The sequence below is a fragment of the Streptomyces johnsoniae genome (assembly GCF_031845565.1).
Lineage (GTDB): Bacteria > Actinomycetota > Actinomycetes > Streptomycetales > Streptomycetaceae > Streptomyces > Streptomyces johnsoniae.
In genome coordinates this window covers 1-230,686 of sequence record NZ_JAVREV010000013.1, presented here as the reverse complement: position 1 = coordinate 230,686, position 230,686 = coordinate 1, and the positions used below count along the sequence as shown (strand labels likewise).

189 protein-coding genes, 3 tRNA genes, 1 other RNA gene and 7 pseudogenes (1 of these 200 cut by a window edge) are annotated in these 230,686 nt (G+C 71.8%); 91 read left to right on the top strand and 109 right to left on the bottom strand.

The features are described from left to right. Both RM779_RS22970 and RM779_RS22965 read right to left on the bottom strand, forming a co-directional pair. A protein-coding gene (locus RM779_RS22970; protein WP_311619640.1) for a hypothetical protein crosses the window boundary here: on the bottom strand, window positions 1–628 show its 5' portion. It extends 1,148 nt beyond the left edge of the window; only the first 628 of its 1,776 coding nucleotides appear in the window; it begins with the start codon at window positions 626–628; its stop codon lies beyond the left edge, outside the window. Then, the gene (locus tag RM779_RS22965; protein ID WP_311619639.1) at window positions 621–992 is read right to left on the bottom strand and encodes a hypothetical protein; all 372 of its coding nucleotides are present in this window, start codon (window positions 990–992) and stop codon (window positions 621–623) included. The genes RM779_RS22970 and RM779_RS22965 overlap by 8 nt, the downstream gene beginning before the upstream one ends. Before the next feature lie 352 nt (window positions 993–1,344). On the opposite strand from RM779_RS22965, the gene RM779_RS22960 reads away from it, so the two are divergent. Further along, window positions 1,345–3,282: a caspase family protein gene (locus RM779_RS22960; RefSeq protein ID WP_311619638.1), complete on the top strand. Its 1,938-nt coding sequence runs from the start codon at window positions 1,345–1,347 to the stop codon at window positions 3,280–3,282. Here RM779_RS22960 and RM779_RS22955 read toward each other — a convergent pair whose 3' ends face one another. Genes RM779_RS22955 through RM779_RS22940 form a run of 4 tightly spaced genes read right to left on the bottom strand, consistent with a single transcriptional unit; the run spans window position 3,283 to window position 9,644 of the window. Further along, entirely contained in the window at window positions 3,283–7,287 is a 4,005-nt protein-coding gene (locus RM779_RS22955; RefSeq protein WP_311619637.1) for a CHAT domain-containing protein, read from the bottom strand. Continuing rightward, window positions 7,284–7,952 (bottom strand): RES family NAD+ phosphorylase, encoded by a 669-nt coding sequence (locus RM779_RS22950; RefSeq protein ID WP_311619636.1) that lies wholly within the window; start codon window positions 7,950–7,952, stop codon window positions 7,284–7,286. The genes RM779_RS22955 and RM779_RS22950 overlap by 4 nt, the downstream gene beginning before the upstream one ends. A gap of 4 nt (window positions 7,953–7,956) precedes the next feature. Beyond that, window positions 7,957–8,604 (bottom strand): hypothetical protein, encoded by a 648-nt coding sequence (locus RM779_RS22945; RefSeq protein ID WP_311619635.1) that lies wholly within the window; start codon window positions 8,602–8,604, stop codon window positions 7,957–7,959. Continuing rightward, the gene (locus RM779_RS22940) at window positions 8,601–9,644 is read right to left on the bottom strand and encodes a macro domain-containing protein (RefSeq protein ID WP_311619634.1); all 1,044 of its coding nucleotides are present in this window, start codon (window positions 9,642–9,644) and stop codon (window positions 8,601–8,603) included. Before RM779_RS22940 ends, RM779_RS22945 begins: the two co-directional genes overlap by 4 nt. A gap of 388 nt (window positions 9,645–10,032) precedes the next feature. Here RM779_RS22940 and RM779_RS22935 point away from each other — a divergent pair, with 388 nt between their 5' ends. The 3 genes from RM779_RS22935 to RM779_RS22925 all read left to right on the top strand — a co-directional run bounded on the left by RM779_RS22935 (window position 10,033) and on the right by RM779_RS22925 (window position 13,057). Next, on the top strand, window positions 10,033–10,548 hold the full coding sequence (locus RM779_RS22935; RefSeq protein WP_311619633.1) for a lytic polysaccharide monooxygenase auxiliary activity family 9 protein: 516 nt from the start codon (window positions 10,033–10,035) through the stop codon (window positions 10,546–10,548). Between the two features lie 941 nt (window positions 10,549–11,489). Further along, window positions 11,490–12,101 (top strand): RNA polymerase sigma factor, encoded by a 612-nt coding sequence (locus tag RM779_RS22930; protein ID WP_311619632.1) that lies wholly within the window; start codon window positions 11,490–11,492, stop codon window positions 12,099–12,101. After that, on the top strand, window positions 12,098–13,057 hold the full coding sequence (locus tag RM779_RS22925; protein WP_311619631.1) for a CU044_5270 family protein: 960 nt from the start codon (window positions 12,098–12,100) through the stop codon (window positions 13,055–13,057). The genes RM779_RS22930 and RM779_RS22925 overlap by 4 nt, the downstream gene beginning before the upstream one ends. 152 nt (window positions 13,058–13,209) lie before the next feature. On the opposite strand, the gene RM779_RS22920 is transcribed toward RM779_RS22925, so the two are convergent. The 3 genes from RM779_RS22920 to RM779_RS22910 form a co-directional block, all read right to left on the bottom strand. Next, window positions 13,210–14,661: a class I SAM-dependent methyltransferase gene (locus RM779_RS22920; RefSeq protein ID WP_311619630.1), complete on the bottom strand. Its 1,452-nt coding sequence runs from the start codon at window positions 14,659–14,661 to the stop codon at window positions 13,210–13,212. A gap of 320 nt (window positions 14,662–14,981) precedes the next feature. Continuing rightward, a complete protein-coding gene (locus RM779_RS22915) occupies window positions 14,982–16,259 on the bottom strand; it encodes an MFS transporter (protein ID WP_311619629.1) in 1,278 nt (425 codons plus the stop codon). A 65-nt stretch (window positions 16,260–16,324) separates the two neighbouring features. Then, window positions 16,325–17,359: a GNAT family N-acetyltransferase gene (locus tag RM779_RS22910; RefSeq protein WP_311619628.1), complete on the bottom strand. Its 1,035-nt coding sequence runs from the start codon at window positions 17,357–17,359 to the stop codon at window positions 16,325–16,327. Window positions 17,360–18,128: 769 nt separating this feature from the next. Here RM779_RS22910 and RM779_RS22905 point away from each other — a divergent pair. The 14 genes from RM779_RS22905 to RM779_RS22840 are packed head-to-tail and all read left to right on the top strand — an operon-like array spanning window position 18,129 to window position 33,948. Continuing rightward, window positions 18,129–18,368, top strand: a complete 240-nt coding sequence (locus RM779_RS22905; protein ID WP_311619627.1) for a phosphopantetheine-binding protein — start codon at window positions 18,129–18,131, stop codon at window positions 18,366–18,368. A 53-nt stretch (window positions 18,369–18,421) separates the two neighbouring features. Further along, the gene (locus RM779_RS22900) at window positions 18,422–19,768 is read left to right on the top strand and encodes an ATP-grasp domain-containing protein (protein WP_311619626.1); all 1,347 of its coding nucleotides are present in this window, start codon (window positions 18,422–18,424) and stop codon (window positions 19,766–19,768) included. Beyond that, window positions 19,695–22,046: a condensation domain-containing protein gene (locus RM779_RS22895; RefSeq protein WP_311619625.1), complete on the top strand. Its 2,352-nt coding sequence runs from the start codon at window positions 19,695–19,697 to the stop codon at window positions 22,044–22,046. The genes RM779_RS22900 and RM779_RS22895 overlap by 74 nt, the downstream gene beginning before the upstream one ends. Next, window positions 22,043–23,689 carry a GH3 auxin-responsive promoter family protein gene (locus RM779_RS22890; RefSeq protein WP_311619624.1) on the top strand — a complete coding sequence of 549 codons (1,647 nt, stop codon included), beginning with the start codon at window positions 22,043–22,045 and terminating at the stop codon, window positions 23,687–23,689. The genes RM779_RS22895 and RM779_RS22890 overlap by 4 nt, the downstream gene beginning before the upstream one ends. A 26-nt stretch (window positions 23,690–23,715) precedes the next feature. Next, window positions 23,716–24,762, top strand: coding sequence for a phytanoyl-CoA dioxygenase family protein (locus RM779_RS22885; RefSeq protein WP_311619623.1), 1,047 nt, complete (start codon window positions 23,716–23,718; stop codon window positions 24,760–24,762). Beyond that, window positions 24,755–25,609 carry an alpha/beta hydrolase gene (locus RM779_RS22880; RefSeq protein WP_311619622.1) on the top strand — a complete coding sequence of 285 codons (855 nt, stop codon included), beginning with the start codon at window positions 24,755–24,757 and terminating at the stop codon, window positions 25,607–25,609. Before RM779_RS22885 ends, RM779_RS22880 begins: the two co-directional genes overlap by 8 nt. Before the next feature lie 34 nt (window positions 25,610–25,643). Continuing rightward, window positions 25,644–26,819 (top strand): enolase C-terminal domain-like protein, encoded by a 1,176-nt coding sequence (locus tag RM779_RS22875; RefSeq protein WP_311619621.1) that lies wholly within the window; start codon window positions 25,644–25,646, stop codon window positions 26,817–26,819. Next, window positions 26,816–27,580, top strand: a complete 765-nt coding sequence (locus RM779_RS22870) for an SDR family NAD(P)-dependent oxidoreductase (RefSeq protein WP_311619620.1) — start codon at window positions 26,816–26,818, stop codon at window positions 27,578–27,580. The genes RM779_RS22875 and RM779_RS22870 overlap by 4 nt, the downstream gene beginning before the upstream one ends. Further along, window positions 27,577–28,386 (top strand): SDR family NAD(P)-dependent oxidoreductase, encoded by an 810-nt coding sequence (locus RM779_RS22865; RefSeq protein ID WP_311619619.1) that lies wholly within the window; start codon window positions 27,577–27,579, stop codon window positions 28,384–28,386. The genes RM779_RS22870 and RM779_RS22865 overlap by 4 nt, the downstream gene beginning before the upstream one ends. Window positions 28,387–28,424: 38 nt before the next feature. Beyond that, a complete protein-coding gene (gene leuC, locus RM779_RS22860; protein WP_311619618.1) occupies window positions 28,425–29,858 on the top strand; it encodes a 3-isopropylmalate dehydratase large subunit in 1,434 nt (477 codons plus the stop codon). Between the two features lie 11 nt (window positions 29,859–29,869). After that, window positions 29,870–30,484, top strand: coding sequence for a 3-isopropylmalate dehydratase small subunit (locus RM779_RS22855; RefSeq protein WP_311619617.1), 615 nt, complete (start codon window positions 29,870–29,872; stop codon window positions 30,482–30,484). 43 nt (window positions 30,485–30,527) lie between these two features. Continuing rightward, complete coding sequence (locus RM779_RS22850; protein WP_311619616.1) at window positions 30,528–31,499, top strand: NAD(P)-dependent oxidoreductase; 972 nt, start codon at window positions 30,528–30,530, stop codon at window positions 31,497–31,499. Continuing rightward, entirely contained in the window at window positions 31,496–33,073 is a 1,578-nt protein-coding gene (locus tag RM779_RS22845) for an amino acid adenylation domain-containing protein (RefSeq protein WP_311619615.1), read from the top strand. Before RM779_RS22850 ends, RM779_RS22845 begins: the two co-directional genes overlap by 4 nt. Continuing rightward, window positions 33,070–33,948, top strand: coding sequence for an FAH family protein (locus RM779_RS22840; RefSeq protein WP_311619614.1), 879 nt, complete (start codon window positions 33,070–33,072; stop codon window positions 33,946–33,948). The genes RM779_RS22845 and RM779_RS22840 overlap by 4 nt, the downstream gene beginning before the upstream one ends. Before the next feature lie 302 nt (window positions 33,949–34,250). Here RM779_RS22840 and RM779_RS22835 read toward each other — a convergent pair. From RM779_RS22835 to RM779_RS22780, 12 genes are all read right to left on the bottom strand, one after another. Then, a tRNA-Thr gene (locus RM779_RS22835) sits at window positions 34,251–34,324 on the bottom strand. 266 nt (window positions 34,325–34,590) lie between these two features. Next, window positions 34,591–36,177 carry an alpha/beta hydrolase gene (locus RM779_RS22830; RefSeq protein ID WP_311619613.1) on the bottom strand — a complete coding sequence of 529 codons (1,587 nt, stop codon included), beginning with the start codon at window positions 36,175–36,177 and terminating at the stop codon, window positions 34,591–34,593. A 50-nt stretch (window positions 36,178–36,227) separates the two neighbouring features. Continuing rightward, complete coding sequence (locus RM779_RS22825) at window positions 36,228–37,430, bottom strand: DNA polymerase III subunit delta' (RefSeq protein ID WP_311619612.1); 1,203 nt, start codon at window positions 37,428–37,430, stop codon at window positions 36,228–36,230. 160 nt (window positions 37,431–37,590) lie between these two features. Continuing rightward, window positions 37,591–40,470: a dTMP kinase gene (gene tmk / locus RM779_RS22820; RefSeq protein WP_311619611.1), complete on the bottom strand. Its 2,880-nt coding sequence runs from the start codon at window positions 40,468–40,470 to the stop codon at window positions 37,591–37,593. 84 nt (window positions 40,471–40,554) lie between these two features. Beyond that, a complete protein-coding gene (topA, locus tag RM779_RS22815; protein WP_311619610.1) occupies window positions 40,555–43,464 on the bottom strand; it encodes a type I DNA topoisomerase in 2,910 nt (969 codons plus the stop codon). A gap of 208 nt (window positions 43,465–43,672) precedes the next feature. Then, window positions 43,673–45,235 (bottom strand): DUF7059 domain-containing protein, encoded by a 1,563-nt coding sequence (locus tag RM779_RS22810; RefSeq protein WP_311619609.1) that lies wholly within the window; start codon window positions 45,233–45,235, stop codon window positions 43,673–43,675. Between the two features lie 13 nt (window positions 45,236–45,248). Beyond that, the gene (locus tag RM779_RS22805) at window positions 45,249–45,953 is read right to left on the bottom strand and encodes a small secreted protein (protein WP_311619608.1); all 705 of its coding nucleotides are present in this window, start codon (window positions 45,951–45,953) and stop codon (window positions 45,249–45,251) included. Between the two features lie 69 nt (window positions 45,954–46,022). Then, the gene (locus tag RM779_RS22800) at window positions 46,023–46,748 is read right to left on the bottom strand and encodes an HAD family hydrolase (protein ID WP_311619607.1); all 726 of its coding nucleotides are present in this window, start codon (window positions 46,746–46,748) and stop codon (window positions 46,023–46,025) included. Window positions 46,749–46,775: 27 nt separating this feature from the next. Beyond that, the gene (locus tag RM779_RS22795; RefSeq protein ID WP_311619606.1) at window positions 46,776–47,702 is read right to left on the bottom strand and encodes a phosphorothioated DNA-binding restriction endonuclease; all 927 of its coding nucleotides are present in this window, start codon (window positions 47,700–47,702) and stop codon (window positions 46,776–46,778) included. A gap of 47 nt (window positions 47,703–47,749) precedes the next feature. Next, the gene (locus tag RM779_RS22790; RefSeq protein WP_311619605.1) at window positions 47,750–50,161 is read right to left on the bottom strand and encodes a sodium-translocating pyrophosphatase; all 2,412 of its coding nucleotides are present in this window, start codon (window positions 50,159–50,161) and stop codon (window positions 47,750–47,752) included. Window positions 50,162–50,457: 296 nt separating this feature from the next. After that, window positions 50,458–50,877: an ATP-binding protein gene (locus RM779_RS22785; RefSeq protein WP_311619662.1), complete on the bottom strand. Its 420-nt coding sequence runs from the start codon at window positions 50,875–50,877 to the stop codon at window positions 50,458–50,460. 134 nt (window positions 50,878–51,011) lie between these two features. After that, complete coding sequence (locus tag RM779_RS22780) at window positions 51,012–51,353, bottom strand: STAS domain-containing protein (protein ID WP_049577173.1); 342 nt, start codon at window positions 51,351–51,353, stop codon at window positions 51,012–51,014. Window positions 51,354–51,489: 136 nt separating this feature from the next. On the opposite strand from RM779_RS22780, the gene RM779_RS22775 reads away from it, so the two are divergent. Beyond that, window positions 51,490–53,880, top strand: coding sequence for a DEAD/DEAH box helicase (locus RM779_RS22775; RefSeq protein WP_311619604.1), 2,391 nt, complete (start codon window positions 51,490–51,492; stop codon window positions 53,878–53,880). Here the strand turns inward: RM779_RS22775 and RM779_RS22770 are convergent. The 7 genes from RM779_RS22770 to ssd form a co-directional block, all read right to left on the bottom strand. Continuing rightward, window positions 53,840–54,214 carry an Rv3654c family TadE-like protein gene (locus RM779_RS22770; protein ID WP_311619603.1) on the bottom strand — a complete coding sequence of 125 codons (375 nt, stop codon included), beginning with the start codon at window positions 54,212–54,214 and terminating at the stop codon, window positions 53,840–53,842. The genes RM779_RS22775 and RM779_RS22770 overlap by 41 nt on opposite strands. Beyond that, window positions 54,198–54,581 carry a TadE family type IV pilus minor pilin gene (locus tag RM779_RS22765; protein ID WP_311619602.1) on the bottom strand — a complete coding sequence of 128 codons (384 nt, stop codon included), beginning with the start codon at window positions 54,579–54,581 and terminating at the stop codon, window positions 54,198–54,200. The genes RM779_RS22770 and RM779_RS22765 overlap by 17 nt, the downstream gene beginning before the upstream one ends. Then, complete coding sequence (locus RM779_RS22760) at window positions 54,535–54,672, bottom strand: DUF4244 domain-containing protein (RefSeq protein ID WP_311619601.1); 138 nt, start codon at window positions 54,670–54,672, stop codon at window positions 54,535–54,537. The genes RM779_RS22765 and RM779_RS22760 overlap by 47 nt, the downstream gene beginning before the upstream one ends. 187 nt (window positions 54,673–54,859) lie before the next feature. After that, a complete protein-coding gene (locus RM779_RS22755; RefSeq protein ID WP_311619600.1) occupies window positions 54,860–55,483 on the bottom strand; it encodes a type II secretion system F family protein in 624 nt (207 codons plus the stop codon). Then, complete coding sequence (locus RM779_RS22750) at window positions 55,480–56,337, bottom strand: type II secretion system F family protein (protein ID WP_311619599.1); 858 nt, start codon at window positions 56,335–56,337, stop codon at window positions 55,480–55,482. The genes RM779_RS22755 and RM779_RS22750 overlap by 4 nt, the downstream gene beginning before the upstream one ends. Continuing rightward, window positions 56,334–57,515, bottom strand: a complete 1,182-nt coding sequence (locus RM779_RS22745) for a TadA family conjugal transfer-associated ATPase (RefSeq protein ID WP_311619661.1) — start codon at window positions 57,513–57,515, stop codon at window positions 56,334–56,336. Before RM779_RS22745 ends, RM779_RS22750 begins: the two co-directional genes overlap by 4 nt. A 137-nt stretch (window positions 57,516–57,652) precedes the next feature. Then, a complete protein-coding gene (gene ssd, locus RM779_RS22740) occupies window positions 57,653–58,732 on the bottom strand; it encodes a septum site-determining protein Ssd (protein WP_311619598.1) in 1,080 nt (359 codons plus the stop codon). Between the two features lie 469 nt (window positions 58,733–59,201). On the opposite strand from ssd, the gene RM779_RS22735 reads away from it, so the two are divergent. Next, entirely contained in the window at window positions 59,202–60,044 is an 843-nt protein-coding gene (locus RM779_RS22735) for an HAD family hydrolase (RefSeq protein ID WP_311619597.1), read from the top strand. Window positions 60,045–60,319: 275 nt separating this feature from the next. Here RM779_RS22735 and RM779_RS22730 read toward each other — a convergent pair whose 3' ends face one another. Beyond that, window positions 60,320–61,156: a Fic family protein gene (locus tag RM779_RS22730; RefSeq protein WP_311619596.1), complete on the bottom strand. Its 837-nt coding sequence runs from the start codon at window positions 61,154–61,156 to the stop codon at window positions 60,320–60,322. A gap of 146 nt (window positions 61,157–61,302) precedes the next feature. On the opposite strand from RM779_RS22730, the gene RM779_RS22725 reads away from it, so the two are divergent. Next, entirely contained in the window at window positions 61,303–62,307 is a 1,005-nt protein-coding gene (locus RM779_RS22725; protein ID WP_311619595.1) for an ATP-binding protein, read from the top strand. A gap of 44 nt (window positions 62,308–62,351) precedes the next feature. Here the strand turns inward: RM779_RS22725 and RM779_RS22720 are convergent, their stop codons facing one another. Beyond that, window positions 62,352–63,563, bottom strand: coding sequence for a polysaccharide deacetylase family protein (locus RM779_RS22720; RefSeq protein ID WP_311619594.1), 1,212 nt, complete (start codon window positions 63,561–63,563; stop codon window positions 62,352–62,354). Window positions 63,564–63,798: 235 nt separating this feature from the next. Here RM779_RS22720 and RM779_RS22715 point away from each other — a divergent pair, with 235 nt between their 5' ends. The 4 genes from RM779_RS22715 (at window position 63,799) to RM779_RS22700 (ending at window position 69,764) form a co-directional block, all read left to right on the top strand. Continuing rightward, entirely contained in the window at window positions 63,799–66,072 is a 2,274-nt protein-coding gene (locus RM779_RS22715; RefSeq protein WP_311619593.1) for a SulP family inorganic anion transporter, read from the top strand. Between the two features lie 179 nt (window positions 66,073–66,251). Further along, the gene (gene acs, locus RM779_RS22710; protein WP_311619592.1) at window positions 66,252–68,213 is read left to right on the top strand and encodes an acetate--CoA ligase; all 1,962 of its coding nucleotides are present in this window, start codon (window positions 66,252–66,254) and stop codon (window positions 68,211–68,213) included. A 181-nt stretch (window positions 68,214–68,394) separates the two neighbouring features. After that, window positions 68,395–68,832: a phage holin family protein gene (locus RM779_RS22705; protein ID WP_311619591.1), complete on the top strand. Its 438-nt coding sequence runs from the start codon at window positions 68,395–68,397 to the stop codon at window positions 68,830–68,832. Then, window positions 68,829–69,764: an alpha/beta fold hydrolase gene (locus tag RM779_RS22700; RefSeq protein ID WP_311619590.1), complete on the top strand. Its 936-nt coding sequence runs from the start codon at window positions 68,829–68,831 to the stop codon at window positions 69,762–69,764. The genes RM779_RS22705 and RM779_RS22700 overlap by 4 nt, the downstream gene beginning before the upstream one ends. Here the strand turns inward: RM779_RS22700 and RM779_RS22695 are convergent. Continuing rightward, window positions 69,727–72,945, bottom strand: coding sequence for a BTAD domain-containing putative transcriptional regulator (locus RM779_RS22695; protein WP_311619589.1), 3,219 nt, complete (start codon window positions 72,943–72,945; stop codon window positions 69,727–69,729). The genes RM779_RS22700 and RM779_RS22695 overlap by 38 nt on opposite strands. 328 nt (window positions 72,946–73,273) lie before the next feature. On the opposite strand from RM779_RS22695, the gene RM779_RS22690 reads away from it, so the two are divergent. Then, the gene (locus RM779_RS22690) at window positions 73,274–74,827 is read left to right on the top strand and encodes an MFS transporter (protein WP_311619588.1); all 1,554 of its coding nucleotides are present in this window, start codon (window positions 73,274–73,276) and stop codon (window positions 74,825–74,827) included. A 304-nt stretch (window positions 74,828–75,131) separates the two neighbouring features. Here the strand turns inward: RM779_RS22690 and RM779_RS22680 are convergent, their stop codons facing one another. Genes RM779_RS22680 through nth form a run of 3 tightly spaced genes read right to left on the bottom strand, consistent with a single transcriptional unit; the run spans window position 75,132 to window position 77,948 of the window. Next, entirely contained in the window at window positions 75,132–76,331 is a 1,200-nt protein-coding gene (locus tag RM779_RS22680; RefSeq protein ID WP_311619587.1) for a MarP family serine protease, read from the bottom strand. Between the two features lie 13 nt (window positions 76,332–76,344). Then, entirely contained in the window at window positions 76,345–77,034 is a 690-nt protein-coding gene (locus tag RM779_RS22675; RefSeq protein WP_311619586.1) for an NUDIX hydrolase, read from the bottom strand. Then, complete coding sequence (gene nth / locus RM779_RS22670; RefSeq protein WP_311619585.1) at window positions 77,031–77,948, bottom strand: endonuclease III; 918 nt, start codon at window positions 77,946–77,948, stop codon at window positions 77,031–77,033. Before nth ends, RM779_RS22675 begins: the two co-directional genes overlap by 4 nt. 298 nt (window positions 77,949–78,246) lie before the next feature. Here nth and RM779_RS22665 point away from each other — a divergent pair, with 298 nt between their 5' ends. Further along, window positions 78,247–78,921 carry a Crp/Fnr family transcriptional regulator gene (locus tag RM779_RS22665; protein WP_077060348.1) on the top strand — a complete coding sequence of 225 codons (675 nt, stop codon included), beginning with the start codon at window positions 78,247–78,249 and terminating at the stop codon, window positions 78,919–78,921. A 53-nt stretch (window positions 78,922–78,974) separates the two neighbouring features. On the opposite strand, the gene RM779_RS22660 is transcribed toward RM779_RS22665, so the two are convergent. The 6 genes and pseudogenes from RM779_RS22660 to RM779_RS22635 form a co-directional block, all read right to left on the bottom strand. Beyond that, entirely contained in the window at window positions 78,975–79,835 is an 861-nt protein-coding gene (locus tag RM779_RS22660) for an MBL fold metallo-hydrolase (protein ID WP_394813362.1), read from the bottom strand. Next, on the bottom strand, window positions 79,832–80,731 hold the full coding sequence (locus RM779_RS22655) for an NUDIX hydrolase (RefSeq protein WP_311619584.1): 900 nt from the start codon (window positions 80,729–80,731) through the stop codon (window positions 79,832–79,834). Before RM779_RS22655 ends, RM779_RS22660 begins: the two co-directional genes overlap by 4 nt. 96 nt (window positions 80,732–80,827) lie before the next feature. Continuing rightward, window positions 80,828–84,103 (bottom strand): FAD-binding and (Fe-S)-binding domain-containing protein, encoded by a 3,276-nt coding sequence (locus tag RM779_RS22650; protein ID WP_311619583.1) that lies wholly within the window; start codon window positions 84,101–84,103, stop codon window positions 80,828–80,830. Window positions 84,104–84,116: 13 nt separating this feature from the next. Continuing rightward, the gene (locus RM779_RS22645) at window positions 84,117–85,052 is read right to left on the bottom strand and encodes an NADPH-dependent F420 reductase (protein WP_311619582.1); all 936 of its coding nucleotides are present in this window, start codon (window positions 85,050–85,052) and stop codon (window positions 84,117–84,119) included. Beyond that, window positions 84,968–86,572: pseudogene (locus tag RM779_RS22640) on the bottom strand (thiamine pyrophosphate-binding protein); the annotation flags it as partial. The pseudogene RM779_RS22640 and the gene RM779_RS22645, both read right to left, overlap by 85 nt. A 151-nt stretch (window positions 86,573–86,723) precedes the next feature. After that, window positions 86,724–87,155: a PPOX class F420-dependent oxidoreductase gene (locus RM779_RS22635; RefSeq protein WP_311619581.1), complete on the bottom strand. Its 432-nt coding sequence runs from the start codon at window positions 87,153–87,155 to the stop codon at window positions 86,724–86,726. A gap of 92 nt (window positions 87,156–87,247) precedes the next feature. Between RM779_RS22635 and RM779_RS22630 the strand changes: the two genes are divergently transcribed. Beyond that, entirely contained in the window at window positions 87,248–87,706 is a 459-nt protein-coding gene (locus RM779_RS22630) for a MerR family transcriptional regulator (RefSeq protein WP_311619580.1), read from the top strand. Window positions 87,707–87,715: 9 nt separating this feature from the next. Here the strand turns inward: RM779_RS22630 and RM779_RS22625 are convergent, their stop codons facing one another. After that, complete coding sequence (locus RM779_RS22625) at window positions 87,716–88,825, bottom strand: serine hydrolase domain-containing protein (RefSeq protein ID WP_311619579.1); 1,110 nt, start codon at window positions 88,823–88,825, stop codon at window positions 87,716–87,718. Window positions 88,826–89,043: 218 nt separating this feature from the next. Further along, window positions 89,044–89,160 (bottom strand): annotated as a pseudogene (locus RM779_RS33890) (IS630 family transposase); the annotation flags it as partial. Window positions 89,161–89,427: 267 nt separating this feature from the next. Here RM779_RS33890 and RM779_RS22620 point away from each other — a divergent pair. Continuing rightward, window positions 89,428–90,840 (top strand): hypothetical protein, encoded by a 1,413-nt coding sequence (locus tag RM779_RS22620; protein ID WP_311619578.1) that lies wholly within the window; start codon window positions 89,428–89,430, stop codon window positions 90,838–90,840. Between the two features lie 369 nt (window positions 90,841–91,209). Here the strand turns inward: RM779_RS22620 and RM779_RS22615 are convergent. Both RM779_RS22615 and RM779_RS22610 read right to left on the bottom strand, forming a co-directional pair. Continuing rightward, window positions 91,210–91,283, bottom strand: a tRNA-Pro gene (locus tag RM779_RS22615). Between the two features lie 44 nt (window positions 91,284–91,327). Then, window positions 91,328–92,269 carry a metallophosphoesterase gene (locus RM779_RS22610; RefSeq protein ID WP_311619577.1) on the bottom strand — a complete coding sequence of 314 codons (942 nt, stop codon included), beginning with the start codon at window positions 92,267–92,269 and terminating at the stop codon, window positions 91,328–91,330. 42 nt (window positions 92,270–92,311) lie between these two features. Between RM779_RS22610 and RM779_RS22605 the strand changes: the two genes are divergently transcribed. Further along, the gene (locus tag RM779_RS22605) at window positions 92,312–92,776 is read left to right on the top strand and encodes a GatB/YqeY domain-containing protein (RefSeq protein WP_077063423.1); all 465 of its coding nucleotides are present in this window, start codon (window positions 92,312–92,314) and stop codon (window positions 92,774–92,776) included. Between the two features lie 27 nt (window positions 92,777–92,803). On the opposite strand, the gene RM779_RS22600 is transcribed toward RM779_RS22605, so the two are convergent. After that, a complete protein-coding gene (locus RM779_RS22600; protein ID WP_311619576.1) occupies window positions 92,804–95,119 on the bottom strand; it encodes a transglycosylase domain-containing protein in 2,316 nt (771 codons plus the stop codon). Window positions 95,120–95,458: 339 nt separating this feature from the next. Here RM779_RS22600 and RM779_RS22595 point away from each other — a divergent pair, with 339 nt between their 5' ends. Then, window positions 95,459–95,818 carry a WhiB family transcriptional regulator gene (locus RM779_RS22595; RefSeq protein WP_311619575.1) on the top strand — a complete coding sequence of 120 codons (360 nt, stop codon included), beginning with the start codon at window positions 95,459–95,461 and terminating at the stop codon, window positions 95,816–95,818. Between the two features lie 29 nt (window positions 95,819–95,847). On the opposite strand, the gene RM779_RS22590 is transcribed toward RM779_RS22595, so the two are convergent. Next, window positions 95,848–97,194 carry an ArsA family ATPase gene (locus RM779_RS22590; RefSeq protein ID WP_311619574.1) on the bottom strand — a complete coding sequence of 449 codons (1,347 nt, stop codon included), beginning with the start codon at window positions 97,192–97,194 and terminating at the stop codon, window positions 95,848–95,850. 208 nt (window positions 97,195–97,402) lie between these two features. After that, entirely contained in the window at window positions 97,403–98,476 is a 1,074-nt protein-coding gene (locus tag RM779_RS22585; protein ID WP_311619573.1) for an ArsA family ATPase, read from the bottom strand. A gap of 70 nt (window positions 98,477–98,546) precedes the next feature. Between RM779_RS22585 and RM779_RS22580 the strand changes: the two genes are divergently transcribed. The 3 genes from RM779_RS22580 to RM779_RS22570 all read left to right on the top strand — a co-directional run bounded on the left by RM779_RS22580 (window position 98,547) and on the right by RM779_RS22570 (window position 101,024). Next, on the top strand, window positions 98,547–98,705 hold the full coding sequence (locus RM779_RS22580; RefSeq protein WP_143659512.1) for a DUF4177 domain-containing protein: 159 nt from the start codon (window positions 98,547–98,549) through the stop codon (window positions 98,703–98,705). Then, window positions 98,702–99,178 carry a RidA family protein gene (locus tag RM779_RS22575; RefSeq protein WP_311619571.1) on the top strand — a complete coding sequence of 159 codons (477 nt, stop codon included), beginning with the start codon at window positions 98,702–98,704 and terminating at the stop codon, window positions 99,176–99,178. The genes RM779_RS22580 and RM779_RS22575 overlap by 4 nt, the downstream gene beginning before the upstream one ends. Window positions 99,179–99,245: 67 nt before the next feature. Next, window positions 99,246–101,024, top strand: a complete 1,779-nt coding sequence (locus RM779_RS22570) for a S9 family peptidase (protein WP_311619659.1) — start codon at window positions 99,246–99,248, stop codon at window positions 101,022–101,024. Here RM779_RS22570 and RM779_RS22565 read toward each other — a convergent pair. The 4 genes from RM779_RS22565 to RM779_RS22550 form a co-directional block, all read right to left on the bottom strand. Continuing rightward, window positions 100,963–101,871 carry an SURF1 family protein gene (locus RM779_RS22565; protein ID WP_311619570.1) on the bottom strand — a complete coding sequence of 303 codons (909 nt, stop codon included), beginning with the start codon at window positions 101,869–101,871 and terminating at the stop codon, window positions 100,963–100,965. The two genes, RM779_RS22570 and RM779_RS22565, sit on opposite strands and share 62 nt — an antisense overlap. A gap of 90 nt (window positions 101,872–101,961) precedes the next feature. Then, window positions 101,962–103,500, bottom strand: a complete 1,539-nt coding sequence (locus tag RM779_RS22560; RefSeq protein WP_311619569.1) for a DUF4232 domain-containing protein — start codon at window positions 103,498–103,500, stop codon at window positions 101,962–101,964. After that, on the bottom strand, window positions 103,497–104,099 hold the full coding sequence (locus tag RM779_RS22555) for a SigE family RNA polymerase sigma factor (RefSeq protein ID WP_311619658.1): 603 nt from the start codon (window positions 104,097–104,099) through the stop codon (window positions 103,497–103,499). Before RM779_RS22555 ends, RM779_RS22560 begins: the two co-directional genes overlap by 4 nt. A 406-nt stretch (window positions 104,100–104,505) precedes the next feature. Continuing rightward, window positions 104,506–105,777, bottom strand: a complete 1,272-nt coding sequence (locus tag RM779_RS22550) for an aspartate kinase (protein ID WP_077060332.1) — start codon at window positions 105,775–105,777, stop codon at window positions 104,506–104,508. A 267-nt stretch (window positions 105,778–106,044) separates the two neighbouring features. On the opposite strand from RM779_RS22550, the gene RM779_RS22545 reads away from it, so the two are divergent. After that, window positions 106,045–108,159, top strand: a complete 2,115-nt coding sequence (locus RM779_RS22545; RefSeq protein ID WP_311619568.1) for a SpoIIE family protein phosphatase — start codon at window positions 106,045–106,047, stop codon at window positions 108,157–108,159. A gap of 150 nt (window positions 108,160–108,309) precedes the next feature. Here RM779_RS22545 and RM779_RS22540 read toward each other — a convergent pair whose 3' ends face one another. The 6 genes from RM779_RS22540 to ffs form a co-directional block, all read right to left on the bottom strand. Beyond that, complete coding sequence (locus tag RM779_RS22540) at window positions 108,310–108,573, bottom strand: DUF4190 domain-containing protein (protein WP_311619567.1); 264 nt, start codon at window positions 108,571–108,573, stop codon at window positions 108,310–108,312. Between the two features lie 181 nt (window positions 108,574–108,754). After that, window positions 108,755–109,456 carry a DUF5063 domain-containing protein gene (locus RM779_RS22535; protein WP_311619566.1) on the bottom strand — a complete coding sequence of 234 codons (702 nt, stop codon included), beginning with the start codon at window positions 109,454–109,456 and terminating at the stop codon, window positions 108,755–108,757. A 51-nt stretch (window positions 109,457–109,507) separates the two neighbouring features. Continuing rightward, window positions 109,508–110,107 carry a recombination mediator RecR gene (gene recR, locus RM779_RS22530; protein WP_077060329.1) on the bottom strand — a complete coding sequence of 200 codons (600 nt, stop codon included), beginning with the start codon at window positions 110,105–110,107 and terminating at the stop codon, window positions 109,508–109,510. Continuing rightward, window positions 110,107–110,448: a YbaB/EbfC family nucleoid-associated protein gene (locus RM779_RS22525; protein WP_077060328.1), complete on the bottom strand. Its 342-nt coding sequence runs from the start codon at window positions 110,446–110,448 to the stop codon at window positions 110,107–110,109. Before RM779_RS22525 ends, recR begins: the two co-directional genes overlap by 1 nt. A 68-nt stretch (window positions 110,449–110,516) precedes the next feature. Further along, window positions 110,517–112,526 (bottom strand): DNA polymerase III subunit gamma and tau, encoded by a 2,010-nt coding sequence (locus RM779_RS22520; RefSeq protein WP_311619564.1) that lies wholly within the window; start codon window positions 112,524–112,526, stop codon window positions 110,517–110,519. Window positions 112,527–112,556: 30 nt separating this feature from the next. After that, window positions 112,557–112,653: signal recognition particle sRNA small type (ffs, locus tag RM779_RS22515), an RNA gene on the bottom strand. 84 nt (window positions 112,654–112,737) lie between these two features. Here ffs and RM779_RS22510 point away from each other — a divergent pair. Then, window positions 112,738–112,825: transfer RNA gene (locus RM779_RS22510), tRNA-Ser, on the top strand. Window positions 112,826–112,887: 62 nt separating this feature from the next. Here the strand turns inward: RM779_RS22510 and RM779_RS22505 are convergent. From RM779_RS22505 to RM779_RS33885, 3 genes and pseudogenes are all read right to left on the bottom strand, one after another. Then, complete coding sequence (locus RM779_RS22505; protein WP_311619563.1) at window positions 112,888–113,055, bottom strand: hypothetical protein; 168 nt, start codon at window positions 113,053–113,055, stop codon at window positions 112,888–112,890. Window positions 113,056–113,100: 45 nt separating this feature from the next. After that, window positions 113,101–114,528, bottom strand: coding sequence for a hypothetical protein (locus RM779_RS22500; protein ID WP_311619562.1), 1,428 nt, complete (start codon window positions 114,526–114,528; stop codon window positions 113,101–113,103). Window positions 114,529–114,624: 96 nt separating this feature from the next. After that, window positions 114,625–114,848, bottom strand: a pseudogene (locus RM779_RS33885) (YxiG-like protein); the annotation flags it as partial. Between the two features lie 343 nt (window positions 114,849–115,191). Here RM779_RS33885 and RM779_RS22495 point away from each other — a divergent pair. Next, window positions 115,192–117,233, top strand: a pseudogene (locus RM779_RS22495) (TerD family protein). Beyond that, complete coding sequence (locus RM779_RS22490; protein ID WP_311619561.1) at window positions 117,230–118,126, top strand: nuclease-related domain-containing protein; 897 nt, start codon at window positions 117,230–117,232, stop codon at window positions 118,124–118,126. The pseudogene RM779_RS22495 and the gene RM779_RS22490 overlap by 4 nt, the downstream one beginning before the upstream one ends. A gap of 909 nt (window positions 118,127–119,035) precedes the next feature. Here the strand turns inward: RM779_RS22490 and RM779_RS22485 are convergent. Next, entirely contained in the window at window positions 119,036–119,443 is a 408-nt protein-coding gene (locus tag RM779_RS22485; RefSeq protein ID WP_311619657.1) for a MarR family transcriptional regulator, read from the bottom strand. A gap of 157 nt (window positions 119,444–119,600) precedes the next feature. On the opposite strand from RM779_RS22485, the gene RM779_RS22480 reads away from it, so the two are divergent. From RM779_RS22480 to RM779_RS22470, 3 genes are all read left to right on the top strand, one after another. Then, a complete protein-coding gene (locus RM779_RS22480) occupies window positions 119,601–119,990 on the top strand; it encodes a tautomerase family protein (RefSeq protein WP_311619560.1) in 390 nt (129 codons plus the stop codon). 561 nt (window positions 119,991–120,551) lie between these two features. Next, window positions 120,552–121,574, top strand: coding sequence for a winged helix-turn-helix domain-containing protein (locus RM779_RS22475; RefSeq protein WP_311619559.1), 1,023 nt, complete (start codon window positions 120,552–120,554; stop codon window positions 121,572–121,574). Between the two features lie 263 nt (window positions 121,575–121,837). Continuing rightward, window positions 121,838–122,830: an alpha/beta hydrolase gene (locus tag RM779_RS22470; RefSeq protein ID WP_311619558.1), complete on the top strand. Its 993-nt coding sequence runs from the start codon at window positions 121,838–121,840 to the stop codon at window positions 122,828–122,830. Between the two features lie 452 nt (window positions 122,831–123,282). Here the strand turns inward: RM779_RS22470 and RM779_RS22465 are convergent. Further along, window positions 123,283–123,602: pseudogene (locus RM779_RS22465) on the bottom strand (ABC transporter permease); the annotation flags it as partial. Window positions 123,603–123,765: 163 nt separating this feature from the next. Between RM779_RS22465 and RM779_RS22460 the strand changes: the two are divergent. The 3 genes from RM779_RS22460 (at window position 123,766) to RM779_RS22450 (ending at window position 127,691) form a co-directional block, all read left to right on the top strand. Beyond that, on the top strand, window positions 123,766–125,151 hold the full coding sequence (locus RM779_RS22460; protein WP_311619557.1) for a sensor histidine kinase: 1,386 nt from the start codon (window positions 123,766–123,768) through the stop codon (window positions 125,149–125,151). Further along, the gene (locus RM779_RS22455; RefSeq protein WP_311619556.1) at window positions 125,148–125,813 is read left to right on the top strand and encodes a response regulator transcription factor; all 666 of its coding nucleotides are present in this window, start codon (window positions 125,148–125,150) and stop codon (window positions 125,811–125,813) included. Before RM779_RS22460 ends, RM779_RS22455 begins: the two co-directional genes overlap by 4 nt. A gap of 279 nt (window positions 125,814–126,092) precedes the next feature. After that, window positions 126,093–127,691, top strand: a complete 1,599-nt coding sequence (locus RM779_RS22450; protein ID WP_311619555.1) for an alpha/beta fold hydrolase — start codon at window positions 126,093–126,095, stop codon at window positions 127,689–127,691. A gap of 134 nt (window positions 127,692–127,825) precedes the next feature. Here the strand turns inward: RM779_RS22450 and RM779_RS22445 are convergent, their stop codons facing one another. Then, on the bottom strand, window positions 127,826–128,998 hold the full coding sequence (locus RM779_RS22445) for an FAD-dependent oxidoreductase (protein WP_311619554.1): 1,173 nt from the start codon (window positions 128,996–128,998) through the stop codon (window positions 127,826–127,828). Next, window positions 128,917–130,176, bottom strand: a complete 1,260-nt coding sequence (locus RM779_RS22440) for an erythromycin esterase family protein (RefSeq protein ID WP_311619553.1) — start codon at window positions 130,174–130,176, stop codon at window positions 128,917–128,919. Before RM779_RS22440 ends, RM779_RS22445 begins: the two co-directional genes overlap by 82 nt. Before the next feature lie 159 nt (window positions 130,177–130,335). Here RM779_RS22440 and RM779_RS22435 point away from each other — a divergent pair, with 159 nt between their 5' ends. Beyond that, window positions 130,336–131,232 carry an AraC family transcriptional regulator gene (locus tag RM779_RS22435; RefSeq protein WP_311619552.1) on the top strand — a complete coding sequence of 299 codons (897 nt, stop codon included), beginning with the start codon at window positions 130,336–130,338 and terminating at the stop codon, window positions 131,230–131,232. Between the two features lie 135 nt (window positions 131,233–131,367). Beyond that, the gene (locus RM779_RS22430; RefSeq protein WP_311619551.1) at window positions 131,368–131,901 is read left to right on the top strand and encodes a hypothetical protein; all 534 of its coding nucleotides are present in this window, start codon (window positions 131,368–131,370) and stop codon (window positions 131,899–131,901) included. A 300-nt stretch (window positions 131,902–132,201) separates the two neighbouring features. Here the strand turns inward: RM779_RS22430 and RM779_RS22425 are convergent, their stop codons facing one another. Continuing rightward, a complete protein-coding gene (locus RM779_RS22425) occupies window positions 132,202–132,882 on the bottom strand; it encodes a TetR/AcrR family transcriptional regulator (protein ID WP_311619550.1) in 681 nt (226 codons plus the stop codon). Between the two features lie 107 nt (window positions 132,883–132,989). On the opposite strand from RM779_RS22425, the gene RM779_RS22420 reads away from it, so the two are divergent. From RM779_RS22420 to RM779_RS22410, 3 genes are all read left to right on the top strand, one after another. Then, the gene (locus RM779_RS22420) at window positions 132,990–133,952 is read left to right on the top strand and encodes an ATP-binding cassette domain-containing protein (RefSeq protein WP_311619549.1); all 963 of its coding nucleotides are present in this window, start codon (window positions 132,990–132,992) and stop codon (window positions 133,950–133,952) included. Next, window positions 133,949–134,827: an ABC transporter permease gene (locus RM779_RS22415; RefSeq protein ID WP_311619548.1), complete on the top strand. Its 879-nt coding sequence runs from the start codon at window positions 133,949–133,951 to the stop codon at window positions 134,825–134,827. Before RM779_RS22420 ends, RM779_RS22415 begins: the two co-directional genes overlap by 4 nt. Window positions 134,828–134,981: 154 nt before the next feature. Next, window positions 134,982–135,347, top strand: coding sequence for an antibiotic biosynthesis monooxygenase family protein (locus RM779_RS22410; RefSeq protein WP_311619547.1), 366 nt, complete (start codon window positions 134,982–134,984; stop codon window positions 135,345–135,347). Window positions 135,348–135,546: 199 nt separating this feature from the next. On the opposite strand, the gene RM779_RS22405 is transcribed toward RM779_RS22410, so the two are convergent. The 9 genes from RM779_RS22405 to RM779_RS22365 all read right to left on the bottom strand — a co-directional run bounded on the left by RM779_RS22405 (window position 135,547) and on the right by RM779_RS22365 (window position 143,109). Then, window positions 135,547–136,257 carry a hypothetical protein gene (locus RM779_RS22405; RefSeq protein ID WP_311619546.1) on the bottom strand — a complete coding sequence of 237 codons (711 nt, stop codon included), beginning with the start codon at window positions 136,255–136,257 and terminating at the stop codon, window positions 135,547–135,549. Then, window positions 136,223–136,792: a SigE family RNA polymerase sigma factor gene (locus RM779_RS22400; protein WP_311619545.1), complete on the bottom strand. Its 570-nt coding sequence runs from the start codon at window positions 136,790–136,792 to the stop codon at window positions 136,223–136,225. Before RM779_RS22400 ends, RM779_RS22405 begins: the two co-directional genes overlap by 35 nt. A 38-nt stretch (window positions 136,793–136,830) precedes the next feature. Further along, window positions 136,831–137,376 (bottom strand): hypothetical protein, encoded by a 546-nt coding sequence (locus RM779_RS22395; protein ID WP_311619544.1) that lies wholly within the window; start codon window positions 137,374–137,376, stop codon window positions 136,831–136,833. Between the two features lie 75 nt (window positions 137,377–137,451). Beyond that, window positions 137,452–138,264, bottom strand: coding sequence for an ABC transporter ATP-binding protein (locus tag RM779_RS22390; protein WP_311619543.1), 813 nt, complete (start codon window positions 138,262–138,264; stop codon window positions 137,452–137,454). Beyond that, a complete protein-coding gene (locus RM779_RS22385) occupies window positions 138,261–139,322 on the bottom strand; it encodes a FecCD family ABC transporter permease (RefSeq protein WP_311619542.1) in 1,062 nt (353 codons plus the stop codon). The genes RM779_RS22390 and RM779_RS22385 overlap by 4 nt, the downstream gene beginning before the upstream one ends. After that, window positions 139,319–140,362, bottom strand: coding sequence for a FecCD family ABC transporter permease (locus RM779_RS22380; RefSeq protein ID WP_311619541.1), 1,044 nt, complete (start codon window positions 140,360–140,362; stop codon window positions 139,319–139,321). The genes RM779_RS22385 and RM779_RS22380 overlap by 4 nt, the downstream gene beginning before the upstream one ends. Next, complete coding sequence (locus RM779_RS22375; protein WP_311619656.1) at window positions 140,359–141,408, bottom strand: iron-siderophore ABC transporter substrate-binding protein; 1,050 nt, start codon at window positions 141,406–141,408, stop codon at window positions 140,359–140,361. The genes RM779_RS22380 and RM779_RS22375 overlap by 4 nt, the downstream gene beginning before the upstream one ends. Window positions 141,409–141,634: 226 nt before the next feature. Next, window positions 141,635–142,441, bottom strand: a complete 807-nt coding sequence (locus RM779_RS22370; protein WP_311619540.1) for a helix-turn-helix transcriptional regulator — start codon at window positions 142,439–142,441, stop codon at window positions 141,635–141,637. Window positions 142,442–142,656: 215 nt separating this feature from the next. After that, the gene (locus RM779_RS22365) at window positions 142,657–143,109 is read right to left on the bottom strand and encodes a hypothetical protein (protein WP_311619539.1); all 453 of its coding nucleotides are present in this window, start codon (window positions 143,107–143,109) and stop codon (window positions 142,657–142,659) included. 172 nt (window positions 143,110–143,281) lie between these two features. Between RM779_RS22365 and RM779_RS22360 the strand changes: the two genes are divergently transcribed. Then, window positions 143,282–144,835, top strand: a complete 1,554-nt coding sequence (locus RM779_RS22360) for an MFS transporter (protein ID WP_311619538.1) — start codon at window positions 143,282–143,284, stop codon at window positions 144,833–144,835. A 47-nt stretch (window positions 144,836–144,882) separates the two neighbouring features. Beyond that, on the top strand, window positions 144,883–145,461 hold the full coding sequence (locus tag RM779_RS22355) for a TetR/AcrR family transcriptional regulator (RefSeq protein ID WP_311619537.1): 579 nt from the start codon (window positions 144,883–144,885) through the stop codon (window positions 145,459–145,461). Window positions 145,462–145,465: 4 nt separating this feature from the next. Here the strand turns inward: RM779_RS22355 and RM779_RS22350 are convergent, their stop codons facing one another. Further along, window positions 145,466–145,903 carry a DUF5997 family protein gene (locus tag RM779_RS22350; protein WP_311619536.1) on the bottom strand — a complete coding sequence of 146 codons (438 nt, stop codon included), beginning with the start codon at window positions 145,901–145,903 and terminating at the stop codon, window positions 145,466–145,468. Window positions 145,904–145,962: 59 nt separating this feature from the next. Here RM779_RS22350 and RM779_RS22345 point away from each other — a divergent pair, with 59 nt between their 5' ends. The 3 genes from RM779_RS22345 to RM779_RS22335 all read left to right on the top strand — a co-directional run bounded on the left by RM779_RS22345 (window position 145,963) and on the right by RM779_RS22335 (window position 149,306). Further along, window positions 145,963–146,709, top strand: coding sequence for a LysR substrate-binding domain-containing protein (locus tag RM779_RS22345; RefSeq protein WP_311619535.1), 747 nt, complete (start codon window positions 145,963–145,965; stop codon window positions 146,707–146,709). Window positions 146,710–147,390: 681 nt separating this feature from the next. Continuing rightward, window positions 147,391–148,845: a protein kinase domain-containing protein gene (locus tag RM779_RS22340; protein WP_311619534.1), complete on the top strand. Its 1,455-nt coding sequence runs from the start codon at window positions 147,391–147,393 to the stop codon at window positions 148,843–148,845. 95 nt (window positions 148,846–148,940) lie between these two features. Further along, a complete protein-coding gene (locus RM779_RS22335) occupies window positions 148,941–149,306 on the top strand; it encodes a PH domain-containing protein (protein WP_311619533.1) in 366 nt (121 codons plus the stop codon). A gap of 6 nt (window positions 149,307–149,312) precedes the next feature. Here RM779_RS22335 and RM779_RS22330 read toward each other — a convergent pair whose 3' ends face one another. Continuing rightward, window positions 149,313–150,392: a glutathione S-transferase family protein gene (locus RM779_RS22330; RefSeq protein WP_311619532.1), complete on the bottom strand. Its 1,080-nt coding sequence runs from the start codon at window positions 150,390–150,392 to the stop codon at window positions 149,313–149,315. Window positions 150,393–150,710: 318 nt separating this feature from the next. On the opposite strand from RM779_RS22330, the pseudogene RM779_RS22325 reads away from it, so the two are divergent. The 6 genes and pseudogenes from RM779_RS22325 to RM779_RS22300 form a co-directional block, all read left to right on the top strand. Then, a pseudogene (locus RM779_RS22325) lies at window positions 150,711–151,430 on the top strand (lytic polysaccharide monooxygenase auxiliary activity family 9 protein); the annotation flags it as partial. Between the two features lie 277 nt (window positions 151,431–151,707). Then, the gene (locus RM779_RS22320) at window positions 151,708–152,235 is read left to right on the top strand and encodes a hypothetical protein (protein ID WP_311619531.1); all 528 of its coding nucleotides are present in this window, start codon (window positions 151,708–151,710) and stop codon (window positions 152,233–152,235) included. A gap of 123 nt (window positions 152,236–152,358) precedes the next feature. Next, window positions 152,359–153,444, top strand: a complete 1,086-nt coding sequence (locus tag RM779_RS22315; RefSeq protein ID WP_311619530.1) for an S-(hydroxymethyl)mycothiol dehydrogenase — start codon at window positions 152,359–152,361, stop codon at window positions 153,442–153,444. Next, window positions 153,444–154,076 carry an MBL fold metallo-hydrolase gene (locus RM779_RS22310; protein ID WP_311619529.1) on the top strand — a complete coding sequence of 211 codons (633 nt, stop codon included), beginning with the start codon at window positions 153,444–153,446 and terminating at the stop codon, window positions 154,074–154,076. Before RM779_RS22315 ends, RM779_RS22310 begins: the two co-directional genes overlap by 1 nt. A 234-nt stretch (window positions 154,077–154,310) precedes the next feature. After that, window positions 154,311–155,276 carry a glycosyltransferase family 2 protein gene (locus RM779_RS22305; RefSeq protein WP_077060285.1) on the top strand — a complete coding sequence of 322 codons (966 nt, stop codon included), beginning with the start codon at window positions 154,311–154,313 and terminating at the stop codon, window positions 155,274–155,276. Between the two features lie 3 nt (window positions 155,277–155,279). Beyond that, window positions 155,280–156,731, top strand: a complete 1,452-nt coding sequence (locus RM779_RS22300) for a polysialyltransferase family glycosyltransferase (protein ID WP_311619528.1) — start codon at window positions 155,280–155,282, stop codon at window positions 156,729–156,731. 61 nt (window positions 156,732–156,792) lie between these two features. Here the strand turns inward: RM779_RS22300 and RM779_RS22295 are convergent, their stop codons facing one another. Further along, window positions 156,793–157,908, bottom strand: a complete 1,116-nt coding sequence (locus tag RM779_RS22295) for an acyltransferase (protein ID WP_311619527.1) — start codon at window positions 157,906–157,908, stop codon at window positions 156,793–156,795. Window positions 157,909–158,095: 187 nt separating this feature from the next. Then, entirely contained in the window at window positions 158,096–158,800 is a 705-nt protein-coding gene (locus RM779_RS22290) for a SanA/YdcF family protein (RefSeq protein ID WP_311619526.1), read from the bottom strand. A 241-nt stretch (window positions 158,801–159,041) separates the two neighbouring features. On the opposite strand from RM779_RS22290, the gene RM779_RS22285 reads away from it, so the two are divergent. The 3 genes from RM779_RS22285 (at window position 159,042) to RM779_RS22275 (ending at window position 161,986) form a co-directional block, all read left to right on the top strand. Then, on the top strand, window positions 159,042–159,785 hold the full coding sequence (locus RM779_RS22285) for a sulfite exporter TauE/SafE family protein (RefSeq protein WP_311619655.1): 744 nt from the start codon (window positions 159,042–159,044) through the stop codon (window positions 159,783–159,785). 139 nt (window positions 159,786–159,924) lie between these two features. Next, entirely contained in the window at window positions 159,925–161,010 is a 1,086-nt protein-coding gene (locus RM779_RS22280) for a L,D-transpeptidase family protein (protein WP_311619525.1), read from the top strand. Window position 161,011: 1 nt separating this feature from the next. Continuing rightward, window positions 161,012–161,986 carry a ketopantoate reductase family protein gene (locus tag RM779_RS22275; RefSeq protein ID WP_311619524.1) on the top strand — a complete coding sequence of 325 codons (975 nt, stop codon included), beginning with the start codon at window positions 161,012–161,014 and terminating at the stop codon, window positions 161,984–161,986. Between the two features lie 4 nt (window positions 161,987–161,990). Here RM779_RS22275 and RM779_RS22270 read toward each other — a convergent pair whose 3' ends face one another. Both RM779_RS22270 and RM779_RS22265 read right to left on the bottom strand, forming a co-directional pair. Then, a complete protein-coding gene (locus RM779_RS22270; RefSeq protein WP_311619523.1) occupies window positions 161,991–162,431 on the bottom strand; it encodes a DNA-binding protein in 441 nt (146 codons plus the stop codon). A 58-nt stretch (window positions 162,432–162,489) separates the two neighbouring features. Further along, window positions 162,490–163,329, bottom strand: a complete 840-nt coding sequence (locus RM779_RS22265; RefSeq protein ID WP_311619522.1) for an NAD(P)H-binding protein — start codon at window positions 163,327–163,329, stop codon at window positions 162,490–162,492. A 131-nt stretch (window positions 163,330–163,460) separates the two neighbouring features. Here RM779_RS22265 and RM779_RS22260 point away from each other — a divergent pair, with 131 nt between their 5' ends. Further along, window positions 163,461–164,003, top strand: coding sequence for a TetR/AcrR family transcriptional regulator (locus tag RM779_RS22260; protein ID WP_311619521.1), 543 nt, complete (start codon window positions 163,461–163,463; stop codon window positions 164,001–164,003). A gap of 66 nt (window positions 164,004–164,069) precedes the next feature. Beyond that, window positions 164,070–165,419 carry an FAD-binding oxidoreductase gene (locus RM779_RS22255; protein WP_311619520.1) on the top strand — a complete coding sequence of 450 codons (1,350 nt, stop codon included), beginning with the start codon at window positions 164,070–164,072 and terminating at the stop codon, window positions 165,417–165,419. On the opposite strand, the gene RM779_RS22250 is transcribed toward RM779_RS22255, so the two are convergent. The 3 genes from RM779_RS22250 to RM779_RS22240 all read right to left on the bottom strand — a co-directional run bounded on the left by RM779_RS22250 (window position 165,409) and on the right by RM779_RS22240 (window position 170,513). Beyond that, window positions 165,409–166,188, bottom strand: a complete 780-nt coding sequence (locus RM779_RS22250) for an alpha/beta fold hydrolase (RefSeq protein ID WP_311619519.1) — start codon at window positions 166,186–166,188, stop codon at window positions 165,409–165,411. The genes RM779_RS22255 and RM779_RS22250 overlap by 11 nt on opposite strands. An 81-nt stretch (window positions 166,189–166,269) precedes the next feature. Continuing rightward, complete coding sequence (locus RM779_RS22245) at window positions 166,270–169,521, bottom strand: substrate-binding domain-containing protein (protein ID WP_311619518.1); 3,252 nt, start codon at window positions 169,519–169,521, stop codon at window positions 166,270–166,272. A gap of 125 nt (window positions 169,522–169,646) precedes the next feature. Beyond that, window positions 169,647–170,513 carry a pectate lyase family protein gene (locus tag RM779_RS22240; RefSeq protein ID WP_311619517.1) on the bottom strand — a complete coding sequence of 289 codons (867 nt, stop codon included), beginning with the start codon at window positions 170,511–170,513 and terminating at the stop codon, window positions 169,647–169,649. A gap of 199 nt (window positions 170,514–170,712) precedes the next feature. Here RM779_RS22240 and RM779_RS22235 point away from each other — a divergent pair, with 199 nt between their 5' ends. Then, the gene (locus RM779_RS22235) at window positions 170,713–170,931 is read left to right on the top strand and encodes a DUF2277 domain-containing protein (protein WP_077060273.1); all 219 of its coding nucleotides are present in this window, start codon (window positions 170,713–170,715) and stop codon (window positions 170,929–170,931) included. Window positions 170,932–171,021: 90 nt separating this feature from the next. Then, window positions 171,022–174,180, top strand: coding sequence for an ATP-binding protein (locus RM779_RS22230; RefSeq protein WP_311619516.1), 3,159 nt, complete (start codon window positions 171,022–171,024; stop codon window positions 174,178–174,180). Between the two features lie 80 nt (window positions 174,181–174,260). Here the strand turns inward: RM779_RS22230 and RM779_RS22225 are convergent, their stop codons facing one another. Together RM779_RS22225 and RM779_RS22220 are read right to left on the bottom strand one after the other, a co-directional pair. Beyond that, window positions 174,261–174,734, bottom strand: coding sequence for a MarR family winged helix-turn-helix transcriptional regulator (locus tag RM779_RS22225; protein ID WP_311619515.1), 474 nt, complete (start codon window positions 174,732–174,734; stop codon window positions 174,261–174,263). A gap of 113 nt (window positions 174,735–174,847) precedes the next feature. Continuing rightward, on the bottom strand, window positions 174,848–175,315 hold the full coding sequence (locus RM779_RS22220; RefSeq protein WP_311619514.1) for a cupin domain-containing protein: 468 nt from the start codon (window positions 175,313–175,315) through the stop codon (window positions 174,848–174,850). Between the two features lie 343 nt (window positions 175,316–175,658). On the opposite strand from RM779_RS22220, the gene RM779_RS22215 reads away from it, so the two are divergent. Then, window positions 175,659–176,915, top strand: coding sequence for a serine hydrolase domain-containing protein (locus RM779_RS22215; RefSeq protein WP_311619513.1), 1,257 nt, complete (start codon window positions 175,659–175,661; stop codon window positions 176,913–176,915). Between the two features lie 8 nt (window positions 176,916–176,923). Here RM779_RS22215 and RM779_RS22210 read toward each other — a convergent pair. The 4 genes and pseudogenes from RM779_RS22210 to RM779_RS22195 form a co-directional block, all read right to left on the bottom strand. Next, a pseudogene (locus RM779_RS22210) lies at window positions 176,924–177,113 on the bottom strand (helix-turn-helix domain-containing protein); the annotation flags it as partial. Window positions 177,114–177,183: 70 nt separating this feature from the next. Continuing rightward, complete coding sequence (locus RM779_RS22205; protein ID WP_311619512.1) at window positions 177,184–178,518, bottom strand: S28 family serine protease; 1,335 nt, start codon at window positions 178,516–178,518, stop codon at window positions 177,184–177,186. Window positions 178,519–178,589: 71 nt separating this feature from the next. Beyond that, on the bottom strand, window positions 178,590–179,132 hold the full coding sequence (locus RM779_RS22200; protein WP_311619511.1) for a hypothetical protein: 543 nt from the start codon (window positions 179,130–179,132) through the stop codon (window positions 178,590–178,592). A 119-nt stretch (window positions 179,133–179,251) separates the two neighbouring features. Continuing rightward, window positions 179,252–179,476, bottom strand: a complete 225-nt coding sequence (locus tag RM779_RS22195) for a hypothetical protein (RefSeq protein WP_311619510.1) — start codon at window positions 179,474–179,476, stop codon at window positions 179,252–179,254. Window positions 179,477–179,681: 205 nt separating this feature from the next. On the opposite strand from RM779_RS22195, the gene RM779_RS22190 reads away from it, so the two are divergent. Continuing rightward, the gene (locus tag RM779_RS22190) at window positions 179,682–180,557 is read left to right on the top strand and encodes a helix-turn-helix domain-containing protein (RefSeq protein ID WP_311619509.1); all 876 of its coding nucleotides are present in this window, start codon (window positions 179,682–179,684) and stop codon (window positions 180,555–180,557) included. Then, on the top strand, window positions 180,554–180,778 hold the full coding sequence (locus RM779_RS22185) for a DUF397 domain-containing protein (RefSeq protein WP_311619508.1): 225 nt from the start codon (window positions 180,554–180,556) through the stop codon (window positions 180,776–180,778). The genes RM779_RS22190 and RM779_RS22185 overlap by 4 nt, the downstream gene beginning before the upstream one ends. Before the next feature lie 235 nt (window positions 180,779–181,013). On the opposite strand, the gene RM779_RS22180 is transcribed toward RM779_RS22185, so the two are convergent. Together RM779_RS22180 and RM779_RS22175 are read right to left on the bottom strand one after the other, a co-directional pair. Further along, complete coding sequence (locus RM779_RS22180) at window positions 181,014–182,120, bottom strand: hypothetical protein (protein ID WP_311619507.1); 1,107 nt, start codon at window positions 182,118–182,120, stop codon at window positions 181,014–181,016. A 645-nt stretch (window positions 182,121–182,765) separates the two neighbouring features. Beyond that, window positions 182,766–183,155 (bottom strand): VOC family protein, encoded by a 390-nt coding sequence (locus tag RM779_RS22175; protein ID WP_311619506.1) that lies wholly within the window; start codon window positions 183,153–183,155, stop codon window positions 182,766–182,768. Window positions 183,156–183,313: 158 nt separating this feature from the next. Between RM779_RS22175 and RM779_RS22170 the strand changes: the two genes are divergently transcribed. From RM779_RS22170 to RM779_RS22155, 4 genes are all read left to right on the top strand, one after another. Next, window positions 183,314–184,336: an NAD(P)/FAD-dependent oxidoreductase gene (locus RM779_RS22170; protein WP_311619505.1), complete on the top strand. Its 1,023-nt coding sequence runs from the start codon at window positions 183,314–183,316 to the stop codon at window positions 184,334–184,336. Window positions 184,337–184,380: 44 nt separating this feature from the next. Then, complete coding sequence (locus RM779_RS22165) at window positions 184,381–184,932, top strand: META domain-containing protein (RefSeq protein ID WP_311619504.1); 552 nt, start codon at window positions 184,381–184,383, stop codon at window positions 184,930–184,932. A 390-nt stretch (window positions 184,933–185,322) separates the two neighbouring features. Further along, on the top strand, window positions 185,323–186,999 hold the full coding sequence (locus RM779_RS22160; protein ID WP_311619503.1) for an Eco57I restriction-modification methylase domain-containing protein: 1,677 nt from the start codon (window positions 185,323–185,325) through the stop codon (window positions 186,997–186,999). Window positions 187,000–187,011: 12 nt separating this feature from the next. Further along, the gene (locus RM779_RS22155) at window positions 187,012–187,737 is read left to right on the top strand and encodes a PaeR7I family type II restriction endonuclease (protein ID WP_311619502.1); all 726 of its coding nucleotides are present in this window, start codon (window positions 187,012–187,014) and stop codon (window positions 187,735–187,737) included. Window positions 187,738–187,936: 199 nt separating this feature from the next. On the opposite strand, the gene RM779_RS33775 is transcribed toward RM779_RS22155, so the two are convergent. Next, entirely contained in the window at window positions 187,937–188,212 is a 276-nt protein-coding gene (locus RM779_RS33775) for an LmrA/YxaF family transcription factor (protein WP_394813364.1), read from the bottom strand. 319 nt (window positions 188,213–188,531) lie between these two features. On the opposite strand from RM779_RS33775, the gene RM779_RS33880 reads away from it, so the two are divergent. Further along, entirely contained in the window at window positions 188,532–188,762 is a 231-nt protein-coding gene (locus RM779_RS33880; protein ID WP_449657303.1) for a hypothetical protein, read from the top strand. 78 nt (window positions 188,763–188,840) lie between these two features. Here RM779_RS33880 and RM779_RS22140 read toward each other — a convergent pair whose 3' ends face one another. The 7 genes from RM779_RS22140 to RM779_RS22110 form a co-directional block, all read right to left on the bottom strand. After that, window positions 188,841–189,119, bottom strand: a complete 279-nt coding sequence (locus tag RM779_RS22140; RefSeq protein ID WP_311619500.1) for a hypothetical protein — start codon at window positions 189,117–189,119, stop codon at window positions 188,841–188,843. Between the two features lie 124 nt (window positions 189,120–189,243). After that, window positions 189,244–190,527, bottom strand: a complete 1,284-nt coding sequence (locus RM779_RS22135) for a sensor histidine kinase (RefSeq protein WP_311619499.1) — start codon at window positions 190,525–190,527, stop codon at window positions 189,244–189,246. Next, window positions 190,524–191,186 carry a response regulator transcription factor gene (locus RM779_RS22130; protein WP_311619498.1) on the bottom strand — a complete coding sequence of 221 codons (663 nt, stop codon included), beginning with the start codon at window positions 191,184–191,186 and terminating at the stop codon, window positions 190,524–190,526. Before RM779_RS22130 ends, RM779_RS22135 begins: the two co-directional genes overlap by 4 nt. 120 nt (window positions 191,187–191,306) lie before the next feature. Continuing rightward, entirely contained in the window at window positions 191,307–192,185 is an 879-nt protein-coding gene (locus RM779_RS22125) for an ABC transporter permease (protein ID WP_311619497.1), read from the bottom strand. Beyond that, on the bottom strand, window positions 192,182–193,201 hold the full coding sequence (locus RM779_RS22120) for an ATP-binding cassette domain-containing protein (RefSeq protein ID WP_311619496.1): 1,020 nt from the start codon (window positions 193,199–193,201) through the stop codon (window positions 192,182–192,184). Before RM779_RS22120 ends, RM779_RS22125 begins: the two co-directional genes overlap by 4 nt. A 111-nt stretch (window positions 193,202–193,312) precedes the next feature. Beyond that, on the bottom strand, window positions 193,313–193,885 hold the full coding sequence (locus RM779_RS22115) for an NADPH-dependent FMN reductase (RefSeq protein ID WP_311619495.1): 573 nt from the start codon (window positions 193,883–193,885) through the stop codon (window positions 193,313–193,315). A gap of 154 nt (window positions 193,886–194,039) precedes the next feature. Next, window positions 194,040–194,819, bottom strand: a complete 780-nt coding sequence (locus tag RM779_RS22110) for a class I SAM-dependent methyltransferase (protein WP_311619494.1) — start codon at window positions 194,817–194,819, stop codon at window positions 194,040–194,042. A gap of 176 nt (window positions 194,820–194,995) precedes the next feature. On the opposite strand from RM779_RS22110, the gene RM779_RS22105 reads away from it, so the two are divergent. From RM779_RS22105 to RM779_RS22095, 3 genes are all read left to right on the top strand, one after another. Then, a complete protein-coding gene (locus RM779_RS22105) occupies window positions 194,996–197,245 on the top strand; it encodes a heavy metal translocating P-type ATPase (protein ID WP_311619493.1) in 2,250 nt (749 codons plus the stop codon). 83 nt (window positions 197,246–197,328) lie between these two features. Further along, a complete protein-coding gene (locus RM779_RS22100; protein ID WP_311619492.1) occupies window positions 197,329–197,847 on the top strand; it encodes a tellurite resistance TerB family protein in 519 nt (172 codons plus the stop codon). A 151-nt stretch (window positions 197,848–197,998) separates the two neighbouring features. After that, on the top strand, window positions 197,999–198,526 hold the full coding sequence (locus tag RM779_RS22095) for an SgcJ/EcaC family oxidoreductase (RefSeq protein ID WP_311619491.1): 528 nt from the start codon (window positions 197,999–198,001) through the stop codon (window positions 198,524–198,526). A 28-nt stretch (window positions 198,527–198,554) separates the two neighbouring features. Here RM779_RS22095 and aspS read toward each other — a convergent pair whose 3' ends face one another. Continuing rightward, window positions 198,555–200,324 (bottom strand): aspartate--tRNA ligase, encoded by a 1,770-nt coding sequence (gene aspS, locus RM779_RS22090; RefSeq protein ID WP_311619490.1) that lies wholly within the window; start codon window positions 200,322–200,324, stop codon window positions 198,555–198,557. A 150-nt stretch (window positions 200,325–200,474) separates the two neighbouring features. Between aspS and RM779_RS22085 the strand changes: the two genes are divergently transcribed. Further along, complete coding sequence (locus RM779_RS22085) at window positions 200,475–202,577, top strand: SpoIIE family protein phosphatase (protein ID WP_311619489.1); 2,103 nt, start codon at window positions 200,475–200,477, stop codon at window positions 202,575–202,577. An 18-nt stretch (window positions 202,578–202,595) separates the two neighbouring features. On the opposite strand, the gene RM779_RS22080 is transcribed toward RM779_RS22085, so the two are convergent. Beyond that, window positions 202,596–203,555 (bottom strand): pirin family protein, encoded by a 960-nt coding sequence (locus RM779_RS22080; RefSeq protein WP_311619488.1) that lies wholly within the window; start codon window positions 203,553–203,555, stop codon window positions 202,596–202,598. A 77-nt stretch (window positions 203,556–203,632) separates the two neighbouring features. Next, entirely contained in the window at window positions 203,633–204,142 is a 510-nt protein-coding gene (locus tag RM779_RS22075) for an SseB family protein (RefSeq protein ID WP_311619487.1), read from the bottom strand. 110 nt (window positions 204,143–204,252) lie between these two features. Between RM779_RS22075 and RM779_RS22070 the strand changes: the two genes are divergently transcribed. The 7 genes from RM779_RS22070 (at window position 204,253) to RM779_RS22040 (ending at window position 215,576) form a co-directional block, all read left to right on the top strand. Continuing rightward, complete coding sequence (locus RM779_RS22070; protein WP_311619486.1) at window positions 204,253–206,082, top strand: acyl-CoA dehydrogenase; 1,830 nt, start codon at window positions 204,253–204,255, stop codon at window positions 206,080–206,082. A 174-nt stretch (window positions 206,083–206,256) separates the two neighbouring features. Further along, window positions 206,257–206,658 carry a CU044_2847 family protein gene (locus RM779_RS22065; protein WP_311619485.1) on the top strand — a complete coding sequence of 134 codons (402 nt, stop codon included), beginning with the start codon at window positions 206,257–206,259 and terminating at the stop codon, window positions 206,656–206,658. Beyond that, window positions 206,655–208,808, top strand: coding sequence for a VMAP-C domain-containing protein (locus RM779_RS22060; RefSeq protein ID WP_311619484.1), 2,154 nt, complete (start codon window positions 206,655–206,657; stop codon window positions 208,806–208,808). The genes RM779_RS22065 and RM779_RS22060 overlap by 4 nt, the downstream gene beginning before the upstream one ends. Next, window positions 208,805–209,752: an AAA family ATPase gene (locus RM779_RS22055; protein ID WP_311619483.1), complete on the top strand. Its 948-nt coding sequence runs from the start codon at window positions 208,805–208,807 to the stop codon at window positions 209,750–209,752. Before RM779_RS22060 ends, RM779_RS22055 begins: the two co-directional genes overlap by 4 nt. A gap of 3 nt (window positions 209,753–209,755) precedes the next feature. Further along, window positions 209,756–213,181, top strand: a complete 3,426-nt coding sequence (locus RM779_RS22050) for an SAV_2336 N-terminal domain-related protein (RefSeq protein WP_311619482.1) — start codon at window positions 209,756–209,758, stop codon at window positions 213,179–213,181. 5 nt (window positions 213,182–213,186) lie between these two features. After that, entirely contained in the window at window positions 213,187–214,470 is a 1,284-nt protein-coding gene (locus RM779_RS22045) for a M18 family aminopeptidase (RefSeq protein WP_311619481.1), read from the top strand. 281 nt (window positions 214,471–214,751) lie between these two features. Beyond that, on the top strand, window positions 214,752–215,576 hold the full coding sequence (locus RM779_RS22040; RefSeq protein WP_311619480.1) for a maleylpyruvate isomerase family mycothiol-dependent enzyme: 825 nt from the start codon (window positions 214,752–214,754) through the stop codon (window positions 215,574–215,576). A 57-nt stretch (window positions 215,577–215,633) separates the two neighbouring features. Here the strand turns inward: RM779_RS22040 and RM779_RS22035 are convergent, their stop codons facing one another. After that, window positions 215,634–217,304 carry a Stk1 family PASTA domain-containing Ser/Thr kinase gene (locus tag RM779_RS22035; protein ID WP_311619479.1) on the bottom strand — a complete coding sequence of 557 codons (1,671 nt, stop codon included), beginning with the start codon at window positions 217,302–217,304 and terminating at the stop codon, window positions 215,634–215,636. 240 nt (window positions 217,305–217,544) lie between these two features. Here RM779_RS22035 and RM779_RS22030 point away from each other — a divergent pair, with 240 nt between their 5' ends. Together RM779_RS22030 and RM779_RS22025 are read left to right on the top strand one after the other, a co-directional pair. Further along, window positions 217,545–219,188, top strand: coding sequence for a protein kinase domain-containing protein (locus tag RM779_RS22030; RefSeq protein ID WP_311619478.1), 1,644 nt, complete (start codon window positions 217,545–217,547; stop codon window positions 219,186–219,188). Continuing rightward, complete coding sequence (locus tag RM779_RS22025; protein WP_311619477.1) at window positions 219,172–220,218, top strand: phosphotransferase; 1,047 nt, start codon at window positions 219,172–219,174, stop codon at window positions 220,216–220,218. The genes RM779_RS22030 and RM779_RS22025 overlap by 17 nt, the downstream gene beginning before the upstream one ends. 26 nt (window positions 220,219–220,244) lie before the next feature. On the opposite strand, the gene RM779_RS22020 is transcribed toward RM779_RS22025, so the two are convergent. Then, on the bottom strand, window positions 220,245–220,910 hold the full coding sequence (locus tag RM779_RS22020) for a response regulator transcription factor (RefSeq protein ID WP_311619476.1): 666 nt from the start codon (window positions 220,908–220,910) through the stop codon (window positions 220,245–220,247). A gap of 358 nt (window positions 220,911–221,268) precedes the next feature. Between RM779_RS22020 and pdhA the strand changes: the two genes are divergently transcribed. Genes pdhA through RM779_RS22005 form a run of 3 tightly spaced genes read left to right on the top strand, consistent with a single transcriptional unit; the run spans window position 221,269 to window position 224,871 of the window. Beyond that, window positions 221,269–222,435: a pyruvate dehydrogenase (acetyl-transferring) E1 component subunit alpha gene (gene pdhA, locus RM779_RS22015; protein ID WP_311619475.1), complete on the top strand. Its 1,167-nt coding sequence runs from the start codon at window positions 221,269–221,271 to the stop codon at window positions 222,433–222,435. A gap of 1 nt (window position 222,436) precedes the next feature. Beyond that, complete coding sequence (locus RM779_RS22010; RefSeq protein ID WP_311619474.1) at window positions 222,437–223,420, top strand: alpha-ketoacid dehydrogenase subunit beta; 984 nt, start codon at window positions 222,437–222,439, stop codon at window positions 223,418–223,420. 26 nt (window positions 223,421–223,446) lie between these two features. Continuing rightward, on the top strand, window positions 223,447–224,871 hold the full coding sequence (locus tag RM779_RS22005) for a dihydrolipoamide acetyltransferase family protein (protein ID WP_311619473.1): 1,425 nt from the start codon (window positions 223,447–223,449) through the stop codon (window positions 224,869–224,871). 64 nt (window positions 224,872–224,935) lie between these two features. Here RM779_RS22005 and RM779_RS22000 read toward each other — a convergent pair whose 3' ends face one another. From RM779_RS22000 to RM779_RS21980, 5 genes are all read right to left on the bottom strand, one after another. Then, window positions 224,936–225,502 (bottom strand): bacterial proteasome activator family protein, encoded by a 567-nt coding sequence (locus RM779_RS22000; RefSeq protein ID WP_311619472.1) that lies wholly within the window; start codon window positions 225,500–225,502, stop codon window positions 224,936–224,938. 21 nt (window positions 225,503–225,523) lie between these two features. Further along, the gene (locus tag RM779_RS21995; protein ID WP_394813363.1) at window positions 225,524–228,238 is read right to left on the bottom strand and encodes an ABC transporter permease; all 2,715 of its coding nucleotides are present in this window, start codon (window positions 228,236–228,238) and stop codon (window positions 225,524–225,526) included. Between the two features lie 86 nt (window positions 228,239–228,324). Beyond that, the gene (locus RM779_RS21990) at window positions 228,325–229,068 is read right to left on the bottom strand and encodes an ABC transporter ATP-binding protein (RefSeq protein ID WP_311619470.1); all 744 of its coding nucleotides are present in this window, start codon (window positions 229,066–229,068) and stop codon (window positions 228,325–228,327) included. After that, the gene (locus RM779_RS21985; protein ID WP_311619469.1) at window positions 229,065–229,700 is read right to left on the bottom strand and encodes a PadR family transcriptional regulator; all 636 of its coding nucleotides are present in this window, start codon (window positions 229,698–229,700) and stop codon (window positions 229,065–229,067) included. The genes RM779_RS21990 and RM779_RS21985 overlap by 4 nt, the downstream gene beginning before the upstream one ends. A 197-nt stretch (window positions 229,701–229,897) precedes the next feature. Beyond that, window positions 229,898–230,221, bottom strand: coding sequence for a hypothetical protein (locus tag RM779_RS21980; RefSeq protein ID WP_311619468.1), 324 nt, complete (start codon window positions 230,219–230,221; stop codon window positions 229,898–229,900). Between the last annotated feature and the right edge of the window lie 465 nt (window positions 230,222–230,686).

The following is a 230,686-nucleotide window of genomic DNA, read 5'->3' as shown; positions in this document are numbered from 1 at the left end:
ACGCCCCCTGAGCGGCGGATTCCAGGATGACGGCGAACTCACGGCCGAGACGGTTCGGGTCCTGAACGTTCAGGAAGTGCCGCAACCACCGGACCGCGACATCCGTCCGTCCCTGGCGGCGCAGCACCAGCGCGAAGAACAGCGAGGTGCGCCCCGGCGACCGCCGGAACGCCTCGCCCACCGCGCGCCCGCACAGGTCCTCCTCGTCGGACGCCCAGGAGGCCAGCGCGACCAGCACCGGCGCCAGCCAGTAGCGCGGGGTTCGGAGCATCAGGTCCTCGCTGATCGCGCGGACGGTCTGCTCCGAGACGAGGCCGATGTCGAACGCCTGGAGAATACCGACCGCGGTTCGGCGCACGGTCTTGTGATGCCCGAACTCGTGCTCCAGCTCATCCTTGATGACGCCGATCCGGGTTTCGGCCCGCTGCACGTTGTTCGCGCGCTGCGTCTCCTGCACGAAGGTGAGGAAGTCCTCGCGCAGTCGCCGAAGTGCGTCCTGGGTCTGGGCCTGCCTGGCGTCCACCGCGGACACCTGCCCCGAAACGACGGTGACGTGCTCGCCCAGGCGCAGCACCAAGTCGTTGATGTGGCGCACCTGGGCGCGCAGGACATGGTCCACGTCAGTCATCGATCCCCCATGCGCGTGTGATCCCGCTCGGCCCTGCGGAGCCGCGTCGCATCTCGACCACCTCGCCGTCCGCGTGCACCGGCAGCAGGTGCCCGTCGTCGAATACCTCGACCCACGCATAGGCGCCGGTGCGCACGAGCATCCGGGCCCGTGCGAAGGGTTCGGGCATCGGCTCGGCCGGTGCGTAGTGATGGACGATGCTCCGCGACAGGTCGAGGATGTGGTCCACGTGGGGCGGCCCCAGCCGGCAGACGGCGACGGAGCCGAGCGGCGCGCCACCGTGCGACGTGGCGTACTCGGCGCGCAGCCAGTCGATGAGCTCCGTCCGTGCCGCCTCGTCCAGGCCGGCGTCCAGGCGTTCCACGGCCCGGCGGATGCCGCCCCCGCGCGGGCGGCCGGCCTCGGCCGCCCGCGTGGGAGAGCCCCACCGCCTCCCCGTCGTCGGCGCCTCCGGCGTGGCCGGCCCCCCCGTGCCGGTCGGCCGCACGACCCGGCGTGGTCCTTCCGTGTGCGCCATGAATCCCCCACCGCCCCCGGACGGTTCACCGACGACGCTTCCTGATGAAGCGTCAGCTCCTCATCGCGCCCAGCATAGGCAGCGGCGGCCACCTCCGGGAGCCATCGGTCGAAGATGCCCCGAGGGCACCCGGAATCCGCCCGCCGACCGACCGGCACCGGCCCGGACCCTGCCCTGCCGGACTGTCAGACTTGCGGCCATGAGCACGGTGTATGCCCTCCTCGTCGGCATAGACGACTACTCGGCGCACGGCGAACAGTCGCTGCGCGGCTGCCTCAACGACGTCGCGGCCGTCGAGGGCTGGCTGAGGCGGCGGACCGGCGACCGCTTGCGGCTGAGGGTGCTGCGCGACGGCGAGGCCACGGTGGCGGCGGTCACCGACGGAATCACGCGCCACCTGGGCCGATGCCGGACGGGCGACAGCGCCTTGTTCTGGTTCTCCGGGCACGGCACCCGGTTTCCCGTGGAGTTGCCCGAAGACGTGCGAAAGGAGGCCACCGGCTGGTACCAGGCGCTTGCCTGCGCCGACCGGCCCCTAGTCGATCGGCAACTCGGCGCGCTGCTGAACGAGGTGGCCGCCGCCGGCGGGCACACCGTCGCCGTCCTCGACTGCTGCTATGCGGGCGGTGGGACGCGCGGGGGCCGGCTCGCTGCGCGCTTCCTGCCGCCGCCACCCGGCTGGGCGGTGCGGCGCGACGCCCCTGCGGACGGCCCGCACCCGGCCCCTGGTCAGCCGCGCCACGTGCTGCTCGCGGCAAGCCGCCTCGACCAACTCGCCCGCGAGGACCTGGTGGGCGGCAGGACCCACGGCCTGTTCACGCATGCTCTGCTCGGAGTGCTCGGTTCCGACGCCCATCGAACGGCCACCTGTCGCGAGGTGCTGGCCGCCGCGCACGCCCGGGTGCAGATCGCGACCGACGCGCAGCACCCGGTGCTCTACCCCCACCACCCGGGCGGCCCCGCCGATCGGCCGTTTCTGGGTGCCGCCGCGGCCGGCCCCCCGGCTCCGCACCTGCTGCGGTTCGGGCGGGAGGGCTGGGAGGTGGATTGCGGGGGCGTGCACGGACTGCGGCCGGGCGCCCGGCCAGGTTCGCCGGCCGGCACGGAGTTCACCGTGACCGGCCGTTCCCCGGCCGAGGTCCCCCGGACCGTACGAGCGGCCTCGGTCCGGCAGGACCGCACCCTGGTACGAGCGACCGGCTGGGTGCCTGACCCGGAGCGCACGTACCCGGTCACGCTGTCAGCCCTCGAACTGCCGCCGGCCGCGGTCACCGTGGAGGCGGAAGGGCCAGGCCCCGCCGGGCTGCTCGATGATGCGCTGCGCACGGCGGGCCCCGACGGCGGCCCGTCTCCTCTGCTGCGCCGGGCGACGCCGGCGGACCCGGCGGCCGGGCTGCTGCTGATCCGTCTCAGGGCAGCCGCCGGGCGCGTCGGGATTCTGCGCCGCGACGGCAGTGCGTTCGTGGCACCTCTGCCCCTCGGCGGGCCGGCGGATGCCCGCCGGGTCGCCGCGTGCCTGGTCCACTTGGCGCGCTGGCATCAGATCCGCGACCTGGAGAACCCGGCCGCCGTGCTCGGTTCACCGGTCCGCGTCGAGGTCCTCCCGCCGGACGGCGGCGAGGAGTCGTTGTATCCCGGTGACGGCTCGCGCGAGCTGGTGTGTGCCTACACCAGAACGGCGACCGGCTGGCGGGCTCCGCGCCTCTCGGTACAACTGCACAACCGGTCGCACCGCACCCTCTGGTGCGCGCTGTTCAACCTCACCGACAGCTACCGCAGTCACTCGGTGCTCTTCCCCGGCGACTTCATCGGACCGGGACGCACAGGTTACGCGCTCGACGGAGACCCGGTGCAGCTGTCCCTGCCGCCCGGACGCGCGCCGCGGCCGGGAGCCGCCGTCCGCGACTGGTTGAAGCTCGTCACGGCGGAAGGTGAGCTGAACACCGTTCCCTTCCATCTCGACGCCCTGGACCCGGATGCCGAGACCCACCGGGCGGCGGCAGGCACCGGCGCGGACGGGCTGCTCCGGCTCACGTCCCCCGACCGCGACGACCGCGACCTCGGGCCGGCTCCCGACAGGCGTGGCCCCGGCGAGTGGACGACGTACACCCTGTCGCTCCGCACAGTCGTGCCCTGATCACCAGCCGAGGTGGGTGAAGCCGGCCCACGCCGTGAGGTCGTGCGTGTCGCCGGCGCGGGCCCGCGCGGCGAGCGCGGCGGGCATGGTCTGCGGGATCTCCCGGGCCGGGTCCAGCATCCACAGCTGCGCCCGGCGCAGCGCTCGGCCCGGGGGCTCACCCTCCCGGCGCAGGAACCAATGGGTCATGAACATCAGCACCGAGGTGGCGTCGTCCGGTACCGGCCACAGGGAGCCCACCACCGAACGGGCCCCCGCGACCAGGAACGCGGTCGACAGGCTGTACGCCTCGTTGTGGCCACGCCCGGATACGTGGCTGCGGCAGGCGGCGAGGACGACCAGACCGACGCCGGCGGGACCGGCACCGTGCGCCTCGGTCAGCTCTTCGGCGGCCAGCTCACCGCCGTCGAGCGACAGGTGGGCGCTGCGACGGGCGCGTTCCGTCACCGTTCCGTGGCAGGCGAGGTGGAGCACGGCGCCCGCGCTTCCGGCGCCGCGCAGCCAGGCCAGCACCTCGGCGGGGGTGCCGGGCCCGGCCGAGGCGCCGCCGGCCCTTCGGCCGAGAAAACGTCCCGCCGGATAGAGCACGCGCTGTACCGCGTCCGCTTCCTCGCCCGCGTGCCGCAGGTCACCGGTCGGGTTGCCGACGATCAGCGCGGCGTCGCCCGGCGGCGCCGGGGCCCGGGCCGCCACCTCGCACAGCAGCCGGGCCGACGCCGCGTAGGAGATCTCGGCCGCTTCGACCGCGTAACGACGACCGCCTTCGCCCGCCGGACCCCACGCCGCGTGCCAGGGCACGACGCTCAACGCGCCCATCGGTACCAGCACGAGCTTCGGCGGACGGCCGCCCGCCACCTCCGGCGCGAGTGCGTCGAGCAGGGGGTCCATGGCCGCGTACCAAGCCCAGGAGCACAGGCGATCGAGCTGCCGCCGCAGCGTAGGTCCTGGCGGCGCTGCGGTCAGCGGCCCCAAGTCGCGGGCGCCCCCACCCGCGGGCCCGTAGGCGCGCAGCGGCGCGGCCTGTTCGCTCAGCCGCGGCAGCGGCATCGAACCGACCCGGGCGTGCGCGGTGACGATGACGGCGGCGCCCCCGCCGTCGGCCGTGGCAGGCATCAGGTAGACGAGCGCGTCGGCTCCGGTGGCCCTGAGGGCACGGGCGATCTCCTCGGGCTCCGGCGGGTCGAGCAGCGCCTGCCGCGTGGACGGCTCCCCGCCGTCTCCGGTGAGCACTTCGAACACCCGGCGCCGGAGATCGCTGCCGGGTCCCGCGGTGCTCGCACCGGCGTCGCGCCACTCGCGGACCAGGTCGGTGCGGCCCGCGGCCTCCAGCGACTCGGGCACGGAGGCCGAGGTCAGCGCCGAGTGGAGGACCAGACCGCGGCAGGCGTCGAGCGCCCGGACGGCTTCCGCGGGCACACCGTCGGCCAGGCACCAGGCCGCCACTTGGAGAGCGCCCGCGGTGGCCTCGCGGGCGACGTCTGCCGCATGCTCGGTGCCCGCCTGGAGCAGGGTCGACCAGGTCAGGCCGCGCAGCCCGCCCAGCCCCGCGCGACGCCCCCTGGACCGGTCGCCGTCGGCATCCCGGGCGCGGTAGGCGCTGCCGAGTGCCGCACTGGCGCTCGCCCACGCGGGATGGGCCGGGCCCGCGGCCGCCCGGGCCGCTTCTTCCAACAAGGCGATGGCCCGGGTCAGCCGCTCGGCGCGGCGGGACGACGACGGCTCAAGATCGGCCAGCGCGCAGTAGTTCACGCCGAGGGCGCCCGTGTAGCGGAGCCAGGCGTCGGCGTTGTCACCGGCAAGTTCGATGGCCTCTTCCAGCAGCCCGCACGCATCGGTCAACCCGTCCGCGTCCTCGCGCGCCAGCGCGCGAGCCGAGCGGACGATGCCGGTGGCGCCGAGCACCCAGCTGCGGTGGCCACGGGGGAACATGGCGGCCCCCCGCCGCACCTCGGCCTCGCTCCTGCGGTCCGCAGGCGATGGCTCGGACGGCTCACCGAGCGCTCGGGCCAGGCCCTCGCGTTCCAGGGCCAGGTTCTCCAGCGCCACCCACAGGTCCACGCGCGAGGGATCGTCCTCGGCCAGCTCCGCGACCACCTCGGCCAGACGGCCGACAGCCCGGTCCACCGCGGGCAGGTCGCCGCGCCGGACCGCGGCACCGCCCGCCATCACCGCGGCCTCGGCGGTCACCAAGCGGTTCAGATAGGGGTTGAGCTCCCCGGCGGCGAACAGTTCGTCAGCCGCCCTGAGCCCCGCTTCGAGGTCGTCGCGGCCGCCGAACAGCCGGCCGCGCTGCGTCGCCTCCTGCATTTCGAGGAGAAGGAGGTCCGGCCCCGACGCGCCCAGTTCGCGAGCACGGTCGAGGTGGTGACGTACCTCGTCGAGCGGATAGGCGCCACCCGTGATCCCCTCGCTGAACCTCGCGGCTCCCGCCGCGAGGTGCGCCCGTGCCCGCCAGGCGTCGTCCTTGCCCGTGGCTCCCACGGCGGCGCCGATCAACGCCCGCCGCCGCTCCTCGGAGACGTGTCCGCCCTTGGAGTCGAAGCGGAAGAGAACGCCGAGTAGGTAGACCGCCGAGTCGGCGTAGCCCTCCTCGCCCTCGTGTGCGGCCCAGTGCGCGTACATCCGGTCGAACATCGCGGCCGTGCGCCCGCCGTCGTACGCCAGATCGGTGCCCGTGGCGCCGTGCTCGTCCTGCTCGCTGAAGTCGAAGAACGCCCGCCCTTCGGAGAACATGTCCATGAACGCGCGCATCGTCGCCATCGCCTCGCCCTGCGCGGCGGCCTCGAAGGCGTCCTTGGAGATCAGGCCGAGCCCGACCTGTTCCTGCCGCGCCCACAGCAGAGCCGCCCGGCAGGTGTTCGACATGTCCGGGTCCAGATCCGTGCAGGTCATCGCCCGTTCGGCGCCGGCCACCACGTCGTCGAGCCTCGCCGGGTCCCGGTCGCCCAGGTACCGCTGCTGCTGGAGGGCGGTGAGCAGGGCCGCGGGCTTCCAGACGGTGGTGCCGTCCCGCGAGACGTCCCAGCTGTCCACCACGTGCCGCAGCAGGCGGAGCGCCCGCTCGCGCCCGGCCTCGTCATCGTCGGCCGCGGCGCGTTCGTACAGCAGGTGAGCGAACAGCTCCAGATAGACGGCGGGGATGTCCAGCAACGCGTTGTCCTCGGCCAGCAGTTGCTCGACCTCGGTCACGGCGAGCGCCAGCTGCCGCGCGTCCCGATGCCGCAGCCCCTGGCCCGCCCGCAGGTAGGCACGCCGAACCCTGGCATCCGGGACCCACCACGGCTCCTCGCCCTCGGCGGCCGCGTCCTCCAGCACCAGGTCGAACTCATGCCGTGCCGCCGCCAGGTGCTCCCCCTCCGTGGTGACGAGGGCGTGCAGCATCAACGACCGCGCGAGCAGATACCGCTGTGTCGGCGCGTCGGCCCCCGGCAGCCGGGCGTCGAGCAGCGCGCGGAAGTGCCCGGCCGCGTCGAGGAGGTCGGCCGAGTCCCCGGTGCGGCAGCCTCGCTCGTAGCACAGGTCGGCGAGATGAGCGTGGAGTTGGGCAACGACGGCCGCGCCCTCCGGGTCGTCCCGATCCCGCTGGTCGGCCAATGCCCGCTCCAGGGAAGGCAGCGCCGCCTCGGTCAGTGCGGCCCGGCGGTCCTCGTCCTCCTCGGCCGACTGGCGGTGGGCGGCGACGAACGCCAGTCGCAGCCGACCGGAACGGGCCTGCTCCGCGAAGCCGTCGAGACCTTCCAACTCGCGCAGCCCGGCCACCAGCGTCTCGTGCGCACGCCGAAGATGCTCGGGGTCCTGGCCCACGTCGTAGCGATGGGCGAGGGCCCGGCCGAGCAGGATCATCGCGTCGCCACGTTCCCCCGCTGTCCCCGCCGAGGCCACGGCGCGGGCCAGTGCGTCCTCGGCCCGGCGCAGATCCGGCTCGGCACCGTGGCGTTCGTACCGGTCCAGGTGCCCCCCGCCGAGCGAGGTCCAGGCGGGTCCGGCGGGCCCGGTGCCGTTCACCCGGCGTCGCCCCCCGGGGCCACGGCGGCCAGGTAGCCCTCCAGGACGGTGTTCAGCCAGGCGACGCCGTCCCGCCGGTCCAGGTCCACCGGCGGTACGTCGGCGTCCTGGAGCGTGCCGTCCGGGCAGCGGTCGGCGAACAGGATCAGCGCCCGGTCGGCCGGCTCACGCTTCGACGGCCAGAGGAAGCCCTGGACGTCGGCCCCGGCGCCGGCCCTGATCCAGTGCCCCCAGTCCCTGGTGTAGGGGTAGTCGGCGGCCTCCGCCTGCACCAGCCAGGAGTCCTGGCCCACCGCGGCCAGGTCGCGCCCGGACACCAGCGGCACCAGCCGTACCTCCCGGGCAAGGCGGAGCACTGAGACCCGCCGTCCGCGCACGGCAGCGTGCGGCAGGAGCCGCGGGCCACCGGACGCGTCGAACGGCATGGACCGCAGCAGCGTCTCGCAGATCGCGGCCTCGACCGTGAGCCCGGCGTACAGGTATCCGTACGCGTCGCAGCGCGTCGCGTCGAACCGGCCCCCGCCGTAGAGGCAATGGGCCGGCACGGGATTGAACGCGGCAGCGGCGCGCGCCGCCGAGTGAACCCGGAAGAGACGTGTGCCGGCCGCGAGTACATGCCGGCGCGGCACGCCCGGCAGGACTGACGGCGGCGGGAACCTCCCCATGCGATCAGTCTCCCTCCCCCAGGTAGCGGGCGGTGGCCGGCAGCAGACCCGGAGATCCCGTACCGACCACGTGAGCCGGGACCGCGCCCGCCAGCCAGGCGTTCGGCGAGAACCACCAGTCCGCCACGCCCCAGGGGTCACGGACCGCGTCCAGCACCTCGTTCACCTCGACGACCTCGGGCCAAGGGGTGCCGTCCGCCGCGAACTGAAAGGCAGGCCACCGGGGTTCGCCGCCGGGGCCCGGCAGTCTCAGCAGCCCCGGGGCAGCCGGGTCGCCACCTCGGCGCCGTAGCTCGTCGGCGGTCACCGCGGCGGCGGCGAGCAGCCGGTCGCGAACCGGGCCGAGTACCGGACCGGCCATCCCGTGGCCGTCGAGTAACAGGGCTGCCAGATCGGTCGCGGTGAAGCCCAGGACCGAGACTTCGGTGGTCGGACCGGTCCAGCGGCCGGCGGCGGCCTCGGCGAACCGCTCGGGCAGCAGGCGTGCCAGCGCACCTGCCGCCGACTCGGCGGCCAGGACTCGGCGGTCGGAGCCTGGCGGTGCGACCCGCATCTCGTCGAGCAGGAGCCGGAGTTCACCATCCTCGGCAACGCGGGCCCGAATGCCGTCCCAGTCGGCGGCGGCCGCGGCGAGAACACCGAACGGGTTCACGCGGCCAGCAGCCGTTCGATCAGATCCCCACGCGACGGGTCGCGCACCACCCAATGGACGTCCCAGTCGGCGCCACGTGCGATCTCGGCCTCCACCGCGGCCCACACAGCCGTGAAGCTCACCTCGTACGACAGGCCGCCGCGACCGGAGCCCAGCAGCGGCAGGCAGATGGAGCGCAGGGGCGGGTCGAACTCCCCGGACTCGCCGCGGAGCACCGCGAAGGAACGGCTGACCGCTCGTGTCACATCCGCCGGCAGCACGTCGTAGTCGTTGGTCCCGGCCCGCGGCACCGCGACCGCGGCGTGGTAGATGCGGCGCACCCCCTGCGCCGCCAGGGCACCCGAACCGGTGGGGACCACGGTGCCGGGCAGGGCCGGCCGGCCCTGGAGCCGATGCCTGGTCAGCCAGCCCTGCAACTCGTCGTGAATCCGGTCCTCGACCATCCCGCCACCGACATCGCGCGCTGCGCCGGCCCGCCGCAACGACGCCGAGATCGACGACTTGTAGGGCTCGGGCAGCGCGAAGAAGACATTGGCCGGGGCCACCACCACGTCGACGTCACGCAGGAGGTCCACCGGGTGGGCATGCACGACGACCGGCAGGGCTCGCCGACCCACCGCGACGCGAAGCGTCCGGTGCGGCACGGCACGAACGGGCGCCGCGTCACCGAGCGAGACGGCTTCCGGTTCGCCCGCGATCCGGACCGCCTCCTCGGCGACCTGGCCGAGGATCAGCACCTCCTGGTGCTTACGGAACCGCTCGACGCTCACCCCGTACAACTCGGCCGCCCGCCTCCGCCGGTCGGCGGCCGGCCAGTCCCGGGTGCCCATCGCGAGGCCAAGGCTGTACTCGGCCGCCTCGCGCAGCGTTCCGGGATCGAGACGCGCCACACAGGCGCGGAGCAGTCGTTCGACATCGCGGTGACCGGCCGCCGCGGCAAGCGACGGCACCGCGAGCTGTCGCAGCCGCGGCAAGCCGAACCTGCGGATCGCCCTCACCTCGCCGAGAATTGACTCGTAGTCGGGCAGTGCGGCGGACATGCTGATCAGCATGTCACCGTGCGTTCCGGCACGACAAGCATCGTGCCGTTCTCCCCTGCCATGACAGCACATGCGGTGGGCGAACTCCGGGCGTCATCTGGCCGGACCCTGGTCGGCCCCTGGCCGGCGCCCGCACCGGAGCGCGGTGGGCCGCATCCCGCTCGGCTCGCTCGGCGCGGCAAAAATCTTGAGCCGACTTATTGCCGTATAAGGGCCCCGGCTGGCATGGTCTAGACCTAGCGGAGAGTGAAGGCCGTTGACAGCCTCCGCGTTGATGGACTGCGCGGCCCACCACCTCCGCAACCCCCCCGATCCCCCCTCTCGCCGCCGCGGATCGCGCCGGACCTCCAGCTCGGCGCCATCCACACGGGCGGCACCAGGAGTTGTCATGCACAGGAAAACACGACTGGCCGCCGTGCTCGGCGCCGCCATCGCCCCACTCATCGCAGTGAGCCTCCCCGCCTCCACGGCGAGCGCCCACGGTTACATCAACTCACCGGCGAGCCGGCAGGCCCAGTGTGCCGCCCGCGTCGTCCCCTGCGGCGACATCCAGTGGGAGCCGCAGAGCGTGGAGGGCCCGAAGGGCCAGCGCAACTGCCACGGTGGCGTGGCCCGCTTCGCCGAACTGAACGACGACAGCAAGGGCTGGCAGCGCCACAGCGTCGGCGCCTCCACCACCTTCAGCTGGACGCTGTCGGTGCAGCACCGAACCAGCACCTGGCAGTACTTCGTCGGCGACACCCTGGTCGCCGAGTTCGATGACGGAGGCGCCGTCCCGGGCACGACCGTGACCCACAACGTCGACTTCGGCAACATCCGCGGCGACCAGAAGGTCCTCGCCATCTGGAACATCGCGGATACCGCCAACGCCTTCTACGCCTGCATCGACGTCAACATCCGCTGACACACTCCGGCGAGCCGCACTGCGGCCAGGGGTTCGTCCACGCACGAGGCTGACGTTCCGGAGCCGGAGTTCGGGCAATGCGGCGACACGGCACTCCCGTGCCGGTGGTACGGGAGTGCCCTGGAGGCGTTCCGCGGCCTGGCGGGTGGCCGGCCGTCCGCCAGGACAGTGGCAGCGGGGCCTCCCCGAGAACACGAGAACCTCCGGCGGCATCGGCACTGATCTCATCCTCCGCACCGATGCCGCCGAAGGCTCCCCCTCCCGCCCGCCGCGGCAGTCCGCGGCCGACCGACGGGGAACGCCTTCGCCCAGGCCCGGGTCGCATCGATCCGCAAGAAGCGGCGGTGGGCGTAGGCGGCGAAGCGTACGGGCAGGTGGCGAAGGCGCAAGCGAATGGCGTCCGGTATCGGCCTCGGCCGGATCGTCGTTGCCGTGCGGGGACAGGAGCCATAGCCACACGTCGAGGGCGGCAGCGAGGTTCGCGGCGAGCGTCAGCCGCGATCGGCCTTCCGGGAGGCGGAGGGCGAGTTGCGCAGACCTGTCGCGCCCTGGCTGCGCGTATCCGGCCTTCCACCACGGCGTACGGGTGCTGCCCCACATGCGGCGGGGGCCGGCGGCGGGGACCTGCGGCGGGGCGGACCGTCCGCGCGACCGCGGCACTGGCTTCTCCGCGAGCTGCGAAGCATCCGAAAGCCGGAAGCCACCCGCGTCGGCGCGGACGCGGCTCCCGCCTCGGCGGAACGCCATGGCCGTCCGCGGGTCACCGTCGCCGCCCTCCGCCAGGAGCAGCCGCTCGCCGACCCATTCCGCTTCCGGATGATTCTGATCCCGCTCAAGGGCGGGATACTGCCCGAGCAGTGACGCACACTCGCCACGAGGGAACGCCTCATGTGATGTGAGTCATGGGAACCGGCCCCGGCGGCCCGGACAGGGCTCGGAGTATGGAGACGACACTTCGGGCGCGCATACGCGACGGCGACGGGGACGCCTTCGGGCAGCTGTTCGACGCGTACGCACGCTCCGTTTACAACCACGCGTTCCGCCTGACGGGGGACTGGTCGACCGCCGAGGACATCGTCTCGCTGACGTTCCTCGAAGCCTGGCGGCTGCGCGGGCGCGTCGACGCCGAGGGCGGATCGCTGCGCCCCTGGTTGCTCGGGATCGCCACGAACACGGTCCGCAACACCCGCCGCGCCACCCGACGTCACGCCGCGGCGCTGACACGGCTGCCGCCCGCCGAGGCCGTGCGGGACTTCGCGGACGAGGTGGCGGGCCGGATCGACGACGCCGAGCTGCTGGCCGTCGTCCGGCTCGCCCTCGACAGTCTGCGGCGCAACGAACGGGAAGTCCTCGCGCTCTGCGTGTGGGCCGAATTGGACTACGCGGCAGCCGCCCAGGCGCTCGGCATCCCCGTCGGCACCGTCCGTTCCCGGCTGTCCCGCGCCCGGAAGAAGCTCGCGGCCGCGACACGAGATCTGGAACCGCGCCGCCGCTCAGGACAGGTGAGAGACAGCCGCGTACCAGCGGTCAGGCCCGCCCAGGAGGGAAAATGATGAACGCACTTCCGTCTCTCCCCGAGAGGGAGCTCCCGCCGGGCCGTCACCGACAGCTCAAGGAGCACCTGATGCAGGAAATCGAGCAGGACCCCGTGCGGGAGGAAGCCTCGTCCCGCCGCCGGTGGCGGCTGCGCCCTGCGATCGCCGTCCCGGTCGCCGCGGGCGCGCTGGCGATCGCCGTGACCGCGGGGATCACGTCGTGGAGTTCGGACGATTCCGAACGGCCGGTCGGCAGGGACGGCGAGGCGACGTACTTCTTCGCCCCCAACGTGAACGCGGACACCGAGGGCAGCGCCGCCGAGCTGCTGACCCAGGTGGCGGCGGCGGCGGCCGAGACCCCGGCTGCCGAGGACATCCGCGAGGACCAGTACGTGTACATCCGCAGCCTGGTGGCCACCGCGCCGGTGGGCGACGACATCGAAACCGAGCTCCCGGAGCCGGTCGAGAGCGAGGAGTGGCTGACCGTCGGCGGCACGGACATCCCCGCCGGCCAGACGGGGTACGAGCGGAACACCGGCTACGACCACCTCCAGACGCTGCCCACGGACCCCGACGCGATGCTGGAGTGGCTGCGCTCCCACCAGGACGTGGAGACCGAGGGACGGAACTACGACCAGGACGCCTTCGTGCTCGCCGGTGACCTCCTCCGCGCACCACTGATGCCGTCCGACGTCGGCGCCGCGCTTTTCGGCGCCCTCTCGCGGATTCCGGATGTGCTGGTGGTCCCGCACGCAGTGGACGCGGCCGGCCGGGATGCCATCGCCGTCGCCCGCTACGACTCCTACAACCCGGGGGTGCGCGACGAGCTGATGTTCGACAAGGACACGCTGGAGTTCATCGGCTCCCGCAGCGTCGCGACCCAGGCCACCGACACCATTGAGGCCGGCCAGGTCCTGCACACCATGGCCGTTCTGGAACGCGTCGTGGTGGACGAGGACGGCGAACGTCCGTAGCACTTGGCGGCTCGGCGGCGGGGGCCGGCGGATCATCAAGGGCACGGTCTACGCCACGGCCCGTAGAAAACGGCCCCCGCTCGCCTCCGCCGCTCCGTCGCACATGACGAGCGGAAACCTCGAAATCCCCAGCCGATGAACCGGGGCTGCCCTCACAGCAACGACGCCGCATCCCAATCACCGCTTCCGCGCCAGAAGGCGGCATTCACGTACCCCGGTTGCCGATCAGGAGCCACTGCCACGCCATACCCCAATCGGTGTCCCACTTCCCACGCCATTTCAGGGTCCATTCCCATTACCGAGGCTATGCCACTCCGAGCATGCGCCAATGTGGCATCGGCCGGCACAGCCTCCAATGACCTCGAAAGCTCCACCGCAGCGTAACTCCGCGCATCCGGCACGGACCGAATGATCATACGCCCACCATGGGCATGCAGCATGGACGACAGAACATCCTCCGCACTGTCGAACGGATGAGATCGGGGCCATGTCACTGTCGAAGGAGGGTCCCCGAGCGCTGCTCTGCACAGCCGTGCCTGTGAGAGCACAGCATCATAGCGAAAACGATTCATCTCAGTGGGTTCACAACCGCGGCGCACAAGAGCATGACAGTCCCAGTCAGGAGAAATCTGACCGACAGTTCGAAGAAGTTCACCTGGACTGACGAGAAGTGGCGTGTCACCGGCGAGCGACTGACCCACGGCCTTGAGTATCTGACTTACTGGCGCGGTACCAGGGAACTGTTCCGCGACGTGCGTCACGTGCATCGCATGATGCAGGTCCCGGTTCAATATGTCGCCAATAAATATGGAACCACTCGACTCCACGCCCTTCATCAATCCGGCCAACACCTCACTGAGGTATTCCATGTCCGGAAAATATTGGATCACCGAATTCAAGAGAACCAAGTCATAGCCTCTATCCATTCGATTGACCGCACCCCTTGCATCTGCCCTGAAAACATCTATTCGATCCGATTGAGGATTCGAGGCCAAGGATTCCCTGAGGCGCCTCACGGCCTCTCCCGAGAGGTCCGATCCAACGTACCTCTCGCAATGCTCCAGCATCTGGGACATGATCAGGCCCACGCCGCAGCCGATTTCGAATATTCTTCTCGGGTTCAACGAGAGCAAGCGCGCCACGGTGGATTGCACCCATTCGCGCATGTGTGATTCAGGCATTGCCCGCAACGCCCGCTTGTCGTACCAGCCAGCCGTATTGAAGCCACCCACCTGCTGAAACCCGGAAAATCGGTATGTGCTGTCCCAGAAGGTCTCCCAGTACCCGCTGGCACGGCGATCCTCATCTCCGCTTTTCCGCTGAGTAAAGGTGCCGCCAACTGGCGGGTGCACGCCTTGTTCATGCAGAGCCCGGGCCAGCCGAGCAGGCGTCCTACTCAGGAAGAATTGCCGCAGAGTGAGTTGCGCACCGAGCCATTGATTGGTCAGCGTGACGATACGCAATGCCCGCTGCGCACCGATACGGAGATCGGTAAAATTGTCATTGGCGCCGATCTCGGACTTCTGTAGCACATCGGAGCATATTTCGACGATCGCGGTGATCAACTCGCTTACCGCGTCATTCCCCGCGTTGCCGTCTTCCATGAATTCACCTTTCCCGCGCGAACGAGGCGAGTCGACAGGTAGCGATCTTGATGTCGTGAGGACTCACATGGATGGGCGCATAGCCTTTTCGGTGACGCGGATAGCAACGTTCAGCATGAGGCCGAGGATGCCTCCGTGGACGCCGAGAGAGGTATCGATCCCCTCGGTCGTCATCCGGCCGGCCAGCGACGCACCAGCTGCGCACGGCCCGAACCCGCCGGACCTGCTGACCCTAACCGGCTGTATCCCGAGTCCGCGAGGTTGGTTTGCGCCGAAGGTGCCGGCGTTCGTCAAGTCTGCTGCCTGGCATCGGAAAGGGATCAACTTTGGGCAGCAGCAGCCGGATCAGGAGCGCGGACGTCGTCCGGGGCCTTTTTCTTCCGGGCCGGGTTGCCGATCCTGCGCACTCCGGGTGCGAACACGACCAGCGCGCGGACGACGAAGTTGGCCACGGCGGCGGTGACCAGAATGGTGGCGGGCCCCACGACCGTGACGAGCAAGCCGGTGACCGCCATGCCGAGAGGATTGAGCGCGAGCGAGCCAATCCACTCGTAGGAACTGACCCGGGACAGTGCGTCGGAGGGGATCTCACGCTGCAGAGTGCTGAGCCAGAGAGCGTCGGCCGTGGTCACTCCGGCGGCACCGAACACGGCGAGGAGGGCGAGCGGTCCGAATCCAAAGGTCAGGGCGAGCCCGAGGAGGAAGAGGGAGTCCAGGCCGACGAGGAGATTGGAGGCGAGGAGCGGACGGGAGGGGCGCCACCAGAACAGGAGCAGGCTACCGAGCAGCGAACCCACACCCTGCGCGGCGATGACCAGCCCCCAGGCAGAGGCCCCCATGCCGTCCTCACCGGCGGCAAGTACAGGGCCGACGACGAAGATGGCAGGGCGGACGACGCCTTGGTAGAAGCCGAAGCTGCTCACCATGGACCAGACCCAGCTACGCCCGGCGAACTCTCGCCAGCCCGTGATGAGGGACTGACGCAGGTTCTCCTCCGGTGCGGCGACTGGCCGCTTGAGCGGAAGACGAGCGAGCAGGGCGGCACTGACCAGGAAGAACAGGGCGTCGCCGAGCACGATGAATCCCGGGTTCCAGACCACGATCAGGCCGCCGGCGACCGCGGGCCCGCAGATGAAGGCGATGCTGCGGCTCAGGGTGACCAGAGCGGTCGCGTCCTGGATGCGTTCGGCGGGCACGAGGTCCGGTACGACAGCGGTGTTGGCTGGAGTGAAGAAGGCGCGCGCTATGCCCCAGATCGCCTGCAGGATCATCAGCAGGACCAGATCGGCGTCACCGAGAACCAGCAGGCAGGCCGTGGCCGCCTGGCTTAAGGCCATGACGAGGTTCGTCGCGACCATGATGGTCTTGCGCGAGGCGCGGTCTCCGATCGCGCCTCCTACCAGCAGGAACACTACCTGCGGAGCGGTTTGCGCGGCGAGCACAAGGCCCAGGGAGGAAGCCGAGGCGGTGGTGTGCAGCACGGCGAAGGCCAGTGCCACCGGCGCCATGGTGGCACCGAACATGGTCAGGGCCCTGGAGAGCAGATAGGACGGGAATCCGGGGAGGTCGAGCATTGCCTTGCGGCGCAGTTCGTGCATGCGGTCCGTCCTGTTCTGTGGGTGCGCGTCTCTGCGCGCCGCGTCGCGATTGGGTGTGAGGGCGTTCAGGCAGGGCTGATCGCCCATGCCGTGCCGATGGCAGCGCCCCTGCGCTCCTTTACGGTGGGGGAGTCCAGGCCGAGGTCCACGCTGCGGCAGCCGTGCTTGAGTGCGTATTGGACCGGCCCGTGGATCATGGCCTGGAGATAGCTGTACTCCCGACCTGGCATCTCGTCGACGAGGCCGATCTCGTAGCTCTCCAGGACCGTGTCCTGTATGGCGAAGAAGGACACGGCGAGCAGTTCGCCGTCCGTATCGCGGACGATTGACGCCCGGCAGGTGTTGGGGCCCAGCGCCCGGGCCCACTGCCGCAACCGGTACTCGCACAGACGGGGATGGTCCGCGGCGCCGTATTTGCGCTTGACGGCGCACACCAGCGGGGCCGCCTCGGTAATGACGTCTTCGGCGGGGACGCAGTCTGCGAGGTGACCCAGCTCGGCGAACTTCCGGCGGTCGCGCCGGCACCTGGCGCGTTGGCTGGAGGGGAGCGCGGCGGTGTGTTCCTCCTCGTCGCTGCCGGTGAGGTGCAGTTCGGCGGTGGTGGCGAGTGATCGTACGGTTGCCCGGCCGGCGAGGCCGGCGGCGAAGGAGTCCACCTCGCGGTCACGTACGAACAGAGCAACCGGGTAGTTCCCTGCGTCCTCCGCCTGCCCGAAAGCCTCTGCCACCAGGGCGGCGCTCAGCTCGGCCGCCTCGCCCGGGGGCAGTTCGGCCGATATGAGGGCCCCTGCCGCGAGTTCGCCGCTGCTGCCGACGAACACCCAGCGTCTCGGGTCGTCGGGGACGACACCGCCGAGCAGGTCGGCATGTCCGCCGAGGTCGTATGCGTTGTTGATGAAGCGTTCGCTGCGAGGGGTGCGACTGGTCACGGCGCCGAGGATGCGGTCGTGTGACCTTGCCACCGACCACCTGGTGAGCCAACGGGTGTCGTCCGCGGCGGAGATCATTCGGCCCGGCGCGAGGGCCGGCGCGCTGAACCGCCAGGCGCCGCTGCGTAAGCCGTCGGGCTCCCCTTCGACGGTCTCGATGATCATATTCATGACATGGAAGCTACCAAGCGCCTCTCTCCACGGAAACGCACGTTTCGTACGCCAAGATGATCGGTCGGTACGCTCGTGACGTGAGGCGGCCTCACGCCCATGCCCCAGTACCGCGAACCGGTATCGCTTGTAGAAGCAGTCCGCTTCCCGGAACTCCGCTTCCGTCAGCCATTCAAGGTACGTGGCGACTGGCACCGGACGGTCATACGCCATACGTATCCGGGCCTCTGCTAGTTCGTCCGTACCTACGCCCCGGGCCTTCACATCGCGTAGCCACATCTCGCCGTAGAGGGCGTCCCATCGAGTGGTGGGTCCTGCGACCTGCTCGGCGGGAATGAAGGCACCGCCCGGCGCCAGGGCCTTGTGGATACGCGCGTACCGGGCGCGCTGATCCGCATGCGGCCCGCGGTGCCCGCACCCAAGTCGGGAACGCGCACGGCCGGACCGGTGGCAGCGCGGACGGCAAGGTCGACGGCTGCTTCGTAGCGGGAAGTCAGATCCGGCACGAGCCGTGGCCTGGCTTGGTCGTACCTCTCGGCGCTGTCGTCGAACAGGTGGGACGCGTCTCGCACGGCAGGGTCACCCGTCGGTCGGGGGAAGGAACCGCACATCCCGCTGAGAGCCGATTGGGCCGCCGTTGCGGTCGTCAGCCTGCGTAATTTCGTTACGCAGAAAGGCTGTTGCGGGCCGCGACCAGCGTTCGTAAGCTGACGGTCAATCAGATCTCTCGCATACAGGCAAGTTGGGCGAACTCTCGCTTGGAGTTTTCATGACGTCTGCGCTGTCTTTCGAGTCGATCGTCCGAGCCCACTGGTGTGAAGTACTCGGAGTGGAGGAGGCCCTGCCCGAGGACTGGTTCTTCGAGTTGGGAGGGCATTCGCTGCTGGCGATCGAGCTGCTCGAGCGGATCGAATCGGATCTGGGCGTTGAGATCCCGGTCGACGTTCTGTTCATCGAAGGAACGCTGTCAGCTGTCCTCGATGCGGCCGGGAAGGCGACGGCGCGTTGAGGCCCCGGGTAGGGGTGCTGTTCTCGCCCCGAGGCGCCGCCTCGGCCCGCGACGTGCTGGTGGCGGCGGGCGAGGACATCGAGATCGTGCCGCTGCTGCGTACTGGCTCCGGGGAGCGGTGGCCCGCCCTCGCCCCGCTGATCGGGCGATTATTCGGCAAGCCGCGGGAGATCGACGAGGACGCTCTGGAAGGCGTCGGCCGGTCACTGGCGGGTGTGGTGACCTTCGCCGACGCCGAGCTCGAACTGGCCGCCGCGATCGGCGCGCACCTGAACGTGCCGCACCGTAACGCGTCCACCGCGGACAAGTACCGCCAGCGCACGGCCCTCTTCGAGGCCGGCCTGACCCATATCGCCGCCCACCCCCTGGACGACGCGGAGGACTTGGAGAAGGCCGCCGCCCACCTCGGTTATCCGCTCGTGGTCAAGCCACGGCGCGGCGTGGGCGGCACTGACGTCACCGTGGTCCGGGACGCGGCGCGGGCCGCCGCCCTGAAGGGGTCCTGGCGCTGGGGCAGTGGCACGCTCTATGCCGAGCAGTTCATTCCCACAGCCGACCCCGCCTCGGGGGCCTGGCGTGCCGACTACGTCTCGGTGGAGGTGCAGAGCGCAGACGGCACGCACGACGTCATCACCGTTTTCGACAAGTTCCCCGTCTACGCCCGGAGTCCCGAGAGTCAGGGGGCCGGCCAGATGGCCACCACGGGCGACATCCTGCCGTGCGGCCTGCCATCCGGCCTGCGTCGCGAAGTCGAGGAGCTGGTTCTCGGCGCGCACGAGGCGCTGGACATGGACGACGGCATCACGCACACGGAGGTCAAGCTCGGCGCCCATGGCCCGGAGATCATCGAGGTCAACTGCCGCGTAGGCGGCCATCTGAACCGGGTACTCAAGCGCCGCTCCGGCTTCGACCTCGTGCGCCAGGCCCTGCTCATCGCCGCCGGACTGCCGCTGCAGCCGCTGCCCGACAACACCGGACAGCGCCACGTTGCCGGGTTGTTCGTGCCGTTCGCAGACACGGAAGGCCCAGTGCGCTCGCGGGTCTCGCCGGCCGATCTGCGCGTACCGGGCGTGGCGACCATCGACGAGGTCGCCCGGGCGGGCGCGCCCAGGACCTATACCGACGCGATCGCCTGCAACGTCGTCCTCGACTGCCGGGACGAAGAGGTACTGCGCCACACCGCCGCCCAGTTCCTGGCCCGGGTGAGGGGCCTGTTCGCCGAGGACGGCGTCGGTCACCACGACTGGACCTCGGACATGACCGCACGGCTCGGCGAGAAGGCGCCCGCGGCCCCCGCGACGAGCCCCACCTCTCTGGCAGGAGCATATGAACGCCGAGGACGCACAGGAGTCCATGGAGGTCGTGCTGATCGAAGCCCTGATCCGCAGGGACGGCGGTGACCCGGCGAGCATCAGCACCGCGCGCTCCTGGGCGCAGAACGGCGGTAGTTCCCTGGACGCCTACGCCGCGATCATGCGCATCGAGGAAGAACTGGGTCTTGTTGTGCCGGTGGCGCGCCTGCTCGGCCCGAGCCCGCTGAGTGAATTCATCCGGCAGGCCACTGCCGCACCCGCGTCCGCCCCTCCGGAGACGACAGCAGCCGCCGGCGCGGTGGCCGCGACAGCGTCGCAGCGGCGCCACTGGCGGCACGCCCAGGGCGAGGGATCGGCCGCCTTCCTGCACATCGGCCGCGCCCTGCGATGCACCCGCGGCTTCGACGCGGACCGCGCCGAGGCCGCATTCCGCGCCCTTGTCGCCCGCCACGAGTCCCTTCGCAACCGCTACGTCTCCACCCCCGACGGCCTCTTCCTGGACGAGGTCGCCGACTGGCCGGAGCGGGCCGCGTTCGTCCGCCATCCCGAGGCGCCGGACGCCGAGGCCGCCACCGCACCGATCCGCGAGGAAGTGGGCCGCGCCTTCCCACTCGCAACGGAACCGCCGGTGCGTGGCGGTTGCGTCCCGCTGGTGGATGGCACCGCCGTGGTGTACTTCGTCGTCCACCACATCACGGCCGACGGCTGGACCGTCGACCTGCTCGCGGACGACTTCCTCGCTCTCTACACGAAGGCGGGCGACCCTGAACTCGACGAACTCGACGAACTCGACAAACTCGGTGAACTCGACGAACTCGGTGAACTCGCCCCGGCGGCCCCGTTCAGCCGGTACGCGGCAGCCCTGGACACAACGGCCCGTGCCGGTGCCTATGCCGACGACATCGCGTACTGGCAGAAGAAGTTCGCCCGTGTCTCACCCGACTTCACCATCGCCCGGCGGCACGGTGCCGCGAGCGGCCAGCGCGCCGGTACCTCCCGCCTGGTCTGGGACGGGCCCGGCGAGGCGAACGCCGTCCGCGACCGGGCCCGAGAGCTCGGCGTCACCACCTACAGCCTGCTGCTCTCCGGACTCCTGGCCGCCGCCCACGTGCTGTCCGGCAAGGACGATGTCGTGGTGATGAGCGGTGTCGCCAACCGCAACCGCGCCGAGTATCGCCACACCGCTGGACTCTTCACCAACCAGATCTTCTTCGTTGGTGACTTCCGGGCTACGGGCACCACCGACAGCTATGTGCGCCAAGTCCATGATGACGTCATCGAGAGCCTCGCCCGCTCCCAGCTCCCCATCGAGGTCGTTCTGGACGAGATGGGTGCTTATGACATGGCCCGGACCCTCGCCCCGTACGCCAACATCCTCTTCCAGGCTGCCGAGGCGCCCATCGCCCCGCCCCCGATACGCGACGGCACCTGGCAGCCCCACCCGCTGGGCACTGGCAGCATCAAGCGGCACTGCAACATTCACCTTGAGGACGATGGCGCCGAGGGCCTCGCCCTGGAACTGGACTACAGTCTCGCCCTGGTGGGCGAACACGACGCGGCCCGGCTGCTGCGTGCCCTGAGGGCCGCCGCCGACCACATCGTCCAAGGCGGCGACGGATCAGTGAGTGAGCTGCTGGCCGTGGTCCGGGAAGCGGCCGGAGACCCAGCGCCTACGTTGACCATCTTCTCCGTGGACTACCCCGGCGCCCGAGCCGAACCGAGCCTGGCCGCCATCGTGCGCGACAGCCTCCCCGGCGCCAAGATCGTCGAACTCCCGGTGCCGCTGAGCCTGGACGCCGAGGAGATCGAGGAGTGCCTGCGCCGGGGGCACGCCCTGATGGGGCGTGATTCCTCGGGCCCGGCAGCCGTTCTCGGCTACTGCTCGGCCGCGGCCTGGGCCCGGCACCTCGTCGCCACTCTGCCCGGGCCGGACGCCGCCCCTGCCCTGCTGAGTGTGAACGACAATGCTCTCACCGAGACCGACTGGTACGAGGAGTTCACCGATCTCATCGGAAGGTTGACGCCGGGTGCCGACCTGGCCGAGGTGGCGCCCGCCCGTATCGCCCTGCCGCGCGACGGCGACCTGAGCAGCCGATGCGCGGCTGCGCGGGACGCCCTCGCGGTCATGCGCCGAATCCTGGAAGGGGCGCTGGAGGAACGTTTCGGCACTCCGCTCGGCCGGGTCGCCCGCGAAACCCTGGCAGTTCAGCTCAAGTGGCTCTCCTATCTGGGCAGTTGTGTCGTCGTGGGTGCCGAGCCCGGCCCCGTCGACGAGCGCGGATTACCCGGCGTCCGACTGGACCAGGGCCCTCGGATCTTCGCGTGGATACGCGCCGAACTCGATCCCGAGGGAACCCTTTCGTGACCGAGGACGCCTTCGTCCAGCGCACCCTGGCGGCCCACCGCGTCCAGCGTCAGTGGTGCCGCGAGCCGCATCGGGTGAGCCGCCAGGTGTTCGCCGACCTTATGGGGCAGGCCCGGGACACTGCCTTCGGGCGTGACCACCGGCTCGGCCGGGTGCGTACGCCGGACGACTTCAAGGCCGCTGTGCCGGTGGGCGGTTACGAGTCTTTCCGGGGCTACGTGGAACGCATCAGGGAAGGCGAGCTGAAGGTGCTCACGGAGAGCCGCCCGTACGCGCTGCACACCACGTCAGGCACCACCGGCAAACCGAAGTACATTCCGACCACCCGGCATTGGCGGAACCACTACCGGGGGCCTGCTCTGTATGCGCAGTGGGGCCTGTACTTCCAGCGTCTCGGCCTTGAGCACTACCGTCCTGGCGATGTCCTGGACATGTCGTGGGAGAGGTGCGTCATCGAGCACCTGCCGGGGCCGGACGACACTGTGCCCGTTTACAGCATCACCAAGCGGCCGTCCACGGTCGGGCCCCGCGACTGGACGCCTCCCTGGTACGGGGAGCCGTGGTTCCTCGACGACACCGGGGAGTTATCCCTCTACACCAAGCTGCGCCTTCTCGCCGACTCCGATGTCCGCATCGTCGTGGCGGTCAATCCGTCCCGCATCACGGCTCTTGGTGGGCTGCTCAACGAGGAGCTGGAGACGCTCCTCAAGGACTTACATGACGGCACCCTTCGCGGTCACCCCTCCCCGCAGCTTGCTCCTGCCCGGGACACCGCGTACCGCTTGGAGGCCGCGCACTTCTTCGGCGGGCGGGTCACCCTTGTCGACCTGTGGCCCCGGCTCTCCCTCCAGGTGTGCTGGAACTCCGCCTCCGCCCGCTACTACCGAGGGTGGCTGGAGCGCCTCGCGCCCGGCGTCCCGCTCATGCCGTTCAGTACGACGGGTACCGAGGGCATCGTCACGATGCCGGTCGACAGCCACCCGTCCGCCGGTCCACTCGCCATCGACCAGGGCCTGTTCGAGTTCGTGCCCTGCGAGCCGGGGGACCCGGGGAAGCCGCTCCCGCCCGACGTCGCCACGCTGGACCCCGACGAGCTGGTCAACGGCGGCACCTACCGCCTGGTGATGAGCCAGGCCAACGGCCTCTACCGGTACGACTCGGGCGACATCTACCGCGTGGTGGGCCGGGTGGGCCGCCTGCCCCGGCTCGAGTTCGAGGGGCGCGGCGGATCGGTCAGCTCCTTCACGGGGGAGAAGTTGACCGAATCCGACGTGCACGCGGCGATCCGTGCCGCTGTCGGGCATGCCTCCGTGCCCAACGTCTACTGCGTGGTGCCGTCCTGGGGACACCCGCCGGGCTACGTCCTGGTCATGGAGTGGCCGGACGGGCCAGGAGCGGCAAGTGACGCGTTCCGTGACCGCGTGGACGCCGAACTATGCCGCGTCAATATCGAGTACGCCGAGAAGCGCGGCTCCGGGCGGCTGGCCCCGATCCGTGACCGCGCCGTCCCGCCGGGCACCTTCCGCGCGCTCGCCGAGAGCCAGGTCGCCCGGGGCACCTCGGCCGCCCAGGTCAAGCACCGCTGGCTGCACACCGATGACAACTTGCTGAACGCCCTGTCCCAGCGCACGCGTACCGCGTGACGTCGTCGCTTCGCGAAGGAAGGCACATGACTTCTCTGGACACCCTCGCCGAGGACTTCCACCGCGACGGCTATGCCGTGGTGCGGGGGGTGCTCGCCGAGGACGACTTTACCGAGGTGCGTAAGGAGTACGCGCGCCTGCTGACAGACCGAGCCGAGCGGTGGCGCCGGTCAGGTGCGCTCACCGGCGGTGAGGAACTCGCGGGCAAGCCCTTTGACGAGCACCTGGTGGCACTCGCGGCGCTGCCCGGCTTCGACACTTCGCTCCTCAGCGAGCTCGACATCACCCTGCCGCACATGCCGTTCACCTCGCTTCAGCCGGACAGTCAGGTGCACACCGGGCCCGGCGTTCTCGGGCTGCTGCGCAACCCCAAGGTCCTGGAGGTCGTGCGGCATCTGGTCGGCGAGGAGATATCGGCGAGCCCCAACCAGCATGTGCGGCTCAAGCTGCCCGCTCCCGAGCAGGGCCGGTTCGGCGCTCGGCGCGGTGAGACCATGCACGCACCCACGATGTGGCACCAGGACGCGATGACTCAGATCCCGCAGTCCGACGGCACCAGCCTGGTGACCTGCTGGATTCCGACGATGGACGTCGACGAGGAACTCGGCTGCTTGCTGGTCGTGCCCGGCCGGCACCGTGAGGAGAAGCTGCTGCCGTGGCCGATGGACCCCGGCACTGTCCACGAACTGGAGGCCGCGGCCGTGCCGTTGCCAGTCTCCAAAGGCGATCTCGTCCTGCTCCACAAGCGCACCCCGCACGGCTCCACCGTCAACCGCTCGGAACGCCTCCGGTGGAGCTTCGATTTCCGCTTCTACCCCACGCATGAGCCGTCCGACCGGCCCTGGTTCCCTTCCGTCGTGGCCCGCAGCGATGCCGACCCCGCCCTGGCCACCAGCGACGCCGCGGACTGGCGTGAGCAGTGGGAGCGGGCCCGCGCCATGTTCGTCTCCTCGGGGCAGATGGTGCCCGGCCGCCGGGAGTTCTCCCAGCTCGTCGCCGACTCGCTGATCACCCGCTGGGAGAACGGTGACATCCCCCGCCTCACGCCGGCCGGAGCGGCAGCCGATGCGTGAACTGGACACTCGCCGGTGTCCGGTCGTCGAAGGGGTGCCGGCGGACGAGGAAACCCTCGCCCTGCACACCTGGGACGACGGACGGCCCGGCCTCGCCGACCTGTTCTACGTCCACGGCCTGCAAAGTCACGCGGGCTGGCTCTTCGAGACCGGCCCCGCACTGCTGAAGCGCGGCGTCCGCCTGACGGTGCTCGACCGCCGGGGCTCCGGTGCCAGCACCGGCCCGCGCGGTCACTTGCCGGACGCCCGCACCGCGCTCGCCGACTATGGCGCTGCCCTCGCCCGCCTCGTCGCCACGGCGTCCCGCCCGGTCACTGTTCTCGGTCAGAGTTTCGGCGGCGGCCTGGTGGCCGCCATGGTCGCCTCCGGCAGGGTCCCGCACGGCTCCCGCATTGTGCTGTGCGCCCCGGCTCTTGGGCAGCAGCGCGCCCGCTTTGACGAGGCCGCCCGCGCCCGCGTGCTGAGCGAGCGCGGCCTCGATCCCTCGGTCGTGCGGATCGAGGACGAGCAGTACACCAATCTGCCCGGCTACCTCAGGCTGATGGCCAACGACGGGCTGATGGTGCGCTCCGTGACCAAGTCATTCCGCGCCGCCATGGTTGAGACGGAGGATTTGTACGTGGCCGCGGGTCCCGGCCCTTGGGTGGACCGTCACGTATGGGTGGCGTACCCGGAACAGGACTCGATCATCGATCTCCGCGCCTCCGAGAGCCTGCTCGCCGCGCTCGCCCCGCAGGCCGTGTCGCGGCGCTTCCCGGTTTCCTCCCACTACCTGGAGTTCACCGACGCCCAGGAGCAGTACTGGGACTGGGTGGCTGCGGTCGTCCGGGGCGGGGGCGAGCCGTGAGCGCCGCATCCGATGAGGCAAGAGGGGGGTTCGCATGGTGACCCTCACACTCCACGAGGCGCGGATCGACATGAAACGGCCGTTCCGGCATGCGCGGAAGGCTCGCCAGGAGACAGCGTCCGTCCTGGTTGCCGCAGAGCACGGTGGGGAGACCGGCTGGGGGGAGGCAGCACCTCGAGAGTACGTTACCGGGGAGTCGGTCGCCTCTGTCCTTGCCGCCTTGCGCCGCAGGGAACTGCCCGCCGGTATAGCCGAACTGGCCGGGGCACCGCTCGAGGAGGCCCTCGCCGGCTTGGCCGCACTTCAGCTGCCCGGACTTCTCGGGGAGCGAGGCCGGCCCGCCCCGGCCGCAGCGGCTGCCCTCGAGACGGCGCTGTTCGACCTGGTGTGCCGTCTACACGGGGTGGACGGTCTGCGGGCCCTGCGTCTGGCCGGTTACGGAGACGTCCTGGCCGCCGAACCGGCCCCGATGCCGGTAGCGACTGTCCTGGACCTGGGCGGTGATCCGGTGGCCCGCCTCGCCGCGCTGCCCAGTCCCGTACGAAAGGCGATCCCGCACGTCAAACTGAAGGCTGGCCACGAGGTGGCCCCGGTGGCCGACCTCGTGGCGCGGCTCGGCGCTCTGGTGCCCGACGCCACCGTGTCAGTGGACGCCAATGGTGCCTGGCACGCCGAGGACGTTCTCGCACAGGCTCCGCGCCTGCTGGCAGCGGGAGTCTCCTGGCTGGAAGAACCCCTGGCCCCGCGGAGCTGGGCGGACTTGGCGCGGCTGCGCCAATCCGGACTGAGGGTGATGCTTGACGAGTCCTTCTCCTCGGCCCGCGACCTCGCCGACTGCACTGCCCACCAGGCGGCTGACCTGATCAACCTGCGCGTCTCCAAATGCGGCGGCCCTCTGCGGCTGCTGGCGCTCGCCCGCGCCGCGAGCGCTGCGGGCGTCGGCGTCCAACTCGGTGTCCAAGTCGGCGAGGTCGGGCCGTTGTGGGCCACGGGCCGCCTCATAGGCACGGCCCTGCGGGGGACGGTCGCAGTGGAGGCAGGTCGGCAGGACGAGTGGTTCCCCACCCACCCCCCGCTCACCGACCCCGCCTACCAGGTGGACCGCACCGCCTCCCGGGCCCCCGCCCTGTCCGGCCCCGGCATCGGACTGCGCCCCACTCGGGCACTGCTGGACCTCTGCGCCCTCACGTACGCGGAAGGACAGCGGTGAGAACGGACCCGAGCAGCCCACCCCCGACGCGTCGCGCCTGGGTCACGGGGGGCGCCTCCGGTATCGGTGCCGAGGTTGCCCGCCGTCTCTCCGACCAGGGCGTCGACGTCGTCATCGTTGATCGGGACCACGCTGCCCTGGATGCTGTCCAGCGCCTCGTGCCCCGGGCACGCCCGCTCCACCTGGATGTCACCGACACCCAGGCCGTCATGGCATGCGTCGAGGCAGCCGGCCAGGACGCGCTCCCCGACATCCTCATCAACGGCGTCGGCGGCGACACCCGCCGCATCCCCTACGAGGACCTTCGCGAAGCCGACCTCACCGACGCCATCGCCCATAACCTTCTCGCCTGCTTCACCCTGACCCGGCTGTGCGGGCCTGTCATGCGCGAGCGCGGCTGGGGACGGATCGTCAATCTCGCCTCCATCGCCGGTCGTACGTACTCGATCTTCAGCAACGCCGCCTATGTCGCGGCCAAGGCGGCTGTCCTCGGCTACACCAAGCAGTGCGCCTACGAACTCGCCGCGCACGGCGTGACGGCGAACGCCGTAGCCCACGGCCCCATCGGCACCGAGCGCCTCGTCGCGGCCTGGCAGGACCTGTCGGCGGACAGGAAGGCCGAAGTCCAGGGCCGCCTTCCCATGGGGCGGTACGGAACGGTCGACGAGGCGGCCGCCGCCATCGTCCATCTCTGTGGCGAGGACGCCGGGTACACGACCGGCGCGCTCGTCGACGTCAACGGAGGGCTCCACATCGCATGAACGATCACGCAAACCGCGCGCCCGGTGGCGAACTCAAGGACGCCGTCGTCATGGTCACCGGCGCCGGCAGCGGCATCGGCCGTGCCACGGTGGCCGCCCTCGCCCGCGCCGGTGCTCTCGTCGTCGCTGCCGGACGGCGCGAACGGCCTCTGCGGGAAACCCTGGACTTGGCCGCGCTCGGCCGCGCCCGCGGCCTGGCGGTGACCTGCGACATCACACGTGAGGAGAGTGTCTCCGCTGCAGTTGATACGGCCGTCTCGGAGTTCGGACGTCTGGACTCGGCCGTGAACACGGCTGGTACGTTCGGCCCAACTGGGCTCCTGCCAGTGTCGCTACAGGAGGACGCCGCCTCGGTCATGACCACCAATCTCATGGGCATGTGGCTGTGCCTGAAGCATCAGTCGCGCGCGATGATTGAGACGGGCGGAGGCGCGATCGTCACGACCGGTTCCGTGGCCTCCTTCCTCGGACACTCGGGCAGCCCCATGTACGCAGCGACCAAGCACGGTGTCGTGGGCCTGACCAAGGCCGCCGCGCTCCAGCTCGCCCCGCACGGGATAAGAGTGAACGCGGTCTGCCCCGGCTCCACCGACACCCCCATGCTGCGTGAGCTGTACCCGGCGGAGGGGCAGTTGACGGCAAGGGCCCGGCGCGCGCCCCTCGGCCGGCTTGGCGCCCCGGAGGAAGTCGCCGCGGCAGCTGTGTGGTTGGCGAGCCCGGCATCCAGTTACGTGACCGGCCAGGCACTCGCCGTCGACGGGGGCGTAACCGCTGGGTCCGCCGCTCCCACCAGAACCACCAAGTAACGACGTTCGTCGAGGCTAGAGGCAAGGAAGAGAAGACAATGGGGTCAACGCTTTACAACAAGGTATTCGATCTGCATACGGTGCGTGACTACGGAGACGGCCGGGCACAGCTCTTCGTCGGTCTCCACCTCGTGCACGAGGCGACCAGCCCGCAGGCTTTCGCCATGCTGAGGGAACGCGGCCTGAGTGTCGCTATGCGCGAGCGCAACGTCGCCACCGCCGACCACGTCATTCCCACCGACACCATCGCCCGTCCTTTCCTCGACCAGCTGGGCGAGGACATGCTGGCGCAGCTGGAGACCAACACGCAGGACTTCGGGCTGCGGTTCTTCTCACCGACTGGCGGCGAGTACGGCATCGTGCACGTCATCGGCCCGGAGCAGGGGCTCACCCAGCCGGGCATGACCATCGCCTGCGGTGACTCCCACACCTCCACCCACGGTGCTTTCGGCGCGGTCGCCCTCGGAATCGGCACCTCGCAGGTCCGCGATGTGCTGGCCACCCAGACCGTGACCATGAACCGGCTCAAGGTGCGCCGCATCCAGATTGACGGTGAACTCGCCTCTGGCGTCACGGCCAAGGACGTCATCCTGCACGTGATCCACGAACTCGGTGTTGTCGGAGGCGTCGGCTACGCCTACGAGTTCGCGGGCACGGTCATCGAGAGCATGTCGATGGACGAGCGGATGACGGTCTGCAACATGGCCGTCGAGGGCGGTGCCCGCTGTGGCTACGTCAACCCTGACGAGACGACCTTCGCCTACCTCAAGGGCCGCCCCGCCGCTCCCGCCGGCGAGGCATGGGACCGTGCGGTGGCATGGTGGCGCTCCATCGCCTCCGACGCGGACGCCGCGTACGACGATGTCGTTGTGATGGACGGCGGCGCCATCCGGCCGATGGTGACCTGGGGTATCAACCCCGGCCAGGCCGTCCCGGTGGACGACGAGCTGCCCGACCCGGAGAGCGTCTCGCGGGATGTCGCCGACTCCTACGCCGAGGCTTACGCCTACATGGGGATGAAGCCTGGTACCAAGCTCGGCGACTACCCCATCGACGTTGCCTTCATCGGTTCCTGCACCAACGGGCGGCTCTCCGACTTCGTGGAGGTCTCCGAGGCACTCAAACGCAGTGGCGCCCGGGTCTCGCCCGGTGTGCGCGCTCTCGCGGTGCCCGGTTCCAACGCCGTCCGCGAGGAACTGGTGCGCCTGGGCGTGGACAAGGTGCTGGAGGAGGCCGGCTTCGAGTTCCGCCTCGCGGGCTGTTCGATGTGCCTGGCCATGAACACGGACAAGCTGGTGGGCCGCGAGCTGGCGGCGTCCTCCTCGAACCGGAACTTCAAGGGCCGGCAGGGCTCTCCCACCGGCCGAACGATGATCATGTCCCCGCTGGCGGTGGCCGCCGCCGCCGTCAACGGCTCGGTCTGCGATCCGGCCACCGTTTTCGGCCCCGCCCCCGTCGCCTCTGCCTCCTAAGGAGCTCCCCAGTGACCAGCACTATCGATCAGCGCATCGCCACCGTGTCCGGCACCACGGTAGTCCTCAGCGGTAACGACATCGACACCGACCGGATCATCCCGGCTCGTTTCCTCAAGCACCTCACCTTCGACGCGCTCGGCGAGCACGTATTCGAGGACGACCGCAAGCAGAAGCACGCCAACGGTGAAACTCACCCCTTCGACGTGCCGGAGCGTTCCGGCGCCAACGTCCTGTTGGCGGCCAAGAACTTCGGCTGCGGCTCCTCCCGGGAGCATGCCGCGCAGGCCCTGTACCGGTGGGGCGTGCGGGCCGTCGTGGGCGAGAGCTTCGGCGAGATCTTCCGCGGCAACTGCGGCACGATCGGCCTGCCCTGCGTGACTCTCTCCGGTGAGGACGCGGAGGAAGCCCGGAGCATCGCCCTGGCCGACCCCGAAGCCGTCGCCGACGTCGACCTCGGGCAGGGCGTCCTGAGGATCGGCGGCCGTGAGTACGCGATCGAGATCCAGCCGTCGCTGAGGGACGCCTTCCTGCACGGCACCTGGGACACGCTCACCGAACTGCTCAAGAGCTCCGATCAGGTGGGCACGGTTGTTGCCAAGCTCCCCTATCTGAACGGGTTCTGACCGAATGCCCCCCTTAGGTCCGCCGTCCAGTCACCGCGTCTTCGTGGGCACCGACCGGGTCCTCGGCGAGCTGCTCGACGAGATCGCCGGGCAGCTCGCCGCCCGTGGCCACCGGGTGGTCCGGGCGGCGGACCCGCGTAACGTCGAGGACGGTCCCCTCGACGCCCTGGTCCTCACCTCCCGCACCCCCGTCGGCCCGAGCTTCCTGGACCGGCACCCGGAGCTGCGGGGCGTCGTCTTCGCCTCCAGCGGCGTCAACTCCATCGACGTCACCGACGCTACCCGGCGCGGGGTCGTCGTCGCCAACGGGGCGACTCCGGAGAATTACGGAAGCATGGCCGAAGCCACCATCATGCTCGCCTTGGCCCTCCGGCTCCGCCTGCCCGACCGTCTTGCCGCACTGGCCGAGCGGCGCCCCCGCCCCCGTCCCGCCGAACTCGACAGCCACTCACTGCGCGGCGCCACCCTGGGCCTCATTGGCTTCGGCCGGATCGCCCGTGAGGTGTGCACCCGCCTGGCCGGCTGGGGCACGGGCCCCATCCTCTCCCACACCAGAACCCCGCGCCCCGGCGCCTGGCCCCAGGTGGACTTCTGTTCCCTGGACCGCTGCCTGACGGAAGCGGACATCGTCAGCATCCACCTGCCCCTCAACGACGCCACCCGCGGTTTGATAGGCGCTCCGGAACTGCGCCGCATGCAACGCGGCGCCGTCCTGATCAACACCTCGCGCGGAGGCATCGTCGACGAGGTAGCCCTGTCCGATGCCCTGCATCGGGGGCACATCGCCGGTGCGGCCATCGACACCTTCGCCGTGGAGCCCCTCCCCGCGGACAGCCCCTTGCGCGGCGCCCCCAACGCGATCCTCACCGATCACGTGGTGGGCCACACGGTGGAGATGTACGGCTCGTTGGTGCCCGCGGCCGTCGAGAACGCCGAGTGCATACTGCGCGGAGAACGCCCCCCGTATCTCGTCAACCCGGACGCCCTCTCCTACTCCAAGGAAGGAGTCACATGAGTGGCAGCACCGTGCCGCCGTCCCCCGCGCCGACCCGTCTGCACGAACTCGTCGAGACCGCGGCTGCCCGGCATCCCGATGCCGTTGCTCTGGAAACTCCCGGCGAAGCCCCCCTGAGGTATCGGGAACTGACCAGTGCGGCAGACCGCTTGGCCCACTGCCTCACGGCCAACCATGCTCCGGTCCCGTCCAGGATCGGTCTGATCGGCGCGAAGTGTGTCCGTTCCTACGTGGCATACCTCGCTGTGCTGAAGCTCGGCGCCACGATCGTCCCGATCAGTAACTCCGCCCCCGCCGACCGCATCCGCACGATCGTGGACGCCGCGGACCTGACCCTCGTTCTCACGGACGATCCCACCGGGGCTGCCGCTGCCTTGGCTACGGAGTCGCACTCCCGCGTGGTGCGGATACCCGACCTTGAACCCTCGTCGGCCGATGCCCAGTTCGAGGCTTCGGCCCCCCAGTCGACGGCGTACATCCTCTTCACCTCCGGCAGCACCGGTCGCCCCAAGGGTGTGCCCATCTCGCACGTCAATGCGCTCAGCTTCGTCACCTACAACCTCGCCCGATACGGCGTGGGCCCCGGCGACCGCATGACGCAGAACTTCGACTTCGCTTTCGACGTCTCCGTCTTCGACCTCTTCGTCGCCTGGGGCTCGGGCGCTACCCTGGTCGCGCCGTCCCCCCAGGACCTGATGCACCCGGTTCGCTGGGTCAACTCGTGTTCCCTGACCCACTGGGCCTCGGTACCGTCCGCCATCACCACCGCGCTCGGCCTCAGCGAACTCTCCCCGGGCTGCATGCCGGCCCTGCGCCTGAGCCTCTTCGTCGGTGAACAGCTCACCGTCGAGCAGGCTGAGACCTGGCACGCCGCCACCCCCAACGGCGCTATGGAGAACGTCTACGGACCTACCGAACTAACCGTCTACGTCTCTGCCTATCGGTTGCCCGACCGCACCGATGACTGGCCTGCCGTCTCCAACCGCACCATCCCGATCGGGCCCATCTACCCCCACATGGAGGCCATCGTCGTCACTGACGGGCGCGACACCGACGAGGGTGAACTCTGTGTCCGCGGCCCCCAGCGCTTCCACAGCTATATCGCCCCCGAGGACAACACCGGCCGCTTCTTCGCCACCGACGAAGCCGGTCTCATCCCGGTCGCCGGCCGTGCTCCGGTCCCCTCCGACTGGTACCGCACCGGCGACCTCGTCCGCCGATCCCCTGACGGCACTCTTACTCACCTCGGTCGTCTGGACTCCCAGGTCAAGATTCGTGGTCATCGCGTCGAACTGGGGGAGATCGAGGGGGTATTGCGTTCTCATAGGGGCATCGCGGACGCCGTGGTCATCGCGGTGCCCGGCCAGGTCGGCAGCCTTGATCCAGTGGCCTTCTATACGGGCCAGGAGACCACTTCCCGCGCTCTGCGGAGCCACTTGTCCGCCGTGCTGCCGGCGTACATGATTCCCCGTCGCTTCGTGCATCTGGACACCTTCCCCCTGAACGGAAACGGCAAGACCGACCGCCAGGCCCTGGCCCGGCGGAGCGAACCCACAGGAGGCAGTTCCTCATGACGGCGCTGTTCGAATGCAGCTACGGCGACGAGCGGTACTTTGGCTTCGCCCCGCCGACGGACCGTGCTGGATTGCGTCTGTATCCAGGATCGGGCGACGAACTGGCCGCGCCCATACTGGAATCCGGCGGAGACATCGATGCCCTGACAGCTGGACGAGAGCCGGTGGACGTGCCGGCCGGGGACCGGGACAAGGTGCGCACGCGCGTGCCGCTCTTCCCTGATCACGTGGGTGACGCCCTCGTCAGCGGCTTCATGAAGACCCACAACGTCAAGGTCGACGCGGCGACTCCGGATCAGCCCAACTGGTTCTTCAAGGGCCTGGGCGAAGTGCTGAAGCTTCCGGGCGAGCCGCTTTCCGTGCCCGGCGAGGCGGTTGCCGTGTGCGAGGAGGCAGAGGTCGTCCTCGTCTACGTGGGCGATGCCGAGGACGGCCGGCCCCGCTACGTGGGGTACACGTTCGGTAATGACGTGACGGACATCGGCCGGTTCAAGCGACACAACGGCCACTTGTCGTACGCCAAGCTCTGCGACTCGGCCATCTCACCTGCTCTGCATTTGGGCCCGCCGCCGAGCCTGGTGACAGGTGAGACGGTGATCGAGCGAGGCGGTGCCCTCGTCTGGAAAGGCCCGTTCACCACCGGAACCAGCGCTCTGCACTACGACCTCGACACCATGATGGCGACGCTGTTCGCTCACGAGTCGCTGCACTGGCCCGGGCGCGTGCACTACGTGTACATGGGGGCCGACCGCAGCAGCTTTCATGGCGGGCATGCCATGGCGGACGGCGACCGGGTCACTCTCGACTTCCGGAGTCACGGCATCCAACTCACCAACCCACTCGTGCGGATGCCTGAGCCGCGCCCCGCCGCGTGACGACGCTTCCGCCGGCCCTGCGGGCCTCGCCTCCTGCCCAGCCCGCCCACGACGTGGTCCGGAACCACCACCCCGGACGTTTGCCCCATCGCAGGCCCCTCGATCAACCGCGAGAGAACAACCCTGCGGGCCAATACGCCTAGCACCCGCCGCGCGCAGAACGCGGATGCGCGGAGGCCCGCGTACGCCAGGCACGCCCGGCGCGGACAGCCTCACAGCGCAGATCCGGCCACTCGGCCTGCTGAAGCTCACGGACACAACAAAGGTCCAGGTCATGGGCTAGATGACCTGGACCTTGTCCGAGCCGCCTAAGGGAATCGAACCCTTGACCTACGCATTACGAGTGCGTCGCTCTGGCCGACTGAGCTAAGGCGGCGGGCGCGTGCGTCCTGCGGGGGCGCAGCGCTCGTCAGTCTACACAGGTTTGGGGGGTGCTCCCGAACGCCTTCTGCGGAGGAGGTCGTCGGTTGCCTCGCGCAGGGCGCGGAGGCGTTTGGACCAGCGGGTGCAGTCGGGGCAGGCGTTCAGGTGGGTGAGCAGTTCCTGCTCGGTGACCCCCGGTGGGAGGGGGTCACCTTCGGTGTGCGCCGATATGGCGGTGCGGTAACGGATGCATGGCATGCCGTTATCATTGCAGGTCGTTCAGCAGGTGGTGCCGTCCTCGGGGCTGACGTTTTCCAGGAGGTAGTCGTTGACCGCCGAGTCGACGCACTCGCTCGCGCCGCCGTACGCGCCGTGGCCGTCGCCGTCGTAGGTCAGCAGGATGCCGGTCTCCAGCTGGTCGGCCAGGCCCTCGGCCCAGGCGTAGGGGGTGGCCGGGTCGCGGAGGGTGCCGATGACCAGGATGTCCGTGGCGTCGGCGGCCGGGATGCTGACGGGGGCGCCGGAGGGGTCGACCGGCCAGGCGGCGCACAGCAGCGTGGCCCAGGCGAAGTCGCGGCCGAAGGTGGGCGACGCCTCCTCGTACGCGGCAAGTGCGGAACGGACCGCGTCGGCGTCCTCGTTGCCCGCGGGGCTGTCCAGGCAGCTGATCGCGGGGAACGCGAACATGGTGGTGCCGTACGTGCCGTTGGCCTCGCGCTCGTTGTAGGCGTCGGCCAGGTCGAGCAGGGCCGAGCCATCGCCGTCCTCGATGGCGGTGGCGAGGGCGTCGCGGAGCATGGGCCACAGGTCCTCGGCGTACAGCGCGTAGGAGACGCCGGTGCTCGCGAGGGATTCGGTCAGGGGCCGTTCCTCGTCACCGGTGGGCAGAGGCTCGGCATCGACCTCGGCGAAGAAGTCCAGCAGGGCCTGGGAGGCACCGTCGGCGCCGTCGTTGCCCAGCGCGCAACTGTCGCGCGGGGTGCAGTCCTCGGCGAAGGAGCGGAACGCCGTTTCGAAGCCGCCGGCCTGCTCGCGGTCGGTGTCGAGGGTGGAGAGCCGCGGGTCCATCGCGGCGTCGAGCACGAGCCGCCCGGTGCGCTGGGGGAAGAGGCCGGCGTACGTGGCCCCGAGCTTGGTGCCGTAGGAGAAGCCGACGTAGTGCAGCTTCTCGTCGCCCAGCGCGGCGCGCAGGACGTCCATGTCGCGTGCGGACTCGATGGTCGAGATGTGCTCCAGCAGCGCGCCGGACCGCTCCTGGCAGCCCTGGGCGAAGTCGTCGTAGGCCGCGAGCAGTTCGTCGACCTCAGCCTCGGAGTCGGGGGTGCGGTCGGTCAGCGTGTAGTCGTCCATGGCATCGCCGGTCAGGCACTCGACGGGCTCGCTCTGGCCGGTGCCGCGGGCGTCGAGGCCGACCATGTCGTAACGGGCGCGGACCTCGGGCGGGTAGAGGTAGGTCGCCGCGTCCTGCGCGAAGTCGACGGCGGAGGCGCCAGGGCCGCCCGGGTTCATCAGGAGGGCACCGATCCGCTCCCCGGACTCGGTGGCGCGGGCCCGGGTGACGGTGAGCTGGATGTCCTGGGCCGGGTCGACGTTCTCGTAGTCCAGCGGAACGGCGAGGGTGGCGCACTGGAAACCGACCGCACCACACGAACTCCAGGTCAGCTCCTGCTCGTAGTAGGGCTGGAGCTCGGCCGGGATCTCCTCGGGCAGCGGCTCGAGAACGGGCGCGTCCGGTGCTGGAGAGGAGGCGTCGCTCTCCGGGTCGGACGGCGAACGCTCGTCGGGGCTGTCCTCCGACGAACAGGCGGTCAGGAGCAGGGTGGTCGCCGTGAGAACGGCGAGGGCGATGCGGCCTGTGGTGCGCATGGGTCCCCCGAGACTGTGCGGTGCCGTGTGGTCCTGTGGAGCGTAGCCTCTCAGCGCAGGGCCATGGTCATCGCCTCCACGGCCAGCAGGGGGGCGACATTGCGGTCGAGCGCGCGGCGGCAGTCGAGGATCGCCTCCATGCGGCGCAGGGTCTGCTCGGGCCCGGTCGCGACGGCGACCCGCTCGACGGCCTCGGCGCTCTCGCCCCCGGCGAGGGCCACCGATGAGCCGAACTGCCGGGCCAGCACGTCCCGGTAGAAGCCTGCGAGGTCGGTGAGGGCCAGGTCGAGGGCGTCCCGCTGGGTGCGGGTGGCGCGCCGCTTCTGGCGGTCCTCCAGCTCTTTCATCGCCCCCGCGGTGCCGCGCGGCAGCCGCTTGCCCTCGGCGGCGCCGAGGGCGGCGCGCAGCTCCTCCGTCTCCTTCTCGTCCAGCTCCTCGGCGAGCTGCTTGGCGTCGGCCGCGGCGGCGTCGACCAGCTCCTGGGCGGCGCGCAGGCAGCCGCCGACGTCCGTCAGCCGCTCGGGGAGCTTCAGCACAGCGGCGCGGCGGCCGCGGGCCTCCGCGTCGGTGGCCAGCCGCCTGGCGCGGCCGATGTGGCCCTGCGTGGCGTGCGCGGCGGCGCGGGCGACGTCGGGCTCGATGCCGTCCCTGCGTACCAGGACGTCGGCGACGGCGGCGACCGGCGGGGTGCGCAGCGCGAGGTGGCGGCAGCGGGATCGGATGGTGGGCAGCGCGTCCTCGCCCGAGGGCGCGCAGAGCAGCCAGACGGTGCGGGGTGCGGGCTCCTCGACGGCTTTGAGCAGCACGTTCCCCGCGCCTTCGGTGAGGCGGTCGGCGTCTTCGAGCACGATCACCTGCCAGCGGCCGCCGGCCGGGGACAGCTGGGCCCGGCGCACCAGGTCGCGCGTCTCCTTGACGCCGATGGTGAGCAGGTCGGTGCGGATGACGTCGACGTCGGCGTGGGTGCCGACGAGCGTCGTGTGGCAGCCGTCGCAGAAGCCGCAGCCGGGCCGGCCGCCCAGGGCGAGGTCGGGGCTGGTGCACTGGAGCGCCGCCGCGAACGCGCGGGCCGCGGTGGCTCTGCCGGAGCCGGGCGGGCCGGTGAACAGCCAGGCGTGCGTCATCGCCGAGCCGGACAGGTCGGGCTCGGCGCCGCTGTCCACGGCCGTCACGTACGCGTGGGCGTCGCGCGCGGCGGCGGCGAGCTGCTCCGTCACCCGGTCCTGGCCGACCAGGTCTTCCCAGACCGTCATGCCCCCGCTCCTTCCAGCCGGTCCCGCGCGGCGACGCCGCGGCCGCGCGGCAAGGCAACACCACGTCCGTCCGGCAGCGCCGGGCCGGCCGTTGCCATTCTGCGGCACGCCACTGACAACGACCGACCTGCGAGGGCGGAACGGCCCGCGGGAACGCCGTTCAGCGCCGCCGGCCCTGCCCGCCGTCCTCGCCCTCGTCCCCGTCGGCGTCCCGGCGCGGGCCGAGCAGCTCGTCCGCGAGCGTCGGCACGTCGTCGAGCGGCGTCTCCTCCGCCCACTGCGGGCGGGCCCTGCGTCCTTCGGCCGCCGGGTCCTCCCGGCCGGGCTGCGGCAGCTGGCGGGTGTCCTCCGAGGTCTCGGGGCCCTCGCCGCGGGGAATGATCGCGGTCTGCTCGTTGTCCGGGTTGTTCACGGGCAGCGGCACCTGCACCGTGTCGGTGTTGTCGGCCGCGGCGAGGCGCGCCTGCTCGGCGCGCAGCAGCGCCTCCTCGGCCTTGCGCTGCTTCTCGCGGCGCCGCTCCTCGGCCTGGGCGCGCAGCCGCGCCTCCTCCTCGGCCTCGCGGCGGAGACGTTCTTCCTCCTCGCGGCGCAGCCGCTCCTCGGCCTCGCGGCGGCGGCGCTCCTCCTCGGCGGCCCTGCGGGCCTCCTCGGCGCGGCGCCTGGCCTCTTCGGCCTGGCGTGCTTCCTCGGCCCTGCGGCGTTCTTCCTCCTCGCGCCGCTTGCGCTCCTCTTCCTCGGCGCGCAGGCGCGCAAGCTCCGCCTGACGCTCGCGCTCCAGGCGCTCTTCTTCCTCCTTGCGCCTGCGCTCCTCCTCCGCACGCCGGCGTGCCTCCTCCTCGGCGCGCTTCCGTGCCTCCTCCTGGGCGCGGATCTCGGCCTCGGACAACGGCAGCATCTGGTCGAGCCGGTGCCTGGCGGCGGTGGTGACGGACTCCGGGTCCTGGCCCGCGTCGACGACGAGGTAACGGGCCGGGTCGGCGGCGGCCAGCGCCAGGAACCCGGCGCGGACCCGCTGGTGGAACTCGTTCGGCTCGGACTCCAGGCGGTCGGGCGCCTCGGTGAACCGTTCACGCGCCGTCTCGGGCGAGACGTCGAGCAGCACGGTCAGGTGCGGCACGAGCCCGCCGGTCGCCCAGCGCGAGATGCGCGCGACCTCGGTCGCGGACAGGTCCCGGCCCGCGCCCTGGTAGGCGACGGACGAGTCGGTGTAACGGTCGGAGATGACGATGGCGCCGCGTTCGAGCGCGGGGCGGATGACCGACGCGACGTGCTCGGCCCGGTCCGCCGCGTAGAGCAGCGCCTCGGCCTGGTGCGAGACCCCGCCGGATGCGACGTCGAGCAGGATCGTCCGCAGCCGCTGGCCGACGGGCGTCGCGCCCGGCTCGCGCGTGACGACGACCTCGTGGCCCTTGCCGCGTACCCACTCGGCCAGCGCCTCGACCTGGGTCGACTTCCCCGCGCCGTCGCCGCCCTCGACGGCGATGAAGAACCCGGACCCGGTCGCGACCGGGTCGGGCTCGCCGCCGCCGCGCACCGCCTCCACCAGGTCCCGCCGCAGCGGCACGCCGCGCCGGTCGTCGGTGCGGCCGAGCACGACGGCGGCGACGGGCAGCAGCAGCACGCCGACGATCATGAGCGTGAACGCCGCGCCGCCGTGGTCGATGACGAAGTCGCCACGCTCCACGCGGTGCGGGCCGATGAGCGCCGCGGTCAGCGGCGCGGCCATCGCCATGAGCGCGACGGCGACGCGCACGACCGCGTGCAGGTGCCGGGTCAGCCGCGGCCTGCGGAACTCCTCGGCCTCCTGGTCGAGCAGAACGTGCCCGGTGTGCGCGGCGATACCGGCCGCGATGCCCGTGGCCGCCGCGGTGAACAGCACGGTCGCCGGATCGGAGATCAGCCCGGTGCCGAACAGGCCGAGGCCCGTCAGCGCGAGCGTCAGCGCGAACAGCCGCCGCCGCGACAGCGCGGGCAGCACCGCGGGCGCGAGGCGGATGCCCCCCGCCACGCCGCCGGTCAGCGCCAGCACCAGCAGACCGTAGGCAACCGGCCCGCCGCCCAGGCCCGCGACGTGCAGCACGCCGAGGGCGACCGCGGCGACAATGGCCGCGGCGACCGCGGCGCAGCCGAGGACGAGCACCGGGATCGCGCCGGTGCGCCCCTTGTCAGGAGCGGTGCCCGCGGACGGGCGGCGCAGACCTTCCAGCGGGGACACGGGACGCCGCGGCTCGCCGCCGGGCAGCCGCAGGAAGTACAGAACGGAGATGGCGGCGGCGAAGAACCCGGCCGCCACGTAGGAGGCCATCGCCGCCTGGTGGTCGGAGAACCAGTCGAGCCTGGTCGCCAGCACATTGCTGATCAGCGAGGCGGCGACGAGCGCGGCGGCCGCCACCGGCACCGCGATGTACCCGCTGCGCAGCCAGAGCCGGCGCAGCGCGTCGTGGTGGTCGGGCAGGGGGCGCACGGCGGCGCCCTCCGGCGGCGGGGCGGGCAGCAGCGCCGGTGCGACGCCGTCGCGGCCGACGGTCCACACCCGTTCGGCCAGACCGGTGACGAAGATGGTGAGCAGGATGTAGACGTAGGCGCTGTCGGGCACCCAGTCGATCCACAGTGGCGCGACGATCAGCAGCGCGGCCCTGAGGCCGTCGGTGCCGATCATGGTCCAGCGGCGGTCGAGCGGGCCCGAGGGCGCCAGGAGCCCGGCCACGGGGCCGAGCAGCAGCACGCCGCCCAGCAGGGTGGCCAGCAGGCGCACGGCGAGGGCAACGGTGACGGCCAGGGCGACGCCGCGGTACTCGCCGCCGAAGACGGGCTCGCCGCCGACGGGGACGTGGAGGGCCGCCTGCACCGAGAGCAGGACCAGGACCAGCAGCGCGAGGGCGTCACCGATGCGGCCGGTGAACTGCGCTTCCCACAGCCGCCGCAGCTCGGGTACCTGCAACAGTGCGCGCCTGGCACGCTCGCGGGAATCCGCGGCGAGCGCCTCGTCGGTGGCGCCGCGGGCGGGGTCGACAACCTCTGGTTGCTCTGCTCGCGTCATTCGGCCAGCGTAACCGCCACCCCTGCGGGCGGCGCCACCCGCCCGAACATTTGCGCGGGGAACGGGCGGTGCCGCCGCGGGGGGTTACTCGCCCTCCGCCGCCGCCGACTTCCTGGCCGCGGTTTTCTTCGCACTGGTCTTCGCGGTGGTGCTCTTCTTCGCCGACGTCTTCTTTGCAGTCGCCGCAGGAGCCGCAGAAGCCGCAGAAGCCGAAGTCGCCGACGCCTTCTTGGCCGTCTTCTTCGCGGCCGTCTTCTTGGCCGGTGCCTTCTTCGCGGCCGTCTTCTTGGCGGTGGCCTTCTTCGCGGTCTTCTTGGCCGGGCCCTTCGCCCGCTTCTCCGCCAGCAACTCGTACCCGCGCTCCGCCGTGATCGTCTCCGGGTCGTCGTCGCGGCGCAGCGTCGCGTTCGTCTCCCCGTCCGTGACGTACGGGCCGAACCGGCCGTCCTTGACCACCACGGGACGCTTCGTGACCGGGTCCTCGCCCAGCTCCTTCAACGGCGGCTTGGCGGCGGCGCGCCCGCGCTGCTTGGGCTGGGCGTAGATGGCCAGCGCCTCGTCGAGCGTGATGGTGAAGATCTGATCCTCGCTGGTCAGCGAGCGCGAGTCGGTCCCCTTCCGCAAGTACGGGCCGTAACGCCCGTTCTGCGCGGTGATCTCCTGGTCCGACTCGGGGTCGGTGCCGACCACGCGCGGCAGCGACAGCAGCCGCAGGGCGTCGCCCAGGGTCACGCCGTCCAGGGACATCGACTTGAGCAGCGACGCGGTGCGCGGCTTGACCGCGTTCTTCCCGGTCGTCGGCGTGCCCTCGGGCAGCACCTCGGTGACGTACGGCCCGTACCGCCCGTCGCGCGCGACGATCTGACGGCCCGTCTCCGGATCGGTGCCCAGCTCGAAGTCGCCGCTCGGCTTGGCGAGCAGCTCCTTCGCCAGGTCGGTCGTCAGCTCGTCCGGCGGCAGGTCGTCCGGCACATCCGCGCGCTTGGCCGATGCGTCCGGCCCCGCGTCCGGCTCGGGCGGCGCCTCGACGTACGGGCCGTAGCGGCCGACGCGCAGCACGATGCCGTCGCCGACGGGGAACGACGAGATCTCGCGCGCGTCGATCGCACCCAGGTCCGTGACCAGCTCCTTCAGCCCGCCGAGGTGATCCCCGTCGCCGTTCCCCGCGTCGGCCGCGGCGCCCGCGCCCGGGGCGGCACCGCCGTCCGCGCCGAAGTAGAAGCGGCGCAGCCACGGCACCGCCTCCGCGTCGCCGGTGGCGATGCGGTCGAGGTCGTCCTCCATGCGGGCGGTGAAGTCGTAGTCCACCAGCCGGCCGAAGTGCTGCTCCAGAAGATTGACCACGGCGAAGGAGAGAAAGGACGGGACCAGTGCCGTGCCCTTTTTGAACACGTAACGGCGGTCCAGGATCGTTCCGATGATCGCCGCGTAGGTGGAGGGGCGGCCGATCTCTCGTTCCTCAAGCTCCTTGACCAGCGAGGCCTCGGTGTAGCGGGCCGGGGGCTTGGTCGCGTGGCCGTCCGCGGCGATGCCGCGCGCGGTGAGCGGGTCGCCCTCGGTCACCTGCGGCAGCCGCCGTTCGCGGTCGTCGAGGTCGGCGCCCGGGTCGTCGGCACCCTCCACGTATGCCTTGAGGAAGCCGTGGAACGTGATGACCTTGCCGGTCGCGCTGAACTCGCAGTCCCGTCCGTCCGCGCTGGTACCGGCGACGCGGACGGCGACCGACTGGCCGACGGCGTCCTTCATCTGCGAGGCAACGGTCCGCTTCCAGATCAGCTCATACAGCCGGTACTGATCGCCCGTCAAACCCGTCTCGGCGGGCGTGCGGAAGCGGTCACCGGAGGGGCGGATCGCCTCGTGCGCCTCCTGCGCGTTCTTCACCTTGCTCGCGTACACGCGGGGCCGGTCCGGCAGGTAGTCCGCGCCGTAGAGCTGGGCGACCTGGGTGCGCGCGGCGGCCACCGCGGTGTCCGACAGGGTGGCGGAGTCGGTCCGCATGTAGGTGATGAAGCCGTTCTCGTACAGCCGCTGCGCGACCTGCATGGTGGCCTTCGCCCCCATGCCCAGCTTGCGCGACGCCTCCTGCTGGAGTGTGGTGGTGCGGAAGGGCGCGTACGGGGAACGACGGTAGGGCTTGGACTCGACCGAACGGACGGCGAAGGCCGTGTCCGCCAGTGCGGCGGCGAGCGCCCGGGCGTTCTCCTCGGTGAGGTGCTGCACCTGCGCCGGGTTCTTCAACTGCCCGTCGGGCCCGAAGTCGCGCCCCTGGGCGACGCGGCGGCCGTCCACACTGGTCAGCCGGGCGTCGAACGTGCCCTCCGCGGGCACGGTGGCGAACGTGCCGACGAGGTCCCAGTACTCCGCGGACCGGAACGCGATGCGCTCCCGCTCCCGTTCCACGACCAGCCGGGTGGCGACGGACTGCACCCGGCCGGCGGACAGCCGGGGCATGACCTTCTTCCACAGCACGGGTGAGACCTCGTAGCCGTAGAGCCGGTCGAGGATGCGGCGGGTCTCCTGGGCCTCGACGAGCAGCTGGTTCAGCTCGCGCGGATTGTCGACCGCGGCGCGGATCGCGTCGCGGGTGATCTCGTGGAAGACCATGCGGCGCACGGGGACCTTGGGCTTCAGCACCTCCTTCAGGTGCCAGGCGATGGCCTCGCCCTCGCGGTCCTCGTCCGTGGCGAGATAGAGCTCGTCGGAGTCGGCGAGCAGCGCTTTGAGCTTCCGGACCTGATCCTTTTTGTCGCTGTTGACGACGTAAAGCGGCTCGAAGTCCGCCTCGACGTTGACGCCGAGCCGTGCCCAGGGCTGGCCCTTGTACTCGGCGGGCACCTCGGCCGCGCCGCTCGGCAGGTCGCGGATGTGCCCGACACTGGCCTCGACCACATAGCCGGGGCCGAGGTAGCCCTTGATCGTCTTCGCCTTGACGGACGACTCGACGATGACTAGTCGGCGGCGTCCGCCGTTCGCGGTCTCGCTGGTCGGGGACAACTTTTCGCTCTTCTCTCCAGCCCGGGGGAAAGTACTGACGATGCGGAGTGTGACGGTACATCCCTGCTGCGTGTCAAATGGGAAAACCCCGCAACGCATCTCGAACGGTAACCCGAGATCCGCCATTCCCGCCGCCCGACTGCTCCGGGGACGTTGTCGGTGAACAGTCACCGACAGTGTGTCCGAGGCGGTCGCAGGCGGTCACGGCTCACTCAGCGGGCAACAGAAACCCCTGCTCAACGAGCGGTCGCAGCCACTCGCCCGCCCGGTCACGCAACGCAACCGCATCCTCGCCGAGCAACTGCGCGATCGCGTCCAGGATTGCTCCGGCGACGAGCGTTCCGTCACAGCTTCCCGCAAAGCCCGCGCTCACCGTGTCCATGGCGCGGGCCCGCCGCATGCCCGCCCGCCGCCGCAGCACCACGTGTTCGGGGTCCTCCGCCCCCGGCGCGCCGATCTGCTCCTGCACGATGTCGCCGGCCAGCACGTAGCGGGCGCGCAGCAGCGCGGCGTCGTCCCGGGCGCGCAGGAAGTCCTGCCGTTCGAAGTGCGTCCACACGGCCTCGCCGAGCGGCTGTGCGACGGCGTGCGGCCAGTCCTCGGCGAGCACGTGCGGGCGTTCCGCGCCGCCGCGGCGCACCGCGATCCAGCCGAATCCGACCGCCTCGGTGCCGCGCGTCGCGAACTCCGCGAGCCACGCGCCGTACGCCGCCTCGTACGCGGCCGGGGAGCCGCGGTGCAGTCCCGCGTCGCGCAGCCACAGCTCGGTGTACTCGGTGACGTCCTGCACCTCGCGCTGCACGATCCACGCATCGCAGCCGGGCGGCACCCAGGAGGTGACCCGCTCCCGCCAGTCCTCGCCCGCGACGTGCTCCCAGTTCGCCAGGATCTGGCACAGGCCGCCCTCCGCGAGGTGCGCGGCCGAGCCCTGCACCAGCCGACGGCACAACGCGTCGCCCGCCAGGCCGCCGTCACGGTACGTCAGTCCCTCCCCGAGCCCCGCCGGCGAGATGACGAACGGCGGATTGGACACGATCAGCCCGTAACCGTTCCCGTCCTCGCCGGTTCCGGAATCCTCACTGTGCTGTTCGTCCGAGATCGGTTCGAAGAGGAAGCCCTCACGCAGCTCGGCCTCGGGAGCGCCGGAGAGCGCGAGGGTCAGCGCGGCCATGCGCAGCGCACGCGGGTTCACGTCGGTGGCGGTGACGGACCGGGCGTGCGTGGTGGCGTGCAGGGCCTGGACGCCGCTGCCTGTCCCCAGGTCAAGGGCCCGGCCCACCGGGCGGCGCGCCGTCAGCCCCGCCAGCGTCGCCGAGGCGCCGCCGGGGCCGAGGACCACGTCCCGGCCGGGCTCCGCGGCACCGGGGGCGCCCGGGGCGGCGGGGGCCGGGCCCGGCCTCGCGTCGCAGACGATCCACCAGCTGCGGCCGTCCTCACCCGCGTAGGGGCGCACGTCCACGGTCGCGCGCACCTCGTTCCCGTCGCGCTCCAGCCAGCCCTCCCCGAGCGCCGCCTCGAACGGCAGGGCACGACCGGCCGGGCCGCACGCGACCGGCTCGCGCAGCAGGAACAGCCGTGCCAGCACGGCCGTCGGGTCGTCGTCGCCGAGCAGGGCGCGCCGCGCCGGCACGCTCTCGCCGCGCGCCAGGGCGGCGTCGGCGGGCGCGCCGAGGCGGGCGCGGAGCCCCTCGTGGGTGAACGAGGCGGTCAGCAGGGCCTCTTGCAGCCGGGCGGTGCCGGGGCCGGGAACGGGGAGTCGGGGGTAGCTCACGTCCCCATTGTGGTCACTCCCCCTCGTCGGCCGCCCCGCCGGCCTCCTGCTCGTCCTCCGGTGCCCCGTCCTGCTCTCCCTGACCGCCGTCGGCGCCCTCCTGCCCGGCACCGTCACCGGAGTCGTCACCGGAGTCGTCACCTGAGCCGTCACCTGAGCCGCCGTCGGGCGAGGGGGACGGGGGCTGGCAGCCGTCCTGGCGGCCCAGGGCCTCGCCCAGCTCGCCGGACTCCAGCTGGTTCAGCGCCTCGTTACCGCTCTGGCCGAGCTCCTCCAGACGCGGCACGATCTCGCCGAGCCCTTCGGCGAAGGCCGCCTGGTCGGAGGTGTCCAGGGCGTCCACCTCCTCCTTCAGCCCGGCGAACGAGGTGGAGAGGTCGTTCAGCGCGGCGACCGCGTCCTCGCGTACCTGCTCTCCCTCGTCGACCGGCGGGGCGCCCGCCTCGTCCACGACGTCGGCGATGCCCGCATAAGCCTCCGAGATGTCCTGGTACGCCGCCGAGTCCGCCTCCTGGACCTCTTCGGGCGAGCGGTTGCCCTCGCTGACCTCGGCGATGGCGGCGTACGCGGACTGGATGCGCTCCACCTGCGGCTGGAGCCCGTCACAGACCGACGCGGCCCACCGGTCGACCTCCTCGTTGTCGTCGCCACCGCACGCCGTCAGCGTGAGGAGGAGCGCCGCACCACCGGACAGTGTCACCGCGAGCTTCTTGTTCACCGTTCCTCGTCCCGTTCCTCGACCCGTTCCTCGACCTTCGTGCCGCTAGGGCGGGAACTTACACGCCGGTCATCCCTCTTCCGAGTGATGGCCGAGACCCTTGTCCCGGATTGCAGCCATTTGCACCAGCGGGTGCAGGGCTTCCCGCAACTGGGCGACACGCCGGTAGTGAAGGCCCGTCATGCCGACCTCGCGGGCGGCCGCCACATGCCCCTCCGTATCATCGACAAAGAGACAACGCGTCACCTCCACCCCGGCCCGTTCCGCCGCGAGGCGGTACACCCGGGGGTCCGGCTTGGCCACGCCGATCCGCGAGGAGTTGACCACGGCATCACACACGACCGGCGCCGCGCCGCCGGTGGCGTCCACGCCGCCCACACCGACCATGCCGTCCACACTGCCCGCGTCTGCCGTGGCGAGCCCCAGGGCCGTCAGATCCGCCTCAAGACGCGTCGTGGCGTTCGACACCAGCACCACGGGCACCCGCCGCCGCACCCGCGCCAGCAGCGCCGCGACCTCGCGGTCCACACGCGCGCCGACCGCCGACCACTCCGCGACCAGGGCGCGCGCCCGCTCCGCACCGCCGCACGCCGCGGCCAGGTCGGCCGCCACCGCCGCCCGCCACTCCCCGTCCGCCACAGCGCCGGTCACGGCGGGCAGCAACAGGTCGGGACGGAACGCGGCGCCCGCCAGCGCGCCCGGCGGCAGCCCGTACGCCAGGTCGAGATCCGTCATGGCCGCCGGGTCCCATATCCGCAGCACCCCGTCGATGTCGCACAGCACCGCGTCGAACACGATCCCACTCCCCTCCCCGTCCGGCCGTCAGGCGACGGCCGCGCCGTTCTTGAACACCTCGGCGCCGTGCCAGGCGACGAACTCCGGTGCCGGCCGCGGCTTCCCGCGCCCCGGCGCGGCCAGCGGCCGCCCGGCCAGCTCCTCGACGGCGCGGGCGGCTCCACCGCCCGCCACGAAGAGGCCGGACACCCGGATGGCGCCCTCGCCGGTCAGACCGAGCACACCGAGGTCGAACAGCCGGTGGTGCAGCGCGCACAGCGCCAGCCCGTTCCGCACCTCGTCCGGCCCGTCCTGGCTGTGCCAGCGGATGTGTGCCGCGTCGATCCCCACCGGATGGCGGCCGAGCCGCCCGTCGAAACCGCACATCGCACACGCGTACGCGTAGGCGAGCAGCACCGACTCGGCGAACCGCGCGTCCCGGCGGCGCGCCGCACGCCGCTGCTCGACCAGCAGGAACGCCGACGCCTCGATCGCCGTCAGCTCCAGCCCCGCGGCCTCGCAGATGGGCACGTCGAGCGTCGGTGTGAAGTGCTCGTCGAGCAGCACGCGCGCCGCCGCGGCCAGCGTGCCCGCGTCCGCGAGCAGGCTCTCGACCTCCGGGCGCAGCCGGCCGTGCGCGCCGCGCTCCCGCAACTGCGGGCCGCTCTCCGCGGCGCCCGGCCCTATCGGCTCCCCGGCCGCGTCCCGCACATCCCACAGGGCGCGCTCCAGGTGCACGAACGGCATCGCCGCCCGCTGCCTGGCCGCCGCAGCGCTGCTGACCGGCGGGCCGAAATCGTTGATCATGCGGCTCACCGGCTCCTCGGCCTCCGCATAGCCGACGGCCGTGGTGCCGTGCCGCGCGAACCGCCCCAGCAGCCACAGCACGAGCAGTGGCTTGTGCGGCGCCCGGCGACCGCGCACCCGGGCACGCCGCAGGGTGGTCAGCGCCGTCAGCAACTCCTCCCGCGTCACACCGACCACCCTGCCACACGCCTCTGACAGCGCGTTCGCCGCCGGACTCAGGCCCCGGGCACCGGCGTTGCCCGCTGCTTGCCGCCCGCGTCCCCGGTGTCCCCGGAATCGCCGGAATCGCCGGAGCCCCCGGCGTTCCCCGCGTCGTCGGCCGCATCGTCGTCGTCCTCGACGGCGATGCCGCGCCGCTTGGAGCTGTAGACGGCGCCGACGATGATGAGGATGGCGGTGATGGCGATGGCGGCGCGCGCCGGGGCGCTGGCGTCGTCGCCGTAGGACAGCGTGATGACGGCCGGGGCGATCAGGAGCGCCACCAGGTTCATGACCTTGAGCAGCGGGTTGATCGCCGGGCCCGCGGTGTCCTTGAACGGGTCGCCGACCGTGTCGCCGATGACGGTCGCGGCGTGGGCTTCGCTGCCCTTGCCGCCGTGGTGACCGTCCTCGACGAGTTTCTTGGCGTTGTCCCAGGCCCCGCCGGAGTTGGCCAGGAACACCGCCATCAGGACGCCGGCCCCGATGGCGCCCGCCAGGTACGAGCCGAGCGGGCCGATGCCGAGGCCGAAGCCCACCGCGATGGGCGCCATCACGGCGAGCAGCCCCGGCGTGGTCAGTTCCCGCAGGGAGTCCCTGGTGCAGATGTCGACGACCTTGCCGTACTCGGGCTGCTCGCTGTAGTCCATGATCCCCGGCCGCTCGCGGAACTGGCGCCGCACCTCGTACACCACGGAACCGGCCGAACGCGACACGGCGTTGACCGCGAGCCCGGAGAAGAGGAAGACGACCGCCACGCCGATGATCAGACCGACCAGGTTGTTCGGCTGGGAGATGTCCAGGCTCAGCCCGGTCTCGCCCAGCACCTCGGCCGCGCTCATCTCCACATCGGCGATGGACTCGGCGATGGCGTCCCGGTAGGACCCGAACAGCGCCGCCGCGGCCAGCACGGCCGTGGCGATGGCGATGCCCTTGGTGACCGCCTTCGTCGTGTTGCCGACGGCGTCCAGGTCGGTGAGGACCTGCGCGCCCTCGCCCTCGACGTCCCCGGACATCTCGGCGATGCCCTGGGCGTTGTCCGCGACCGGACCGAAGGTGTCCATCGCGACGATCACGCCGACCGTCGTGAGCAGCCCGGTTCCGGCCAGCGCCACGGCGAAGAGGGCCAGCATGATCGTGCTGCCCGCCAGCATGAACGCCCCGTACACGCTGAGGCCCACCAGCAGCGCGGTGTAGGTGGCCGACTCAAGCCCCAGCGAGAAGCCGGAGAGCACCACCGTGGCCGGTCCGGTGCGCGACGTTCGGCCGATATCCCGGACGGGCCGCCGGCTTGGCTCGGTGAAGTACCCGGTCAGCTGCTGGATGACGGCGGCGAGCACGATGCCGATGGCCACGGCCGTGAGCGCGAACAGCCGCGGGTCGGAGTCGTGCGACGCGATCTCGGTGTCGGTGACGCCGTCCAGTTCGGCGAAGCTGTCGGGCAGGTAGGCGTAGGCGGCGACGGCGACCAGGACCAGGGAGATCGCCGCGGAGAGGAAGAAGCCGCGGTTGATCGCGGTCATGCTCGTCCGGTCGCCGCGCCGTGGCGCGACCAGGAAGATGCCGGCCATGGCGGTCAGCACACCGATGGCCGGAACGAGCAGGGGGAACGCGAGCCCGGCGTCGCCGAACGCGACGGCTCCCAGGATCAGCGCCGCGACGAGGGTGACGGCATAGGACTCGAACAGGTCGGCGGCCATCCCGGCGCAGTCGCCCACGTTGTCGCCCACGTTGTCCGCGATGGTGGCCGCATTGCGCGGGTCGTCCTCGGGGATGCCCTGCTCGACCTTGCCGACCAGGTCGGCCCCGACGTCCGCGGCCTTGGTGAAGATGCCACCGCCGACGCGCATGAACATCGCGATCAGGGCGGCGCCGAGGCCGAACCCCTCCAGCACCTTCGGGGCGTCCGCCGCGTAGACGAGCACCACGCAGGAGGCGCCGAGCAGGCCGAGCCCGACGGTGCACATACCGACGACGCCGCCGGTACGGAACGCGATCCGCATGGCCTGGTCGCGGCCTTCCTCACGCGCCGCGGCAGCCACTCGGACATTGCTGCGCACCGCCAGCCACATTCCGAGGTATCCGGTGGCGGCGGAGAATGCCGCGCCGACCACGAAGAACAGTGAGCGGCCAATGCGCTGGCCCCAGTCGTCCGCCGGCAACAGCAGCAGCAAAAAGATCACTGCGGCGGCGAAGACGGAGACGGTGCGCAACTGGCGCGCGAGGTACGCATTCGCGCCCTCCTGAACCGCGGCAGCGATCTTTTTCATGTTCTCGGTGCCCTCACCGGCCGCCAGGACCTGTCTCACCAGGACGACGGCGAGGGCCAGGGCTGCCACGGCAACCACGGCGATCACCAGGATGAGGCCGCGGTTCCCACCGGTGAGTTCGGCGGCCTCGGCTGCCTGCGTGACATATGGATGAGCCATTCGTCCTCCTTGACGCTCCGGCGCTGATCCGAAACAGACAGACGTGGCCGGAGTGTAGAGAGGTGCAGGGCATCGAAAAAGGGGCCGGGGATGACATTTAACCGGTCTGAGTAAAATACGCAGACGAGGGATGATCTTCGGCATCCCAGGGAATCATCTCGGAATGATCAGGCGCGGAAAGATCACCGGGAGCGGGAAGGCCGCGCCGACTCAGGAAGATCAAAAAGATCGGGAAGATCGAAAAGGAGATTACGGTCGGCCGAAGTCCGAGCGGGCGAAGATCAGGAAACCGAAGATCAGGAAAGGGAAGCGGTGGCCGTCGGCCAGCTCATCCGGATCTTCCCGCCCCGGGAGTCGGAGATCACCTCGACGTCGTCGACGAGCCCGCTGATCACGGCGAGCCCCAGTTCGTCGGTCTCCTCGGCGGCCTCGGCGGCGGACTGGTCGCGGGGAGCGGGCACGGCGCTCGGCGCGTCATCCCCCACCTCGATCGAGAACGACTTCTCCCCCTCGGTCAACGCCACCCGCACGGGCGTCGTCAACCCGTGCACCGCATGCAGGCCCACCGCACGGCTGCACGCCTCGCCCACCGCCAGCCTCAGCTCGTCGAGCACCGACTCATGGACGCCGGCGCGGCGGGCGACCGCCGCGGCCACCAGCCGGGCGGTGCGCACGTGCTCCGGCGACGCGCTGAAGCGCAGTTCGACGGTGGCCATTGCCATCCCCCTCGATCGTGCGGGCACGCCGCCCCGGCCGCGGTACCGATGCTCTCGGGACCGACGGCGCTCGGGACGGCCGCGGTGATGATGTGACTCTATTCCCCGGCTCTGCTGACAGAGCACGGGGCTTGTCAGTCGTTGGCCGCGATGGCCTCGTCCACCGATTCGTGGATCGGGAACACCTTGGTCAGGCCGGTGATCCGAAAGATCTTGAGAATGCGCTCCTGGTTGCACACCAGGCGCAGCGAGCCCTCTTGGGCCCTCACTCGCTTCAGGCCGCCGACCAGCACACCAAGCCCGGTGGAGTCGAGAAAGTCGACGCGCTCCATGTCCACCACGAGGTGGTGGTTGCCGTCGTTGACCAGCTCGACCAGCTGTTCGCGCAGCTTGGGCGCGGTGTATACGTCAATCTCGCCGCCTACCTCGACAACCGTACGGTCGCCAACGGTCCGGGTCGACAGGGACAGGTCCACGGATCCTCCAGCACCTTGCTAACGAGCGGTCGCCCCCCATGGATCGGCAGCCGCCAGGGCATTCAACCACTTGTCGCCTGCCCAGGACGACGTCTTACAGCCATTGTCCGTCGGACCAGTGACAGACTCGGTGCCGATGTCCCATGAGTGTGCACCGCCTGAAGCGGTCGAGACCGACGCACACCGCCCGCCGCCACGGGCGGTACTCGAACGTCTGCGCGGACGTTCGGAACGGGCCGCGCGCCTCACCCACATGGAGCAGCTGCCCGCGCGCCCGGGACGTCATGCCTCCTGGCCGGAGGGGATACGCCCCGAGGTGGTGGCGGCCGTGCGGGCCACCGGCATCGAGCGGCCCTGGACGCATCAGGCACACGTCGCGGAGCACGCACTGCGCGGCGAGTCGGTCGTGATCTCCTCGGGCACGGCATCGGGCAAGTCGCTGGCCTACCAGGTGCCGGTCCTCAGCGCGCTGCTGGACGGCGCGGCGGCCCCCAACCGCCGCGGCGCCACGGCCGTGTACCTGTCGCCGACGAAGGCCCTGGCCGCGGACCAGCTCCGGGCGATACGCCGACTGGCCGCGCCGCTCGGCACCGACGTCCGCCCCGCCGGGTACGACGGGGACACCTCATTCGAGGAGCGGACCTGGGCCAGGGACCACGCGAACCTCCTTCTCACCAATCCCGACATGCTCCACCGCGGGCTGCTGCCCGGCCACCGCCGCTGGTCCTCCTTCCTGCGCTCCCTGCGCTACGTGATCGTCGACGAGTGCCACGTCTACCGGGGCGTCTTCGGCTCGCACGTCGCCCAGGTCCTGCGCCGCCTGCGGCGCCTCTGCGCGCACTACGGAAGCGAGCCGGTGTTCCTCCTCGCGTCGGCGACCACGGCCGAGCCCGGCGTTTCGGCATCACGGCTCACGGGACTCCCGGTCGTCGAGGTGACCGAGGACGCCTCGCCGCGCGGCGAACTGGTCTTCGCCCTCTGGGAGCCGCCGCTGACCGAGGCCCGCGGCGAGAAAGGCGCCCCGGTCCGCCGCACCGCCACCGCCGAAACCGCCGAACTGCTGACCGACCTGGCCGTCCAGGGCGTCCGCACCCTGGCGTTCGTCCGCTCCCGGCGCGGCGCCGAGCTGATCGCGCTGATCGCCCAGGAGCGGCTCGCCGAGGTCGACAGATCGCTCGCGGGGCGGGTGGCCGCCTACCGCGGCGGCTACCTGCCCGAGGAACGCCGCGCCCTCGAACGCGCCCTGCACAGCGGCGAGCTCCTCGGGCTGGCCGCGACCACCGCCCTGGAGCTGGGCGTGGACGTCGCGGGGCTCGACGCCGTCCTGCTCGCCGGCTATCCGGGCACGCGCGCCTCGCTGTGGCAGCAGGCGGGCCGCGCGGGTCGGCAGCGACAGGGCGCGCTGGCCGTGCTCGTCGCGCGGGACGACCCGCTGGACACGTATCTCGTGCACCATCCGGAGGCGCTGTTCCAGCGGCCGGTGGAAACGACGGTCCTGGACCCGGGCAACCCTTACGTGCTGGCCCCGCACCTGTGCGCCGCGGCCGCGGAACTGCCCCTCACCGCGACCGACTTCGACGAGAAGCCCGGCCTGTTCGACCCCGCGGCGGGGGAGCTGCTGCCCAAACTGGGGGCCCGCGCCCTGCTGCGCAGGCGCGGCGAGTCCTGGTACTGGACACGGCGCGAGCGGCCCGCGGACATGGTCGACATCCGCGGACAGGGCGGCGAACCGGTCCGGGTCGTCGAGCACGGCACCGGCCGCCTGCTCGGCACCGTGGACGCCGGCCCGGCCCACAGCACCGTGCACGAGGGCGCGGTCCACCTGCACCGGGGCCGCAGCTACATCGTCAAGGAGCTCGACCTGGAAGCCTCCGTGGCCCTGGTCGAGGAGGCCGACCCGCCGTGGTCCACGTCTGCTCGCGAGGTCACCGATCTCTCGGTGCTCGAAACCGACATCGACGTCCCGTGGGGCGAGGCCCGGCTGTGCTTCGGCTCCGTCGAGGTCACCCATCAGGTGGTCTCCTTCCTTCGGCGCCGGCTGCTGACCGGCGAGGTGCTCGGGGAGACCCGGCTGGACCTCCCCGCCCGTACGCTGCGGACTCGCGCGGTGTGGTGGACGCTGACGCAGGACCAGCTGGACGCCGCCCGTGTCGGCCCCGACGTGCTGCCAGGAGCGCTGCACGCGGCGGAACACGCCTCGATCGGCATGCTCCCGCTGTTCGCCACGTGCGACCGGTGGGACATCGGCGGCGTCTCCACGGCCCTGCACCCGGACACCCTGCTGCCCACGGTGTTCGTCCATGACGGGCACCCGGGCGGCGCCGGCTTCGCGGAGCGGGCGTTCCACACCGCCGGACGCTGGCTGACCGCCACCCGGGACGCCATCGCGGCCTGCGAGTGCGCGAGCGGCTGCCCATCGTGCGTGCAGTCGCCCAAGTGCGGCAACGGCAACGAGCCGCTGCACAAGGCCGGTGCCCTCCGCATCCTCACGGAGCTGCTGCGTCACCAGGGCCCGCCCGGGCTCTGACCCGGACGCTGTAGGGACCGGCCCTGGCCTCGGCGGTGAGATCGGAGATCTCACCGCCGACGTGACAGCGGACCAGCCGGGCCCCCTGGGCCCCGGCGACCCGCCGGGCCAGGGCGCACGCCGCGTCCGCGCCGTCCGGCGCCACGTCGGCGGCGGCGAGCGCCGCGAGATCGGCGGCAGCGGCGGCGCGCTGCCTGGCCCCGGTCACCTGCCCCAGCGCGAGCACCGCGGCGAAGACCAGGCAGAGCAGGGTCGCGCACAGCGCCGCCCAGACGGTCGCCGACCCCCGGTCCCCCGCGCCTGCCGCGGCGCGCCGCTCAGCCGTCCTCGGCATGGGCCACCGCCTCCCCGGTGACCGGCAGGGTCAGCGCGCCGGGGCCCGGGGTGGCGGCCGACACGGCCACCCGGTACAGCTCGCCCTCGCGCGTCACCCGCACCTCGGCCCCGTCGGGGGCCACGGCGCCCGCGATGCGCTGCACGACCGCGGACGACTCGCCCCGGGCCGCCGCCCGGGCACCGGCGCGGGCGGCGTCCCCGCACTGGGCCGAGACGGCGACCGCGGCCAGGCCCCACAGCAGCAGACCGAGCAGCAGGACCAGCGAGGGAATCACGAGCGCGCTCTCGGCCGTGACGTAGCCGCGGTCGCCCGCACGGTCACGGCTCCGTGTCCAGCGCCCGTTCGACCAGCCCTTGCAACGCATCGCTCACCGCCCCCGAGGTCACGACCTGGTACAGCACCACGGCGAGCGCGGCGGCCGCGATCGTCCCCACGGCGTACTCGGCGGTACTCATCCCTTCGTCGCGCAGCCACGGGCCCCGGCGGCTCCCCGGGCACCCCGTCACACTGTTGATCGGCCACATGAACGGTCATCTCCTTCGTGCACATCGCTCGACATCGCTCGTACGTACTTGCTCCTGGGCGCCGCGCGTAGGTTCGCGCGTCGTTCGCGCGTGGGTGTCGCTCGACCGGGCCAGGGCTTCACAGCAGCTCACCGGCCATGCCGATGACGACGGGGGCCACCCCGATGAGCAGGAAGGCCGGCAGGAAGCAGAGCCCCAGCGGCCCGGTCACATGAACCGCGGCCCGTCTGGCACGGATCTGCGCCGCTCTGCGGCGCCGGGCCCGGCTCTCCGCGGCCTCGGCCGTCACGGTGGCCACCACCGGCGTGCCGCCGGCCTCCGCCAGCTCCAGCCGCCGGGCCAGCCCCGCGGCGCCCGGCAGCCGGCCGAACCCACCCCATACGGCTCCCGGCTCGCCCCCGAGCCGCAGCTCGCGCGCCGCCCGCCGCAGCCGCTCGCCGAGCGGCCCACCCAGTGCCGCGCCCACCGCATCCGCCGCGGGGCCAGGCGAGGACCCGGCGATCAGACACGCCGCCAGCAGCTCGGTCGCCAGGGCCAGCCGCGGGTCCTCCGGCTCGCCCGCGCGCCGCCACGGCGGCCGCCAGGCGGGCCGGGAACGCCGTGGCACCGTGGCCGGCTCGCCGCGCAGCACGGCCAGTCGGTCGTCCAGCGCCCGGCCGTCGCGCAGCCGCCGTGCGGCGGCCAGGGCCACGAGTGCGAGCAGCACCGCCAGACCAACCGCCCACGTGTCCCCGGCGGTCATGGCCCGGCCCGTTCCGCCGCGGCGACGATGGCGCGCACCCAGGCGAGCCCGGCCCACTCCAGCGCCGCGCCGATGGCGAGACAGAGCGCACCGGCCGGGGTGCCGAGCAGCACGCGCAGCGGCTCCACCCCCATGGCGGCGCCGAGCAGCAGGCCGAAGACGGGCAGGGTCGCGAGAACCACGGCAGTCGCCCGCGGGCCCGCCAGCTGGGCGCGCAGCTCCTCGTGCTGATGCCGCTCCGCCCGCAGCGCACCCGCGACGCGCTCAAGACCCGCGGCGAACGAGGCGCCCCCGTCCACCGCGACCGACCAGCAGGCCGCCACCCCGCGCAGGCCGTCCGCGCCGGGCCTGCGGGCGGCCGCCCGCAGCGCCGCCGGCACGTCACCGCCGTACCTGGCCGCGGCGAGCACGCCGCCGCCCGGCGGCCCGAGCCCGGCCGTGCCGATGGCCACGACCGCCTGCGCGGGCGGCCGACCGGCGCGGACCTCACCCGCGAGCCCGACGCAGAACGCGATGACCTCATCCCGGAGCAGCTCCGCCGCACGCACGGCAGCGCGCCTGCGCCACCAACGCACCGCCGCCGGGGCGAGCAGCACGGCCACCGGAAGCGGTAGCGGAGAACGTCCCCACAGGGACAGCAGCGCGCCGACCGCAAGGCAACCGAGCACGATGCGCAGGGTGGTGCCGTCCGGCGCGCGCGGCACCGGCCGCCGGGCCGGGCGGACGACCGCCCCCGGGTCGCCGCCCGAGGAGAGCGCACGGGACCGGCCCCGCCCGGGCACTCCCGCCACCAGCAGCCAGGCCCCCGCCCCCGCGCACAGGGCCGCAGTGAACGGAACGAGCTGCCCAATCACAAGGCACCACCTCCCCCGCCCTGGGCGCACAGGGCGGCCAGCCGCGGCCACCCCGGCCCGCGTCCGAAACCGTCCGGAGTCCAGCGGGCCGCGGGCAGGGTGTGCACCAGGCCGGTGTCGTCCTGCCGCAGAACGTGGATCTCCGCGAGCCTGCGCTGTCCGGATTCGCGGTCCCTGACCAGGTGCAGCACCACGGACAGCGCTGCCGCGAGCTGACTGTGCAGAGCGGCCCGCGGCAGCCCCGCGGTGCTTCCGAGCGCTTCCAGACGCGCGGGCACGTCGGCCGCCGCGTTGGCGTGCAAGGTGCCGCAGCCGCCGTCGTGGCCCGTGTTGAGCGCGCTCAGCAGCTCGGTGACCTCGCTGCCTCTGACCTCGCCGACCACCAATCGGTCGGGCCGCATCCGCAGCGCCTGGCGCACCAGGTCGTGCAGCGTGATCCGGCCCGCCCCTTCCTGATTGGCCGGCCGGGTTTCGAGGCGGACCACGTGCGGATGGCTCGGCCGCAGCTCCGCGGAATCCTCGACCAGGACGATCCGCTCGTCCGGCGGCACCAGACCGAGCAGAGTGGCGAGCAGCGTGCTCTTGCCGGAGCCGGTGCCGCCGGTGATCAGGAACGACAGCCGCGCGGCGAGCATCGCCCGCAGCAGCCGCTCCCCACCGGGCGGAAGGGTGCCGGCCTCGCACAGCTCGCCGGGCGTGAACGCGCGCCTGCGCACCACGCGCAGGGACAGACAGGGCGAGCCGACGACGACGGGCGGCAGTACGGCGTGCATGCGCGTGCCGTCGGAGAGCCGAGCGTCCGCCCAGGGCCGCGCGTCGTCGAGGCGGCGGCCCGCTGCGGCGGCGAGCCGCTGCGCGAGCCTGCGGATGGCGGCGCGGTCGGGGAAGCGCACCGCCGATCGTTCCAGTCCACGGCCGCGGTCCACCCACACCTCGGCGGGCCCATTGACCAGGACGTCGGTGATCTCGGGCTCGGCCAGCAGCGGCTGCAACGGGCCGGCGCCGACCAGCTCGGAGCGCAGCGCGCGCACCACCGACAGCACCGCGCTGTCGCCGAGCAGCCGGCCGTGGTCCCGCAGTGCCGCCGCCACCCGGCCGGGCGTCGGCTCCGCACCCTCCTCGGCCAGCCGCAGCCGCACCGCTTCGAGCAGCTCCGGGAGATCGGCCGGCTCGACCATGTCGGGAGGAGCGACGGGCGCGGCGGGTACCGACGGCGCGGCGGCAGACGCGAGCACGTCCCGCTGCGCGGCCCGGGGCGCCGGCGCCCCGGGCGCCTGCCGCCCGCCTGCGACGGTGGGCCGCCCGTTCACGGCGCTCATGCGGCGGCCCCCGCGGCGGGCAGGGCCCGGTCGAGCAGATCGCGACAGAACCTGGCCAGGGCCCCCTTGGCGTCGGCGCCCGGCGGCTCGCCCGCGTCCGCGGCGGCGGGCAGGCCGGGCTCGTCCGGCAGCTCGCCGGCGAGCGGCAGCCCGAGCAGCCGGGCCAGCTCGGCGCCCGCGAGCCCGCCGCCGGATGAGGCGCGGGCCACCACGCGCAGGTCCCGTACCAGCGCGCCCGACATCGCGACGACGCGCTGCGCGCCGGCCGCCGCGCGCAGCTCGCCCGGCACCACCAGCAGGCCGAGATCGAGCTGGGCGAGCGCCTCGGCAGCCGCCGGGTCGGCCGCTCGCGGCAGGTCGAGCACCACGACGCCGCCGCGGCGCCTGGCCGCCGTCAGAACCGTGCACATCGCCTCGGCGGGCAGCCGCGGACCGTCCGCGCGGTCCCAGCTGAGCAGGCTCACGCCGTGCAGCCGCGGCAGCGAATCCTCCAGCGCGGCACCCGAGAGCCGGCCACGGGCCGAGACGAACGCCGGCCAGCGCGGACCCGGCGTGCGTTCGCCGCCGAGGAGCATGTCCAGGCCGCCGCCGAGCGGATCGCCGTCGATGAGCATGGTCCGCCGTCCCTCGGCCGCGGCGGTCACGGCCAGGGCGCACGCCAACGACGAGGTCCCGGCACCGCCGCGTCCGCCGAGCACGCCGATGGTCAGCGCGGGCGGGCCCGGGCGTTCGACGGCATCCGCGATGCGGTCCGCCAGCCAGGATTCGTCGCTCGGCAGGTGCAGCACCTGCTCGGCGCCCAGGGCGACGCCGCGCGCCCAGACGGTGTGATCGTCGAGGTCGCGCCCGACGAGGAGCACGCCCGGCCGCCGCCCGGGCCACTGGCCCGTCGCGGTCTGTGCCGCCGCCCGGTCGTCCCCCACCAGGACGAGCGGGGCGCGCTCCCATTGGCCGGCCGCCACCGGGGCGGCGTGCAGCACCTCGGCCTGCGCGCCCGCCGCGGCGCACAGGCGCAGCAGGTCGTCGAGAAGATCCTCGTCTTCCGTGAGAATCAAAATGGATTCGGGCACGGCCATCCCCCTTCGCACTGCGCGTTCGGTCAGTCGCCGAACGCATCGACAGCCACGCCATTCACGGTGCCGTCACTCGTCGCATTTCGGGGGCCTCAACGGAAATCTGTGGATAACTCCGCGATTGTGGAAAACTCGATCACCCTCGCTGCACGCCGTTGACGAACACATACTCGACAGTTACTTGGGGTTACATACAGTCACGAGCTGGGGTAGGATGGCCCTCGTGCCCGGCTCTCCCGGGGCGCGTTGCCGCGCTGCGCTCGGGAAGCGGGGTGATGCCCCCGGACATGCGACGACCCCCGCCGGGGGGGAGAGCGGGGGTCGTCTTCCTCGGCCGACTCGGGGGGGGAGGAGTCGGACCGGGTTAGCACGGTCGCGAACGATCCGTGACTTCCATGGTGTACCCGAGAGCCCTCGGAGGCAAACCACCGCGCCCCAGCGTACGCCGAATGGCGGGCCTTATGCTCGGGGCGTGAAAATACTCGCCCAGCCGCGTACCGCCGCCTTCTTCGACCTGGACAAGACGGTCATCGCGAAGTCGAGCACGCTCACCTTCAGCCGCTCCTTCTACCAGGGCGGCCTCATCAACCGACGCGCGGTCCTGCGCTCCGCCTACGCCCAGTTCGTTTATCTGCTCGGCGGAGCGGACCACGACCAGACGGAACGGATGCGGGAGTACGTGTCGTCCCTCTGCCGCGGCTGGAACGTCAACCAGGTCAAGGAAATCGTGGCGGAAACCCTCCATGAGGTGATCGACCCGATCATCTACGACGAGGCAGCCTCCCTGATCGAGCAGCACCACGCCGAGGGCCGCGACGTGGTGATCGTCAGCACCTCCGGCGCCGAAGTGGTCGAGCCGATCGGAGAGTTGCTCGGGGCCGACCGGGTGGTGGCCACGCGCATGGTCGTGGCGGACGGCTGCTACACGGGCGAGGTGGAGTACTACGCCTACGGCCCAGCCAAGGCCGAGGCCATCGCCGAGCTGGCCGTCTCCGAGGGCTACGACCTGGCCCGCTGCTACGCCTACAGCGACTCGATAACGGACGTCCCGATGCTGGAGGCCGTCGGCCACCCGCACGTCGTCAACCCGGACCGTGCGTTCCGCAAGGAGGCCACCGCGCGGGAGTGGCCGGTCCTGACGTTCGAGCGCCCCGTGCGGCTGCGGCAGCGGCTGCCGTCGCTCGCCATGCCGCCGCGGCCGGCGCTCGCCGCGGGTGCGGCGGTCGCCGCGGCGGCCTGCGCAGCCGGGCTCGTGTGGTACGCCAGCCGACGCAGGTCCGCGCGCGCCACGGCCGCCCGATTCACCACTGTTTGACGCTGAAAGCAAAATCTCGCCCGCGAGGTTGGCGTTTCGATCCGATCGGAGTACAAAAGGACGTAACGGTCCTCAGGGGCCGGACACATGACCGCCGGGCACCCACGCGCAGCCGACCCGCCAATCGGGCCGCCGCATCAGGAACGGGCAGCGGTTCCCGACCTGATCGGCTCTGTACGGTGCACGCTCTGATCACCCGACGGCCATGCCCGGCGGCGGCACCGCGCAACGGCGGCGCCGCCGTCTCGTGCGCCCCCGGCGCGCACCACGCGCCGTCAGGCGGCGCCCCGCTGCAACGCCTCGCAGACCGCCACCGATTCGCGCGCCCCCAGCTCGACCGCCCGACCGCAGTGGGCGATCCAGCCCGCGACTCCCTCGCCCGTGCCGGAGGCGTAGCCGCGCAGCGCCGACAGATACGCCTCGTTCCCCAGCTCCGCGTGCCCGACCTCGGCAGGCGTCACGCCCTTGGGATCGAGCCCACTGCCCACCAGCACGAGGCGCTCCGCCGCGCGCGCGACGAGCCCGTTGCACGTACCGAACGGCCGAAGCGCGAGCAGTTCGCCGTGCACGACGGCGCCGGTCACCAGCGCGGGCGCGCGCGAGCCGGCCACCACCAGGCGACCGAGCCCGTCCAGCCGCGCCGCCACCTCGTCGGGCCCGGGGAGCGGCAGGCCGAGCGCCGCGAGTCCCGGCTCCGCCACCATCTCACCTGCGGTCCGTGGCCGGCCCACCGTGTCCTGCGGCGCGATACCGCCCGCGGCCACCAAGTGAAGTCTCGCCAGGACCTGCAGCGGCGACTCCCGCCAGACGGCGAGCAGCTGACCGGCCTCCGCCGTCAGGCGCACGGCCGCGCCCAGCGTCCTGGCTTCTTCCGAGGCTCCGAAGTCGCTCCGGCGTCGCACCTCTTCGAGCGCCCAGTCGGCGCCGGACAGCGCGGCCGAGCCGCGCGCGCCCCGCAGTGCGCCCTCGGCGGCGACCTCCGGGCTGCGGCGGCGCATCACCCGGTGCCCGTACACGCCGTCCACGGCCTTGCGCACGGCCTCGACGGCCGCCTCGACGCCGGGCAGCGCGGCCAACCGGGCGAGCGGATCTGTTGTCGTGTCGGCGTTCATCGCGCGCCGTTCGGCGGAGCCATCGAAGCAGTCAGAGCCATAACACCGAGCCTAGGCCCGGTCCAGCACGCGCCGTCGACACGTTCGAGTGGACTTCTTCACTCGCTGTCCGCGGCCATCCCCCGGACGCGGGTACGCTATTGAACATGAAGATCGCTTTCGTTGGCAAGGGTGGCAGCGGCAAGACGACGCTGTCCTCGCTGTTCATCCGGTACCTGGCCGCCCGGAGAGTCTCGGTGACCGCGGTGGACGCCGATATCAACCAGCACCTCGGGGCCGCGCTCGGCATGGATGAGGCGCAGGCGGCGTCGCTCCCACCGCTCGGCGGCAGGCTGCCGCTGATCAAGGACTACCTGCGCGGCGACAATCCGCGCATCGGGTCGGCCGAGACCATGATCAAGACCACGCCGCCCGGCGCGGGTTCCCGGCTGCTGCGGCTCGACGGGGCGAATCCGGTCTTCGACGCCTGTGCCAGGACGGTGGCCCTCGGCGAGGGCGCGTCCGCTCGGCTGCTCGTCACCGGGCCCTTCACCGCGGACGATCTGGGCGTCGCCTGCTACCACTCCAAGACCGGCGCCGTCGAGCTGTTCCTCAATCACCTGGTGGACGGGCGCGACGAGTACGTCGTGGTCGACATGACGGCCGGCAGCGACTCGTTCGCCTCGGGGATGTTCACCCGCTTCGACATGACCTTCGTGGTCGCCGAGCCGACCCGCAAGGGGGTGTCGGTCTACCGGCAGTACCGTGAGTACGCGCGGGACTACGGCGTGGCCCTGCGCGTCATCGGCAACAAGGTGCAGGGGCCGGACGACATCGCGTTCCTGCGGGCGCAGGTGGGCGACGACCTGCTAGTGACGCTGGGGCATTCCGATTGGGTTCGCGCGCTTGAGCGCGGCGAGCGACGGCCGTTCACCGGCCTGGAGGAGGGCAACCAGGAGGCGCTGGGCGCACTGCACCGGGCCGCGGACGCGGCGTACGAGCGCAGGGACTGGGAGCGGTACACGCAGCAGATGGTGCACTTCCACCTGAAGAACGCGGCGAGTTGGGGGAACGAGCGGACCGGGATCGATCTGGCCTCGCAGGTCGACCCCGGCTTCGTACTCCGCGAGGTGCCGAGCACGAGTTCCAGCCCGAGTCCGCAGCCCGCCTGAGCTTCACACGGCCAGGCGCACGCGCCGACCTCCGCGCGGGGCGCTCACGCCCCGCGCAGGAATGTCGCCCAGCCGCCCTCGGGCCGCTCGCCGACGCCCAGGGTCCGCAGCCGTTCGAGCACGGCCGGATTCTGGGCGTCCAGCCAGTCGACGAGCTGCCGGAAGGACACGCACTGCACGTCCTCCCGAGGGCACAGCTCCTTGATCACCGCCTCGATGGCCCGCATGTACGCGCCACCGTTCCAGTCGTTGAAGTGGTTTCCGATGATGAGGGGCGCACGATTGCCGTCGTACGCCCGGTCGAACGCCGCGAGCAGCCCGTCCCGCATCTCCGCCTCGCCGGCGCCGTTGACCATGAAGTTGTAGTCCATGGACAGCGTCTCGAACGACCGGCCGGGCACCGGCACGGACTGGAGCGGGATGTCCCAGACCCCCTCGCGCCGCTGCGGCCACACCTGAAGGCCGTTGCCGCTCGAGTCATACCGGAAGCCGAGCCCCGCGGCCGCGGCGAGTAGGTTGTCCTGGCCTTCGAGGCAGGGCGTGCGGCCGCCGATCAGCTCCTTGTCGTAGTCGAACGGCAGAGGTTCGAGGTCGGCGAACCCGGTCGTCGTGCGCCAGTTCTTCACCATCCACTTGGCCTGTTCGACCTCGCTCACCCAGTCCTCCGGCGTCCAGGACCCGACCCCGGAGGGCCCGCAGAAGTGACCGTTGAAATGGGTGCCGATCTCGCTGCCGTCCAGCCACGCGGCGCGCACCTGCTCCAGCGTCGCGGCGATGTTCTCGTCCCTGAGATAGCCGATGTCCGAGGCGCCGGGGGCCTTGCCCGGCGGGTGGTATTCGGTGCGCCTGCTCTCCGGGAGGAGGTAGACGCCGGACAGGAAGTACGTCATGTGCGCGTCGTATTTCTTGCCCAGTTCCCTGAAGTGGGAGAAGAGGCGGTTGCCGTCCTCGCCCGCGCCGTCCCAGGAGAAGACGACGAATTGAGGGGGCTCCTCACCGGAGGCCAGCCGGTCGGTTCGCGGCTGGTTGGGCTGCCGCCCGGTGACGGCCGTGGAACCGTCGCCGATCAGGCGCGGCGCCCGCTCGGGCGCCCGCTCGGGGGCGCCGGGCGCCGCCGCGGCGGCCTCCTTCCCCTTGTCCTTCCCCTTGTCCTCCGCCGCCGGTCCCTCCTCGCCGCCTGAACAGCCGGCGAGTCCCAGCGCCAGAACGGCGATCACCGCACACGTTGCCCTTCGGCCGCCAGGTCCAGCCGCCATCGTTCCTCCTGCCGCTCGTGAAGTCGTCTTGTCGGTGCTGTGCGTTGCCCGACAAACGTCTCCTCCGGTCAGGAAAGATGGTGGGACGACAAGCCTTTCAAATGACTATTTCCCTCGAAAGGTGTAATTAGAGGGCCAAAAGAGTCTGCGGACTAGTAACGGGCTTTACGTGGCATTACCGTTCATTTACTAGCGCTTGAGAGATGCCATACCGGCCCTACGGACGGAGACGGAAATGTCCGCCCCCCACCGCGCCGATCTGTCCGCCTCGATTTCGGTCTTCCTGATCGCTCTGCCGCTGTCCCTCGGTATCGCGCTCGCCACCGGTGCCCCGTTGCAGGCCGGACTCGTTGCGGCGGCGGTCGGCGGGATCGTGGTCGGCGCACTCGGCGGAGCGCCCTTGCAGGTCAGCGGCCCCGCCGCCGGCCTGACCGTGGTCACCGCCGAGCTGATCCACGAGTACGGCTGGCGCACCACCTGCGCCATCACGGCACTGGCCGGGCTCGCCCAGCTCGGCCTCGCCGCGCTGCGCGTGGCCCGTTCGGCGCTCATGGTCAGCCCGGCCATCGTGCACGGGATGCTCGCCGGCATCGGCATCACCATCGCGCTCGCGCAGTTGACCATCGTTCTGGGTGGCAACGCGGAAAGCTCGGCCCTCGACAATGCGGCGCAGCTCCCCGAGCTGCTGGCCGACCCGCATGTGACCGCGATGACGGTCAGCCTGCTCAGCGTCGCCGTCCTGCTGCTCTGGCCGCGACTGCCAGGACGCGGCGGCGCGACGGTGCGCAAGGTGGCTCCCGCGGCACTCGCGGCCGTCTCGGTCGCCACGCTCCTGTCCTGGTCGGCCGACCTGGAGCTGTCCCGCGTGGACCTGCCGTCCTGGAGCAGCCACGCCCTGCCGGAGATGCCCGACGGTCCGGTGCTCGGTCTCCTCGCCGCCGTGCTCACCATCACCCTGGTGGCGAGTGTGGAGTCGCTGCTCTCGGCGGTGGCCGTGGACAAGCTGGCCGCCGCCAGGCAGCGTTCCGGCGGCCAGCGGGTGCCCAGGGCGAACCTGGACCGCGAGCTGCGGGGGCAGGGCGCGGCCAATGTTGTGTCAGGTGTTCTCGGCGGCCTGCCCGTCACCGGCGTCGCGGTGCGCAGCTCGGCAAACGTGGCGGCCGGCGCCGTGAGCCGCGCCTCCACGGTGCTGCACGGGTGCTGGGTGGTGATCGCCACCGGACTGCTGGTGGCCGTGCTCGAGCTGATCCCCCTGGCTGCTCTGGCCGCACTCGTGATGGTCGTCGGCATCCAGATGGTCAACATCACCCATATCCGCAGCGTCACGAAGCACCGGGAGGTGCTGGTGTACGGCGCGACGGCGGCCGGGGTCACGCTGCTGGGGGTTCTGGAGGGCGTTGCCATCGGTGTCGCCGTGGCCGTCGGAGTCGCATTGCACCGCCTGACGCACACGCGAGTCGTGCACGAGCTGCTGCCGGACGGCACCCATCAGGTGCGGGTGAGGGGCCAGTTGACGTTCCTCGCCGTGCCGAGACTGAGCCGGGTGCTGGGCGAGATCCCGGAGAGCGCGCCGGTGAGCATCGACCTCGACGGCACGTTCATGGATCACGCGGCCTACGAGACCCTGCACGACTGGCGAACGGCGCACGCGGGGCAGGGGGCATCCGTGGAGATCACCGGGCGCGCCGGGCAGCAGATCGGGGAGCCGACCGCACACCACTGCCGACCGTGGCAGTCCTGGCACAATCATCAGTGCACGGCAGCCATTCCGAACGGCGAGCCCGCAGGGGCGGGAGCACGGCCGGACGACCAGTTGCTGGGCGGCGTGCGAAACTTCCAGCGCACCACGGCTCCTCTGGTGCGCCGCGAGCTGGCCCGCCTGGCACAGGAGGGACAGCGTCCCGGGCAGCTGTTCCTGACGTGTGCGGACTCCCGGGTGGTCACCAGCATGATCACTTCGAGCGGACCGGGGGATCTGTTCACCGTTCGGAACATTGGAAATCTGGTGCCGCCGCCCGGCACCGAATCTTCGGACGACTCCGTTGCCGCGGCTATCGAGTACGCGGTAAACGTGCTGCGCGTCACGTCCATCACCGTGTGCGGACACTCCGGTTGCGGAGCCGTGCAGGCCCTCAGCACCACGGACGTCACCCGACGCGGTGCGCCGGGGCCGACGGGGCAGGCCGGGTCGTTGCAGCGTTGGCTGCGGCACGGCCATCCGACGCTGGACCGGCTGGCGCGGCTGGCGGGTGCGGCCCCCCGCATCGACGTGCGTCCGGCCACCAACGCGCTGGAGACACTGTGCCTGACCAACGTGGTGCAGCAGCTCGACCACTTGGCCGCGCACGAATGCGTGGCGGAGCGGATGGCGGAGGGCACGCTGGCGGTGCGCGGGATGTACTTCGACGTGGGGGAGGCCCAGGCTTATGTGCTGCATGGCCGTGAGGGGGCGGCGCCGGTGTTCACGCCGGTCCAGCCGGACGTCGGATCGGAGATGCTGGCAAGCTGAGCGATGAGGCGGCTGACCGGCCGTTCGGCGCCTCCACAGCGCGCCGATTGCCCGTTCACCGCGGCGCGCGGCCGTTCAGCGCAATAGGTCTACACCAGTCGCCCCGTTGCCCTTGTCAAAGAGGCAACCAGACTGATGAGGTGTGCCGTGGGACACAGCTGACGCCGCGAGGAGATGCCGTGAGTAACGAAAGTCTGGCCAACCTCATGACGGAGACGCGGAAGTTCGCGCCCCCGGCCGAGGTGGCCGCCGATGCCAATGTCACCGCCGCGGCCTACGAAGCCGCTGCCGACGACCGGCTGGCCTTCTGGGCCAAGCAGGCACGCAGGCTCAGCTGGGAGACGGCGCCCACGCAGACCCTCGACTGGTCGAATCCGCCCTTTGCCAAGTGGTTCGCCGACGGCCGGCTGAATGTTGCGTACAACTGTGTGGACCGGCACGTCGAAGCGGGGCACGGCGACCGGGTGGCCATCCACTTCGAGGGCGAGCCCGGCGACTCGCGGGCCATCACCTACGCCGAGTTGCAGCGGGAGGTCGCGCGGGCCGCCCATGCCCTGACGGAGCTGGGCGTCCGGACCGGCGACCGCGTGGCGATCTACATGCCGATGCTGCCCGAAACCGTCATCGCAATGCTGGCCTGCGCCCGCATCGGAGCACCGCACTCCGTGGTCTTCGGCGCGTTCTCGGCCGACGCCCTCGCCACCCGCATCGAGGACGCGGATGCCCGCGTCGTCATCACCTCGGACGGCGGCTACCGCCGCGGGGCGCCCTCCGCCCTCAAGCCCGCGGTCGACGAGGCGCTGACCCGTCCGGGCGCCGCCAATGTCCGCCATGTCCTCGTCGTGCGACGCACCGGTCAGGACATCCCCTGGACCGAGGGCCGCGACGTGTGGTGGCACGAGCTGACCGAGCGCCAGCCCGACGAGCACACGCCCGAGGCGTTCGACGCCGAGCACCCGCTGTTCATCCTGTACACCTCGGGCACCACCGGCCGCCCCAAGGGCATCCTGCACACCTCCGCGGGATACCTCACGCAAGTGGCCTTCACGCACCACGCCGTCTTCGACCTCAAGCCGGAGACGGACGTCTTCTGGTGCACCGCCGACGTCGGCTGGGTCACCGGCCACTCGTACATCGTGTACGGGCCGCTGGCCAACGGCGCCACCGAGGTGCTGTACGAAGGCACGCCCAACACGCCGCACAACGGCCGATGGTGGGAGATCGTGCAGAAGTACGGCGTCACCATCCTGTACACCGCGCCCACGGCGATCCGCACCTGCATGAAGTGGGGCGACGACATCCCCGCGCAGTTCAATCTGGAGAGCCTGCGCATCCTCGGCTCCGTCGGCGAGCCGATCAACCCTGAGGCGTGGATCTGGTACCGCAAGCACATCGGCGGTGACCGCACGCCGGTCGTCGACACCTGGTGGCAGACCGAGACCGGCGGCATCATGATCAGCCCGCTGCCGGGGGTCACCGCAGCCAAGCCGGGCGCCGCCCAGGTTCCGCTGCCGGGCATCAGCGCCACTGTCGTCGACGACGACGGGGCCGAGGTGGGCAACGGCTCCGGCGGCTACCTCGCGCTGACCGAGCCCTGGCCGTCGATGCTGCGCACCATCTGGGGCGACGACCAGCGCTTCCTCGACACCTACTGGTCGCGGTTCGAGGGCAAGTACTTCGCCGGCGACGGCGCGAAGAAGGACGCGGAGGGCGACATCTGGCTGCTCGGCCGCGTCGACGACGTGATGCTGGTGTCCGGGCACAACATCTCGACCACCGAGGTCGAGTCCGCGCTCGTCTCCCACCCGCGGATCGCCGAGGCCGCGGTCGTCGGAGCCACCGACCCGCAGACCACGCAAGCCATCTGCGCGTTCGTCATCCTGCGGGGCGGAGCCGCCGAGGAAGAGGGGCTGGTCGAGGAGCTGCGGGCGCACGTCTCCAAGGAGCTGGGCCCCATCGCGAAGCCGAAGCGCATCCTGCCCGTGGACGAGCTGCCCAAGACCCGTTCCGGCAAGATCATGCGCCGTCTGCTGCGCGATGTCGCGGAGAACCGGGAGCTGGGTGACGTCACCACGCTCACCGACTCGACGGTGATGGACCTGATCCAGCGCAAGCTGCCCACCGCGGCCGGCGAGGACTGACACCGCCCGGCAGCGGCAGACTTCAGGGGCGCCCGGCCCGCGGCCGGGCGCCCCTATAGCATTTGCGACATCACTCCCCAGAGCGACGGCGAGGTGTCGCCAACTGACGCCCCACCACCGCAGCACTACTGTCACGTGCACCAATGACATCCGCCCAGGGAGAAGAAAGAGGGAGATCGCGATGAGCGCAGCCGAAGAGGGCCGCAGCCTCGGGGAGCTGGTCGCCTCGGCCACCGCCGAACTGTCCGGACTGGTGCACGACGAGATCGCGCTTGCCAAGGCGGAGATCCGGCAGGACGCCAAAAAGGCAGTGCTCGGCAGTACCGCGGGCATGGTCGGGGGCTTCCTCGCCCTCTTTGCGGTGCCGTTGTTCAGCTTTGCCCTGGCGTTCTGGCTGCGCAACTGGTGGGACATCCCGCTCGCCGTCGCGTGCACGATCGTCGGCGGCCTCTACATCGTTCTGGCGCTGATCCTCTTCGTGCTGGCCAAACGCAAGTTCGGCGGAGTGTCCAAGCCCGAACGGTCCATGCGCTCCGTCAAGGAGTCGGCCGCCGTTCTGTCCAGCGTCAAGCCCCATCCGCGTCCCGTCCCCGCCGACAAGGCAGGCTCCTCGACATGACCGCAGCCGATCAGTCCGGGATGCGGTCCTCGGTCATCCTGCGGGACGGCCCGTGGACGCACCGCGACGTCGCCGCCAATGGCGCCCGCTTCCATATTGCCGAAATGGGCGAGGGTCCGCTCGTGCTGCTGCTGCACGGCTTCCCCCAGTTCTGGTGGACCTGGCGGCACCAGCTGACCGCCCTGGCCGAGGCCGGATACCGCGCCGTTGCGATGGACCTGAGGGGCGTGGGCGGCAGCGACCGCACCCCCCGTGGCTACGATCCGGCCAACCTCGCGCTCGACGTCACCGGAGTGATCCGTTCCCTGGGCGAGCCGGACGCCGCCCTCGTCGGCCACGACCTCGGCGGCTACCTGGCGTGGACGGCATCGGTGATGCGGCCCAAGCTGGTCCGCCGACTCGCCGTCGCGTCCATGCCGCACCCGAGGAGCTGGCGCGCCTCGCTGCTCCGCGACCCGCGGCAGACCGCGGCCAGCTCCTACATCTGGGGCTTCCAACGCCCGTGGCTGCCCGAGCGGCATCTCGTCGCCGACGATGCCGAGGCAGTGGAACACCTGCTGCGCAGCTGGTCCGGCCCGCGGCAGCCGGAGGACGAGGACATCGCCGTCTACCGCCAGGCCATGGCCATCCCGTCCACGGCGCACTGCGCGGTCGAGCCGTACCGGTGGATGGTCCGTTCGATGGTGCGGCCGGACGGCATCCAGTTCAACCGGCGGATGAAGCGACCCGTGCTGGTGCCGACGCTGCATCTGCACGGCTCGCTCGACCCCGTGATGCGCACCCGAAGCTCAGCGGGCTCCGGCGAATACGTCGAAGCGCCGTACCGCTGGCGCCTCTTCGACGGCCTGGGCCACTTCCCGCACGAGGAGGACCCGGCCGCGTTCAGCACGGAGCTCATCGACTGGCTCCGGGACCCGGAGCCCGACCGCTAAACCCGGCCCGGAACGCCGCGTCGTATCGCTCGGGGCCGAGCGCCGCGCGCGCCCTCGACTCGATCCGGTCCACGTCCCCGCGCTCCGCCGCCGGAAGCGGCGCGCCCAGCCCGGCACGGCACCCGGCCGCGGCGCCCAGCAGCCTCGCCGCCCGGTCCGGCCGCCCGCCCAGCGCGTAGGCGCCGGCGAGCCCCTCGGCGGCGAGCGCCACGGCCCGCGGGTCGCCGGTGAGACGGGCGGCTCTGAACCCCTGAACGTGCAGCGTGAGCGCCTGACCGGCGTCGCCGCGCAACTCAGCGATGAAGCCAAGCTCGGCCAGCGTCAGCGCAATCGGCGTGTGGGCCTCGACCCGCTTGTTCCAATCGAGCCAGCGGCGCAGATACCGCTCCGCCGCCTCGAAATCTCCGCGACGCCGCGCGCTGAGGGCCAGCCCGATCTCGGCGAACTGCTCTCCGTTGGTGTGGGAGTAACGCGCGGCCAGCTGTCTCGCCCGTTCGTGCAACTCGTCCGCCGCCGCGTAGTCCCCCCGCAGCAGCGCTATGCGGCCGAGGCTGGACAGCTTCTCCGAGACGTGGGGCCGTATGTCCAGCTCCTCGGCGATGCACAGCGCCTCGTGGTGCAGCCGCTCGGCGCGCCCGTAGTCGCCGACGATCTCGGCCTCGGAACCGAGCGCCTCGGTGGCCTGCAAGCGGCCCCAGGCATCCCCGAGCTCGATGAACACGGCCAGACTCTCCCTGCCGTTGCGGCCGAGCGTCGTCAGGTCGCCGCGCATCAGGGCGACGGATGCCTGGGCGGCGAGCGCCGCGGCCGTGCCCCAGCGGTCGTGCGCCGCACGGAAGGCGGCCAGCGCGCTCGCGATCCGCTCCTCGGCCGAAGTCAGATCGCCGAAGCCCCACTGGGCGAAACCCACGAACCACTCCGCCCAGGCCCGGCCGCGCAGCCCCGGGCGGGTGGGCTCCGGCGGTGACGCACCGAGCCGGTCGTAGCGCGCCAGCGCGGCTGCGCCGCCTTCGAGCGCGCCCGCCTCGTCGGTGATGAGCATGGCGATGCCGGCCCGCCACACCGCGGCCTCGGCGCGCGCGGCGTGCGGCGCGGCGCCGGTGACCGCGAGGGCGCGGTCGAGCCAGCGGCGTGCCTCCCGCACCCGGCCGCGCAGGAACCAGTACCACGCAAGGGCGTTGACCAGCCGGAGCGCATCGCCCGCGGCGCCGCACCGCACCGCGTCGCCCAGGGCGGCCCGCATCCCGGCCGACTCGCGGTCCAACCGTTCCAGCCACTGCCGCTGCCCGGGGCCGTACAGCTCGGGGGCGATCCGCTCCGCCAGCGCGACGCAGAACCGCCGCTGCCGCTCGTGCACCGCCGCCAGCTCCCCGGCGCCGCGCAACTGCTCCAGGCCGTACGCGGCAACGGACTCCAGCAGCCGGTACCTCGGGCCGTCGGGGTCCTCGGTGGCCACGAGGAGGGAACGGTCGACCAGCCGGCCGAGCAGCCGCACGACCTCGCCTGCCGGGACATCGGTACCGGCGCAGACGGCTTCCGCCGCCGGGAGGCCGCACCCGTCGGGGTGGACGGCGAGCCGGCGCAGCACGGCGCGCTCATCCTCGGGCAGCAGCTCCCAACTCCAGTCGATCATGGCCCTGAGGGTCTGCTGGCGCGGCGGAGCACCGCGGTATCCGGAGCCGAGCAGCGCGAAACGGTCATCGAGGCGCGCGGCGAGCTCCCGCACGCCCAGGGCACGGACCCGTGTGGCGGCCAGCTCCAGAGCGAGGGGGATGCCGTCGAGGCGACGGCACACGGTGGCCACCGTCGCCTCGTTCTCGTCCGTGAGCACGAAGCCGGGCGCAGCGGCGGCGGCCCTGGCCGCGAACAGCTCGACGGCGTCCGCCTGGGCGAGCGGGGGCACCGGCCGCAGCTGCTCCCCCGCGATGCCGAGCGGCTCCTGTCCCGTGGCGAGGATGTGCAGCCCCGGTGCGGCGCGCAGCAACCGCTCGGCGAGCGCGGCGGCGGCCTCGACGACGTGCTCGCAGTTGTCCAGGAGGAGCAGCAGGCGCCGCTCGCGCAGGGCGTGTGCGAGCGGGTCGTCGGGCGGGCCGGACGGCCTGCTGGCAAGTCCGCGGGACGCGGTCTCGCGAATGCCGAGCGTGGCGGCGATCAGCTCGGCGAGCGAACTTTCGGTGCCTGGCCCGGCCAGTGCGGACAGCTCGACGAGCCACACGCCATCGGGAAACTCGCCGCCGGTGAGCTGCCGGGCGATCTCGAGCGCGAGCCGCGTCTTGCCGACGCCGCCGGGCCCGACGAGCGTGACGAGCCGGGCGCCGTCGGCAATCTGGGTGCGCGTCTCGGTCGCGGAACACTTCCTGCCGATGAGCGCGGTGACGGGGGCGGGCAGATTGGTCCCCGGAGAGGTGGGCGGCTCGGCCCTGGGGCCGGCGACCAGGCGCGGGTCCTGAGTGAGGATCGCGCGGTGCAGCGCGCTCAGCCGGGGGCTTGGATCGAGCCCGAGGTCCTCGGCCAGGCGGCGCCGCAGACGGTCGTACACCTCCAGTGCCTCCCCCTGCCTGCCGGAGAGATAGAGGGCGCGCATGTGCAGGCCGTGCAGCCGCTCGCGCTGCGGATGGCGCTCGGCCTCCTCCCGCAGCTCGGCGGCCAGAGCGGTGTGGTCCCCGAGCTCCAGACGGGCTTCCGCGTGGTCCTCCAGAGCGTCGAGCCGCTGCTCGGCGAGCCGGTCGGCGGCGGCACGGGCAGCCGGATGCCCATGGAAGCCGGCATAGGCGTCGCCGCGCCACAGGCCCAGTGCGTCGGACAGCAGGGCGGCACGGTCCCTGGGGTCCTTGGCGGTGCGGGCGCGGTCGGCCAAGTGCCGGAAGCGGCCTGCGTCCACGGCCTCCGGAAGAACGCGCAACTGGTAACCGGCCGGTCCCAGCACCACCAGCTCCCGGCTGCCCGGCTCGGCCCGGTCAAGGGCACGGCGCAGTTGGGAAACCTTGGTCTGCAGGCTGTTGCCCGGCTGCCGGGGCTGGCGGGCACCCCACAGCTCGTCACAGAGCCGGGAGACGGAGACGGGCTGTCCCTCGCCTGCGAGGAGAACGGCCAGCAGGGCGCGCACCTTCAGCTCCGGAACCTTGACCGGGCTGCCGTCCGCCCCCCGGACCGTGAGCGGACCGAGCACACCGAAAAGCATGCGTACACGGTATCCGGGGCCACTGACAACGGAGAGTAACGGCCGCTCTCCGGCCGGGTACCGGGCACGGGCGCAGGAACGGACCTCACGCCCGGTACGCGCACGGTTCACGCACGGCGGCTTTGGGGCGGCCGTGCGCGAACCGTGCGTGAACCGTAAGCGGCCTTCGGCACGGTGGTTCCAGACAGGCACGGAAGCCGGGACGAGGCGCCGCGAGACCGGGCCGCTCAGGACTCCTCGCCGCGGCCGCTCGTGTGACGTGCGCTGCCGTGCCCGAGACCAGGACCCCCAGGACTCCCAGGAAGACCAGGAAGAAGGACACATCCTCATGACCGTCAGTGCCCCGGCCACGGCCGTTCCGCGGGCAGGCCGCCGAGAGTGGGCGGGGCTGGCCGTGCTCGGCCTGCCCACTCTTCTGCTGTCCCTCGACCTCAGCGTGCTGCACCTGGCGGCGCCCCACCTCAGCGCCGATCTGGGGCCGAGCACCAGCCAGTTGCTGTGGATACTCGACATCTACGGCTTCATGATCGCCGGCTTCCTGGTGACCATGGGCACGCTCGGTGACCGGATCGGGCGCAGACGGCTGCTGCTCATAGGCGCGACGGCGTTCGGCGCCGCTTCCGTCCTCGCCGCCTACGCGACGAGTCCGGCGATGCTCATTGCCGCCCGGGCCGTGCTCGGTATCGCCGGGGCGACGCTGATGCCCTCCACCCTGGCCCTCATCCGGAACATGTTTCAGGACGCACGGCAGCGGGCCACCGCCGTCGGTGTGTGGATGACCTGCTTCCTGGCCGGCAGCGCGCTGGGACCTGTGCTCGGTGGCGTGCTGCTGGAGTGGTTCTGGTGGGGATCGGTCTTCCTGGCCGGTGTGCCGGTGATGGTGATACTCCTGATCTCCGCACCGCTGCTGCTGCCCGAGTACCGGGACCGGGAGGCCGGGCGGCTGGACCTGTTCAGTGTTCTGCTGTCCATGGGCGCGATGATGCCGGTGATATACGGCCTCAAGAAGTTGGCGGAGGACGGCGTGCGAGCCGGTCACCTGCTGGCCGTGGCCGTCGGCCTGCTGGTAGGGCTGCTCTTCGTCCACAGGCAGCGCCGTCTCGCCGCGCCGCTCCTCGACCTCCGTCTCTTCCGCAACCCGGTCTTCGGCGGCACGCTCGCCTTCACGTCGCTGACCGTGTTCGCGTCGGGCGGCATGCTCATGTTCCTTGTCCAATACCTCCAGATGGTGGAGGACAAGTCGCCGCTGGAGGCCGGTATATGGATGCTGCCGGCGACCGCGGTGATGATCGTGGCCACGCTCCTCGTCCCGGCGATGGCCCGCCGAACGGCCCCGGTCCGGCTGGTGGCCGGTGGGATGGCGGTGGCCGCGCTCGGCTACCTGCTGGCGACCCGCACCGGCGGGGATCATGCGGCGGTGATCGTGGTCACCGGCCTGGCGTTCGCCTACCTCGGTGCCGCACCGATGATGGTGCTCGGCACGGACATGATTCTGAGTTCGGCGCCGCAGGAGAAGGCGGGCTCGGCCTCCTCGCTCTCGGAGACCAGCGGTGAGTTGGGGATGGCGATGGGCATAGCCGTCCTCGGCAGCGTGGGCACCGCCGTGTACCGCCGTGAGATCGACAACGGGCTGCCCGACGGTCTGCCGGCCGACTCGGCGGACGCGGCCGCGGATTCGCTGCCGAACGCTCTGTCGGTGGCGGGCCAACTGCCGGACGGGGTGGGCGCCCTGGTGTCGGAAGCGGCACGCGCCGCGTTCACCAGTGGAGTCACCACGGTGGCCTGGGTGTCGGCCGGGCTGATGGCCGTGCTGTCCCTCACCGCCTGGGTCCTGCTGCGGCGGCTCGGCGTGGGAACGGAGGCGCGCACGGAGGATACGTGACATGTGCCGGATGCATACGCCGATTGACTTCGCTTCTGGGAGGTTACTGACCTTGCCCCCCGGGCAGGGACGAAGGTATGGGCTGGACGCACGACTACCGTGACGTGGCACGTGATCGAAGCGGCAATGGAGCCGCCACCCGGGCGCAGGGCGCCGTGCGGCGGCTCCAGGGCGGCCCCTTGGAGGATTCGCATATCGGTTTCCCGGATATTCTGCGCCGCCGAGCGCGCTGGGTGGGTGCGCGATTGCGGCACCCGCGAGGGTGAAGCCCGGCCCGCGCGGTCGGGCCGGGGGCTCACCTCGTTCACATGGCACAGGTCTGGCTGTCGACCCGTTCGTCCGCGGCACGGCCGCGCGTGACCGTTTCGCGCACCTCATCCGCGGTGAGCGCATAGCCGGTGCGGTCGTCGTCGAGTGACTTGGCGAAGACCACGCCGAAGACCTCGCCGTCGGGTGTGAGCAGCGGGCCGCCGGAGTTGCCCGGCCGGACCGTGGCGTAGAGCGAGTACACGTCACGGCTGACCTCGCCGCGCCGGTAGATGTCGGGCCCGTCCGCCTGGAAGCGCTCGCGCACGCGGGCCGCGCCCGAGTCGAACGGGCCGCTCTCGGGGAAGCCGACGATGATCGCGTCATCACCGGTGATGGCGTCCCCCTCGCTGAACTCCAGCGGCGGGGCGGGCAGGTCGGGCACGTCGAGCACGGCGATGTCGCGCTCCCAGTCGTAGAGCACGACGCTCGCGGTGTAGAGCCGGCCCTGCCCGCCGATCTGCACGGTGGGTTCGACGACGCCGCCCACGACGTGGGCGTTGGTCATCACCCTGCCCTCGGAGAAGGCGAAACCGGTGCCCTCCAGGATCTTGCCGCAGCCGGCGGCGGTGCCGACGACCTTCACGATGGACCGTTTCGCCTCGGCCACGGCCGGGCTGTCGGCCAGTTTCGGGTCCGGGCGCGGCACGTCCGTGATCGGCTCCGCCGTGAACGGGGAGAAGACCTGCGGGAAGCCATGCTGCGCCAGGACCGAGCTGAAGCCGGTGAACCAGGTGTTGGCGCTGTCCGGCACCACCTGGGAAACGCCCAGCAGCACCCGCGAGTTGCGGACCTCGCGGCCGACCGAGCCCAGGGTGGTCATCGCCAGCGCCGATCCGAGCAGCCAGGCGACCAGCAGCATCGCCAGCACGTTCACCAGGGCGCCGCCGGTCGCGTCCAGGGCCCGGGCCGGTGACCAGGTGATGCGGCGACGCAGCCGGTTCCCGAGGACGGTGGTGAGCGCCTGCCCGACAGAGGCGCACAGGATGACGACCACCACCGCGGCGATCACTCCGGCCTGCCCCGGCTCCGCATCGTCGCTCAGCTCGCGCCACGCCACCGGGAGTCCGTACACGGCGAGCAGCCCGCCGCTGATGAAGCCCGTGACGGACAGGACGCCGACGACGAAGCCCTGCCGGTACCCGACGAGGGCGAACCACACGGCGGCGAGCAGCAGCAGGACGTCGAGCGCGTTCATGCCCGCTACGGTCTCACGCCCCGTGGTCGAGTGATATCTCCCGGTCGCGGTCCCAGGGCTGCTCCCAGCCCGCGAAGTGCAGCACGCGGTCGATGACACCGGCCGTGAAGCCCCACACCAGTGTTCCCGCGACCTCGAAGCACGGCCCGCGGTACCCGCTGGGGTGCACGGCCGTGCCACGGTGCCGCCGGTCGGTCAGCTCGGACACCGGCACGGTGAACACCCGCGCGGTCTCCCCCGGGTCCATCGGCGCGACCGGCGACGGCTGCCGCCACCACGCCAGCACCGGCGAGACGACGAAGCCGCTGACCGGAATGTACAGCCGCGGCAGCGTCGCGAAGACCTGCACGCCCGCCGGGTCGAGCCCGGTCTCCTCCTCGGCCTCCCGCAACGCGGCGAACAGCGGTCCGTCGCCCTCCGGATCACCGTCCTCCGGGTCCAGCGAGCCACCGGGAAACGAGGGCTGTCCGGCGTGCTCGCGTAGGCTCGTGGCCCGTTCGAGCAGGAGCAACTCGGGGCCTTTCGCCCCCTCGCCGAACAGCACGAGCACCGCCGAGGGCCGTCCCCCCGCCGCCGGGGGCAGGAACGTGCTGAGCTGGCCCGCGGTGACCGTGAGCGCCGCGTCCGCCAGCGGCCGCAGCCACCGCGGCAGCCCGCCGGGGGCGGACCGGCCGAGGTCGGCGGCTCCGCGGGGACGGGTCATGCCGCTCCCAGCGGTGGGGCCGGCTTGCCCGGGAAGTCGGCCGGCGGCTTCAGCCGCTGGCCGGGATGGCCGCCCATCTCGTACTTCAGCAGCTTCCCGGCCTTCTCCGGGTCGGTCTCGCCCTCCCCGTAGGACGGGCACAAATGCGCGATGGGGCAGGCGCCGCACGCGGGCTTACGGCTGTGGCAGATGCGGCGCCCGTGGAAGATCACGCGGTGCGACAGCATCGTCCAGTCCTTCTTGGGGAAGATCTCGGCGACCTCGGCCTCGATCTTTTCCGGGTCCTTCTGCTCCGTCCACCGCCAGCGCCGCACCAGCCGCTGGAAGTGGGTGTCGACGGTGATGCCCGGCCTGCCGAACGCGTTGCCCAAGACGACGTGCGCCGTTTTGCGCCCCACGCCGGGCAGCGACACAAGGTCATCGAGCCGTCCCGGCACCTCACCGCCGAACCGGTCGCGCAACGCGGCGGACAGCCCGAGCAGCGCCCGCGTCTTGCTCCGGAAGAACCCGGTGGGCCGGATCATCTCCTCCAGCACCGCCGGCTCGGCCGCCGCCATGTCCTCCGGCGTCGGGTAGGCGGCGAAGAGGGCGGGGGTGGTCTGGTTCACCCGGAGGTCGGTTGTCTGGGCGGACAGGACGGTGGCCACCAGCAGCTCGAACGGATTCTCGAAGTCCAGCTCGGGGTGGGCGTAGTAGTACACCTCGCCGAGCTCGCGGTTGATCTTGCGGGCCCGGCGCACCATCGCGAGCCGGCTCTCCGGCTTCCCGCCCGCCGCACCGCCGACACCGCCACCACCGACACCGCCACCGCCACCACCGGCACCGGCGGCACGCGCCGCGCCACCGGCACGCGCCGCGCTCACCCGCCCGGCCGTGCCGCGTTCGCTCTCAGCGGAATCCTGGGTAGCGCTCACCCGTCCGGCCCTCTCATTCGCACGTGCCGCGCGCCCTGCCTCCCGCGCGCCATCGGGTCGTTGACCACCCGGCCAGCCTAAACGGCGCCGCCGACATTCGCCCGGCGCATGGCGCAATCGCTTACCGAACGGGCCCCTGGCGTGGGCCCCGCTGTCCTGGTACGTCAAACTTGTGACTGATAGCACTGCCGAGGCGTCCGGCATCATGAGGGTCGCCCCGGCCGCCCGGCCGGTCACCGACCCCGGCCGACAACCGACCCCGGCCGACAACCGCTCCGGCCGACAAGGAGAGGAACTCGTGGACGACGTTCTCCGGCGCGCCCCACTGTTCGCCGCGCTCGACGACGAGCAGGCCGCCGAGCTGCGCGCTTCCATGGCCGAGGTCACGCTTGCCCGCGGCGACACCCTCTTCCACGAGGGAGATCCGGGCGACCGGCTCTATGTCGTCACCGACGGCAAGGTCAAACTGCACCGCACGTCCCCCGACGGCCGGGAGAACATGCTGGCCGTTCTCGGTCCCGGCGAGCTGATCGGGGAGCTGTCCCTGTTCGACCCGGGCCCGCGCACCGCGACCGCCACCGCCGTCACCGAGGTGAGGCTGCTCGGGCTCGGCCACAGCGATCTCCAGCCCTGGCTCAGCGCTCGCCCCGAGGTCGCCGCCGCGCTGCTGCGCGCCGTGGCCCGCCGGCTGCGCCGGACCAACGACCAGATGTCCGACCTGGTCTTTTCCGACGTTCCCGGCCGCGTGGCCCGCGCCCTGCTCGACCTTTCGCGCCGCTTCGGTGTGCAGTCCGACGAGGGCATCCACGTCGTGCACGACCTCACCCAGGAGGAGCTGGCCCAGCTCGTCGGCGCCTCCCGCGAAACGGTCAACAAGGCGCTCGCCGACTTCGCCGCCCGCGGCTGGCTGCGGCTGGAGGCGCGCGCGGTCATCCTCCTCGACATCGAACGGCTGGCCCGCCGTTCCCGCTGAACGAGCGCACGGCCCGACCGGCGAAAAGCGCCAGCAATCGAACGGGTGAGCGACTACATCAGGCCGCGTTCCTGCACGTAGTCCAGCTGTGCCCGCACGGACAGCTCGGCCGCCGGCCACACCGCGCGGTCCACGTCCGCGTACACGTGGGCCACGATCTCGGCCGGCGTGCGGTAGCCGTTCTCCAGCGCCGTCTCGATCTGGGCCAGTCGGCTCGCGCGGTGCACCAGGTAGAAGTCCAGCGCGCTCTGCGCGTCGCGCAGTACCGGTCCGTGCCCCGGCAGCACGGTGTGGACGCCGTCGTCCACGGTCAGCGACCGCAGCCTGCGCAACGAGTCGAGGTAGTCACCGAGCCGCCCGTCCGGGTGCGCCACCATGGTGGTCCCCCGGCCGAGCACCGTGTCCCCGGTGAGCACCGCCGCGTCGGCCACCACCTGGAACGACAACGAGTCGGAGGTGTGGCCGGGAGTCGGCACCACGCGCACGTCGAGGCCGCCCGTGGTGATCACGTCCCCGGCCGCCAGCCCTTCGTCGCCGAGCCGCAGCCGCGGGTCGAGTGCGCGCACCGGCGACCGCGTCAACTCCGCGAAGCGGGCGGCGCCGTCGGCGTGGTCCGGGTGCCCGTGTGTCAGCAGGGTCAGGGCGACCCGCCGGCCGGAACGTTCCACCGCGTCGATCACGCGCCGCAGGTGCTCCTCGTGCTCGGGGCCCGGGTCGACGACGACGGCTGTGGTGGCGCCCGGCTCGGCGAGTATCCAGGTGTTCGTGCCGTCCAGGGTCATCGGCGACGGGTTCGGGGCGAGCACGCAGGTGGCGCGTTCGGTCATGGCCCCTTCGTGCACGCGCGGTTCGGGAGCTCCCGGCTCCTCGCCGGTCGGCCCGGCGCCGGCGCGCAATGCGGGCGCATCGTTCATATCGTCCGCTCCCTCTTGTCGACCGCTGTCACGCGTTTTTCGAACTCCTCATACCCCGGCCAGCTCAACACCACCTCGCGCCCCTCGACACGCGCCTGCGCCATGATCGGCGCGAGGTCACGGTCGCGCGCCGCGGCGAGCGCCTCCGCGACCGTCGGGAACGGGGCCAGCTCGCGCAACGTCGTGATCGTCGGCGGCATCATGAGAAGTCTGCCGCGTTCGTACGCCGCCACCGCGTCCCCGGGCCGCAGCCACAGGGTGCGGTCGGCCTCGGTCGAGGCGTTCCGCGTGCGCTGTCCGGCCGGGAGGGCGGCCACGAAGAAGTGCGTGTCGTACCGCCTCGCCTCGAACTCGGGGGTGATCCACCGCGCCCAGCGGCCCAGCAGGTCCGTGCGTACGACGAGGCCGCGGCGGTTCAGGAAGTCGGCGAACGGCAGCCGTCCGCCGGCCAGCGCGGCCCGGTCCGCCTCCCAGTCCGCACCGGTGACATCCGCCACGAGGCCGCCGGGCGGCGGGCCGGCCAGCAGCACCCCCGCCTCCTCGAACGTCTCCCGCACCGCTGCCGCGACCACGGCGCCGTCCGCGTTCCCTGCCCCGTCCTCTGCCCCGTCCTCTTCCGCGGCCTTTTCTCCGGCCTTTTCCCCGTTGTCCTTACCGTTGTCCGGCCCGTCCCGCGGGTCGACCGATCCGCCGGGGTACGCGTACGCCCCCGCCGCGAACGCCATCGACGCGCGCCGGCGCAGCAAAAAGACTTCGACCGCCCCCTCCGCGCCGTCACGCAACAACATCACGGTGGCGGCCCGGCGCGTCGGAACGGGCGTCAACTCGCCGCGGGCGAGTGCGCGGATGCGGTCAGGCCACTCCGGCGGGTACCACTGGCCTCCGGTTGCTCCCATGCCGGGATGCTACGGCCCGCCACCCAGCTGCGACACAGGCCCTCCCCCGGGCACACGGGCGCCGCGCCGCCCCGTTCGCCACAACCACCGGCACCGTCACCGCAGCCGGCGGCGGCGAGCCGGCCGTTCGGCTCGCACGCGCGGCCGGGCACGCCCCGGCCGGCCCGGGGGAACGGCGCCCGCGCCGAGCGCACGCCGGGCCGCCGCGGCGGCACCGAGCAGCACCGCCGCCGCCAGGGCCGCGAAACGGGCGTACGAGGCGAGTCCCGCGAGGGACGACGCCATGCCGGCCACGCCGGCCGGGGCCCCGGTGGTGGCGGGGGCGCCGAGCCGTGAACGGCCGCCCGCCGGCTCCTGCTCCGGCACGCCCTCGGGCCGTTCGCCGGCCAGCGCGTCGGCGAGCACCTCGGCCAGGTGCCGCGGCTCGCGCCCGAGGCCGGCCTGCTCGATCTGGGTGCGGCAGCTGAAGCCGTCGGCGAGGATCAGCGTGTCCTCGTCGGCGGCCCGGACCGCGGGCAGCAGGCCCGCCTCGGCGCATGCCATGGACACCTCATAGTGGCCCCGGGTGAAGCCGAAGTCCCCGGCGAGGCCGCAGCATCCGGCGTCGAGCACGTCGGCTTGGACCCCGGCGCGTTCCAGCAGCGCGCGGTCGGCGTCGAAGCCCATGACGGCGTACTGGTGGCAATGCCGCTGCACGACGGCCCGCGCGTCGACCGCGGGCGGCTGCCAGTCGGCGGCGCGTTCGGCGAGCAGTTCCGCCAGCGTGCGCGTCTGCTCGCGCAGCCGCCGCAGGTCGGGGCCGTCCGGGTCGTCGGAACCGTCGGGGCCGGATGGGAAGAGTTCCGTCGCGTCGAGGCGAAACACCGCGGTGCAGCTGGGTTCGAGGCCGACGACGGGGGTGCCGCGGCGGAGGTCGTCGCGCAGGACCGCGACGGTGTGCCGCAGTACGCGCCTGGCCATGTCGAGCTGGCCGGTGGAGATCCAGGTGAGCCCGCAGCACACCGCGCGTTCGGGGACCTTGACGCGGAAGCCGGCCGCTTCGAGCACCGCGACGGCGGCGCGGCCCGCGGCCGGGTGGAAGTGTTCGGTGAACGTGTCGGGCCACAGGAGCACTTCGCCGCGTTCGCCGGTGCCCTGGGGGCCGCCCCGTTCGCGCCACCAGGCGGTGAAGCGCTGCGGGGCGAACGCGGGCAGTTCGCGTTCCCGCGCGATGCCCCCGGCGTTCTTGGCGGCGCGTGACAGCACGGGCATGCGCATGAGCGCGTTGACGGCGCGCGGGGCGAGGGCCGCGCCCCTGGCGATCAACGGGAGCCAGCCCATGGCGTAGTGCGCGCGGGGGCGCAGGCGCCCCTTGTAGTGGTGGTGCAGGAACTCGGCCTTGTAGGTGGCCATGTCGACATTCGCCGGGCAGTCGGTCCGGCAGCCCTTGCAGGCCAGGCACAGATCAAGCGCGTCGTGCACCTCGGCGGAGCGCCAGCCCTCGTCGACGGGCGAGTCGTTCCTGATCATCTCGAACAGCAGCCGGGCCCGGCCGCGCGTGGAGTGCTCCTCGTCGCGCGTCGCCCGGTAGCTGGGGCACATCACGCCGCCCGTCAGCGAACGGCACTTCCCGACGCCGACGCAACGCGCCGCCGCCCGGCTGAACGCCCCGTCGTCCTGCGGATAGGCGAACACCGTCTCCGGCTCCCACGGCGCGTAGCCGGCGCCGAGCCGCAGGTTGCCGTCCAGCCGGTGCGGGTCGACGAGCTTGCCGGGGTTCATGCGGTGCCGCGGGTCGAACGCCGCCTTCACCTCCCGGAACGCCCCGACGAGTTCAGGACCGAACATCCGCACGAGCAGCTCGCCGCGCGACTGCCCGTCCCCGTGCTCGCCGGACAGCGAACCGCCGTACCGCAGCACGAGCCCCGCGGCGCGCTCCACGAACTCCCGCATACGCGCGACGCCTTCCACCGTGGTCAGGTCGAACGGAATGCGCGTGTGGACGCAGCCGTGCCCGAAGTGGCCGTAGACGGAGGGCCGGTCGTAGCCGAACTCCTCGAAGAGCGCTGCCAGTTCCCGCAGGTACGCACCGAGCGCCGCGGGCGGCACCGCGCTGTCCTCCCACCCGGTCCAGGTTTCCGGTTTGCCCGGCATGTGGGTGGATGCCCCGAGCCCGGACTCGCGCACCCGCCACAGCTGCTCCCGGTGCCGCGGGTCGCCATACCAGGTGTGTCCGACATCCGCCGGTTTCGCGCCGATCAGCGCGCGGGCCTTCGCCGCGGCCTCCTCACGGCTGTCACCGGCGAACTCGACCAGCAGGAACGCCCTGCCCGCCGGCAGGGCGTCCAGCGCGTCGGCGTTGAGGTGCTTGCGCCGTTCGGACGTGATCAGCTGGGCGTCCATTCCTTCGAGCGCGTGCGGTTCGTGTTCGAGAATGGCAGGCATCTGATCGGCCGCCGTCGCGATGTCCGGGTAGCCGAGCGCGACCAGGGTGCTGTGCCGCGGCACCGGCACCAGCGCCAGCTCGGCCCGCAGCACCGTGACCAGCGTGGACTCCGATCCGGTCAGCAGCCCGGCGACATCGAAGCCGTGCTCGGGCAGCAGCGAGTCGAGGTTGTAGCCGGACACCCGCCGCGGGATGGCGGGGTAACGTTCCCGCACCAGGTCGCCGTACCGGTCGCGCAGCGCGATCAGCCGCCGGTACAGCTCCGCCTCCGGGCCCTCGCCCGCGGTCAGCCGCGCGAGTTCCGCCTCGGAGGTGCGCCCCACCCACAGCCGCAGCCCGTCGTAGGTCAGGACCTCGAGACGGCCGATGTTGTCCACGACCTTGCCGTACGCCTGCGCCGTCGAGCCGCAGGAGTTGTTGCCGATCATGCCGCCGAGCGTGCAGTTGGGGTGCGTCGCGGGCTTCGGCCCGTACTGGAGCCCGTGCGGCGCCAGTTGCCGGTTCAGCTCGTCCAGCACGATGCCGGGCTCGACGACGCACACCCGCCGGTCGGTGTCGACGGACAGCAGCCGGTTGCAGAACTTGCTCCAGTCCAGCACCACCGCCGCGTTACAGCACTGTCCCGCCAGGCTCGTGCCGCCGCCGCGGGACAGCAGCGGCGCGTCGAACTCCCGGCACACCGCGACCGCCTCCGCCGCCGCCTCTGGCGTGCGCGGCAGCACCACGCCGATCGGCACCTGCCGGTAGTTGGAGGCGTCCGTGGAGTAGGCGGCGCGGGCGCCGTCGTCGAACCTGACCTCCCCGTCCACCCGTTCCCGCAGCGCCCGTTCCAGCCCCGCGCGCCCCTCCGCACCACCATCACCACTGCCGTCACCACTGCCGTCACCACTGCCGTCACCACTCTGCTCGGCGCCCCGCGCGCCGTTCCGCACGCCGTCCGTCTCCATGTGCGCCCCCGCCCTAGGAGCCGGTGTCGAGCAGGGTGTTCAGCTCCCCGGCCGGCAGCTCCGCGGTGTACACCCGGCTCCCCGGCTCGTGCTTGCGCCCGCCCTCCGCGAGACCGCCCGCGTCCACCGGGTCGAAGCCGATGGCGTCGACGAGGCCGCAGACCAGCGACTTGGCCTCCCCGTCGTCCCCCGACACCGGAATCGCCAGGCGCTCCGGATTTCCGCGGGGCAGCCCGCGGTCGCGCAGGTTGGCGGCGTAGATGGCGTTGAACGCCTTGACCAGCCGCGCGCCGGTGAACGCCTGGATCTTCTCGCTCGACGTCGTCGTCCCGTCGTCGAGCTCGGCGTCGTGGCCGTCGCGCTGCGGGTAGTAGTTGCAGGTATCGATGACGATCTTCCCGCCGAGCGGCCCGGCCGGCAGCTCCCGGTACCTGCCGTACGGCACGCTCACGACGACCACGTCGCCGAACGCGGCGGCCTCCTCGGCCGTGCCCGCCCGCACCCCGTTCCCGATATCGGCCACCAGGCCGGAAAGAGTCTGCGGCCCACGGGAGTTGCTGATGACCACCTCGTGGCCGAGGCCGGAGAAGTGCCGGGCGAGCGTTCCGCCGATGTGCCCCGCCCCGATGCAGCCGATCTTCATGCGCGTTCCTTCCGTTCCCGCCGTTCCCGCCGTTCCTTCCGTTCCCGCCGTTCCTTCCCGGCCCTGCCGAGCTGCTGGATGCGGTCCTTGGCGAGCGTGGTGGCGATGGTCGTGCGGCGCGGCTGCCCCTTCGCGAACGCCTCGGCGAACTTCTTCGCCTGCTTGTACTGCACCTTCCCCGGCATCGGCGGCTCGTCCGGGTTGACGTCGACATCGACGAGCGCGGGCCCGCGGTGCCGCAGTGCCTGCCGGAGCGCCTTCGGCACATCCTTCCCACGCGTCACCTTGGCCCCGAACGCACCGCACGCCCGCGCCCAGGCCGCGAAATCCGCGACCGGCTCACGGAACCGCACCCCGTGCTCCGGGTAGCCCAGCACCATCTGCTCCCACAGAATCTGGCCCAGCGCATTGTTGTTGTTGACCACCACGGTGACCGGCAGCTTCGCCTGCACGGCGGTCAGGAAGTCCGCCATCAGCATCGAGAACCCGCCGTCCCCCACATAAGCGATCACCTGCCTGCCGGGGAACGCGTGCTGCATCGCGATCGCGTACGGCAGCCCAGGCGCCATCGTCGCCAGGTTGCCCGACAGGTAGAACTCCCGGTCGCGCCGGATCGTCCAGTGCCGTGCCGCCCAGGTGGCGATCGTTCCGCTGTCGCACGTCAGAATCGCGTCGTCGGCCGCCAGGTCGTCCAGCACGCCGACCACGTACTGCGGCGCGACCGGGCTGCGTTTCTGTTCCTCGAGGGCTGTCATGTCCCGGCGCCAACGTGCCATCTGCTTCTGGTACTTCGCCAGGTGCCTGCGGTCCCGTTTGCGGTCGAGCAACGGCAGCAGGGCCGCCAGGCCCTCCTTCGCGTCGCCGATCACCGGTACCTCGGTCGGCATCCGCGCCCCGGCGCGCGCCGCGTCCGCCTCGATCTGCACGGTGCGCACCCGGCCGGGATCGGGCAGGTGCTCGGTGTAGGGGAAGTTCGAGCCGATCATGAACAACGTGTCGCAGTCGTCGATCAGTTCCTCCCCGGGCCGGGTGCCCAGCAGCCCGATCCCGCCCACCGCGAACGGCGAGTCGTCGGGAATGACGGCCTTCCCCGGCAGCGTCTTGATCACCGGCGCGCCCAGCGTGTCCGCGACGGCGAGCACCTCGTCCCGCGCGTGCAGCGCCCCGGCCCCGGCCAGCAGCGCCACCCGCCGGCCCGCGTTCAGCACCTCCGCCGCGGCCAGCAGATCCGCCTCCCGCGGCACGCCCGGCGGCGCCAGGTACACCGGCGCGGTCACCGGCGGTCTGGCCGGCGCGACCCGCTGCCACGGATCGGCGTCCGCGTCGGCCACCTGGATGTCGTTCGGCAGCGACAGATGCGCCACCCCGCGGCGCGCCAGCGCCGTCCGCACCGCGATGTCGACGATGCCGGGCAGCTGCGCGGGATTGTCGATCACCAGGTTGTACTCGGCCACGTCCGCGTACAGGTGCTCGACATGCACCTCCTGCTGGTAGCCGGTGCCCAGCACGGACGTCTCCTGCGTTCCGGTGATCGCGAGCACGGGAACGTGGTCCATCTTCGCGTCGTACAGCCCGTTCAGCAGATGGATCGCCCCCGGCCCGGACGTGGCCAGGCATACCCCGAGCCGCCCGGTCGCCTTCGCGTACCCGGTCGCCATGAACGCGGCGGCCTCCTCGTGCCGCACGAGGAAGAACCGCACCCGCCCCTGGTGCCGCCGCAGACCTTCCATGAGTCCGTTCACCCCGTCCCCGGGCAGCCCGAACACGGTGTCGACCCCCCAGTCGACCAGTCGTTCCACCAGTACCTCGGCAGCGATACATCCCATATGCCCACCCAACGCACCCCACCGCACCCCCGCAACACCTGCTGGGCCGACCGGCTTGCGCCCCGCGACGGCGCACGCCGCGCACGCGCGGTGCACGAACAGCGCACGCTCGGCACACGCGCGGCACACGCGCGGCACAGGCGGCGCGCGGTCAGCCGATCCTGGCGCCGTACACGTGGTCGACCGCCAGTGTGAGGAGCACCCTGCGGTCCGACACCATCACCTGCCGGTACTCCTCCCAGTCCGGGTGCTCCCCCGCGGCGGCGCGGTAGTAGTCCACCAACGCCTCGACCGCCGGACCGCGCGGGTCCGTCCCCGGGCCGGTGAGGGCCACCGTGCCCTCCGCGGTGGCCCACGCCATGCCGTCGGCGCTCGTCACCTCCAGCGCGGCCCGCGGGTCGCGGCGCAGATTCGCCGTCTTGGCGAGCCCCTCCCTCGTCGAGATGTGGATGACGTTCGCCGCCCGGTCGTAGAACGGCTGAACGGGGGACAGCTGCGGACAGCCGTCCGACTTGATCGTCGCCAGGACACCGAGCCGGCTTTCCGCGAGGAGCGCATGCGGACTGAAAGTTGTGGCGGTCATCGTGATCACTTCCTGGGAACGCGGTGTGACGTGTGGCGTCATGACAGAATCATCAACCTTCACACCGGCATGAAGGTCAAGGAGAAACGGGCATGCTGATCGGGGAACTCAGCCGGCAGACCGGAGTCCACACCCACCAACTGCGCTACTACGAGACGCAGGGCCTCCTTGAGCCCGGCCGCGGCGCCAACGGCTACCGCGAGTACACCGACGACGCCGTCGTGACCGTGTCCCAGATCAGGAAGCTGCTCCACGCCGGCCTCTCGACCCAGGACATCGGCTTTCTGCTCCCCTGCGCCGCCGGCGCGGCCCCCGACCTCGAACCCTGCCCCGAACTCCTCGACGCCCTCCGCGCCCGCCTGCGGGACCTCGACGACCACATCGACACGCTGACCCGTTCCCGCCAGGCCCTGCACGACTACATCGACGCCACCGAACACCGCATGCCGGACAACCCCCGCACCCGCGCCTGCGACTCGTTCGCGCCGCCCGCGCCCGCGCCGCCCGCCCCGCCGGCGCCGCCTGCGCCCCGGCGCACGCGCCGCCGCTAAGCCGAGCGCTCACGCGCCGCAGAAAGCCTCGTTCAGCAGCGCGTCAACGGCGTCGTCGGGGTCGCCCCGGAAGTCGGGCGTGAGCGCGACCGCGACCTGGCGGCGTCCATCCTCCGTGGCGAACGACCAGGACTGGTACGCCAGGGCATCGCCGTCGTTGCCGTACACACGGACCCCGCACGAGGTGTCCTGCCAGGCCAGCCCCAACCCGTACTCCCGGTCCTCGACACCCGGTGTCATCATCTCGTCGAGCAGCTGACCCGGCAGGAGGCGCCCGCCGAGCAGGGCCGCCATGAACCGGTTGAGATCACGTGCCGTGGAGATCATCTCGCCGCCCGCGCCCAGCACCGACGGATTCATCTCCGTGTAGTCGACGAGACGTTCCTCACCGTCCTGCCGTATCGGCACGTAACCGCGCGCATGCGGCCCGGGCATGAGCGGCGACGCCCCCGGCAGCGAGGTGTCCCGCAATCGCAACGGCCGGATGATCCGGCGTTCGATCTCCTCGCCGTACGACCGCCCGGTCACCTCCTCGATGATCTGGCCGAGCAGGAGGTAACCGGTGTTCGAGTACGAGTAGTCCGAACCCGGCGGTTCGAACGACGGCGGGTTGGCCACCGCGCGCTCGACCAGCTCGGCCGCGGTCCAGGTCCGCCACCGGTGGTCCAGGAACTCCGGCTCCGGCGGCATCGGCAGCGTGGGCTTGTAGTCGTACAAACCGCTGGTGTGGTTCAGCAGCTGCCGCACGGTGATGCGGTGACCATCCGGAACGACTCCGGGCAGCCACGCTTCGACCGAGTCGTCCAGCCGCAGCCGCTCTTCCCCGACGAGTTGCAGAGCGACGGTGGCGACGAACGTCTTCGAGATACTGCCCACCCGGAACTGACCGCGAGCCGGCACCGCCCGCGTCGTGTCCAGTTCGGCGACCCCGCTGGTCCCGCCCCACACGCCACGTTCGTCACGCACCTCCACCAGCGCGCCCACCGCACCGGCGGCCACGACATCGTCCAGCCGTTCCTGCACCCCGACCTCCCCCGGCGAGGCCGAGGCAGTGGCCGCCCCCGCGACCACCGCCAACACCGCCGTCGCAGCCACCAGCACCCGATGCGTGCGCACCATCCCGACCTCCCGGTGAAGGACCCGTACGCAGAGAGCTTGCTGGAGCAGCCGGACAGCCACGATGGGGCTTCGCCATATCCACCCGGGGGTTACCCCCACCCCACCGAGCGGAATGCGAACCCACAACCTCTCCGTCCCGAACTCCGGGCGGGGAGGTTGAGAGTCACGCATGGCCGCTGTGGTTTCTCCACTCGACTGCTGTACCGGCATGGCCGCACAGCAGCGATCCCGCTGGTCGTCGCCCCACGCTCGAAACCGGTCACAGCCTCTAACCGGACGCGCTCCCGAACAGCCCTCCCGGCATCGGTCAGCCCGCCGCCCTGCGCATATCCCACACCTCAGGAGGTACACAGCGCCCTCCCCGCACATCAGGCGAACACTCCGACACCCAATCAAGTTCAGTAGCTCGTGCCTCTCCGCCAGGCTGGTCCGCTCCCAAATGGCGCAAGGCCAGCCTTCCATCGGGTAGGACGATGTGGTCCTCGTCGGTCTTGGGTTACCTAGCCCTAGCTGCGCACCGGGCCCGCCTTCATCGGCATTTCGACACGTCGCTTCAGGCTGGCCCTGAGCAGGCTAGGCCTGGATTCCCGTATCCTCCGTGCATGGTCTACGTCGTAGCGCTCAGCGCCGAGGAACTGGACCGCATTGACACGGAGTTGCGGATCAAGCAGTCCTTCACCAAGACGGTGGCGGCCGCCGCCCTGCCTCGCGATCGGACACCCCATATCACTCTGCTCCTTGAGCGGACTTCCGCCCAGAGCGACCAAGGCCGGCTGGCTTGGCTGGGTGTCGTGCGGCGGCCCCGTGGGGACAAGGTCGCAGCCGTTGATGCCCGGATCGCCGTCGAGCTGGTGCGGGAGTGTCCCGTACAGCTCCTTATGCGACCGCTCCTCGACAGGGTGCCGCTTCACCTACGGCACGACCTTGCGGGGATGCTGTCAGGCGAAGTCACTGTGCTTGGAGACGAAGCCTCGGAGGCGTTGCTAGCGGTTCTTGCACAGCAGCACGACCTGTTGCGCATCATGCTCGGCTTTCTTGGAGAAGCGGCCGAGCCCGATCCGTTGGACTCGCGACGCGCTGAAGATCGCTTGTGGCAAGAGCAGTACGACATGACCCGGCTAGGGCTCGCAATCGGCAACATCCCACCCTCACGACTTGCGGCCTGGCGGCGGCCGAGCGAACCTGACGCCCCTTTCCTGGCCGGGCTAATCCCGGAGCCGTTCGAGCAGGGCCTGATTGAACACGACGCACGCCGCCTCGGTATCGACGTCGATGTGTTCAGCGAAGCAGGGTGGCAGCCTGGAAGTCATGCCTCCGGGGCATCTTTTCGCTGTGACATCCACGTCTTCGAACATCTCGGCAGCCGGATCGAGGTAGCGAACATCAACGCGACACCGGTGGAAGAAAGGCTGGGCGCGGACCTGATTTACTACCATGAGGCCACCCAAAGTTTCATCCTCGTGCAGGCCAAACGGCTTCCTTCCGCTGCGGGCACCCGATGGATGTACGTGGATAAGCGACTGCTCGGCCAGCTTGACCGCCTGGACAAGGTCGCCGCGTTGAGTAGGACTGCGCTGGCACCTCACGAGTGGCGGCTGGGCGCGGACCCCTGCTTTGTGAAACTCGCCTACTGGCCATCTGAGGAAACTATCGACCCCGGTCCCGCGCCAGGCATGTATCTCCCAGTGCCGTACGTACGGTTGCTGCTGGAGGACGACGGTACACGGGGCCCGAACGGAGGCAGACGTCTGGGATACGGGTACGTTGATCGCTACCTGGGGAACACAGAGTTCACCGAGCTTGTGAAGAATGGGCTCGTCGGCACAGTGGGCACCACTCTCGACGACCTGAGGACGCTCGGCACCGAGCGGGCAACGGAAGGGATGTCCGTCTCCATCGTCGTAGACCGTGCCACCGCTCCGCCACACGAGGCGGTCAAGGAGCGGCACAGGCGGAATCACACCCGGGGATATGACAAGACACTTGCCACCAAGAGGCGCCGTAGGCAATCGTAGGTCCCGGCGTTGCCTACGACCATCGCCGTTCCCACCTCGCGATCCGCTGCGGGCGGTCATCAAGGCCCACCGATTCGCCGACAGCCGCTGAGGCACATAGAAGTCTTGGCACGGTCCGCTCGTGCCTATTCCATCCGTTCTGGCGCGACACGGGCGGCGCCAGGCACCGGAAACGGTGACCAGTGGCGAGGTCAGAGGCCGTGGCCCCGCTACGGGGTACCCCGCCTGCAAGGTGGTGCTCGCGGCGCGAGATCTTGCTGAGTGGCCGTTTGGAGCTGGCTCCCAAACGGCCACTCAGGAAGGGGCGAGAAACCACTCAGGGGCCCGACCCGCTGTCGCGGATCAGGCCCCTGACCTGGTGTTTCTCTGTCGGGGTGGCGGGATTTGAACCCACGGCCTCTTCGTCCCGAACGAAGCGCGCTGCCAAGCTGCGCCACACCCCGGTGCAGCGACGACTACTCTAGCCGACCGGGTCGCGTACGGGAAATCAGGTTTCGCGGGGGGTCAGCGTCAGCAGGGTGGCCTCCGGGGGGCAGGCGAAGCGGACGGGGGTGTAGCGGTTGGTGCCGCAGCCTGCCGAGACGTGGAGGTAGGAGGTGTGGGCGGGGGTTTCGTGGGTGGAGAGGCCCTTGACGCGGGCCGGCTCGATGTCGCAGTTGGTGACCAGTGCGCCGTAGAACGGGATGCACAGTTGGCCGCCGTGGGTGTGACCGGCCAGGATCAGGGGGTAGCCGTCGGCGGTGAACGCGTCGAGGACCCGCAGGTAGGGGGCGTGGACCACGGCGAGGGCGAGGTCGGCGCCGGGCTCGGGGCCGCCGGCGACATCGTCGTAGCGGTCGCGGCGGATGTGCGGGTCGTCGAGGCCGGTGAGGGCGATGTCCGCGCCGGCCGCCTTCAGGCGCCCGCGGGTGTTGGTGAGGTTGACCCAGCCCGCGTCGTCGAACGCGTCGCGCAGCTCCCACCACGGGTTCCTGGGAACGTTGTGCGCGGGCGCGTTGCCGTTGAGGCCGTGGCGGCCGGTTGCGCGTTCCGCGAGGTAGCGGGCCGGGTTGCGCGGGCGGGGGGCGTAGTAGTCGTTCGAGCCGAAGACGTACGCGCCGGGGAACTCCATGAGCGGGCCGAGGGCGTCCAGGGCTTCTGGGGCCGCCTCGGGGTCGGAGAGGTTGTCGCCGGTGTTGATCACGAAGTCGGGGCGCAGCCCGGCGAGGGAGTGCAGCCAGCGCTGCTTCTTCCGCTGTCCCGACACCATGTGGATGTCGGAGACGTGCAGGACGCGCAGCGGGCGACCGCCCGGCGGGAGGACCGGGACGGTGACCCGGCGCAGGCGGAAGGACCTCACTTCGAATCCGGCGGCGTAGGCGACCGCGGCGGCGGACAGGGCGGTCGCGGTGAGGGCGGTGTTGAGCGGAATGCGGTAGCGGGCGCGCATGGGGCCATCGTTTCAGATGAACGGTGGCGCACAATGGGGGGCATGACCACGTTCAAGTCCCGCCTGCGGGACGACCTGACGGCATCGATCAAGGAGCGCGACGAGCTGCGTTCCGCCACTCTGCGGATGGCGCTGGCCGCCGTTACCACGGAGGAGGTCGCGGGTGACACGGCCCGCGAGCTGTCCGATGCCGAGGTGCAGAAGGTGATCGCGCGGGAGGCGAAGAAGCGGCGCGAGGCGGCGGAGGCGTTCGACAAGGGCGGCAGGCCCGCCCAGGCGGAACGGGAGCGGGCCGAGGGCGAGATCCTGGCCGGCTACCTGCCGAAGCAGCTGTCGGACGAGGAGTTGGGCGAGCTGGTGGCCGCGGCGGTCGCCGAGGCGCGGGCGGGCGGCGCGGAGGGCCCGCGGGCGATGGGTGCCGTCATGAAGATCGTGAACCCGAGGGTCGCCGGGCGGGCCGAGGGCGGCCGGGTGGCCGCCGCGGTCAAGAAGGCCCTGGCGGGCTGACCGGGCGGCCCCTGCGTCCGCCGCGCCTCAGTCGCCGCGGCCGCCCCCGCCGTCCGGGTTGAAGATGTCCGGCGGGAAGCCCGGCAGGTCGATGTCGGGACGCCCGCCGCCTCCGTTGTCCCCGTCGTTGTCGCCGCCGTCCCCACCGCCGCCGTTGCCGTTGCCACCACCGCCGTTGCCGCCATTACCGCCGCCGTCACCGGGACGGTTGTCGCCGGGCCGGTCGTCGTCACCGCGGTCGTCGTCGTCATCGTCGCCCCGGGGCACCTCGACCGGCGCGAACGTGGAGGGCGGCACGTCGGCGAGCGCGCCCGTCATGGCCTGGCGCCAGATGGGCCCGGCGACGCTGGCGCCGCCCGCCTGCTCGTAGAACTGGCCGGCGATGTTGATGTCGACCATGGCCTGGTTCTCGTTCTCGTTGCCGACGTGCACGGCCGTCGCGACCTCGGGGGTGTGGCCCGCGAACCACACGTCGCGCCGGTCGTTCGTCGTGCCGGTCTTGCCCGCGACCTGCCGCCCGGGGATGGCGACGGAGCTGCCCGTGCCGTTGTCGACAACATTCCGCAGCATGGCGTTGATGAGGTCGGCGTTCCGCTCGGAGATGGCGCGCTCGCACTCGGGCTCGGGAACGGGCAGCTCCTCGCCCTCCGCGTCCGTCACCGCCGTGATGGCGGCCGGGGCGCAGTACATGCCGCGGGCGGCGAACGTGGCGTAGACGTTGGCGATCTGGAGCGGCGCGATGGTCTCGCTGCCGAGGGTGAGGGACGGTACGGCGGCCAGCGGCTCGTTGTCGCCGCGCTCGACGCCCATTTCGGCGGCCGTCCGCATCGTCTCGCAGAGCCCGGCCTCGCGCTCCAGCTCGACGAAGTAGGTGTTGACCGAGTCGGCGAGGGCCTCGGTCATGTCCCAGGTGCCTTCCATGTCGTCCCGCTCGTTGCCCAGCTCGTAGTTGGGCTCGGCCTCGTCGGTGAGCGGCTGGCCCTCGCAGTTCCTGAAGTCGGCCTTGGGAACGGTCAGCTCATTGTCCGTCGTGAACTCGCGGGCCGGCGAGATGCCGCCTTCGAGGGCCGCCGCCGCGGTGATGGGCTTGAAGGTGGAGCCGGGCTGGAAGCCGTAGTTGGAGCCGCCCATCTCCTGCGAGACGTTGAGATTGATGGTGGTCTGGTGCTGCTCCGGATCGTTGCCGTAGGGGCGGCTCTGCGCCATCGACAGGATGTGCCCGGTGCCGGGCTCGACGGCCACGACGGTGGCGGAGACGGAGTCGTCGGCGAACGCGCCGTCGCGTGCCGCCTGCGCGGCGGCTTCCTGCGCCTGCGGGTCGAGGGAGGTCTGGATGGTGAGGCCGCCGAGCGCCCACAGGGCTTCGCGATCCTCGCGGGTCTCGCCGAAGACCGGGTTGGCCAGGAACTCGTGCTTCACGTAGTCGCAGAAGAACCCGGCGTCGTTGACGGCGGTGATGCAGCCGTTGCGCGGCTGGCTCACATTGAGGCCGAGGTCGAGGGCCTTGGCCTCGTCGGCCTCGGCCTGGGTGATGTCGCCGGTGACGACCATGCTCTGGAGAACGGTGTTGCGCCGCTGGAGAGCGGCCTGGTCGTCGTTCACCGGGTCGTACTGGCTGGGCGACTGCACGAGGCCGGCGAGCAGGGCGGCTTCGTGGAGGGCCAGGTCGGCGGCGGGCTTGGAGAAGTAGCGCTGGGCCGCGGCCTCGGCGCCGTACGCCTGCTGCCCGAAATACGTGATGTTGAGGTAATTTTCGAGGATTTGGTCCTTGGTCAGCTCCTGTTCGAGCTGAATCGCGTACTTCATCTCCCGGATCTTGCGCCCGAGGCCCGCGGCGCCGCTCTGGATGGTGGCCTCGGCCACGGCCTCCGGATCGTCGCCCGCGGCCTCGACAAACACGTTCTTCACGTACTGCTGGGTCAGGGTCGAGGCGCCCTGCTCGACCCCGCCGGACTCCACGTTGGTCGTGAGCGCGCGCATGATGCCGCGCAGGTCGACCGCGCCGTGCTCGTAGAAGCGGGCGTCCTCGATGGCGATGAGCGCCTGCGGCAGGTACTCCGACATCTCGTCGAGCTCGATCACCGTGCGGTTCCTGGAGTAGACGTCCGCGATGCGGTTGCCCTCGGCGTCCAGGATCGTCGTCTTCTGGCTGAGCGGGGGGCGCTCCATCATGGCCGGGATCTCGTCGAACCCCTCCATCGTGCCCCTGGCCGCGAGGCCGAACGCCCCCACGGCGGGCAGGGCGAGGCCCGCGAGGACCGCCCCCGACAGCACGCTGACCCCGAGGAACTTGGCTACCTGTTGAGTCGCGCTCAGCCCGCCACCCGGACGCTTCCTACTCATGGCAGCAAGCCTACGTTCTCAAAAGCCGGACAGGGGTCCATCTGTTCGCCTACGCTACTCACAGTTCACAGAAACGGCCAGCCGTCAAGCGCTCGATCACCCATTGGGGTGAGGCGAGGAGAGGTTGTGCCTCTCCTCGGCACAGGTGTTTACCAGCCGGACCCTTGTTTCACTCGTGCGGGTGAAGCCCACAGCCCATAGTCCGAACGGGCCATTCAAGAATGGACCCCCTGGGGGTGTTGTGCCGTGCTCGCGTTCCGTAACGTCCTGGACTGGCAAGGGTGAATATGCCACTTGCCGCCGTGGGGGAGCCTCGATTCGGGAGAGGACGGCACCGGCATGAGCTGGGTTACCGACTGGAGTGCGCAGGCGGCCTGCCGCACAACTGATCCGGATGAACTGTTCGTACAAGGGGCTGCTCAGAACAGGGCAAAAGCGGTCTGTACCGGGTGTCCGGTGCGCACGGAGTGCCTCGCGGACGCGCTCGACAACCGGGTCGAGTTCGGCGTCTGGGGCGGCATGACCGAGCGGGAACGGCGCGCGCTGCTGCGCCGGCGGCCCACCGTCACCTCCTGGCGGCGGCTGCTGGAGACGGCGCGCATGGAGTACGAGCGCAGCACAACTCGTCCTGTCGCGGCATCACATGACTACGAGGAGCTGCCAGCGGGGGCCTACCAGGACTTCGCACAGGCCGGCTGATCCGCTCCCCGTCCCGGTCATCCCCCGTTTCAGGACCCCACGTTCCCGGACCCCACGGCCGGGCCGTCCGCGCCCCCCGCCAGCTCGCGGCCGATGGTCCGCAGCCCGGCGAGATCGTGCACGTCGCCGGGCAGCGCGGCCACTTCCGCCACGGGCACCTCGGGATGCAGCGCGGTGAAACGGGCCCGAGTGCGCGCCTCGCGCGCGAGCCGGCGCATGCGCTCGGCGTGAACGCGCAGCAAGTCCGCGGTGAGCCGGTCGGAACGGACAGCGGGATGGGCATCCGAACGGCGGGGGTTTTCGCCGGGCTCGTCGTCGGCCGACGGCGTGGGCGGAGCCGCCGGAGACGTGCCTTCGGGAGAGCGGCGGCCGCCCCGTGAGCCATCCTGCCCGGGCAGATGATCCACAATGCCGCCCCCCGCAAGATTCTTCGCGTCCAGCGCCTCGGCCGCCGCGGCGGCACGCTCCGCGCCGAGCCGCGCGGCGGCTGACGTGTGCACGCGGTTGAGCACGAGGCCGGCCAGCGGCATCCGTTCCGCGCCGAGCCGTTCGACGAAGTACGCCGCCTCGCGCAGCGCGTCCCGTTCCGGTGCCGCGACGACGAGGAACGCGGTGCCGCGCGCCTGGAGCAGCTGATAGGTGGCGTCGGCGCGGGTCCTGAACCCGCCGAACATCGTGTCCATGGCGGCCACGAACGTCTGCACGTCCCGCAGCAGCGCCGCGCCGAGCACCTTGCCGAGCGTGCCGGTGACCATCGAGAGCCCGGCCATGCCGAGGCTCATCACCTTCCGCCCCGCGCGGCCGCCCGCCTTGGCCGGGGCCATCAGCACGCGGATGAAGCGGCCGTCGAGGAACGAGCCGAGCCGCTGCGGCGCGTCGAGGAAGTCGAGCGCGGAGCGGCTGGGCGGGGTGTCGACGACGATCAGGTCCCAGTCGCCGGTCGCGGCGAGCTGGCCCAGCTTCTCCATCGCCATGTACTCCTGCGTGCCCGCGAAGCCCGCGGACAGCGACTGGTAGAACGGGTTGTCCAGGATCGCGCGGGCGCGCGCCCGGTCGGCGTGCGCCTCGACGATCTCGTCGAACGTCCGCTTCATGTCCAGCATCATCGCGAACAGCTCGCCGCCCGCCGCCGGATCGATGCCGGGAACGGGCCGCGGCACGTTGTCCAGCTCGGTCAGCCCCATCGACTGGGCCAGCCGCCGGGCCGGGTCGATCGTCAGCACCACGACGCGGCGCCCGCGCTCCGCGGCGCGCAGGCCGAGCGCGGCGGCGGTCGTCGTCTTGCCGACGCCGCCGGAGCCGCAGCAGACGACGATGCGGATGCCGCGGTCGTCGAGCAGCGGGTCGATGTCGAGCGCGGGCACGTCCTCACTCACGGTTCGGGCTCCTCCCCGCACCGCCCGGGTGCTGGCGGTGTTCCGACGGCGTCCTGATCACGTCCGGTGCGGCGGTGTCCGCACATGGCCTCATGCGGGCCTCATACACGCCTCATGCGGGCCTCATACACGCCTCATGCGGGCCTCATGCGGGTCTCTTGCGGGTCTCATGCGGGCAGCACCGTTCCCACCCCGCCTCCACGGGCCTTCACCAGGCCAGTTCGCGCAGGCGGCGCGCCAGCCGGTACAGGCCGGCCAGGTCGGCACCCTCGTCGAGGAGCGGCAGTTCGTGAACGGGCAGGCGCAGCCCGTTCAGCTCGGCGCGCTGGGCCTTCTCCAGCGCCAGCCGCTGCGCGTGCTCGCGGCCCTGTGCGAGCAGCGGGGCGGCGAGCGCGGCGGCGTCGGGCAGACCGGCCGCGGCCAGGGCGCGGGCAACAGCGCGTTCGCCCGCCTGCCCCTCCGGCACCGCGGGCAGGTGGTGGGCCGGCCTGACCATGTTGACCACCACAGCGCCGACCGGGAGGCCCGCGGCACGCAACTCCGCGACGCCGTCGGCCGTCTCCTGCACCGGCATCTCCTCCAGCAGCGTGACCAGGTGGACCGCTGTCTCGGCCGACCTCAGCACCCGCATGACGGCCTGCGCCTGGTGGTGCACCGGGCCGACGCGCGCGAGCCCGGCGACCTCGTTGTTGACACCGAGGAACCGGGCGATGCGGCCGGTCGGCGGGGCGTCCATCACGACCGCGTCGTAGGCCCGTTCGCCGCCGTCGGGGCCGCGCCGCCTGACCGCTTCGCACGCCTTGCCGGTCAGCAGCACGTCGCGCAGGCCCGGCGCGACGGTGGTGACGAAGTCGATGGCGCCGATGCGGCGCAGGGCGCGGCCCGCGCCGCCGAGCTTGTAGAACATCTGAAGGTAGTCGAGCAGCGCCTGCTCGGCGTCGATGGCGAGCGCGAAGACCTCGCCGCCGCCGGGGCCGATGGCGATCCGGCGTTCCTCGTAGGGCAGCGCCTCGGTCTCGAAGAGCTGGGCGATGCCCTGCCGCCCCTCGACCTCGACCAGCAGGGTGCGCCTGCCGCGTTCGGCGAGGGCGAGGGCAAGGGCGGCGGCGACGGTGGTCTTGCCGGTGCCGCCCTTGCCGCTGACCACGTGCAGCCTGGTCCCGCCCGCGCTGCCGCCGCTGCCACCGCCGCCGGGGAGGCCGCCGGTGCCACCGCCGCCGGGGAGGCCGGTGCCACCGCCGCCGGGGGGGCCGCCGGTGCCGCTCATGCCCGTTCCGCTCACGTCTGGCAGCGTACGTGAGCGGAGGGGAACGGCCCCTGGGGTGTCAGTGGTGGTCGCTAGAGTGAGGGCCATGAAGAAGTGGGAATACGCGACCGTGCCGCTGCTGGTGCACGCCACCAAGCAGATCCTGGACAACTGGGGGGACGACGGCTGGGAGTTGGTGCAGGTGATCCCGGGACCGAATCCGGAACAGCTGGTGGCGTACTTCAAGCGCGAGAAGCCGCAGTGAGCGGGGGCGGCGCCGTCGAGGCGCGGCTCGCCGAGCTGGGGATCGCGCTGCCCGAGGTCGTGCCGCCGGTCGCCGCGTACGTGCCGGCGGTGCGGAGCGGCCGGTACGTGTACACGTCGGGACAGGTCCCGATGGTCGGCGGCGAGCTGCCGACCGCGGGGAAGGTCGGCGCCGAGGTCAGCCCGGAGCGCGCCAAGGAGCTGGCGCGGATCTGCGCGCTCAATGCCCTGGCCGCGGTCAAGTCGGTCGCCGGGGACCTGGACCGGATCGAGCGCGTGGTGAAGGTGGTCGGGTTCGTGGCCTCCGCACCGGGGTTCACCGGGCAGCCGCAGGTGATCAACGGGGCAAGTGAGCTGTTCGGCGACGTCCTGGGCGAGCGCGGGCGGCACGCGCGCAGCGCGGTGGGCGTGGCGGTGCTGCCGCTCGACGCCCCGGTGGAGGTCGAGATCGTCGTGGAGCTGACGGATGACTGACGACGACGCGGGGGCCTCCGGGAGTGCTTCCGGCGGCGTGCAGGAGCCCGCGCCCGGTCGGCAGCCCATGCCCGACTGGGAGAAGCGCTTCCGCGCGCCGCGCGTGGGCCTGCCGCAGTGGGCGCGGCACGCGCCGGACCGTTCGCTCTTCGTGTCGAACGCGACGGGCACCTTCGAGCTGTACGCGTGGGACCGGGCGAGCGGCGAGCAGCGCCAGGCCACCGACCGGCCGAACGGGACGGTCACCGGGACGCTCAGCCCGGACGGGGCGTGGGTGTGGTGGTTCGCCGACACGGACGGCGACGAGTTCGGCGTGTGGATGCGGCAGCCGTTCCACGGCGGGCCGGACGAGCCCGCGGTGCCCGGCCTCCAGCCGTCGTTCCCGGCGGGCCTCGCGCTCGGCCACGACGGCACGGCGGTCGTGGGCCGGATGACCGAGGAGGACGGCACCACCATCCACGTGGTGCGGCCGGGCGGCGAGCCGGTCGAGATCTACCGGCACCGCCAGTCCGGCGGCGTCGGTGACCTGTCGCACGACGGCACGCTGCTGGCCGTCGAGCACACCGAGCACGGCGACGCGATGCACTCGGCCGTGCGCGTGGTGCGCCCGGACGGCAGCACGGTCGCCGAGCTGGACGACACCGAGGGCGGCACCAAGGAGCTGGGCCTGTCCGTGCTCGGCTTCGCGCCGGTGGACGGCGACTCCCGGCTGCTCATCGGGCACCAGCGGCGCGGCCGGTGGGAGCCGATGATCTGGGACCCGCTGACGGGCGAGCAGACCGAGCCGGCGTTCGACCTGCCGGGCGACGTGGCCGCCGAGTGGTATCCCGACGCGGCGGGCCTGCTGGTCGAGCACAGCCGGCAGGCGCGCAGCGAGCTGTGGCGCTACGACCTGGCCGAGGGCGCGCTCGCGCGCGTCGAGACGCCGCAGGGCACGGTTTCCGGGGCCACCGCGCGCCCGGACGGCACCGCCGAGTACCTGTGGTCGTCGGCGGCCGAGCCGCCGCAGATCAGGTCGACGTCCGGCCGGATCGTGCTGGACCCGCCGGGGATGCGTCCCCCGCCGTCCGTCCCGGTGACGGACGCGTGGGTGGCGGGTCCGGGCGGCCGGGTGCACGCGCTGGTGCAGACGCCGCCGGGCGGCGAGGGTCCGTTCCCGACGGTGTTCGAGATCCACGGCGGACCGACCGCGCACGACAGCGACGCGTTCACGGCGGGGCCCGCGGCGTGGCTCGACCACGGCTTCGCGGTCGTCCGGGTCAACTACCGCGGTTCGACCGGGTACGGGCGGGAGTGGACGGACGCGCTGAAGCACCGCATCGGGCTGATCGAGCTGGAGGACATCGGGGCGGTGCGGGAGTGGGCCGTCTCCTCGGGGCTCGCCGATCCGGAGCGGCTGGTGCTGACGGGCGGCTCGTGGGGCGGCTACCTCACGCTGCTCGGCCTCGGCGTGCAGCCGGACGCGTGGGCGGTCGGCGTCGCCGCCGTGCCGGTGGCCGACTACGTCGCCGCGTACGAGGACGAGATGGAGGCGCTGAAGGCGATGGACCGCACCCTGCTGGGCGGCACGCCGCAGGAGGTGCCCGAGCGCTGGGCGGCGTCCTCGCCGATCACGTACGTCGACCGGGTGCGGGTGCCGGTCTACATCTCGGCGGGGGTGAACGATCCGCGGTGCCCGATCCGTCAGATCGAGAACTATGTGGAGCGCCTCGCCGGGCAGGGCACCCCGCACGAGGTGTACCGGTACGACGCGGGGCACGGCTCGCTCGTGGTGGAGGAGCGGATCAAGCAGGTGGCGCAGGAGATCCGGTTCGCACAGCAGCATCTGAAGCGTCCGCCGTCGTAGCCGTTCCGGCGACGGTCCCAGCCGTTCCGGCATCGGCCGTGGCGGTGGCCGCGGCCGTTCCGGGCTCCGCGGCGGGCGTTCCGGCGTCGGTGAGGAGGCGTTCCAGCTCGGCGTCGTGCTGGGACTCCACCTCCCGCCGGAACAGGCGGAACCACATGAACACGGCGAACGCCGCGAAGACGAACCACTCGGCGGTGTACCCGAGGTTCTGGAACGCGTCCATGTCGAGGCCGGTACCGGTCGGTGCCTCGGCGGGCACGGCGGCCATCGGCTCCTCGGCGTCCCGCACCGTGATCCAGGAGTCGGAAACGTCGTACGGCAGCACGTTGATCAGCGAGGCGGCGCCGATCACGCCCAGCTGACCGGCGGGCAGCCCGGTGGTCGGCGTGGTGACCTTGCTGGGCGACTCGGCGGCCTGCAGGGCCCCGGTGACGGTGACTTCGCCCTCCGGCGGCGCGGGCGGGGCGGCGTCGTCGGCCGCGCCCGGCAGCCAGCCGCGGACGACCGGCACCGCCGGGCCCCCGTCGGCCGGCCGCAGCGGGGTCAGCACGAAGTAGCCGCGCTTGCCCTCCAACATGCGCTCGGGCACGAGCAGTTGCTGCTCGACGTCATAGGTGCCGGTGACCTCGGCCTGCCTGCCGACGGTCTCGGTGGTCAGCGGCAGCAGCTCGGCGAGCGGCCGCGGCGCGTCCGTCGCCTCGGCGCGCTCCTGCTGCTCGCGGTGCGAGTCCACCTGGTCCTCGAAGCGCGCCAGCTGCCAGGTGCCCGCGATCAGGCAGACAGGGATCGACAGCACCACAAAGAGGTTGATCGCCCACCAGCGGGGGGTCAGCAGGAACCGGTACACGCACTCAACGGTACTTCCGCCGGGCCGGGCCTGTGCTGTCGGGGCCTGTGCCCTCGGGGCCTATGTCCTCGGGGCCTATGCCGTCGGGGCCTATGCCGTCGGGGCCTGGAGCACACCCGTCCGGTAGATCGTTCCCGCGCACGTGCCCTCCATCCGGATCTGTGCGGCCGCGGGCTCCCCGGCGTCCGGGGTGTAGCGCAGCAGCACGCCGGCGTCCGCGCCCTGGTTCCCCGCGGGTTCCTCGGCCGGGTCCTCGCCGTCGGTGGGCTCCCCGCTGGGGTCACCGGAGCCGCCTGAGCCGCCTGAGTCGTTGCCCGGGCTGGTGCTCGGGCCGTCGGTGCCCGGTGCCGAGGGCTTCGGCCCGCCGGTGCCGCCGTTCCCGCTGCCGCTGCTCGTCCCGCCCTGCTCCGCGCCCGTCGTGGCGCCGACCGTGCCGCCGGACGTGCCGTCCGTACCGTCCTTGCCGCCGTCGTCCGCGGTGCCGCCCGCACCGCCCGTGCCGCCGGCCTCACCGCTGCTGCCGGTGGTCCGGGAACGCGTTCCGCCTCCCGCGTCGTCGGTGCTCATCGGGTCGGGGGACGTGCTGGGCGACGGACCGCTGCTCGGCGGAGCGCCGCGGTCGCCGCCGTCGTCGACCTCGCAGCTGCCGATGGAGGTCTCCGCGGGCACCCAGGCGAACTGCACCTGATACGCCTCGCCCGGCGGCAGCACCAACTCCTCGAAGGACTCGTCGGGCGCGGGCAGTTCGGTGGCGCGGTCGCCCTCGGTGCGGTCGACGATCTGCACGTCGGCGGAGCCGCCCTGGGCGAGGGGCAGCGCGGCCAGCTCGCCGTTGCCTCGGACGCGGCAGGGCTGGTCGGAGACGTTGGCGAGGCGGATGAGGCCGTAGATGCGGCCCTGCTCGTCCGGCGGTTCGAGGACGGTCTCGACCTCGCCGAGCTGGCTGCGGTCGCACGTCGGAGAGGTGACGCCCATGGTCACCTCGGGGTCGGGCGAGGTGCCGTCCGACTGCCCCTCGCCCTCGGCGCCGCCCGGCAGAGACGGGTCGATGCCGCCCTCGGCGTGCTCGCCGGGCAGCGGCGCCTCGGAACCCGGCGCGTAACGCCCGAGCGACTCGTCCGAGCTGCCGCCGGCGCGGTCCTCGCCGTCCAGCGGGGTGCCGCCGCGGATGTCGCGCGCCTGGTCGCTGCCGCCGCCGGAACCGGCCGCCGCGGTGACGACGATGGGCGCGCCGAGGCCGAGCAGGGCGACGGAGGCCGCGGTGCCGAGCAGCAGCTGCCGCTTCCTGCGGCGCCGGGCGGGAACGGCCTGCCGCAGCTGGTCGAGGGAGTCGGTCGAGGGCTCGATGCCGTCCACGACGTCCCGCAGGAGTTCCCGCAGCCGGTCCTCGTCGTTCAATGGGCCACCGCCGGCGCCGCCGGCGCCGCCGGCCGACGGGCCTTCGCCGGCCGCCCTGCCCTCGCCCTCCGCCCTGCCCTCGCCGTCCGCCCGCAGCACGCCGTCCGCCCGCGGCACGCCGTCCGCCTGCGGCACGCCGTCCGCCTGCGGCACGCCGGCGCGTGCGGGCTCGGCCTCCGGCCGGTCCGCCGGGTCTTCTGGGAGGCGGCGGCCGGAGTCGCGGTCACTCATCGGACGGCCTCCATGGCCACGCGCAGCGCGGCGATGCCGCGCGAGCCGTATGCCTTGACCGAACCGGCGGAGATGCCGAGCGTCTTGGCGACCTCGGCCTCGGACATGTCGGCGAAGTAGCGCAGCACCAGCACTTCACGCTGGCGGCGCTGGAGGCCGCGCATCGCCTTGATCAGGTCGGCGCGCTCCAGCTGTTCGTAGGCGCCTTCCTCGGCGCTGGCCACGTCGGGCAGGGGCTTGGCGAGCAGCTTGAGGCCCAGTATGCGGCGGCGGAGCGTGGACCGGGACAGGTTGACGACGGTCTGCCGCAGGTAGGCGAGGGTCTTCTCGGGGTCGCGGACGCGCCCGCGCGCGGAGTGCACGCGGATGAACGCCTCCTGGACCACGTCCTCGCAGGAGGCCGTGTCGTCGAGCAGCAGGGCGGCGAGGCCGAGCAGGGAACGGTAGTGGGCGCGGTAGGTCTCCGTCAGGAAGTCGATCGTGGTGCCGGCCGCGCTCTCAGCCATGGCTTCGTCCGCGTCCTCGCCGGAGGCGTGGACACGTGCCGGCCGCGAGGCCGGGAGGGGAGCGGTCACCGGCCCACCCCCGAGGGCGGGCAGGCGGCGCGGCGGTACCGACGGGAAACCGAGAACCTCTGCAACCTCTGCCACGTCTGTTGGACACGCTCTCCCCCGCAAAGGTTGTACGGCGCGGGCAGGCTGCTGGCTTTTGCCTCACTTCGTGTCACACCCACCGCCCGCCGTGAAGATCCCAATCGGTCCGCGTCCCGGCCCCGGTAGGGGCACTAAAGACACTCCCCGCACCGCAGTTGGTTTCCAGCGGTGCGGGGAGTAGAAATCGTCTCTCGGCGGATTGGTCTGGAGCAAGCCATGCGGGCCTACGACTTGGTCACGAGAGCTTCACATCTGGCCAACATCGGCCAGACGACGAGCGATCCGCCGAGCGATCCGACGCACGACCCGTTGACGATCCGACGCACGACCCGGCGAGCGACCCGTTGGCGAATCAGCGCCCGGTCCCTCCATACACGACCGCTTCCTCGGACTCGCTGTCAAGACCGAACGCGGAGTGGACGGCGCGCACCGCCTGATTCACATCGTCCTCGCGGGTCACGACGGAGATCCGGATTTCCGAGGTGGAGATCAGCTCGATGTTGACCCCCGCGTTCGACAGCGCCTCGAAGAAGGTCGCCGTCACACCGGGGTTGGTCTTCATCCCCGCGCCGACCAGGGAGATCTTGGCGATCTGGTCGTCGTAGCGCAACGCGTCGAAGCCGATCAGCGAGCGCCGCTTCTCCAGGGCCTCGATCGCCTTGTGCCCCTCGGACTTGGGGAGGGTGAACGAAATGTCCGTCAGGCCGGTGGACGCGGCGGAGACGTTCTGCACCACCATGTCGATGTTGACCTCGGAGTCGGCGATGGTCCGGAAAATCTTCGCGGCCTCGCCGGGCTTGTCCGGAACTCCGACGACGGTGATCTTCGCCTCGGAGGTGTCGTGGGCGACACCCGAGATGATTGCCTGCTCCATGGGCTGCCCTCCTAGCGGCTGATTGCTGACCCAGGTGCCCTTCAGCCCTGAGAACGACGAGCGGACGTGGATCGGGATGTTGTAGCGCCGTGCGTATTCCACGCAGCGGTGCAGCAGCACCTTGGAACCCGAACTGGCCAGCTCCAGCATGTCCTCGAACGAGATCCAGTCGATCTTACGGGCCTTCTTGACGACGCGCGGGTCGGCGGTGAAAACGCCGTCGACGTCGGTGTAGATCTCGCACACCTCGGCGTTGAGCGCGGCGGCGAGGGCGACGGCGGTGGTGTCGGAGCCGCCGCGGCCGAGGGTGGTGATGTCCTTGCTGCTCTGGGACACCCCCTGGAAGCCGGCGACGATCGCGATGTTGCCCGCGTCGACGGAGCTCTGGATGCGCCCCGGGGTCACATCGATGATGCGGGCCTTGTTGTGAACGGAGTCGGTGATGACACCGGCCTGACTGCCGGTGAACGACTGTGCCTCATGCCCGAGCGCTTTGATCGCCATTGCCAGCAGCGCCATGGAGATCCGCTCTCCCGACGTCAGCAGCATGTCCAGCTCGCGCCCCTGCGCGACCGGGGACACCTGGCCAGCGAGATCGATCAGCTCGTCCGTCGAATCGCCCATTGCCGAAACCACGACGACCACCTGGTGGCCGTTCTTCTTGGCCTCGACGACCCGCTTGGCGACGCGCTTGATGCCTTCGGCATCGGCAACGGAGGAGCCGCCGTACTTCTGCACGACAAGGCCCACGTGTGCTCGCTCCTCGTTCTCTTGCTTTCCATGGCCGAAAATCGACCACAGCCGGATAAATTCTACCGAGCGGCCCCGTCGACCCGCCCGCTCAGCGAGCTTCCCTGCCCCGAGGAGCCCGGGGCACACGGAAATGTGCCCGAAACGTAAGAGATGTCACACGGCAACGCGTGTGATCTTGCGAAGGGACGACCCGAACGGTCCGCACGGCCGTCTGCCGGAGCAGGTGGAAGTGCCCGCGTGGCCGAGGCGGCTTAACGTTCCCTTATGGCCGGTTTGCCACCTTCGCGCCCGGAGCTTCTCGACCCGCCGCTGATCCGGGCCCTGCGGAAGACCGGCGCCTACGGAGCCGGGGTCTACCTGCTGGCGCCCGGCGAACGGGTGCTGCGGCTCGCCGTGACGTCCGGGCTGCCGCGCAGGTTCATCGGCGACTGGCTGCGCGTGCCGGTCGACGCCGGGGAGCCGCTCGGCGACGCCGTGGAGAACCGGCGGCTGGTGTGGCTCGGCGTCGGTGAGATGGAGCGTCGCTACGCCGGGGCGGACGACGCCGCGCCCTACCCGCTCGCCGCCGCGTTCGTGCCGATCCTGCGCGGGGACACCTGCTGGGGCGCGATGGCGCTGATCTGGCCGGGGAACCACCCGGACGAGCTGGCGCGGGACGAGCGCGACATCCTCGACGACACCACCACCCGCCTGGCCGACCTGCTCGCCGGGGCCGAACGCGAAGGGCGACCCGTTCGCGTGAGTGAAGAGCCGCATGTACTGGTGCGCCCGCGGGCGCGCACGCCGGGGCACGAGGAGGCGCAGGCGGCGGCCGGGTTCGCGGAACGGCTCCCGGAAGGCTGCTGGGCGCTCGACCTGGACGGGCGGCTGACGTACGTCAGCGGCAGCGCGGCCAAACTCGTCGGCGCCGACGTGACCGAGCTGCTCGGCGCGCGGCCGTGGGACGCACTGCCGTGGCTGTCCGACCCGGTGTTCGAGGACAGGTACCGGGCGGCGCTGTTCAGCCGCCAGCCGGGATCGTTCACCGCGCTCAAGCCGCCGGAACGGTGGCTGCGCTTCCAGCTCTACCCCGACGCCTTCGGCATCAGCGTGCGCATCACTCCGGCGTCGGCCGCGCCGGGGGCGCGCGCCGTCTCGGAGGCGCGCGCGGCGCCCACGCGGGCCGGGTCGCTGTACCACATGATGCAGCTGGCCACCGTGCTGACCGAGGCGGTCAGCGTGCGGGACGTCGTGGACCTCGTCGCCAGCCAGATCATGCCCGCGCTGGACGCCCAGGGGCTGCTGATGTTCGTCGCCGAGGGCGGCCGGCTGCGGGCCCTCGGCCATCGCGGCTACCGCCCCGAGGCCGTCGCCCACTTCGACGGCGCCTCCCTGACCCCGGCCACCACACCCTCGGCCCGCGTCATCGCGGACGGCGCACCCGCGTTCTACCCCTCGCCGGAAGCCGTGGAGGCGCATTTCCCCGGGCTGGCCGAACTGTCAGGGAAGTCCGCCTGGGCGATGCTGCCGCTGATCGCGACGGGACGGACCGTCGGCTGCTGCGTCATCTCGTACGAACGCCCGCACGAATTCTCGGCCGAGGAGCGCGGGATCATGTCCTCGCTCGCCGGTCTGATCGCGCAGGCCCTGGAACGCGCCCGCTTGCACGACACGCGTCACCACCTCGCGCGCCGTCTGCAAGCCGGTCTGCTGCCGCGCGTGCTCCCGCGCGTGCCGGGGCTCGACGTTGCCGCGCGCTACCTGCCCGCCTCGCACGGCATGGAGATCGGCGGCGACTTCTACGACCTGATCCGGCTGGACGAGGACGGCTCCGGAACGGTCTCGGTCGCGGCGGCGATCGGCGACGTTCAAGGCCACAACGTGACGGCGGCGGCGTTGATGGGCCAGGTGCGCACCGCCGTGCACGCCACCGCCGGCGAACCACCGGGCGAAGTGCTCGCGCGTGCGAACCGGCTGCTGACGGATCTCGACCCGGGCCTGTTCACCAGCTGTCTGTACGTCCAACTCGATCTGTCCGCGCGGCGGCTGAGCCTCTCGACGGCCGGGCACCCGCCGCCCCTCGTGCGGTATCCGGACGGGCGGGTGGTGGCGCTGGAGGTCCCGCCCGGCCCGCTGCTCGGCATCGAGCCGGACGCCGCGTACCCGGCCACGGAGACCGGGCTGCCGGAAGGCGCGGTACTGCTCCTCTACACGGACGGGCTGATCGAGCGGCCCGGCATCGACCTCGGCGACGCGATCGCCGAGCTCGCGACGCAGCTCGGCGGGGCGCCGTCGGGCCGTCCGATGGACGAGCTCGCCGATGGCCTGCTGCGGCACGCGCGACAGACGGAGTCGCGCAGCGACGATATCGCTCTGCTGCTGATCAGCCCGGTGAGCTGAGCAGCGGCACGCCGACACCGGCCTTTCGCAGTCCCCAGCGGAACGGGACCGGGGCGGGCGCGGGAACGGGACCGGGGCGGGCGCGGCACGGCCGGTGCGGCGCGGTGCCGCCGCCGGTGGCCCCGGTTCTGCGCGTTGCGTTCCGCCGCCTCAGCCGCCGATGCCCCAGCCGCCGCCGTCGGAGCTGAGCGTTGCCATCACCACGATCGCCAGCACGATGTCCACCGCGCCGAGCACCATGCCCGCCTTCGCCATACCGTTTCGGGTGCTGCGGTACGCGACCGCGCCGAGCACCAACGCGATCGTTCCGAGGATGATTCCGGCGAAGAAGAGGCCGACAATTCCGCATACCAGGCTCGCCGTTGACAGCCCGCTGCTCTCGCGTCTCGACAGCCCCGTGCTGTGGCCTGCCATGTGGTCCTCCTTCAGGTCGAGGAGTTGACGTGGCCACCGAGTGCCCCGGGGGCGCGGGGCTATTCCTGACGCGAGCGTCCCGCGAACGTCCCGCGAACGTGCTGGAACGGGAAAGGACCGCACCACGGCGCGTTTGGTGCGCCAGCCGCCGACACGAGTGGTCAGCCGCCGACGCGGTCGATCAGGAAGGGCCGGAACGCAGACCGAGCGGGGCCGCGATCTCGGCCGCCATGACGCGGCCGGCCTGACGTTCCAGATCGCCGTCCTCGGCATCGCTGTCCGTGTCCAGACCGTCCAGCTCGGCCAGCGGCGTGTCCAGCCGGACGTGCGCCACCAGCGACTGCAACGCGCGGAGCGCGGCGCTCGCCGTGGGCCCCCAGTTCGACAGGTAGGAGAACTGCCACCACCACAGCGCCTCGCTCACCCGGCCCTTGCGGTAGTGCGCCATGCCGTGCCGCAGATCGGAGATGATGTCCGCCAGATCATCGGAGATCCGGGCCGCCACCGGGGTGCTGCGCGGCACGTAGGGGTCGAACACCTCCGAGTACACATCGACCGGCGCGAGCAGCGCGGCCAGCCGCTCGCGCAACTCGTCCATGTCCGGCTCAGGACCGGTGTCCGGCTCGTAGCGCTCCTCGGGAACGATGTCCTCGTACGCGCCGAGCCTGCCGCCCGCCAGCAGGACCTGCGAGACCTGGAGCAGCAGGTAGGGCACGGCGCTGTCCGGATCGTCCCCCTTGGCCACCTCTGTGACCGCCACGATGAAAGTCTCCACCTGGTCGGCGATCTGAACGGCGAAGTCGTCCGGGCCGGCCTGGCCCCCGGCCGGGCCGATGGTGGTGCCCTCCACGGGCGTCTGCGGTATCGGCGTCGCTTCGGTCATCACCTGGTCGCCTCCCCAACGGTCGCTACGTCTGCGCCTGCAATGCCTGCATTACACATCAAGCAGCCGCCTACCCTCGAAAGCACGTCCCAAGGTGACCTCGTCGGCATACTCCAAGTCTCCCCCCACCGGCAGCCCGCTGGCCAGCCGAGTGACCCGCAGACCCAGCGAGCTGACCATCCGGGCCAGGTAGGTGGCGGTCGCCTCGCCCTCCAGATTGGGGTCCGTGGCGAGGATCAGCTCCGTGACGGCGCCGTCGGCGAGGCGCGCGAGCAGCTCCCGAATCCGCAGATCGCCGGGGCCGACGCCGTCGATCGGGCTGATGGCCCCGCCCAGCACGTGGTACCTGCCGCGGAACTCGCGGGTACGCTCAATCGCCACCACGTCCTTGGGCTCCTCGACCACGCAGATCACCGCGGGGTCGCGGCGCGGATCGAGACAGACCCGGCAGCGCTCCTCCTGGGCGACATTGCCGCACTCGGCGCAGAACCGGACCTTCTCCTTGACCTCGGTCAGCGCGTGCGCGAGACGGCGGACGTCGGTCGTCTCGGCCTGGAGGATGTGGAACGCGATCCGCTGAGCGCTCTTGGGGCCGACGCCCGGGAGCCTCCCCAGCTCGTCGATGAGGTCCTGGACGACGCCCTCGTACATCAGAACGGCAGTCCGGGGAGGCCGCCGCCCCCGCCCAGCCCCTGTGCGAGGGGTCCGAGCTTGGTCTTGGCCAGCTCCTGCGCCGCGTTGTTCGCGTCGCGGACCGCGGCGATCACCAGGTCCGCAAGGGTCTCGGTGTCGTCCGGGTCCACCGCCCGGGGGTCGATCACCAGGGCCGTCAGCTCACCGGAGCCGGTGACCGTCGCCTTGACCAGCCCGCCGCCCGCGGAACCCTCCACGGGCGTCTCGGCCAGCTCCTGCTGCGCCGCGGCAAGGTCCTGCTGCATTTTCTGGGCCTGCTGCAACAACTGCTGCATATCGACCCCACCACCGGGAAACACGGCTCACTCCTGGCTCGTCGACGACGTGTGCGTACCCCTTGAGCCTACGGGCTCGGGCCGCTGCGGTCTCACTCGTGATGAAACTCCTCAATAACTGTCGCTCCCAGCTCTTTCACGATCAGGTCGTATCCGCTGAGCGCCGTGTCGTCGAGATCCGGATCGTCCTCGGCGGGGACGTCGTCCTCGACGGCGACCGGCGGCGGACCCGACGGCTGCGGCTGCGGCGCCGCCGCCGGAACGCCCGCCGCGCCGCCCGCCGCGCCCGCGGCGGGCGGCGCGGCGGCGGGGCGCGGCTCCGGTGGCGCGGCCGCCGGAGCCGCGGGCCGCGGTGCGGGCGGAACGGGCCGCCCGCCGCCGCCCCCGCCCGGGCCCCCAGCGCCGCCGCCCGGGTCGACGACGGCCTCGACCCGCCACTGCCCGCCCAGCGACTCGCCCAGCGCCTGGCGCAACACGTCCTCGCTGCCGCCGTTGACGAAACTGTCCCGCGCCCCCGGCGTCGCGAAGCCGAGCCGCAGCACGCCGCCCTCGACGCTCAGCACCTGGGCGTTCTGACTGAGGAGAATCCAGGTGTAGCGGCGCTTGCCCTTGACCGCGTCCAGCACGCTCGGCCAGACCTGCCGCACCCGCTCCTGGTCACCGGCCGAGGCGGCGGCCGACGCGGCAACCGGGGCCGCCGGGGCCGCCGGCGCGGAGCGCTCCGGCCGCGCGGGCTCCGGCGCCTGCGCCGGCGGCCGAGGCGCGGTGGGCCAGGCCCCGGGCCGCGGCCCGGAACCGGCCGCCGCCTGCGGCCGCGGCTCCTCCGCGGCGGGCGGCGGGGGCGGAGGCGCAGGCGGAGGCGTGACCGCCTGCGGCGGGGGCGGGGCGGTTGCCTGCGGTGGTGCGGGGGCAGCGGCCATCGGCGGTGACGGCGGGGCGAGTGCCGCTCCCCGCTCCAGCCGGTCCAGACGGCTCAGCAGCGCCTGCTCGTCACCGTAGGCCGCGGGCAGCAGCACGCGGGCGCAGATCAGCTCCAGCTGGAGCCGCGGCGAGGTGGCACCCCGCATCTCGGTCAACCCGGTGTTGACCAAGTCGGCCGCCCGGCTCAGCTCTGCCGGGCCCAGGGCAGCGGCCTGGGCACTCATCCGCTCCAGCACGTCCGCGGGCACGTCGATCAGGCCCTTGTCCGCGGCATCGGGCACGGCCGCGAGAATCAGCAGGTCGCGCAGCCGTTCCAGCAGATCCGTCACGAACCGCCGCGGATCGTGACCGCCCTCGATCACCCGGTCCACGACCTCGAACGCCGCCGCGCCGTCCCCCGCCGAGAAGGCGTCGACCACCGCGTCGAGCAGCGCGCCGTCCGTGTAGCCCAGCAACGCCGTGGCCATGTCGTAGGTGACACCGTCCTCGCCGGCCCCGGCGAGCAGCTGGTCCATGACGGACATCGAATCCCGCACCGACCCGGCCCCGGACCGCACGACGAGCGGCAGCACGGCCCCGTCCACCGGAATCGCCTCGCGGGCGCACACCTCCCCCAGGTAGTCGCGCAACGTGCCGGGCGGCACCAGCCGGAACGGATAGTGATGGGTCCGCGACCGGATGGTGCCGATAACCTTCTCCGGCTCGGTGGTCGCGAAGATGAACTTCAGGTGCTCCGGCGGCTCCTCCACCACCTTCAGCAGGGCGTTGAACCCCGCCGGGGTGACCATGTGCGCCTCGTCGATGATGTAGATCTTGTACCGGCTGGCCGCCGGGCCGAAGAACGCCTTCTCCCGCAGCTCCCTGGCATCGTCGACACCACCGTGCGAAGCCGCGTCGATCTCGATGACGTCGATCGATCCCGGCCCGTTCCGCGCGAGATCGAGACACGAGCGGCACTCCCCGCACGGCGTGGGCGTGGGCCCCTGCTCACAGTTGAGACAGCGGGCGAGGATGCGCGCACTGGTCGTCTTGCCACAACCCCGCGGCCCGCTGAACAGATACGCGTGGTTGACCCGGTTGTTCCGCAGGGCCTGCTGGAGGGGATCGGTGACATGCTCCTGCCCGATGACCTCGGCGAAGGTCTCGGGTCGGTAGCGGCGGTACAGCGCGAGGGAGGACACGACTCCGACGATATCGGCCACCACTGACAGACGAAGGGCCCCTCACGCACCCACCAGAGCTCGCCTACCCTTGCTGCCTTCCGGCCCTGGGGGAGTTCAACGAGATAGCGCCGCGTGAGGGGCTGCCGCCACCCTACCGGATCTCCGCCCCTCCCCCCGCCCCCACCCAACGGTTCGCGAGCATCCGACGATGTCTTGTATCGTGTCCGGCGGAGGATTCGCCTAGAGGCCTAGGGCGCACGCTTGGAAAGCGTGTTGGGTTCACACCCTCACGAGTTCGAATCTCGTATCCTCCGCCAGCTCTCACCGGGCTGACCGAAGGCCCCCGCCGCCATCCACGGCCGGGGGCCTTCGTTGTGCCTCAGCCCTCGTTGTCCTGGTTTTTGTCCACAGCGGGTGCGGCCGGGGTTCCCCGGAGGGCGCCGACGATCTTCCGAGCGACGTCCTTGAGCATCGCGTCCGGGACACCGAGGCTGAGCAGGACGGCACCGAGCAGGCAGCCCTCGCGCATGTCCGCCGCTTTGAGCATGTGACCGTATACGCACGCGGCAGTTTGCGTCTGATATCAGTCGGTCTATGGGTGAGGTGCTGGGGAGGTGTTCGCGCGGGGCGGCAGCATGCGCAGGGCCATCACAGTGCCGTCGTCGCCGAATGAGACGGGACCCCACTTCGGGGCCGTCACCTCGCTCGGCCAGGTGCCGCGCCGCTCGTACGCCCGGTGCCGGTACTCCTCGACCCGGCCTGCCGCCAGCAGCTCGTACAGGTCCGTGGCCATCCCGGAGAATGCCTCGACGCGGTTCCCGCCGAGGCGAAACACCTGGTCTGTGCCGACGAAGTGGGCTGGACCCATGTCGTGTGAGGCGTCGCGGACGCTGGAGGAGCCTGCGAACGTCCGCTGTGCGTAGTGCTTGCGGCCTTGCTTGGTCGTCAGGTAGGGAGCGATCTCCTCGCCCGCCCCGGCGAATGCCAACTGGGCCGCCGCGCTGGTCCGGGCCAGCACCTGGGCGAACCAGGCGAGGTGCCTGCGGGGGACGAAGAAGCCGTCATGGAAACGTGCCACGCCGTCCTGGGCAGGCGGGAGCGGCACGGCACCGGCGTACGTGAGGTTTTTCTCGGGCGGGCCTTCCGCTGCCTCCGGATTGACATTTGCGCTCCCACGCCCCTCGGCCGGCCTGGGTGGCAGCAACCCGGACCCCGGTGCTTGCAGGGCGTTGACGACGATGCCTTCCTGAGCGAGCAGTTCGGTGGACATCAGCAGACACGGCGTGGTGTTCCATTCGCCGAGGTGAAGGTGTTCGGCACGTTCACCGGCTCTGGCGAGCTGAAGGAATGCGGAGCGGTCGGCCTTGCTGGTCCGCTTGGTGGCGACCTGGTGGTTCCCGTTCACCGTCACCACGAACACGCTCGACGGCTCGCCGGGCCGCCACGCCTCGATGAAGAAGTCGGGGCGCGGGCGCGCACCCAGCGCGGGCCGCGAACCGGACTTCGCGAATCCGGCCAGCAGAACGGGCTCCGCATCCACGGTGGAGATCAGACGGTCGGGGAAGCGGTGTCGCACGGCGCGCTCTGCGACGGCGAGCCCGAAGGCGCGCCCGAGCTCTCGGGCTTGCATGGCGCGATAGGACTGTTCGGGGGTCTGTCCCTCGTCGGTGAGCGTGAGGCGTCCGAAGGAGTTGCCCGCCAGAGCCTGGCAGTACTTCAGGGCCTGCCAGTGCTCGGCCAGCCCTCTGCCGCGTCCCTGCCGAGCCAGCGTGGTGGCCCTTGCCAGGGTGGCGAGCAACTCCCAGGGGGTGGCGACGAGATCCCTGCGGTCGCCGTCCCGCAACGGTGCGAGATCGGGCTTGCGAGGGCTGCGCTCGTCTCCGGGGTTCTTCCGCGCGCGTTTCCGGTCGATGGCTGCGGCAGCCTTGTCGGTGCCCGTCACGACAGGAGGGGCCGAGTGGATGTGAACGGGCAGTGGGTGGCTGAGCCGGTCGAGAACCTCTTCGGTCGATGCTCCCATGGCCCGTCACGTTAGAAACGCACATGGGGGCGCATGCAAGGATGCGTGGCGCACGCAGGGCGCATTCCGGCAAGGAGGCCATACGGATGAACATGCTCAATCCGTGACATAGAGGGCGCGTCCAACCGGGACCGCGCTCATCTGAAGGCCCAAGAAGACCAAGGTCAAGTTGTGCGCGTCCGTCTGGACACGCACTCCATGGAAGTCGATCCCGACTGCCTTCGACCAGCGGGGGCCGCCTCCGACTCGGGGAGAAGCCTGGCTCCCGGATACAGGCAGTGCCACTTCACGCCCCAGACGTATCCGTTTAGATCGACATCTGGGAATGCTCCGCGGAGCTTCCGCCCGGCTGCGACGCGGATTGGCGCGACGACTGGCCCCTCGCGCCTGAGTCACCTCCCGACGTCGCGCATTTCGATGCCCCAACTCTGGTGTGTCCCGGCGTCGCCGGCGCACTGGACAGTTCCGTTTCACCCGGCCCGGATGAGCAAGAACAAGCTGGTCGGCAGAAGTACCCCAGACCATCCGGAGCCCGACCAGGGGGCCTCCTGTACCTGCCGAGCACCGTGTGTCCGTTTCTGTGCCAGGCGCGGTCATTCGGCGTTATGGTGCCTCGACACAACGTGAAGGCGTGCGAAACGCCGCAGCAGCCTGGGGGGCCGCATGCGCGAAATGATCAAAGGCGCGAACATCGCTCTGAGAGACCTGAGCGAGACCGTCGGGGGTGTACTCGTCCGCCTGACCTGGAGCAGCGACTCGGGTGACGGTGACGCGGACGTCTCCGTTCTCCTGCTGAACGCATCCGGCAAGGTGCGCAGTGACGCGGACTTCTTCTTCTACAACAACCCCGACGCACCGGACGGCAGCGTCCAGCTCCTCGGCAAGACCCCAGTCGCCGACGGGAACGAGGACCGGATCAGCCTCGACCTCTCGGCCATACCGCCGGACGTCGAACGTGTGGCGATCGCGGCCAGCAGGTACGGCGGCGCCAGGTTCGGTGGCTTGCACGATCTGCGCCTGACCCTTTCCGATGCCGCCGGAGAGGACTTGCTCGGGTTCAGCATCGACGACGCGGGGGCCGAGAGCGCGTTCGTTTTCAGCGAGATATACCGGCGGGCCGGGGAATGGCGGTTCCGGGCCATCGGCCAAGGCTATGAAAGCGGACTCGCCGGTCTGGCGACGGACTTCGGTATCGACGTCGATGACGAGGGGGAGGACGACACCGCGGAGCCCGATACCGCGGAGCCCGATACCGAAGTCCGGGAGCCCGAAAAGCCGCTCGTCGACGCGGTGCCGGCCCCGCCGCCGGTCCCCGAGCCGGTCGTGGCGGCGACGGTCCCGGGCCCGGCCCGGCGCCCCCGTACCGCGAGGAAGAAGGTGACCCTGCCCAAGGTCGCCAAGAAGTCGCTCGCGGAGCACGATTCCTGGAAACAGGCCAGGCTCTTCCCGGTCCCCTCGCTCAAGAACGACCGCGAGCGTGAGGCCCGCGCCACCTCCGTCCTGCTGTCCGTGATGGCCCAGGTGCCGGAATTCGGCCGTCGCCTCACCGCCGCCTTCGGCGCTCCGGCCGGCCGCATGGAGACCTTCACGGAGGTGTCACTGCCGCACGGCGACGCTCCCAAACGCCCGGATGGCGTGATCCGCGTCGAGCGGGCGGGCAAACTGTGGACCGCCCTCGTCGAAACGAAGACGAACGGCAATCCCCTCAAGCCCGAGCAGGTCCAGGACTACGTGGACATCGCCGCCCGCCGCGGGTACGAGGCGGTGATCACACTCTCCAATGATGTTGCGCTGGAGGGCAGTCCACTCGTCGAGATCAAGATTGACCGGCGTCGTAAGCACAAGGTGTCGCTCTGGCATCTGTCCTGGGCAGAAGTGACGCATCAGGCGCGGATGTTGATCCGCCACGAGGGCGTGGGCAATGCCGCGCACGCCTGGGTTCTCCATGAGCTCCTGCACTACCTCGAGCACGGCAACTCGGGGTGCCATGGCTTCCAGAACATGGGCCCCTCCTGGGTGCCGGTGCGCAACGCGATCGACGAGGAAACCCTCAGCCAGGGTGACCAGCGCGCGGTCGACGTCGTGGAGAGCTGGGAACGCCTGGTCCGGCAGGTGTGTCTCCGACTGGGGGGCGAGCTGGGCCAGAAGGTCCTGCCGGTGCAGCGTGGCAGGCGCACCGCCGATCCCAGTGCCCGCCGCGTCGCCCTCGCCGACCAGCTCTGCCGCGACGGCCGCCTCAACGCCGAACTCCGCATCGAGGGAACGCGCGGCGTGCTCGCCATCACAGCGGATCTGCGCACCGGCAAACTGCGCACATCCGTGGACGTCCCCGCGCCCGAGCAGGGCTACCCTCTCTCCTGGGCCAAGCGATTGCTCCGGCAGCTGAGCGACGCCCCGGCGATGTGCACGTCGAGACGCTGGTCGAGGAGGGTACCGGACCACGCGGCACCCTGGAACGACTGCGCCCGGAGCCGGCCGATCTGCTCCCGGGCGACGGAGCCCGGATCACCGGTTTCCGTCTGTCCCTCTTCAAGAGCATGGGCAATACCCGCGGCAACGCCGAGACCAGCTTCATCCGCAGTATCGACGAGGCCGTCGACCGCTTTGTCAACGGCGTCGTCACTCCCCTGGCACGCCGCCCGTCCCGCCGCTCGCAGCGCGCGGAGCAGAATCAGGCCATGGACGCACTGGCGGGGGCGATATGAGCGAGTCGCACGGCTTAACGGTCTCCCCGTGGAAGCGCTTCGGCCATGACCGCCTGTATGTGAACTCCCCGGCCGGTGAAAAGATCGCCTGGCTCGACCGGACCACCGGGCGGATCACGGTGCTCGTGGAGGAACAGCGCGATGCCGCGTTGGACGCTCTCGCCCCCCATCTGGCGGAAACGTCGCAGGGGAGCACCGTCACAGCACCGCCCGCTCCCACCGATCCCGTGCCCCAGGTCCGCCCCCCGGCGGTCGGGCTTCGCCCCGAGGACGACCTCGCCGCGAACCGGCCCGGCGAGGCGCTGCTGGCGAAACTCGCCGAGCTGAGACCGAGCTTCTGGCGCTACCTGCTCACGAAGCTGCTGGGCCGCACGTCCGAGGCGGACAGCTGGCGGAAGGGCCTGCGCGGTGAGCAGAAGGCGGGCGCCGAGCTGGAACGGCTCGCTGCCAGGGGCTGGCGCGTCCTGCACTCGATACCGCTGCCGCGCGACGTGGACATCGACCACCTGCTGATCGGGCCGGGCGGAGTCTTCTCCATCAACACCAAGCACCACAGCGGAGCACACATCTGGGTGGGCGACGATTCCGTGAAGATCGCCGACCGGTCCTATCCCTACGTACGCAAATCCCGGGCCGAGGCCAGACGCGCCTCCGCGGCTCTCACCCGGGCGTGCGGCTTCCCCGTCGCAGTCTCCCCAGTGCTCGCCTTCGTGGACGCGCGGAAGGTCGTGGTGGTGCCTTCGCTGCACGACGTACGTGTGGTGCGCCACCGGGAGATCGCCACGATGAAGTCCCTCACGGACGTCTGGACCGCGGCCACCGTGGAGAGCATCTACACGGCGGCGCGGAACCGCCGAACCTGGAACCGCGCCCGCGGCGGACCGGACGGCTGACCCGGGCGGCTGCACACCGGCGCACAACGAAGGCCCCGACCGAGATCACGGTCGGGGCCTTCGTTGTCCCTGCGTTGCGTCGAGAAGCTCACCGCTGCCTTGATCACGGAACTGACGGTTCAGGTTGATCTGCCGTATTGCCTCTGTTACCCCGACAGCGCACCTCCTCGTCCCCGGCCGCACGAGGCACGCCGGCACTCGACGCTGTCAACGCTCCCTCAGCGGGCGAGCGATGTCAGCACCACCCGGAGGTTTGTTTTTTGATCTTGAGCGGTGAGTTGGAGGATCGCCGCCGTGATTGGGCAGGCCTACCAGGGGCGCGACCCCGAAGCCGGCCAGTGAGTCTGAGTGGTCTCAATCCTGGTCTCATTCAGCTCTTTCCGGGGGCGTTCAGCGCGCGGTCGATCGCGCGGGCCGCCGCAGGTCGGGACAAGCGCGAACAGCTCCGGACACTCCGACGAACAGTTGGAAAGCGTGTTGGGTTCACGCCCCCACGGTTTGAATCTCGTAGCCTCCGCCAGCTCGCCGAGGCTGCTCGCCTGCTACCCACGCCCGGGGCGAGGCTGTTGGTGGCGCTCGAACCGTGGTGGGAGTGGCGTCCGACTGCGCGGTCGTGATCGGTGCCGGCCTCGGAGTCCTGGAGTTGAACGACGGCCCGCGGACCACGGCGGCGTTCGCGGCCCTTCGGACGCGGGCGCCGAAGTCCTCATCGCGCTCGGCGGAAGTGGCCGCCTGGGTCTGCGGACCGGCAGGAGTGGGTCGTACGCAGGGCTCCGGGCGAAGCGGCGGGCGTGGGGCGGTCCCGGCTGACACCCGCTGCCGTGCCGGGGCACGGTGCGCGAGCGCGCGCAGAGGTGGCCGGGCGGTCGGTCGCGTCGCCCTGCCGCCGGGCCGGGCCTGCCCGGTCGCTCAGTCCTCGGTCCCTTCGGCGAGCGCTGCCTCGTAGGCGGTGAACGCCTTGACCACGGCGGCTCGTTCGGTCGGCTCCAGCGGGTCGAGCGCGGTACGCCACGCACGTGCGCCCGGGGAGAGCCAGCGCTCCAGTGCCGACCGTTTCGCCGCCGGGACGCTGACGATACGCCGCCGCCGGTCGTCGTCGTCCTCGCGCCGGTCCAGTACGCCCTTTCTGCTGAGTTCGCCGACGAGCAGGCTCGCGGTCGTCGGTGCCACCTCAAGTCGATCGGCCAGCTCGCGGACCGTCATCGGGCCGTCGAGGAGCAGCAGTGACAGCAGCGACAGATGGCGCGGGGCGAGCGCCATCCCCCGCAGTTCCTCGGGGACCTCCATGCGCTTGATCCGCCCGATGGCGCGGGGCATCACCAACAGCAGCGCGCGGATGGCGGCGTCCAGATCGCCGGCGTCACGTTGGTCGCGGGAGTCACCGCTGTCGTCGGGTCCGGGGTGGACGGGAGGCGAGGAGGCCATTATATTTGATCTCAAATCTATTTTGCTCACACGGGCACCAGGAGGAAGTATGCCGCACTGCACCGTCACCCTCGCCGAAGAACTTCTGGACGGCACAGTCGAGGAGCGGCTTGCCGGCACCCTCACCGACGCCGTTGTCTCGGTCTACGGCGACTGGGCCCGCCCGCTGGTCGTCATCGCCCTGCAGGGCATCCCGACCGCACGGTTCGCCGTGGGCGGCAGGCTCGGCACCGCCCCCGGCCCGGCGGTACAACTGAACAGCCGGGCCGGGCTGTTCGAGCAGATGCCGGACGCCGCGGGTCGCCTGGCCGCCGCTCTCACGGAAGCCGTCGTCGCCGTACTCGGCGAGCACCTCCGGCGGGACATCGCCATCACCCTGGTCGGCGTGCCCGACGACCGTTCCGCGGTCGGCGGCGAACTCTTCGCCACCCGCCACTGAGCCGCCTTCCGGCGGGCAGGGCGAGCAGGGCGGGCAGGGCGAGCAGGGCGAGTGTGGTGTGCCGGTGCCGTGAGGTCCGGCGTCCGAACGGGCAGGGGCACCTGCGACGCGGACCAGTTCCGACTGCGGCGTCTCGGGGGGTGACCAGCTGGTCCGGTTCTGCGGCGGATCAGCAGGTGACGGTGCGCCGCGGCGACCAGGTCGGCTCCGTGGGCGGTGAGGATCTTCAGCTCGGCGATGACCTCGGCATCCGGTCGCACCGGGGCCAGTCGCGCCGCATCCCGGGCATCGGTCCTGCCCGGCCCGGCAGCGGCCCGGCAGCAGCACGGCAGGCACCGCCGTGTGAGGGCGAGCGGTACCGTCGGGAGAGCAGCTGCCTGCCCTCCGCGTCGCTCACCGCGCGACGGACGCCGCAGGCCCGGGGCGGCATATCCCGGCACCGTCGCGGGTAAAGGCTGATCGCCGCCGGTCTGCGCGAGCGCGTCGGCGGCGGGCAGAGGAGCGATGCGCGGCTCCCAGGAGGAACAGGGCTGCGTGGGCAGTGGTCCCGATGGAGCGTCCATGCTGCGAATCCACTTCACCCCCGACGACATGGCGCGGGTCAAGGTGGCCCGGGGTCCGGACTTCCTGTGGGAGATCACCAACAGCGTGCAGACGCTGCAACGGACCGACGGGGAAAGGGTGTTCGGCGCCTGGCGTCGATGGGTGCGACCACGGCTCCCGCAGGGCCGACGGCTGCTCTCACCCCTGCTGCCGCCGTACGGCTACTCCCCGGACTTCCTCACCCCCACATCCGGTGACCGCCCCACCCTCCAGGCGGCCATCGACACCCTGCTGGGAACTCCGCGCCCGAGATTGCGAACGGAGTTGACGCGGCTGGCCACCTCGACACGGCTGCCCCGCTGGACTCGCGCACTCGCCGAAGGTGACGCGGACACACTCGCACGGCTGGGCGACGCTCTCCACGCCTACCAGGCACAGGTGCTCCGCCCCCACTGGCGGCACGTCCGCGCGGACGTCGAGGCGGACCGCGCACGGCGGTTGCAGAGTCTGATGGACGGCGGCACCGAGGGTCTGCTGGCGGGGCTCGGACCGGATACCCGCTGGTGTCCGCCCGTTCTGGAGGTCACCTACCCGGTCGACCAGCACCTGTATCTGGCCGGCCGGGGGCTCGTGCTCCAGCCCTCGTTCTTCTGCTGGCCCGCCCCGACCACGCTGGCAGACGGGAACCTGCCGCCCGTTCTGGTCCATCCGATCCACCACACGGCCGGCTGGGCCTCGCGGTCGGTCGGGCCGACGCCGGTGGCGGGCCGCGACCCACTCGGGCGCCTCCTCGGGAGGACCCGTGCGGAGCTGCTGCGGGCCGCCCGTGTCGGCTGCACCACCGTGGAAGCCGCACGGATGCTCCAGGTGACGCACCCGGCGGTCAGCCAGCACATGAACGTTCTGCGCGCCGCGGGTCTGATCACCACGGTCCGCACGGCCGGACGCGCCTTCCACCTCGCGACGGCCGAGGGGCGCGCGCTCCTGACCGCCGAGGACCGCGGCGCCGGGAACAGACCGGGCGACACGACACGCATGTAAGCCTGGACTTACGTCACTTGTGCGCCTCCCAGCCGGGGCACCACGCTTGCCTCTCGTACGGTCCCCTCCCCCACAAGAGCCCTCATGGGCGAGAGACCTGCCCTGCGCACCTCGCCGTCCAGGCCCTCGCCCGTATACCCACCGTCCCGGCCATGAACGTGCCGGCCATGAACGTGCCGGCCGTCGCCGCCTACCGTTCCGGCTGATCGAGCGAGGCGGGCACGGTGCCACCACGCGCATCCGAACCCACTTCCCCGGAGGTCATGTTGAGCACGCACCGTCCAACCCGCAGAGGTGCCATGAAGGCCGCTGCCGGAATCACCGCGCTGACGGCCCTCAGTGGGGCCGGCCTTCTGGGGGCGGCCTCCCCCGCCCACGCGGCCGGCGACGGCTTCGGCCTGCGCATCGTCGAACGCGGCGAAGGCGACCCCAGGATGTGGTACTACCGCTTCGCCACCGCCGAGATCGGCTGGAACCCCGGCGTCAACGTCCTCCTCCCGGACGGCTACCACACCTCGGGGCGCAGGTATCCCGTCCTGTACCTCTTCCACGGCGGCGGCCTCGACCAGGACTTCATCGCCTTCGACCGGCTGGGCATCCGCGCCTGGACCGCCGGGAAGCCGCTCATCGTCGTGATGCCCGATGGAGGTCACGCGGGCTGGTACTCCAACCCGGTCAGCTCCAACGTCGGTGCCCGCAACTGGGAGTCCTTCCACATCGGACAGCTGCTCCCCTGGGTCGACGCCAACTTCCGGACCTATGCCGAGTACGACGGCCGCGCGGTCTCCGGGTTCTCCATGGGCGGGTTCGGTGCCCTGAAGTACGCGGCCAAGTACTACGGGCACTTCGCCTCGGTCAGCTCCCACTCCGGGCCTGCCAGCCTGCGCCGCGACTTCGGCCTGGTCACCCACTGGGCGAACGTCTCCTCGGCAGCGGTGGAGCTGGGAGGAGGCGCCGTCTACGGCGCGCCGTTGTGGGACGAGGCGCGAGTCAGTGCGGACAACCCGGTGCAGCGCGTGGAGAGCTACCGGAACAAGCGCGTGTTCCTGGTGGCTGGTACCAGCCCCGACCCCATCAACTGGTTCGACACGGTCAACGAGACTCAAGTCCTCGCGGGGCAACGGGAGTTCCGCGAACGTCTCGGCTCGGCGGGGATTCCGCACGAGTGGCACGAGCCGTCGGGCGGCCACCTCGTGCGCCCCGACCTGTTCCTCCGCGATCTCGACGGGATCGTGGCCCGTCTCCGTAAGGCCTGACCTTCCTTCTTCCGCGCCCGCCACCCGGGGCCCTGTCATGCGCGGATCGAACGCTGCCTCCCGTTCCGTCGGGCACGAAGACGGAGCCACCGACCGCGGCCGGCGGGCTCGCCATGGTGGGCGTCGGGACTCACGGCCAGGAGGCCGATCAGCCGGACAGCAGGATGCCGGGCGAGAACGGCGGCATGGCGACTGGTCCCAAGACGACTGCCCCGGGCGCGGAGCCTCGTGGCCCAAGCCAGGCGCAGGGAGCGCGCCCCCGACCTGCTTCGGCACGGGAGCGGTGATGTGCGTCTATCGCGTCCACGACGAAATCGGAACGCCGAGGATCAGCAGCACCGTTCCGGCGGTGTGGCACGTGACGTGCAGCCGCCCGGCCCGCACGCCGGCGTCGCGGAGAAGTTGCTTCCACACGTGGTGGAAGGCGCGGCGCCCGACCGTGCCGTTGGCTGTCAGGGAGCGGCCAGCGCCTCGGCCGGGTAGCGGCGCGGACCATGGCCGGCGGGGGGGGACGGCGAATGCCAGTCCCGGGAGAACGCGTGCCCCGTCGTGACCCCGATGCCGATCAGCACACCGCCTGTGCCGCCGGGTGCGGAGAGCAGCGGCGACTCGGCCGGGAACTGGGTGCGGATCTGGCCGCGGGTGGCGCCCGGGGCACGCCGCAGGCCGATCAGGAGGCCGGCGAATGCCTCGTCGGTGGCCTGCTGGGCGGCCAGCGCGTCGGAGGGCGGCAGACCTTCACCTCGTTGGACGCCTCCGGGTCGGCGGTGGCACGTGGGCGTCGACAACGTGTGATCACGGGCGTCACCGCCCCCGGGCCCGTCCCGGTCGGACCGGGGTGCCGGTGCCAGGACAGGCCGGTTCCGGTGGGCCTCGGCGCGGGCGGTCCGCCGCTCGCAGCGGGCGGGCGGGCGTCGGCGGTCTACCATCCCCGAATGGTGGGCAGGCAGTTGGTGATTCTCCTGCGCTCCCCGTGGCGCCGGGCGATACCGCAGGACATGGCGCTCGCGGGCGGGCTGCTGGTGATGTGCCTGCTGGTGAACGACCCCGGTGCGGCGGTGCGCGACACCGTGTACGGGCCACTGGCGGAGGTGCTGGACGGCCCAACTCCCTGGCTGTGGTGGACGGCCACCGCGGGCGTCACGGTCGCCGTGACGCTGCGTCGACGGTGGCCGTCGGCGATGTTGGCCGTCGCCACTCTCGCCACCGCGACCCACGTGGCGTTGGCAGTGCGCCCCATGATCATCGACAGCGGCGCGCTGGTGCTCCTGTACACCGTGGCGGCCCACCGCCGCCGTGCCGTGTCCGCGGCGGCGCTGGCCGTCATGGTGGCGCTGGTGACCGCCTGGAGTATCTGCCACGCCTTCCACGGACGGTTGGCCGCCGGGCTGCCGAGCACCGTGATCAGGTACGGCGCCCCCGCGGACGGCGGCGGAGGCGGAGGCGGAGGCGGAGGCGAGGTGAGCGTCTCCGACCGGGATTCCTCCTCCAGCGCCTGGCTCACCGCCCTGGTGTACGGCTCGGCCCTGGTGGTGGCGTGGTCGACGGGGTCGGCCGCCAGGAACCGCCGCGCATACCAGGAGCAACTGCGGACCCGGGCACGGGACCTGGAACGCGAGCGCGACCAGCGGGCCGCCCTGGCGGTGGCCGCCGAACGCGCGAGGATCAGCCGTGAGATGCACGACGTCGTCGCGCACGGCTTGTCGGTCATCGTGATCCAGGCGCAGGGAGCGGCGGCTGCCCTGCACGACGCGCCAGCAGAGAGCGAGGCGGCGCTCGACGCCATCGTCGGCATCGGTCGCGACTCCCTGGCCGACATGCGCCGGGTGCTGGCCGCGGTGGGCGAGACGGACGGCAACTGGCATCCGCCGCCTGGTCTGTCGCAGCTGGAGAGCCTGCTGGCCACGGTCGAACGGGCGGGCACTCCGGTCCGTCTGCGGGTGAGGGGAGACCCGAGCGCCCTTCCCGCCGCGGTCGACCTGTCGGCCTACCGCATCGTCCAGGAGGCGTTGACCAACACGATCAAACATGCCGGGGAAGGTGCCACCGCGGACGTCACCGTGTCCTACGGCAGGGGCGAGGTGTCCGTCGAGGTCCGCGACGACGGCCGGGCGGCCCCGTCGATCGTCTCGGAAGACGGCGGTGGCAACGGACTGCACGGCATGCGGGAACGCGTCCGCCTGCTCAACGGCCGCTTCAGCGCCGAAGCCTGCCCTGGGGGAGGATACGTCGTGCGTGCGGCGCTGCCCCTCCACCGCTCCGAACGGGAGGCCGGTCCGGGCGCATCGTCCGCACACCGTCTCACCGGAGGAAGCCCGTGATCCGCGTTCTTCTCGCCGACGACCAGACGCTGGTGCGTACCGGCTTCCGGCTGATCCTGGAGCGGGCCGCCGGCGTCGATGTCGTCGGGGAGGCGGGAGACGGCGCCGAGGCCGTGGCGCTGACCGCCGAACTGCGGCCGGACGTCGTCCTGATGGACATCCGCATGCCCGGGGTCGACGGCGTCGAGGCCACCCGTCGTATCTGCGGCGACCCGGCCGCCGCCAACAGCCGGGTGCTGGTCCTCACCACGTTCGACCTCGACGAGTACGTCTACGCCGCGCTCCGGGCCGGTGCCAGCGGCTTCCTTCTCAAGGACACCCTGGCCCGCGACCTGGTCGCCGCCGTCCACGTGGTGGCCCGCGGCGAGGCGGTCACCGCGCCGAGCGTCACCCGCAGGCTGCTGGAGCGCTACGTGGCCACCGTCCCGGTACTGACCGCCTCGAACGGCGCGCTCGGCCTGTTGACCGAGCGCGAACTCGAGATCCTCGTTCTCCTGGGCCGCGGCATGTCCAACGCGGCGATCGCCCGATGCCTGCGGGTGACCGAGGGCACGGTCAAGACACACGTCAGCCGGGTGCTGGGCAAACTCGACCTGCGGGACCGCGTCCAAGCCGTCGTCTACGCCTACGAGTCCGGCCTGATCCTCGCGGGCAGCGACTGATCCGGCCCGCTCGCGTCCGCCGCGTCCGCCGCGTCCGCCGTGTTCGCCGCGTCCGCCGCGTCCGCCGTGTCCGCCCTGGGCCGGGCGCGCCGCGTCCCCCGCGCGACAGACGCGGCCTCCCGCGTACCTCTCACGACAGAGGCGATGATGCGCCCCGCGCCGGACGCGCCGAGCCGCCCGCGGGCCGAGAGTGGTCGTGGGCCGACTCGCCGTCCACCGCTGTCCGCCGTGCCGCTGAGTCGTCGCCCGATCTCTGGACGCGCGAGAAGGAAGACGTACATGACCACTACCCAGGCGATGAATCCGTCGCCGGCCAGGGGCCGCCCAGCGCGGCGACGACGCCTCGTCGCCGGTATCACCGGACTCGCTTCCGTGTGGGGATGCCTGATCGCCTCCTCGCCCGCCGTCGCGGTGGAAGAGGCGAGGCCGCGGATCGACTGGCAGGAATGCCCCGTCTACTCCGACGAGGTACTGCTGGCCCGGGGCATCACCGAGAACCGCCTCCCGGAGGCGCGCGCGGTGCTGGAACGCCTGGAGTGCGGGGAGATCGACGTCCCGCTGGACTACGAGGACCCGCACGGCGAGCAGGTCTCCGTCGCGGTCACGCGGCTGCCGGCCGAGAACCAGGAGCGGCGGCTCGGCAGCCTGGCGGTCAATCCCGGCGGCCCCGGCGGCAGTGGCTTCCTGATGCCGTTCGACCTGGTGATGCGGAACGAGGCGAGCGCGCGGCTCGACGATCGCTACGACCTGATCGGCTTCGACCCTCGTGGCGTCGGCTACAGCACCACGCCCGACTGCGGTCGGCCGGGCCGGGGGCCGGCCGCGCCGGGGCCGCTGACCGAGACGGCCGCCCGCGAGATGTACGACGACGCGGCTGCCTGGAACCAGGCGTGCGGGCAGACGGACCCCGACTTCGTCGGCGCGCTCACGACGGAGAACATCGCCCGTGACCTGGACCGGGTCCGGCGGGCGCTGGGCGAGCGGAAGCTCAGCTTCTTCGGGGTGTCCTGGGGAACGCGGCTCGGCGTCGTCTACCGCGGCCTCTTCCCGCGCGGCGTCGACCGGATGTTCCTGGACAGCGTCGTGCTCCCCGGGATCACCTGGGACGAGACGTCGGAGGCCCGCGCCGCCGCCACCGAACGCAACTTCGCCCGCTTCGCGGAGTGGCTGGCGGCGCGCAACGCCGGTTACGGCCTCGGCACCACCGCGGACGAGGTGGCCGCCACGGTGCAGGACCTGGTCCGTTCCTACGACCAGGCCCCCCACCTGTACACGGACATCGGGGTGTACGGAGACGGAGCGCTGGTGGCCAGGATGGCCACGCGGGACTCCAGGGAGTGGGACAGGGCCGGCCAGGCGCTCGCCGAGCTGCTGAGCACGGTCGGGGCCCCGGACGGTCCCGCGCCGCCGGCCGTCAGGGAGCTGGCGGGTGCCGGCGGGCGGGCCCCGCAGGTCCCGCCGGGCGCCCCCGAGCCATTCAACTCCGCGACGCAGCAGGCGATCGGCTGCAACGGCGACCCCGAGCGGCCCGCCTTCGAGGAGACCTGGGCCGCCTACCAGGAACGGCTGGCGGAGAACCCGGTCACCGGCCGGAGCGGCATCTTCTCCGCCGGCTGCGCCGGTTGGCCGCTGCCCGCCCAGGAGGGCGAGCTGAACGCCTCCAGGGGATCGCTCGTACTGTCCGGGCACCGGTGGGAAACGGCGGCGCCCTACGAGTGGACGCCGATGACGCGGGCGCTCGTCGGCGGCCGGGTCTACACCGTCGGCGACGACGTGCACGGCTCGGCTCTGCGGACCGAGGACTGCGCCGAGGACGTCGTCGGATACTTCGAGACCGGTCGCATCGACCGCGGCTGCACGGGGAGCCCCGTGCCGTAGCGAGCGGGCGCCACTGGCCTTTCCCGCGGGGCCGCCCCAGTCGGCCCCGCGGGGATTCGGCGTGCTCCCGGTGCCCGGCGGTGATCCGGGCCCGGCAGGCCACCATCTCCTTCGCGGCGACGCCCGACCCGCTGTCAGTCCCCGGCTCGGTCCACGTTGAGGAGTTCCGCGTACTCGGCGGCGTTCAGGTGTTCTCCCTTGAGCTGGGAGGTGATCGTGGCGTCCAGGATGCCCAGAGCCAGCAGGTTGTCTTCCCGTTCCCGCGCGTGCTGCCTGATGTGTGCCTCGGTGGCGGGGTCCACGTGGTCCTGCCAGTTGGGCGCGTACGTGGCGCCGCCGTGGGGGCCGAGGGGGAGCACGATTCCCGGCGGGCCGGGCTGGTAGGTGGTGAGGCTTCCGCCGCTCTCCAGGAGGACGCGTATGTTCGCCGCGATCACGGCCGCGTGGCCCACCGCGGCCCCGGCCTGCTTCGGCTCCTGGATCGCGGTGATGTCGCCGAGCGCGAAGACCCGTTCCTGTCCTGGCAGTCGGAGGTCGGCGGTGACCGCGAGCTGCCCTCCTGCCTGCCGTGCCGTCGCCAGGTCGCCGGTCAGATAGTCGGTGACGGGCGAGGCGCCGAAGCAGCGGAACCAGATATCGGCGGTGAGCTGTTCGCCGGTGTGCAGGGTCGCGGTGAACGTCTCGGCTTGGCCGGGGTCGGACGGGGGTTGGCCGCGCAGTTGTGTGCCGAGGATGACCCGGATACCCATCGCGTCGAGCTGACGGCGCAGTTCGGCCCTGAACTCGTCGGAGTAGCCGCCGGAGACGATCTCGTGACCGGGGTCGACGATGGTGACCGACGTGTCCGCCCAGGCCGCTTTGATCTCCCCGGCCAGTTCGAGGCCGACCGGGCCGGCGCCCAGGAGCAGGACCCTGCTGGCCTTGGCGAGGGCTTCGCGGGTGGCGTGATACCTGTTCTTGGCGGTGGTGCTGTCCTCGGTGTCGACCTTGGCGGGGAAGGGGAAGGTGGAGCCCGTCGCCAGGACGATGTAGTCGGCGTCGATCCGCGTTCCCGACTCCAGGGTCACGGAGGTGGCGTCGACGTGCATGGCCTTGTCGCGGATCACCCTGCCGCGGGTCAGCAGCTGGTCGTAGGGCAGGAACAGGCGGTCCGTCCACTGCGGATCGGTGAGGCCGCGGAGTGCGGCGACATTATGGACGAAGGTGTCCCGAGGCTCGATGAGAGTCACGTCGGTGACGCTGTCGAGCTGTTTGGCGACGGCGATGCCGCCGTATCCGCCTCCGACGACGGCCACGGTGGTGTGCATGATGCGTTCCTTCTTGCTGGTCGGAGCAGGGTGGTCGGGGTGACGGCGCCCACCTGTAGTACGGCGTCGAACCATTCGTCGAGACGGCCGGTCGTCAGGTAGTGGTCGGAGTCGGCTGTGGCGTCGTAGACGCCGCCGATGATCCGTAGCTTGTGCGGGCCGCGGAGCCAGTCGTTCACCGGCCCGGGGCGCGAGGCACGCAGGTCCAGCAGGTAGCGGTCCGGCCCCGCCCCGGTCAGCGTGGCGTCGGCTGATTCGGCCATGGGCCGGGGAACCCGCTGTCCCGGATGGAGCCCGCTCACGTTTCCCTGGGCGAAGGCGATCAGCAGGGAGAAGTAGCCGCTGCCGAGTTGCCCGCGCAGTTCGTTGCCGACACTTTGGAAGGGGTCGAGCAGGGCGGCGGGGATGACCCGGGCCGCGTTCGCGGTGAACGCCATGCCCTCCCAGTAGACGACTTTCGCTCCCTCGTTCCGCGGCAGCGAGGTCAGCGCGGCCACGGAACGGCGCCGGGTCAGGGCGTAGTCGAATCCGCCCGCCGCGAAGCTGCCGGCGTGCCAGTCGAGGATGAGCTTGGCCTTTTCCAGCGCGGCACCGGGGGCGGGCAGCGATGCCACCAGGTCGTAGGCGTCCCGCGCATGCTCCACGAAGGGATGCCCTGGATGGCTGCCTCGCGCGTGCTGCACGTGTTCCGGCACCTCGTGCGCGGTCACAATCGTGTCGTAGTGCAGGCGCAGTTCCGCGAGCCGGTCACCCGGCAGGTCGACCACATGGTCGATGACGGCCTGGTAATCGGAGGGCCGCGCGGACACGGGGTCCAGTCCGACGATGCGCAGCGCGTCGGACGGGTTCCGTTGGTTGAACGCCCGCGCCCATTCGAGCACGGCGACCATCTCCTCGGTCCGCCACGGCGTCCACAGGTCCGACATCGCCGCGCGGGCGTCTCCCTCGTGGCCGCGGATGTAGGCGTTCACCCGCTCGACCGCGGCCTCGTCGTCCTGGATCGCCAGGACCCGGAAGCCCAGGTGCTCGACGAGAAGGCGAACCACCCGGTGTCCCTGTGTCGTCACCTCGCGCGCCGCGCGGGTCGCCTCGCCCACTCCGACGATCACCGCATCGGCCAGCATGGCTTGGAGTGGTTCCAGGTCAGTGAGTGCTTCGGCCGGATCAGTGGTCGTCAACTCGCGTGCGTGGTCGGCTATCCAACGTCGCGTCGCCGTCGGTGGATGAGTAGTTGTCGCTTCTGGCACGGGACCAGGCTAGAAGCGAAGCGTGAGACGATGAATAATCGACAGGGGCGTTTTTATACGCGAACGTATCAGCCCTATGGGGGCGAGTGGATGGACATCCTCAGCGACGTGATCTCCGCCGTGCGGGCGGGCACCCCCGGCGGGGAACGCGTCGAATGGCGAGCACCGTGGCGTCAGCACTTCCAGGACCAGCCGGGAACCGCGGGCTTCCTGGTGGTGCTGCGAGGCACGTGCTGGCTGATCGGCGACGCGGCGGAGCCCGCCCGCCTGGTGCCCGGCGACGTGGTGTTCTCCCCGCACGGCGACGGATACGTCCTGGCCGACACCCCGGCCGGGACGGTGGTCGGTGACGAGGTCGCGGCCTCGTCACCGACCACCGTCACCCTGTGCGGCGGCTACCAGCTCACCCCCGAGTGGACGCATCCCCTGCTGCGAGAGCTGCCCGGCACCATCCACATCCCGGCTCACCCGGGCCACTACCCGGGGCTGCGGGCAGCCGTGGAGGTCCTCGGCGCCGAGCTCGGCAGCGAACGCCCAGGCGCCGCCGCCCTCCTGCCCGTGGCGCTCGACATGCTCCTGCTGTACGTCCTGCGGGCCTGGTTCGAGAAACACCCCCGTGAGGAGACCCCGACGGGGTGGGCCGCGGCGCTCGCCGACCCGGACATCAGCGCCGCGCTCAACGCCATGCACGACGACCCGGCCCACCGCTGGACCGTGCAGGAACTGGCCGACAAGGCACAGCTGTCCCGCGCGACCTTCTCCCGCCGTTTCAACGCCCTCACCGGCCAGCCACCCCTGACCTACCTGACCTGGTGGCGGATGACCACGGCCGCCAGGCTCCTCCTCGAACCCGCGTCCTCCATGGACGCCGTGGCCACCCGCATCGGGTACACGTCAGAGTTCGCCTTCGCGAATGCCTTCAAGCGCCACTTCCAGCTGGCCCCGGGAAAGTACCGCCGCCAGGCCCAAGCCCTCGCACGACGGTGATCGGCCCCGTCACCACCAACCGAACGCCTGCCCCGGGCCGCTTCCTCACCCGCCGCTTCGAGCGAGGCGTGCCCGGCGTACACTCACCGGCGCGCAGGCGAACGCCCTGGCGAACCCGAGGGGAAGACACCGTCCGTGCACAACTATGACGAGCCGGCCTGGAGACCGCTCCCCGTCCGGCCGGCCGCACTGCGCTGGCTGCTGCTTCTGCCCCTGACCCTGGTGTTCCTGCCGCTGTGGTGGGTGGTGTGGGTCTTCCTCGCGGTCTGCTTCTACGGCGTGGCAACGGTGGCCCAGCTGATCGTCTACGTGCTGCCGCGTGCCGAGAACGGCGCGGTACGGGTGCTGGACGCCACGCTGGGCCGGGTGCCGTTCATCCCGCGCTGGTGCGTGACCCCCGTGGCGCTGGTGCGGGAGGGCGACTCGGCGTACTACCGGGCCAGAGTGGACCGGCGCGTCGGCAAGAAGACCCGGCTGGTGGGGACCTCCCACGGGTACCACCGCGATCTGGAACTCGGAGTGCACTACTTCCGGGGCGCGGGCGCCGGTTACGTGCTGCGCGTCGCCTCGGAGCAGGGCTGGGACCTCCATCCGGTACTGCGCTCGCATCCCCGGCGCCGGCTCCGGCTGCGCCACGACGGCCGCCCGCGGCCCGACTTCAGGAACTGACCGACACCTGAAGGCAGTCGAAGCCCGAGCGTTCACCCTCGCCGCGATCAGGTCGTCGCCGCTGCCCGCTTGGCGACACACGCCCCGAGGTGAGAACGGTTGAGGCCCAGGTCTGTCCGCACCGGACTGCTCGATCCTGCCCGGCGCTTCCCCCAGGGCCAACAGGCCATGGCCGGCCCAGGCGCGCGCACTTCGCCGACTCGGCGTTCCCCACGAAGTGACCTCTCCGCCCGCGGGCCGACGCGTCAAGCGGATGCGTTGCCGCCGGGCAGTGGGCCGGGCAGTGGGCCGCGAAGCGCGCTACCGGGGCGCGATGCCGTGGAAGAGCCGGTCCAGGCCCCGGCGGAAGAGCAGGTCCGGGTGGGCGTCCGCGGGGTCCGTCCTCAGCAGCGAGGCCATGGCCCCGGCGAGGCGGGGGCGGCTTGGATCGGCGGCGATGCTCTCCAAGTGGCGTACCCTCGCCGCCGCGGCATCGCCGTCCACCGGCTGGATCTCGTGCTGGGCGAAGTTGGCGATCCAGTTGTTCAGCAGGGCGATGAAGTCCACCCGCTCCGGGATGTCGAGCCCGGTCGGTTCGAGGGCGGCCAGCAGAAACTCCATGTAGTCCTGCACCCGCGGGCCCCAGGACGCTCCCGCGCTCAGCTGTCCGGCCCAGGGGTGCCGACGGTATGCGGCCCGGCCACGCTCCGCGACGAGGGTCAGGTCGGCGATCCAGTCGCCCGACGGCTCATCGGGCAGGTCGTATTCGGCGGCGACCTCGTCGACCATCAGGTCGTAGAGGTCATCCTTGCTCGCGATGTACCGGTAGAGCGACGCCGCCCCCGCGCCCAGCTCCGCCGCCACGGCCCGGATCGACACGGCCGCCAGTCCCTTGGCATCGGCCAAGGCCACGGCCTCCCGGGCGATGTCGTCGAGGCTGTGCGCCGGCCGCGGCCCCTTCCGGCCGGCCCTGGCCCGCGTCCAGATCACCTCGGTGGTCACAGCACCTCCCAGTTTCCGCGTTGGCGGTCGCCCCTCACACACACTGCATACAGCGTTCGCAGTAAGCTGGCCACACACTGCGAACACCGATCGCTGAAGGAGTGGCCATGTCAGGACCATCCGCACCGGCAATTCGTACGGAGGAGTTGACCAAAGTCTATGGTCGGGGCCACAAGGCCATGACCGCGCTCGACGGCATCGACCTCACCGCGCCGGCGGGAACGGTATTCGGACTTCTGGGACACAACGGTGCGGGCAAGTCCACGTTGCTCCGTCTGCTGTCAACCCTCGCTGCCCCGACCTCGGGACGCGCCTGGGTCGGCGGCCACGATGTCGTCACCCATCCCGCCGACGTCCGGGCCTCGATCGGCATCACCGCACAGCAGACCACGCTCGACGGGCGCCTCAGCGGCCGGGAGAACCTCTTCGTCTTCGGCAGACTGCACGGACTCTCCCGGGCGACGGCCCGCCGCACCGCCGGGGAACTCCTGGAGCGGTACGACCTGGCGGAAGCGGGCGACCGTCCGATCAGCGCCTACTCCGGCGGAATGCGCCGAAGGCTGGACATCGCCTCCAGCCTCCTCCTGGAACCCGCCGTCCTCTTCCTCGACGAACCCACCACCGGGCTCGATCCACACAGCCGCACCGCCATCTGGAAGGCCGTGAAAGAGCTGGCCGAGAGGGGCACGACCGTCCTTCTGACCACCCAATACCTGGAGGAAGCCGACCACCTTGCGGAGCGCGTGGCGGTGCTCGACTCGGGCCGGGTCATCGCCGACGACACACCGCGCGCGCTCAAGCGGCGGATCGGGCTACGGCTGTCGGTGACCCTCGCCTCGGAGGAATCGCACGGAACGGCGTGCGGCCTGCTCAGCGGCCTCGGGGTCTCCGGCCTCCCCGCCCCCACCCCCCGAGCGACGACGATCACGGGCTCGGTGGCGGCAGGGACCCTGACGTTGCCGTCCGTCCTCGCCGCACTGAACGACGCCGGGGTCGACGTCGCCGACATCGGCCTGCACGAGCCCACCCTTGACGAGGCCTACCTCGCCCTGACCGGAGGACCGGCATGAACGACGCGGTGAACGAGGAGACACCGGCGGGAGAAACCAGGGGCATGGCCGACCGGACGCCCCGGAAGGGGCCGCGGGCACGGCCCCTCGTACGGAAGCGGTGGTGGCCGGCCGACGGCGCGATCATCGTCCACCGCAACCTCCTCGCCCTCAGGCGGAACCCTTCGGTCATCGCGGCGAGCCTGGCCGCCCCGCTCGGCATGGTCGCCATGTTCGGCTACGTATTCGGCAATGCCCTGAGCGACGGCTCCGCCACGGACTACCGGAGAGAGCTGATCCCCGCGGTCTTCGTGCTCGTCGCCGCGACAGGCGCCGTCATGACAGCGGGGTCGACGGCCATGGAGGTGCAGAACGGCGTCACCGAACGGCTCAAGTCGCTCCCGATGCGGCGCATCGCCGTACCGTTCGGCCTGGCGGGCAGCCAGCTCGTCCTGTCCGTTGTCTCCCTCACCGCCATGGCGCTGCTCGGTCTCGCCGTCGGCTGGCGCATCGAGGACGGCGCCGCGTCCGCGCTGGCGGGCTTCGTCCTGCTCCTGCTCTTCGGCTACGGCCTGACCTGGGCCGGGGTCTTCCTCGGACTGGCGATCCGCACCATGGAGACGATCCAGCAGCTCGCGCCGCTCGTCTTCGCCTTCGTCATGCTCTCCAACGCCTTCGTGCCGACTGCCGGCATGCCGACCATGCTGCGGACGCTGGCGGAGTGGAACCCCTTCAGCGCGGCAATCAGCGCGGCGCGTTCGCTCTTCGGCAACGCGCCCGCGCCGGATGGGCCGCTGCCGCTGGCCCATCCCGTCCTCACCACGGTGATCTGGTCCGTGGCCCTGATCACGCTGTTCGCCCCGCTGACGGCCCGGCACTTCGCGAAGGCGGAGTGAAGCGGGAGGAACAGTCCGCCGGCCGGTCCCCCGCGCGTTCGGATGCCGGCCGGCCTTGGGTGACCGCTGTCACGCTTGACCTCAAGTGCGGTTGAATTTGCAGGATCTGGTCCGGTAGATAACGCAACCTGCCGATCCACGGAGCGAAACCAGCATGAGCAGCGATTCCGGCTTCTACTCGATCATCGACTACACGGTCGACGGCCCCGAGACCCAAAGGGAACTGGCGGAGGCATTCGCCGAAATCCAGGAGCGGTGGGTGCGCTTCTATCCTGGCTACCTGTCCGCTCGACTCCATGTGAGTACCGACGGCACCCGTGTCTACAACATCGTGCACTGGGCGAGTGAGGCCGACTACCGCGATTTCGTCGAGACGTCCGACACCGAGGGGCGCATGGCGGCCATCCAGCAGGCGCTGGATGGGCTGTCGGGCGAAGCGGAGCCCCGCATGAGCGGAGCCCCCACCTACCGGGTCGTGCGCGAGATCGGCCCTGGTCCCCAGAGGACCGGCGATACCTGACCGCGATACCTGACCGCGGTACCTGACGCCGACGACGACTGCGTTGTCGAGTCGTTCAGTGTCAACGAACTCAGGGCACGAACGGGCTGCCGCGGTGGCGCGGCTGCGGCGCAAGCCGATTCCCGCTGTATCCGAGTGACGCGCCGGTGCGGCGGGGCGGGTCGCGCCCCCGGGCCGGGGCCGGGGCCGGCGGACCAGCTCAGCGCTGGGCGGTCACGGGGATCTCGGCGAGTACGTCGCCGGTCGTGTCGTAGGCGATCACCCGGAAGCCGAGGGTGAAGGCCGGGTGGTGGCCGGCGTCGAGGTAGTAGGTGCCCCAGCCCGGCTCGCCTGCCAGGGTGACCACGGTGGCCGGGTAGGTGACGTCCTGGCCCTCGGGCGCGATCTCGATGCGCGCGGGCGCCCTGTCCAGCCGCCAGGAACCCTCGACCAGCTCGACCACGTCGGCTTCCGCGCGGTAACCGGCACTGATGCTGTCGGGGTTGATGTTGCTGCCGGGGTACTGCTTGGCGGCCTCGACGTCCTCGTCGAACCGTTCGGGGAAGGAAACCACGTAGTTCTGGTTGCCCTCGGGCAGCAGCGCCATCACGAACGAGTCGTTGATCACCACCCGCTCGTAGGGCTCTACCCGCACGTGGCCGCGGGGGGACGGCGACTCGCGCGTGGCCGCGGGGGGCGCCGGGGGCGCGGTGCCGTCGGGTCCGGCGTCGGCCGGCAGCCATGCCAGACCGGCCGCCAGCGCCGCCGCCAGGACGGCCGCCGTTCCGGCGCCCGCCGCCGCCCGGCGGCGGGCGCGGAGCGCGCGGCCCCGGCGGATCATCTCGTCCAGCGGTGGCGGCCCGGCCTCCATCGCCTCCGCCGCCAGGCGCAGTTCCTCAACGAACTCCGGCCCGTTCTTCCGCTCCGCCACGGAACGTCACCTCCTGTCCGTTCTCCGGCTCGCGCAGGTCAAGGACCGCCGGGTCGGCGCGCAGTTTCTCCAGGCCGCGCGCCGACCGGCTGCGCACCGTCCCGACCCGGACGCCGAGCAGCGCGGCGACCTCGGTCTCGGTGCGGTCCTCGACGTAACGCAGCACGACCGCGGCGCGCTGCCGCGGCGGGAGCCGTTGCAGCGCGGCCGTTAACACGCCCCGGGCGAGGACGTTATCGACCCGGTCCCGGACGGTCTGTTCCGGGAACCGGGTCGTCAGCCACTCGGGCACCCGCAGCCGGCGGACCCGGTCGCGATGGGCGTTGATCATGATGCGCCACACGTAGGCGTCCGGATCGGCCGCCTGTGTCACCCGGTCCCACCGCGCGTACGCCTTGACCAGCGCCGACTGGGTCAGGTCCTCCGCGTCGTGATGGTTGCCGGTCAGCAGGTAGGCGGTCCGCAGCAGCGGGGACCACCGGCTGACCGCGAAGGTCCTGAAGTCGGCGTCGTGTGCTTCGGGTGCGCGAGTCATCGGAGCTGTCGGAACTGTCGGAGTCGTCGGACGTCGCCTCAGCGGCCGAGGGAGACCTCGAACTCGCTGAACACCTCGCCGGACCCGTCGGTCGCGGTGATCGTGTAGGTGTCGACGCCCTCGATCTCCCAGTGGGCGGGGTCGAAGTAGAACGTACCCCAGCCGTCCTCGTTCTCCAGCGCCACCGGATGCGCCCCGTAGCCCCAGTCCTGGCCCTCCGGGGTGACCGAGATGAACGGCACGCCCTCGTCCAGCCGCCAGGCGCCCTCGATCAGGACGATCTCGCCGTCCTCGCCGTACATGCCGGCGCTGATGCTGTTGGGGCGGATGTTGCTGCCGGGGTACTGCTTGGCGGCCTCGACGCTTTCGTCGAACTGCTCGGGGGAGGAAACCACGTAGTTCTGGTTGCCCTCGGGCAGCAGCCCCATCACGAAGGAGTCGTTGATCTCCACCCGCTCGTAGGGCCGCGCCTCGATCAGGTCCATCCCGCCGGCCTGGGCCCCCTGCGGGAGGAGCACCACCATCGCGGCGGCGGCAGCGGCGCCGGTGAGCACGGCGCGCCTGAAAGTCAGCATCCCGGTCATGAACCCTCCAAAGGGTCTGTCGTTGGTCGGTCATGACTCAGACGTCGGCCGGCAGCCGGATCTATCCACCGTTCGTCAGATGTCCGCGGAAGCCGTGTGGTGTCTGCCGATGGGGAGCATCAGCGGTCTGCCGGACAGGGGGTCCTCGATAATGCGGCTGTCGAGGCCGAAGACGGCGCGGACGCTCTCCTCCGTCAGTACCCCGGCCGGGGTTCCGGCGGCGTGCAGGCGGCCCCCCGCCAGGGCGATGAGGTGGTCCGCGTACCGGGCGGCGAGGTTGAGGTCGTGCAGCACCATCACGATCGTGGTGCCGCGGGTCCTGTTGAGGTCGGTCAGCAGGTCGAGTACCTCGATCTGGTGGGTGACGTCGAGGAACGTGGTCGGCTCGTCGAGCAGCAGCAGATCGGTCTGCTGCGCCAGGACCATGGCGATCCACACCCGCTGGCGCTGGCCGCCGGACAGTTCGTCGACGGCGCGGTCGGCGAGGTCCGCGGTCCTGGTGGCCTCCAGGGCCGACGCCACCGCGGCGTCGTCGTTCTCGTTCCAGCGGGAGAAGATGCCCTGGTGGGGGTGGCGCCCCCGGCCGACGAGGTCGAGCACGGTGATGCCCTCGGGGGCGAGGGGTGACTGGGGCAGCAGGCCGAGGGTGCGGGCGAGTTCCTTGGCCGGCCGGCGGTGCACCTCCTTGCCGTCCAGGACCACGCGGCCTTCGCGCGGGGCGAGCAGCCGGGACATCGAACGCAGCAGCGTCGACTTCCCGCAGGCGTTGGCCCCGACGATGACCGTGATCGCGCCGGGCGGCACGGTCAGGTCGAGGTCCGCCACGACGACGCGGTCGCCGTAGCCGAGCGTGAGGTTTTCGGCCGCGAGTGTGTGGGACGTGGTCAAAGCGAGCCTCCCGACCGGTGGGTGCGGATGATCAGGTAGATGAGGTAGGGCGCGCCGAGGACGCCGGTGACGACGCCGACCGGGTAGCGGACGTCGAACGCGAACTGGCCGGTGAAGTCCGCGGTGAGCACCAGCAGGGCGCCGACGAGCCCGGCCGGTACCAGCAGTGAGGTGCCGGGCCCCACGAGCCGCGCCGCGATGGGTCCCGACAGGAAGGCCACGAACGCGATCGGCCCGGTGGCGGCGGTGGCGAAGGCGATCAGGCCGACGGCGGCGACGATCAGCGTGACGCGGGTGCGTTCGATGCGGACCCCGAGTGCGGCGGCGGTGTCGTCGCCGAGCTGCATCGCGGAGAGGTCGCGCGCCCGCGACAGCAGGACGGGGACGAGCACGGCCAGGGCGACGAGGGTGGGCACGACCTGGTCCCAGGTGGCGCCGTTGAGGCTGCCGGTCAGCCAGCGCATCGCCTCCTGGAGGTCCCATTCGGCGGCCCGGGACAGAACGTAGGAGGTGACGCTGTCGAGCATCGCGGAGATCCCGATGCCGATGAGGATGAGCCGGGTGCTGGCGACGCCGTCCCGGAAGGCCAGGGTGTACACCAGCAGGGCGACGGCGAGGGCGGCGGCGATCGCGAAGACGGAGACCTGGCTCTCGTTCAGGGACAGGGTGACGATCGCGATGGCCGCCGCGGCGCTCGCGCCCGCGCTGATGCCGATGATGTCGGGGCTGGCCAGCGGGTTGCGGAGCATCGTCTGGAAGGTGACGCCGGCCAGGCCGAAGCTGAATCCCGCCGTCACGGCGAGGACCGCGCGCGGCAGGCGGAGCCGCCCGACCGTGAAGGACGCCCCCGGCACCTGCTCCCCGAGGATCACCCGCATCACGTCGCCCGGCGGGTAGTACGTCTGCCCGTACATCAGGGTCATGGCGAACGCGGCGACGACGAGCACCGCGAGGACCAGGACGATGAGCCGGCGCCGGGCGGCGCGTCGCGTCCGGCCGTGGGTGACGGCCCGGAGCACGGACGACGGCCGGGGCCGGGTGACGGCGGGGGCGCTCACAGGGCACGCACTTTCTGACGGCGGACGATGTGGATGAAGAACGGGGCGCCGATCAGCGCGGTCACGATGCCCACGTCGACCTCGGCGGGGCGGGCCACGACGCGTCCGACGACGTCGGCCGCGGTGAGCAGCGCGGCGCCGGCCAGGGCGGAGAACGGCAGGAGCCACCGGTGGTCGACGCCGGTCAGCAGGCGGCAGGCGTGCGGAACGACAAGACCGACGAACCCGATCGGGCCCGCGACGGCCGTCGCGGCGCCGCACAGCACGACGGCGCCGACCGCGGCCGTGGCGCGGGCGAGGGCGACGCGTTCGCCGAGTCCCGCGGCGAGTTCGTCGCCGAGGGCGAGCGAGTTGAGGGTCCGCGCCGACAGGAGGCAGATGGCGCACCCCACGGCGAGGAACGGCAGCACGTGCCCGATGCGTTCGAACGACGCGCCGCCCACGCCGCCGATCTGCCAGAGCCGGAAGCTGCCGGCGATGTCGTTGCGGGGCAGCACGACGGCGGTGACGAGCGAGGCGAACGCGGCCGACGTCGCGGCGCCCGCGAGGGCGAGTTTGAGGGGAGTGGCGCCGCCGCGCCCGAGGGAGCCGACGGTGTACACGAACACGGCCGAGACGGCCGCCCCGGCCATCGCGACCCAGACGTAGCCGGTCGGCGAGGTGAGCCCGAAGTAGGCGACCGCCGTGACGACGGCGAGGGAGGCGCCCATGTTGACGCCGAGGATTCCGGGATCGGCCAGCGGGTTGCGCGTCACTCCCTGCATGACCGCGCCCGCCAGGCCGAGCGCGGCGCCGATGACCAGGGCGAGCACCGTGCGCGGAATCCGCTTGGTGACCGCCGCCTGTTCCAGGGTGTCCTCGGCGCCGCCGAGCGCCGCGAGGACGTCGGAGAAGGGAACGGTGCGCGAGCCGAAGGCGACGGACGCCAGCATGATCAGGGCCAGCGTCAGGACCAGGACCAGGAGCCAAAGCAGCCGCACGCGCGCCGGACGCCGCACCATGGCGGCGTCCGGCGGGCGTCGGGTTCCGAGCGCCGTCACCCGACCCTGTCCGCCGCTTCGGCGAGTGCCGCCACGTAGTCCTCCAGCACCCAGGAGATCGACAGCGGGGTGGGGTTCGCCGCGGTGGCGAGGGGGGCGCTGCCCGGCAGGAGGTAGACCGAGCCGCGCTCGACGGCGGGGATCTTGGACAGCAGCGGGTCGTTCCGCATCGTTTCGAGCAGCTCGCCGGTCTCGTCGCCGTATCCGGTGATGATGTCCACGTCGTCGAACACGTCGACCTGCTCCGCGCTGCGCGTCAGGGCGAACTGGTCCGTGCCCTCGGAAGCCGTCGCGATGCTGCCCGGGGTGGTCATTCCGAGGTCCTCGAAGAAGAGGGTCCTGGTGTCGTGCGTGGTGTAGAAGCCGATCTCGCTCACGTCGTTGGGGTCGACGTGCGTCATGAACATCGCCGACTTCCCTTGCAGCTGCGGGTAGTCGGCGACCACGGCCTCGATATCGCCCTCGATGTCCGTGATCAGCTCCTCGCCCTCGTCGGCGAGTCCGATCGCCTCGCTGTTCAGGCGGATGATCTCGCGCCACGGCGTGGCCCACGGGGAGTCCGGGTACGCCACCACGGGCGCGATCTCGCTCAGGGTGTCGTAGTCCTGCTGTGTCAGCCCCGAGTAGGAGGCCAGGATCACGTCGGGGCGGGTGTCGGCCACGGCCTCGAAGTCGATGCCGTCGGTCTCGTCGAACAGGACCGGGGGCTCGGCCCCCAGCTCGTCGAGCCGCTCGCTGACCCAGGGCAGGACGCCGTCGCCGTCGTCGTCGCCGAAGTTGGCCGCGGCCATGCCGACCGGGACGACGCCGAGGGCCAGCGGCACCTCGTGGTTGGCCCAGTTGACGGTGGCGACGCGCTCCGGCTGGGCGGAGATGGTGGTCTCGCCCAGGGCGTGCTCGACCGTGAGGGGGAACGAGGTCGAGCCGTTCCCGCCGTTCCCTCCGTTCCCGTCGCTGTCGTCCTGGGCGTCGGAGGAGCCGCCGCAGGCCGTGAGCCCCAGCAGGACCGCCGCCATGGCGAGCAGGGGGATGCGGTGTGGGCGCATTGATCCGTACTCCACTTCCGGAACTCCTTGGTGTCGGACCTCGCACGTCTGGGTCGCGGAACGCGGTCGTGGAGCGGTGCACCGTGCTGACGCAAGCCACTTAGGTAAGGCTTGCCTTCCTTGAGCACCTTAAGAGAGCCGACCGCATGTCGCAATCAGCCTTTCGGGACACGTGTTGTAGCAATCGGGACATACGGTCGGCGGGCGTACGCCCCGGCAGCCCCGTTCAACGGGTCCGGAACGTCCCCGGAGTGAGCCCGGTCGTGCGCCGGAAGGCCGCGCCGAACGCGCTCGCCGACCGGTAGCCGACCCGCTCCGCGACGGCCTCGACCTCCCAGCCCCGGGTCAGCAGCCCGACCGCGTGCTGCGCGCGCACCGCCGCGACCCAGCGCCCGAAGCTGGTGCCGGTCTCCGCGGTGAACGCCCGGGTGATCGTGCGCGGGCTCACCCCCAGCTCGGCCGCCCAGTTGGCCAGCGTCCGCTGGTCGCGGGGGTCCTCGCGGACCGCCTCGGCGATGGGCCGCAGCAGGTCGGACACGGGCACGTTGAGCAGCAGTTCACGCGAAGACGGCGTGAGCACGTCCAGCACCATGGCCTCCGTCACCGACCGGGACGCCGCGGAGAGCCGGGGCTCGCCCAGTCGTTCGAGGAGCAGCCGGAGCAGCGGGGTGATCTCGACGGCCACGGGGATGTCGGAGATCGAGGTGGTGCCGCTGAGGCCGAAGAAGCTCGCGCGGAACCAGGTGCCGGCTATCGCCGAGCCGGAATGCAGGGTGCCCGCCGGCATCCACAGCCCCAGGGTGGGAGTGATGGTCCACACCCGCGCGCCCACCACGGCCGTGGACGCGCCGCGCTGGTTCCAGAGCAGTTCGTGAAAGGGGTGCGAGTGCTCGTTCCAGGTGGTGTCGTGGGCGACGACCTCGTCATAGCACCGGATGACGAACGGCACCTCCACCGCGCCCGGCGCGAGGGCGGGCAGCGTACGGGTCTCCCGGCTCGTGCGCGGGCGGGCGGCGGGGGAGGCGGCTCGCATGCCCCCACCCTAGGAGTACGGGAAGCCGGGCGAACCGGCGGATTGCCCTCCTGCTCCCTCCTGCTCCCTCCTGCTCCCGCCCGCGTGCGCACCACGCAGGAGGCCGGCCGCCGCAACTCGTCCACCAGCGCGCGGTGCCGGAACGGCTGGGCCTGGTTCAGCCCTCGGTCGGACGGGCCGGGAAGGAGTGTCGATGATGGTGACGCCGTCGTGGATCACACCGGACGCCACGGCGGAGGGCCCGTGGAGCGGATGGTCATGTCGCCGTCGACCGCGTTGCCGCCCGGCGCCGAGACGTTCGGGACCAGGGCCCTCAACCGTTCGGCATGCGCGTCCCGTTGGGCTTCAGGGAGCACGTCGAGCAGGCGGGTGGCACGCGCGTGGCGCTCGTGTGCGTCCGTCAGCGTCTCCAGCAGGTCCTCGATGCGCGCCCGCCACACGCCTTCCCGCCGGCTGCGCAGCCGCTCGGCCTCCGCGCCCGCCGCCCCGTTCGACTCGGCCCCGGTCAGCGCCGCCCCGGTCTGGTCCAGCCGCTCCCGCGCCTCCCGTTCGCGCCCCTCGTCCCCCTGCCCGAACCACAGCGCCAGCCGTGCCCTGACCGTCGTCCACGTGTCCGTGCCCGCCGCCTGAACGACGGCCGTGCCGCCGGCCGCCGCGAGTGCTGTCATCGCCTCGGGAAGCATCCCCCGGCCCCTCCGCTCCGATCCCCGCCGGCCTCCGGTCGCTCACCGCGATCGTCCTGCCCCAGATCGCAGTGCTCCTCGCGCCCCGTGGCACCAGGAACACGCATCGTTCCGCGCGTATTTGGACGATGGTTCTACTTGTACTATGGTTCAACTTATGACGCAGCCCCAAGCGCAGACGCAGACGCAGACCGGAACGAAGCGCGCGGGGGCGCGGGAATGGGCGGGCCTTGCGCTGCTGGCGCTGCCGACCGTGCTGCTCGGCCTGGACCTCACGGTGCTGTACCTGGTGCTGCCGAGCATGGCCGCCGACCTCGACCCCTCGGCGACGCAGACGCTGTGGATCATGGACTCCTACGGCTTCTTCATCGCCGGTCTCCTCATCACGATGGGCACCGTGGGCGACCGGATCGGCAGGCGGCGCCTGTTGATGATCGGGGTCGTGGCGTTCGCGGGCATCTCGGTCCTGGCCGCGTTCGCCCCGAGCGCCGACCTGCTGATCCTGGCCAGGGCACTGCTCGGCGTCGCCGGGGCCACGCTCATGCCTTCGACCCTGTCGCTGATCTCCAACATGTTCCCCGACGTGCGGCAGCGCGCCCTCGCGATCGGGGTGTGGGCGACGATGTTCGCGCTCGGGATGGCCGCGGGCCCTGTGGTCGGCGGCGCGCTGGTCGACCGGTTCTGGTGGGGAGCGGCCTTCCTGCTCGCCGTCCCCGTCGCGGTCCTCGTGCTGGCCGGTGCGCGGCTGCTGCTCCCCGAGTACGTCGCGCCCCACGAGGGCCGGCTCGACCTGGCCAGCGTCGTCCTCTCGCTGGCCGCCATCCTCCCCGTCGTCTATGCCGTGAAGGACATGGCCGCCTACGGGCCCACCCCGCTGACCGCGGTCCTCGCCGCGGCCGGCGGCGCGGCGGGCGCCGGGTTCGTGCGCAGGCAGCGACGGCTCGCCTCGCCGCTGCTCGACGTGACGCTGTTCACCGACCGTGCCTTCTCGGCCGCGCTGGCGGTCCTGCTGATCGGGCTGGTCGGCGTCGGGGGCACGATGTACCTGGTCACCCAGTTCCTCCAACTCGTCGAAGGACTCGACCCGGCGACGGCCGGCCTGTGGATGGGGCCGCCCGCGCTCGCCATGTTCGCCGCGGCCATCGGGGCCCCGCTCCTGGCCGGACGCGTGCGCCCGGGACTGGTCATGGCGGTGACGCTGGGGATCTCCGTGCTCGGCTACGCGCTGCTCGCGACCGCGGGACCCGGCAGCAGGACTTCGGTGGTGATCGGCTTCGCGTTCGTCTACCTCGGCCTGGGCGCCATCGCCGCGCTTGGCACGGACATGGTCGTCGGCGCCGCCCCGGCAACGAAATCCGGCTCGGCCGCGGCCCTGTCCGAGACCGTCCAGGAGCTGGGCATCGCGACCGGTGTCGCGCTGCTCGGCAGCCTCACCACCACCGTCTACCGCAGCCAGGCGCCCACGCCCCCGGACGCGCCGCCCGAGATCGCCGACCGCGTCACCGACAGCCTCGGCGGCGCCCTCGAAGTGTCCGAACGGGTACCACCGGAAACGATCCGCGCCGCCCAGGAGGCGTTCACCACCGGGGTGAACGTCGCCGCCCTCGTCGCCGGGGCCGCCATCGCGGCCGTCACCGTGCTGTGCCTGCTGACGCTGCGGCACGTCCGCCCGCTGGGCCAGGACCGGGCCGAAGGACCCGGCCCGTCGTGAGAAAGCCCGCGTGAACGGCCCCACTACACTGGGGTGCAGGAGGGAGCATGAACGAGGGCGACGCCGTCATCGACGGGCGCAGGGCCAGAGGGCACAAGCGCCGCGCCGAGATCATCGGGGCCACCCTCGCCGTCGTCCGGCGCGATGGCGCCGCCGGTGTCACCCACCGCACGGTCGCCAAGGAAGCCGGCATTCCGACCAGCCTGAGCACGTACTACTTCGCCACCCTGGACGACCTGCTCGTCGCGACCCTCTCCAGCGTCGCCGACGCCTACACCGCCCGCATCCGGGACATCATCGACCACGACGACGACAAGCTCCACGGGCTGGCCGCGCTCATCGCCGAATCCGCGGGGCCGGGGCGCGACCGCGCCCTCGCCGAGCGCGAGCTGTCCAGCCTCGCCGCCCGCAGGCCGGCGCTGCGGCCCACCGCCCGTCGCTGGCGGGAGAACGTCGCCGAGCTGGCCGGGCACTTCACCGACGATCCAGGGGCCGTCGCCGCGCTCGTCGCGGCCTCCGACGGCCTGTGCACCGCCATCCTCATCGACAGCGCCCCCGCCGACACCGGCTACATCCGCGCCGTTCTCCAGCAGACACTCGGCGGAACGGCCAACCGGCCGGGCTGATACGTCAGGAGGGCCGGCGGCGCGGCTTGCCGCTCTCCGCCGCGTTCTTCTCCTGCTCCTGCTCCTGCTCCTTCTCCCTCTTCTCCCTGACGCGCGCCGCTTCCTTCCGCACCTCGGCCTGCGTGGCACGCTCCTGCCGTAGCCACTCGGGAAGGTCCCTTTTCAGCGCGTCGATCTCCGCCGTGGTGAGGGCGCCGGTCACGCCCCCGCGCGCGAGGCCCGCGATGGAGATGCCCAGCTTCGCCGCGACCACCGGCCGGGGATGCGGGCCGTTGCTCCGCAGCTCCCGCAGCCACTCGGGCGGATCGGCCTGGAGCGCGCTCAACTCGGTCCGCGAGACGACGCCCTCCTGGAACTCGGCGGGGGTGGCCTGGAGGTACACCCCCAGCTTCTTCGCCGCGGTGGCGGGCTTCATCGTCTGAACGGTCCGGTGCGGGGTCATGCTGCCAAGGGTAACGAGCGCGCGCGGGGCGCCCGACCACGACCGGATAGCCTGGCGAGGTGACAGACGCGGAAGTGCCCCCTTCGTTTCGTCTCGCGTACGTTCCGGGCGTGACACCGGCCAAGTGGGTACGGATCTGGAACGAACGGCTGCCCGACGTCCCGCTGGCCCTCGCCCAGGTCCCCGCCGCCGAGGTGTCCGGCATGCTGCGGCGTGCGGAAGCCGACGCGGGCTTCCTGCGGCTGCCGACCGACCGGACGGGCCTCAGCGTGATCCCCCTCTACACCGAGACGACGGTGGTCGTGGTGCCGAAGGACCACGTCGTGGCGGCGGTCGACGAGGTGTCGGCCGACGATCTCGCCGAGGAAGTCGTGCTGCACCCCCTGGACGACACCCTCGACTGGGAACGGCCGCCCGGCCGGCCCGCGCACGAACGCCCCGCCACGACGGCGGACGCCGTCGAACTGGTGGCGGCGGGCGTGGGACTGCTCGTCGTCCCGCAGTCACTCGCCCGTCTGCACCACCGCAGGGACCTCACGTACCGGCCGCTGACGGACGCCCCCGAGTCGCGTGTCGGACTGTCGTGGCCCGAGGAGGAAACCACCGACCTGATGGAGCAGTTCATCGGGATCGTCCGCGGGCGGACGGTCAACAGCTCACGCGGCCGGCCGACCCCGCCGCAGCCCAAACCCAAGCCGAAGCCGAAGCCGAAGCGCCCCGCCCCCGGCAAGAACGCGCGACACGGCTCCGGCGGCCACGCCGACCCCAAACGCGGCAGACGCGGCAAACCCCGCCGCCGGTCATAACCCCACCGCCGGTCAAACCCCGCCGACGGTCAAACCCCGCCGACGGGCGGCCGGCCGCGTCGAAGGACGCCTCGACCCGGCGCGGGAAGTCGTCCGGCCAGGCCGCCGCCGCGTACAGGGCGGCGGAGAAGAACTCCACCACCGCGTCCGCGTCCCCGCGGCCGGGTCCTTCCCACGGGCGGCGCACGCCCTCGTCGTGCTGCCGGACCTCCGCGAGGTCGGCCAGGCTGCGCTGCCGCTCGGCCTCCGCGGCCTGGGCGGCGTGCCAGTCGCGCTCGAACCGCGCCTGCGCGTCCGCCTCGGCCCGCGCGTCCGCCTCGGCCCGCGCCCGCCGTCCCGCTGGGCCCGGTACCAGCCGGGCCGGGCATCGGGACGGGCTGCCCCAGCGCCCAGGGGCGGAACGGCTCGATGTCCTCCGCCTTCATCAGTGCTTCCGCCCGGAACACCGGCGCGTCGCACCCCGTCGCGGGGTTGCCCAACTCGCCCTCCCGGGTGGGGAAGTGCGCCCAGGGCGCCGGGGCGCCGGGGGCCGGCGGGAGCTTGGAGATTTCATCGTGTCCTTGTGAAGGCATCCTCACGAGCGAACCCGCGCCGGTGGCACAGGGGCGGGCCCTCGTAGTCTGGGGGCCGCATCAACCGCCCCGACCCGCAACGCACTTACCCTGCGGCCCAGGAGTGACCTTGGACATCTGGATCTCGCTACTCAACGGCGCTGTGCTGATCGGGCTGATCGCCCTGCTGCGCAAGTCGTTGCAGAGGATTCCGGTCGGGAACGTCGGCCTCGTGGAGCGGCTCGGCCGCTACCACCGCACGCTGACCCCGGGGATGAGCTTCGTCATGTTCGGCGTGGAGAAGGTCGCGCACCGCGTCGACACGCGGCTCCAGGTCGTGCCGCTCCAGCCGGTGCGGGTCACCACCAGGGACAACCACGCGCTCAACGCCGACATCACCGTCTACCTCCAGGTCCAGGACCCGGTGAAGGCGGTGTACCACGTGACGAACTACGTCGGGGCGATGGAGCAGCAGGCGTACAACACCCTGCGGGTCGCCGCGGGACAGCTGGACGCGGAGCGCGCGCTCGCCTCGCGCAAGGAGATCGGGGCGTCCCTGCACCAGGAGCTCGCCCGTTCCGCGGACGCCTGGGGGCTGCGCATCGACCGCGTCCTCATCGACGCGATCGACCCGTCCTCGTCCCCGCAGGCCGCCACCGTCACGTCCCACGCCACGCCTGGCTCCGCGGGCCCCGCGGCGGGCGGCGCCGGGGTGCCGCACCGGCCGCTGCGGGCGGAGGACCCGCCGCGGGTCGGCCCCTACCAGCTGCTCGCGCGGCTCGGTGAGGGCGGCATGGGAACGGTGTACCTCGGCCGTTCGCCCGCGGAACAGCCCGTCGCGGTCAAGGTGATCCGCGGCCAGTTCGCGCAGGACGCGGCGTTCCGGCGGCGGTTCACGCGCGAGATCGAGACGGCGCGGCGCGTGGGCGGCAGTCGCACGGCCTCCCTGGTGGACGCCGACCCGGCGGGTGAACCGCCCTGGCTGGCCACGGAGTACATCCCAGGCCCGTCCCTGCACTACGTCATCAGCCACCACGGCGCGCTGCCCTCGCCGACGCTGTACACGATCGCCGGCGGCATGGCGGAGGCCCTGGCGGGCATCCACGCCTGCGGCATCGTGCACCGCGACCTGAAGCCGAGCAACATCATCATCTCCGAGGACGGCCCGCGCGTCATCGACTTCGGCATCGCCCGCGCCGTCGACGCCACGGCGCTCACCCGCACAGGACACGTCGTGGGCACGCCGGGGTTCCTCGCGCCCGAGCAGCTGACGGGTGCGGCCGTCACGCCCGCCACCGACGTGTACGCCTACGGCATGGTGCTGTGCCACGCGGGCGGGCTCGTGCCGCTGGCGGACGGGCAGCCGATCGAGTCGGTCCTCCGGCTGCTTCCCGAGGGGCTTCAGGAGCTGGTGCGGGGCTGCCTCGCGCCCGACCCGGCGGCCAGGCCCGGCCTGGACGACATCCTCACCCGCCTGTCGCCGCCCGCGCCGCACGAGACGAACGAGTGGCTGCCGCCGCCGGTGCGCACCATGGTCGACCTGCACGCCGGGACGACGCGGGAAACGGTGCGGCTCCACGCCTGAGGGCGGCGCACGGCGGTCCGCCGTGCGCCGCTTCCGCGTGCGGAATCCTCTACAGTGCACACAGAACGTGCAATCTCTCAGGGCGGGGGCCTGCTGTGGCACTCTTCGGCAATGCGCACACCGTTGATCCCGTGGCCGCGCAACAGGAGTATGCGCGGCTGCTGGGTCATGACGAACGTATCCATGCCGCCTTCCAGTTGATCCGCGACACCATCCTCTTCACCGACCGGCGGCTGATCCTCGTCGACAAGCAGGGCATCAGGGGCAAGAAGGTGGAGTACCACTCGATCCCCTACCGGAGCATCACGCACTTCGCGGTCGAGACCGCCGGGACGTTCGATCTCGACGCGGAGCTGAAGATCTGGATCTCCGGCACGGACCTGCCGATCGAGAAGACGTTCACCAAGGGCGTCGACATCTACGAAGTGCAGGCGATACTGACCCAGTTCGTGGCGAGGTAGCCGAGGTCAGGGCCGACCCGCCGGGGGGATCTCCTCGGTCGCGGGAGGCGGCCCCGGCGGGGTGCCGTCGCCGAACGGCCGCCCGCCGAGCTGCTCGCGGTGGTGCGGGGTCAGCCAGCCGGACAGGTCGGGCCCGGCCGGGAGGATGCCGGTGGGGTTGATGCCGGTGTGCACGAGGTAGTAGTGCCGCTTGATGTGGTCGAAGTCGACCGTGTCGCCGAAGCCAGGCGTCTGGTAGAGGTCGCGGGTGTACGCCCACAGCACCGGGTCCTCGGTGAGCTTGGAGCGGTTGCACTTGAAGTGGCCGTGGTAGACGGCGTCGAAGCGGACCAGCGTGGTGAACAGCCGGATGTCGGCCTCGGTGAGGGTGTCGCCGACCAGGTAGCGGCGGTCCGCGAGCCGCTCCGACAGCTGGTCGAGGCGGCGGAACACGTCGTGGTAGGCCGCCTCGTACTCGTCCTGCCGGGTGGCGAAACCGGCGCGGTACACGCCGTTGTTGACGTCGCGGAAGACGCCGTCCATGACCTCGTCGATCTCGTCGCGCAGCGCGTGCGGATACAGGTCGGGCGCGCCCTCGCGGTGCAGCGCCGTCCACTCGGTGGCGAGGTCGAGGGTGATCCGCTGGTAGTCGTTCGTGACCAGCAGCCCGGTGGGCACGTCGACGACGGCCGGGACGCTGACGCCGCCCGGGTAGCCGGTCTCGCGGGCGTCGTAAGCCTGCTTGAGGTAACGGATGCCGAGCACCGGGTCCTTGCCGTCCGGGTCGAGGGTGAAGCGCCAGCTCCTGTCGTCCTGGATGGGGTCGGTGACGGCGAGGGACAGCGCCGCCTCCAGGCCGAGGAGGCGCCGGGAGATCAGCGCGCGGCTCGCCCAGGGGCAGGCGCGGTTGACGACGAGCCGGTAGCGGCCGGCCTCGACCGGCCAGCCGTCGGCGCCGTCGGCCGTGATGCGGTCGGTGAAGTGGCCCGCGGACCGTTTGAAGCTCTTTCTGCCGTACTGGGTGTTGCCCTGGTGGTCGGCCCCGGCGGCCCCCTCGGCGGTGTCTCCCGCCGGGTCCCCGGCGTGCGCGTCAGTCGTGCGACTCATGCTCGGTCCTCACGTTCGTCATCCCCTGTGTCGCTGCCCAACTGCCTGTGATTGCCCGCGACGGGCCGTTTTAAGCCCGATGTCACCCGCTTCGCGGACGGCTCGGCCCGGTTCGGCTCCGTGCCGTTCCGTTCCCTTCCGTTCGCAGAATTTCCTGTCCGTCGCGCGGCACGCTGGCGTGGGGCGATTGCCCGGAGTCACATGCGGCGCGCAGGAGTTCGTGCGCGAACGCTTACGCAACGATTCGATGGGCGCTACGTTGCTGTGCGGGAGCGCTCCCACGGGAATCGCGTGCAGAACAGCTAGGAGACCCCCCACATGGCTCATCCACACGTCGAACGGAAGAAGGCCCCGTTCCGGAACGCTCGCCTGCTGAGCGTCCTGGGAGCCGCCCTGCTCGGGCTCGTCATGGCGAGCCTGCCGTCCCCGGCATCGGCGCACGGCGTCTCGATGTCGCCCGGTTCGCGGACGTACCTGTGCTACAAGGACATGCTCGCGAGCGGGAACCAGACCCCCTCCAACCCCGCCTGTGCCGACGCGGTGGCCGAGACCGGCACCACGCCGCTGTACAACTGGTTCGCCGTTCTGGACTCGAACGGCGGCGGCAGGACCGAGGGGTACATCCCGGACGGTGAGATCTGCAGCGGCGGCCACAACGGCCCCTACGACTTCTCCTCGTACAACGCGGCCCGCGCCGACTGGCCCACGACCCACCTGACGGCTGGCTCCACCATTGAGCTCCAGTACAGCAACTGGGCCGCCCACCCGGGCGACTTCGACGTGTACATCACCAAGGACGGCTGGTCCCCCACCCAGCCGATCGGGTGGAGCGACCTGGAGCTGATCAACTCCGTGACCGACCCGCCGCAGCAGGGCGGCGCCGGTTCCGACGGCGGCTACTACCACTGGGACCAGGCCCTGCCCTCCGGCAAGACCGGTCAGCACGTCCTCTTCGTCCACTGGATTCGCTCGGACAGCCAGGAGAACTTCTACTCCTGCTCCGACGTCGTCTTCGACGGCGGCAGCGGCCAGGTGACCATGTGACGTCCGCTTCCGGCCGACCGTGACGCCGGAACGAAGTCAAGGGCCCCGCCGGGCGCATGTCCGGCGGGGCCCCTGCGCTGTATGGCTGTGGCGGGGCACGCCGCGGGCTCACGGTTTCTTCACATTCGAGTCGCCCCCGCGCTCTGGCGAACGCGCGTAGACGTCGGGCACCATCCTTGTGCACCGCACCGCACCGCACCTGCACAGCCCACCCCACAGGCCAGCCCGCCCGCCCCGGCCCGGGGCGGAAGGAAGCAGGAGGGTTTCTCCCATGAAACTGCGTTCCGTCCTCACCACGCTCGCGCTCGCCGGCACCGCGCTGTTCGCCGGGCCGGGGGCCGCGTCCGCCCTGGCCGACGGGTCACCCGCGGCCGCCCCCGCGCCGCTCGTCACCAAGATCAGCCACTCGCAGGCCACGTCGATGTTCCAGTCCTCGGGCATCACCTGGTCGTCCTCGGGCGGCTGTTCCGACCGCAACGTGCCCACCTGCACCTCGTTCGAACAGCTGAACCTGGCCTCGGCGCAGGGCGCGCAGACCCTCAAGTCGGCGAGCGGCTGTGCGCTGAACGTCACCGGCGGCACCGAGACCGGACACGCGGGCGGCACCTACAGCCACTGGAACGGCTACAAGCTCGACTTCGGGCTCAGCAGCTGCCTCAACTCCTACGTGACCGGCGCGTTCACCTACATCGGCGAGCGCGGCGACGGCGCCGCGCTGTACGAGTCGGCGTCCGGGAACGTCTACGCCCGCGAGAGCAACCACTGGGACGTGACGTACTACAACTGCGGCGGCTGCTGAGCCGTGGCCCGGGGCGGCCGCGGCTCATGGACGGTTCGCACGGTGTGCCCGAGAATGGCACCGGCATGAGCGCGACCAGCCCAGGTCGGCGTATCGGTCCGATAGATCGGAAGGGCCCCCTCTATGGCACTCGAAGTACGTGGCGTCATCGCGCCGGGCAAGGACGAACCGGTGCGGGTGGAGACGATCGTGGTACCCGACCCGGGGCCCGGCGAGGCGGTGGTGCGCGTCCGGACGTGCGGGGTGTGCCATACCGATCTGCACTACAAGCAGGGCGGTATCAGCGACGACTACCCGTTCCTGCTGGGCCACGAGGCCGCGGGGGTCGTGGAGCTGGTCGGGGAGGGCGTCACGGAGGTGGCGCCCGGCGACTTCGTCATCCTCAACTGGCGTGCGGTCTGCGGCCGTTGCCGCGCCTGCCTGCGGGGCAGGCCGCAGTACTGCTTCAGCACGCACAACGCGCGGCAGCGCATGACGCTGAAGGACGGCACGGAGCTGTCGCCGGCCCTGGGCATCGGCGCGTTCGCCGAGGCGACGCTCGTCGCGGCCGGGCAGTGCACCAAGGTCGACCCGGAGGCGTCACCCGCCGCCGCGGGCCTGCTGGGCTGCGGCGTCATGGCGGGCATCGGCTCCGCGATCAACACCGGCGGCGTCGGCCGCGGCGACAGCGTGGCGGTGATCGGCTGCGGCGGGGTCGGCGGCGCGGCCGTGCTCGGCTCGCGGCTGGCCGGGGCGGCGCGGATCATCGCCGTGGACATCGACGAACGGAAGCTGGCGACGGCGAGGCAACTGGGCGCGACGCACACCGTCAACTCGGCACAGACGGACGCGGTCGACGCGATCCGCGAGCTGACCGGCGGCTTCGGCGCCGATGTCGTGATCGACGCGGTCGGCCGCCCCGAGACGTACCGGCAGGCGTTCTACGCCCGCGATCTGGCGGGCACGGTGGTGCTGGTCGGCGTGCCGACGCCCGAGATGCGCATCGAGCTTCCGCTGCTCGACGTCTTCGGCCGCGGCGGCGCGCTGAAGTCCTCCTGGTACGGGGACTGCCTGCCGTCCCGTGACTTCCCCATGCTCGTCGACCTCTACCGGCAGGGGCGTCTCGACCTGGACGCGTTCGTCAGCGAGACGATCGCGCTCGACGGCATCGAGGCCGCGTTCGACCGCATGCACGCGGGCGACGTGCTGCGTTCCGTGGTGGTGCTGTGATGGCGGGCGCGCGCGTCGAACACCTCGTCACCTCGGGCACGTTCGCCCTGGACGGCGGCACGTGGGACGTCGACAACAACGTGTGGATCGTCGGCGACGACGAAGAGGCCGTCGTCATCGACGCCGCGCACGACGCGGACGCCATCGCCGCGGCGCTCGGCGGCCGGGCGCTGCGGGCGATCGTCAGCACGCACGCGCACAACGACCACGTGAACGCGGCTCCGGCCCTCGCGGAGCGCACCGGGGCGCCGGTGCTGCTGCACTCGGCCGACCTGCCGCTGTGGGAGCAGACGCACCCCCGCCGGCAGCCGGACGGCGACCTGGCCGACGGGCAGGTCCTCACCGTGGCGGGTACCGCGCTGACCGTGCTGCACACGCCGGGGCACGCGCCCGGCGCGGTCTGCCTGCACGCGCCGGAGCTGAACACCGTGTTCACCGGCGACACCCTGTTCCAGGGCGGGCCGGGCGCGACCGGCCGTTCGTTCTCGGACTTCCCGACGATCGTCGGGTCGATCCGCGACCGTCTGCTGACCCTGCCGCCCGCGACCGTCGTGCGCACCGGGCACGGCGATGGCACGACGATCGGCGCCGAGGCGCCTCACCTCCAGGAGTGGATCGACCGCGGGCACTGAGGCCGACGGGGAGCGCCCGCCGCGGGCGTGCGTCGTGACGGGCCCACGGTCCGTCGCGGGGCCGCCCCGGCGGATGGCATGCTGGGGCGTGTCCATTGGTGATCCGTGCCGGAAAAAGGGGGAATTGGCCGACCGTACAGTCGCCGTTCACCGCGTGGTCATCTGAGCGTATCCTGACTCGCTGATCTCGTGTTTACCGTCGCGATCACCCTGCTCACAGCCCCTGGAATACCGGTGCCCAAGCTCTCTGTCATCGTCGCCTGCCACAACGTGCAGGAATTCGTTCCCACCACGCTGCGCAGCCTGGCGAGAAACGCCGGGCCGGATACCGAGTTCATCCTGGTGGACGACCGTTCCACGGACGCGACCGGGGAGATCCTCGGCCGGGCCGAGGGGGAGCTGCCGCGGACGAGAGTGATCAGGCACGACACCAACCAGGGCATTTCGCAGGCGCGTAACACGGGGATCGAGGCGGCGCGGGGCGCGTACCTCACCTTCCTCGACGGGGACGACTGGTACGCACCTGGTTATCTCGACGAGTTGACCCACGCCATCGAGGACCTGGACTGCGACTACGTGCGCACCGACCACGTGCAGTCCAACGGCAAGCGCCGCACCGTCAACCGCGCGCCCGCGCCGCGGCGCGGGGTGGCCATCAGCCCGCGGGACGCGATCACGCCGTCGGACAAGAAGACGATGGTCGACTACCCCTTCGTGTGGGCCGGGGTCTACCGGCGCGAGCTGTTCGAGGACGGCCTGCGGTTCCAGACGCATCTGCGCACCGCGGAGGACCGCGTGTTCTGCTGGCAACTACAGCTGCGGGCCCGGACGTTCGCCTCGGTGGGCCTGCTCGGCGTGTTCTACCGCCGGGGCGTGACCACCTCGCTGACGCAGATAAAGGACGACCGCCAGCTGGACTTCCTCCCGGCGCACGACCTGATCCTGCGGGAGGTCGAGAAGGACCCGGAGGCGGAGCGCTTCCTGCCCAAGATCGTGCGCACCTACTGCGCCATGATCGCCTTCCACGCGGGGAACGCGGGAAGCTACGAGGCGGAGGCCGCGCGCCGGTTGAAGCAGGAGTCGGCGGCGGCGCTGCGGCGCTTCCCGCCGCAGCTTCTGGAGCGGACACTGGTGGCGATGGGCGACGAGCGCGGGAAAGTGCTCCGCCGGCTGCTCGGCCGGGGAAGGAAGGCGGCCTGAGACATGGGTGTGCGCACACAGATCTTCGAGGTGTCGACGCTGTACGGGGCCGCCACGCTCGCCGCGGCGCTGGACGCCGGGCAGTTCGGCGCGCGGGACGACGCGCGCCGGGTGCTCCTGGTGTCCAATAACGCGGCTGTTCCCGAAACGGCCGCCGCGCTCACGGAGATGACCGGCTGGGACCGGATCGCGACGCGCTTCGACCGGGTCATCGACTGGAACGAGACCATCCGTCCTCACCACCCCAGCGACTGGGGCCCGGCCGACCGCGACGCCCCGGTGTGGGAGCGGCTGCTGCGCCGGTACTGGAGTCTTGGCGACGGGCCCGTGGAGCTGGCGGTGGAGTCCGTACACGCGAAGCCGGCCGCCGCGCTGGCCGTGATCTTCGCGGATGCGGACATCCACGTGTACGCGGACGGGCTCATGAGCTACGGCCCCACCCGCGACCGGCTGGCGCAGGACACCGCGGTCCGGATACAGCGCCTGCTGCACCTGGACCTGGTGCCGGGGCTCGCCCCGCTGCTGCTGGCCGAGCACCGGGTGCCGTCCGAGGTCGTGCCGGGCGACGCGTTCCGCGCCGTCCTCGACGAGATCAGCGCCGAGCACACGCTCGCCGACGTGGTCCGGGCCGCCGGGCACCAGGACGCGGACCAGGAGCAGGACGCGGAACGGAACGACGCGGACGCGGAACGGAACGGCGAGGCGGCGGAGCAGCAGGCGCAGGCGCCGGTCGCGGTGCTGCTCGGGCAGTACCTCGCGGCCCTCGACATCCTCACCACCGAGGAGGAGGAGGCGCTGCACGAGCGGATGCTGCGCGGCGCGGCGGCGGCCGGGTTCAGGAACGCGGTGTTCAAGCCGCATCCGACCGCGCCCGTCCAGTACTCCAGGGCGCTGGAGAAGGCCGCGGCGGACGCCGGGGTGCGGCTGACCGTTCTCGACACGCCGATGCTGGCGGAGACGGTGTTCCACCACTACCGCCCCGGGCTCGTGGTCGGCTGCTTCTCCACGGCGATGCTGACGGCCTCCTCGTACTACGAGGTGCCGATCGCCCGCGTCGGGACGGGGCTGCTCATGGAACGGATCACGCCCTACCAGAACAGCAACCGCATTCCGCTGACCATCGTCGACGCCCTGGTGCCCGATCTGGAGACGCGGCGGGCCGGCGAGGCCGTCACCGCGCTGCCCGATGCGGCGGAGCGGGTCGCGCCGCTGGTGCGGACCGTCGGCTACTGCATGCAGGCCAAGACCAATCCGGGGCTGCGCGGCGAGGCCGAGGAGTGGCTGGAGCAGCACCTGGACGAGACGACCTGGCGGTACTTCAAGCGGGCGCGGCTCACCGCGCTGGCGCTGCCCGGCGGCTTCGCCTCGCACCTCACCCGGCAGCTTCCCGGCGGCGGCACCGCCATGCGCATCGCGCGCAAGGTGCGCAAGGCGACGCTGCGCAACAAGAAGTGACCGGCCGGTCCGGCCCGCCCGTCCGCTTCCAAGAACGGACGGGCGGGCCGGACCGGACCGGTCAGCCGAGCCAGCGGCGCAGGCCGAGCCTGCCCCACAGCAGGCTCGCGGCGTAGGACAGCACGGTCGTCATCGCGACCATGGCCACGAGCATCGCGGCGGCCTCGACGGCGCCGGAGTCCGCGGAGACCCAGCGCTTGACAAGCTCCTCGACGAAGAAGACGTGGACCATGTAGGCGCCCATCGCCGCGGAGGAGAGCCGGGTCAGCCGGGGGCGCCAGCTCTCGGGGATGTGCATGCGGCTGACGAGCAGCAGCAGGCTGAGGGTGAGAATGGCGACGAAGGGGTGGGCGTTCGCGATGACGTAGTGGACCTGCGTGTCCCACCAGATGCAGCCGGCCATGGCGGCGACCATCAGCAGCGCCACCAGGCCGCGGTTGCGCTTGGAAAGGCGTTGCGGGAGGGCGAACAGCAGGGCGCCGCCGATCGCGTACACCACCGAGTAGGTACCGAAGCTCCAGCCCACGGGCGGCGGCGACCAGCCGGTGAACTCGCTCACGGTGGACAGCAGGTGCGGCAGGCCCGCGATGACGAGCAGGGCGGCGCCGAGGCCCCAGGGGCGGTGGCCGGCGCGGATCAGCACCACGAAGCCGAGGGCCATGATGATCGGGATGTACGCGTACAGGAACCACAGGTGGTAGGCGGGCTGTACGGAGCCGAAGACGGAGTCGACCGCGAGGTTGGTCATGGGCTCGTCGTTGCGGTCGCGCAGGTAGGCCCACACCAGGTAGAGGCCGGTCCAGACGAACAGCGGGGTCCCGTTGCGGATGATCCGCGTCCACATGCGGGCGCTGTCCTTCGGCGGGGCTCCCATCAGCACGGCCCAGCCCGCCATGGCGAAGAACATCGGCACCGCGAACTGGTTCGCGCCGTCCGCTATGTGGCCCGCCCAGTAGGAGGCCGCGCCGTTCGACTCGTCCATGTCGACGGCAAGGATGAAGGCTCCCGCGACGTGTCCGAGGATCACGGCGCAGGAGCAGATCAGCCGCATCAGGTCGATGTCGAACCGGTGCTCGTTCTTCGGCGTGGACCGAGGTGCGGGGACCGGCTTCAGACTGTCGCTGTCGGTGGCCGCGCCGGTTTTCGGGGTCGCTGGTGGTGCGCTGTTAGCGGGCATGGGTTCCGATCGCAAGGTGGCTCGTGTGGGTGCCGTATCGGCAGCGCCGGTGCCGGACCTGGCTCCGGAATCCGTTGCTCGTGAACTTCTAGCCCTTCCCCGATAACGCTCCATCGCTGGAAGGTATCCGCCCGGTGAACTACGGGATACCGTCCGGTGCCCGCGCGCGGCCGGCGACCGGGGTCCGTCAGTGCTCCGACAGGATCTCATCCAAGCTGCTGTCCGGGGGCCCGGGGAAGACCGGTGACGGATCGAATGCAGCCTGATACATCGCCGTGACCGCGCCCGCCATTTCCCGTACCCCGCTGAACACCCAGACCCCGGTGAACCGCTCCGGCACACCCACGCCCCAGGCGTCTATACCCGCCGCCTCGCAGAGCGCGAGGGCGCGCCGGATGTGGAAGTCCTGCGAGACGAGCAGCGCCTCGGTGACGCCGAAGACGGAACTGGCACGGGCACAGGAGTTCCACGTGTTGAACCCCGCGTAGTCGGCGACGACGCGGTCCGCGGGCACGTCGAGACCGACGAGATAGTCGCGCATGGCGTCCGGCTCGTTGTAGTCCTCCGTGCTGTTGTCCCCGGTGACGAGGATCGCGCGGGTGCGGCCGGTGTGGTACAGCTCCGCGGCGGCGTCGAGGCGGTGCGCGAGCCACTGGGTGGGCGCGCCGTCCGGCCGCAGGCCCGCGCCGAAGACGACGGTCACCGGGGCGGCGGGTGCGTCGGCGACGGTCCGCACCCGGCCGTCGGTGGTGAGGTGGAGCCAGGCCGAGGGCAGCAGGCCGAGGACGCACAGTGCCATGACGGCCTGGACCGCCCTGCGCTTGCCGCGGATCGTGCGCGGCAGGCGCGGCCTGAGGGCGCGCAGCAGGCGCCGCGATCGATCAGGGATCACATCGTTATCACGTACCGCGCGGCGGCCGAGTTCCCCGGCTGCCGGGCGCCCTGGCTCCGCACCGGCGGATCGGGCATGATGGCCAATCGAACAGTTTCCGTACACCGCACAGTTTCCGTACACCCCGGGGATCGTTGACACCCATGCGCGAACGCCCGCCTGCCGTCGACGTCCTTCCGCGACCGGGGTGACCGGGGTGACCGGGGTGACCGGGCTCGGCGGGGCGGATCTCGCGGTCCTGATGACCGCCGCGGTGCTGGTCGGGATCGCCAAGACGGCGATCGGCGGGGTGGGCGCGATCAGCGTGGCGCTGTTCGCCGCCGTACTGCCCGCGCGCGAGTCGAGCGGGGCGCTGCTGCCGCTGCTGATCGTCGGCGACCTGTTCGCGGTGCACGCCTACCGGCGGCACGTGGACTGGCCGGCACTGCTGCGCCTCTTCCCCTCGGTCGCCGCCGGGGTGCTCGCGGGCGTCGTGTTCGTGGCCAGGGTCGACGACACCGTCATGCGCCGCACCATCGGCGGCCTGCTGCTCGCGGTGGTCTGCGTGCACCTGTGGCAGCGGCGCCGGGGCGCGCGGTCCGCGGCCGGCGCCCCGGCACGCGCCGCGGACGCGACGGGGAAGCCGCGGCAGGCGGGCCGGGGGATCGCGTTCTGCTACGGGCTGCTCGCCGGGTTCACGACGATGGTCGCGAACGCGGGCGGCGCCGTCATGTCGCTGTACCTGCTCGCGGCGGGCTACGCGATGCTGACGTTCCTGGGCACGGCGGCCTGGTTCTTCCTCATCGTCAACGTGTTCAAGGTGCCGTTCAGCGCGGGACTCGGGCTGATCACGGTCGACTCGCTGGCGCTCAACGCGGTACTGCTGCCCGCGCTGTTCCTCGGCGTGTTCCTCGGGCGGGCCGGGGTGAAGCGGCTCGACCAGAGCAGGTTCGAGCGGCTGGTACTGGTGTTCACGGTGGTGTCGAGCCTCAATTTGCTGCGGTGAAAGCGGTGGAAGCGGTGAAACCGGAGCGGTAGCGGAATCGTGGCTCCATCGTTATGGCTGTCGACGCAACAATCCGCCGGGTTCGCGCATCTTTACCTATGAGGTCCTGAGAGATCTGGTAACGCCAGGGGGAACACTGATGCGCTCCGCGCACTTTCGCAGGTATGTCGTGTCGGCCGCCGCGAGCGCCGTCACCACCGCGCTGCTGCTGACCGGCTGTTCGGCACAGGGACAGGAGGCGTCGGACGGGCCGTCCGACGCCGCGTCGCAGGAGGAGCAGGCCCCGCCGGAGGACGACGGCGAGGGCGGTGACGGCACGGACGGGTCCGAGGAGCCGGCCGAGCAGGTCCTGCTCGACTTCGGCGACGAGTCGGACCAGGTACGGGAGTTGCAGGCCCGGCTGCTTCAGCTCGGCCACTTCGTGGCCCAGCCCACGGGGTACTACGGCGACGTCACGCTCGGCGCGGTCTCGGAGTACCAGCGCGCCGCGGGCTTCGAGGTGTCCGGCACGGTCTTCGAGAGCACGTGGTCGGCACTGACCGGGGCGACCACCACGCCCACCGAGACCGAGCTGTACCCGCCGCAGCAGGTGATGGGCTACGGGGACAACTCCGAGCAGGTGCGCGAGCTCCAGGCCCGGCTGAAGCAGCTCGGCCACTTCGCGGACAACCCGACGGGCTACTACGGCGACGTCACCACCGCCGCCGTCCAGGCGTACCAGGAGGCGGCGGGCCTTGAGGTGACGGGCACCGTCTTCGAGCCGACGTGGGACGCGCTGACCGCGGAGACCACCACGCCCGCCGAGGAGGAGATGTACCCGCCGCTCGACGTGCCCGACGTGGAGCCCGCCCAGGACCTGGACGAGCGCTGCCTGGAGGGCCGGGTGCTGTGCATCTCCAAAACGTCGAACACGATGTCCTGGGTCATCGACGGCGAGGTGCGGATGACCGTGGACGTGCGGTTCGGCGCCGAGGAGACGCCCACGCGCGAGGGCGAGTTCGAGGTGTACTGGAAGTCGCGCAACCACCACTCGACGCTGTACGACTCCCCGATGCCGTACGCGATGTTCTTCGACGGCGGGCAGGCCGTTCACTACTCCGAGGACTTCGCGGCCAACGGGTACAACGGCGCCTCCCACGGCTGTGTGAACGTCCGGGACGAGGCCGCCATCGCCGGGCTGTTCGACGAGGTGGCCGAGGGCGACCGGGTCGTCGTCTACTGGTGACATGCGTTATCTCATCATCGGAGCGGGCGCCGTCGGCGGCGCCATCGGAGGCCGGCTGTTCGAAAGCGGCCATGACGTCGTCCTCGTGGCGCGCGGCGCGCACGCCGCCGCGCTCCGCGAGCACGGTCTGCGGCTGCACACGCCGGAGGCCGTGCTGAAGCTGCCCGTTCCGGTGATCGAGGGCCCCGACGCCTACCGGCCGCGGCCGGACGACGTGCTGGTCCTCGCGGTCAAGACGCAGGACTCCGTGGCCGCGCTCGACGCGTGGGCGCCGGTGGCGGGCGGGGCGCCGCTGGTCTGCGCGCAGAACGGCGTGGCCAACGAGCGGCTGGCGCTGCGCCGTTTCCCGCACGTGTACGGGATGTGCGTGTGGCTGCCCTCGCAGTTCCTCAGGGCCGGGGAGGTCACCGCGCCCTGCGCCCCGCTGACCGGGATGCTGCATCTGGGCCGTTACCCGGGCGGCGCCGACGACACGGCGCGGCAGATCTCCGCCGATCTGACGGCGTCCCGGTTCCTGTCGCCCGTGGTGCCCGACGTCATGCGGTGGAAGTACGCGAAGCTGCTGGCCAACCTGGCGAACGCGGTGGAGGCGCTGTCGGGTCCCCCCGCCGCGCCGCCGCTCACGGAGGTGGTGGCGGCGGCGCACGCCGAGGGCGTCGCCGTGCTCGACGCCGCGGGCCTCGCGTACGCGAGCGAGGAGGAGCAGGCCCGGCTGCGCGGCGACCGCATGCGGATACAGCAGGCCGACGGCGAGGAACGGGTCGCCGGCTCGTCGTGGCAGAGTCTGCGGCGCGGCACGGGATCGATCGAGGCGGACTATCTGAACGGCGAGATCGTGCTGCTCGGTCGCCGGTTCGGCGTGCCGGTGCCGGTCAACGAGGCGTTGCAGCGGCTGGCCGTCGAGTCCGCCCGCGCGGGCCGCCCGCCCGGCTCGCTGCCGCCGGCGGAGCTGGCGGCACGCACGGGCGTGGCGTAGCCGCTCACTCCTCGGGGACGCGGCCGGCGAGGCGGGCGTAGCGCTGCCGTGCGGCCTGCGGGGTGCCGAGGCCGAGACCGAACGCGATCTCCTGCCAGGTCAGGCCGCGGCCCCTGGCCATGGTGAGCAGTCCGGCCTCCAACTCGTCCATCTCGCCGCGGGCCCGCGGCACCAGCGTCAGCGCGGCGGTGATGTCCGCCCGGTCGATCTCCGGCTCGCCATCGTCGAGCGCGGCGGCGCCGCTGAGCAGGAACGACACCAGCCTGATGGCCTCGTGCGGCGCGAGCGTGTACGGGTGCACCTGCCGCGCGCGCTGCTCGCCGGTGGCGGCGTGCCGCTCGGCGATGCGGAACAGCGAGGCGTACACGCGGTGCGCCCGCGCCTCGTCCGGGTCGGGGGGCGTGAACGGGTCGGCGCCCGGCGCGGGGCTCTCGTCGCGGTCCATACCCCCACCATGCCGCCACACACACCCCGTTGTCAACAGATTGATGCAAACAAACCGTTCACTCCTGCCCGGCGGCCAGCCACGCGTCGAAGGTGCGCGGCTCGCGTCCGGTCAGCTCCGCGACCGCGCCGGTCACCTCGGAAAGACCGCCCGCGGCCATGTCCTCCCACAGCCACACCAGATCGGCCACGAACCCCGCGGGCAGCCCTCGCGCCCGCAACTCGGCCGCCGCCTCCGCCGCCGGGACGTCGCGGAAGCCGAGCCCGAGCTTCGCGGCGATCTCCCGGTGGGTCAGGGCCTCGCGCCCGGTCAGCACGTGCGTCTCGCCGGCGCCGCGCTCCCCCGTCAGCAGGACGGCGGCGCACGCCGCGACATCGGCCGCGTCCACGTAGGCCACCCGGCCCGCACCGAACGTCCCGACCAGCGCACCGTCCCGGACGTAGCCGCCGTCCCCGGTCGTGAAGTTCTGCATGAAGCCGCTCGGCCGCAGGATCGACCAGGGCACGCCGGACGCCTTCAGGTGCCGTTCGATGTCCCAGTGCGCGCCGAGCGACAGCTTCCCGCCGGGCCGCGGGCCGAGTGCCGAGATCTTCACGACGCGGCCGACGCCGGCCGCGCGGGCGGCGTCGATCGCGCCGTTCTGCCTGCGGACCATGGGCTGCGGCGCCCCGTCGGGTACCGGCACGGCGCCCGTGCTGTTCAGGAGCAGCCGGTCCACGGGCCCGAGCCGCGCGAACGCGGCGGCCAGTGAGCCGGGGTCGTCGAAGTCGCCGACGACGTAGCGGCAGCCGAGCGCTTCCCCCTTCGCCGCCGTCCGCACCAGGGCCGCGAAGTCCGCGCCCGCGGCGGCCAGCTGCCGCACCAGATGCCTGCCGATGGAGCCGGTGGCCCCCGTCACCAAGATCACTGTGCACGCCCTCCGGTTAACCTGAGACTGCCTCGATAACGACCACCATATCGAGGCGCCCTCGACTTATCCGCCCCGCCCCATCCCCGCCCCATCCCCGCCCTGCCCCGGGAGGCAGCCCCATGCGCGCCGATGCCCGCCGCAACCGCGACCGCCTGCTCGCCGAGGCCGAGGCCGTGTTCCGCGAGCGGGGCTCCGACGCCTCGCTCGAAGCCGTCGCCCGCCGCGCGGGCGTCGCCATCGGCACCCTCTACGGCCACTTCCCCACCCGCAAAGCCCTGCTCGAAGCGCTGCTCCGGGATCGCCAGGACGCGGTCTTCCGGCTCGGCGACCGGCTGCGCGACGCCGACAGGACCGGCGCGGCCCTCGCCGAGTGGATCACCGCCGTGACCGAGCACGCCGCGACCTACCGCGGGCTGGCCGCCCAGCTGCTCGGCAGCCTCGACGACGAGACCTCGGAGCTGAACGCGGCCTGCCGGCGCATGAGCGAGGCAGGGCAGCACCTCGTCGCCCGCGCCACCGCGGCGGGCGATATCCGCCCCGACACGACGGCCGACGACGTCTTCGCCCTGATCAGCGCCGCGGCCTGGCTGCGCGACCAGGTGCCGCCCGCACAGGCCGACCGGCTGCTCACGTACATGATCGACGGCCTGGCGCGCGGCTGACCGCTCCCCCGTCCGCGGCCGTTTCGTACAAGCCCGCGTCCGGCCGCCGCGGCTAGCTTGACGAGGGTGAGTGCAACGGGACCGACCGGACATGTCTTCCGCCCCGGCGACGAGGGCTACGACGCTGAACGCACGGGTTTCAACCTCGCCGTCGACCACCGCCCCGCCTACGTCGTCGGCGCGGGCGGCTCCGAGGACGTCGTCGGCGCCGTCCGCCGGGCGGCCGACCGCGGCCTCGGCATCGGCGTCCTCGCCACCGGCCACGGGCCCTCCGTACCGGCCGGCGAGGACACGGTGCTGATCACCACGGGCCGGATGACCGGCGTCACCGTCGACCCGGGCGCCCGCACGGCCCGCGTGGGCGCCGGCGCGCGCTGGCACCACGTCATCGAGGCCACCGCGCCCTACGGCCTGGCGCCGCTGAACGGGTCGAGCCCGCACGTCGGCGCCGTCGGCTACACGCTCGGCGGCGGCGCGGGGCTGCTCGGCCGCCGCTACGGCTACGCCGCGGACCACGTGCGCAGCCTGGACCTCGTGCCCGCGGACGGCACCCCGAGAACGGTGACCGCCGACACCTGCCCCTCGCTGTTCTGGGCCCTGCGCGGCGCGGGCAAGGGGAACTTCGGCGTGGTCACCGCCATGGAGATCGCGCTGTTCCCCGTGGCCCGCCTCTACGGCGGCGGCCTGTACTTCCCGGCCGGGCTGTGCGCCGACGCGCTGCACGCCTGGGCCGAGTGGACGCGGGACCTGCCCGAGGAGATGGCCTCCTCCGTACTGCTGATGGCCTACCCGGACGTGCCCGAGGTGCCGGGCCCGCTGCGCGGCCACCACGTGACGCACCTGCGCATCGCCTGGTCGGGGCCGCCCGCCGAGGGCGAACCCCTCGTCGCGCCGCTGCGCGCCGTCGGCACCCCGCTGCTCGACACCGTCTCGGACATGCCCTACCGGGACGTCGGCGCCATCCACCACGAGCCGACCGCGTCCGCCGCCGCCCACGACCGCGGCACCCTGCTGACCGGTCTGCCCCCGGCCGCCGTCGACACCCTGCTGGCCACCGCCGGGCCCGCGGCGCGGGCGCCGTTCGTCACCGAACTGCGCCACTTCGGCGGGGCCTACGCCCGCCCGCCCCGCGTGCCCAACGCGGTCGGGCACCGCACGGCCGCGTTCTCCCTGTACACCGGGGCCGATCCGGCCGCGGGCGACGCGCCCGACCGGCTGCACGTGTCGATGCGGCCCTGGAGCGGCGGCTCGTTCCTCAACTTCCTCGGCAGCGGCGAGACCGAGGCGTCCCGGCTGCCCGCCGCGTTCGACCCGGGCGACTACGCGCGGCTGACCGAGCTGAAGCGCACCTACGATCCGGCGAACGTCTTCCGCGTCAACCACAACATCCCGCCGGGCGGCGCGCTCAGCCCTTGAGGAACGCGGCGATCACCGGGGCCAGCTCCTCGGGCGCCACCTCGTGGAAATGCCCCGGCAGCGCCCGCAGCAGCGCGCCCGGCACGGCGTCCGCCAGGGCGCGCGCCGAGGCCGCGAGGCCCGCGCTGGTGTCCTCGCTGCGCAGCACGAGCGCCGGGACCGCGACCGACGCGTACCGGCCGGGGAGGGCCGCGCCGGTCACCGTCAGGTCGTAGACCAGGGTGTGCGCGATGGCTTCGAGCCCCGGCCGGAACGGCGCTCCGCGCATCGCCGCCACCATTTCCTGCGGCACCCCGATCGAGGTCTGGAACAGCTCGACGGCCTCGCCGCGCCGGTCGTCGGCGACCAGCGCGGCCAGCCGCGGCGCCAGCTCGGCGGCGGCGTCGCCCGCGAGCCCGGGGCCCGGCAGCGGCGGCTCGAACACCGCGAGCCGGTCGATCGCCGCCCCGCGCGCCGCGGCCTCAAGCGCGAGGATGCCGCCGGAGGAGACGCCGTAGACGCGGGCGGAGCCGCCCGCCGCGGCGATCACCGCCCGCAGGTCGTCGACCTCGCGCTCCACCGCGTACGGCGCGCTGTCCCCGCTGCCGCCGCGTCCGCGCCGGTCGTAGGCGTACACGGTGAAATCCGGCGCGAGCCGCGCGGCCAGATCCGCCGAGGGGCCGAACTCGCGGTGGCACATCGCCCCGTCGACCAGCACGACGGGCGGCCCGCTGCCCGTCCTGGTGATGGCGATGCCGGTGCCGTCCGCCGAGACCGCGGTGGCTTCCATGGTGACGTCCCTCCCGTAGACACACTGCCTCGGAGGGTGGACCGCGGCGGCGGGCGGGACTCATCGGTCGGCACCGGAACTTCAGGACGCGTCGCGGTAGGCGTGCGGGGCCACGCCGGTCAGCCGCCGGAACACGCGGCTGAAGTAGGCGCGGTCGTGGAAGCCGACGGCCCTGGCCACCGTCTGCACGCTGTCGTCGCTGCGCTGGAGGCGTTCCTTCGCCTGCCTGATGCGCAGGCGCGTCAGGTACTCCCAGAGCGTCACGCCGATCTCGCGGTGGAAGAGGCGCCCGAGGTGGTCCTCGCTGACGCCCGCGGCCTGCGCGATCTGCCAGCGCGTCAGGCGGTGCCGGTAGTGCTGCTCGATGCAGGCCAGGGCGTGGCGCACCGGCGCCGGATCGGCCGCGCGCGGCGCGCGGGCCGTCATCGCGGCGAGCAGCCGGACCAGTTCAGGACCGGTGAGGATGTCGCGGCCGAGCAGCACAAGGCCCGGGTGCGGGTCGGCGCGGCGGGCGTCCGCCGCCGTGAAGCCCTGGTCGCCGATCATCAGCGCGGGCGTGCCCGGCAGCCGTTCGACGAGATCGAAGCCGTCCATGTCCGGCAGCGCCCGGTTGACGATCAGCAGCCCCGGCGCCTCCTCCGCGATCAGCGCCAGCGCCGCCGTTCCGTCGGCCGCGGCCCTGACCTGGTGCTCGGGCAGCAGCCTGCGGAACTCCTCGCGCCGGGCCGCCGAGCCGTCCGCGACCACCACGGGCGCGCCGAGGCCCGAGGGCTTCAGCGCGCGCAGCGCGTGGTCGAGCGCCTCGCCCGCGGCCTCGCCGTAGAGCAGGAACGGGGTGTGCCGCAGCGCCGGGTGGTCGTGGAGGCGGCGGACGGCCGACCACTCGTGCGCCGTCGCCTGCCCGGTGTCCCAGGCCACGGCCGCCGGGCCCGGCGGTGCGAGCAGCGCGGCCAGGTCGTCGTCCGGGTGCAGCCGGTGCAGGTCGAGCCCGTGGTCCCGGGCCAGGGTGGCGAACTCGGCGGGCACGGCGCCGTCCGCCGCCACCAGCAGCGTGCGGCCCGCCGGGCGGGGCGCGGGCGGTTCGGCCGGGGTGGGCAGCGGCAGCGTGAGGTGGAAGCCGCTGCCGCCCGGACCGCGGTGCGGGGCGAGGGTGCCGCCGTGCAGGACGGCGAGGCGGCGGGCGATGGCCAGGCCGAGCCGGGTGCCGGGCGCGCCGGTCGCGAACGGGTGGAACAGCTGGTCGTCCTCCGCGGCCGGCAGCGCCAGGTCGGGGCTGGTGACCAGGACGGTGAGCCGGGCCGGCCCCACCCGGACGGTGAGCCGGGTGCGTTCCCCGGCCGCGACGGTCAGCAGGTTGTGCAGGATCTGCCGCAGCCGCCCCGGGTCGGCGAGGACGGCGGGCAGGCGGCGCGGCAGGTGCAGCCGCCCGCCGCTGTCCGCGGCCCGCAGCGCCTCGGCGAGCAGCGGGCGCGGGTCGGTCAGGCGGCGGCGCAGGGCCAGCGCGTCGATCTCGGAACGGGACAGGTCGAGCAGGTCGTCGATGAGCCGCAGCAGCCGGCCCGCGTCCTCGTGGGCGGCGTCGCCGGGCCGGGTGTGGGCGAGTATCGCCTCGACGGGGGTGCGGAGTTCGTCGGTGGCGTTGTCCAGCAGCCGCGTCTTGAAGCGGCTGGCCCGCTCGGCCGCGTCGCGGGCCCGCCGCACCTCGGTGAACAGCCGCACCCCGCCGAGGGCGGCGCTGATCTGGTCGCCGAGCGCCCGGTACAGGGCGCCGTTGCGGGCCGCGCCCTCCTGCGGGCCGGCGTCGAAGACGGCGTGGCCTAGGCGTTCCTCGCCGAGGTGCAGGGGTTCGAGAACGGCGGTGAACCGGTGGTCCGCGGGCAGCAGCCCGCCCGCCGCCCGCCCGGCGGGCGGCTCCTCGCCGGCGATGGCCAGGCGGCAGCCGGGGACGCCGAGCGCCGGCAGGTGCCGGTCGAGCGCGTCGGTGAGGCCCGCGGTGTCGGTCACGGCCGTCAGCGCGGTGGCCAGTTCGCGCAGTCTGCGGTCCTGCTGCTCGTTGGTCCAGCGCTCGTATTCGAGCAGCCGGTGGGATTTGTCGGCCACCATCAGCCTCGCCTGCCCGAGCAGCCGTTCGACGCGAACGGCCGCCCGCGCGCCGGGGTCTGCGCCGGAGCCTGCGCCGGGGCCTGCGCCGGGGTCCGCTCCCGGGTCCGCGCCGGGGTCCGCGCCCGCGCGCTCCCGGAGCAGGGCGCGGTCGAGGGCGGCGGCGTCCTCGAACGTGTGCACGTGGTCGGCGATATGCCGTTCCATCGCGTTGAGGAACGCGGCGCCCGGCCGGGTCAGCGCGGCGGCCAGGTCCGCCGCCAGCGGCGGCCCCTCCGGCGGCGGCGCGTTGTCCTCGCCCTGGCTGACCAGCGGCGAGTGGCAGCCGCACGAGCGGCGCGTGACGAGCGTGCCCGGCACGACGCGGCGCGCGGGCGGGGCGTTGCCGCGCAGCCGGGCGAGGAGGGTGTCCACGGCGAGGGAGCCGAGTTCGGCGAACGGCAGCGAGACCGAGGTCAGCGGCGGGTCGCTGATCCGCGCCTCCAGCGAGTCGTTGAAGCCGATCACCGCGATGTCGTCGGGGACGCGGATGCCGCGCCCGGCGAGGAAGCGCAGCGCGTCCGCGGCGAGCACGTCGCTGCACGCGACGACGGCGTCGAAGTCGCGTCCTGGCCGCAGCCCGCGCACGTCGAGCAGAACGCCCATGGCGGTGGCGCCCGCGCCCGCGGCGTAGTCGAGGGAGGCGGAGACCAGCGAGTGGTCGCGCGGCAGGCGGTAGCGGGTGAGGGCGTCGGCGTAGGCGCGGAACCGGTCGCGGGAGACCGGGTTGGCGAGCGGGCCGCGCAGGCAGGCGAGGCGGCGGCGGCCGTGGTGTTCGACGAGGTGGCCGACGGCGTCGCGCATTCCGGCGTAGGAGTCGAGGCGCAGCGTTTCGTGGCCGGTCAGGACGCGGTTGAGGCTGACGACGTGGCGGAGCCCGCCGAGGCGGCGGGCGAGGCGGGCGGCGGCCCCGCCGGGGTCGGCGTCCTCGTCGGCCGCGGGCACGCCGAGGGTGGAGGACCAGCAGATGGCGCCGTCGAGGCGGGCGGCGTCGATGAGGTCGTACACGGCGTTGCGCGGGTCGCCGCCGCCGGGGCGCAGGGCGTTGCCGGGGAAGCAGACGACGTTGACGTCCTCGCGTTCCGCGGCGTCGAGCACCCCGGACCACAGGGTGGCGCCCACGCCCAGGTGGATGTTGGCCGTGACCAGGCCGACCGTGAGTCGCCGTTCCTGGCCTGGCCCGCGTTCCGCCATGGGGGCCGCCTCGCTCCTCGCACGACGCCGGGGGTGGCGTGGACGATAGCGGCGGTGCGGCGCGGCGACAAGAGCCGGCGTCGCGGCAGTGCCGCGACGCCGGCCCTCGGCTCTGGCGTGCCGGGTCAGATGTTCCCGACGCCCGCGCCGCCGGTCACGATCGACTTGACGTCAGTCGCCGCGTCCGGGGTGTAGCTGTAGGGGATGTCGGAGACGGAGCCGCCGGTCTCGCCCTCGCTGGAGTTCTCGTAGTGGTTGTCGACGGCCACCAGGCTGCCGGGACCCGAGTCGCCCTCGCCGAGGTGGTACGGGTCGTCGGTGTTCTCGAAGTAGTTGGCCTCGACGAGCACCCCGGCGTCCTCGGTGGACGCGACACCGTAGCTGCCGATGTCGTTGTAGTAGTTGTTGTACACGTGCACCGGGTCGCCGAAGCGGACGCGCGGGTTGCGCTGGTTGACGCTGTCGAACCAGTTGTGGTGGTACGTGACGTTCAGCCGGCCGACGTCCTCGGAGGCGTTGTCGTCGTCGTGCCCGAGAAGCATGTTCTTGTCCGAGTCGTAGGTGTGGTTCCACGACACGGTGATGTCCGTCGACGCGCGCTTGATGTCCAGGGCGCCGTCGTTCGGGTTGGTGAAGTCGTTGTGGTCGATCCAGACGTTCGTCGAGTACTGGACGTTGATGCCGTCGTCGTTCGAGTTGGCGAACACCAGGTTCTGGATGATCACGTTGTCGGCGTCGGCGACGTGCAGGCCGCTGCCGTCGAAGCCGCTGCCGGAGCCGACGCCGATGATGGTCTTGTCCGACGACACGTCGGCCATGTCGTCGAGCTGAATGGTGCCGTCCACCTCGATCTGGAGCGGCCCGTCGCTCGACGCGGCCTCGATGAACGCGTCGGCGTCGGACACGGTGACCGTGTCGCCGCCGAAGGTGGCCGCGGCGGCCGTGACGGCCACGGCGCTGGCCAGCTTGAATCGTGCGCTCGTCCTGCGCATGGGATTCTCCGTCCGGTGTGGGGGGTGTGGGGGGGGTGGGGTGTTGGGGGTGTTGGGGGGAAAGACAGAGACCGGTGCCGGCCGGCTTCGGCGTGGCCTCGATGCTAGGCCGGGACCTGTGGACGATGCCGGGCCGCGTGTGGACTATTGCGTCCGGATGGGTCTTCGGGGGGCTTCGGGACAGGTGCACACTGGAGGCATGTGCCGAAGCATCAAGACGCTCCGCCCGCCGGCGACGCCCGAGGTCAGTGACGACGACATCCGCGCCGCCGCGCTCCAGTACGTGCGCAAGGTGTCGGGGTTCAGGGCGCCCGCGGCGCACAACCGCGAGGTGTTCGACGAGGCGGTGGACGCGGTGACCGAGGCGACCCGGCACCTGCTCGCCAACCTGACCGTCCGCGGCTCCACCCCCCGGTAGCGCCCGGCGGCACGAGGGCCGCGTTGTGCCATGCTCGTACCGGACTACAGGACTACCGGACTACCGGACAGCAGAGCTTCAGGGGCGCACGTGTTCGACGACCTGTTCGGGCGGGAGCACGCGGCCGGCGTGCTCCGCTCTCAGATCGCCAGGGCCGTGGCGAGTCACGGCGGTCTCGTGCTGGTCGCCGGCGAGGCGGGCATCGGCAAGACCGCGCTGGTGACCGGCGCGGCCGAGGAGGCCAGGGCGCGGGGCGCCCTCGTGCTCGGCGGCTCCTGCTGGCACGCGGAGAACGCGCCCGGCTACTGGCCGTGGACGCAGGTGATCCGCGGACTGCGGCGCGCGGCGGCACCGCGGGAGTGGGCGGCGGCCGAGGAGGCCGCCGGCCCCGACCTGGCGGTCCTGCTCGCCGGAACAGGCGGCGCGGGCGCCGCCGAGAGCTTCGGCCTCCACGACGCGGTGACGACGGCCCTGGTCACCGCCTCGCAGCACCGGCCGGTGGTGATCGTTCTCGAGGACCTGCACTGGGCCGACACCGCGTCCCTGCGGCTGCTCCAGTTCGCGGTCCAGCACACGTGGTTCGAACGGCTGCTGCTGATCTGCACCTACCGCGACACGGAGGTCGCGCCGCCGGAACACCCGCTGCACGCGCTGATGATGCCGCTGGTCGCCAAGGCGACGACGCTGGCGCTCGCCGGTCTGAACGCGGACGAGGTCGGCGCGCTCATGGCCCGCACCGCGGGCCGGGCCCCGGGCCAGGGCCTGGCCGCCCAGGTGCACCGGCGCACCGGCGGCAACCCGTTCTTCGTCGAGCAGACCGCCCGGCTGTGGCACGGCGGCGGCGGGGTCGGCGGCATCCCGCCCGGGGTGCGGGAGGCGGTGCGGCGGCGGCTCGGGCTGCTGCCGGAGCACGTCGTCGCTCTCCTCACCGGCGCCGCGGTGCTGGGCCGGGAGTTCCACCGGCAGGTGCTCGCGGCCACCGCCGCCGCGCCGGTGCCCGAGGTGGACCGGCTCCTCGCCCACGCGGCCGCGGCCCGCCTCGTCGAGCAACGCCCCTCCGGACGCTTCGCGTTCGCGCACGATCTGGTCCGCGAGACGCTGTACGACGCGCTGGACGAGGCCGAGCAGCGGCGTCGGCACGCCGCCGTCGTCCACGCGCTCGACGGCGCGCCCGAGCTGGCCGACCGCGTGCCCCCGGCGGACCTGGCCCGGCACGCGCACCTGGCGGGCGGCGAGCTGGATCCCGCCCTCGCCGTGGAGCTGCTGCGGTCCGCCGCCGAGGAGGCCAGGGGCCGGATGGCGTTCGAGGAGTCGATCGGCCACAGCCGCAAGGCGTTCGAACTGGCCGCCGCGGTCGGCCCCCGCCGCCGCATCCTGGCCGGGCTCGACCTCGCCGGCCAGCTCGGCCACGCCGCCGACCCCACGCACGCGACCGACGTCTACGAGCAGGTGGCCGAGGAGGCCCGCCGCCTGGACGATCCGGAGCTGATGGCCCGGGTCGCGCTGTCGATGTACCAGTCGAACGGCCCGATCTTCCGCACCCGGCTCGGCCGGCTGAACACGGAGCTGCTCCAGCTCGCCCACCGGCGGCTGATCGGCGAGCCGCAGGGCAGGCCGCTGCCCGCGGGCGACGACCCGGACACGCTGGAGCGGATCGCCCGCGAGCTGAGCATCCGTTCCGCCGTGCTGGCACGGCGCGGGCACGACGAGGACGCCCTCTCGTTCAGCCTGTGGGCGCGGCACGACACCATCTGGGGCCCAGGCACCGCGGCCGAACGCGAGGCGCTGACCGCCGAGATGGCCGACATGGCGCGCCGCCGCGGCGACGCGGACCTGGAGCACTTCGCGACGGCGCTCGGCTGGGTCGCGCTCCTTGAGCAGGGCGATCCGCGCTACCTGGAGCAGTTCGACGCGTTCCTGGCCTCCGTGGAACGCATGGACCGGCCGCGCTACCACCTGTCGGCGGCCGTCGACCGGACCATCCTCGCCACTTTCCAGGGCCGGTTCGCCGAGGCGGAGGAGGCGCGGGCCCGGCTGACGGACCTGATGCGCGACGACGACCGCGAGGAGCTCGCGCTCTTCCGCAACCACATGTGCTGGGCGCTGCTCCAGGCGCAGGGCCGGTTCGCGGAGCTGGCGGAACTACAGGTGAGTTCGGGCGCGAAGGAGCACCCCCACCCGGAGCTGGTCGCGGGCATCGACGCGGCCGAGCAGGGCCAAGTGGCGGCCACGATGCGGCACTTCGACGCGGCGCGGGCCGCGAGCTATCCGCGGCATGTCGAGGCGCTGTGGCTGCGCTTCCAGGCGCAGGCCGCGGCCCTGTCCGGCGACCCGGAGCTGATCGCCGCGGCCAGGGCGAAGCTCGCGCCGCTCGCCGGGCAGTGGGCGGTGTCGATGTTCGGGTTCGACATCAGCGGCCCGTTCCTGCTGTGGTCGGGCCTGCTGGACCTCGCCGAGGAACGCTGGGACGAGGCGGTCGGGGCGTTCACCGAGGCGGCCAGGTCGGCCGACCGGCTGCTGGCCCGCCCCTGGGCGGCGCGGGCGCGGCTGCACCTGGCCCGCGCGCTGCTCGGCCGCGGCGGCGCGGGCGACGCGGAAGCGGCGCGGGTGCTGCTGCGCGAGACGGCGGAGGAGGCCACGGCCCTCGGCCTGCGGAACGTGGCGGAGCAGGCCGCGGCGGCGCTGACGGAGCCGCGGGCCGCGGCGCCGGAGCGGAACGAGTTCCGCTTCGACGGGCGCGTGTGGACGCTCCGTTACGCCGGGCGCACCGTTCACCTGCCGGACGCGAAGGGGCTGCGGGACCTGCGCCACCTGATCGGGCAGGCGGGGCAGGACATCGCCGCCGGCCGGCTGCTCGACCCGTCCGGCGAGGTGCGGGTGTTCGGCGGCGATCCGGTGCTCGACGACGAGGCGAAGGCGCGCTACCGGCAGCGTCTTGACCGGCTGGACGACGAGATCGACCGGGCGGCCGGTCGCGGCGACCCGGCGAAGGCGGCCGAGCTCGACCGCGAACGAGCCGCGCTGCTGGAGGAGTTGCGCGCCGCCGCGGGCCTCGGCGGACGCAGCAGGCGGCTCGGCGACGAGGCGGAACGCGCCAGGAAGACGGTCACCGCCCGCATCCGCGACACACTGCGCCGCCTCGACACCCACCACCCCGAACTGGCCACCCACCTCCGCGCGACCGTCTCCACCGGCACGGTATGCACCTACCACCCGCCTCCGGGCGAGGAAGCCCACTTCCGGCTGTAGGCGGCGAATCCACGGCCGGGAGCGGTGCCCCGCAGAGGGCCTGCTCGGGCGATGCGGCAACGCGGCGAGGGGTGCCGGGGCTACGACGGTGACGGGCGGTCGCGGTCGCCTACCGCCCCCTCGATCCGGCGGGCGATGCCGATGAACGCGTCGACCTCCTCCGGGCTCAGATCCCGCACGGATGCTTCCTCCAGCGTTCGCCACATCGCCGTGAGGGGCTCCCGCAGGGCGCGGCCCTTGTCGGTGAGCCGAACGACCACCGCGCGCCGGTCGTGCTCTGCCGGTTCGCGGGTGAGCAGCCCGGCGTCCTGCATCCGGCGCAGGGACTTGGAGACGGTGGAGTGGTCCAGGCCGACGCTGCCGAGGAGTTCGGACTGGGTCTGGCCGTCCTTGTCGAAGAGCTGCATCAGCAGCAGTTCCTGCCCCGGATGGAGATCCATGGCGCGGAGCATGGCGGCGGCCCGGCTCCGGTGAGCTCGGGCGAGTTGGAAGACCGCGTGGCTCAGGCGTCCCTCGCGGGCGGAGCTCGGCACCGGAGGTCCGGGATCGTTCATCGCTCATGTTCCTCGGGGTGCGTGGGCGGGGGACCGAAGTGCCGCCGCCGGGAAAGAAGACCTGGGTCGGGGAGAGCCGCCCGCCGTGCGAGCCGTGCGAGCCGTGCTGCCCGTCATCGCGGCGGGCCGACGACGATGTTGCCGTACAGCCCGGCGGCCTCCGCCAGCAGGGCCGGGGAGATTTCGAAGTCCTCGGGACGCGGCGTGGCGAGGTCCCGTCCGGCGTGGCGGAACATGCCCTCGATGCCGCCGGGCGTGGCGATCATGAGGAGGTCCGCGCGCTCGGAGGTGATGCGGTAGGAGTGCGGGATGCCGCGCGGCAGGTAGACGATCCCTCCCTCACCCAACTCGTGTTCCTCCTCGCCGCACCACACCACGGCGGTGCCCTTGACGAGCAGGAACACCTCGTCCTCGCGCGTGTGCAGATGGAACGGCGGTGCCTCGCCCCGTGGGACGTCGAACCGGCCCACGGTCAGCTTCCCTTCGGTGGCGTCCTTGCCGAGCAGCACGGAGAACGTGCCTCCGTTGAGCCATTCGAGCTTCTGCTGCTGCTCACGCTGCGCCAGATAGGCCAGGGTCATGTCGTTCTCCTCGGCGGTAGAGGACGGTCCGGGGCAGCCGGCCGCGCGGAGACCGGCCCGCCGGGACCGATTTACGTGGCCAGCCACATAAACGTATACGCCATTTGCGTGGCTGGCAACATAAACCGGAGCCCACGTTGGCCATCGCTCCCTGGGCGGCCGCGACGACACCCCGCTCCATGCGTCAACGTGTCGACCGGGCCCTGATGGGCTTAACCCCCCGGCCGACTGGGGGCCTGAACGGCTCCTCTCGCGAACGCGCCCGGCCCTAACGTGGACAACCGCCACCAACCAGGCGGCCCAGAACCCAAGTTCCCAAAGGAGTACCACCTTGTTCTCTCCCATGACGACGAGCCGCGGGCCCCTGCGTACCGCCCTGGCGCTGACGTTAGCGACCGGCCTGAGCGGGCTCCTGATCGGCTGCGCGGAGGCGGAGGCGAGCCCCGACCCCGCGCCGGACAAACGGCTGGCCGAGCTTGCGCAGACCGCAGCGGACACAGGCTCCTTGGGCGTGATAGTCCGGGTCGAGCAGGGCGACGGCCGGCTGGTGGAGCTCGCACGCCAGGCCGAGTGGACCAAGGACGATCATGATCTGGCCGCGACCGATCAGTTCAGGGTCGGGTCCAATACCAAGTCGGTCACCGCCACACTCATTCTCCAGCTGGTCGCCGAGCACAGGCTCGGCCTGGACGACCCGGTGGAGAGGTGGCTGCCGGGACTGGTGCCGGGCGGCCAGGACATCACCGTCGAGATGCTCCTCAACCACACCAGCGGCTTGGACGACTACCTGCTGACCCCGGACTTCCTGCCCTCCCTGACCGGGCAGGAGCAGCGCGTCTGGCAGCCCGGGGAACTGCTCGCGATCACCCAGCCCCAGGACCCTCCGACCGCTCCTGGCGAGAGCCACTACTACAGCAACGCCAACTACACGGCCCTCGGCCTGATCCTCGAGCGGGCCACCGGGCAGAGCCTGTCCGAGCTGATCGCGGAGCGGATCACCGACCCGCTCGGCATGAACGACTCCTTCCTGGCCACGAGCGGCAGCTGGGACCCGGAGAAGCCGCACGCATCCGGCTACGAGCCGGACGCCGAACGTCTCAGGGACATCCTCGCCCCCGTTGTGGACCTGCCGGAGGGGATAGGTTTCGTCGGCCCCGAGCGGCCGCACGACAACGTGAACACCACCGACATCGACCCGAGCTGGTCCTGGGCGGCGGGCGGCATGGTCTCCACCGCCGAGGACTGGACACGCTTCCTGTCCGCGCTGATGTCCGGTGAACTCCTGCCCGAGGCCCAGATGGAGCAGATGCGCACCACCGTCCCCATCCCCGACGAGGACGGCGACTACGGCCTCGGCCTGATGCGCAAGACCACCTCCTGCGGCACCGTCTGGGGCCACACCGGCGGCCTGCCCGGTTACTCCAGCGAGATCTACACCGACGACACGGGCCAACGCAGCGTCGCGGTCCTGACCAACACCAACTTCGGCATCATGGAAGCCGAGGCCGCCGCGGCCAACTCGGCCCTGATCGACGCCGCGATCTGCGACATGCTCGACGAGCCCTTTTCCGCCACCGGGAACAGCGCCTCGTCCTCGTAACGCGCAGCGGGGCGCCGCCGCGAGCACCTCGGAGGACGCCTCCTTGCGCCCGCGCTCCACCTCGGACAGACAGCGCATGGAAATCCTGGCCGCCTCGGCCACGTCCTTGAGGGTCCGCCCCTGCACCAGGCGTCTGCGGTGCGGCACGTCGCCGACGACGTGCCGCCACAGGGGTTCGGGACGGGCCTGGGACGACAGCCCGACCGGCCGGACATCGCCGAGGTCCGCGTGGCGCTTTCCTGAGCTGTCCGACCGGCACGGGGAGGGATCAGCGCTGCGCGTCGCCGAGTCCGGCCCATTCCAGCAGCGACGACGTGGCCAGGGCGCGGTCGTCCTCGGCGAGCCGGTCGATGCTGATGCCGACGTGGTTGGTGTCCGGCGCGGTCATGACGTACGTCTCCTCGCTGCCGGCACCCGCCTCGAACGGCTTCGCGCTCCACGGGTCGTCGGCCCCGTTGATGTACAGCATCCGCTCGCTCTCGTCGCGGACCCAGTTGTGGACGGCGACGACCGCGCTGTTGTCGAACGCGGGCAGCTCGACGTTCGGCGGCACGAAGGCGGCCGAGTACATCAGTTCCGGGTACTCCAGCAGGTCCGCGATGTGGTCGACGGAGTACAGCGGGTTACCGAGCTGCGTGGCGGCGTGGTAGTAGTGCGGCTGCGTCGGGGCGAGTTCCTGGTCGGAGGCGAAGCCGGTCGTCGCCGTCAGGTAGTCGTAGATCTCCTGGGAGGTGGCGGTCGTCGCGGGGATGTCCGCGCAGTCGGCCGTCGTGTTGACCTGCCAGAACTGCCAGCGCAGCAGGTTCGGCCCCGACTCGAACGAGGCGTCGACGCTGCCGACGGTCTCGAACGTGGCGCCGGTCTCCTCGGCCCACGCCGCGTGCAGGCCGACCATCTCGTCGCGGCGTTCCAGCGCCTCCCGTTCCAGCGCCGCGAGCGCGTCCCGGCACTCGGGCGTGCCTACGGTGTTGAGGAACGCGTCGTAGGGCTCGGTGTCTTCGCGGTCCGTGATGCTGGGCGCGACGTAGGCGACGGTCCCCGCCATGTCCTCGGGGAAGAAGTGGCGGTAGTAGGTCGCGACCATGCCGCCCCTGCTGCGCCCGCTGGAGATCCACTCCTCGGCGTAGATGTCGTCCAGCGCCTGGTAGATGCGGTGCTGGTCGTTGGCCGACTGCCAGATGTCCAGCGTGCTCCAGTCGTCCGGGTCGGGCACGGACTCGCCGAAGAAGCGGTGCTCCATGCCGACCTCGTTGCCGCCGAGGAGCTGGGTGGGCTCGCTGACCGCCGGGTTCGGGTTGATGAAGTAGCCGTTGGTCCAGAAGACCGTCGGCCGCTCTTCGCCCGTGTGAAGGATCGAGATGCGCTGCTCGAACGTCTCGCCATCCGGGTCGCGGTGGTCGACGGGCTGCGTGAAGTTGAGGAGGAAGAAACGCTCGCCGTCCGGCCCCGGCTTCTCCTCGATCAGACTCACGCCCGGAATGGCGAGGATACGGTCCTTGATGTCGGCGCTCTGCACCGGATCGGCCACCGCGGGGCCGCCGATGAGCGTGAACCCGGCCGCGAGCGCGATAGCTCCGGTCAGACATCTCCTGCGAAGACTCATGCCGCGAAGCTAACAACGACTCGCAAATGCAAGGTAGTTGAGCGAAGCAGTTGAACATGGCCGCCCGCCGTTCATTCCACGGTGCAGCGGGTGAGTTCGACGATGAGCTGGGAGGCCAGGAACCACGGCGCCCTCGGGTGGCCGTAGGGCAGGCAACCGTCAGGATGGGAGGCGAGTTGCCCGGCGGGGGTCGGGGAGAAGAACCCGCCGAACACGCCCCAGGTGCGCGGCTTGCGGGAACGGATGGTCACCGGGTCGGTCAGGTGCGGGCAGTGGCGGACGGCCAGCGCGGCGCAGGGGCGGCACACCGGCGGCTTCGTGCAGAGCATCCCCTCGGGCCAGTCCGGTGATTCGGTCATCTCGGCAGAACGCTGGAGCAGGAACAGCCAGCCCTTGGCCGTGCGGCTGGCCTGCCCGCCGCAGACCTGGCACAGCTTGTTGAGCATGGCGTGCCGCTGGCGGCCGGAGTGCAGAGCCCGGAAGTCGGGCCGGCCCTTCCCCGGCGCCCGGCCGATCCTGGCCCACAGCACGCCCTGGCCGTCGCGGTCGTCGGGCGTCTCGTCCCGGTAGGCGAGACCGCCGTGGTCGCCCCTGACCGTCAAGGCCCGGCCCATCGCTCCTCTTTCGCTGCTCCACACGGCGGCGTACGGAACGGGCAGCACGCGAGGGCCCCAGGTCAGCGGCGGCGCATACGGTTCAACACGGCGAACAGACATATCAACGGATGTCCTTCTCAGACGGTGACGAGATCGGCGACCGGGGCCCACCACAGCGGCCCGCCCCAGCACTCGGCCCGGAGCAGCGCGCGCACGGGACGCCTTATCCGGCGGGTACTGACCTCGGCGGTGGCGTCCTGGAGCAGCAGAACGACACCGACGTCGTCGGCAACGACATCGCGGACACGAACGCCCGGCACGAGCCAGGCGGGCGGCGGAGGTGTGCGGCAGGTCGTAGACATCGCGTTCGACTCCGGGTGATCGCACGGAAACGGGCTGCAACTACGCGCTGGAGAAGGAACAATGCAACGAGGCGCGCTCAACTAGCAAGCCTTGCGCACTATTCAGCAGAAGATAGGTCACCAGTCGCATCGCTTGCCGCACCCAAGAGAGCCAAAGCGCACCCATTACTTCTTCTCACGCACCGAAAGGGTGTGAAATAGCACCATGCCGAATGTTCGAGCAGTGCCAACTCTGCGCAGGCGGCGACTCGGTGGAGTCCTGCGGAGGTACCGCCACGAAGCCGGGCTCAGCCTGAACACGGCAGCCAGCGCAATGGGCTGGGACGACAGCAAGCTGTCTCGCATCGAGACCGCCCAGACACGGCTGCGACCGCAGGACGTCGCCGAGTTGCTCGCGCAGTACGCGGTGACGGACACGGACATCGTCGCCGCCCTCGAAGGGCTCGCCAGGGATGCCGGGAAGCAGGGCTGGTGGCAGGCGTACGGCGACGTCATGACCGCGAGCTACCAGGACTACCTGATCCTGGAGACCGACGCGGAGAGCACACACATTTACACCCCCGGGCTGATCCCCGGGCTACTGCAAACCGGCGCGTACGCTCGTGAGATTATCGCCGCGACCGCGATCACCCGTACGTCCGAGGAGGTTGTTGCCCTCGCGGAAGTCCGCAAGACGCGCCAGGCGATCCTCACCACGAGGCCCGGAGGGCGCCCGCTGCAGTTTTGGGCCGTCATTCACGAGGCCGCGCTGCACCAGCGGTTCGCCTCGCAGCCAGCGATCATGCGCCAGCAGCTTCGGCATCTGCTGGACATGGCCGACCTGCCGAACATCACCATCCAGGTGATGCCGCTGACCGCCACCCCGCACCCGGGCATGCTCGCCCTCTTCGAGGTCGTTCGCTTCCCCCACCCCTGGTCCACGGTGGTCCGCCTTGAGAACATCCGGGGCGGTCATTTCGTGGAGGGCATCGAGGACGTGAAGATCTTCGAGACCGCGTTCGAACGCATCGTCGCGGCCGCTCTGTCCGTGGACGACTCGCGGGAGATCATCCGAAGAATCTCCGAAAGGAACGGGAAGTGACCAGCCCTCGCAAGGACGACCTCTACGCCGTCGATCTCACTGATGCCGTCTGGCGCAAGTCCCCCCGCAGCAACGGCGGCGAGGACTGCGTGGAGATCACCGACCTCCCCGGCGGCGCCGTCGCCATCCGCGACTCCAAGAACCCCCACCGCGCCCCCCTCCGCTACACCGCCGAGGAATGGCAAGCGTTCCGCCAAGGCATCCTCGACGGCACACTCTGACCACCACCCCACGTGTAGGTTCCCCGGAGACGGGGCCAATTTCCAGCGGTGAGAGCCACTCGGAGTCCGGTGGCCCCGAGTGGCCACATCGGGAAGCAGGCGTACGGACTTCGGCCCGGTCTTCATCCGTAGAGGCGGAGGCCGGGCCGCGGGCCCTGTGCGGTCGCCCTCGGTTGTGTCAGCGTGATGTTGGTGCTGGTCGCGAAGGGGTGAGGGCCGCATGGTCCGAGCGCCCTCACGAGTGCGGATATGCCACCATCGTCCTCGCCGCGTCGTCCCAGAACAGGCCGAAACCGGCGGTGTCACCGAAGGGGAAGTGGACGTTGACGTCGTCGAGTTCCTCGATCTCACCGGTCGTCATGTCGAGTTGCACCGGGCTGTCGGTGGAGCTGTATCCGAAGGCCATGCCCTCGTCGGTCACGATTTCGAAGCGCAGCTGGTTGGTGGTGTCGGTCCGCTGATGGCACTCGCCCGTCCCCCCCTGCAGGTCGAATACACGTGCTCCGTGGGCCAGGTAGCGGCCGTTGGCCGAGAGTGTGGTGTCGCTGGAGGAGGTCATGTGCCCCTCGCAGCGGACCGTTGCCAGTGTTTGACCCGAGGCGCTGTCGACCACGGTCCACAGGTACGCGTCCGAGTCGCCCGCCTCGTCCCAGCCAGCGACGAGGAGGTTGTCCTTGGCGACCCCCAGGGACGGCGCTTCCTCCGGGTCGGCCCCCTCCGGCCGGAGGTCCGTGGTCGCCCAGCCGCCCGGCACCCAGAAGCCGGAGTAGTCGATGTCGATCTGGGTGCCGAGCAGCGGGCCGTTGGCGGTGAGTCCGACGATCATCCAACTGCTTTCGCAGTCAGGGCAGTCGGACGGCGGCTCCAAAGTGTTGATGTCGTACTCGGTGGTGTCCCCCGTCGCCGGGTCGACGGCGACCGCGGTGTCACCGTCTCCCCTCACCAGCAGCCCGGCACCGCCGTCGCGTACGTCACCGTCGCCGTCCACCTCGACGTGGAGGGGCTGCACCGCATCGCCGGACGCCTCGGCCGGGAAGATGTCGAGCGAGACGATGTCCCTGCCGATGTTGACGGCGTCGGAATCCGTGGTCCCGGAAGACCAGGCAGCCAGGTACTCTTTACCGTCGACGGTCACCACCACGAAGGGCACGTCGGTGTGCTCGACCGGGCTGATGGGGACGCTGCTCCAGCGCGTCTCGCCGGTGGCGGCGTCCAGCACGGTGAAGCCGTACTCGCCCTGCCGCTCCCAGTACACCCCGACGGCCTCGGACCTGGGGAGCACGAACTGGGTCCCCTCCTCCGACGACTCCCAGCCCCGGCCGGTGTCGTACAGCGAGGGCACCGACAGCTGGCTGCTGGGCGGATGATCCTGACCCGGGTCCGTCCGCTGCTCGCCACCTCCGGCACCATCGCCACGGTTCGGATCGGCCTCCTCGTCCCCTCCCGAATCCGAGCACGCAGTGAGCAACGCTCCCACCGCGACCAAGCCCATGGCCAGCCTCGCTCCACGCATCGCAGCGCAACCCCTCCCTCTAGGCAAAGCATCAAGATGTCACCCGGAGCGAGGCACTGTAAACGGTCGTCATCTCCCATCCCGATAGGGACCCCGGGTAATGCCTGCCCTACTTGAACAGACGCACAGGCCAGCAGCGCGGGCGCCCAATTGGTCATCGTCTTCCCCAGCACCGTCGCGCTCTCGCCGCCATCCACAACTCGCAGACCGCTCAGGGCCAACTGGCATCGCAGCGAGAGAACCTACACCACGGCCCGCTCCGCCCCGACGACCGGAGGGAGCGGGCCACCAGCCCGGGATGCGAACGGCGGCAGGTGCGGGCGAGTACCTCGCCGTGCCTGTTCGACGAGGAACCGACGATCGCGACCTTGAAGATCGGCCTCGGTCTTCCGTGGTCCGAGACCGCCGACGGGTACGCCGACGGACCACACGGGTGGCAGGACCTGCACACACCCTCAGTCCCAGTCCGCGCCGCTATTCGTGGAAATGCTCAAACATGACGTCGTAGCCGTCGGGATCGAGTCCGAAGAAGACGCTCGCCCAGCCGACGTTCATCGGCTCCGCCGTGACCGGGAGACCTTCGTCCTGCCAGAGCCGGTATGACTGGTCGATGTCCTTCGACGGGATCGTGAGGACGAACCCACGTCCGAGCGGCCCCTGTTTCGTCGCCTGTTCCCGTTCGGCGGCGTGGTACGGATGCGCGCTGAGGTCGGACAGGATCAGCCACGTGTGGCCGAAGGTCAGGTAACGCAAGTCCAGCTGCTCGCCGTTCGGGATCTCCTTGAACCCGCACTTCAGATACAGCGCCCGCGATCGTTCGAGATCTCGTACGCGCAGCCCGACCTTCAACTGCTTCGATCCCATCACCTCGCCTCCACCCTACGGGAGGCCCGCTGGGATCACCGACCTCCCCGGCGGCGCCGTCGACATCCGCGACTCCAAGGCGAAGCGCCGCATTATTCCGTTGCGCGCCTTCAGCGGCGGACCGACTATGTCGGTCGTTGGCCCAGAGAAAGGACCTCATGTCGGCCGTCGTTGTTGTCGGTGCGGGGATCGTCGGTGCCTCGGTGGCCTACCACTTGGCGCGTCGGGGCGTCCCGGTCACCCTGCTCGAACAGGGGCCGGGGCCGGGTACCGGGGTCACCGCGGACTCGTTCGCCTGGGTCGGCGGTACCGGAGGCGATTGGCCCGGCGGAGCACAGGACCTGCGCGAGTACGTTCTGGCGGACTACGAGCGCCTGGAGGCCGAACTGCCCGACGTCGCCCTCCGCCGGACCGGCTCGCTGAACTGGGGAGGCGGACCGGATCAGGAGCCACGGCTGACGCCCGGACAGTTCCGCGTCGGGCGAGGTGACATCACCGCCCTGGAGCCCAACCTACGGCACCCTCCCGATCAAGCCATCCACATTCCCAGCGACGCCGGTGTCGATGCGACGGCGCTGACCAGCGCGTTGGTGGCCGCGGCCGAGGCCCACGGAGCCACCGTGCGCTACGAAACCGCCGTTACCTCGTTGCAGTTGTCCGGCGAACGCGTCGAGGGAGTGCGGTCCGCGACCGGGCCGCACTCCGCCGCGACCGTCGTGCTCACTGCCGGAACCAGCGTCCCCCAGCTCTGCGAGCCGCTGCCGGCCGACCTGCCCGTCGCTGCCTCGCCGGCCACCCTCGCGCGGATCACCGCACCGCCCGGCCTGGTCAGAACCATCGTGGCCACCCCTGATTTCGAGGTCCGGGAAGTGCGTGACGGCGGCCTTCTGATGGTTCTGCCGACGCGCCGTGAGCGGACCGCGCACGACGCACTCCGGCCCCTGCGGACGGCCTTCCGTGGCAGCGACGAGTGCCGACTGCTGGGCTACCGCACCGGCATACGCCCCATGCCCGCGCACGGGCCTCTCATCGGATACGCGACACACGACCGGTCCGTATACGTCGCGGTGATGCATTCCGGCGTCACCCTGGCACCCACCGTCGGACGGCTCGTCGCGGACGAACTCGTGACCGCAAGACCGGCTCGCGAGCTTCTGCGTTGCCGGCCACGCGTCCACTGACCTCACCCCCCGAACCGACAGCGGCCGTCGAACGTCTGAGCGGCATGAGACATGGACAACTCCGCCCCGTGGTGGCGATTGCGCTCGCGGCCATGGCCGCCCTGGCCGGCTGCGAGGCCGGGACCGAGACCGCCCCTGAGACCGAGCCCGGGACCGAGACCGAGGCCGAGGGCGGCACCGGCAACGGCACCCCCGACGGGGCGGAGCAGCTGACGGACTCCCGCTGGCTTCCGGAGCAGGTCACGGTCGACGGCACCGAGCACCCCCGGCCGCCGGGCCTCACTCTCGTCCACCTTGACCTGCCCGACGCCGAGGAGTTCCTCGACGAGTTCGGCTGCCGCTACGGCTCCGACGTGACGGTCAGCGGCGACACCCTGCTGGTGGACGAGGTGATCAGAACGGACGCGGGCTGCGCCGGGGACGAGGACACCTTCGAGGAGAACTTCCTCGATGTCTTCCAGGGCAGCCTCACCTACGAGATCGACGACGAGGACGGCCCCGGCATGAACGACCCCGCCACCCTCACCCTCACCAACCCCGCGGGCGGAACCATCACGCTCACCGAAGACCTGCCCATCCCGCTGCCCACCACCTAGGAACGGCCCTGTCGGGCCACCAGCCGGTGCCGCCCGGGCACCACTCCGTAGCCCAGCTCCGTGAGCCGGAAGTACTCCTCCGCTCACGGCTGAGCTTCCGTCTCCCGGTCTGCTTCAGACCCCGGTGACCTCGATCGCCGCAGGTTCTCCTTGCCCCTGCGCAGCACCAGCTAGCGTCCGTGCAGCAGTTCGTCGGCCGCAGCCGCTGCGTCCTCTTCGGCGAGGCGGAGCGCCGGGACATCGCCGCGGCCTGTCCGCGACCGGAGTGATTCCCGACCGAGCACGTCGTACCCGACGTCTGACACCCGCATCGCAGACTCCTGTTATCGAATGACTACGATCTGTGGATGGAAGCGAGGGTTGAGGAGGCATGGGCGGTACTGTCCTTGCGTGGCAACTATCGCGCTGTTCAGCACCGACAACCTCTCCCTTCCCGAGTCTCTACAGGAGGCCGTGGAGCATGGCGAGGTGTTCACGCGTGCCTGGGTTGTCGAGCTCATTCTGGATCTTCTCGGCTATACCGCCGACAACGACCTCAGTAGTGTGAAGCTCGTCGAGCCAGCTTGTGGTGGCGGTGCGTTCCTGTCCGTCATCGCGTCTCGAATCAGTGCGTCATGCCAGGTGCACGAGCGCTCCATCACGGAGGCGATCGACGCCGTCCGCGCCTTTGACCTGCTGGGCCGGAACGTAGAGCAGAGTCGGGCACTGGTCACGGAAAAGCTGCAAGAAGAGGGCTGGGAGCCGAAAGACGCGAGAATGGTGGCCGCAGCATGGGTGAAGCGCGGAGACTATCTGCTTCAGTCGGACGCTGAGCGTCGTGCCGACTATGTCGTCGGTAACCCTCCGTATATCCGGCTTGAAGACGTTCCTGACGACCGGATGGCGGCCTACCGCCGGGCCTGCCCCACTATGGGTGGCCGAGCTGACATCTACATCGGCTTCTACGAGGTGGCGCTGCGCAGCCTCAACCGAGGTGGCCAGCTGGGCTTCATCTGCGCCGACCGCTGGATGCGAAACCAGTACGGTCGGCGGCTGAGGCAGCTGGTGACCAAGGATTTCAGCATGGATCTTGCGCTTGTGATGCACGATGTCGATGCTTTCGATGATCAGGTTTCGGCCTACCCCGCGATCACAGTCATTTCGAACAGGCCCCAAGGCGCAGCGGTCGCCGCGGACACGAATCGGTCCTTCGGAGCGGAACAGGCACGGGACTTCGCCGACTGGTACGCGGCCAGCGAGTCGGCAACGGCGGCCATGACCTCCTTCCGAGCTGCACGCATGCCCCACTGGTTCTCCGAGGAAGGGTCGTGGCCGACCGCTTCGCCAGCAAGACTTGCTGTCCTCGAAGACCTGACCGAGCGCTTCCGGCTCTTGGAGGACACCAGGACGGGAACAAAGGTCGGGATCGGCATCGCCACCGGCGCCGACAAGGTCTTTCTCACCAAAGACAAGGACTTGGTCGAGGAAGACCGGTTGCTCCCCATGGCCATGGTCCGTGACACCACTAGCGGCACGCTCGACTGGGACGGCACGTTCCTTGTCAACCCCTGGGCAGCCAGCGGTGAACTGGTCGATCTTGATGCGTATCCGCGTCTCGCCTCCTACTTCGAGGAGCATGGAGAGGCTCTGCGCAAGCGCTATGTCGCGGTCAAGCAGCCTCAGCGTTGGTACAAGACCATCGACAAAGTCGACCAGCAACTCACCCGTAGGCAGAAGTTGCTGTTTCCGGACATGAAGCTGAGTATCCATCCGGTTCTCGATGAAGGCGGCCTGTATCCTCACCACAACCTGTACTTCATCGTCTCGGAGACCTGGGACATGCGCGTACTCGGTGGCCTGCTGCTGTCCAAGGTCGCGGAGGCTTTTGTGGAGGCGTACGCGGTCAAGATGCGTGGGGGGACGCTGCGCTTCCAGGCGCAGTACCTCCGGAAGATCCGCGTCCCAGACCTGACGGCGATCAGCAAGGGCGACCGAGCTGCTCTTGCCGAAGCCTTCGACAAGCGAGACGTGGAGGCCGCCACCGAGGCCGCTTTGCGTGTCTACGGGCTCGCCGAGCTGCCCGACTAGGAGGAACGGATCTTGACGGTCACCCGCCAAGACTTCGAGGACGCCATCGCGGCGTACTGGGGCGCCAAACAACTACAGAATGAGCAGTCCGTGATCAGGGACGCGGTAGGAGCTGGTACTGCTGGCTCTGTCCGAGGCGGCAAGCATTTCGACGTCATCGCGGCACTCTTGGCCAAATTTTTCCTCGAAGCCGGCTACCCGGCTGAGAGCATCCGCGTCACCAAATCTCAGGGCCTGGAACTGCCTGGTTACTACCGTCCGCAGAAGCAATGGGATGTCGTGGTCGTCCACGAGAACGTGCTCGTCGCGGCGTTCGAGCTGAAGGCGCTCGGTGGACCCTCGTACGGCAACAACTACAACAACAGAGTCGAAGAAGCAGTGGGTAGCGCTGTCGACTTGCGTCGAGCGGTCCTCGCCGAGCTGTACCCGAAGGAAAAGCCGTGGCTCGGATACTTCTTCATTATGCAGGACGGGGAAAGGTCTCGGAAGCCGGTCAAGACCGCCAAGGGCGCCCTTCCTGTCGACGACATCTGGCATGGCACCTCCTACCAGGACCGATTCGGCATCTTCTGTGAGCGGCTCATGACCGAGCAGCTCTACGACGCCGCCTGCTATGTCACGTCTTCGGCCGAAGATCCGAAGCCGATCGAACTGGTCGAGAGCCTTGACTGGAGGCACTTCTCGGCAGCGATAAATGCTCGTCTCACATATTTGAAGGATCTCGGCATTCCCGGTTAATTGCCGTGCACGAGCGTGTGGGCGAGGCCTTCGCGGTTGCGCAGTAGGCGGCGGGCCCTCCATTCCGGGACGGGCCCGGCCGAGTCGGCCACGGCGCACCAGGTTGAGCATCCTGCTGACGAGTTGGACGACGCGGTAGTGGCCGACCGCGATCTGGACGTGGGGCAGGAGCGGTACGGATCACGGCCGGACCGTGGGATCACTGCGGGCCGGGGCAGGGACCTGGCCCTGGGAGGTGGGGGTGGACCAGGGCGGTGAGGTGTTCGGCGACGTGGTGCAGTGGCTGCACGCTCTGCTGTGCGCGGCACAGCACCAGGGCTCCTTCCAGGCAGGACAGCAGCGTCACGGACAGGCCGGCCGCGGTGTCCGGTGGCACGCCGTAGCCGCGCAGCCCGTCGGCGATGGCGGTCAGCCAGGCGTCGTATGCGTCGCGGCAGGCGTTGGTGAGCGCTTCTGACGAGGGGACCGAGTCCAGCGTGATGCTGGTCGGTGAAACTCGGAGGCGGCGAGCTGGGGGCGCACGTGGTGCAGCTGGACTTCACCGAGGGGCGACTGGCGCTCAATCTCGACCCGAGCGGTGGGGTGCTGGACGACTTCGGCGCCCTGAACAACCGGGTGCTGGAGCGCTTCACCCCGGCGGAACGCGCCCGCATCGGCGTGCACACCGACGCGGGCGCGGACCACGACTCCACCCACAGCCTGGATGTCGACTACCCGGCCTGCTCCCCGGTCTCTTCCGGCTCGCCGTCGGCAGCTTCTACCTGGCGCTGGCCGGCGAGCCCGACCCGGAGCGCGTGCTGGCCGCCGTCAGCACGCAACTGCCGGACGGCGCGCGGGACTTCGTCGGCGTCACCGACCCGCTCGACCCGCGCGTGGAAACTCCGGAGGCCGCTCGGCACCTGCCGCCCGACTCGGGCTTCGCTCCGTTCGCCGACGACCAGTCCACCAGCGTGGAAACCGCGTTCGTCAAGATCCGGGCCCGCCCGGAGGGCACCGCACTCGCCGCCGAAGCACTGGGAGTCTGAACGCGGGCCGCGTGCTCCGCCCCGGCCGCCGGCCCGTTCCCCCCACAGGGAACGGGCCACGGCGGCGTGCTCCGGCGGTTACTCGGCCGGCGGCGTGACGGGCTGCCAGTCGCCGCCCTCCTCGACTTCTTCGTCGGTCAGCTCCCTGATGTCCATGCTGCCGTCCTCGTTCTTCTGGACCGCAACCCCGTTCTCCGGCAGCTCCACCGGGCCGTCGCCCGGGACGGTGGGGCCGTGCGGGGGAACGTCCTCGTCGCCGCCGCCGCTGGAGGCATTGGCGGAGGTGACGGCCAGTGCGGTCAGCCCCAGCGCCGCGATCGACGCCGCCACGATGCCCTTGATCCGGGTCTTGCGCATGAGTTTCTCCTTGCGTCCGCGAACACAACCCCTCGCCGTGTTCCGTGACTTCATCTAACTCCGGGCCCGTGTTCAGCACGGTAAGCGTGCGACCGGTTCTGTTCGCCGTTTCCTTATGCGCTTGTCATCGCGGGCTCGCGGGCTCGCGGGCTCGCGGGCTCGCGGCGAAGCGGACCGCGACCGTGAGCCCGCCGTCCGGGCCCGGTGCCGCGCTCAGTTCGGCCCCGTGTGCCCGCGCGATGGACCGGACGATGGACAGTCCGAGTCCGTGTCCTGTGGTGCCGATGCGGTCCTGGCCGAGGCGCCGGAAGGGCTCGAAGAGGTCGTCGACGAGGTCGGGGGCGATCGGTGCGCCGGTGTTGGTGACGGTGAGGGCGTCGCCGTGGAGCGTCACCTCGACGCGGCCGTCCTCGCGGTTGTACTGGAGCGCGTTGCTCACCAGGTTGGCTACGAGGTGGCGGATCAGGACCGGATCGCCGGTCACCCGCGCCGGATCGCGGAACCTGGTGTCCAGGGTCAGCCCCTTCTCCGCGGCGACCCGGCGCAGTCCGGTCGTCGCCGTGTCGGCCGTGGCCGCCAGATCGACCTGTTCCGTGTGCTCAAGGCCGCGTTCGCTGCGCGCCAGAAGCATCAGGGCGGCGATGAGCTGTTCGGCTTCGCGGTTGGTGGTGAGGAGGTCGTCACGGGTCTCGGCGAGGTGCTCGGGGAGCGGGTCGGCCAGGCCGACTTCGATGCTCGCGCGCTGGGCGGCGAGCGGGGTGCGCAGTTCGTGGGAGGCGTTGGCCACGAAGCGGCGCTGGCTGTCGAAGGCGCGCTGAAGGCGGTCCAGCATGGAGTCGAACGCGTCGGCGAGGTGGTGCAGTTCGTCGTCGGGGCCGGCCAGGTCGAGTCGTTTGTCCAGGCTGGTCTCGCTGATCCGCAGCGCCGTGTCGGTGACGGCGGCCACGGGGCGGAGCGCGCGGCTCGCCAGCCACCGGCCGGTCAGGACGAGCAGGACGGTCATGCAGGCCAGGCCGATGCTCGACCAGAGGAGCATCTGCTGCAACGCGGTGTCCTGAACGGCCTGGGCGGTGTCGTCGACGAGCTGGAGGGATATCCCGTTCGGCGCGTCCGTCACATCCGGTACGCCCGTCACATCCGGTACACCCGTCACATCCGGTACGCCCGTCGCACCCGTTTCGCCCCCCGCGCCCGGCGGGGGATCGACGCGGGTCGGCGTCATCCCCTCGCTGGGCGGCGCGTCGTTCTTGGTGAAGTCGATGCCGGCGGTCTGCCAGGCGGTCCCATAGCGGGCCAGGACGACGACGAACGCCAGCAGTGCGGTGCCCGACAACAGGAACAGGCCGCCGAACGCGAGGGCGAGCCGGGTGCGGAAGGAGAGCTTGGACCACCAGCGGCGCCGATTCATGGCGTGAGCCGGTACCCGCGGCCGGTGTCGGCGGCGATGGTGTCCGGGCCGCCCAGCTTTGCCCGCAGCCGGCTGACGGTGGCACGGACGGCGCTGGTCCGCGGGGGGAGGTTCTCGTCCCACACGGTTCGTATGAGGTCGCGGTGGGAGACGGGGCCGCCGCGGGACGCCAGCAGCGCGTGGAGAACGGCGAACTCCTTGGGCGTGAGGTCCACCGGCCGCCCGTGGACGAGCACTTCGCGGCGCGTACGGTCCATCCGGATGCCCTCGTGCCGCAGCACCACGGGCGGGCTTTTCGGGGCGCGGCGGTACAGGACCTGGATGCGGGCGACCAGCTCGGCGAAGTCGAAGGGCTTCGCCAGGTAGTCGTCGGCGCCCAGCTCTTCGAGTCCGTAGACCTTGTCCGCGATCTCGCCGGCCGCGGTCAGCATGAGGATGCGGGGCGGGTTCTCCAGCTCTCGCAGTCTTCGGCACACCTCGTCCCCGGTCAGTACCGGGAGGTCGCGGTCGAGCACGAGAACGTCGTAGTCGGTCAGCAGGCACATGCGTTCGGCCTCGTCGCCGGTCGCGGCGAGGTCGACCGCCATCGACGCGCGGCGCAGTCCCCTGGCGACGGTACGCGCCAGCACGGCATGGTCTTCGGCTACCAGAACCCTCATGTGCCTTATGACATCAGGCAGTCGATTACAGACGCATAAGCGTCCGGCGCCCTGGCCACGGTGCCGCGCACCGTGGCCCGTTCCCCCCGTGGAAACGGGCCACGGTGGCCGCCGCCGGGCTCACTTGCGGTTGTAAAGGCGCATGGTCAGCGTGCCGAAGACGGCGATCAGCACCGCGCTCGCCACGAGCACCCAGCCGATCTCGCCCGTGTCCGTGTTGCCGTCCATGAGGCCGCGGGCCGCCGCCACCAGATGCGTGACCGGGCTCACGTCGACGAACGCCTGGAGCCAGCCGGGCATCGTCTCGGGCTCGACGAGGATGTTGCTCAGGAAGGTCAGCGGGAAGAGGACCATCATGCTGACGCCCATCACGGACTTCTCCGAGCGCAGCAGCAGACCGAACATGGTCCAGATCCACGAGAACGCGAACGAGAAGCCGATCAGCAGCAGGATCGCGGCGGTGACGCCGAGCACGCCGCCGTCCGGCCGGTAGCCCAGGATCAGGCCGACGACGAGGATCACCACCGAGGCGATGGCGTAGCGCAGCATGTCGCCCAGCAGGTAGCCGACCATGGCCGCGGGCCGCCACACCGGCAGCGTGCGGAACCGGTCGAAGATGCCCTTCGATATGTCGGTGTTGACCGCGACGCCGGTGTACATCGTGGTCATCACGACGCTCATCACCATGATCCCCGGCAGCAGGTACTGGAGGTACTCCGCGGTCGAGCCGGCGAGCGCGCCGCCGAACAGGTAGGTGAACATCAGCGTCATCATGATCGGGAAGACGGTGACGTCGAAGAGCTGCTCGGGAACGTGCTTGATCTTCAGCATCGACCGCCAGCCGAAGGTGAGCGAGGCGGACAGGGCGCTCGGCCGCGGCGGGCGTTCCCCGGGGGCGAGCACGGATCGCAAGGACTCCGCGGTCGGCGTGTAGGTGTCCTCCGCGTCCTGCGGCCGGTCCTCGGTGGTGCTGGTGCTGGTGCTGGTCGCGGTGGTCATGCCACGGCCTCCTGCTTCGCTTCCGTCGGGTGGGTGCCGCCCGCGGCGGCGATGTTGCGGTCGGTGAGGGCGAGGAACACCTCGTCCAGGCTGGGCTGTCCGAGCGAGAAGTCGTCGACGACGATGCCGCCGGCGGCCAGTTCGCCCAGGGCGCGGGAGGCCAGTTCGGCGGGTCCTGCCTGGCCGCCGGGCATGAGCCGGGCGGTGAGGCCGACCGGGTCGGCGTCGGCCTGCACGCTCGTGCCGAGGACCCGCGTCAGCAGTTCCTGCGCCTCGGCGCGCTGGTGGGACTCGCGCAGCCGGACGTGAACGGAGCCGGAGCCGACCGACGACTTCAGCTGGCCGGGGCTGCCCTCGGCGATGACGCGGCCGGTGTCGATGACGGCGATGCGGCCCGCGAGCTGATCGGCCTCGTCGAGGTACTGGGTGGTGAGCAGCACGGTGGTGCCCTGGGCCACCACGGCGCGCACGATGTCCCAGACCTGGTTGCGGCTGCGCGGGTCGAGTCCCGTGGTCGGCTCGTCGAGGAACAGCAGGTCGGGCGTGTTGATGATGCTCGCCGCGATGTCGAGGCGCCGCCGCATGCCGCCGGAGTACGCCTTCACCTGCCGGTCGGCCGCCGCGGTCAGCCCGAACGCCTCCAGCAGCGACGCGGCCCGTTCCCTGGCGGCCGGCTTGCGGTGGCCGAGCAGCCGCGCGAGCAGCACCAGGTTCTCCATGCCGGTCAGGTCCTCGTCGACCGAGGCGTACTGGCCGGTGAGGCTCACGCGGCTGCGCACGGCGGCGGCCTGCCCGACCACGTCGAGCCCGAAGACGCGGGCCTCGCCCGCGTCCGGCCGCAGCAGGGTCGCGAGCATTCTGACGGTGGTGGTCTTGCCCGCGCCGTTGGGGCCGAGGACGCCGTAGACGGTGCCGGCGGGCACCACGAGGTCGACGCCGTCGACCGCGCGGTTCTCGCCGAACGTCTTGACGAGTCCTGTGGTCTCGATGGCCGGCTGGCCCCTGTGGTCACTCATCGTTGCTCTCTCCGTGCTCCGCTCGCGTTCCGGTGGTCGATCGTATGTTCGTAAGACTTTGATTGTCGCGGCGTCTCATCGCTGGTTCCTTCTCTTTTTTCCTCGCGGGTTTCACACCGGGTAGGGCCTTTGGTCCCTGGCCTGGCGCAGTGCGCGGCCCCACCAGACGAGCTGGTCGAGCATGGCGCGGACCGCGCGGGCCCGTCCCCCGTCGCCGTCGGGCCGCTCCGGCTCGCCGGCCAGCAGGTCGAGGCCGACGCCATTGCGCACGGTCACGGCGTGCAGCTCGGTGAAGACCGGGCGCAGAGCCTCCGCCGCGTACTGGCCGAGCGAGCCCGAGCCGTAGGTGACGAAGCCCACCGGTTTGGCGTGCCACTCGTCGTAGGCGTAGTCGATGGCCTGCTTCAGCGAGGCGGGGAAGCTGCGGTTGTACTCGGGCGTGACCACGACGAACGCGTCGGCGCGGGCCACGGCCGCGGTGAACCGCCGCATCTGCGGCGTCGCCGCGCACGGATAGCACACGGGGAACTCGTAGTCCGCCAGGTCGAGCACGTCGGGCGCGATGTCCTCGCGCTGCCGCGCCAGGCCGGCGAACCACCGGCCGACGCGCCCGCCCGCCCGGCCCTCCCGGGTGCTGCCGATGATCAGCGCCACCCGCAGCCGCTCCGCGCCGTTCCCCGCCATGGCGGTCACCTCCCGTCCGTCCCTCACCCCAAGGGCGCGAGACGCGGGCGCGCCGCCGCGAGATCGGATCTCGCGGCACGTGGCGCGGCCCGCGGGATCGCCGCGGGCCGCGGGGCCCGCGGGCCTCAGCGCCCGGTCAGCCGGGTCAGCCGGGTCAGCCGGCGCTGACGCGGAGCTTGGACTGGCCGTGCGGCAGCTTCTCCCAGTCCTCCTGGAAGCGGGCGCGCAGACCGTGCCGTTCGGCGAGGGCGGCCAGGGTCTCCGTGCGGTAGTAGAAGTCCTCGCGCAGCACGTGGTGCTCGTGGCCCTCGGTGCGGTCGAAGGTGAAGTCGAAGAAGCCGCCGGGGGCGAGGATGCGGCCGACGTGCCCCAGGCACTCCTCGATCACGGACAGCGGGGAGTGGGAGAAGACGCTGTGCGCGTGCACGACGTCGAAGTGGGCGTCGGGCAGGAAGTCGAACGTGAGGTCGCGCGTGAGGGTCAGGTGCGGCAGCTTGTCCTGGAGCTTGTAGGTGACCAGCGTCTTCTTGGCGCTGATCAGGATGTCCGGGGAAATGTCGATGCCGTAGTAGCCGCCGGGGGCGAGGTGGTCGATGAACCGCCAGCCCGCGCGCAGGTTGCCGCAGCCGATGTCGAGCATGCGGTGCTCGGCCCGCAGACCGTGGTCCTTCAGGTACGCGAACTGCATTTCGCCGAGGGCCAGCCAGCGGGCGTGGCTGGCGCTGCCGACGGCCGCGTCGGGGTCGCGGCTCGTATCGGAGGCCATCACCGCCCGGTAATAGGCCACGTGGTCGCGATGCTTGAGCCGCAGCCAGGCGTCCCTGGCGGTGCGTCGCGCGTAGGGCGCGATGCGGCGCGGATTCCGCGCGGCGTAGCGGATCTTGTGCGCGATGCTCGCGCGGTTCACGGACAATCCGGCGCTTTTGAGATGCATGGGGGGCAGCTTGGTGCAGAAGCCGCGCCACGACCAGAAGGCGCGCAGCCGGACGCCGGCCTTCACGGAACAGTACATACCCCCTGGGGGTATTTGCTTCTCCATACCCGCCCGGGGTATACAGGTGGTGGAGGGCATACCACCCTGGGGTATTCTGACCGTCGAGGAGCACGCCCATGACTGCCACCACATCCGACAGCGCCGAGGTCGAGCTGGCCATCGGCGGCATGACCTGCGCCTCCTGCGCGGCCAGGATCGAGAAGAAGCTCAACCGCATGGACGGCGTCACCGCCTCCGTGAACTACGCCACCGAGAAGGCCAGGGTCGCCTACGGCGACGGCGTCACCGTCGCCGACCTCGTCGCCACCGTCGAGGCCACCGGCTACACCGCCGAGGAGCCGCGCCGGGCCGCCGCGCCGGAGCCCGGCGCCGGCGAGCCGCCGGACGAGACGGCCGCACTGCGCCACCGCACCCTGGTCACGGCGGTGCTCGCCGCCCCCGTGATCGTGCTGGCGATGGTGCCCGCCTGGCAGTTCGACTACTGGCAGTGGCTCTCCCTCACCCTGGCCGCACCGGCCGTGGTATGGGGCGGCTGGCAGTTCCACCGCGCCGCCTGGACGAACGCCAGGCACGGCGCCGCCACCATGGACACGCTGATCTCCGTCGGCACCCTGGCCGCGCTGCTGTGGTCCGGCTGGGCGCTGTTCTTCGGCGACGCCGGGATGCCCGGCATGACCCACCCCTTCGAGCTGACCATCGAACGCGGCGACGGCGCGGGCAATATCTACCTGGAGGCCGCCGCGGGCGTCACCGCCTTCCTGCTGGCCGGCCGCTACTTCGAGGCGCGCGCCAAGCGCCGCGCCGGAGCCGCGCTGCGCGCCCTGCTCGAACTGGGCGCCAAGGAGGTCACCGTCCTGCGCGGCGGCGCCGAGCGGCGCGTCCCCGTCGGGGAGCTGCGGCCGGGGGACCACTTCGTGGTCAGGCCGGGCGAGAAGATCGCCACCGACGGCGTGGTCGTGGAGGGCTCCTCCGCCGTCGACGCCGCCATGCTGACCGGCGAGTCGGTTCCGGTCGAGGTCACCGCCGGCGACCCGGTCACCGGCGCCACGCTCAACGCGGGCGGCCGGCTGGTCGTCGAGGCCACCCGCGTCGGCGCCGACACGCAGCTGGCGCGGATGGCCAGGCTGGTGGAGGACGCGCAGAACGGCAAGGCCGCGGCGCAGCGCCTCGCCGACCGGATCTCCGCGGTGTTCGTGCCGGTCGTCATCGCCCTGTCCGTCGCCACCCTCGGCTTCTGGCTCGGCAACGGCGCGGGCCTGACCGCCGCGTTCACCGCCGCCGTCGCCGTGCTGATCATCGCCTGCCCCTGCGCCCTCGGCCTGGCCACGCCCACCGCGCTGCTGGTCGGGACGGGCCGCGGCGCCCAGCTCGGCATCCTGATCAAGGGCCCCGAGGTGCTGGAGAATACGCGTCGCGCGGACACCGTCCTGCTGGACAAGACGGGCACCGTCACAACCGGCCGCATGACCCTGGTGGGCGTCACCGCCGCGCCCGGCGAGGACGAGACCGAGGTGCTGCGCCTGGCCGGGGCCCTGGAGCACGCCTCCGAGCACCCGATAGCGCGGGCCGTCGCCGAGGGCGCCGCCGCCCGCGCGGGCGAGCTGCCCGTGCCGGAGGACTTCGCGGCCGTGCCCGGCCTCGGCGTGCAGGGCATCGCCGGCGGGCACGCCGTGCTCGTGGGCCGCGAACGGCTGCTCGCCGACTGGGCGATCCCGCTCCCCGCGCCGCTGGCCGAGGCCAGGGCGGCGGCGGAGGCCGCGGGGCGCACGGCCATCGCCGTGGCCTGGGACGGCCAGGCCCGCGGCGTGCTCGAAGTGGCCGACGCCGTCAAGGACACCAGCGCGGAGGCGATCCGGCGGCTGCGCGCGCTGGGGCTCACCCCCGTCCTGCTCACCGGCGACAACGAGACGGTGGCCCGCGCGGTCGCCGCCGAGGTCGGCATCGACGAGGTCATCGCCGAGGTGCTGCCCGAGGAGAAGGTGGCCGTCGTCCAGCGCCTTCAGGCCGAGGGCCGCACGGTCGCCATGGTCGGCGACGGCGTCAACGACGCGGCGGCCCTGGCCACCGCCGATCTGGGCCTGGCCATGGGCACCGGCACGGACGCGGCCATCGAGGCGGGCGACCTGACGCTGGTGCGCGGCGACCTGCGGGCCGCCGCGGACGCCATCCGGCTCTCCCGCAGGACGCTGCGCACCATCAAGGGCAACCTGTTCTGGGCGTTCGGCTACAACACGGCGGCCCTGCCGCTGGCCGCGGCGGGACTGCTCAGCCCGATGCTGGCGGGTGCCGCCATGGCCTTCTCGTCCGTCTCGGTCGTCGCCAACAGCCTGCGGCTGCGCACCTTCCGGGCGGACACCGGGCGGTGAGCGCCCCGCACGGGGCGGAACCACCCCGCGGACCGGATACGTTGAGGTTGTTGCACTGAGAAGACGACAGCGAGGTGGCACCGATGTCCATGTGGGACCGGATCAAGGACGCCAAGGGGCGGAGCGGCTCCAGCGGCAGCGGGAGCAGCGGCGGAAGCGGCGGGGGCGCGCAGCTGGTGGGCATGTTCAAGAACCAGCTGTCCTCGATGAAGACGGAGCTGAAGAGCGGCGCGTACCGGGACGCGAGCATGGCGATGTGCGCGCTGGTCGCCGCCGCGGACGGCTCCGTCGACGGGGCCGAGCGGCAGCACGTCGAGTCGCTGATCGTCAGCAATGACGTCCTGCAGAACTTCCCGGCGGACTCGCTGCGGCAGCGGTTCAACAAGCACGTCGACCAGCTGGTGAGCAACTTCCAGCAGGGCAAGACCGCGGCGCTCCAGGAGATCGCCAAGGTGCAGAAGAAGCCCACGGAGGCGCGGGCGGTCGTCCAGACCGGCATCGTCATCGCCGGGGCGGACGGCTACTTCGCGCAGGCCGAGCAGCAGATCATCCGGGAGGTGTGCGCCTCGCTCGGCCTCTCACCCGCCGAGTTCAACATGTGAGAGCGTCCCCGGCGCGCACAGCGCGCACAGCGCGCACGCCGGGCGCAAGGTACGGTCCGGGCACCGGAGTTGAGGCTTCCCTCACCCGGACCCGGGCCTGCCTTTACCCTTTCCGACACAGCTCTTGACCTTCGGGAACGACGCTTGCGGCATGCACATCTCCTTGCGTGCCCGTACCGCGACGGCCGTTGCCGCCGCCGGGCTGATGATCACTGCCGCGGCCACCGGCGTTCAGGCCGCCGCTCCCGACGACCGCCCCGCACACTCCGCGCAGCAGCGGCAGGCCCCCACCGGGAAAGAGATCCGCGACCTGTTCGCGCTGTGGAACGACGCGCTCGCCACCGGCGACGCCGAGCAGGTCGCCGACCTGTACGCGGCCGACGCCGTACTCGAACCGACCCTCTCCAGCGTGATACGCACCGACCGCGCAGGCATAGTCGACTACTTCGAGCACTTCCTGCGCCAGCAGCCGTCCGGCGAGATCGACGCGTCCTACGTCGAGATCCTGGGCCGCCACGCGGCCGTCGACTCCGGCGGCTACACCTTCCACCTGACCGACCCGGAAACCGGCGAGCGGCACGACACGCACGCCCGCTACACGTTCGTCTACGAGCGTGACGCGCACACCGGCGAGTGGCTGATCGTCAACCACCACTCCTCGCTGGTGCCCGTGGACTGAACGGGCCGGAGACCCGCGCGTGCGGCGGTCAGGACGGCCGCCGCACGTTCAGGTGCAGCTCCTTCAGCCGGGACTCGTCCACCGTGCTCGGCGCGCCCATCAGCAGGTCCTGCGCATTGCCGTTGAGCGGGAACGCGATGGTCTCGCGAATGTTCGGCTCGTCGGCGAGCAGCATCACGATGCGGTCGATGCCCGGGGCGATGCCGCCGTGCGGCGGGGCGCCGAAGCGGAACGCGCGGAGCATGCCGCCGAATTCGCGCTCGACCTCCTCCGCGCTGTAGCCGGCGATCCCGAACGCCTTGATCATGACGTCGGGCTCGTGGTTCCTGATGGCGCCGGAGGACAGCTCGATCCCGTTGCACACGATGTCGTACTGCCAGGCCAGCACGTCCAGCGGGTCCTTGCCCTCCAGCGCGGCGAGCCCGCCCTGCGGCATGGAGAACGGGTTGTGCGAGAACTCGATGGCGCCGGTGTCCTCGTTCCGCTCGAACATGGGGAAGTCCACGATCCAGCAGAAGCGGAACACGCCCTCCTCGAAGTGCCCGGCGCGGCGGGCGGCCTCCACCCGCACCGCGCCCATGATCTTCGAGACCTCGTCGAACTCGCCCGCGCCGAAGAAGACGGCGGTGCCCGGGCCCGCGTCGAGCCGCGCCAGCAGCGCGGCCACGTCCTGCTCCGTCAGGAACTTCGCGATCGGGCCCGTCAGCTTCAGGTCCTCCCCGACGCGCACCCAGGCCAGACCCTTGGCGCCCTGCTCGACGGCGAAGTCGCCCAGCTGGTCGAAGAACCGCCGCGGCTGCGCGGCCGTGTCCGGCACGGCGAGCGCCCGCACATGCCGGTCGGCGAACGCCTTGAAACCGGACCCGGCGAAGATGTCGGAGACGTCGGTCAACCGCAGCTTGGCGCGCAGGTCCGGCTTGTCCGAGCCGTAGGCCAGCATCGCCTCGCGGTACGGAATCCGCGGGAACGGCGAGGTGACGTGCCGGTCACCGCCGAACTCCGTGAACAGCTCCGTCATCACCTGCTCGATGACGGCGAACACGTCCTCCTGCTCGACGAAGCTCATCTCCACGTCGAGCTGGTAGAACTCGCCGGGCGACCGGTCGGCCCGCGCGTCCTCGTCGCGGAAACACGGCGCGATCTGGAAGTAACGGTCGAAGCCGGCGATCATCAGCAGCTGCTTGAACTGCTGCGGCGCCTGCGGCAGGGCGTAGAAGGTGCCCGGGTGCAGCCGCGAGGGCACCAGGAAGTCGCGCGCGCCCTCCGGCGAGGTGGCCGACAGGATCGGCGTCGCCAGCTCGTTGAACCCGAGGCCGGTCATCTTCCGCCGGATGGCCGCGATCACGGCGGAACGCAGCATGATGTTGCGGTGCATCCGCTCCCGGCGCAGGTCGAGGAAGCGGTACTCCAGGCGCCGCTCCTCGTTCACCCCGTCCTCGGCGTTGATGGTGAACGGGATCTGCTCGGCGGTGCCGAGCACCTCGATCTCCGTCACCTCGATCTCGATGTCGCCGGTGGCCAGCTCGGGGTTGACATTGTCCGCGCCGCGGCCCACGACCCGGCCGTCCACGCGGATGACGGACTCCTTGGCGAGGGAGCCGAGGCGCTCGTCCACGGCCTGGCTGCCCGGGGCCTCCGGGTGCACGACCAGCTGAACGATGCCGTGGTGGTCACGCAGGTCGACGAAGAGGATGCCGCCCAGATTCCGGCGGTTGTGCAGCCACCCGGACAGCCGGACATCCTTGCCGATGTCCGCGGAGCGCAGCTCGCCGCAGGTGTGGGACCGGTACCGATGCATCGTTCATCCAAGTCGTCTTGAGAGCCGTCGTCGAGACGTCGCCGGTGGGTGTGCGGGGCGGCCTCTCAGACTACCGCCGCCCGCCGTCCCCACCGCCCCGGCCCAATACTGGTGGCCGCAGCCGATCACAGCACCATAAAGTGGGGCAATATGCGCACCGAGGACGTGCTGGGCGCCACGGAAACCGGGCTGTGGACGTGGGACGGCGCCCGCGGGCTCGTCACCCTCGACGCGACCGCCGCCCGGCTGTTCGATCTGCCCGCGGAAGAGGTCACCGTCCCGGAGTCCGCGATGCGCTCCCGGGTGCCCGCCGAGGATGTCATCGAGATCCAGCGCGTCCTGGCCGCGGCGGAGGCCGAGGGCCGCGTCGCGGAGGTGCGGATGCGGGTGATCAGCGACGACGGCACCGTGCTGCGGACCGTGCGCAGCCGCCTGCGGCCGGTCGGGGAGGGACAGGCGGCCGTCGAGGGCGTGGTGTCCGGCCTGGCCGGGACGGTGGCGGAGGTGCCCGCGGCGCCGGGCCGGCCGTCGTCCGTCGAGTGGGACTGGCGGCGCGCCCGGGAGGCGTTCCTCCTCGACGCGGGGCAGGCGCTGTCCGAGGCCCGCACCACCCAGGACGTGCTGCGGGTGACCGCCTCGCTCGCGATGCCCGGCTTCTCGCCGGACGGCATCGCGGTGTTCGTGCAGGAGGGCGACCAGGTCCAGGTCGCCGACTACCACGGGTACCGCTTCGACGAGGTGTCCGCCGGCTTCCCGATCCCCCTGTCGGCCAACTATCCGGCGGCGCGGGTGCTGCGCGACGGCCGGGCGGTGTACCTGGCGACCCCGGAGGAGTACCGCGGGAGCTACCCGGAGCTGTGGCCGTTCGTGGAGCGTTTCGGCCACAAGTCCTGGGCCTACCTCCCGCTGGTCGTCGCGGGGCGCACGATCGGCGTGTGGCTGGTCGCGTTCCGCGCCGCCGTCGGCTTCACCATCGAGGACAGGTCCCTGCTGTCCACCGTCGCCCGCCTGCTCGCGCAGGCGCTCTCGCGCGCCTACCTCCAGGACACGGAACGCGAGCTGTCCGCCGACCTCCAGCACACCATGCGCCCAGGCCCCGCGCCCGGCGTGCCGGGCCTGGTGATCGCCAGCCGGTACGTGCCGGCCGGCGGCGGGCTCCAGGTCGGCGGCGACTGGTACGACGTGATCCCGCTGCCGTCCGGCCGGGTGGCGCTGATCATCGGCGACGTGCAGGGCCACGACGTGCGGGCCGCCGCGGTCATGGCGCAGCTGCGGATCGTGCTGCGCGCGTACGCATCGGAGGGGCACCGGCCGGACGCGGTGCTCTCGCGGGCCTCCCGGTTCCTGGCGGCACTGACGGCCGAGCCGGAGGCGGCGTTCGGCGAATCCCGCTTCGCGACCTGCCTGTACGTGGAGGTCGACCCGCCCACGGGCACCCTCGACATCGCGCGCGCCGGGCACCTGGACCCGGCGCTGGTGCTCCAGGACGGCACGATGGTGATGCGGCCCACCGCGGGCGGCCTGCCGCTCGGCGTCGCGCCCCAGGGCGACTACCCGGCGACCCGGCTGATGCTCCAGCCGGGCGAGACGCTGCTGCTGTGCACCGACGGGCTGATCGAGACCGGGCGGCACGATCTGGACTCGGGCTGGGCGCGGCTGCGGAAGGCGGTGGCCGGGCTGAGCGGCCTCCAGCTGGAGGACCTGGCGGACAGCCTGATCGAGACGGTGCACGGGAACGCGCCGCCGCAGACCTCGTCGCCGATGGCGGACCGGGACCTGGACGACATCGCGCTGCTCCTGCTGCGCCGCCCCGAGGAACGCAGGACCGGCCTGCCGGGCGCCGCGCCGGTGCGCCGGGTGGTGCTGACCGTGGCGCAGTCGGAGCCGGTCCGGATCTCCGACGCGCGCGGGCAGTTGGCGTCACTGCTGCACGACTGGACCGACCCGGACCGGGTGTTCGGCGCCACCCTGATGCTGTCGGAGGTGGTGACGAACGTGCTGACGCACACGGACGGGGACGCGCTGCTGGTCGCCGAGCTGAGCGGGCGCCCGGGGGACCGGCAGCTGCGGGTGGAGGTCAGCGACCCGAGCGACCAGCCGCCGCACCCGAGGCAGCCGGGGGAGCTGGCCTCCTCGGGGCGGGGGCTGCTGCTGATGGAGTCGCTGGCCGACGCCTGGGGCTACGCGCCGCGCGGCGCCGGCAAGACGACCTGGTTCGAACTGCGCGAGGAGCCCCTTGAGGACCCGTCCTGAGACCGGCCGGGGGCGGGTTCAGGCGTCGTGAACGGCGGGGATGGTGCCGAGGCGGCCTTTCTGGAAGTCGTCGAAGGCCCGGTGAAGCTCTTCGCGGGTGTTCATGACGAACGGGCCGTAGTGGGCCATGGGTTCGCGGATGGGTTGGCCGCCGAGGAGGATGACGTCCAGGTCGGGAGCGTTGGCGTCCTGCTGCTCGTCCGCGCGGACGGTAATCGACGAGCCCGCGCCGTAGACGGCGGTCTGGCCGGTGTGGACGGGGCGGCGGTCGGGCCCCGCGGAGCCGCGGCCGGCCAGCACGTAGGCGAGGGCGTTGAAGTCCGCGCGCCAGGGGAGGGTCAGCTCGGCGCCGGGGGTGAGGGTGGCGTGGATGAGGGTGATGGGGGTCTGGGTGGCGCCGGGGCCGCGGTGGCCGTCCAGTTCGCCGGCGATGACACGGATGAGGGCGCCGCCGTCGGGGCTGGTGAGCAGGGCGACGCTGCCGCTGCGCAGGTCCTGGTACTTGGGGGCCGTCATCTTGTCCCTGGCCGGGAGGTTGACCCAGAGCTGGATGCCGTGGAAGAGGCCGCCGCTCATGACCAGCGACTCGGGCGGCGCCTCGATGTGGAGCAGCCCGGAGCCGGCCGTCATCCACTGGGTGTCGCCGTTGGTGATGGTGCCGCCGCCGCCCTGGCTGTCCTGGTGGTCGAGCACCCCGTCGATGATGTAGGTGACGGTCTCGAAGCCCCGGTGCGGGTGCCAGGGGGTGCCCTTCGGCTCCCCGGGCGCGTACTCCACCTCGCCCATCTGGTCCATCATGATGAACGGGTCGAGGTGCGGGTAGTTGATCCCCGCGAACGCCCGGCGTACCGGGAAGCCCTCGCCCTCGAAGCCGGCCGGGGCGGTGACCACGGCGCGGACGGGCCGGGCGGGGGCGGCCGGCGGGGGTGCGGCGACGCGGGGCAGGGTCAGCGGGTTCTCGACGGTGATCGCGGGCATGTGCGGTCCTCCTCGGCGACTGCCCACAGGTTAGTTGAATACTTAACAGTCTGTCGAGGGGCGCCCGCCCCCCGGGGTCAGCCGTAGAGTCGGCGCATCGTGTAATCGACCATCTCCTCCACGGACTTGGCGTCCAGCACGAGGCGGTGCTCGCCCTCCATGTCGAGCGCGAAGCCGTAGCCGCCCGGCAGCAGGTCGAGCACCTCGCCACCGGTCACCGTGAAGTACCGCGACTCCTTGCCCGCGTAGCGGCGCAGCTCCTTCAGCGAGGTGAAGAGCGGGATCACCGGCTGCTGCGTGTTGTGCAGCGCCAGGAAGCCCGGATTCTCGCCCCGCGGGCAGTAGATCTTGGCGCCGAGGAAGATGTCGTGGAACTCCTCGCTCGACATCGCGCCCGAGGTGTACGCCCGCAGCGCGTCCACCAGCGTGGGCGGCGCGGGGGCCGCCGCTCCGGCGGCGGCGGGCGGCTGCTGCTGTTGCTGCTGCTCGGGGTAGAGCTGCTGGCCGCCGTACCCGGCGGCGGCGGGAGGCTGCTGGACCCCGTAGGGCTGCTGGCCGGTGTAGCCCGGCTGGTCGTAGCCGTACATGTGAGAAAGAGTACGGCCCGCTTCTGTCCTGAATCCGCTTGCTTCTTATTACCGATGGGTAGCATCATGGACGTTACTACCCGGTACCCGCCAATTACGGAGTCGCCGCCATGGGGCACTACAAGTCGAACCTCCGCGACGTCGAGTTCAACCTGTTCGAGGTCCTGGGCCGCGGCGCGGTGTACGGCACGGGCCCGTTCCAGGAGATCGATCCCGACACCGCGCGCACCATGCTCGCCGAGATCACGCGCCTCGCGGAGAACGAGCTGGCCACCTCGTACGAGGACGGCGACCGCAACCCGCCGGTCTTCGACCCCGCGACGCACACCGCCCCGCTGCCGGAGTCGTTCAAGCGCAGCTACCACGCCTACATGGACGCCGAATGGTGGCGCCTGAGCATCGGCGAGGAGCTGGGCGGGCTGACCGCGCCCCGTTCACTGATCTGGGCCGCCGGGGAGAACGTGCTGGGGGCCAACCCGGCGATCTGGATGTACGCCTCGGGCCCGACGTTCGGCCGCGTCCTGCACGACGAGGGCACCGAGGAGCAGAAGAAGATCGCGCGGCTGGTGGTGGACCGGCAGTGGGGCGCCACCATGGTCCTCACCGAGCCCGACGCGGGCTCCGACGTGGGCGCGGGCCGGGCGAAGGCGGTGCGGCAGGACGACGGGTCCTGGCACATCGAGGGCGTGAAGCGCTTCATCACCTCGGGCGAGCACGACCTGACGGACAACATCGTGCACTTCGTGCTGGCCAGGCCCGAGGGCCACGGCCCCGGTACGAAGGGCCTGTCGCTGTTCGCCGTACCCAAGTACGACTTCGACTGGGACACCGGTGAACTGGGCGCGCGCAACGGCGTGTACGCCACCAACGTCGAGCACAAGATGGGCCTGAAGGTCTCCAACACCTGCGAGCTGACCTTCGGCGCGCACGGCACCCCGGCGAAGGGCTGGCTGCTGGGCGAGAAGCACGACGGTATCCGCCAGATGTTCAAGATCATCGAGTCCGCGCGGATGATGGTCGGCACCAAGGCCATCGCCGCCCTCTCCACCGGCTACCTCAACGCGCTCGCCTACGCCAAGGAGCGCGTCCAGGGCCCGGACCTGACGCAGTTCGCCGACAAGTCCGCCCCGCGCGTCACCATCACCCACCACCCCGACGTCCGCCGTTCGCTGATGACGCAGAAGGCGTACGCGGAGGGCATGCGCGCCCTGGCGCTGTACACGGCAAGCGTCCAGGACGACATCCTGGTCAAGCAGGCCGCGGGCGAGGACGCCGCCGCCGAGGAGGCGCGGAACGACCTGCTGCTGCCCATCGTCAAGGGCTACGGCTCCGAGCGGTCCTACGCACAACTGGCCGAGTCCCTCCAGACGCTGGGCGGCTCCGGGTACCTCCAGGAGTACCCGCTCGAGCAGTACATCAGGGACGCCAAGATCGACACCCTCTACGAGGGCACCACCGCCATCCAGGGCCAGGACTTCTTCTTCCGCAAGATCGTCCGCAACCAGGGCGTCGCGCTCACCGCGCTGGCCGAGGAGATCAAGAAGTTCCTCGCCGAGGCGCCGGGCGGCGAGAGCCTGGCCGCCGCCCGCGACCAGCTCACCCGCGCCGTCGCCGACCTGGAGGCCACCGTCGGCGTGCTGCTGACCGACCTCGCCGCCACCGAGAAGGACGTCCGTTCCCTCTACAAGGTCGGGCTCAACACCACGGCGTTCCTGCTGTCCTCGGGTGACGTGATCGTCGGCTACCTGCTGCTGCGCGGCGCCGCCGTCGCGGCCGGGAAGCTGCCGGAGGCGCCGGAGCGCGACCGGGCGTTCTACGCGGGCAAGATCGCCGCGGCCCGGCACTTCGCCGCCACCGTCCTGCCCGGCGTCGCCGTCTCGCGTACCGTCGCCGAGACGACCGACCTCTCCCTGATGGACCTGGACGAGTCGGCCTTCTGACCCCCGGGCTCCTTCGAGCCCCACCCGCCAGGCGCCGGTCGACCGCCCCGTCCGACCGGCCGCCCACCAGGGCCCGGCGCGACCCCCCGCGCGCCGGGCCCTCCCCTTTTCCCGCCAATCGCTTTTCTCATCAATCGCTGGTCAGGGGCGACGAGTTCTCGGCACAATCCATGCATGTCTGGACACGCTGAGCTAGAGCTGCGCGACGGCACCTCGGTCCGCGTCCGCCTCGCCCCCGAGGACGCCGCGGACCCGTACGCCGGTCCCCACGACGCCCCGGAGGACGAGCGGGACCTGCCCGAGGGCCTCGGCGGCAGCGTCCCCGTCGGCCGGGGCCGCGCCGCCGCGCGGCGCCTGGCCACCGGGACCCTGCGCGCCGCCCTCGGTCCGCTCGGCCCCCTCCTCGAAGAGGTGCACGGCGCCGTCTCCGCCACCGCGCACCCCCCGCAGGAGATCACCGTCGAATTCGGCGTCGAGATCGGCCACGATCTCAAGCTCGGCCTCGTGGAGAGCGGCGGCCGGGCCCACCTCACCGTCACCGCCACCTGGCAGCCGGCGGCGACGGCCGCACCGTGACCCCGCCCCCGTCCCCGCCCACCCCGCGCCAGGCCGGGGAGCCGCGCCACAGCGTGGTCTCCGTCCTGCGCACCGACGACGGGAAGGCCGCAGGCGCCGGCGTGCTGCTCGCCGGGCAGCACCTGCTCACCTGCGCGCACGTCGTCAACGACGCCATCGGCCGCGGCCCCTTCGACGGCAGGCGGCCGGGGCGCGTACACGTTCCGCTCGTGTTCCACGGCCCGTTCGGCACGCAGCGCCTCACCGGCCGCACCGTGTACTGGGTGCCGCCGCGCCGCGCGGACGGCAGCGACCGGCCGCCGCGCGGCGGCGACCTCGAATGGCTCGGCGACCTCGCCGTCCTCCACGTGCCGGGACTCGCGCCCGACACCGTGGACGCGCCCGCCTGGACCGCGATGCGCGAGGGGCAGGACGTCCGCGCCTGGCACGGCACCGCGCTCCCCGGCTCGTTCTCCGACGCCCGCGTCAAGTCCTGCGACGAACACGTCGGTTACCTGGACGGCGAGCCCACCGGCATGTCGATCGGCCCCGCCTACAGCGGGGGCCCGCTGTGGTCGGGCGGCGACAACGCCGTCGTCGGCATCGTCGCCGCGCACAGCAGGCCGCCCGACGACCCCGTCACCGGCGGGCCGCCGGCCCACGACCCCGGGCACGTCATCCGCCGCAGCTGGTCCATCCCGTGGCAGCGGATCGAACGCGAACTGCGCGCCGTCGGCGCCCAGTCGCTGTTCCACACCGACGTGGCCGACCTGGACGACCCCGCCTACCCCGACCTGTGCGACCTGCTCGACCGGGCACTCGGCTCCTCGCTGAACCACCGGGACCTCGCCGCGGAGATCGCGGAACGCTGCGGAACGGCGCCCCCGCGCGAGGGCCACCTCGGCTCCCGCGCACTCGCCCGCACCCTGCTGACCGAGCCGCGGGCGCTCGCGGCGCTCAGCGAGATCCTGCACGCCCAGAGGTCCCCCGCCGCGGGACAGCTGGTCGCCACCGGCCAATGGTCCGCCGTTCCGCTGCTGCTCTCGCCCGGCGAGCACCGCCGGCTGCTCGCCCTGCTGGCCGCCGTGCCCGCCGCCGTCACCGCCCGCGTCCCGCAGGCCGTCCGCGCCGCGCTGCCGACCATGGCGGCCCCGCCCGCCACCGACGACACCGCGGCCCTGCTGCTCCACCTCGAACAGTTCTCCGGCGACGGCAGATCGTCCGAGGACCGGCCCCGCGTGCCCGCGCTGCTGCGCCTCGCCGAATACCTCGCCGTGGTCTGCCCGCCCTCCCAGCGCGCAGGGCTGCGGCTGTGGTGCGACGGCGTCGGGGCCCGGCTCGGCATCCCGCGCCCCGCACTGCGCGAACGCCGCGCGGACGCCGACGACTGGGCCGCGCACCTGGCGGCGCGCTCCGGCCCGCCGCGCGTGCTGGTGGGGCTCAGCACCGACGAGGACGGCCACCGGCTGCGCATCTGGTGCGACGAGGGCGACGGGCCGCGGCAGGTGTCGGGGCACGGCGACCGGCCCCTCACCGCGGCCGCGGTCGCCGAGGAGGTGCTGCGCGTGCTCGAACCGCTCGCCCGCGCCGCCCCCGGGCACACCAGGCCGCTGGTGGAGGTCCTGGTGGACCGGGCCGCGCTCGACCTGCCCGTCGACGAGTGGGAGAGCCCGGGCCCTGACGGCCTGATCCCCGGCGTGCTCGGCGCCGAATACCCGCTCGTCGTTCATTGCCCCGAACTGCTGCGCCGCCACGAGCGGTTCCTCCCCGACTGGCGGCACCGCTGGCGGTGCCTCGACTCCGGCGAGACCATTCACGTCTCGGACGCGGCGGCCGGGGCGCGCGCCGTCTACGGCACGCTCATGGACCGGCTCGACGCCGTCCGCGTCACGGTCGACGTGCCCGCCAGGGTCCGCAGCGAAGTCGTGCAGGTGTGCATCGCCGTCGGGGTACCGGTGGTGGTGTGGGACCGCGGCACCGGCCAGGAGTCCCACGCCGTCCGCCACGCCTCGGCGATCGCGCCGCGCGAACTGCCCGAGGGCGTCAGGTCGTACCGCGCCAAAACGGTCCACCGGCCGAACGAGTACCCCGGCCGGCCCGTCCTGGCCTGGGCCGACGCCGACCGCCCCGTGCCCGTGCTCCACCTCTCCGACCCCATGGAGGCCCCATGAGCAGCGTCCCCCGCGACACCTGGCGCATCTTCCACGGGGACGGCGTGCGGCGCGCGGTCACCATGCCCGAGGCCCCGCCGTGGCGCCGGTTCAAGAACGCGCCCGCCGACCGGCCGCTGCCGTACCTCATCTCCCGCGAGCACGCCGACGTCGTGAACGCCGCGCTGCACCTGCGCCGCCCGCTGCTGGTCACCGGCCCCGCGGGCACGGGCAAGTCGTCCCTGGCGTTCGCGCTCGCAGGCGAACTGGGGCTCGGCGAAGTCCTGCGGTGGCCGGTCAACAGCCGTTCCACGATCCAGGAGGCGCTGTACCAGTACGACGCGATCGGCCGCCTGCGCGAGACCACGCTCAGCCGCGACCGCGGCGAGACGGAGCCGTCCATCGGCGGCTTCATCCGGCTGGGCCCGCTCGGCACCGCGCTCGTACCGCGCGAGCGCCCGCGCGTGCTGCTGGTCGACGAGCTGGACAAGGGCGACGTGGACCTGCCGAACGACCTGCTCACCGTCTTCGAGGAGGGATACTTCCAGATCCCCGAGCTGGTCCGGCTGCCCGCCGAGCAGTCGGTCGTGCGCGTGCTGTCCGCCGACGCGGGCGAGGAGGTCGGCGTCGCGAGCGGGCGCGTGCACTGCACCGAGTTCCCCGCCGTCGTCATCACCAGCAACGGCGAACGCGACTTCCCGCCCGCGTTCCTGCGCCGCTGCGTCCGCCTCGACTTCCCCGTCGCCGACGAGGAACGCCTGCGGGCCATCGTCTCCGCGCACCTCGGCCCCGAGGCGCTGGGCGCCGCCCAGGACCTCATCCAGACGTTCCTCCAGCGCCGCGCCCCCGGCGAACTCGCCACCGACCAGCTGCTGAACGCCGTCTTCCTGCGCACCAGCGGCGTCGACCTGGACGCCGAGGGCCTGCTCGACGCCGTGCTGCACCAGCTCACCGGAACGGTCTGACCCGTGACGGCGGCCGGGAACGGGAACGCGAACGCGAACGGGAACGCGAACGCGAACGCGAACGGGAACGCCGGGGACCCGCTGGAGACGGCGCTGCGCGTGCTGCGCGGCGCCGGCTGGGACCCGCAGCCGCACGAACTGCTCGACGTGCTGTGGCTCGCCACCCGCCTCCCCGCCGGCACCGACCTGCGCGCCCACGACCCGGGACCGCCCGCCGCTGAGCCAGGCGACGACGGGAGGGACGGGACGGAGTCCGCCGCGCACGCCGCCGAGGCGGGCCGCCCCGGGCGCACCACCACCGACCCGCTGCCCCCGGCCGCCGCGCCGGACGACAAGCCGGTGCGGCTGCACGCCGCGCCGGGCCCCGGCACCCAGCCGCTCAACCTGCCGCCCCCGCCCCGCACCCCGCGCCGCGCCCTGCCGGTGCGCGTGCCGGGGGAGAAGGCGCTGCCCGACGAGCTGGGCATGGGCCGCGCCCTGCGCCCGCTGAAGCAGCGCAGGCCGAGCGCCCACGGCCGGGAGATCGACGAGGTGGCCACCGCCGCCGCCCTGGCCGAGACCCGGTTGCCCGACGTCGTGCTGCGCCCCACCAGGGAACGGTGGCTCGACCTCGCGCTCGTCGTGGACGACGGCCCGTCCATGCTGCTGTGGCACCGGCTCGCCGCCGAACTCCGCACCGTCTTCGAACGGATGGGCGCGTTCCGGCTGCTGCGCACCTACGGCCTCGACGCCCGCACGCCCGGGGCCGCCCGCCTGCGCCGGCAGCCGTTCTCGCCCGAGCCCGCCGCCCTCGCGCCGTCCGTGCTGGACGACCCCTCGGGGCGCACGCTCGTCGTCGTGGTCAGCGACGGCATGGGCGGCGCCTGGCGCGACGGGGCGGTGCACCGCGCGATCGAACGCTGGTCCGCCGCCGGGCCCGTCGCCGTCGTCCACACCCTGCCGCCCGGCCTGTGGGACGGCTCCGGCATCCGTGCGGAACGGTGGAACGCCACCACCCGCCACCGCGGCGGGGCGGGCACCGCCTGGCTGGTCACCGACCCGGTCCTGCCGGACGAACTCGGCACGTTCCCCGGCCTGCCCGTCCCCGTGCTCCAGCCGCTGCCGGCCGCCGTCCGGCCGTGGGCGCGGTTCCTCGCCTCCTCCGGTGCCACCGCGCACCTGCCCCTGCTGCTGCCGCCCGGCGACCGGCCGCCGCCCCGGCGGGAACGCGGCCTCCAGCACTTCCGCGACGCCGCGTCGCCCGAGGCGTACCGGCTGGCCGCGCACCTCGCGGCCGTCTCCCCCGTGTCCGTGCCCGTGATGCGGCTGGTGCGGTCCGCCGTGCCGTGGCGCGCGACGACCGCGCAGCTCGCCGAGGTGTTCCTCGGCGGCCTGCTGCTCCCCGCCCACGCCCCGGTGGCCGGGCCGCTGCCCGCGCACCACCGCGTCTTCGACTTCGCCGAGGACGCCAAGACCGCGCTGCTGGACGCCGTGCCCGGCGCCGAACTGCTGCGCACCGGACGCACCATCGGCCGCCGCCTTGAGGAACTGGCGGGCCGCTCGCCCGACTTCCCCGCCTGGCTGGTGCACCCCGCCGGGCGCGCCGCGCTGCCGGACCGGGCCCGCGGCTTCACCAGTATCGAGAAGCGGCTCATGAAGCGCTTCGGGATCACGCCGCCCGGCGCCGAGCGGAACGACGGCCGGGGCCGGCCCGAGGGCGAGTGGCCGCCGCTCACGCGCGAGGACCCGGAACGCCTCGGCCGCTACCGGCTGCTCGGGCGGCGGGAGGCCGGCCACGGCACCGTTCGCTACCTCGCCGAGGACCCGGACGGCCACCCGGTGCTGGTGCGCGCCGCGCCGGCGGCCGCGCCGCCGGTCAGCGGCGAGTCGCTGGCGGTCGAGGCGGCGGCGCTGACCCGCCTCGGCGGGCGCAACGCGCCCACCCTCCTCGGCAGCGACCTCGACGCTCCCCTGCCGTGGATCGCCACGACCCCGCCGGAGGCCGTCGCGCACCCGGACGAGACGGCCCAGCGGCTCGGCGACCTGCTGCGCACCCTGTCCAGGGACACCGCCGCGCCGCCGCTGCACGTGCTGGCCAGCCTGCACCTGGGCTGGCGGCTGGCCAGTGCGCTGAGCCTGTGCCACCTCCAGGACGTCGTACTCGGCGACTTCTCCCCCGCCACCGTCATCGTCACCGAACGCCGCGTGGTGCTCGCCGGTCTCGCGGAGTGCGCCGTCGACGGCAGGTTCGCCGGTCAGGGCCCCGCGCCCGTTCGCGAGGACAACGTCAGCGACCTCGGCCGCCTGCTCGACGCCATCAGCAACCACCGCAGGCCGGACGGCACCAGGGTCAGGCTGTGGGCGGGCGACACCTGGAGCGCGCTGCGCGCGCTCGTCGAGTCCTGCCTGTACGACGACCCCGCCACCCGGCCCACCGCGGGCGACGTCGAACAGGAGATGGGCAGGTTCGTCGCCATGGCGAGCGGCGCCGGGTCCGGCGGGTCCGCCGCGCCCGCCGCGGCGACCGCACCGGCGGCGTCGGCCTGGGCGCCCGGCGCCGCCAGGCCGCGCCCCCCGGCGCCCGCGGACCCGCCGCCGAAGCTGCCCGGCCGCCTGCGGCGGCTGGCGGCCGGCCCCCGGGAGGGCGCAGCGCGCGCCCGGGAGCACTTCGGCCTCCTGCGCGCCCCGCTCGCGCACGGCCACCGCGTGACCGTGGCCGGCATCCACCCCGGCGCCGGCCGGGCCACCGCGACGCTCGCGCTCGGCGCCCTGTTCGCCGCGGCGCGGGGCGGGGGCGTCCTGGCCGTCGACGGCGTGCCCGGCACGCGCGATCTGGCGGACCGGCTCGGCCCCAGGACCGCGACCGAGACGATGCGCCGCCTGGCCGCGCTGCCCGACCCGGTGACCCACGAGGACGTGCGCCGCGTCACCGCGCGGACCGCCTCCGGCCTTGAGGTGCTCACCCACGGCGCGCGCCACCCGGCCGCGCGGATCAACTTCGCCGCGGAGTACCGCCGGGTGCTGCGCATCGCCGAGCACCACTACGCGCTGGTGTTCACCGACTGGGCCGTCGCCTACCCCGCGGAGCGCCCGCTCGACGAACGGGCGCACGCCGTCCTTTCGATGACGGACCGGCTCGTGGTCTGCTGCCCGGACAGGACCGCGTCGGCGGGCACCGTGGGGGCGCTGCTCGACCGACTGGCCGGGCACGGGTACCGGGACCTCGCCGAGAACGCCCTGGTCCTGCTGACCCCGCTCGGGCAGCGCTGGGAGCAGGACGGGGAACGCACGCGCCGCGGCATCGAATCCCGCGGGAACCCGACCGTGACCCTCCCCGCCGATCCCCACCTCGCCGCGCACGGCGACGTGGCGCCCGGCCTGCTGCGGCGGCGCACGCTGAGCGCCCTGCTCGACGCCGCGGCGCTGATCGCCGGGCGGTTCGTATGCTGACTGCCATGACTGCACCGTTCGACCGCGCCCACACCGACGACCTGATGGGTTACCTCACCGCTTCCCCTTCGCCGTACCACGCGGTGGCCAACGCCGCGGAGCGGCTGGAGAAGTCGGGGTTCCGGCGGGTGTCGGAGACCGCGGCCTGGGACGGTACGCCCGGCGGGCGGTACGTGCAGCGCGGCGGGGCGCTGATCGCCTGGTTCGTGCCCGAGTCCGCGACGCCGGCCACCGGATTCCGCATCATCGGCGCCCACACCGACTCGCCGAACCTGCGAGTCAAGCCGGTCCCCGACACCGGCCGGGCCGGATGGAAGCAGATCGCCGTCGAGATCTACGGCGGGACGCTGCTCAACACCTGGCTGGACCGCGACCTCGGCGTCTCCGGACGGCTGGCGCTGCGGAACGGCGAGGCCGCGCTGGTGAACGCCGACCGGCCGCTGCTGCGCGTCCCGCAGCTCGCCGTTCACCTCGACCGCGGCGTCAACGAGGGCCTGAAGCTCGACCGGCAGCAGCACATGACGCCGATCTGGGGCATCGGCACACCGCGCGAGGGCGAGCTGGTCGAGTTCCTCGCCGCGGAGGCCGGGGTGGCGCCCGGTGACGTGCTCGGCTTCGACCTCATGGCGCACAGCGTCGAGCCGCCCGCCTACCTCGGCCGCGACCGGGAGCTGGTGGCCGGCCCGCGCATGGACAACCTGCTGTCGGTGCACGCCGCCACGGCCGCCCTGACCGCCGCCGCGGCGGCCGGGGACCTCGGCCACATCCCGGTGCTCGCCGCGTTCGACCACGAGGAGAACGGCAGCACCTCCGACACCGGCGCCCACGGCCCGCTGCTCGGCCGCGTGCTTCAGCGGTCCGTCGCCGCCCGCGGCGGCGACTACGAGGACCGGGCGCGGGCGCTCGCCGGATCGTTCTGCCTGTCGTCCGACACCGGCCACGCCGTTCACCCCAACTACGCGGAGCGGCACGACCCGACGCACCGTCCGATGGCGGGCGGCGGCCCCATCCTGAAGACGAACGTCAACCAGCGGTACGCCACCGACGGCACGGGCCGGGCCGTCTTCGCCGCGGCCTGCGAGCGCGCCGGGGTGCCGTGGCAGACGTTCGTGTCCAACAACGCCGTCCCGTGCGGCACGACGATCGGCCCCATCACCGCGGCGCGGCACGGCATCGCCACCGTGGACATCGGCGTCGCCATCCTGTCGATGCACTCCGCACGTGAACTGTGCGCCGCCACCGACCCGTTCCACCTGGCCAACGCGATGACGGCCTTCCTGCTGCCCTGAGGCCCCATCCCGCCGCGTTCCGTGGCAGCCCTGACGACGGCTCGTCACGAAGTCGTGAAACGCCGCCGCCATGCTGAGTATCACGGGGTCGGGCGGTACCGCACTGCACGGCGGTCCCGCCCGGTCCCCCCACCGGCATCTGCCCACGCCGCCCGGTACGGCGGGCAGACCCCGACCCACCCGGCACTAGGATTCGTCCCCAGAAAGCATTCACCGGCTGCGCCCGCGCGGCGTAACGTGTGAGCACACCCAGCCAGCGACGAACCGCCACGAGGGGTCCCGTGACCGTGCACCCGAGCCTTCAGCCGTCCATCGATGCCTGGACACAGTCCATCGAGGCGATATCCGAGCTGGTCTCGTCACTGGTGGACGGCGAGTGGAACCGTCCCACCGAGTGCCCCGGCTGGTCGGTGCGGGACGTGGTCTCCCACGTGATCGGCGGCGAGTGCGAGGCGCTGGGCGACCCGCGGCCGATCCACACCCTCCCCAGGGACCTGTACCACGTCACCGACGAGACGACCCGCTACCTGGAGGTGCAGGTCGACGTCAGGCGGCACCACACCGGCCCCGAGATGACGAGCGAGCTGGAGTACACGATCATCCGCAGGTCCCGCCAGCTGCGGAACGAGCGCCGCAAGCCCGATGACGTCATCTCGCACCCGCTGCACGGCAAGACGTCCCTGGCGCACTTCCTCGACCTGCGCGTCTTCAACGTCTGGACGGCCGAGCAGGACCTGCGCCGCGCCCTGCGCCGCCCGGGAAACCTGGACACCCCCGCCGCGCACATCGCGCGCGACGAGCTGCTGCGCCGGCTGCCGAAGGTGATCGCGGAGGACGCGGGCGCGCCGAAGAAGTCGGCGGTGGTCTTCGACGTGAACGGTCCGGTGGAGTTCCTGCGCACGGTCCGCGTCGACGAGAACGGTAACGGCACGGTGGAGAGCAGCCCTTCGCTGGGGCCGATCGTCACGTTCACCACGGACTGGGAGACGTTCAGCCGCCTCGCCAGCGGCCGGGTGCGGGCCAGGCGGGTCGCCGACAAGCTCAAGGTGGAGGGCGACGCGGAGCTGGCGGAGCGCATCGTGACCGGCTTCCCCATGGCGCACTGAGCCCGGCGCACTGAGCCCGGCCGCACCTCGGGGGCGGCGGGCGACGACCGCCTCGGCTCAGCCGTTCGTGGGCTCGTTGCCGGTGGAGACCGTCAGCTCGATCTCATCCTCGCCCGGCACGTACGGCTCGCCGGGTGCGGGGCTCTGGTCGACGACCATGCCGTCGCCCTTGATGACCTCGTCCTTGTAGTTCAGGTTCTCGTTGTAGGTCCAACCGGCCTCGCGCATACACGCCTTGACCGAGTCGATGTGGAAGTCGTAGAAGTCCGGCGTGGACACGGCGCCGGGGTTCTCTTCCTGGTTGTAGTAGTCGCCGGCCCCGACGCACGCGGACGTCTCGATGGCCTGCTCCGGGTCGCCCGGCGTGTAGCGCGGCTCCCGTTCCGTCGGCTCCTGCGAGGGGGCCGGCTCCTCGCCCTCGCCCTCGCCCTGCCCCGAGGTCTGCCCCGAGGGGTCGCCATCGGCCTGCCCGCCGCCCCCGTCGCCCCCGTCGCTCATCATCACGACGACGGCGACCACGGCCACCAGCGCGATGGCGACCACCGCCGCGGTCATCACCATCCACGCGTTGCCGCGGCCCGCACCGCCGCCGCTGCCGCCGTTCCCGCCCGGCTCGGACCCGGCGCCGCCGGGCGGCACCATGGCGTACGGCGGCGGGGTGCTCGGCGCGGCCTGCTGCGGATAGCCGTAGCCGCCGACCGGCGGGGTGGGCGCGTAGGGGGAGGCGTAGGTGTGGCCCGGCGGCGGCGTCGGGCCGCCGAACTGGGGGAACACCGCGTTCGACACGGCCGCGCCGCTGTCCGCCGGGGCATGCGCGCCCGGCACGATCTGCGGGGCGGCGCCGGAGAGCGTGCCGGCGACCCGCCGGCACTCGGCGGCGAACGCCTCGGCCGAGGGGAACCGGTCGTTCGGGTTCTTCTGGAGGGCCCGCGCCACCAGCGCGTCGACGTCCCGAGGCACCGAGGCGTTGATCGTGGAGGGCGCCGGCGGCTCCTCCTGAACGTGTGCGTAGGCGATGGCGAGCGCCGACTCCGCGTCGAACACCAGCCGGCCGGTCAACAGCTCGAAGAGCATGACGCCGACCGAGTAAAGGTCGGAACGGGCGTCGACCCCGCGGCCGAGCGCCTGCTCGGGGGAGAGGTACTGCGGGGTGCCGACGACCATGCCGGTCTGCGTCATCGCGGTGACGCCGGACTGCATCGCCCGCGCGATGCCGAAGTCCATGACCTTGACCACATTGCGGCGGGTGAGCATGACGTTACCGGGCTTGATGTCCCGGTGGACGAGGCCCATCTCGTGGCTGATGTCGAGCGCGGCCAGCACGTCCGCGGTGAGGTGCAGCGCCTTGTCGGCCGGCATCGCGCCGAAGCGCTCGATGTCCTGCTCCAGCTCCGTGCGCAGCGGCCGGCCCTCGACGTACTCCATGACGATGTAGGGCACCGGGGCCCCGTCTATGAGGTCCTCGCCGGTGTCGTACACGGAGACGATGTTGGTGTGCGTCAGCTTCGCGACCGACTGCGCCTCGCGCTTGAACCGTTCCCGGAAAGCGTCCTCCCGGCCCAGCTCGGAGTGCATGGTCTTGATCGCGACCTGCCGTTCGAGCACCGTGTCCCAGGCCAGATGCACCGAGGCCATGCCGCCCTTGCCGAGGACGTCCCGCAACTGGTAACGGCCGCCCCCCACGGAGCGCCCCCGGTAATCTCCGGGCGGCTGCACGTGGTCACTCATCTGGTCGTTCCCCCTAGGCGCTGTGCTGCGATGCGCCGGTAGGGCGCTTCAGTGCTCCGCCGCGCATAATACGGACCTGCTGTCCGCCCCAAGTCTGCCGCAGGGCCCGGGCACGTCAAGCACGTTGTCCGTACCGTGACCGCCGCCTCCGGCTCAACTTGTCATCGCGGGCCCGGAGCGGGTTTGATGGCCGAGGGGACCCATGCTGACTGGGACCCATGCTGACTACGGCGAGGACTGATGGCACACGAGCGAGGCGCTGCGGGGTCCGGCGAGGAGGAGCCCGGGGCGGCCGGCAGCGAAGTGCCCGACTCCCCGGAGCTGTGGGGCAACAACGGACTGGTCGGTGACGGGCGTTACCGGCTGACCTACCGCCTGGGCCGGGGCGGGATGGCGGAGGTCTTCGCCGCGGAGGACGTGCGCCTCGGCCGGCCGGTCGCCGTCAAGCTGCTGCGCGCCGATCTGGCGCAGGACCCGGTGTCCAAGGCCCGTTTCACGCGCGAGGCGCAGTCCGTCGCCGGGCTCAACCACCATGCGGTCGTCGCCGTCTACGACTCCGGCGAGGAGCAGGTGGGCCGCGACATGGTCCCCTACATCGTGATGGAGCTGGTCCACGGCAAGACCATCAGGGAACTCCTGATCGACTCCGAGTCCCCGCCCGCCGAGCAGGCCCTGGTCATCGTCTCCGGCGTCCTGGAGGCCCTGGCCTACAGCCACCACCACGGCATCGTTCACCGCGACATCAAACCGGCGAACGTCATCATCACCGAGGCCGGCGCCGTGAAGGTGATGGACTTCGGCATCGCCCGCGCGCTGCACGGCGCCGCGCAGACGATGACGCAGACCGGCATGGTCATGGGCACGCCGCAGTACCTCTCCCCCGAGCAGGCGCTCGGCAAGGCCATCGACACCCGCTCCGACCTCTACGCGGTCGGCTGCCTGCTCTTCGAGCTGCTGACGCTGCGCCCGCCGTTCGTCGGCGAGACGCCGCTCGCCGTGGTCTACCAGCACGTCCAGGACATGCCGCGGCTGCCGTCCGAGATCTCCGCCGAGGCGCCGCCCGAGCTGGACGGCCTGGTGATGCGTTCCCTCGCCAAGGACCCGGAGGACCGCTTCCAGTCCGCCGAGGAGATGCGCGGCCTGGTGCAGTACGCGCTGCGGACGCTCCAGGAGCACGGCGGCCACACCGGCGGCCTGTGGAACACGGGCTCCGTCACCGGCGGGGCCACCCCGCCGATGGGCACCCCGGCCGCGGCCACCACCAGGACCGGCACCGACGCGCCGACCAGCCAGTACGCGGCGCCGATGCTCATGGGCAACCAGGGCGGCGGCGGGGACCACGACGAGCCCGCGGGCCCGTCGGCGAACGGGCGGCGCGGCCGCATGATCCTCGTCGCGCTGCTCGCGCTCGTCGCGATCGGCACCGGCGTGCTCGTCGCGGCCAACCTCGGCGGCGACGAGGACCCGAGCAGCCCGCCGAGCGAGACGGACACCACCGAGCCGAGCGACCGGGAGACGGACCGGGAGACCGACGAGGAGAGCCCGTCGGAGTCCGATGACGTCGAGCAGCCGTCGGACGACGAGTTGGTCCCGTCGGACGACGACGACGACGATTGGCCGGAGCCCGAGCCGGGCGAGCCGACAGGTACTGAGACCGGCACGCCCACCGATCAGGAGACCGGCACGCCGACCGAGCCGGAGACCCCGCCGACGACCGAGCCGGAGACGACCCCGCCGCCGACGTCCACCGAGGGCAGCTCGGAGGGCGGCGAGGACGGCGGGCCAGGCGACGGGGGCGCGGACGAGGGCGGCGGCGGCGACGAGGGCGGCACGGACCCGGGCGCGGACGACGGAGGCGCCGCCGCCGGTGCCGACACTCCCTGACGGCGCGACGGGACCCTCGGGGAACACGCTTTCCGCACTGCTGAGCCGGTACGACGCGGGGGAGCCCGTCGCCTGCGAACGTGTCGCCGAGGGGCTGCTCAACCACGGCTACCGGCTGGCCACCACGCGGGGCGTCTTCTTCCTGAAGCACCACCTCGACGGCGATCCGCAGACGGTGATACCGCTGGCCGGCCGGCACCGCGCCACCGCGGAGCTGGCCGGTCTCGGGCTGCCGGTCGTGCCGCCGCTCGCCGCCAGGGACGGGCGGACGGTCGCCGTGCTCGGCGGCCGTGCCTACGCGCTGCACCCGTGGGTCGAGGGCAGGCACCGGCACGGGGGCCAGCTCAGCCGCGGGGAGAGCCGCCGGCTCGGGGCGCTGCTCGGTCTGGTGCACCGGGCGCTGGAGCGGGTGATAAGGCGCTGGCCGCCGCGCCGCCTGCCCGAGCGGGAGGCGGCCAGGGCAGGGGACACGTACGCGCGGATCGACCAGTTGCTGGCCCGGGTGCGCGCCCGCGCCCGGCGCACCGGCTTCGACGAGCTGGCGGAGCACCGGCTGCTCGAACGCCGCACGCTGCTGCGCGACCACGAGTGGCTGCGCCCCTCCGCGGAGGAGATACCCGCCGAGGGGTGGGTGCACGGGGACTTCCACCCGCTCAACCTGCTGTACCGGGCCGAGGCCCCGGTGGAGCCGGTGGCGATCGTGGACTGGGACCGGCTCGCGGTGCGGCCCCGCGCGGAGGAGGCGGTCAGGGCCGCCGTGATCTTCTACCTCCGCGCCGACGGGAGTCTTGAGCTGGCGAAGGTCCGCGCCTACGCCCGCGCCTACCGGGCCGCCGTCGGCGCCTCGCCCGCGGAGCTGGCGGCGGCGGTGCACCGCGTGTGGTGGGAGCGGCTGAACGACTTCTGGATGCTGGACTGGCACTACGAACGGGCCGACCGCCGCCCCGATCCGCAGTTTCCCGCCGCCTCCGCGCTGGTGGTGTGGTGGACGCTGAACACGGCTGCGGTGCGGGACGCGTTCTGCGACTGAGCACGGCCGCCCCGCCCACGCGCGCGTTACCGCCCGCGCTCTGCCTGCCGCCGTGCGACGTAGGCCGCGGCCTGCGAGCGGCGTTCCATGCCGAGTTTGGCGAGGAGACTCGACACGTAGTTCTTGATCGTCTTCTCGGCGAGGCTCAGTTCCTGGCCGATCGCGCGGTTGGTCAGGCCGTCCCCGATGAGTCCCAGGATGCGCCGCTCCTGCTCGGTCAGCCGTTCGAGCCGATCGTCGCCCGCCGCCTGGTCGCCGCCGCCGCGCAGCCGGTCCAGCACGCGCCGGGTCGCGTCCGGGTCGAGCAGCGACTTGCCCGCGGCCACGTCCCTGACCGCCGTCAGCAGCTCCGTTCCCCTGATGGCCTTGAGGACGTAGCCCGAGGCGCCCGCCATGATGGCGTCGAACAAGGCCTCGTCATCCGCGTACGAGGTGAGCATCAGACACTTGATCGCCTCGTCCCGCGAACGGATTTCGCGGCACACCTCCACGCCGCTGCCGTCCGGCAGCCGGACGTCGAGGACCGCCACGTCCGGCCGGGCCGCGGGAATCCTGGCCAGCGCGTCCGCCGCCGTGCCGGCCTCGCCGACCACGTCGATGTCCGGCTCCAGCGCGAGCAGCTCGTGCACGCCGCGTCGGACCACCTCGTGGTCATCGAGGAGGAATACGGTAATTTTTCCCTCTTTGCCCACCCGCACAGTGTCACACAGTCACCGTGGGCCCGCCCCTCGCCGTACTCTTCCCGCGACCCGCGTGCCCGGGTTAACGTGCAGGTGTCCCGACGTCCTGCGAGGCTGGGACCAGTGCCGTTCCGCCACGCTCCGCCAACTACTTGGAAATCCAGGTAAATCCGCAGGTCAGAGGCGATTTCGTGGCTTGTGGACCCACTGGCTACCGTGCTCTTATGGGGCCGTCGAACGGGACGAGAACGGGACACAGAACCGCTCGGTTCCGTCCGCGCCGCACACACCCCCGTGCGCCGTACGGGACCGGGAGGGCCGCACTGGCCGCCCGGTGGACCCCGGGGGCCGGACCGACGGAGGAGCACGAGTGACCGTGGAAAGCACCGCCGCGCGCGGCAAGCCGCGCCGACCCGCGGCGAAGAGGACAGCGGGCAAGCGGCAGCAGCCCCAGCCGGGCCCCAAGCCCGAGATGGTGCAGCTGCTGACCCCCGAGGGCGAACGGGTCGAGCACCCTGACTACGCGCTGGAGACCACCCCGGAGCAGCTGCGCGAGCTGTACCGCGACATGGTGCTCACCCGCCGGTTCGACGCCGAGGCCACCGCGCTCCAGCGGCAGGGCGAGCTGGGCCTGTGGCCCTCGCTGCTCGGCCAGGAGGCGGCGCAGATCGGCTCCGGACGTGCGCTGCGCGAGACGGACTACGTCTTCCCGACCTACCGCGAGCACGGCGTCGCCTGGTGCCGCGGCGTGGACCCGACGAAGCTGCTCGGCATGTTCCGCGGCGTCAACCACGGCGGCTGGGACCCGGCGAGCAACAACTTCCACCTCTACACCATCGTCATCGGCTCCCAGGCCCTGCACGCCACCGGCTACGCGATGGGCGTCGTCAAGGACGGCGCCGACGTGGCCGTCGTGGCGTACTTCGGCGACGGCGCGTCCAGCCAGGGCGACGTGGCGGAGGCGTTCACGTTCGCCGCGGTGTACAACGCCCCGGTGGTGTTCTTCTGCCAGAACAACCAGTGGGCCATCTCCGAGCCCACCGAACGCCAGACGCGGGTGCCGCTGTACCAGCGCGCGCAGGGCTACGGCTTCCCCGGCGTGCGCGTCGACGGCAACGACGTGCTGGCCGTGCTGGCCGTCACGCGCGCCGCGGCCGAGCACGCGAGGACCGGTCAGGGGCCCATGCTGGTCGAGGCGTTCACCTACCGGATGGGCGCGCACACCACTTCGGACGACCCGACCAGGTACCGCCGCAAGGAGGAGCTCGAAGTCTGGGAGGCGAAGGACCCGTTGCTGCGGCTGCGCCGCCTGATGGAGCGGGAGAACGCGGCGGACGACGCGTTCTTCACCGATCTCGACGCGGAGAGCGACGCGCTGGCCAGGCGCGTCCGCGAGGCCATCCGGACGATGCCCGACCCCGACGGCATGGCCATGTTCGAGCACACCTACGCCGACGGGCACACGCTCGTCGACGAGGAACGGGCCCAGTACGGCGCCTACGTGGCCTCGTTCGCCGACCACCACGAGGGGGACTGACATGGCCGCCGAGAAGATGGCACTGGCGAAGGCGCTGAACTCCTCGCTGCGCAAGGCCCTGGAGACCGACCCCAAGGTCCTGGTCATGGGCGAGGACGTCGGCCGCCTCGGCGGTGTCTTCCGCATCACCGACGGACTCCAGAAGGACTTCGGCGAAGACCGCGTCATCGACACCCCCCTCGCCGAATCCGGCATCATCGGCACCGCCATCGGCCTCGCCCTGCGCGGCTACCGCCCGGTCACCGAGATCCAGTTCGACGGCTTCGTCTTCCCCGCCTACGACCAGATCGTCACCCAGCTCGCCAAGATGCACGCCCGTTCCCTCGGCACCGTCAAACTCCCCGTCGTCATCCGCATCCCCTACGGCGGCGGCATCGGCGCCGTGGAACATCACAGCGAATCCCCCGAAGCCCTCTTCGCGCACGTCGCGGGCCTCAAGATCGTCACCCCCGCCGACCCGGCCGACGCCTACTGGATGCTCCAGCAGGCCATCCAGTGCGACGACCCCGTCATCTTCTTCGAGCCGAAGGCCCGTTACTGGGACAAGGGCGAGGTGGACCAGGCGGGCATCCCCGGGCCGCTGCACGCGGCCAAGGTGGTCAGGGCGGGCGGTGACCTGACGCTGGCCGCCTACGGGCCGACGGTGAAGACGGCGCTCGCCGCGGCGGCGGCCGCGGCCGAGGAGGACGGCACCTCGATCGAGGTGATCGACCTGCGGTCGGTCTCGCCGATCGACTTCGACACGCTCCAGCGGTCGGTGGAGAAGACCGGCCGCCTGGTCGTCGCGCACGAGGCACCGGTGTTCTTCGGCTCCGGAGCGGAGGTCGCCGCCCGCATCACCGAGCGGTGCTTCTACCATCTCCAGGCCCCGGTACTGCGCGTGGGCGGCTTCCACGCGCCGTATCCGCCGGCGCGCCTGGAGGAGGAGTACCTGCCCGGGCTTGACAGGGTGCTGGACTGCGTCGACCGCGCCTTGGCGTACTGAGGGAGAGGCTGAGGAGAGTCGTGACGATGGCTGCTGAGGCACAGCGCTACCGCGAGTTCAGAATGCCGGACGTGGGCGAAGGGCTCACCGAGGCGGAGATCCTGAAGTGGCTGGTCCAGCCGGGCGACACGGTGAGCGACGGCCAGGTCGTGGTGGAGGTCGAGACGGCGAAGGCCGCCGTGGAACTGCCCATTCCGTACGACGGACAGGTGCGGGAGGTCCTCTTCTCCGAGGGCAGCACCGTGGACGTCGGTACGGCGATCATCACGGTCGACACCGACCCGTCCGCCGGCCCGCCGCCGGACGGGGAGGCGCCGGCCGGCGAGGAGCAGAGCGCGAACGGCGGGCGGCAGCCCGTGCTGGTCGGCTACGGCGTCTCGGCGCCGGCCACGCGGCGCCGCCCGCGCAAGCCGCGGACGCCCGCGGCACAGACACCGGAGCCGCGGCAGGAGCAGGCACCGGTGCCGCCGCAGGCCGCGGCGGCGGACCGGACGCACGAGCCGGCGCACGAGCCGGCGGCGCCCAACGCACGGCCGTTGGCCAAGCCGCCGGTGCGCAAGCTGGCCAAGGACCTGGGCGTCGACCTCACACGCGTCATCCCGACCGGCGCGAACGGCATCATCACCCGCGAGGACGTGCACGCCGCGGCCACGGCCGCCACCGCACCCCCCGTACCCCAGCCCACCGCGGCCACCGCACCCGCCGCGCCGGGCCCCGCGCCGGCCGTGGAGCCGCAGTCCCTGGCCGCCATCCGCGAACGCCGCGTCCCGGTCAAGGGCGTACGCAAGGCGACCGCACAGGCCATGGTCGCCAGCGCGTTCACCGCGCCCCACGTCACCGAGTTCGCCACGGTCGACGTCACCCGCACCATGCGCCTGATCACCGAGCTGAAGAACGACCCCGAGTTCGCGGGGCTACGCGTCAACCCGCTCCTGCTCACCGCCAAGGCGCTGCTGACCGCGATCCGCCGCAACCCGGACGTCAACAGCGCCTGGGACGAGGCCAATCAGGAGATCATCCACAAGAACTACGTCAACCTCGGCATCGCCGCCGCCACCCCGCGCGGCCTCGTCGTCCCCAACATCAAGGACGCCCACACCAAGACCCTCCCCCAACTCGCCCATGCGCTCGGCGACCTCGTCACCACCGCGAGGGAAGGCAAGAGCACCCTCGCCGACATGCGCGACGGCACGGTCACCATCACCAACATCGGCGTCTTCGGTATCGACACCGGCACCCCCATCCTCACCCCGGGCGAAGCCGCGATCCTCGCGCTCGGCGCCATCCGTGAACAGCCCTGGGTCCACAAGGGCAAGATCAAGCCCCGGCACATCACCACCCTCGCCCTGTCCTTCGACCACCGCCTCGTCGACGGCGAACTCGGCTCCAAGGTCCTCGCCGACACCGCCGCCGTACTCGAGCACCCCAAGCGACTGATCACCTGGGGCTGAGCCGGCACGGCAAGGGGGGCGGCAGCCGTACGGCTGCCGCCCCCGAATCATGTGGTCCTGACAATCAGAGGTAGGGCCCGGACCGCGCCCCGCCACGGGGGTCGTCCTGCTCGGGCGGCTCCTCTCCCATGGCGCCGGGCGGCAGCGCGCGGCGCATCTGCTCCAGCTGCGCGCGGGCCGCCATCTGCTGGGCGAACAGCGCCGTCTGGATACCGTGGAAGAGTCCTTCGAGCCAGCCCACGAGCTGCGCCTGGGCAATGCGCAGCTCCGCATCGGTGGGCACGCCGTCATCGGTGAACGGCAGCGAAAGCCGGCTCAGTTCGGCCACGAGCTCCGGCGCGAGCCCCTCCTCCAGCTCCTTGACGGAGCTGGCGTGGATCTCTTTGAGCCGGACCCGGCTCGCCTCGTCGAGCGGCGCCGCCTTCACCTCCTCAAGCAGCTGCTTGATCATGCTGCCGATCCGCATGACCTTCGCCGGCTGCTCCACCATCTCGGTCAGGGGCGTCTCCGACTGCCCCTCCCCGCCCTCTCCGTCTCCCCGGGGCGCGACACCGCTGAGCGCCATCCCGTCCGGGCCCACGACCAGAATCTGGGACTTGTCCTGCGGTGCTTCGTTGCTCGGCTGCGTCATAACCCCATCATGCAACGCGGATCACCCAGCGCGCCGCGCGAGGTGGATGCGCGAACGGGTCAGCAGCGCGGCGAGCAGACAGGCGACCAGCGGCACCACGACGATGAGCTGCACGAACGTGCCCCAGGGCAGGGAGATGAAAAGTTCCGGACGACCTCCCTGCCCCCAGCCCTCCGTCACGCTGCGTTCCCACTCGGCGACGTCGGAACGGTGCCCGGAGAGCAGCAGGCCGAGCGCGGGGACCAGGCCGGACGCCGCGCCGAGGAGAACGCCCATCGCGGCGATCAGGCCGCACTGAAGCCCGGAGAGTGTGCGGCGCAGCCGCGGCGTCGCGCCGACCGCGGCCAGCGTGGTGAGGTCGGCCTCCGAATCGGCCTGGGCGAGACCGGTGGCGATGCCGGCGGCACCGAGCGTGATGACCATGGCCGCGAGGCTCAAAATCAGCAGCCCGAAGGCGGTCTCGCTCTGGAAGCCGTCCTCCACCTCCACATGCGGCGCCACACCGAGGGTGTCGGCGAGCACGCCCTCGAACTCCTGCTGCTCGCCGCTGCTGGGCATGCGGGTGGTGGAGAAGTAGGTCTCGGACGGCACCACGCGCAGCCCCGCCGCCTCGGCCGTCTCCGGCGTGATCACGGCGGCGAACGGGATGTTCCCGGTCTCCACCAGGCGGGCGGGGAAGGCCGGCTCGTGGTCGGGCGGCGTCAGCGGCTCGCCGTCGCCGCCGTACTCCGGCTCCCGCTCGTACACCTCCAGGCTCACGGAGCCGTCTTCGATCCACCGGTCCGAGAACGTGATCGCCTCACCGCGCTCCAGCGCGGCCCGGTCCGCCGCCCCGCCGGTGCCGAGGACGTCCAGCAGTTCAGGACCGGCGACGGCCAGCATGGTGCCGCCATCGTCCACATCGCAGCGCGGGTCGTCGGCCAGGTCACGGCGTTCGGCCGCGGGGATGCTCGCGGCGTCCGGCTCCCACAGGGGGCACTCCTGGCCCGCTGGCACCACCACCTCGGCCCAGCCGCAGCCGTCGCCCGAGTACGGATCACAGCCGGGCTCACCGGGCCTGAGCTGCCCGATGTCGGCGCGGACGTCGACGGGCAGTTCGCGTTCCGCGATCTCCCCGGCGCGGGTGAGGCCCGAGGTGTCGTCCGTTCCGGAGCTGATCGACACCGTGCCCTCCGGGAGGTACGCGGTGTACTCGGCGCGCGCCTCGGCGTCGTCGCTGGTCATCACCGTGGACACGGCGACGGTGCCCGCGACGGCCGCGAGCACCGCGGCGACGGCGGGCGCGCTGCGCCCGCGGTTGCGCGCGGCGTCGCGCAGCGCGAGGCGCGGGGACAGCGGCAGCCAGCGGCCGAGACGGCCGAAGACGCCGACGAGGAACGGGGTGAGCGCGACCAGACCCAGCTCGGCGATGACCGAGCCGACCGCGACGACCACGGTGCTGTCCAGGGTCAGGCCGCCGACGATCGCCAGGGCGGCGCCGAGCACCAGCGCCACCGCGCCGACGACGGGCAGCACCCGCCCGGCGCGGCGCACGCCGCGGCGTCCGGTGAGGGATTCCAGGACGCTGCTGCGCGCGGCGCCGACCGCGGGGACGAGGGCGGCGAGCAGCCCGACGAGGACGGCGAGGAACGCGATACCGGCCAGTTCCGGAATGCGGAAGTCCCAGGCGCCGAAGCGGCTGCCCAGCTGGTTCTCGATCAGCGGGCGGGCCGCGAGCGTCAGGAGGATGCCGACCGTGACGCCGATGACGGCGGCGACCGCGCCGAGGACCACGCCGCTGGCGAGCATGACGGCCCGCAGGTGTCGGCGGTCACCGCCGTTCGCGCCGATCAGGCCGAGCTGGCGGCGGGAACGCCGGGCGCCGACGGCGAAGGCGGGTCCTGCCAGCAGGCAGATCTCCAGGATGATGAGCGAGACGACGGTGATGACGATGGCGACCGCCTCCGCGTCGGCCCCCGGGTCGGAGTAGCCGGACCAGTCCTCCTCCGCGTAGAGCGGCACCTCGGAGTCGGGCGGCGGGGCGGCGAGGACGGCCTTGGAATCGGCGGTGAAGCCGCGTTCGTTGGCCGCGACGACCATGTCCCAGGTGACGCCGCCCTCGGGCACGTCGGCGAGGTAGGCGGTCCGGCTCATGTAGCCGCCCGCGCCCGCGGACTCGGGCAGCGGCAGCACGGCGCCCGGCCGGGCGAGCACCTCCGCCGTTCTCAGGGCGTCGGGGCGCTCGTAGGCACCGGTGATGCGGTAGCCGCGTTCGCCGTCCTTCACGCGCAGCTCAGAGCCCACGCGCAGGCCGCTCTCGTCGAGGAACGCCTGGGTGGCCGCGACCTCGCCCGGCTCCTGCGGGTAGTGGCCGCGCAGCAGGGTGAACGGGCCGTCGGCCACGGGGTTCGTGGCGTCGAACTCGCGGATGGTCGCCGTCATCAGGCCAGCCCTGCTGTGCACGACGCCTTCGACCGACTCGTTGGAGTAGACGTCGGTGCCGGGCGGGAGCAGCGCCGCCAGTTCCGCGGCGACCTCGTCGGCCGGGCGCTCGCGGGCGTCCTCCCAGCCGTCCCCCTCCAAGTGGTATTCCATCTCACCGTCGGGCGACTGGAGCACCGGGCCGCTGCCGTTCGCCAGGACGAACTCCGCGTCGGCCGAGCCCATCTGGCGCGTCAGCTGCTCGGCCTGCGACAGTTCCCCGCTGCGGAAGGCCAGGTCGGCCGCCGTCACGCTGAGGATCGGCAGCGCGATCATGGCGACGACCAGCGCGCTGCGCCCCTTGGCGCGCAGGGCGTCCCGGCGCGCGATGCGCAGCGCGAGCCGCCAGGTGGAGATCCGGCTCAACGGTGGCTCCCGTCGGTGAGGAGCGATTCGGCCGAGTGGGAGACGGACTCGTCCACGATGGTGCCGTCGCGCAGGAACACCACGCGGTCGGCCCACGCGGCGTAGCGGGACTCGTGCGTGACGAGGACGACCGCCGCGCCCTCGTCGCAGCGCTTGCGGAGCAGCGCGAGCACGGCCTCGCCGGTCTCGGAGTCCAGGGCGCCGGTCGGCTCGTCCGCCAGGACGAGCCGCCGGTCGCCGACGAGGGCCCGGGCGATGGCGACGCGCTGCTGCTGGCCGCCGGACATCTCGTCGGGGAAGCGGTCGGTCAGCTCCGAGAGGCCGATCTCGGCGAGTGCCGCCTGCGCCTCGCGGCGCGCGACGCGGGCGGCGACGCCGTCGAGTTCGCGGGGCAGCGCGATGTTCTCGGCCGCGGTGAGCGCGGGTATGAGGTTGTAGTCCTGGAAGACGTAGCCGACGCGTCCGCGGCGCACCTTGGCCAGGGCGCCGCGGCCGAGTGCGCCGAGGTCCTCGCCCTCGACGAGGACGTTGCCGCGGGTCGCCGCGTCCAGGCCGCCGGCCAGGGTCAGCAGCGTCGACTTGCCGGACCCGGAGGGGCCCATCACGGCGACGAACTCGCCGGCGAACACCTTCAGACCGACGCCGCGCAGCGCGTGCACGGCGGCGACTCCGCTGCCGTGGACGCGCGTGACGTCGCGAAGTTCGAGCACGGGGGTGTCGGGAGCGGTGCTGCGGGTCACGAGACACCGCCGCGGGACGTGGCGGGGGACGCGGCAGGAGACGCGGCGGGGGTGCCGGGCGGCTGCTGCGACGGCGCCGAACGCTGCGGCTGCGGGCGGCCTTCGGCGAGGCGCACCAGGCGCGTCTCGCAGTGGTCGAGCCACCGGCTCTCCGCCTCGGCGGAGAAGATCAGCTGTTCCAGGACGAGCAGCCAGGCGATGTCGTCGCGCGAGTCCGTTCCCCCGGCGAGCGCGCGGGCCTTGAGGCGCGTGTAGTCCTGCATCGCCTTGAGCGTGTGCCGGCGCTGGGCCTGGATGATGGCCCGGATGTCCACGCCTGGCGCGCCGACGGCCATGGCCAGCTTGATGGCCAGCTCGTCGCGCGAGGGCTGGGTGCGGTCGACGGGCCGGGCATACCAGTCGCCCAGCTCGGCCTGGCCGGCCTCGGTGATGGCGTACAGCTGCTGCTTGGCGTCACCGCCGCCTTCGGGAACGATGAGCCCGTCGCGCTCCAGGCGGCCGAGCGTCGTGTAGACCTGCCCGATGTTCAGCGGCCAGGTGGCGCCGGTGCGCGACTCGAATTCGACGCGGAGCTGTGAGCCGTAGCGCGGCCCGCTCTCCAGGAGGGCGAGAAGCCCGAAACGGATCGACATACCGAGTATCTATACTCAGTATTCACCGAGTTCGCAAGCACGGAGGTGCTGCCCGCCGGGCATCGGCCCAGCCACGGGAAGCCGTCAGACACTCGGGGAGGCGCGAGGCGCGGAACCGGCGAGACCGACCCCCCAGCCACGCGCCGAACGGCACACGGAAAGCACCAGGCCCTCAGGCCCGGACCGCCCCGCTGCGTTCAGGCCGCGCGGCGCAGGCGCAGGCCGAGGACGCCGAGGCCCAGGCCCAGACTGGCGAGACCGGCGCCCAACGGCAGTACGGGCAGCACCTCACCGCCCTGCCGCGCGGCGAACGCCGTGGGCCGTGGCTCCTGCCGCGGCGGCGGCGCGGCCTCGCCGGAGACCGTGGGCCAGCGGGTGGTGGCGCGTTCGCTCCCGGCACCATGGCCCTCGGCGATGTGCGGTGCATGGCTCCCGGTCGGCGGGTCCCCCGCGACGGCGGACGGGACGAACAGAGCTATGACGGCCGCCGCGGCCATCGCGAATCCCACCCACACCCTCACAGCGCCCGACCCTTCACGCGCGTCCACCGGATACGTGACCAGCGTCACACAGATAGACGTTCCCGGCATCTCGGGCCCTCGGGGACCACCCGGACACCGCGCCCGACCGGTGACGACCCACCCGGGTCGCGCCATGGAACCGCGCCGCACCGCCAGGACCCCGCCTCAGTCCACACGTGCGCCGCTCGGTAAGCTGTTGGAGTCATGACAACGCGTCCGCACCACCGCCCACCCAGGACTTGATCCGGCAGATACCCCCGCGTACCAGTCGCGGTCCGGCTCCCCCAGGCCCCGAACCCCCGGGGGAGCACCGCACCGGATCGCCGTTCGACGAAATCCCTAGGCCCTGTCCTGCCGATCTTGCCGGGCCCACGACGCCAGCTACGGCACCTCGCTGCGTTACCGAATCGCGCGAATACGGCCAAGTATGAGCTGCGATCCGGTGCCTTGCGATGCACCGCATCT

Excerpts from the sequence above, each read along its gene's own strand:
- RM779_RS22960 (WP_311619638.1), top strand. The coding sequence starts at position 1,345 with ATGAGCACGGTGTATGCCCTCCTCGTCGGCATAGACGACTACTCGGCG.
- RM779_RS22950 (WP_311619636.1), bottom strand. The coding sequence starts at position 7,952 with ATGGGGAGGTTCCCGCCGCCGTCAGTCCTGCCGGGCGTGCCGCGCCGG.
- RM779_RS22940 (WP_311619634.1), bottom strand. The coding sequence starts at position 9,644 with ATGTCCGCCGCACTGCCCGACTACGAGTCAATTCTCGGCGAGGTGAGG.
- RM779_RS22935 (WP_311619633.1), top strand. The coding sequence starts at position 10,033 with ATGCACAGGAAAACACGACTGGCCGCCGTGCTCGGCGCCGCCATCGCC.
- RM779_RS22930 (WP_311619632.1), top strand. The coding sequence starts at position 11,490 with ATGGAGACGACACTTCGGGCGCGCATACGCGACGGCGACGGGGACGCC.
- RM779_RS22925 (WP_311619631.1), top strand. The coding sequence starts at position 12,098 with ATGATGAACGCACTTCCGTCTCTCCCCGAGAGGGAGCTCCCGCCGGGC.
- RM779_RS22920 (WP_311619630.1), bottom strand. The coding sequence starts at position 14,661 with ATGGAAGACGGCAACGCGGGGAATGACGCGGTAAGCGAGTTGATCACC.
- RM779_RS22915 (WP_311619629.1), bottom strand. The coding sequence starts at position 16,259 with ATGCACGAACTGCGCCGCAAGGCAATGCTCGACCTCCCCGGATTCCCG.
- RM779_RS22910 (WP_311619628.1), bottom strand. The coding sequence starts at position 17,359 with ATGAATATGATCATCGAGACCGTCGAAGGGGAGCCCGACGGCTTACGC.
- RM779_RS22905 (WP_311619627.1), top strand. The coding sequence starts at position 18,129 with ATGACGTCTGCGCTGTCTTTCGAGTCGATCGTCCGAGCCCACTGGTGT.
- RM779_RS22895 (WP_311619625.1), top strand. The coding sequence starts at position 19,695 with ATGAACGCCGAGGACGCACAGGAGTCCATGGAGGTCGTGCTGATCGAA.
- RM779_RS22885 (WP_311619623.1), top strand. The coding sequence starts at position 23,716 with ATGACTTCTCTGGACACCCTCGCCGAGGACTTCCACCGCGACGGCTAT.
- RM779_RS22880 (WP_311619622.1), top strand. The coding sequence starts at position 24,755 with ATGCGTGAACTGGACACTCGCCGGTGTCCGGTCGTCGAAGGGGTGCCG.
- RM779_RS22875 (WP_311619621.1), top strand. The coding sequence starts at position 25,644 with ATGGTGACCCTCACACTCCACGAGGCGCGGATCGACATGAAACGGCCG.
- RM779_RS22865 (WP_311619619.1), top strand. The coding sequence starts at position 27,577 with ATGAACGATCACGCAAACCGCGCGCCCGGTGGCGAACTCAAGGACGCC.
- leuC (WP_311619618.1), top strand. The coding sequence starts at position 28,425 with ATGGGGTCAACGCTTTACAACAAGGTATTCGATCTGCATACGGTGCGT.
- RM779_RS22845 (WP_311619615.1), top strand. The coding sequence starts at position 31,496 with ATGAGTGGCAGCACCGTGCCGCCGTCCCCCGCGCCGACCCGTCTGCAC.
- RM779_RS22840 (WP_311619614.1), top strand. The coding sequence starts at position 33,070 with ATGACGGCGCTGTTCGAATGCAGCTACGGCGACGAGCGGTACTTTGGC.
- RM779_RS22830 (WP_311619613.1), bottom strand. The coding sequence starts at position 36,177 with ATGCGCACCACAGGCCGCATCGCCCTCGCCGTTCTCACGGCGACCACC.
- RM779_RS22825 (WP_311619612.1), bottom strand. The coding sequence starts at position 37,430 with ATGACGGTCTGGGAAGACCTGGTCGGCCAGGACCGGGTGACGGAGCAG.
- tmk (WP_311619611.1), bottom strand. The coding sequence starts at position 40,470 with ATGACGCGAGCAGAGCAACCAGAGGTTGTCGACCCCGCCCGCGGCGCC.
- RM779_RS22790 (WP_311619605.1), bottom strand. The coding sequence starts at position 50,161 with ATGGCTCATCCATATGTCACGCAGGCAGCCGAGGCCGCCGAACTCACC.
- RM779_RS22785 (WP_311619662.1), bottom strand. The coding sequence starts at position 50,877 with ATGGCCACCGTCGAACTGCGCTTCAGCGCGTCGCCGGAGCACGTGCGC.
- RM779_RS22775 (WP_311619604.1), top strand. The coding sequence starts at position 51,490 with ATGTCCCATGAGTGTGCACCGCCTGAAGCGGTCGAGACCGACGCACAC.
- RM779_RS22770 (WP_311619603.1), bottom strand. The coding sequence starts at position 54,214 with ATGCCGAGGACGGCTGAGCGGCGCGCCGCGGCAGGCGCGGGGGACCGG.
- RM779_RS22765 (WP_311619602.1), bottom strand. The coding sequence starts at position 54,581 with ATGCGTTGCAAGGGCTGGTCGAACGGGCGCTGGACACGGAGCCGTGAC.
- RM779_RS22760 (WP_311619601.1), bottom strand. The coding sequence starts at position 54,672 with ATGAGTACCGCCGAGTACGCCGTGGGGACGATCGCGGCCGCCGCGCTC.
- RM779_RS22755 (WP_311619600.1), bottom strand. The coding sequence starts at position 55,483 with ATGACCGCCGGGGACACGTGGGCGGTTGGTCTGGCGGTGCTGCTCGCA.
- RM779_RS22745 (WP_311619661.1), bottom strand. The coding sequence starts at position 57,515 with ATGGTCGAGCCGGCCGATCTCCCGGAGCTGCTCGAAGCGGTGCGGCTG.
- ssd (WP_311619598.1), bottom strand. The coding sequence starts at position 58,732 with ATGGCCGTGCCCGAATCCATTTTGATTCTCACGGAAGACGAGGATCTT.
- RM779_RS22730 (WP_311619596.1), bottom strand. The coding sequence starts at position 61,156 with ATGAACGCCGACACGACAACAGATCCGCTCGCCCGGTTGGCCGCGCTG.
- RM779_RS22725 (WP_311619595.1), top strand. The coding sequence starts at position 61,303 with ATGAAGATCGCTTTCGTTGGCAAGGGTGGCAGCGGCAAGACGACGCTG.
- RM779_RS22720 (WP_311619594.1), bottom strand. The coding sequence starts at position 63,563 with ATGGCGGCTGGACCTGGCGGCCGAAGGGCAACGTGTGCGGTGATCGCC.
- RM779_RS22715 (WP_311619593.1), top strand. The coding sequence starts at position 63,799 with ATGTCCGCCCCCCACCGCGCCGATCTGTCCGCCTCGATTTCGGTCTTC.
- RM779_RS22705 (WP_311619591.1), top strand. The coding sequence starts at position 68,395 with ATGAGCGCAGCCGAAGAGGGCCGCAGCCTCGGGGAGCTGGTCGCCTCG.
- RM779_RS22700 (WP_311619590.1), top strand. The coding sequence starts at position 68,829 with ATGACCGCAGCCGATCAGTCCGGGATGCGGTCCTCGGTCATCCTGCGG.
- RM779_RS22695 (WP_311619589.1), bottom strand. The coding sequence starts at position 72,945 with ATGCTTTTCGGTGTGCTCGGTCCGCTCACGGTCCGGGGGGCGGACGGC.
- RM779_RS22690 (WP_311619588.1), top strand. The coding sequence starts at position 73,274 with ATGACCGTCAGTGCCCCGGCCACGGCCGTTCCGCGGGCAGGCCGCCGA.
- RM779_RS22680 (WP_311619587.1), bottom strand. The coding sequence starts at position 76,331 with ATGAACGCGCTCGACGTCCTGCTGCTGCTCGCCGCCGTGTGGTTCGCC.
- RM779_RS22675 (WP_311619586.1), bottom strand. The coding sequence starts at position 77,034 with ATGACCCGTCCCCGCGGAGCCGCCGACCTCGGCCGGTCCGCCCCCGGC.
- RM779_RS22660 (WP_394813362.1), bottom strand. The coding sequence starts at position 79,835 with ATGAACGATGCGCCCGCATTGCGCGCCGGCGCCGGGCCGACCGGCGAG.
- RM779_RS22655 (WP_311619584.1), bottom strand. The coding sequence starts at position 80,731 with ATGGGAGCAACCGGAGGCCAGTGGTACCCGCCGGAGTGGCCTGACCGC.
- RM779_RS22650 (WP_311619583.1), bottom strand. The coding sequence starts at position 84,103 with ATGGAGACGGACGGCGTGCGGAACGGCGCGCGGGGCGCCGAGCAGAGT.
- RM779_RS22635 (WP_311619581.1), bottom strand. The coding sequence starts at position 87,155 with ATGACCGCCACAACTTTCAGTCCGCATGCGCTCCTCGCGGAAAGCCGG.
- RM779_RS22630 (WP_311619580.1), top strand. The coding sequence starts at position 87,248 with ATGCTGATCGGGGAACTCAGCCGGCAGACCGGAGTCCACACCCACCAA.
- RM779_RS22625 (WP_311619579.1), bottom strand. The coding sequence starts at position 88,825 with ATGGTGCGCACGCATCGGGTGCTGGTGGCTGCGACGGCGGTGTTGGCG.
- RM779_RS22620 (WP_311619578.1), top strand. The coding sequence starts at position 89,428 with ATGGTCTACGTCGTAGCGCTCAGCGCCGAGGAACTGGACCGCATTGAC.
- RM779_RS22610 (WP_311619577.1), bottom strand. The coding sequence starts at position 92,269 with ATGCGCGCCCGCTACCGCATTCCGCTCAACACCGCCCTCACCGCGACC.
- RM779_RS22605 (WP_077063423.1), top strand. The coding sequence starts at position 92,312 with ATGACCACGTTCAAGTCCCGCCTGCGGGACGACCTGACGGCATCGATC.
- RM779_RS22600 (WP_311619576.1), bottom strand. The coding sequence starts at position 95,119 with ATGAGTAGGAAGCGTCCGGGTGGCGGGCTGAGCGCGACTCAACAGGTA.
- RM779_RS22595 (WP_311619575.1), top strand. The coding sequence starts at position 95,459 with ATGAGCTGGGTTACCGACTGGAGTGCGCAGGCGGCCTGCCGCACAACT.
- RM779_RS22580 (WP_143659512.1), top strand. The coding sequence starts at position 98,547 with ATGAAGAAGTGGGAATACGCGACCGTGCCGCTGCTGGTGCACGCCACC.
- RM779_RS22570 (WP_311619659.1), top strand. The coding sequence starts at position 99,246 with ATGCCCGACTGGGAGAAGCGCTTCCGCGCGCCGCGCGTGGGCCTGCCG.
- RM779_RS22560 (WP_311619569.1), bottom strand. The coding sequence starts at position 103,500 with ATGAGTGACCGCGACTCCGGCCGCCGCCTCCCAGAAGACCCGGCGGAC.
- RM779_RS22545 (WP_311619568.1), top strand. The coding sequence starts at position 106,045 with ATGGCCGGTTTGCCACCTTCGCGCCCGGAGCTTCTCGACCCGCCGCTG.
- RM779_RS22540 (WP_311619567.1), bottom strand. The coding sequence starts at position 108,573 with ATGGCAGGCCACAGCACGGGGCTGTCGAGACGCGAGAGCAGCGGGCTG.
- RM779_RS22535 (WP_311619566.1), bottom strand. The coding sequence starts at position 109,456 with ATGACCGAAGCGACGCCGATACCGCAGACGCCCGTGGAGGGCACCACC.
- recR (WP_077060329.1), bottom strand. The coding sequence starts at position 110,107 with ATGTACGAGGGCGTCGTCCAGGACCTCATCGACGAGCTGGGGAGGCTC.
- RM779_RS22505 (WP_311619563.1), bottom strand. The coding sequence starts at position 113,055 with ATGCTCAAAGCGGCGGACATGCGCGAGGGCTGCCTGCTCGGTGCCGTC.
- RM779_RS22500 (WP_311619562.1), bottom strand. The coding sequence starts at position 114,528 with ATGGGAGCATCGACCGAAGAGGTTCTCGACCGGCTCAGCCACCCACTG.
- RM779_RS22490 (WP_311619561.1), top strand. The coding sequence starts at position 117,230 with ATGAGCGAGTCGCACGGCTTAACGGTCTCCCCGTGGAAGCGCTTCGGC.
- RM779_RS22485 (WP_311619657.1), bottom strand. The coding sequence starts at position 119,443 with ATGCCCCGCGCCATCGGGCGGATCAAGCGCATGGAGGTCCCCGAGGAA.
- RM779_RS22480 (WP_311619560.1), top strand. The coding sequence starts at position 119,601 with ATGCCGCACTGCACCGTCACCCTCGCCGAAGAACTTCTGGACGGCACA.
- RM779_RS22475 (WP_311619559.1), top strand. The coding sequence starts at position 120,552 with ATGCTGCGAATCCACTTCACCCCCGACGACATGGCGCGGGTCAAGGTG.
- RM779_RS22470 (WP_311619558.1), top strand. The coding sequence starts at position 121,838 with ATGTTGAGCACGCACCGTCCAACCCGCAGAGGTGCCATGAAGGCCGCT.
- RM779_RS22460 (WP_311619557.1), top strand. The coding sequence starts at position 123,766 with ATGGTGGGCAGGCAGTTGGTGATTCTCCTGCGCTCCCCGTGGCGCCGG.
- RM779_RS22450 (WP_311619555.1), top strand. The coding sequence starts at position 126,093 with ATGACCACTACCCAGGCGATGAATCCGTCGCCGGCCAGGGGCCGCCCA.
- RM779_RS22445 (WP_311619554.1), bottom strand. The coding sequence starts at position 128,998 with ATGCACACCACCGTGGCCGTCGTCGGAGGCGGATACGGCGGCATCGCC.
- RM779_RS22435 (WP_311619552.1), top strand. The coding sequence starts at position 130,336 with ATGGACATCCTCAGCGACGTGATCTCCGCCGTGCGGGCGGGCACCCCC.
- RM779_RS22420 (WP_311619549.1), top strand. The coding sequence starts at position 132,990 with ATGTCAGGACCATCCGCACCGGCAATTCGTACGGAGGAGTTGACCAAA.
- RM779_RS22415 (WP_311619548.1), top strand. The coding sequence starts at position 133,949 with ATGAACGACGCGGTGAACGAGGAGACACCGGCGGGAGAAACCAGGGGC.
- RM779_RS22410 (WP_311619547.1), top strand. The coding sequence starts at position 134,982 with ATGAGCAGCGATTCCGGCTTCTACTCGATCATCGACTACACGGTCGAC.
- RM779_RS22400 (WP_311619545.1), bottom strand. The coding sequence starts at position 136,792 with ATGACTCGCGCACCCGAAGCACACGACGCCGACTTCAGGACCTTCGCG.
- RM779_RS22395 (WP_311619544.1), bottom strand. The coding sequence starts at position 137,376 with ATGACCGGGATGCTGACTTTCAGGCGCGCCGTGCTCACCGGCGCCGCT.
- RM779_RS22375 (WP_311619656.1), bottom strand. The coding sequence starts at position 141,408 with ATGCGCCCACACCGCATCCCCCTGCTCGCCATGGCGGCGGTCCTGCTG.
- RM779_RS22370 (WP_311619540.1), bottom strand. The coding sequence starts at position 142,441 with ATGCGAGCCGCCTCCCCCGCCGCCCGCCCGCGCACGAGCCGGGAGACC.
- RM779_RS22365 (WP_311619539.1), bottom strand. The coding sequence starts at position 143,109 with ATGACAGCACTCGCGGCGGCCGGCGGCACGGCCGTCGTTCAGGCGGCG.
- RM779_RS22360 (WP_311619538.1), top strand. The coding sequence starts at position 143,282 with ATGACGCAGCCCCAAGCGCAGACGCAGACGCAGACCGGAACGAAGCGC.
- RM779_RS22355 (WP_311619537.1), top strand. The coding sequence starts at position 144,883 with ATGAACGAGGGCGACGCCGTCATCGACGGGCGCAGGGCCAGAGGGCAC.
- RM779_RS22350 (WP_311619536.1), bottom strand. The coding sequence starts at position 145,903 with ATGACCCCGCACCGGACCGTTCAGACGATGAAGCCCGCCACCGCGGCG.
- RM779_RS22330 (WP_311619532.1), bottom strand. The coding sequence starts at position 150,392 with ATGAGTCGCACGACTGACGCGCACGCCGGGGACCCGGCGGGAGACACC.
- RM779_RS22320 (WP_311619531.1), top strand. The coding sequence starts at position 151,708 with ATGAAACTGCGTTCCGTCCTCACCACGCTCGCGCTCGCCGGCACCGCG.
- RM779_RS22315 (WP_311619530.1), top strand. The coding sequence starts at position 152,359 with ATGGCACTCGAAGTACGTGGCGTCATCGCGCCGGGCAAGGACGAACCG.
- RM779_RS22310 (WP_311619529.1), top strand. The coding sequence starts at position 153,444 with ATGGCGGGCGCGCGCGTCGAACACCTCGTCACCTCGGGCACGTTCGCC.
- RM779_RS22300 (WP_311619528.1), top strand. The coding sequence starts at position 155,280 with ATGGGTGTGCGCACACAGATCTTCGAGGTGTCGACGCTGTACGGGGCC.
- RM779_RS22295 (WP_311619527.1), bottom strand. The coding sequence starts at position 157,908 with ATGCCCGCTAACAGCGCACCACCAGCGACCCCGAAAACCGGCGCGGCC.
- RM779_RS22285 (WP_311619655.1), top strand. The coding sequence starts at position 159,042 with ATGACCGCCGCGGTGCTGGTCGGGATCGCCAAGACGGCGATCGGCGGG.
- RM779_RS22280 (WP_311619525.1), top strand. The coding sequence starts at position 159,925 with ATGCGCTCCGCGCACTTTCGCAGGTATGTCGTGTCGGCCGCCGCGAGC.
- RM779_RS22275 (WP_311619524.1), top strand. The coding sequence starts at position 161,012 with ATGCGTTATCTCATCATCGGAGCGGGCGCCGTCGGCGGCGCCATCGGA.
- RM779_RS22270 (WP_311619523.1), bottom strand. The coding sequence starts at position 162,431 with ATGGACCGCGACGAGAGCCCCGCGCCGGGCGCCGACCCGTTCACGCCC.
- RM779_RS22260 (WP_311619521.1), top strand. The coding sequence starts at position 163,461 with ATGCGCGCCGATGCCCGCCGCAACCGCGACCGCCTGCTCGCCGAGGCC.
- RM779_RS22250 (WP_311619519.1), bottom strand. The coding sequence starts at position 166,188 with ATGGAAGCCACCGCGGTCTCGGCGGACGGCACCGGCATCGCCATCACC.
- RM779_RS22245 (WP_311619518.1), bottom strand. The coding sequence starts at position 169,521 with ATGGCGGAACGCGGGCCAGGCCAGGAACGGCGACTCACGGTCGGCCTG.
- RM779_RS22240 (WP_311619517.1), bottom strand. The coding sequence starts at position 170,513 with ATGCGCAGGACGAGCGCACGATTCAAGCTGGCCAGCGCCGTGGCCGTC.
- RM779_RS22235 (WP_077060273.1), top strand. The coding sequence starts at position 170,713 with ATGTGCCGAAGCATCAAGACGCTCCGCCCGCCGGCGACGCCCGAGGTC.
- RM779_RS22225 (WP_311619515.1), bottom strand. The coding sequence starts at position 174,734 with ATGAACGATCCCGGACCTCCGGTGCCGAGCTCCGCCCGCGAGGGACGC.
- RM779_RS22220 (WP_311619514.1), bottom strand. The coding sequence starts at position 175,315 with ATGACCCTGGCCTATCTGGCGCAGCGTGAGCAGCAGCAGAAGCTCGAA.
- RM779_RS22215 (WP_311619513.1), top strand. The coding sequence starts at position 175,659 with ATGACGACGAGCCGCGGGCCCCTGCGTACCGCCCTGGCGCTGACGTTA.
- RM779_RS22205 (WP_311619512.1), bottom strand. The coding sequence starts at position 178,518 with ATGAGTCTTCGCAGGAGATGTCTGACCGGAGCTATCGCGCTCGCGGCC.
- RM779_RS22200 (WP_311619511.1), bottom strand. The coding sequence starts at position 179,132 with ATGGGCCGGGCCTTGACGGTCAGGGGCGACCACGGCGGTCTCGCCTAC.
- RM779_RS22195 (WP_311619510.1), bottom strand. The coding sequence starts at position 179,476 with ATGTCTACGACCTGCCGCACACCTCCGCCGCCCGCCTGGCTCGTGCCG.
- RM779_RS22190 (WP_311619509.1), top strand. The coding sequence starts at position 179,682 with ATGCCGAATGTTCGAGCAGTGCCAACTCTGCGCAGGCGGCGACTCGGT.
- RM779_RS22175 (WP_311619506.1), bottom strand. The coding sequence starts at position 183,155 with ATGGGATCGAAGCAGTTGAAGGTCGGGCTGCGCGTACGAGATCTCGAA.
- RM779_RS22170 (WP_311619505.1), top strand. The coding sequence starts at position 183,314 with ATGTCGGCCGTCGTTGTTGTCGGTGCGGGGATCGTCGGTGCCTCGGTG.
- RM779_RS22165 (WP_311619504.1), top strand. The coding sequence starts at position 184,381 with ATGAGACATGGACAACTCCGCCCCGTGGTGGCGATTGCGCTCGCGGCC.
- RM779_RS22140 (WP_311619500.1), bottom strand. The coding sequence starts at position 189,119 with ATGCGCAAGACCCGGATCAAGGGCATCGTGGCGGCGTCGATCGCGGCG.
- RM779_RS22135 (WP_311619499.1), bottom strand. The coding sequence starts at position 190,527 with ATGAATCGGCGCCGCTGGTGGTCCAAGCTCTCCTTCCGCACCCGGCTC.
- RM779_RS22130 (WP_311619498.1), bottom strand. The coding sequence starts at position 191,186 with ATGAGGGTTCTGGTAGCCGAAGACCATGCCGTGCTGGCGCGTACCGTC.
- RM779_RS22125 (WP_311619497.1), bottom strand. The coding sequence starts at position 192,185 with ATGACCACCGCGACCAGCACCAGCACCAGCACCACCGAGGACCGGCCG.
- RM779_RS22120 (WP_311619496.1), bottom strand. The coding sequence starts at position 193,201 with ATGAGTGACCACAGGGGCCAGCCGGCCATCGAGACCACAGGACTCGTC.
- RM779_RS22115 (WP_311619495.1), bottom strand. The coding sequence starts at position 193,885 with ATGGCGGGGAACGGCGCGGAGCGGCTGCGGGTGGCGCTGATCATCGGC.
- RM779_RS22110 (WP_311619494.1), bottom strand. The coding sequence starts at position 194,819 with ATGCATCTCAAAAGCGCCGGATTGTCCGTGAACCGCGCGAGCATCGCG.
- RM779_RS22105 (WP_311619493.1), top strand. The coding sequence starts at position 194,996 with ATGACTGCCACCACATCCGACAGCGCCGAGGTCGAGCTGGCCATCGGC.
- RM779_RS22100 (WP_311619492.1), top strand. The coding sequence starts at position 197,329 with ATGTCCATGTGGGACCGGATCAAGGACGCCAAGGGGCGGAGCGGCTCC.
- RM779_RS22095 (WP_311619491.1), top strand. The coding sequence starts at position 197,999 with ATGCACATCTCCTTGCGTGCCCGTACCGCGACGGCCGTTGCCGCCGCC.
- aspS (WP_311619490.1), bottom strand. The coding sequence starts at position 200,324 with ATGCATCGGTACCGGTCCCACACCTGCGGCGAGCTGCGCTCCGCGGAC.
- RM779_RS22085 (WP_311619489.1), top strand. The coding sequence starts at position 200,475 with ATGCGCACCGAGGACGTGCTGGGCGCCACGGAAACCGGGCTGTGGACG.
- RM779_RS22080 (WP_311619488.1), bottom strand. The coding sequence starts at position 203,555 with ATGCCCGCGATCACCGTCGAGAACCCGCTGACCCTGCCCCGCGTCGCC.
- RM779_RS22075 (WP_311619487.1), bottom strand. The coding sequence starts at position 204,142 with ATGTACGGCTACGACCAGCCGGGCTACACCGGCCAGCAGCCCTACGGG.
- RM779_RS22070 (WP_311619486.1), top strand. The coding sequence starts at position 204,253 with ATGGGGCACTACAAGTCGAACCTCCGCGACGTCGAGTTCAACCTGTTC.
- RM779_RS22065 (WP_311619485.1), top strand. The coding sequence starts at position 206,257 with ATGTCTGGACACGCTGAGCTAGAGCTGCGCGACGGCACCTCGGTCCGC.
- RM779_RS22055 (WP_311619483.1), top strand. The coding sequence starts at position 208,805 with ATGAGCAGCGTCCCCCGCGACACCTGGCGCATCTTCCACGGGGACGGC.
- RM779_RS22045 (WP_311619481.1), top strand. The coding sequence starts at position 213,187 with ATGACTGCACCGTTCGACCGCGCCCACACCGACGACCTGATGGGTTAC.
- RM779_RS22035 (WP_311619479.1), bottom strand. The coding sequence starts at position 217,304 with ATGAGTGACCACGTGCAGCCGCCCGGAGATTACCGGGGGCGCTCCGTG.
- RM779_RS22030 (WP_311619478.1), top strand. The coding sequence starts at position 217,545 with ATGGCACACGAGCGAGGCGCTGCGGGGTCCGGCGAGGAGGAGCCCGGG.
- RM779_RS22010 (WP_311619474.1), top strand. The coding sequence starts at position 222,437 with ATGGCCGCCGAGAAGATGGCACTGGCGAAGGCGCTGAACTCCTCGCTG.
- RM779_RS22005 (WP_311619473.1), top strand. The coding sequence starts at position 223,447 with ATGGCTGCTGAGGCACAGCGCTACCGCGAGTTCAGAATGCCGGACGTG.
- RM779_RS22000 (WP_311619472.1), bottom strand. The coding sequence starts at position 225,502 with ATGACGCAGCCGAGCAACGAAGCACCGCAGGACAAGTCCCAGATTCTG.
- RM779_RS21995 (WP_394813363.1), bottom strand. The coding sequence starts at position 228,238 with ATGATCGCGCTGCCGATCCTCAGCGTGACGGCGGCCGACCTGGCCTTC.
- RM779_RS21985 (WP_311619469.1), bottom strand. The coding sequence starts at position 229,700 with ATGTCGATCCGTTTCGGGCTTCTCGCCCTCCTGGAGAGCGGGCCGCGC.